Annotated in this window: 221 protein-coding genes and 1 tRNA gene; 128 read left to right on the forward strand and 94 right to left on the reverse strand. The window is 65.2% G+C overall.

The features are described from left to right. The first annotated feature begins 221 nt into the window (after window positions 1–221). The 3 genes from RIN79_RS05115 to RIN79_RS05125 are packed head-to-tail and all read left to right on the forward strand — an operon-like array spanning window position 222 to window position 3,994. Window positions 222–1,289 (forward strand): thiamine pyrophosphate-dependent enzyme, encoded by a 1,068-nt coding sequence (locus tag RIN79_RS05115; protein ID WP_309083550.1) that lies wholly within the window; start codon window positions 222–224, stop codon window positions 1,287–1,289. A gap of 13 nt (window positions 1,290–1,302) precedes the next feature. Beyond that, window positions 1,303–2,589 (forward strand): alpha-hydroxy acid oxidase, encoded by a 1,287-nt coding sequence (locus tag RIN79_RS05120; protein ID WP_309083551.1) that lies wholly within the window; start codon window positions 1,303–1,305, stop codon window positions 2,587–2,589. Between the two features lie 22 nt (window positions 2,590–2,611). Beyond that, window positions 2,612–3,994: an FAD-linked oxidase C-terminal domain-containing protein gene (locus RIN79_RS05125; protein WP_309083552.1), complete on the forward strand. Its 1,383-nt coding sequence runs from the start codon at window positions 2,612–2,614 to the stop codon at window positions 3,992–3,994. A gap of 8 nt (window positions 3,995–4,002) precedes the next feature. Here the strand turns inward: RIN79_RS05125 and RIN79_RS05130 are convergent, their stop codons facing one another. The 7 genes from RIN79_RS05130 to RIN79_RS05160 form a co-directional block, all read right to left on the reverse strand. After that, window positions 4,003–5,205: an acyl-CoA dehydrogenase family protein gene (locus tag RIN79_RS05130; RefSeq protein WP_309083553.1), complete on the reverse strand. Its 1,203-nt coding sequence runs from the start codon at window positions 5,203–5,205 to the stop codon at window positions 4,003–4,005. Between the two features lie 16 nt (window positions 5,206–5,221). After that, window positions 5,222–6,385 carry an acyl-CoA dehydrogenase gene (locus tag RIN79_RS05135; RefSeq protein WP_309083554.1) on the reverse strand — a complete coding sequence of 388 codons (1,164 nt, stop codon included), beginning with the start codon at window positions 6,383–6,385 and terminating at the stop codon, window positions 5,222–5,224. Window positions 6,386–6,414: 29 nt separating this feature from the next. Beyond that, window positions 6,415–7,275, reverse strand: coding sequence for a p-hydroxycinnamoyl CoA hydratase/lyase (locus tag RIN79_RS05140; RefSeq protein WP_309083555.1), 861 nt, complete (start codon window positions 7,273–7,275; stop codon window positions 6,415–6,417). An 11-nt stretch (window positions 7,276–7,286) separates the two neighbouring features. Continuing rightward, window positions 7,287–8,732 carry an NAD-dependent succinate-semialdehyde dehydrogenase gene (locus RIN79_RS05145; protein ID WP_309083556.1) on the reverse strand — a complete coding sequence of 482 codons (1,446 nt, stop codon included), beginning with the start codon at window positions 8,730–8,732 and terminating at the stop codon, window positions 7,287–7,289. A gap of 36 nt (window positions 8,733–8,768) precedes the next feature. After that, window positions 8,769–10,898, reverse strand: a complete 2,130-nt coding sequence (locus RIN79_RS05150) for an acetate--CoA ligase family protein (protein ID WP_309083557.1) — start codon at window positions 10,896–10,898, stop codon at window positions 8,769–8,771. Beyond that, window positions 10,891–11,739: a p-hydroxycinnamoyl CoA hydratase/lyase gene (locus tag RIN79_RS05155; protein WP_309083558.1), complete on the reverse strand. Its 849-nt coding sequence runs from the start codon at window positions 11,737–11,739 to the stop codon at window positions 10,891–10,893. The genes RIN79_RS05150 and RIN79_RS05155 overlap by 8 nt, the downstream gene beginning before the upstream one ends. An 86-nt stretch (window positions 11,740–11,825) precedes the next feature. Beyond that, complete coding sequence (locus RIN79_RS05160; protein WP_309083559.1) at window positions 11,826–12,620, reverse strand: LuxR C-terminal-related transcriptional regulator; 795 nt, start codon at window positions 12,618–12,620, stop codon at window positions 11,826–11,828. A 127-nt stretch (window positions 12,621–12,747) separates the two neighbouring features. On the opposite strand from RIN79_RS05160, the gene RIN79_RS05165 reads away from it, so the two are divergent. Continuing rightward, window positions 12,748–13,284, forward strand: a complete 537-nt coding sequence (locus RIN79_RS05165) for a VOC family protein (protein ID WP_309083560.1) — start codon at window positions 12,748–12,750, stop codon at window positions 13,282–13,284. A 132-nt stretch (window positions 13,285–13,416) separates the two neighbouring features. On the opposite strand, the gene RIN79_RS05170 is transcribed toward RIN79_RS05165, so the two are convergent. The 3 genes from RIN79_RS05170 to RIN79_RS05180 are packed head-to-tail and all read right to left on the reverse strand — an operon-like array spanning window position 13,417 to window position 16,656. Then, on the reverse strand, window positions 13,417–14,601 hold the full coding sequence (locus RIN79_RS05170) for an alpha/beta hydrolase (RefSeq protein ID WP_309083561.1): 1,185 nt from the start codon (window positions 14,599–14,601) through the stop codon (window positions 13,417–13,419). A 38-nt stretch (window positions 14,602–14,639) separates the two neighbouring features. Then, a complete protein-coding gene (locus RIN79_RS05175) occupies window positions 14,640–15,425 on the reverse strand; it encodes an IclR family transcriptional regulator (protein ID WP_309083562.1) in 786 nt (261 codons plus the stop codon). Then, a complete protein-coding gene (locus tag RIN79_RS05180; RefSeq protein WP_309083563.1) occupies window positions 15,418–16,656 on the reverse strand; it encodes an FAD-dependent monooxygenase in 1,239 nt (412 codons plus the stop codon). The genes RIN79_RS05175 and RIN79_RS05180 overlap by 8 nt, the downstream gene beginning before the upstream one ends. Window positions 16,657–17,064: 408 nt before the next feature. Between RIN79_RS05180 and RIN79_RS05185 the strand changes: the two genes are divergently transcribed. The 6 genes from RIN79_RS05185 (at window position 17,065) to cydB (ending at window position 23,731) form a co-directional block, all read left to right on the forward strand. Beyond that, on the forward strand, window positions 17,065–17,514 hold the full coding sequence (locus RIN79_RS05185; protein ID WP_309083564.1) for a tripartite tricarboxylate transporter TctB family protein: 450 nt from the start codon (window positions 17,065–17,067) through the stop codon (window positions 17,512–17,514). A gap of 3 nt (window positions 17,515–17,517) precedes the next feature. Next, window positions 17,518–19,023, forward strand: coding sequence for a tripartite tricarboxylate transporter permease (locus tag RIN79_RS05190; RefSeq protein WP_309083565.1), 1,506 nt, complete (start codon window positions 17,518–17,520; stop codon window positions 19,021–19,023). A 35-nt stretch (window positions 19,024–19,058) separates the two neighbouring features. Further along, window positions 19,059–20,042 carry a tripartite tricarboxylate transporter substrate binding protein gene (locus RIN79_RS05195; RefSeq protein ID WP_309083566.1) on the forward strand — a complete coding sequence of 328 codons (984 nt, stop codon included), beginning with the start codon at window positions 19,059–19,061 and terminating at the stop codon, window positions 20,040–20,042. Between the two features lie 103 nt (window positions 20,043–20,145). Then, window positions 20,146–21,132 (forward strand): tripartite tricarboxylate transporter substrate binding protein, encoded by a 987-nt coding sequence (locus tag RIN79_RS05200; protein ID WP_309083567.1) that lies wholly within the window; start codon window positions 20,146–20,148, stop codon window positions 21,130–21,132. A gap of 152 nt (window positions 21,133–21,284) precedes the next feature. Beyond that, on the forward strand, window positions 21,285–22,721 hold the full coding sequence (locus tag RIN79_RS05205; protein WP_309083568.1) for a cytochrome ubiquinol oxidase subunit I: 1,437 nt from the start codon (window positions 21,285–21,287) through the stop codon (window positions 22,719–22,721). 5 nt (window positions 22,722–22,726) lie between these two features. Next, on the forward strand, window positions 22,727–23,731 hold the full coding sequence (gene cydB / locus RIN79_RS05210; protein ID WP_309083569.1) for a cytochrome d ubiquinol oxidase subunit II: 1,005 nt from the start codon (window positions 22,727–22,729) through the stop codon (window positions 23,729–23,731). 32 nt (window positions 23,732–23,763) lie between these two features. Here the strand turns inward: cydB and RIN79_RS05215 are convergent, their stop codons facing one another. Together RIN79_RS05215 and RIN79_RS05220 are read right to left on the reverse strand one after the other, a co-directional pair. Next, window positions 23,764–25,386 (reverse strand): GMC family oxidoreductase N-terminal domain-containing protein, encoded by a 1,623-nt coding sequence (locus RIN79_RS05215; RefSeq protein WP_309083570.1) that lies wholly within the window; start codon window positions 25,384–25,386, stop codon window positions 23,764–23,766. Between the two features lie 20 nt (window positions 25,387–25,406). Beyond that, on the reverse strand, window positions 25,407–26,144 hold the full coding sequence (locus tag RIN79_RS05220) for an FCD domain-containing protein (RefSeq protein ID WP_309083571.1): 738 nt from the start codon (window positions 26,142–26,144) through the stop codon (window positions 25,407–25,409). Window positions 26,145–26,391: 247 nt separating this feature from the next. Between RIN79_RS05220 and RIN79_RS05225 the strand changes: the two genes are divergently transcribed. From RIN79_RS05225 to RIN79_RS05285, 13 genes are all read left to right on the forward strand, one after another. Next, the gene (locus RIN79_RS05225; protein WP_309083572.1) at window positions 26,392–27,372 is read left to right on the forward strand and encodes an ABC transporter substrate-binding protein; all 981 of its coding nucleotides are present in this window, start codon (window positions 26,392–26,394) and stop codon (window positions 27,370–27,372) included. Window positions 27,373–27,440: 68 nt separating this feature from the next. After that, window positions 27,441–28,964: a sugar ABC transporter ATP-binding protein gene (locus RIN79_RS05230; protein ID WP_309083573.1), complete on the forward strand. Its 1,524-nt coding sequence runs from the start codon at window positions 27,441–27,443 to the stop codon at window positions 28,962–28,964. After that, a complete protein-coding gene (locus RIN79_RS05235; RefSeq protein WP_309083574.1) occupies window positions 28,961–29,959 on the forward strand; it encodes an ABC transporter permease in 999 nt (332 codons plus the stop codon). Before RIN79_RS05230 ends, RIN79_RS05235 begins: the two co-directional genes overlap by 4 nt. Window positions 29,960–29,962: 3 nt before the next feature. After that, a complete protein-coding gene (locus RIN79_RS05240) occupies window positions 29,963–30,964 on the forward strand; it encodes an ABC transporter permease (protein WP_309083575.1) in 1,002 nt (333 codons plus the stop codon). A 16-nt stretch (window positions 30,965–30,980) separates the two neighbouring features. Further along, a complete protein-coding gene (locus RIN79_RS05245; RefSeq protein WP_309083576.1) occupies window positions 30,981–32,084 on the forward strand; it encodes a mandelate racemase/muconate lactonizing enzyme family protein in 1,104 nt (367 codons plus the stop codon). Between the two features lie 113 nt (window positions 32,085–32,197). Then, complete coding sequence (locus RIN79_RS05250; RefSeq protein ID WP_309083577.1) at window positions 32,198–33,664, forward strand: mannitol dehydrogenase family protein; 1,467 nt, start codon at window positions 32,198–32,200, stop codon at window positions 33,662–33,664. Continuing rightward, window positions 33,657–34,334, forward strand: coding sequence for an HAD family hydrolase (locus tag RIN79_RS05255; protein WP_309083578.1), 678 nt, complete (start codon window positions 33,657–33,659; stop codon window positions 34,332–34,334). Before RIN79_RS05250 ends, RIN79_RS05255 begins: the two co-directional genes overlap by 8 nt. 37 nt (window positions 34,335–34,371) lie before the next feature. After that, on the forward strand, window positions 34,372–36,897 hold the full coding sequence (locus RIN79_RS05260; protein ID WP_309083579.1) for a hypothetical protein: 2,526 nt from the start codon (window positions 34,372–34,374) through the stop codon (window positions 36,895–36,897). A 68-nt stretch (window positions 36,898–36,965) separates the two neighbouring features. Next, window positions 36,966–38,243, forward strand: coding sequence for an ABC transporter substrate-binding protein (locus tag RIN79_RS05265; RefSeq protein WP_309083580.1), 1,278 nt, complete (start codon window positions 36,966–36,968; stop codon window positions 38,241–38,243). A 303-nt stretch (window positions 38,244–38,546) separates the two neighbouring features. After that, on the forward strand, window positions 38,547–39,578 hold the full coding sequence (locus RIN79_RS05270; protein WP_309083581.1) for a sugar ABC transporter permease: 1,032 nt from the start codon (window positions 38,547–38,549) through the stop codon (window positions 39,576–39,578). Beyond that, entirely contained in the window at window positions 39,575–40,624 is a 1,050-nt protein-coding gene (locus RIN79_RS05275) for a carbohydrate ABC transporter permease (protein ID WP_309083582.1), read from the forward strand. The genes RIN79_RS05270 and RIN79_RS05275 overlap by 4 nt, the downstream gene beginning before the upstream one ends. Before the next feature lie 8 nt (window positions 40,625–40,632). After that, the gene (locus tag RIN79_RS05280; protein WP_309083583.1) at window positions 40,633–41,712 is read left to right on the forward strand and encodes a sn-glycerol-3-phosphate ABC transporter ATP-binding protein UgpC; all 1,080 of its coding nucleotides are present in this window, start codon (window positions 40,633–40,635) and stop codon (window positions 41,710–41,712) included. Between the two features lie 109 nt (window positions 41,713–41,821). Further along, the gene (locus RIN79_RS05285; RefSeq protein WP_309083584.1) at window positions 41,822–43,354 is read left to right on the forward strand and encodes an altronate dehydratase family protein; all 1,533 of its coding nucleotides are present in this window, start codon (window positions 41,822–41,824) and stop codon (window positions 43,352–43,354) included. Window positions 43,355–43,404: 50 nt separating this feature from the next. Here the strand turns inward: RIN79_RS05285 and mtnA are convergent, their stop codons facing one another. Then, window positions 43,405–44,511 (reverse strand): S-methyl-5-thioribose-1-phosphate isomerase, encoded by a 1,107-nt coding sequence (mtnA, locus tag RIN79_RS05290; protein WP_309083585.1) that lies wholly within the window; start codon window positions 44,509–44,511, stop codon window positions 43,405–43,407. A gap of 21 nt (window positions 44,512–44,532) precedes the next feature. After that, window positions 44,533–45,792, reverse strand: coding sequence for an S-methyl-5-thioribose kinase (mtnK, locus tag RIN79_RS05295; protein WP_309083586.1), 1,260 nt, complete (start codon window positions 45,790–45,792; stop codon window positions 44,533–44,535). Window positions 45,793–45,904: 112 nt separating this feature from the next. Between mtnK and RIN79_RS05300 the strand changes: the two genes are divergently transcribed. Genes RIN79_RS05300 through RIN79_RS05310 form a run of 3 tightly spaced genes read left to right on the forward strand, consistent with a single transcriptional unit; the run spans window position 45,905 to window position 49,608 of the window. Beyond that, window positions 45,905–47,479 carry a sugar ABC transporter ATP-binding protein gene (locus RIN79_RS05300; RefSeq protein ID WP_309083587.1) on the forward strand — a complete coding sequence of 525 codons (1,575 nt, stop codon included), beginning with the start codon at window positions 45,905–45,907 and terminating at the stop codon, window positions 47,477–47,479. Next, window positions 47,469–48,524, forward strand: a complete 1,056-nt coding sequence (locus tag RIN79_RS05305; protein WP_309083761.1) for an ABC transporter permease — start codon at window positions 47,469–47,471, stop codon at window positions 48,522–48,524. Before RIN79_RS05300 ends, RIN79_RS05305 begins: the two co-directional genes overlap by 11 nt. Before the next feature lie 31 nt (window positions 48,525–48,555). After that, a complete protein-coding gene (locus tag RIN79_RS05310; protein ID WP_309083588.1) occupies window positions 48,556–49,608 on the forward strand; it encodes a substrate-binding domain-containing protein in 1,053 nt (350 codons plus the stop codon). Window positions 49,609–49,731: 123 nt separating this feature from the next. Here RIN79_RS05310 and RIN79_RS05315 read toward each other — a convergent pair whose 3' ends face one another. From RIN79_RS05315 to RIN79_RS05325, 3 genes are all read right to left on the reverse strand, one after another. Continuing rightward, a complete protein-coding gene (locus tag RIN79_RS05315) occupies window positions 49,732–51,783 on the reverse strand; it encodes a bifunctional aldolase/short-chain dehydrogenase (RefSeq protein WP_309083589.1) in 2,052 nt (683 codons plus the stop codon). A 37-nt stretch (window positions 51,784–51,820) separates the two neighbouring features. After that, window positions 51,821–52,798 (reverse strand): sugar-binding transcriptional regulator, encoded by a 978-nt coding sequence (locus tag RIN79_RS05320; protein WP_309083590.1) that lies wholly within the window; start codon window positions 52,796–52,798, stop codon window positions 51,821–51,823. 179 nt (window positions 52,799–52,977) lie between these two features. Further along, window positions 52,978–53,244, reverse strand: coding sequence for a YMGG-like glycine zipper-containing protein (locus RIN79_RS05325; protein ID WP_309083591.1), 267 nt, complete (start codon window positions 53,242–53,244; stop codon window positions 52,978–52,980). A 315-nt stretch (window positions 53,245–53,559) separates the two neighbouring features. Here RIN79_RS05325 and sbmA point away from each other — a divergent pair, with 315 nt between their 5' ends. Beyond that, window positions 53,560–54,837: a peptide antibiotic transporter SbmA gene (gene sbmA, locus RIN79_RS05330; protein WP_309083592.1), complete on the forward strand. Its 1,278-nt coding sequence runs from the start codon at window positions 53,560–53,562 to the stop codon at window positions 54,835–54,837. A gap of 46 nt (window positions 54,838–54,883) precedes the next feature. On the opposite strand, the gene RIN79_RS05335 is transcribed toward sbmA, so the two are convergent. Beyond that, window positions 54,884–55,855 carry a polysaccharide deacetylase gene (locus RIN79_RS05335; protein ID WP_309083593.1) on the reverse strand — a complete coding sequence of 324 codons (972 nt, stop codon included), beginning with the start codon at window positions 55,853–55,855 and terminating at the stop codon, window positions 54,884–54,886. A gap of 158 nt (window positions 55,856–56,013) precedes the next feature. On the opposite strand from RIN79_RS05335, the gene RIN79_RS05340 reads away from it, so the two are divergent. From RIN79_RS05340 to RIN79_RS05380, 9 genes are all read left to right on the forward strand, one after another. Then, entirely contained in the window at window positions 56,014–56,346 is a 333-nt protein-coding gene (locus tag RIN79_RS05340) for a hypothetical protein (RefSeq protein WP_309083594.1), read from the forward strand. A 150-nt stretch (window positions 56,347–56,496) separates the two neighbouring features. Further along, window positions 56,497–57,165 (forward strand): tetratricopeptide repeat protein, encoded by a 669-nt coding sequence (locus tag RIN79_RS05345; RefSeq protein WP_309083595.1) that lies wholly within the window; start codon window positions 56,497–56,499, stop codon window positions 57,163–57,165. 3 nt (window positions 57,166–57,168) lie between these two features. Continuing rightward, entirely contained in the window at window positions 57,169–58,587 is a 1,419-nt protein-coding gene (gene der / locus RIN79_RS05350) for a ribosome biogenesis GTPase Der (protein ID WP_309083596.1), read from the forward strand. A 124-nt stretch (window positions 58,588–58,711) separates the two neighbouring features. Further along, window positions 58,712–59,908 (forward strand): cell wall hydrolase, encoded by a 1,197-nt coding sequence (locus tag RIN79_RS05355; protein WP_309083597.1) that lies wholly within the window; start codon window positions 58,712–58,714, stop codon window positions 59,906–59,908. Between the two features lie 224 nt (window positions 59,909–60,132). Beyond that, window positions 60,133–60,489, forward strand: a complete 357-nt coding sequence (locus tag RIN79_RS05360; protein ID WP_309083598.1) for an AtpZ/AtpI family protein — start codon at window positions 60,133–60,135, stop codon at window positions 60,487–60,489. Between the two features lie 33 nt (window positions 60,490–60,522). After that, window positions 60,523–61,272 (forward strand): F0F1 ATP synthase subunit A, encoded by a 750-nt coding sequence (locus RIN79_RS05365; protein ID WP_309083599.1) that lies wholly within the window; start codon window positions 60,523–60,525, stop codon window positions 61,270–61,272. Window positions 61,273–61,335: 63 nt separating this feature from the next. Continuing rightward, the gene (locus RIN79_RS05370; protein WP_309083600.1) at window positions 61,336–61,560 is read left to right on the forward strand and encodes a F0F1 ATP synthase subunit C; all 225 of its coding nucleotides are present in this window, start codon (window positions 61,336–61,338) and stop codon (window positions 61,558–61,560) included. 67 nt (window positions 61,561–61,627) lie between these two features. Further along, entirely contained in the window at window positions 61,628–62,206 is a 579-nt protein-coding gene (locus RIN79_RS05375) for a F0F1 ATP synthase subunit B (RefSeq protein ID WP_309083601.1), read from the forward strand. Between the two features lie 9 nt (window positions 62,207–62,215). Further along, window positions 62,216–62,695, forward strand: a complete 480-nt coding sequence (locus tag RIN79_RS05380; protein WP_309083602.1) for a F0F1 ATP synthase subunit B — start codon at window positions 62,216–62,218, stop codon at window positions 62,693–62,695. A 72-nt stretch (window positions 62,696–62,767) separates the two neighbouring features. Here RIN79_RS05380 and RIN79_RS05385 read toward each other — a convergent pair whose 3' ends face one another. The 3 genes from RIN79_RS05385 to RIN79_RS05395 form a co-directional block, all read right to left on the reverse strand. Continuing rightward, a complete protein-coding gene (locus tag RIN79_RS05385) occupies window positions 62,768–63,445 on the reverse strand; it encodes a TetR/AcrR family transcriptional regulator (RefSeq protein WP_309083603.1) in 678 nt (225 codons plus the stop codon). Between the two features lie 168 nt (window positions 63,446–63,613). After that, the gene (locus RIN79_RS05390) at window positions 63,614–64,312 is read right to left on the reverse strand and encodes a ribonuclease HII (protein WP_309083604.1); all 699 of its coding nucleotides are present in this window, start codon (window positions 64,310–64,312) and stop codon (window positions 63,614–63,616) included. A 157-nt stretch (window positions 64,313–64,469) separates the two neighbouring features. Beyond that, the gene (locus RIN79_RS05395; RefSeq protein WP_309083605.1) at window positions 64,470–65,624 is read right to left on the reverse strand and encodes a PA0069 family radical SAM protein; all 1,155 of its coding nucleotides are present in this window, start codon (window positions 65,622–65,624) and stop codon (window positions 64,470–64,472) included. A gap of 1,039 nt (window positions 65,625–66,663) precedes the next feature. On the opposite strand from RIN79_RS05395, the gene RIN79_RS05400 reads away from it, so the two are divergent. After that, on the forward strand, window positions 66,664–67,152 hold the full coding sequence (locus tag RIN79_RS05400; RefSeq protein ID WP_309083606.1) for a GNAT family N-acetyltransferase: 489 nt from the start codon (window positions 66,664–66,666) through the stop codon (window positions 67,150–67,152). Between the two features lie 227 nt (window positions 67,153–67,379). Here RIN79_RS05400 and RIN79_RS05405 read toward each other — a convergent pair whose 3' ends face one another. The 7 genes from RIN79_RS05405 to RIN79_RS05435 form a co-directional block, all read right to left on the reverse strand. Then, window positions 67,380–67,817, reverse strand: coding sequence for a VOC family protein (locus RIN79_RS05405; protein ID WP_309083607.1), 438 nt, complete (start codon window positions 67,815–67,817; stop codon window positions 67,380–67,382). A gap of 157 nt (window positions 67,818–67,974) precedes the next feature. Continuing rightward, on the reverse strand, window positions 67,975–68,517 hold the full coding sequence (gene moaB, locus RIN79_RS05410) for a molybdenum cofactor biosynthesis protein B (RefSeq protein ID WP_309083608.1): 543 nt from the start codon (window positions 68,515–68,517) through the stop codon (window positions 67,975–67,977). After that, entirely contained in the window at window positions 68,510–69,394 is an 885-nt protein-coding gene (locus RIN79_RS05415) for a 4-(cytidine 5'-diphospho)-2-C-methyl-D-erythritol kinase (protein WP_309083609.1), read from the reverse strand. Before RIN79_RS05415 ends, moaB begins: the two co-directional genes overlap by 8 nt. 8 nt (window positions 69,395–69,402) lie before the next feature. Next, a complete protein-coding gene (locus RIN79_RS05420) occupies window positions 69,403–69,585 on the reverse strand; it encodes a hypothetical protein (RefSeq protein ID WP_309083610.1) in 183 nt (60 codons plus the stop codon). A gap of 72 nt (window positions 69,586–69,657) precedes the next feature. Further along, a complete protein-coding gene (locus RIN79_RS05425; protein ID WP_309083611.1) occupies window positions 69,658–70,518 on the reverse strand; it encodes a S49 family peptidase in 861 nt (286 codons plus the stop codon). Between the two features lie 71 nt (window positions 70,519–70,589). Then, the gene (locus tag RIN79_RS05430) at window positions 70,590–71,399 is read right to left on the reverse strand and encodes a methyltransferase (RefSeq protein WP_309083612.1); all 810 of its coding nucleotides are present in this window, start codon (window positions 71,397–71,399) and stop codon (window positions 70,590–70,592) included. Beyond that, the gene (locus RIN79_RS05435) at window positions 71,383–71,604 is read right to left on the reverse strand and encodes a DUF2007 domain-containing protein (RefSeq protein ID WP_309083613.1); all 222 of its coding nucleotides are present in this window, start codon (window positions 71,602–71,604) and stop codon (window positions 71,383–71,385) included. Before RIN79_RS05435 ends, RIN79_RS05430 begins: the two co-directional genes overlap by 17 nt. Window positions 71,605–71,755: 151 nt before the next feature. On the opposite strand from RIN79_RS05435, the gene RIN79_RS05440 reads away from it, so the two are divergent. From RIN79_RS05440 to RIN79_RS05450, 3 genes are all read left to right on the forward strand, one after another. Next, entirely contained in the window at window positions 71,756–72,772 is a 1,017-nt protein-coding gene (locus RIN79_RS05440) for a polyprenyl synthetase family protein (RefSeq protein ID WP_309083614.1), read from the forward strand. Between the two features lie 128 nt (window positions 72,773–72,900). Further along, window positions 72,901–74,913: a tetratricopeptide repeat protein gene (locus tag RIN79_RS05445; RefSeq protein ID WP_309083615.1), complete on the forward strand. Its 2,013-nt coding sequence runs from the start codon at window positions 72,901–72,903 to the stop codon at window positions 74,911–74,913. 384 nt (window positions 74,914–75,297) lie between these two features. Then, entirely contained in the window at window positions 75,298–76,266 is a 969-nt protein-coding gene (locus RIN79_RS05450; protein WP_309083616.1) for a glycine--tRNA ligase subunit alpha, read from the forward strand. A gap of 20 nt (window positions 76,267–76,286) precedes the next feature. On the opposite strand, the gene RIN79_RS05455 is transcribed toward RIN79_RS05450, so the two are convergent. After that, the gene (locus tag RIN79_RS05455; protein WP_309083617.1) at window positions 76,287–76,469 is read right to left on the reverse strand and encodes a hypothetical protein; all 183 of its coding nucleotides are present in this window, start codon (window positions 76,467–76,469) and stop codon (window positions 76,287–76,289) included. Between the two features lie 214 nt (window positions 76,470–76,683). On the opposite strand from RIN79_RS05455, the gene glyS reads away from it, so the two are divergent. Beyond that, the gene (gene glyS, locus RIN79_RS05460) at window positions 76,684–78,981 is read left to right on the forward strand and encodes a glycine--tRNA ligase subunit beta (protein WP_309083618.1); all 2,298 of its coding nucleotides are present in this window, start codon (window positions 76,684–76,686) and stop codon (window positions 78,979–78,981) included. A gap of 10 nt (window positions 78,982–78,991) precedes the next feature. On the opposite strand, the gene RIN79_RS05465 is transcribed toward glyS, so the two are convergent. Next, the gene (locus RIN79_RS05465; RefSeq protein ID WP_309083619.1) at window positions 78,992–79,405 is read right to left on the reverse strand and encodes a hypothetical protein; all 414 of its coding nucleotides are present in this window, start codon (window positions 79,403–79,405) and stop codon (window positions 78,992–78,994) included. Between the two features lie 190 nt (window positions 79,406–79,595). Between RIN79_RS05465 and RIN79_RS05470 the strand changes: the two genes are divergently transcribed. The 3 genes from RIN79_RS05470 (at window position 79,596) to RIN79_RS05480 (ending at window position 82,772) form a co-directional block, all read left to right on the forward strand. Then, a complete protein-coding gene (locus RIN79_RS05470) occupies window positions 79,596–80,567 on the forward strand; it encodes an L-threonylcarbamoyladenylate synthase (RefSeq protein ID WP_309083620.1) in 972 nt (323 codons plus the stop codon). Between the two features lie 10 nt (window positions 80,568–80,577). Continuing rightward, window positions 80,578–82,008 carry an FAD-binding oxidoreductase gene (locus RIN79_RS05475; RefSeq protein WP_309083621.1) on the forward strand — a complete coding sequence of 477 codons (1,431 nt, stop codon included), beginning with the start codon at window positions 80,578–80,580 and terminating at the stop codon, window positions 82,006–82,008. Window positions 82,009–82,208: 200 nt separating this feature from the next. Continuing rightward, window positions 82,209–82,772 carry a DUF6101 family protein gene (locus RIN79_RS05480; RefSeq protein ID WP_309083622.1) on the forward strand — a complete coding sequence of 188 codons (564 nt, stop codon included), beginning with the start codon at window positions 82,209–82,211 and terminating at the stop codon, window positions 82,770–82,772. A 66-nt stretch (window positions 82,773–82,838) separates the two neighbouring features. On the opposite strand, the gene ubiA is transcribed toward RIN79_RS05480, so the two are convergent. After that, complete coding sequence (gene ubiA, locus RIN79_RS05485; protein WP_309083623.1) at window positions 82,839–83,822, reverse strand: 4-hydroxybenzoate octaprenyltransferase; 984 nt, start codon at window positions 83,820–83,822, stop codon at window positions 82,839–82,841. Between the two features lie 221 nt (window positions 83,823–84,043). Between ubiA and RIN79_RS05490 the strand changes: the two genes are divergently transcribed. The 3 genes from RIN79_RS05490 (at window position 84,044) to RIN79_RS05500 (ending at window position 86,602) form a co-directional block, all read left to right on the forward strand. Further along, entirely contained in the window at window positions 84,044–84,631 is a 588-nt protein-coding gene (locus RIN79_RS05490; RefSeq protein WP_309083624.1) for an AAA family ATPase, read from the forward strand. 115 nt (window positions 84,632–84,746) lie between these two features. Further along, a complete protein-coding gene (gene purD, locus RIN79_RS05495) occupies window positions 84,747–86,027 on the forward strand; it encodes a phosphoribosylamine--glycine ligase (protein ID WP_309083625.1) in 1,281 nt (426 codons plus the stop codon). Then, the gene (locus RIN79_RS05500; protein ID WP_309083626.1) at window positions 86,027–86,602 is read left to right on the forward strand and encodes a GNAT family N-acetyltransferase; all 576 of its coding nucleotides are present in this window, start codon (window positions 86,027–86,029) and stop codon (window positions 86,600–86,602) included. The genes purD and RIN79_RS05500 overlap by 1 nt, the downstream gene beginning before the upstream one ends. 16 nt (window positions 86,603–86,618) lie before the next feature. Here the strand turns inward: RIN79_RS05500 and RIN79_RS05505 are convergent, their stop codons facing one another. Then, entirely contained in the window at window positions 86,619–87,209 is a 591-nt protein-coding gene (locus RIN79_RS05505) for a hypothetical protein (protein ID WP_309083627.1), read from the reverse strand. A 107-nt stretch (window positions 87,210–87,316) separates the two neighbouring features. On the opposite strand from RIN79_RS05505, the gene RIN79_RS05510 reads away from it, so the two are divergent. Further along, complete coding sequence (locus RIN79_RS05510; RefSeq protein WP_309083628.1) at window positions 87,317–88,402, forward strand: transcriptional regulator; 1,086 nt, start codon at window positions 87,317–87,319, stop codon at window positions 88,400–88,402. Between the two features lie 76 nt (window positions 88,403–88,478). On the opposite strand, the gene RIN79_RS05515 is transcribed toward RIN79_RS05510, so the two are convergent. Then, complete coding sequence (locus RIN79_RS05515) at window positions 88,479–88,700, reverse strand: hypothetical protein (RefSeq protein ID WP_309083629.1); 222 nt, start codon at window positions 88,698–88,700, stop codon at window positions 88,479–88,481. Window positions 88,701–88,857: 157 nt separating this feature from the next. Between RIN79_RS05515 and RIN79_RS05520 the strand changes: the two genes are divergently transcribed. Together RIN79_RS05520 and RIN79_RS05525 are read left to right on the forward strand one after the other, a co-directional pair. Continuing rightward, window positions 88,858–90,633: an acyl-CoA dehydrogenase gene (locus RIN79_RS05520; RefSeq protein ID WP_309083630.1), complete on the forward strand. Its 1,776-nt coding sequence runs from the start codon at window positions 88,858–88,860 to the stop codon at window positions 90,631–90,633. Further along, a complete protein-coding gene (locus RIN79_RS05525) occupies window positions 90,630–91,385 on the forward strand; it encodes a crotonase/enoyl-CoA hydratase family protein (protein ID WP_309083631.1) in 756 nt (251 codons plus the stop codon). Before RIN79_RS05520 ends, RIN79_RS05525 begins: the two co-directional genes overlap by 4 nt. Before the next feature lie 16 nt (window positions 91,386–91,401). On the opposite strand, the gene pdxH is transcribed toward RIN79_RS05525, so the two are convergent. After that, the gene (gene pdxH / locus RIN79_RS05530) at window positions 91,402–92,019 is read right to left on the reverse strand and encodes a pyridoxamine 5'-phosphate oxidase (protein ID WP_309083632.1); all 618 of its coding nucleotides are present in this window, start codon (window positions 92,017–92,019) and stop codon (window positions 91,402–91,404) included. Window positions 92,020–92,130: 111 nt separating this feature from the next. Here pdxH and RIN79_RS05535 point away from each other — a divergent pair, with 111 nt between their 5' ends. The 5 genes from RIN79_RS05535 (at window position 92,131) to RIN79_RS05555 (ending at window position 95,516) form a co-directional block, all read left to right on the forward strand. After that, window positions 92,131–92,502 carry an RT0821/Lpp0805 family surface protein gene (locus RIN79_RS05535; RefSeq protein WP_309083633.1) on the forward strand — a complete coding sequence of 124 codons (372 nt, stop codon included), beginning with the start codon at window positions 92,131–92,133 and terminating at the stop codon, window positions 92,500–92,502. A 112-nt stretch (window positions 92,503–92,614) separates the two neighbouring features. Further along, complete coding sequence (locus RIN79_RS05540; RefSeq protein WP_309083634.1) at window positions 92,615–93,535, forward strand: DnaJ C-terminal domain-containing protein; 921 nt, start codon at window positions 92,615–92,617, stop codon at window positions 93,533–93,535. A gap of 36 nt (window positions 93,536–93,571) precedes the next feature. Further along, window positions 93,572–94,000 (forward strand): ester cyclase, encoded by a 429-nt coding sequence (locus tag RIN79_RS05545; protein ID WP_309083635.1) that lies wholly within the window; start codon window positions 93,572–93,574, stop codon window positions 93,998–94,000. 72 nt (window positions 94,001–94,072) lie between these two features. Continuing rightward, window positions 94,073–94,891: an enoyl-ACP reductase FabI gene (fabI, locus tag RIN79_RS05550; protein WP_309083636.1), complete on the forward strand. Its 819-nt coding sequence runs from the start codon at window positions 94,073–94,075 to the stop codon at window positions 94,889–94,891. A gap of 37 nt (window positions 94,892–94,928) precedes the next feature. Continuing rightward, window positions 94,929–95,516, forward strand: coding sequence for a histidine phosphatase family protein (locus RIN79_RS05555; RefSeq protein ID WP_309083637.1), 588 nt, complete (start codon window positions 94,929–94,931; stop codon window positions 95,514–95,516). A gap of 3 nt (window positions 95,517–95,519) precedes the next feature. Here the strand turns inward: RIN79_RS05555 and RIN79_RS05560 are convergent, their stop codons facing one another. Further along, window positions 95,520–95,771 carry a DUF1344 domain-containing protein gene (locus RIN79_RS05560; RefSeq protein ID WP_309083638.1) on the reverse strand — a complete coding sequence of 84 codons (252 nt, stop codon included), beginning with the start codon at window positions 95,769–95,771 and terminating at the stop codon, window positions 95,520–95,522. Window positions 95,772–95,911: 140 nt separating this feature from the next. Here RIN79_RS05560 and aroC point away from each other — a divergent pair, with 140 nt between their 5' ends. After that, window positions 95,912–97,012: a chorismate synthase gene (aroC, locus tag RIN79_RS05565; protein WP_309083639.1), complete on the forward strand. Its 1,101-nt coding sequence runs from the start codon at window positions 95,912–95,914 to the stop codon at window positions 97,010–97,012. Between the two features lie 105 nt (window positions 97,013–97,117). Then, window positions 97,118–98,209 carry a 3,4-dihydroxy-2-butanone-4-phosphate synthase gene (gene ribB / locus RIN79_RS05570; RefSeq protein ID WP_309083640.1) on the forward strand — a complete coding sequence of 364 codons (1,092 nt, stop codon included), beginning with the start codon at window positions 97,118–97,120 and terminating at the stop codon, window positions 98,207–98,209. A gap of 46 nt (window positions 98,210–98,255) precedes the next feature. On the opposite strand, the gene RIN79_RS05575 is transcribed toward ribB, so the two are convergent. Continuing rightward, on the reverse strand, window positions 98,256–99,476 hold the full coding sequence (locus tag RIN79_RS05575) for an MFS transporter (RefSeq protein ID WP_309083641.1): 1,221 nt from the start codon (window positions 99,474–99,476) through the stop codon (window positions 98,256–98,258). A 117-nt stretch (window positions 99,477–99,593) separates the two neighbouring features. On the opposite strand from RIN79_RS05575, the gene RIN79_RS05580 reads away from it, so the two are divergent. The 7 genes from RIN79_RS05580 (at window position 99,594) to RIN79_RS05610 (ending at window position 105,790) form a co-directional block, all read left to right on the forward strand. After that, the gene (locus RIN79_RS05580) at window positions 99,594–100,196 is read left to right on the forward strand and encodes a TetR/AcrR family transcriptional regulator (RefSeq protein WP_309083762.1); all 603 of its coding nucleotides are present in this window, start codon (window positions 99,594–99,596) and stop codon (window positions 100,194–100,196) included. Window positions 100,197–100,307: 111 nt separating this feature from the next. After that, a complete protein-coding gene (locus tag RIN79_RS05585) occupies window positions 100,308–101,234 on the forward strand; it encodes a histone deacetylase family protein (RefSeq protein WP_309083642.1) in 927 nt (308 codons plus the stop codon). Window positions 101,235–101,237: 3 nt separating this feature from the next. After that, on the forward strand, window positions 101,238–101,504 hold the full coding sequence (locus RIN79_RS05590) for an exodeoxyribonuclease VII small subunit (RefSeq protein WP_309083643.1): 267 nt from the start codon (window positions 101,238–101,240) through the stop codon (window positions 101,502–101,504). A gap of 24 nt (window positions 101,505–101,528) precedes the next feature. Beyond that, on the forward strand, window positions 101,529–101,819 hold the full coding sequence (locus tag RIN79_RS05595) for a DUF2277 domain-containing protein (RefSeq protein WP_309083644.1): 291 nt from the start codon (window positions 101,529–101,531) through the stop codon (window positions 101,817–101,819). A 7-nt stretch (window positions 101,820–101,826) separates the two neighbouring features. Next, the gene (gene dxs / locus RIN79_RS05600; protein WP_309083645.1) at window positions 101,827–103,740 is read left to right on the forward strand and encodes a 1-deoxy-D-xylulose-5-phosphate synthase; all 1,914 of its coding nucleotides are present in this window, start codon (window positions 101,827–101,829) and stop codon (window positions 103,738–103,740) included. Between the two features lie 53 nt (window positions 103,741–103,793). Continuing rightward, a complete protein-coding gene (locus RIN79_RS05605; protein ID WP_309083646.1) occupies window positions 103,794–104,549 on the forward strand; it encodes a TlyA family RNA methyltransferase in 756 nt (251 codons plus the stop codon). Next, a complete protein-coding gene (locus RIN79_RS05610; RefSeq protein WP_309083647.1) occupies window positions 104,546–105,790 on the forward strand; it encodes a class I SAM-dependent RNA methyltransferase in 1,245 nt (414 codons plus the stop codon). Before RIN79_RS05605 ends, RIN79_RS05610 begins: the two co-directional genes overlap by 4 nt. Here the strand turns inward: RIN79_RS05610 and RIN79_RS21540 are convergent. Then, window positions 105,691–106,335 (reverse strand): putative quinol monooxygenase, encoded by a 645-nt coding sequence (locus RIN79_RS21540; protein WP_375165879.1) that lies wholly within the window; start codon window positions 106,333–106,335, stop codon window positions 105,691–105,693. The genes RIN79_RS05610 and RIN79_RS21540 overlap by 100 nt on opposite strands. Window positions 106,336–106,414: 79 nt before the next feature. On the opposite strand from RIN79_RS21540, the gene RIN79_RS05615 reads away from it, so the two are divergent. Beyond that, the gene (locus RIN79_RS05615) at window positions 106,415–106,573 is read left to right on the forward strand and encodes a hypothetical protein (RefSeq protein ID WP_309083769.1); all 159 of its coding nucleotides are present in this window, start codon (window positions 106,415–106,417) and stop codon (window positions 106,571–106,573) included. A 75-nt stretch (window positions 106,574–106,648) separates the two neighbouring features. On the opposite strand, the gene tldD is transcribed toward RIN79_RS05615, so the two are convergent. Together tldD and RIN79_RS05625 are read right to left on the reverse strand one after the other, a co-directional pair. Continuing rightward, window positions 106,649–108,064 carry a metalloprotease TldD gene (gene tldD, locus RIN79_RS05620; protein WP_309083648.1) on the reverse strand — a complete coding sequence of 472 codons (1,416 nt, stop codon included), beginning with the start codon at window positions 108,062–108,064 and terminating at the stop codon, window positions 106,649–106,651. A 96-nt stretch (window positions 108,065–108,160) separates the two neighbouring features. Continuing rightward, window positions 108,161–108,679: an invasion associated locus B family protein gene (locus RIN79_RS05625; protein WP_309083649.1), complete on the reverse strand. Its 519-nt coding sequence runs from the start codon at window positions 108,677–108,679 to the stop codon at window positions 108,161–108,163. A gap of 357 nt (window positions 108,680–109,036) precedes the next feature. Here RIN79_RS05625 and coxB point away from each other — a divergent pair, with 357 nt between their 5' ends. From coxB to rnhA, 10 genes are all read left to right on the forward strand, one after another. After that, window positions 109,037–109,909: a cytochrome c oxidase subunit II gene (gene coxB / locus RIN79_RS05630; RefSeq protein ID WP_309083650.1), complete on the forward strand. Its 873-nt coding sequence runs from the start codon at window positions 109,037–109,039 to the stop codon at window positions 109,907–109,909. A 34-nt stretch (window positions 109,910–109,943) separates the two neighbouring features. Then, a complete protein-coding gene (ctaD, locus tag RIN79_RS05635; protein WP_309083651.1) occupies window positions 109,944–111,596 on the forward strand; it encodes a cytochrome c oxidase subunit I in 1,653 nt (550 codons plus the stop codon). Window positions 111,597–111,661: 65 nt separating this feature from the next. Beyond that, window positions 111,662–112,594, forward strand: coding sequence for a heme o synthase (locus RIN79_RS05640; RefSeq protein ID WP_309083652.1), 933 nt, complete (start codon window positions 111,662–111,664; stop codon window positions 112,592–112,594). 1 nt (window position 112,595) lies between these two features. After that, window positions 112,596–112,751, forward strand: a complete 156-nt coding sequence (locus tag RIN79_RS05645) for a hypothetical protein (protein WP_309083653.1) — start codon at window positions 112,596–112,598, stop codon at window positions 112,749–112,751. A gap of 5 nt (window positions 112,752–112,756) precedes the next feature. Then, window positions 112,757–113,362 carry a cytochrome c oxidase assembly protein gene (locus RIN79_RS05650; protein WP_309083654.1) on the forward strand — a complete coding sequence of 202 codons (606 nt, stop codon included), beginning with the start codon at window positions 112,757–112,759 and terminating at the stop codon, window positions 113,360–113,362. A gap of 1 nt (window position 113,363) precedes the next feature. Beyond that, complete coding sequence (locus RIN79_RS05655; protein ID WP_309083655.1) at window positions 113,364–114,245, forward strand: cytochrome c oxidase subunit 3; 882 nt, start codon at window positions 113,364–113,366, stop codon at window positions 114,243–114,245. Between the two features lie 116 nt (window positions 114,246–114,361). Beyond that, window positions 114,362–115,111, forward strand: coding sequence for an SURF1 family protein (locus RIN79_RS05660; protein WP_309083656.1), 750 nt, complete (start codon window positions 114,362–114,364; stop codon window positions 115,109–115,111). Window positions 115,112–115,167: 56 nt separating this feature from the next. Then, window positions 115,168–116,178 (forward strand): 4-hydroxy-3-methylbut-2-enyl diphosphate reductase, encoded by a 1,011-nt coding sequence (ispH, locus tag RIN79_RS05665; protein WP_309083763.1) that lies wholly within the window; start codon window positions 115,168–115,170, stop codon window positions 116,176–116,178. 6 nt (window positions 116,179–116,184) lie between these two features. Beyond that, on the forward strand, window positions 116,185–117,153 hold the full coding sequence (locus RIN79_RS05670) for a homoserine kinase (protein WP_309083657.1): 969 nt from the start codon (window positions 116,185–116,187) through the stop codon (window positions 117,151–117,153). After that, window positions 117,150–117,632: a ribonuclease HI gene (gene rnhA, locus RIN79_RS05675; protein WP_309083658.1), complete on the forward strand. Its 483-nt coding sequence runs from the start codon at window positions 117,150–117,152 to the stop codon at window positions 117,630–117,632. The genes RIN79_RS05670 and rnhA overlap by 4 nt, the downstream gene beginning before the upstream one ends. 72 nt (window positions 117,633–117,704) lie before the next feature. On the opposite strand, the gene RIN79_RS05680 is transcribed toward rnhA, so the two are convergent. Both RIN79_RS05680 and RIN79_RS05685 read right to left on the reverse strand, forming a co-directional pair. Further along, the gene (locus RIN79_RS05680) at window positions 117,705–118,190 is read right to left on the reverse strand and encodes a peroxiredoxin (protein WP_309083659.1); all 486 of its coding nucleotides are present in this window, start codon (window positions 118,188–118,190) and stop codon (window positions 117,705–117,707) included. Between the two features lie 113 nt (window positions 118,191–118,303). Continuing rightward, window positions 118,304–119,101: a protein-disulfide reductase DsbD domain-containing protein gene (locus tag RIN79_RS05685; protein ID WP_309083660.1), complete on the reverse strand. Its 798-nt coding sequence runs from the start codon at window positions 119,099–119,101 to the stop codon at window positions 118,304–118,306. Window positions 119,102–119,231: 130 nt separating this feature from the next. Between RIN79_RS05685 and RIN79_RS05690 the strand changes: the two genes are divergently transcribed. After that, entirely contained in the window at window positions 119,232–119,840 is a 609-nt protein-coding gene (locus RIN79_RS05690; RefSeq protein WP_309083661.1) for a YqgE/AlgH family protein, read from the forward strand. A 39-nt stretch (window positions 119,841–119,879) separates the two neighbouring features. On the opposite strand, the gene RIN79_RS05695 is transcribed toward RIN79_RS05690, so the two are convergent. From RIN79_RS05695 to thrC, 5 genes are all read right to left on the reverse strand, one after another. Then, complete coding sequence (locus tag RIN79_RS05695; RefSeq protein ID WP_309083662.1) at window positions 119,880–121,445, reverse strand: peptidase S10; 1,566 nt, start codon at window positions 121,443–121,445, stop codon at window positions 119,880–119,882. A 174-nt stretch (window positions 121,446–121,619) separates the two neighbouring features. Further along, window positions 121,620–124,466, reverse strand: a complete 2,847-nt coding sequence (locus RIN79_RS05700) for a sensor domain-containing phosphodiesterase (RefSeq protein ID WP_309083764.1) — start codon at window positions 124,464–124,466, stop codon at window positions 121,620–121,622. A gap of 41 nt (window positions 124,467–124,507) precedes the next feature. Continuing rightward, window positions 124,508–125,104 (reverse strand): GNAT family protein, encoded by a 597-nt coding sequence (locus tag RIN79_RS05705; RefSeq protein WP_309083663.1) that lies wholly within the window; start codon window positions 125,102–125,104, stop codon window positions 124,508–124,510. Window positions 125,105–125,115: 11 nt separating this feature from the next. Then, complete coding sequence (locus RIN79_RS05710; RefSeq protein ID WP_309083664.1) at window positions 125,116–126,408, reverse strand: pitrilysin family protein; 1,293 nt, start codon at window positions 126,406–126,408, stop codon at window positions 125,116–125,118. Between the two features lie 15 nt (window positions 126,409–126,423). Continuing rightward, window positions 126,424–127,821, reverse strand: coding sequence for a threonine synthase (gene thrC, locus RIN79_RS05715; protein WP_309083665.1), 1,398 nt, complete (start codon window positions 127,819–127,821; stop codon window positions 126,424–126,426). 131 nt (window positions 127,822–127,952) lie between these two features. Between thrC and RIN79_RS05720 the strand changes: the two genes are divergently transcribed. After that, complete coding sequence (locus RIN79_RS05720) at window positions 127,953–128,504, forward strand: hypothetical protein (RefSeq protein ID WP_309083666.1); 552 nt, start codon at window positions 127,953–127,955, stop codon at window positions 128,502–128,504. A 37-nt stretch (window positions 128,505–128,541) separates the two neighbouring features. On the opposite strand, the gene RIN79_RS05725 is transcribed toward RIN79_RS05720, so the two are convergent. Next, the gene (locus RIN79_RS05725) at window positions 128,542–129,228 is read right to left on the reverse strand and encodes an HAD family phosphatase (protein WP_309083667.1); all 687 of its coding nucleotides are present in this window, start codon (window positions 129,226–129,228) and stop codon (window positions 128,542–128,544) included. A 196-nt stretch (window positions 129,229–129,424) separates the two neighbouring features. Between RIN79_RS05725 and RIN79_RS05730 the strand changes: the two genes are divergently transcribed. Together RIN79_RS05730 and RIN79_RS05735 are read left to right on the forward strand one after the other, a co-directional pair. After that, on the forward strand, window positions 129,425–130,558 hold the full coding sequence (locus tag RIN79_RS05730; protein ID WP_309083668.1) for a site-specific DNA-methyltransferase: 1,134 nt from the start codon (window positions 129,425–129,427) through the stop codon (window positions 130,556–130,558). A 78-nt stretch (window positions 130,559–130,636) separates the two neighbouring features. Then, window positions 130,637–131,590, forward strand: a complete 954-nt coding sequence (locus RIN79_RS05735) for an alpha/beta hydrolase (protein ID WP_309083669.1) — start codon at window positions 130,637–130,639, stop codon at window positions 131,588–131,590. On the opposite strand, the gene RIN79_RS05740 is transcribed toward RIN79_RS05735, so the two are convergent. Both RIN79_RS05740 and mutY read right to left on the reverse strand, forming a co-directional pair. Continuing rightward, window positions 131,538–132,149 (reverse strand): HAD family phosphatase, encoded by a 612-nt coding sequence (locus RIN79_RS05740; protein ID WP_309083670.1) that lies wholly within the window; start codon window positions 132,147–132,149, stop codon window positions 131,538–131,540. The genes RIN79_RS05735 and RIN79_RS05740 overlap by 53 nt on opposite strands. Continuing rightward, a complete protein-coding gene (mutY, locus tag RIN79_RS05745; RefSeq protein WP_309083671.1) occupies window positions 132,146–133,255 on the reverse strand; it encodes an A/G-specific adenine glycosylase in 1,110 nt (369 codons plus the stop codon). The genes RIN79_RS05740 and mutY overlap by 4 nt, the downstream gene beginning before the upstream one ends. A gap of 57 nt (window positions 133,256–133,312) precedes the next feature. Here mutY and RIN79_RS05750 point away from each other — a divergent pair, with 57 nt between their 5' ends. From RIN79_RS05750 to RIN79_RS05765, 4 genes are all read left to right on the forward strand, one after another. Continuing rightward, on the forward strand, window positions 133,313–133,831 hold the full coding sequence (locus tag RIN79_RS05750) for a DciA family protein (protein ID WP_309083672.1): 519 nt from the start codon (window positions 133,313–133,315) through the stop codon (window positions 133,829–133,831). Window positions 133,832–133,941: 110 nt separating this feature from the next. After that, window positions 133,942–134,622, forward strand: coding sequence for a DsbA family protein (locus tag RIN79_RS05755; RefSeq protein ID WP_309083673.1), 681 nt, complete (start codon window positions 133,942–133,944; stop codon window positions 134,620–134,622). A gap of 48 nt (window positions 134,623–134,670) precedes the next feature. Continuing rightward, entirely contained in the window at window positions 134,671–138,129 is a 3,459-nt protein-coding gene (smc, locus tag RIN79_RS05760) for a chromosome segregation protein SMC (protein ID WP_309083674.1), read from the forward strand. A 106-nt stretch (window positions 138,130–138,235) separates the two neighbouring features. Continuing rightward, the gene (locus tag RIN79_RS05765) at window positions 138,236–138,646 is read left to right on the forward strand and encodes a hypothetical protein (RefSeq protein ID WP_309083675.1); all 411 of its coding nucleotides are present in this window, start codon (window positions 138,236–138,238) and stop codon (window positions 138,644–138,646) included. A gap of 3 nt (window positions 138,647–138,649) precedes the next feature. Here RIN79_RS05765 and RIN79_RS05770 read toward each other — a convergent pair whose 3' ends face one another. Further along, window positions 138,650–138,997, reverse strand: a complete 348-nt coding sequence (locus RIN79_RS05770) for a VOC family protein (protein ID WP_309083676.1) — start codon at window positions 138,995–138,997, stop codon at window positions 138,650–138,652. 217 nt (window positions 138,998–139,214) lie between these two features. On the opposite strand from RIN79_RS05770, the gene ppdK reads away from it, so the two are divergent. Further along, a complete protein-coding gene (gene ppdK, locus RIN79_RS05775; RefSeq protein WP_309083677.1) occupies window positions 139,215–141,884 on the forward strand; it encodes a pyruvate, phosphate dikinase in 2,670 nt (889 codons plus the stop codon). Between the two features lie 75 nt (window positions 141,885–141,959). Here the strand turns inward: ppdK and RIN79_RS05780 are convergent, their stop codons facing one another. Beyond that, the gene (locus RIN79_RS05780) at window positions 141,960–142,322 is read right to left on the reverse strand and encodes a hypothetical protein (RefSeq protein WP_309083678.1); all 363 of its coding nucleotides are present in this window, start codon (window positions 142,320–142,322) and stop codon (window positions 141,960–141,962) included. A 170-nt stretch (window positions 142,323–142,492) separates the two neighbouring features. Here RIN79_RS05780 and RIN79_RS05785 point away from each other — a divergent pair, with 170 nt between their 5' ends. Next, window positions 142,493–143,299: a DUF1499 domain-containing protein gene (locus RIN79_RS05785; protein WP_309083679.1), complete on the forward strand. Its 807-nt coding sequence runs from the start codon at window positions 142,493–142,495 to the stop codon at window positions 143,297–143,299. Here the strand turns inward: RIN79_RS05785 and RIN79_RS05790 are convergent. After that, on the reverse strand, window positions 143,270–144,178 hold the full coding sequence (locus tag RIN79_RS05790) for an MBL fold metallo-hydrolase (protein WP_309083680.1): 909 nt from the start codon (window positions 144,176–144,178) through the stop codon (window positions 143,270–143,272). The two genes, RIN79_RS05785 and RIN79_RS05790, sit on opposite strands and share 30 nt — an antisense overlap. 103 nt (window positions 144,179–144,281) lie before the next feature. Between RIN79_RS05790 and RIN79_RS05795 the strand changes: the two genes are divergently transcribed. The 3 genes from RIN79_RS05795 to RIN79_RS05805 all read left to right on the forward strand — a co-directional run bounded on the left by RIN79_RS05795 (window position 144,282) and on the right by RIN79_RS05805 (window position 146,179). Continuing rightward, window positions 144,282–144,884, forward strand: coding sequence for a biotin transporter BioY (locus tag RIN79_RS05795; RefSeq protein ID WP_309083681.1), 603 nt, complete (start codon window positions 144,282–144,284; stop codon window positions 144,882–144,884). Window positions 144,885–144,964: 80 nt separating this feature from the next. Further along, entirely contained in the window at window positions 144,965–145,954 is a 990-nt protein-coding gene (gene galE / locus RIN79_RS05800; protein WP_309083682.1) for a UDP-glucose 4-epimerase GalE, read from the forward strand. Window positions 145,955–146,104: 150 nt separating this feature from the next. Next, window positions 146,105–146,179: transfer RNA gene (locus tag RIN79_RS05805), tRNA-Gln, on the forward strand. A 111-nt stretch (window positions 146,180–146,290) separates the two neighbouring features. Here the strand turns inward: RIN79_RS05805 and RIN79_RS05810 are convergent. Beyond that, window positions 146,291–146,896, reverse strand: a complete 606-nt coding sequence (locus tag RIN79_RS05810) for a hypothetical protein (RefSeq protein WP_309083683.1) — start codon at window positions 146,894–146,896, stop codon at window positions 146,291–146,293. A gap of 549 nt (window positions 146,897–147,445) precedes the next feature. Between RIN79_RS05810 and RIN79_RS05815 the strand changes: the two genes are divergently transcribed. Both RIN79_RS05815 and RIN79_RS05820 read left to right on the forward strand, forming a co-directional pair. After that, window positions 147,446–148,330, forward strand: a complete 885-nt coding sequence (locus RIN79_RS05815) for a DUF2793 domain-containing protein (protein WP_309083684.1) — start codon at window positions 147,446–147,448, stop codon at window positions 148,328–148,330. Beyond that, entirely contained in the window at window positions 148,309–148,524 is a 216-nt protein-coding gene (locus tag RIN79_RS05820) for a hypothetical protein (RefSeq protein WP_309083685.1), read from the forward strand. The genes RIN79_RS05815 and RIN79_RS05820 overlap by 22 nt, the downstream gene beginning before the upstream one ends. Window positions 148,525–148,545: 21 nt before the next feature. Here the strand turns inward: RIN79_RS05820 and RIN79_RS05825 are convergent, their stop codons facing one another. The 3 genes from RIN79_RS05825 to RIN79_RS05835 all read right to left on the reverse strand — a co-directional run bounded on the left by RIN79_RS05825 (window position 148,546) and on the right by RIN79_RS05835 (window position 150,657). Further along, on the reverse strand, window positions 148,546–148,974 hold the full coding sequence (locus tag RIN79_RS05825) for a type II toxin-antitoxin system VapC family toxin (protein WP_309083686.1): 429 nt from the start codon (window positions 148,972–148,974) through the stop codon (window positions 148,546–148,548). Continuing rightward, window positions 148,956–149,222: a type II toxin-antitoxin system prevent-host-death family antitoxin gene (locus RIN79_RS05830; RefSeq protein WP_309083687.1), complete on the reverse strand. Its 267-nt coding sequence runs from the start codon at window positions 149,220–149,222 to the stop codon at window positions 148,956–148,958. The genes RIN79_RS05825 and RIN79_RS05830 overlap by 19 nt, the downstream gene beginning before the upstream one ends. 73 nt (window positions 149,223–149,295) lie before the next feature. Next, on the reverse strand, window positions 149,296–150,657 hold the full coding sequence (locus tag RIN79_RS05835) for a phosphomannomutase/phosphoglucomutase (protein WP_309083688.1): 1,362 nt from the start codon (window positions 150,655–150,657) through the stop codon (window positions 149,296–149,298). Window positions 150,658–150,850: 193 nt separating this feature from the next. Here RIN79_RS05835 and RIN79_RS05840 point away from each other — a divergent pair, with 193 nt between their 5' ends. The 4 genes from RIN79_RS05840 (at window position 150,851) to cysQ (ending at window position 155,900) form a co-directional block, all read left to right on the forward strand. Continuing rightward, the gene (locus RIN79_RS05840) at window positions 150,851–151,966 is read left to right on the forward strand and encodes a DegT/DnrJ/EryC1/StrS aminotransferase family protein (RefSeq protein ID WP_309083689.1); all 1,116 of its coding nucleotides are present in this window, start codon (window positions 150,851–150,853) and stop codon (window positions 151,964–151,966) included. 297 nt (window positions 151,967–152,263) lie between these two features. Then, entirely contained in the window at window positions 152,264–153,169 is a 906-nt protein-coding gene (gene cysD, locus RIN79_RS05845) for a sulfate adenylyltransferase subunit CysD (RefSeq protein ID WP_309083690.1), read from the forward strand. Then, window positions 153,169–155,088, forward strand: a complete 1,920-nt coding sequence (gene cysN / locus RIN79_RS05850; RefSeq protein WP_309083691.1) for a sulfate adenylyltransferase subunit CysN — start codon at window positions 153,169–153,171, stop codon at window positions 155,086–155,088. Before cysD ends, cysN begins: the two co-directional genes overlap by 1 nt. Next, window positions 155,082–155,900 (forward strand): 3'(2'),5'-bisphosphate nucleotidase CysQ, encoded by an 819-nt coding sequence (cysQ, locus tag RIN79_RS05855; protein ID WP_309083692.1) that lies wholly within the window; start codon window positions 155,082–155,084, stop codon window positions 155,898–155,900. Before cysN ends, cysQ begins: the two co-directional genes overlap by 7 nt. Before the next feature lie 3 nt (window positions 155,901–155,903). Here the strand turns inward: cysQ and RIN79_RS05860 are convergent, their stop codons facing one another. Beyond that, complete coding sequence (locus tag RIN79_RS05860; RefSeq protein WP_309083693.1) at window positions 155,904–156,824, reverse strand: carbohydrate kinase; 921 nt, start codon at window positions 156,822–156,824, stop codon at window positions 155,904–155,906. Between the two features lie 35 nt (window positions 156,825–156,859). Further along, complete coding sequence (locus RIN79_RS05865) at window positions 156,860–158,011, reverse strand: ROK family transcriptional regulator (protein ID WP_309083765.1); 1,152 nt, start codon at window positions 158,009–158,011, stop codon at window positions 156,860–156,862. 270 nt (window positions 158,012–158,281) lie between these two features. On the opposite strand from RIN79_RS05865, the gene RIN79_RS05870 reads away from it, so the two are divergent. From RIN79_RS05870 to RIN79_RS05880, 3 genes are all read left to right on the forward strand, one after another. Beyond that, entirely contained in the window at window positions 158,282–159,295 is a 1,014-nt protein-coding gene (locus tag RIN79_RS05870; protein ID WP_309083766.1) for a sugar ABC transporter substrate-binding protein, read from the forward strand. Window positions 159,296–159,420: 125 nt separating this feature from the next. After that, window positions 159,421–160,503 carry an ABC transporter permease gene (locus RIN79_RS05875; RefSeq protein WP_309083694.1) on the forward strand — a complete coding sequence of 361 codons (1,083 nt, stop codon included), beginning with the start codon at window positions 159,421–159,423 and terminating at the stop codon, window positions 160,501–160,503. Then, window positions 160,500–161,279 carry an ATP-binding cassette domain-containing protein gene (locus RIN79_RS05880; protein WP_309083695.1) on the forward strand — a complete coding sequence of 260 codons (780 nt, stop codon included), beginning with the start codon at window positions 160,500–160,502 and terminating at the stop codon, window positions 161,277–161,279. Before RIN79_RS05875 ends, RIN79_RS05880 begins: the two co-directional genes overlap by 4 nt. An 8-nt stretch (window positions 161,280–161,287) precedes the next feature. Here RIN79_RS05880 and RIN79_RS05885 read toward each other — a convergent pair whose 3' ends face one another. Beyond that, window positions 161,288–162,244, reverse strand: coding sequence for a LysR family transcriptional regulator (locus tag RIN79_RS05885; RefSeq protein WP_309083696.1), 957 nt, complete (start codon window positions 162,242–162,244; stop codon window positions 161,288–161,290). Window positions 162,245–162,421: 177 nt separating this feature from the next. Here RIN79_RS05885 and chvE point away from each other — a divergent pair, with 177 nt between their 5' ends. The 9 genes from chvE (at window position 162,422) to RIN79_RS05930 (ending at window position 173,152) form a co-directional block, all read left to right on the forward strand. After that, window positions 162,422–163,489: a multiple monosaccharide ABC transporter substrate-binding protein gene (gene chvE / locus RIN79_RS05890; protein ID WP_309083697.1), complete on the forward strand. Its 1,068-nt coding sequence runs from the start codon at window positions 162,422–162,424 to the stop codon at window positions 163,487–163,489. A 66-nt stretch (window positions 163,490–163,555) separates the two neighbouring features. After that, a complete protein-coding gene (gene mmsA / locus RIN79_RS05895; RefSeq protein WP_309083698.1) occupies window positions 163,556–165,076 on the forward strand; it encodes a multiple monosaccharide ABC transporter ATP-binding protein in 1,521 nt (506 codons plus the stop codon). Between the two features lie 4 nt (window positions 165,077–165,080). Then, the gene (mmsB, locus tag RIN79_RS05900) at window positions 165,081–166,313 is read left to right on the forward strand and encodes a multiple monosaccharide ABC transporter permease (protein WP_309083699.1); all 1,233 of its coding nucleotides are present in this window, start codon (window positions 165,081–165,083) and stop codon (window positions 166,311–166,313) included. A gap of 3 nt (window positions 166,314–166,316) precedes the next feature. Continuing rightward, window positions 166,317–167,288, forward strand: coding sequence for an AraD1 family protein (gene araD1, locus RIN79_RS05905; protein ID WP_309083700.1), 972 nt, complete (start codon window positions 166,317–166,319; stop codon window positions 167,286–167,288). Between the two features lie 55 nt (window positions 167,289–167,343). Next, window positions 167,344–169,089 carry an L-arabinonate dehydratase gene (araD, locus tag RIN79_RS05910; RefSeq protein ID WP_309083701.1) on the forward strand — a complete coding sequence of 582 codons (1,746 nt, stop codon included), beginning with the start codon at window positions 167,344–167,346 and terminating at the stop codon, window positions 169,087–169,089. 12 nt (window positions 169,090–169,101) lie between these two features. After that, window positions 169,102–170,034: a Gfo/Idh/MocA family oxidoreductase gene (locus RIN79_RS05915; RefSeq protein ID WP_309083702.1), complete on the forward strand. Its 933-nt coding sequence runs from the start codon at window positions 169,102–169,104 to the stop codon at window positions 170,032–170,034. Window positions 170,035–170,075: 41 nt separating this feature from the next. Then, on the forward strand, window positions 170,076–171,599 hold the full coding sequence (locus RIN79_RS05920) for an aldehyde dehydrogenase (NADP(+)) (protein ID WP_309083703.1): 1,524 nt from the start codon (window positions 170,076–170,078) through the stop codon (window positions 171,597–171,599). Between the two features lie 9 nt (window positions 171,600–171,608). Continuing rightward, window positions 171,609–172,523 carry a 2-dehydro-3-deoxygalactonokinase gene (locus tag RIN79_RS05925; protein WP_309083704.1) on the forward strand — a complete coding sequence of 305 codons (915 nt, stop codon included), beginning with the start codon at window positions 171,609–171,611 and terminating at the stop codon, window positions 172,521–172,523. Continuing rightward, window positions 172,520–173,152 (forward strand): 2-dehydro-3-deoxy-6-phosphogalactonate aldolase, encoded by a 633-nt coding sequence (locus RIN79_RS05930; protein WP_309083705.1) that lies wholly within the window; start codon window positions 172,520–172,522, stop codon window positions 173,150–173,152. Before RIN79_RS05925 ends, RIN79_RS05930 begins: the two co-directional genes overlap by 4 nt. A gap of 2 nt (window positions 173,153–173,154) precedes the next feature. On the opposite strand, the gene RIN79_RS05935 is transcribed toward RIN79_RS05930, so the two are convergent. From RIN79_RS05935 to RIN79_RS05945, 3 genes are all read right to left on the reverse strand, one after another. Next, on the reverse strand, window positions 173,155–173,877 hold the full coding sequence (locus tag RIN79_RS05935) for a Crp/Fnr family transcriptional regulator (protein WP_309083706.1): 723 nt from the start codon (window positions 173,875–173,877) through the stop codon (window positions 173,155–173,157). A 253-nt stretch (window positions 173,878–174,130) separates the two neighbouring features. Further along, window positions 174,131–174,346 carry a hypothetical protein gene (locus RIN79_RS05940; RefSeq protein ID WP_309083707.1) on the reverse strand — a complete coding sequence of 72 codons (216 nt, stop codon included), beginning with the start codon at window positions 174,344–174,346 and terminating at the stop codon, window positions 174,131–174,133. A gap of 14 nt (window positions 174,347–174,360) precedes the next feature. Continuing rightward, a complete protein-coding gene (locus tag RIN79_RS05945; protein ID WP_309083708.1) occupies window positions 174,361–174,684 on the reverse strand; it encodes a hypothetical protein in 324 nt (107 codons plus the stop codon). A 99-nt stretch (window positions 174,685–174,783) separates the two neighbouring features. On the opposite strand from RIN79_RS05945, the gene RIN79_RS05950 reads away from it, so the two are divergent. Next, on the forward strand, window positions 174,784–177,144 hold the full coding sequence (locus RIN79_RS05950) for a PAS domain S-box protein (RefSeq protein WP_309083709.1): 2,361 nt from the start codon (window positions 174,784–174,786) through the stop codon (window positions 177,142–177,144). Between the two features lie 34 nt (window positions 177,145–177,178). Here RIN79_RS05950 and RIN79_RS05955 read toward each other — a convergent pair whose 3' ends face one another. Then, window positions 177,179–177,346, reverse strand: coding sequence for a hypothetical protein (locus RIN79_RS05955; protein ID WP_309083710.1), 168 nt, complete (start codon window positions 177,344–177,346; stop codon window positions 177,179–177,181). A 218-nt stretch (window positions 177,347–177,564) separates the two neighbouring features. Here RIN79_RS05955 and RIN79_RS05960 point away from each other — a divergent pair, with 218 nt between their 5' ends. Then, window positions 177,565–178,506 carry a GH25 family lysozyme gene (locus RIN79_RS05960; protein ID WP_309083711.1) on the forward strand — a complete coding sequence of 314 codons (942 nt, stop codon included), beginning with the start codon at window positions 177,565–177,567 and terminating at the stop codon, window positions 178,504–178,506. Window positions 178,507–178,519: 13 nt separating this feature from the next. Here the strand turns inward: RIN79_RS05960 and RIN79_RS05965 are convergent, their stop codons facing one another. The 3 genes from RIN79_RS05965 to RIN79_RS05975 all read right to left on the reverse strand — a co-directional run bounded on the left by RIN79_RS05965 (window position 178,520) and on the right by RIN79_RS05975 (window position 181,317). Then, window positions 178,520–179,353, reverse strand: a complete 834-nt coding sequence (locus tag RIN79_RS05965) for an SIR2 family protein (protein WP_309083712.1) — start codon at window positions 179,351–179,353, stop codon at window positions 178,520–178,522. A gap of 137 nt (window positions 179,354–179,490) precedes the next feature. After that, the gene (locus tag RIN79_RS05970) at window positions 179,491–180,237 is read right to left on the reverse strand and encodes an SDR family NAD(P)-dependent oxidoreductase (RefSeq protein WP_309083713.1); all 747 of its coding nucleotides are present in this window, start codon (window positions 180,235–180,237) and stop codon (window positions 179,491–179,493) included. A 78-nt stretch (window positions 180,238–180,315) separates the two neighbouring features. Next, window positions 180,316–181,317 (reverse strand): AraC family transcriptional regulator, encoded by a 1,002-nt coding sequence (locus RIN79_RS05975; protein WP_309083714.1) that lies wholly within the window; start codon window positions 181,315–181,317, stop codon window positions 180,316–180,318. Window positions 181,318–181,394: 77 nt separating this feature from the next. Here RIN79_RS05975 and RIN79_RS05980 point away from each other — a divergent pair, with 77 nt between their 5' ends. After that, a complete protein-coding gene (locus RIN79_RS05980; RefSeq protein WP_309083715.1) occupies window positions 181,395–182,594 on the forward strand; it encodes an MFS transporter in 1,200 nt (399 codons plus the stop codon). Window positions 182,595–182,642: 48 nt separating this feature from the next. On the opposite strand, the gene RIN79_RS05985 is transcribed toward RIN79_RS05980, so the two are convergent. Genes RIN79_RS05985 through RIN79_RS06005 form a run of 5 tightly spaced genes read right to left on the reverse strand, consistent with a single transcriptional unit; the run spans window position 182,643 to window position 188,384 of the window. Further along, window positions 182,643–183,755 carry an ABC transporter permease gene (locus RIN79_RS05985; protein WP_309083716.1) on the reverse strand — a complete coding sequence of 371 codons (1,113 nt, stop codon included), beginning with the start codon at window positions 183,753–183,755 and terminating at the stop codon, window positions 182,643–182,645. Continuing rightward, window positions 183,756–184,916: an ABC transporter permease gene (locus tag RIN79_RS05990; RefSeq protein ID WP_309083717.1), complete on the reverse strand. Its 1,161-nt coding sequence runs from the start codon at window positions 184,914–184,916 to the stop codon at window positions 183,756–183,758. It abuts the gene before it with no gap. Then, window positions 184,913–186,643 (reverse strand): ATP-binding cassette domain-containing protein, encoded by a 1,731-nt coding sequence (locus RIN79_RS05995; RefSeq protein WP_309083718.1) that lies wholly within the window; start codon window positions 186,641–186,643, stop codon window positions 184,913–184,915. Before RIN79_RS05995 ends, RIN79_RS05990 begins: the two co-directional genes overlap by 4 nt. A gap of 11 nt (window positions 186,644–186,654) precedes the next feature. Next, window positions 186,655–187,686 (reverse strand): secretion protein HlyD, encoded by a 1,032-nt coding sequence (gene hlyD / locus RIN79_RS06000; RefSeq protein WP_309083719.1) that lies wholly within the window; start codon window positions 187,684–187,686, stop codon window positions 186,655–186,657. Continuing rightward, entirely contained in the window at window positions 187,683–188,384 is a 702-nt protein-coding gene (locus RIN79_RS06005) for a CerR family C-terminal domain-containing protein (RefSeq protein ID WP_309083720.1), read from the reverse strand. Before RIN79_RS06005 ends, hlyD begins: the two co-directional genes overlap by 4 nt. A gap of 139 nt (window positions 188,385–188,523) precedes the next feature. On the opposite strand from RIN79_RS06005, the gene RIN79_RS06010 reads away from it, so the two are divergent. After that, window positions 188,524–189,774 (forward strand): FAD-dependent monooxygenase, encoded by a 1,251-nt coding sequence (locus tag RIN79_RS06010; protein WP_309083721.1) that lies wholly within the window; start codon window positions 188,524–188,526, stop codon window positions 189,772–189,774. A 120-nt stretch (window positions 189,775–189,894) separates the two neighbouring features. Here the strand turns inward: RIN79_RS06010 and RIN79_RS06015 are convergent, their stop codons facing one another. Together RIN79_RS06015 and RIN79_RS06020 are read right to left on the reverse strand one after the other, a co-directional pair. Next, window positions 189,895–190,602, reverse strand: coding sequence for a DUF1236 domain-containing protein (locus RIN79_RS06015; RefSeq protein ID WP_309083722.1), 708 nt, complete (start codon window positions 190,600–190,602; stop codon window positions 189,895–189,897). Window positions 190,603–190,674: 72 nt separating this feature from the next. Beyond that, window positions 190,675–190,980, reverse strand: coding sequence for a DUF1236 domain-containing protein (locus RIN79_RS06020; protein WP_309083723.1), 306 nt, complete (start codon window positions 190,978–190,980; stop codon window positions 190,675–190,677). A 721-nt stretch (window positions 190,981–191,701) separates the two neighbouring features. On the opposite strand from RIN79_RS06020, the gene RIN79_RS06025 reads away from it, so the two are divergent. Both RIN79_RS06025 and RIN79_RS06030 read left to right on the forward strand, forming a co-directional pair. After that, a complete protein-coding gene (locus RIN79_RS06025) occupies window positions 191,702–191,875 on the forward strand; it encodes a hypothetical protein (RefSeq protein ID WP_309083724.1) in 174 nt (57 codons plus the stop codon). Further along, the gene (locus RIN79_RS06030; protein ID WP_309083725.1) at window positions 191,872–192,096 is read left to right on the forward strand and encodes a hypothetical protein; all 225 of its coding nucleotides are present in this window, start codon (window positions 191,872–191,874) and stop codon (window positions 192,094–192,096) included. Before RIN79_RS06025 ends, RIN79_RS06030 begins: the two co-directional genes overlap by 4 nt. Window positions 192,097–192,128: 32 nt before the next feature. Here the strand turns inward: RIN79_RS06030 and RIN79_RS06035 are convergent, their stop codons facing one another. Together RIN79_RS06035 and RIN79_RS06040 are read right to left on the reverse strand one after the other, a co-directional pair. Next, window positions 192,129–192,776, reverse strand: coding sequence for a response regulator transcription factor (locus RIN79_RS06035; RefSeq protein ID WP_309083767.1), 648 nt, complete (start codon window positions 192,774–192,776; stop codon window positions 192,129–192,131). Further along, window positions 192,773–194,176 carry a sensor histidine kinase gene (locus RIN79_RS06040; protein ID WP_309083768.1) on the reverse strand — a complete coding sequence of 468 codons (1,404 nt, stop codon included), beginning with the start codon at window positions 194,174–194,176 and terminating at the stop codon, window positions 192,773–192,775. Before RIN79_RS06040 ends, RIN79_RS06035 begins: the two co-directional genes overlap by 4 nt. A 238-nt stretch (window positions 194,177–194,414) precedes the next feature. Between RIN79_RS06040 and RIN79_RS06045 the strand changes: the two genes are divergently transcribed. From RIN79_RS06045 to RIN79_RS06065, 5 genes are all read left to right on the forward strand, one after another. Next, a complete protein-coding gene (locus RIN79_RS06045) occupies window positions 194,415–195,104 on the forward strand; it encodes a PIG-L deacetylase family protein (protein WP_309083726.1) in 690 nt (229 codons plus the stop codon). 109 nt (window positions 195,105–195,213) lie between these two features. Further along, the gene (locus RIN79_RS06050; RefSeq protein ID WP_309083727.1) at window positions 195,214–196,266 is read left to right on the forward strand and encodes a zinc-binding dehydrogenase; all 1,053 of its coding nucleotides are present in this window, start codon (window positions 195,214–195,216) and stop codon (window positions 196,264–196,266) included. After that, window positions 196,263–197,240: a Gfo/Idh/MocA family oxidoreductase gene (locus tag RIN79_RS06055; protein WP_309083728.1), complete on the forward strand. Its 978-nt coding sequence runs from the start codon at window positions 196,263–196,265 to the stop codon at window positions 197,238–197,240. The genes RIN79_RS06050 and RIN79_RS06055 overlap by 4 nt, the downstream gene beginning before the upstream one ends. Beyond that, the gene (locus RIN79_RS06060; RefSeq protein ID WP_309083729.1) at window positions 197,237–199,159 is read left to right on the forward strand and encodes an alpha-galactosidase; all 1,923 of its coding nucleotides are present in this window, start codon (window positions 197,237–197,239) and stop codon (window positions 199,157–199,159) included. The genes RIN79_RS06055 and RIN79_RS06060 overlap by 4 nt, the downstream gene beginning before the upstream one ends. Beyond that, complete coding sequence (locus RIN79_RS06065; RefSeq protein WP_309083730.1) at window positions 199,156–200,040, forward strand: DMT family transporter; 885 nt, start codon at window positions 199,156–199,158, stop codon at window positions 200,038–200,040. The genes RIN79_RS06060 and RIN79_RS06065 overlap by 4 nt, the downstream gene beginning before the upstream one ends. Here RIN79_RS06065 and RIN79_RS06070 read toward each other — a convergent pair. The 19 genes from RIN79_RS06070 to RIN79_RS21545 all read right to left on the reverse strand — a co-directional run bounded on the left by RIN79_RS06070 (window position 200,037) and on the right by RIN79_RS21545 (window position 214,914). Then, window positions 200,037–201,320: a trehalase family glycosidase gene (locus RIN79_RS06070; RefSeq protein ID WP_309083731.1), complete on the reverse strand. Its 1,284-nt coding sequence runs from the start codon at window positions 201,318–201,320 to the stop codon at window positions 200,037–200,039. The genes RIN79_RS06065 and RIN79_RS06070 overlap by 4 nt on opposite strands. Continuing rightward, on the reverse strand, window positions 201,321–202,052 hold the full coding sequence (locus RIN79_RS06075) for an SGNH/GDSL hydrolase family protein (protein ID WP_309083732.1): 732 nt from the start codon (window positions 202,050–202,052) through the stop codon (window positions 201,321–201,323). Beyond that, window positions 202,049–203,320: a hypothetical protein gene (locus RIN79_RS06080; protein ID WP_309083733.1), complete on the reverse strand. Its 1,272-nt coding sequence runs from the start codon at window positions 203,318–203,320 to the stop codon at window positions 202,049–202,051. Before RIN79_RS06080 ends, RIN79_RS06075 begins: the two co-directional genes overlap by 4 nt. 7 nt (window positions 203,321–203,327) lie before the next feature. Beyond that, entirely contained in the window at window positions 203,328–204,368 is a 1,041-nt protein-coding gene (locus RIN79_RS06085; protein ID WP_309083734.1) for an ABC transporter ATP-binding protein, read from the reverse strand. Between the two features lie 10 nt (window positions 204,369–204,378). Then, a complete protein-coding gene (locus tag RIN79_RS06090; protein WP_309083735.1) occupies window positions 204,379–205,224 on the reverse strand; it encodes a carbohydrate ABC transporter permease in 846 nt (281 codons plus the stop codon). After that, a complete protein-coding gene (locus tag RIN79_RS06095; RefSeq protein ID WP_309083736.1) occupies window positions 205,221–206,066 on the reverse strand; it encodes a sugar ABC transporter permease in 846 nt (281 codons plus the stop codon). The genes RIN79_RS06090 and RIN79_RS06095 overlap by 4 nt, the downstream gene beginning before the upstream one ends. A gap of 68 nt (window positions 206,067–206,134) precedes the next feature. Beyond that, window positions 206,135–207,409, reverse strand: a complete 1,275-nt coding sequence (locus RIN79_RS06100) for an ABC transporter substrate-binding protein (protein ID WP_375165880.1) — start codon at window positions 207,407–207,409, stop codon at window positions 206,135–206,137. Between the two features lie 24 nt (window positions 207,410–207,433). Continuing rightward, window positions 207,434–208,477 (reverse strand): substrate-binding domain-containing protein, encoded by a 1,044-nt coding sequence (locus RIN79_RS06105; RefSeq protein WP_309083738.1) that lies wholly within the window; start codon window positions 208,475–208,477, stop codon window positions 207,434–207,436. 635 nt (window positions 208,478–209,112) lie between these two features. Beyond that, window positions 209,113–210,243 (reverse strand): tyrosine-type recombinase/integrase, encoded by a 1,131-nt coding sequence (locus RIN79_RS06110; RefSeq protein ID WP_309083739.1) that lies wholly within the window; start codon window positions 210,241–210,243, stop codon window positions 209,113–209,115. A 196-nt stretch (window positions 210,244–210,439) separates the two neighbouring features. Further along, complete coding sequence (locus tag RIN79_RS06115; protein WP_309083740.1) at window positions 210,440–210,574, reverse strand: hypothetical protein; 135 nt, start codon at window positions 210,572–210,574, stop codon at window positions 210,440–210,442. A gap of 416 nt (window positions 210,575–210,990) precedes the next feature. Beyond that, window positions 210,991–211,398 (reverse strand): hypothetical protein, encoded by a 408-nt coding sequence (locus RIN79_RS06120; RefSeq protein ID WP_309083741.1) that lies wholly within the window; start codon window positions 211,396–211,398, stop codon window positions 210,991–210,993. Next, the gene (locus tag RIN79_RS06125; protein WP_309083742.1) at window positions 211,391–212,146 is read right to left on the reverse strand and encodes a hypothetical protein; all 756 of its coding nucleotides are present in this window, start codon (window positions 212,144–212,146) and stop codon (window positions 211,391–211,393) included. Before RIN79_RS06125 ends, RIN79_RS06120 begins: the two co-directional genes overlap by 8 nt. Continuing rightward, window positions 212,146–212,469 (reverse strand): hypothetical protein, encoded by a 324-nt coding sequence (locus tag RIN79_RS06130; protein ID WP_309083743.1) that lies wholly within the window; start codon window positions 212,467–212,469, stop codon window positions 212,146–212,148. Before RIN79_RS06130 ends, RIN79_RS06125 begins: the two co-directional genes overlap by 1 nt. Beyond that, window positions 212,466–212,597 (reverse strand): hypothetical protein, encoded by a 132-nt coding sequence (locus RIN79_RS06135; protein ID WP_309083744.1) that lies wholly within the window; start codon window positions 212,595–212,597, stop codon window positions 212,466–212,468. Before RIN79_RS06135 ends, RIN79_RS06130 begins: the two co-directional genes overlap by 4 nt. Continuing rightward, window positions 212,594–212,884 carry a hypothetical protein gene (locus RIN79_RS06140; RefSeq protein WP_309083745.1) on the reverse strand — a complete coding sequence of 97 codons (291 nt, stop codon included), beginning with the start codon at window positions 212,882–212,884 and terminating at the stop codon, window positions 212,594–212,596. The genes RIN79_RS06135 and RIN79_RS06140 overlap by 4 nt, the downstream gene beginning before the upstream one ends. Continuing rightward, entirely contained in the window at window positions 212,881–213,081 is a 201-nt protein-coding gene (locus RIN79_RS06145) for a hypothetical protein (protein ID WP_309083746.1), read from the reverse strand. The genes RIN79_RS06140 and RIN79_RS06145 overlap by 4 nt, the downstream gene beginning before the upstream one ends. Beyond that, window positions 213,071–213,250, reverse strand: coding sequence for a hypothetical protein (locus tag RIN79_RS06150; RefSeq protein WP_309083747.1), 180 nt, complete (start codon window positions 213,248–213,250; stop codon window positions 213,071–213,073). Before RIN79_RS06150 ends, RIN79_RS06145 begins: the two co-directional genes overlap by 11 nt. Before the next feature lie 308 nt (window positions 213,251–213,558). Further along, window positions 213,559–213,981, reverse strand: a complete 423-nt coding sequence (locus RIN79_RS06155; protein ID WP_309083748.1) for a hypothetical protein — start codon at window positions 213,979–213,981, stop codon at window positions 213,559–213,561. A 231-nt stretch (window positions 213,982–214,212) separates the two neighbouring features. After that, on the reverse strand, window positions 214,213–214,914 hold the full coding sequence (locus RIN79_RS21545; protein WP_375165881.1) for a S24 family peptidase: 702 nt from the start codon (window positions 214,912–214,914) through the stop codon (window positions 214,213–214,215). Between the two features lie 39 nt (window positions 214,915–214,953). On the opposite strand from RIN79_RS21545, the gene RIN79_RS06165 reads away from it, so the two are divergent. The 11 genes from RIN79_RS06165 to RIN79_RS06215 form a co-directional block, all read left to right on the forward strand. Next, complete coding sequence (locus RIN79_RS06165; protein WP_309083750.1) at window positions 214,954–215,211, forward strand: hypothetical protein; 258 nt, start codon at window positions 214,954–214,956, stop codon at window positions 215,209–215,211. 165 nt (window positions 215,212–215,376) lie between these two features. Further along, window positions 215,377–215,898: a hypothetical protein gene (locus tag RIN79_RS06170; protein ID WP_309083751.1), complete on the forward strand. Its 522-nt coding sequence runs from the start codon at window positions 215,377–215,379 to the stop codon at window positions 215,896–215,898. Then, entirely contained in the window at window positions 215,898–216,425 is a 528-nt protein-coding gene (locus tag RIN79_RS06175) for a RusA family crossover junction endodeoxyribonuclease (protein ID WP_309083752.1), read from the forward strand. The genes RIN79_RS06170 and RIN79_RS06175 overlap by 1 nt, the downstream gene beginning before the upstream one ends. Then, on the forward strand, window positions 216,406–217,212 hold the full coding sequence (locus RIN79_RS06180; protein ID WP_309083753.1) for an ATP-binding protein: 807 nt from the start codon (window positions 216,406–216,408) through the stop codon (window positions 217,210–217,212). The genes RIN79_RS06175 and RIN79_RS06180 overlap by 20 nt, the downstream gene beginning before the upstream one ends. Further along, window positions 217,213–217,737, forward strand: a complete 525-nt coding sequence (locus RIN79_RS06185) for a DUF669 domain-containing protein (RefSeq protein ID WP_309083754.1) — start codon at window positions 217,213–217,215, stop codon at window positions 217,735–217,737. It begins immediately after the preceding gene. A gap of 92 nt (window positions 217,738–217,829) precedes the next feature. Then, the gene (locus tag RIN79_RS06190) at window positions 217,830–218,117 is read left to right on the forward strand and encodes a hypothetical protein (RefSeq protein WP_309083755.1); all 288 of its coding nucleotides are present in this window, start codon (window positions 217,830–217,832) and stop codon (window positions 218,115–218,117) included. After that, window positions 218,117–218,308, forward strand: coding sequence for a hypothetical protein (locus RIN79_RS06195; RefSeq protein ID WP_309083756.1), 192 nt, complete (start codon window positions 218,117–218,119; stop codon window positions 218,306–218,308). The genes RIN79_RS06190 and RIN79_RS06195 overlap by 1 nt, the downstream gene beginning before the upstream one ends. Beyond that, the gene (locus RIN79_RS06200; RefSeq protein WP_309083757.1) at window positions 218,308–218,547 is read left to right on the forward strand and encodes a hypothetical protein; all 240 of its coding nucleotides are present in this window, start codon (window positions 218,308–218,310) and stop codon (window positions 218,545–218,547) included. The genes RIN79_RS06195 and RIN79_RS06200 overlap by 1 nt, the downstream gene beginning before the upstream one ends. Window positions 218,548–218,681: 134 nt before the next feature. Continuing rightward, on the forward strand, window positions 218,682–219,641 hold the full coding sequence (locus RIN79_RS06205) for an oxidoreductase (RefSeq protein ID WP_309083758.1): 960 nt from the start codon (window positions 218,682–218,684) through the stop codon (window positions 219,639–219,641). 247 nt (window positions 219,642–219,888) lie between these two features. Then, window positions 219,889–221,382 (forward strand): helicase-related protein, encoded by a 1,494-nt coding sequence (locus RIN79_RS06210; RefSeq protein WP_309083759.1) that lies wholly within the window; start codon window positions 219,889–219,891, stop codon window positions 221,380–221,382. Continuing rightward, window positions 221,379–222,054: site-specific DNA-methyltransferase (locus RIN79_RS06215; protein WP_309083760.1), on the forward strand; the 676-nt coding region annotated here is incomplete at its 3' end. The genes RIN79_RS06210 and RIN79_RS06215, both read left to right, overlap by 4 nt.

Raw genomic sequence — 222,054 nt, forward strand, 5'->3', positions numbered from 1 at the left:
CGACCGGGTGCCCGACGTCGTCGCCGGCGCCGACCCCCGCCCCCCCCCCCCCGGGGGGCCCCGGGCCGGGGGCGCGCCCCGCCCCCCCGGCGGCGAGGCGCGCCCCCGGGGGGCGTTTTATACACCCCCTCCCGCGCTTGGTGGTGGGGCACGCCACGCCGGGCGCGGAGCGCCCGCCGGCAATTGCCCCGACGCGCTATGGCCCGCCGCGGCCGGAGGCGGTGGCGGCCGCGGCCGACCTTCTTGCAAAGGCGAAATCGCCTCTCGTCATTTCGCAGAGCCCGGAGCTGGGCGATGGCTTCGAGCCGTTCGCCGGTTTCGTCGATCGCTATGCCCTGCCGGTGGTGGAGTTCTGGTCGCCGCGCCAGGCCCTGCCGACGAGCCACCCCATGCATGTCGGCCGGGAGCCCACGGCCTGGGTCAAGGACGCCGACGTGATCCTGGTGCTCAACGCCATGGTGCCCTGGATCGCCGACCATGTGGAGCTAAAGGAAGGCTGCAAGGTCATCGCCGTCGGGCCGGATCCGCAATTCCGCTCCGTGCCGATGCGCAGCTTCGAGCTCGACATCTCGCTCGGCGGCGGTACGAAAGAGGCGATAACCGCACTCGCCGCCGCCATGGCGGAGCGCGTGCCGGAGAGCGAGCCCTTTGCCGAGCGGCGCGAGCGCGCAGCCCGCGCCAAGGCCGAGCTTGCGGCCGCCGTGGAAAAGCGGGTGGCAATGGGCAGCGGCTCGCCTATGAGCCCCGCCTATGTCAGTCACTGCATCAACCAGATCGTGGACGAGCGCACCTCGATTTTCAACGAGCTCGGCATCGACCCGTCGGTGATGGCCTTCGACTCCCCGCGCAATTTCTTCTCCTCCCCGCTTTCGGGCGGGCTCGGCTGGGGCGTGCCGGCGGCGCTGGGCGCACAGCTTGCCGACCGCCACCGGCAGGTGATCGTGACGGTAGGGGACGGCTCCTATATGTTCGCCAATCCCGTCGCCTGCCATCAGACTGCGGCGGCCCTGAAGCTCCCGCTCCTCACCATCGTCTTCAACAACGGTATCTGGAACGCGGTGCGCCGCTCGACCCTCTATATGTATCCGGACGGGCGCTCGGCTGCGGCCAATGTCATGCCGATCACCGCGCTCGACCCGTCGCCGGATTATGCGGCGGTGGCGCGCGCCCATGGCGCCCATGCGGAGCGCGTGGAGAATGGCGCCGACCTGCCGGCAGCACTCGAACGCGCTCTGAACGCAACGAGAAGCGGTCAGCAGGCGCTCCTGGAGGTCATGGTCTCCTATTGATGGGCTGGGAAAGATGCCGGGCGGTGGCGACACTCAGGATCTGAAGCTGGAAGGCAGGCTTGCCTCGCTGCGCCGGCGCTATCCGTCCATTGACGACCTTGAACGGCGCGCCAGGCGCCGCATCCCGCATTTCGCCTATGAATTCATCCAGGGCGGGGCGGGCGACGAGAGCGGCCTGACCCGCAACCGCGCGGCGCTGAGGGGCATCGAGGTGGTGCCCCGTTACGGCATGGACGTGTCGAAGGTCGACACCACCGTGGAGCTCTTCGGCAGGCGCTACGCGGCACCCATCGGCATTTCGCCCATCGGCTTCGACGGGCTGATGTGGCCGGGCGCCACGCAGCGCTTCGCGCGGGCCGCACAGGCCAGCAACATCCCCTATCTGGTCGGCACGCTCGCCACCGCCACGATCGAGAAAGTGGCGGAGTGGGCTCCCGACGTCACCTGGTTCCAGCTCTATCCCCTGCCGGCGGATGATCATCGCGTAAGCTTCGACCTTGCCGCGCGGGCCGAGGCGGCGGGTGCGAAGGTGCTGGTCGCCACGCTCGATGTGCCGGTCCGGGTGAAGCGTCCACGCGACCTGCGCAACGGCTTCGTGATACCTTTCCGCATGTCGCCGAAGCACGTGCTCGATGCGCTGCTCGCCGTGCCTTGGTTGTTCGCGCTTGCCAGAGAGGGCATGCCCCGCTTCGCCAACATCGAGCGCTACTCCGGTTCGGACGGCGACGCCGGGCCACGCTTTGTTCAGCAGCATGTGGGCGGCGGCTTCACTTGGGAGGCGCTGGCGAGGGTCCGCGACAAGTGGCCGCGGCCGATGCTGGTGAAGGGCGTGATGCATCCGGATGACGCCGAGCGCGCGATGCAGCTCGGCATGGACGGCGTGATCGTGTCGAACCACGGCGGCCGTCAGTTCGATGCCGCGCCCGCGAGCATCGACGTTCTGCCGCATATCGCCCGTACTGTCGGCAAGCGCGGCACGGTGATGCTCGACAGCGGCGTGACTTCGGGCGTCGATATGCTGCGGGCGATCGCTTGCGGCGCCCAGGGCACCTTTGCCGGGCGTGCCTTCATGCTGGGGCTTGCGGCCTTGGGCGACCATGGCGCCACGCATGTCGCCCGGGCGTTTGTCGAGGAGTTCGGCTCGGCGCTCGGCCAGAGCGGCATCACGGATGTCGCGACCGCGCGGCGGGCGCCGGTGCGGCATCCCACGGCCTGGACTAAGGCGGATTTCGAGCGTTGGAACGAATGGGTTGGGGACGACCAGACCTCGGGCGCGTTGCGCGCAGCGTCCGCCGCATGAGCTTGCGAGCGGGAGGGGGAGAATGATCGCCGGTCAAATCGAGCAGGCAATCGCCAGCCTGAAACTCCATTTCGGCGAGCGCCTTTCCACGGCCGTGGCCGTGCGCGAGCATCACGGCCACGACATGTCGCGCCAGCCGCTGCGGCTTCCCGACGCCGTCGTCTTCGCCGAAAGCGAGGAGGATGTGGCGCGCGTGGTCGCCGCCTGCTTCGAGTTCGGCGTGCCGGTCACGCCATTTGCGGCCGGATCCTCTATGGAGGGGCACACGATCCCCCTCAAGGGCGGCATCTCGCTCGACCTCACTCGCATGAACCGCATCATCGAAATCCACGAGGAGGATTTCGATGCCGTCGTCGAGGCTGGCGTGACGCGCAAGCAGCTGAACGCCCATCTGCGCGACAAGGGCCTGTTCTTCCCGATCGATCCCGGCGCCGACGCCTCGCTCGGCGGCATGGCCTCAACCCGGGCGAGCGGCACGACCGCCGTCCGCTACGGCACCATGCGCGAGAACGTGCTGGCGCTGCGCGTCGTCACGCCTACGGGCAAGATCGTCACCACCGGGCGGCGGACGAAAAAGTCGTCCACCGGCTACGATCTGACGAAGCTTTTCGTCGGCGCGGAAGGGACGCTCGGCGTCATCACCGAGGTGACGGTGCGGCTCTATCCCATCCCCGAGACGATCGCTTCCGCCGTCTGCACCTTCGACACGATGCGTGAGGCGGTGGAGGCGGTCATCGCCACCATCCAGAGCGGCATTCCCATTGCGCGCATCGAGTTTCTCGACGAGGTGGCGGTGGATGCGGCCAATCTGCACAGCGGCCTCTCGCTCAAGCGCGCGCCGACGCTCTTCCTGGAATTCCACGGCACCCCGCGGTGGGTGGAGGAGCAAGCGGCCACGATGCGCGCCATCGCCGATGAGTACGGCGGTTCGGATTTCGCCTGGTCCACCTTGACGGAAGACCGCGAGAGGCTCTGGAAGGCGCGCCACGAGACGATCTATGCCAACCAGACGCTCCGGCCCGGCTGCAAGGCCTATACTACCGATGTCTGCGTGCCCATTTCGCGGCTCGCAGATGCCGTACTGGCCGCGCGCGCCGACCTCGACACTTCCTTCATTACCGGCAAGATCATCGGCCATGTGGGCGACGGCAATTTCCATGTCGGCTATCTGATCAAGCCGGAAATACCGGAGGAACTGGCCGAAGCCGAAAGGCTCGCCGAGCGGCTCTATCAGCGCACGCTGGACATGGGCGGCACCTTCAGCGGCGAGCATGGCATCGGCATTTCAAAGCTCAAATATCTGCGCCGGGAGCATGGCGACGCCGTGGACCTCATGAATGCCGTGAAGGCCGCCTTCGACCCCAAGGGCATCATGAACCCCGGCAAGCTTGGGCAGGCGGGGTAGGGGGATTCCTACCGAAGCAAGGTCCGCGCAATGATCTCCAGCTGAATCTCATTGCTGCCGCCGAAAATGCTCTGCGAGCGCGAGTTGAAGTAGAGCGCGGAGGCGACCTTCCGCTCCTCCTCGATCTCCGGTTCTTCGGGCAGCTCGTGCAGCGGGCGGTGCTCTTCCCAGCGCAGCGCGTCGCGGCCGAGGATAGAGGCGGCAAGCTCGGCGATCGCCTGGCGGATGCGGCTGCGCAGGATCTTCATGGTGGAGGAAGGCACCGAGCCCGGATTGCCGCCGGCCTGCACCTTGGACATCGCCGTCAGTTCCAGCATGTCATTGGCGTCGATGTCCGTTGCGATCTCTGCGAATCGGACGGCGAAGACGGGATCGTCGATCATGCGCCGCCCGTCGGGCAGCGGTTCCGACGCAAGCTTGAGCAGGCGCGAATGGAGCGCGCGGAGCGCGCCGCCCGCAAAGGAGCCGCCGCGCTCGAATTCGAGCAGGTACTTTGCGATCTCCCAGCCCTGACCTTCCTCGCCCACGCGATCGGCCACGGGAACTCGCACATCGTCGAAGAAGACCTGGTTGAACTCATGCGTGCCGCAGATGGAGCGGATCGGACGGATCGAAATGCCGGGGAGCGAAAGGTCGATGAGCAGGAAGGTGATCCCTTCCTGCTTCTTGCCCGTGTCGCTGGTGCGCACCAGCGCGAACATGCGCGTGGAATGGTGCGCGAGCGTGGACCAGATCTTGCTGCCGTTCACGACATAGTGGTCGCCGTCGCGCATGGCTTTCGTCTTGAGCGAGGCGAGGTCCGAGCCCGAGCCGGGCTCCGAATAGCCCTGCGCCCAAAGATCCTCGCCCGAAAGGATGCGCGGGAGATAGAAGCGCTTCTGCTCCTCCGTCCCGTAGCGCATGAGGACCGGCGCGATCATCTTGATGCTGGCGCCGCGGAAATTGGGCTCGCCGGCGCGCTCGCACTCCTGGTCGAAGATGTAGCGCTGGGCGAGCGTCCAGCCGGGGCCGCCATGCTCCTTCGGCCAGGCGGGGGCCGCCCAGCCCTTTTTAGCCACCTTGGCCTGCCACTTCCGGCCGACCTCGGGATAGGCGACGAAGCTCGGATTGAGCCGCTCGGCGCGTCTGAGATCATGGTCGAGCTCCGCCTCCAGGAAGGCGCGGACCTCGTCCCGGAAGGCGATTTCCTCTTGCGTCAGGAGCAGGTCCATCGTCACTCCGTAGCGGTCAGTACGCTTCGGGTTCGCGCAGCAGACCGCCTGCAAGCACCGCCGGGTCGCGGACAATCGCGCCATAGCGGGCCAGGTGCTCGGCCGTGCTGCCGAAACTGTTCTCGAAGGCGTAGAGCCTGCGGAACCACGAGCCGACCGGCATCTCCTCGGAATAGCCCATCGCGCCGTGCAGTTGGATAGCCTCCTGCGCCACATGCCGTGAGGCACGGCCGACCTTCGCCTTGGCCCCTGAGACGGCGCGGATGCGGATGGTCCGCGGAGCATCCACGCTGAGCGTGGCGAGAAGCGCGCTCGCCCGCGCCTCCTCACATTTTACCGCCATCTCGGCCATGCGGTGCTGCAGCGCCTGGAAATTGGCCAGCGGCTGCCCGAACTGCACGCGCTGTTTCGTATAGGTGATGGTCGCCGCGAGCAGCGCGTCCATGCAACCGACCGCATCGGCCGCGAGCGCCGCCGTCGCCCGGTCATAGGCGGCCTCGATCTCGGGTAAGACTCCGCCGCGCGCGGAGACCAGATCCTGTTCGTCCACGCGGACACTATCGAGCATGAGGTCGCATGCGCGGCTTCCATCAACGAGCCGAACGGTTTTCCGCGCCAGACCTTCCGCGCCGGCTGGCAGCAGGAAGAGGGCGATCTCGTTATCGAGTCGGGCGGTGACTAGGAATGTATCGGACGAGGCGCCGCCGAGCACGAGGGCTTTTCGGCCGTAGAGACGATAACCGTTGCCGTCCCGCACCGCCTGCGTAGCGATGCAGCCGAGATCGCTGCCGGTCTCGCGCTCCATATGGGCGAGTGCCGGCCGCGACATCCCCGCAATCAGCGGTGTCAGCACGCGCTCGCGCTGCTCGGCCGAGCCCACTCGCTCGAGCAATCCACCGGCGAGGACAACGGAGGCGAGGAAGGGCTCGGTCACCAGCGCCTTTCCCATCTCCTCCATCAGAAGTGAGATCTCGACTGGGCCGCAGCCGAGCCCGCCATTTTCCTCCGCGAAGGGAAGGGCGAGCCAGCCCAGCTCCGCAAAGCCGCGCCAGACCTCCTCGTCCATCCCCGCCTCGCTGGCGATAATTTGCCGCCGGAACTCGAAGCTGGAGACTTCCGAAAGAAAGCGCGCGGCGCTTTCCTTCAGCATGAGCTGCTCCGGCGAATAGTTCAGGTCCATGGCGGCTATTCGGCTCGGTTCGCGCGAGATTAGGAATCGCCCTCGCGTTTATAGGTGCCGTGGCCGGGGCGGTAGGTCTTTTCGTCAAGGAACTGCGCCAGGCCCTTCTCGCGGCCGCGCTCCTTGTCGACAAAGGTTGTCTGGTCCGCCTTGGCCGTAAGATATTCGGCCGCTTCCTCCCAGCGCATCTCGCGGGCGAATTTGTAGGCCATGCGCGCCTGCCGCAGCACCGTCGGGTTCTTTTCAAGCAGAACGCGGGCGACCTCCACCGTGCGCTCGCGCAGGCGGTCCGCCGGCACCGCCTCGTTCACGAGCCCGAGCTGCTCGGCGACCTTGCCGTTGAACTTCTCGCCGGTCATCACATAGTAGAGCGCCTTGCGGTCGTTCATCAGCGTCGAGATCGCCTTAGAGACGACGCCGCCGGGGATCACGCCCCAGTTGATCTCGGAAAGGCCGAAGACCGCATCTTCCGAAGCGATGGCGAGGTCGCAGCAGATGAGCGGCGTGAAGGCGCCGCCGAAGCACCAGCCATTCACCATGGCGATGGTCGGCTTGGAATAGTGGATCAGCGTCCGCCATTGCCAGGCGCGGTTGGCGCGGTACGCCCGCATGCGCTCCACATCCGAGACATTGTCAGTGGCGCGGAAGAAGTCTTTTAGGTCCATGCCGGCGGAAAAGGCCTCGCCCTCGCCGGTGAGCACGACGACGCCGCAGCGGTCGTCGATCTCCAGCGCGTCGAGCACCCGGTTCATGTCCTCGGCCATGGCGACGCTCATGGCATTGCGCTTGTCCGGCCTGTTGAGCTTCACCCACGCGATGCCGTCCTCGAACTCGACCCGGACCGTCTCGCCGCCGGGAACGGGGCGGCCCTCCGTGATTGCCGTCGACATGGGACTCTCCTCTAGGATTGGCTGATCATCTTGGTGGTAAGATAGGCTTCCATCCCCTCGACCCCGCCTTCGCTGCCGTAGCCGCTCTGCTTGACGCCGCCGAAGGGCGTCTCGGTCATGGAGATGGCCGCATTGTTGACGCCGACCATGCCGGCCTCGAGCGCCTCGCTGACGGCGGCGGCCGTGCGGCTGGATGAGGTGAAGGCATAGGAGGCAAGGCCGTAGGGCAGGCGGTTCGCCTGCTCGATTGCCTCCTCGAAGGAGGAGAAGCGCGCGGTCACCGCAACCGGGCCGAATGGCTCCTCGTTCATGATGATCGCGTCCTCCGGCACGTTGGCGAGCACCGTGGGCCTATAGAAATAGCCACGATTGAGTGTCCGCTCGCCGCCGGTGCGCAGCTCCGCCCCGCGCTCCACGGCATCTGCCACCATGCGCTCCATGGTGGCAACTCGCCGTCCGTTGGCAAGCGGCCCCATCTGGCTCAACTCGTCCAGCCCGTCGCCGATGCGGATTTCCGCCGCCGCCCTTGCAAACCCGTCGACGAAGCGGTCGTGCACACTTTCATGAACGACGAAGCGTGTCGGTGAAATGCAGACCTGGCCCGAATTGCGGTACTTGGCCTGGACCATGGTACGGATGGCGGCGTCAATGTCCGCATCCTCGAAGATGAGGACAGGAGCGTGGCCGCCGAGCTCCATCGTCGTGCGCTTCACGCCATGCTTTGCCGCAAGGCCCGCTAGATGCTGCCCGACGGCGATTGAGCCCGTGAAGGTGATCTTACGGATACCGTCGGCGGCGATGAGATGCTCGGATACGTCCGAAGGGCGACCATGGACGACATTGAGCACGCCCTTGGGCAGGCCGGCATCGTCGAGCGCGCGGGCGATCTCCAGCACCGTCGACGGCGTCTCCTCCGACGGCTTGATGACCATCGTGCAGCCCGAGGCGAGCGCAGCCGAGATTTTCCGCGCCGGGATGATGCCGGGGAAGTTCCAGGGAGTGAAGCCGGCCACCGGGCCAACCGGCTCCTTCACCACAAGCCAGCGCACGCCCGGAATACGCGAGGGCACCACGCGGCCATAGGCGCGCCGGCCCTCATCCGCCGTCCAGTCGAAGATGTCGGCGGCGATCAGGAACTCCTGGCGCGCCTCCGCGATCACCTTGCCCTGGTCCATGGTCAGCCGCGGCGCGAGCTGCTCCACGCGCTCGCGCAGCAGATCGGCGGCCTTGCGCAGGATTTTCGCCCGGTCGTAGGCCGGTGTCGTTCGCCAAGTCTTGAACGCGCGCTCCGCGGCTGCCACCGCGCGGTCCAGATCCTCGGCGGTGGCGTGGGGGAGGGCGGCGATCGCCTCGCCCGTCGCAGGGTTGATCACGTCCTCGGTGACCCGTCCCTCGGCGCCAATCCACTCGGCATCGATGAAAAGCTTGATTTCGCCATAGGATGGGCTCTGCGCCATGACTTTCCTCCCTGAAGACCGCGGGTGCGGCGAATTTCAGCCGATCACGAAAAGCGCGTCGAGCGCGGCCGCTCCCTCGCCTTCGGCGTGGACGATGAGCGGGTTGATGTCGACCTCGGCGATCTGTGGATTGGCCCGCATCAGCGCGCCGAGCTTCACGACCACATCGGCGATCGCCTCGAGGTCGCGTGCCTTCTGCCCGCGGAACGGCCCCAGAAGCGTTGCCGCCTTGAGCTTGCCGATCTCGGCAATGGCCCGTTTGCGGCTGATGTCGGCGGGAAGCAGGCGGACATCCGCCAGCGCCTCGATCCAGACGCCGCCGAGGCCGACCAGCACGACCGGTCCCCATTGCGGGTCCCGCTTGGCGCCGACGACCATCTCCAGGCCTGGCTTTGCCATCTGCTCCACCAGCACACCTTCGAGCGCCAGGCCGCGACGCGCTTTGGCGATGCCCGCATGGAGCCTGTCCCAGGCCTGCCGGAGCTTTGCCTCGTCTGCTATCCCGACGATCACTCCGCCCACGTCACTCTTGTGCGCCAGTTCGGCGGCCTGCGCCTTGAGGACGATCGGATAACCGACGCGGGCGGCGACGGACGCCGCCTCATCCACAGAGCGGGCAAGCCCGCCCTCGGGCGTGGCGATACCGAGATCGCGCAGGATACCTTTGCCGATATGCTCGGAAACCGTGCCCTTGGCCGCTGGCACGTTCTGATAGGGCGCGCCTTCCGGCGCTCGGTCCACGGCGGCCGCCAGCGCATCGGCATAGCCCGCGATTGCGGCCATGGCCCGCATGGCCCGCTCCGGCGAACGGAAGAAGGGTATGCGGCTCTCGCGCACCGCCTTCATGAAGTCGGGATCGAGAGGGTACTCGTCGCCGACAATGCAGAGGATCACCGGCTTTTCCGCCGTCTCCGCCACCGGCAGGATGGCGTCCGATTTTGCGACCTGCATCTTTGGCGATCCGCCGGCATGGGCGAGAAGCACGAGGCCCACATTGGGGTCCTTCAAGATTGCCGCCGTGGAGGTGCCGAAGATACCGGGATTGGCGAAGCCGGTGGTGCCGATATCGAAGGGGTTGTCCACATGCACATAAGGAGGCACCAGCCCCTGCAGCTCCGCATGCACCTCCGGTGAAAGCTCCGCGATCGGCAGCCCGATGCGCTCGCAGAAATCGAAGCACAGGCCGCGGATCGCCCCGGAATTGGTGACGATCCCGGCCTGGCCCGGAACGGGCTTCGGGTAGCGCGCGAGGATCGCCAAGACGTCGAACAGTTCGTCGGTGGTCTCGACCAGCACGACGGCTTCGTTGCGCGCGGCCGTCTGCATCACCGCATGGTCGCCCGCAAGCGCACCGGTGTGAGACTGGGCCGCCTTCTTGCCGCGCTCGCTGGAGCCGGGATGGAGCATCACGATGGGCTTGCCGAGATCGCGCGCGCGGCGGGCGACGCGCAGGAACTTCTGCGGATCGCGGATCTGCTCGACATAGACCGCGACGACCGCGTTGTCGGGGTCCTCGATCAGGTACTCGACGAAATCCTCCGCGCGCAGCACGGCCTCGTTGCCCGTGGCGATCACCTGAGAGACCGAGAGCTCGCGCGCATGCATTGCAAAGCGGATATTGGCGGCCGTGGCGCCGCTCTGGGCGACAATGGCGATGCGCCCGGGCCTGCCCGCCTCGCGCAGGTCGACGGGCTCGAAGGTGAGCGGGATGCCCTCGACATAATTGGTGTAGCCCATACAATTGGGTCCGAGCAGCGCAATTCCAGCCTCGCGGCAGATCGCGGCAAGCTCGTCCTGCTTCTTGCGTCCCTCGTCGCCCGCCTCGGCAAAGCCCGACGTATAGACGATGATGCTGCCGACCCCCCGGTCGATCGCCGCCAGCACGGATTCGCGGATGGCCGGCTGCGGCACGATCAGGATGATCGTGTCGATCCCATGCGGCAGGTCGGCAATGGACTTCACGCAAGGGCGACCGCGGATCTCCTCGCGCGAGCGGCTGACGAGGTGGATCTCGCCGCGATAGCCGAACAGTTCGAGATTGGCGAGCACGCCGCCGCCGATGGAAGTCGGCTCCGGCTGCGCGCCCACAATGGCGACCGAGCGCGGCCGCAGCAGGCGGTCGAGATCGAAGCGGGTCTGCGCAGGCGGACGCGGCCCCTCAGCCACGGCGATACCCCTCCAGTCCCGGACGGAAGGATTTTTCGTCCAGGAATTGCGACATGCCGACATTGCGCCCGTTTTCCGGGTCGCGGAATTCCGTTTGGTCCGACTTCGCCATGAGATATTCTGCCGCCTGGTCCCAGCTAAGGTCGGCGGTGAAGCGGCAAGCGGTCTTGGCCTGGCGCAACACGAAGGGGTTTTTGCCCATCAAGGTTTTGGCGAGCTCGCGCGTCGCCTCCCGAAGGTCGTCGCGCGGCACGGCCTTGTTCACCAGCTTCAACTCGGCAGCCTTGCGCCCGTCGAAGGTCTCGCCTGTCATGATGTAGTACATGGCGTCGCGGAAGCTCATCACCTGAAGCACCGCTTTGGTGACGACGCCTGCCGGGATGATGCCCCAATTGATCTCCGACAAGCCAAAGGTGGCGTCCTCCGCCGCGACGGCGAGATCGGAGCCCACGAGGAACTGGAAGGCGCCGCCGAAGCACCAGCCGTTGACCATGGAGATGGTGGGCTTGGGATAGTACATCATCCGCCGCCATTGCCAGGCGGCATTGGCGCGGAAGAGCCGCTCGCGCTGGATCGGCGGCACCCCGTCCTGGGCGCGGAAGTACTCCTTGAGGTCCATGCCGGCCGAGAAGGAATCGCCCGAGCCGGTGACCACCATCACCTTGCAGCGCTCGTCCTCCTCCAGCGCGTCCATGATCGCGTTCATTTCCCAGACGATCCCGGGATTGATCGCATTGCGGCGCTGCGGGCGATTGAGCGAGACCCAGGCGATGCCGTCCTCGAATTCGACGCTGACATTCTCGCCCCATGGCGAAGGCTTGGACGCGTTCTCTTGCTGCATGGTCGTCTCCCGATTTCCGTCACGCGTATCAGGGAGCCATATATATGTCAACCTGACGAGCTGCTCCGGCGTAGGTGAACGAGCCATCACGAGACACGCGCGATCTCCTCATAGAGTGCCTGAAGGCCGCGCCGATCGGTCACGCCAAGCTTGTGGTAGGCGCGCTGCCGGTATGTAACGATGCTGCTCAAGGCGAGCCCCACTTCCTGGGAAATCTCTTTTTGTGTGCGGCCCACCAGCAGCCCTGCGGATATCTCGGCCTCGCGGCGGCTCAGGGAAAACCCCGCCTCGAGCAGCTGCCTCGCCACGTCCTTCAACGGCGGGTGAAGCCGTGCCGGCATGCCGCCATCCGCGAGCGAGACGTGCTTGGCGAGTGCCGCCATCAGCAGGGGGGAGGCAGCTTCCAAGCGGGACACTTGCTCCTCGGTGAAGGGGCCGCTCTGCCGGGCGCGGTAGGCGCTTGCGAACAGGCGCGGCACGCCCACGCTGTAGACGGTAAGCCGCTCCAGCACCTGGGCGCGCTCATAGCAGGCGCGCCGGTACTCCGGGTCGGTGACGCCGTTCCAGGCCTGCCGCACCACATGCACCGTGCTCCGTCCGAGCTCGGCAGCAAGCATTCGTCGGGTGATCCTGTCGCGCTGCCAATAGCGCTGCGCATAGTCCAGGGAGGCCGTTTCGGCGAAATCCGGGATGTTCGGGTGGGTGCCGCCGGAAAACAGGTACCGCAGCTTTCCGTCATGGGCGACCTGGAAGGCCGAGCAGAGGTCGTTCCCCGTTAGATGCTGCAAGCTGAGCTGAAAGCGGCTGGGGAAAGCAGGACCGCCGGCCGATAGGACAAGATCGGAGAGAGCCCCGATGGTGGCGTGGTCAAGCTCGCACATGGCGCTGACTCTGGGGCTGGATGCTGACGCCCGTGATGCTCTGTCCCCCCGATGAGGGGACAAGGCGGCGGGACCGATTGGCTATCATTCCCATCATCAGCAAGAATGATGTGATGGAGGAATTGCCATGGTTCCCGCGCCAAAGATCAAGGGCCTGTACCACTTCTCGTATCCCTGCCGGGACGGCGAGGAGACGCGGAAATTCTACGAGGACCTGCTGGGCCTGCCGCTGGTCAACTGCATGACGTCCGATCGTGTGCCGAGCACGGGCGAGGAAAAGCCCTACGCCCACTTCTTCTTCGAGATGGCGGACGGCTCCTATATGGCCTTCTTCGATCTCGGCGAGAACGTCATGCCGCTGCCCTCGCCCAATACGCCCAACTGGGTGCAGCATTTTGCGATGGAAGTGGGTTCGGTCGAGGAGGTGCTTCAAATGAAGCAGCGGCTGAATGAAGCCGGCGTGAAGACGACGGATGTCATCGATCACGAATTCATCAACTCGATCTACTTCTTTGACCCGAATGGCCTGCGGCTCGAGATCACGGCCCGCACCGAGGAGCCCGGCTATCTGGAGAAGGCGAAGGCTGAGGCCCACGAGCAGATGAACGCCTGGACCGGGAAGAAGGCCGATATGTTGGCGCGCAAAGGCGCCAACGCGGCATAAGTTCAGCGCACTATTCTTTATTGAGGCAGCGTCGTATGTCGGCGCTGCCTTTTTGCTGCAGTGGGGAAAGCTCGGGCCAGTTCGCGAAGGCGCTCCTATTGTTGGGGTTGGACCGGGCAGAGCCATATCAAGTCAATCCACCAGCAACCTCTGCTCCCGGCTCCAGCCGATCACCTTGCCGATGCAGGTTTTCAGCAGTTCCGGCTGGCCCAGATAGTAGTGGGTCGCGTGCGGGATCGTGAGGTATTCCTTGTTTGGCGTCGCGAGCGCCGCCGCGATGATGCGGTTATGCGTTGCAGGCACCGCCTCGTCGGCATTGTTCTCGATCTGCAGCACCGGCGTTTTGCGGATAAGCGCCGCATTCTTCGGCCCCTTGGCGTTGGAAAGGTCATAGCTCCACTGACTGAGCCATGATCGGAGGGTTGAGAAGCGGGCGAGCCCGACCGGCCCCACATTCACCGTGCGCGGGTCGCCCATATAGCTGATGCCGGGCTTGCGGTCGTTCGCATCGATCGCAGTGTCGAACCAGCGCACGTCGCACATAGTGCGATGGACCACGAAAGCGCGCTCCTGCTCGTATGAGCCGCGCCGGCGCAGCTCCGCCAGCATGTCGAGGCACCAGTTGGTGATCTTCCGGTTGCGTGCGATCTGTGCCGCTCGGAAGCGCGCCACGAACTCGGGCGCATAGGGCGGCTGCGCAGGGCACTCGGTCGAATAGATGTCGAGCTCGGGGTCGCGGATATCCGGGTTGAGCTCATCGAGTACGGAAGGGTCGAGCCACTCGGTTAGCGTCTCAGCGCGCGACAGATGCGCGGCGATGAAGATCACGCCATCCGCGGGTTTCAGGCTGGCCTCCACAAGATTCGCCTCGTCGCCGGCGGGCGTGTGCGTGATGGTGGGGCTCTCCGCTTGCGCCTGGTAGAAGAGCGAGAGCGAGCCGCCGCCCGACCAGCCGACAAGCACCACGCGCTCATATTTCAGCTCCTCCCGCGCGTAATCGATCCATTTGCCGAGATCGATCGCGACCTTCTCCATGATCAGCGCACTGTCGTTCTTGGGGTAGCGGCTCTGGGCGCAGAGCACATGCAGCCCAGCGTCGGCAAGGGCCGTCGGCATCGGCAGGAGGTGCAGCGTCGATGTCGGATGCATGAAGACATAGACGGTCGAGGAGGGCGCGGCACCCCGCAGCAACTGCCCCTCCAGGTTTACCTTCCCGGAATTTCCTGCAAAGCCGTAGGTTTCGGCATAGCGCGCCGTATCCGGAAACGAGATGATCAGCGGTATCCGCTGCCACTCGGTCTTGTTCGTCGCAAGCACCTGTGCGTCACTCCAACTGGTTGGCGCGGTCCACTTCTTCAAGCCGCATCGGCGCCGTGGGCGAGCTTGCGCGAGATTTGCTCGGCCGCCTGACGGGTCTGCATGGCCGCCGCGCCCTGTGGATCGAGATTGATTTCGTTCTTCATGCCGAGAAGCGTGATCGTGGCCGCGATCTCGCTGGCGAAGTCGAAGATGGGCGAGCAGATCGAGGCAAAGCCGGCATTGAGCTGGCTGTCGGAAAAGGCGAGCCGGCGCTGGCGGATCAGCGGCAGGCTTTCCTCCGCCCGCTGCCGCAGGACCGGGTCGACCGGCTTCTCGCGCTCCAGCACATGTTCGACCGCGGCCTGGGACTTGTAGGCGAGGAACACCCGGCCTGTGGCCGCCTGGTAGAGTGGCAGCACATAGCCGACACGGATGGAGACGAGCACCTCCACGGTGCTGTCGACTTTCGAGATGATGACCGGTCCGCGGTTGCCCCACACGGAGAGGAAGACGAGCAGGCCCGTGGCGGACTGGAGTTCGTCCATGACGGGACGGGCAAGCTGGACCACGTCGAGCTGGCGCAATGCCGCAGCGCCGAGCTGCAGCGCATAGGGGCCGAGACCATAGCGCATCGTCGCCGGATCCTGCTCGACGAGACCGAGCCGGGCAAAGCTGACCATATAGAGATGCGCCTTGCTGGCGGGCATTTCCGCAAGTTCGGCGATCATGCCGAGCGGCAGCTTGCCGCTGGCGCGCTCCAGCACGCGGATCAGGCGGAAGCCGACATCGATCGACTGGATGTGCCGCTGCGTGCGGGTGCGCTCCTCGACCGCCTTATCCATGCGAGGCGGCGCCTGCGACGGGCGCTCCCATGCCGTTCCTGCCGCTGAGAGGCACAGTAGTGGCGTCATATGTGAACAGCCACTCGTAGCGCTGTCGTACCTTGCTCTCCTCCCATTCCGAATTGACGTAGGCCTCTGCGAGCACGGGATCCTTGAGCGCCGGGTTGTGAAAGCGCCCGAGATTGGCTTCCGCCCCCCGTACGATGCGGGAGGTACGGTCGTTGCGCGCTCCCTCATAGGCCGCGAACGCCTCCTCATACTCGTCTCCGTGCTCGCCGAAGGCACGGCCGAGCACGAAGCCGTCCTCGATCGCCATGACAGCTCCCTGGGCCAGGAAAGGCAGGGTGGGGTGGCAGGCATCGCCAAGAAGCGTCGCGCGCCCCTTGCTCCACCGCTCCATCGGCGGCCGCAGCATGAGCGCCCACTTGTACGGCGTATCGATACTCTTGATGAGCGTATGGACGTCCTCGTGCCAGCCGGGATAATCGGAGAGGCATTCCTCGACCGTCCCCGCGACAGACCAGGATTCCACCTGCCAGTTGCTGCGCTCGACGACGGAGACATAGTTCATCAGTTCGCCGCGGCGGAGCAGATAGTGAATCACATGCCCGCCCGGTCCGATCCAGTTTGTGCCGACCGGCCGCAAGAGATGCTTCGGCAGCCTCCCGGCGGGGATCACCCCCCGCCACGCCACGATCCCGGTGAATTTCGGCTCATCCCGGCCGAACAACGCCTCGCGGATTTTCGAATGGACCCCGTCCGCCCCAACCACCACATCGGTACGGGCGGCCGATCCGTCCGCGAAGCGCAGCGTCACCCCGTTCCCATCCTGCTCCATGCCGACGCACCGCTTGCCGAGCCTGATCGCGTCCGGCCTGATGCGGCGGATGCCGAGCGCCAACGCCTGATGCAGGTCGTTGCGGTGGATGGTGATGTAGGGAAAACCGTAGCGCTCAATCGACAGTGGTCCAAGATCGAACAGCTTCCAGGTCTGGCCGGTGTTCCACAGGCGGATTTCCTTGCCGCCCGCCTCGCTGGCGACGGCCATGATCTCCTTTTCCAGACCGAGCGCGAACAGGATGCGCGTCCCGTTCGCGCTCACCTGTACGCCAGCCCCCACTTCGCGCAGTTCCGGCGCCTGCTCGAAAACTTCGACCTCATGGCCATGGCGCAGAAGCGAAAGCGCCGCCGTCAAGCCGCCGATGCCGCCCCCTACGATGGAAATATGCATGCCGCCGCCTCTGCTGAGATTGGCTGGATAATCGATCCGTCTAAGCGCCAGTGTCAACCATTTTTCGATATCGTATAATTCCGTTTGCTAAAAACCAATTTTCGCGCAATCCTAGGCGGGCGTCTTTTCCGTTGGGCATCGCAACTGATGCGGCGCCAGGGCAAGCAGGGATGCATTGACTTTTGATATCCGGTGCCCTGATATTAGGCAACCGAAGGAAATGCGGGTGAAGGCCGGACGAGCTTCGAAAGGGGAGGAGCGCCAGAGCGGAATAGGCAGGAGCGCACCCATGATTCAATTTCATCAAATCGGGTTGCGTGAAGTTGAACCGCGGGGACGGCACAACGGAAGCTGAATAGGGGGTGCGCTGCTGGCGCCGGCGCGAGAAGAAAGATTCGGGAGGAACCGATGATATCGATCAAAAGTCCACAGGATTTCGGCGCGGGCGTCCTGTTTATCCTGATAGGTGCGATCGGGATCTTGACGGGTCAGGATCTCGCCTTCGGATCGGCACGCAGCATGGGACCGGGGTTCTTCCCGACAATCATCTGTGCGCTCATCATCCTCATTGGCCTGATTGTCGCAGGCAAGGCGCTGGTCGTAGAGGGCCCCGCCATTGAGCGAATCCAGTTCCGCCCGATATTCTTCCTGATTGTCGCAATTGCGGCCTTCGGCTTCCTCATCAGCAAGGTCGGGGTCGTCATTTCCGCCATATTGATGATCGTTCTTGCCGCTTACGCGCGTCGCGAGAAGGTCAATATTCTCGAGACCCTCATCTTCGCCGCGGCAACCGCATTCTTCATCGTGCTGATCTTCGTCTACGCGCTGGAGCAGCCCATGCCGGTCTGGTGGTGGTAGCCGATGGAAGTTTTCGAACATCTCGCAACCGGTTTTCTGGCTGCAGGCTCGCTGCAGAACCTGATGTTCTGCTTCATCGGCGTCCTCTTGGGCACCCTGATAGGCGTCCTGCCCGGCATCGGCCCGATTCCGGCGCTGGCGATCCTGCTGCCGATCACCTTCGGGCTTGACCCGCTATCGGCCCTCATCATGCTCGCCGGCATCTATTACGGCGCCCAGTATGGCGGTTCGACCACGTCGATCCTGGTCAACATGCCGGGCGAGGCCTCCTCGGTCGTCACTTGCATCGACGGGCATCAGATGGCCAAGCGCGGGCGCGCGGGCGCGGCGCTGGCGATCGCCGCCGTGGGGTCGTTCTTTGCCGGAACGATTGGCACGATCTTCATCGCCGCCTTCGGGCCGCCGCTGTCCGCCATCGCGCAGCAATTCACCTCGCCTGACTATTTCGCCCTCATGCTGCTCGGCCTGATCATGGCCGTGGTGCTGGCGCACGGCGCGGTGCTGAAGGCGATCGCGATGGTGCTGATCGGGCTGCTTCTGGGCCTGGTGGGCACCGACATCAACACCGGCCTGACCCGCTATACTTTCGGCATTTCCGGGCTCTGGGAGGGGATAGAGTTCCTCCCGCTCGTGCTTGGCCTTTTCGGCATCGTAGAGATCATCCGCAACCTCGAGAACCCGCCGCCTCCACGCGAGCCCATCAACACCAAATTCCGCGACCTCATGCCCAACCGGCAGGAGATCAGGGAGGCCTATCCGGCGGCGATCCGAGGCACGGGCCTTGGGTCGATCCTTGGCATCCTGCCCGGCGGCGGGGCAGTTCTGGCGGCTTTTGCCAGTTACACGCTGGAGAAGAAGATCTCGCGCAAGCCCGCCAAATTCGGCTCCGGTGCGGTCGAGGGTGTGGCCGGGCCGGAGGCGGCGAACAACGCTGCCGCGCAGACTTCCTTCATTCCGCTGCTCACGCTCGGCATCCCATCCAATCCGGTTATGGCGATCATGATGGGCGCCATGATCATTCAGGGCATCCAGCCCGGCGCGGCGGTGATGACAACGCGCCCCGACCTTTTCTGGGGCATGGTCGCCTCCATGTGGATCGGCAATCTGATGCTGGTCATCATCAATCTGCCGCTGATCGGCATGTGGGTCAGGTTGCTGTCGGTTCCCTACCGGCTGCTCTACCCAGCAATCCTTCTGTTCTGCGCCATCGGCGTTTATTCAACCAGCACCGAGCCCTTCATGATGGTGCTGATGATCGTGTTCCTGATCTTCGGCTACATCCTTTTGAAGCTCGGCTGCGAGCCTGCGCCGCTCGTCCTCGGCTTCATTCTCGGACCGCTCATGGAAGAGAATTTGCGCCGCTCGCTGGTGATATCGCGCGGCGATCCGATGGTGTTCCTCGAGCGCCCGATCTCGGCCTGCCTGCTCGTGGCGGCCGTGCTGATGATCATGCTGATCATATTCCCGCAGTTCAGAAAGAAACGCGAGGAGGCGTTCCAGGAGGAATAAGCGCCAATTCGCAAACAGACAAAGTGGAGGAGCCAATGTTTGCCAATCTTCTGAAACCTACCCGCCGAGCGCTTCTGGCGCTCGCCGCCGCGGCCGCACTCTCGCCGAGCCTGGCATCTGCCCAGACGGATTATCCCAACAAGACGATCACCTTCATCTGCGCGTTCCCCGCCGGCAGCGGCGCGGACGTGCTGGTGCGCTATTTCGCGGAGCGGGTCTCCAAGGTGGCGGGGCAGACCATCATCGTCGAGAACAAGCCGGGCGCCAACGGCAACATCGCCGCGGAATATACCGCGCGTGCCAAGCCGGACGGCTATACGGTCTATGTCCACGCGGGCAATTCCACGGCCGCGAATATGTGGCTGTTCAAGAAGCCGCCCATCGACGTCGCCAAGGACCTGCGCGGCGTGCAGTTCATCAACAAGCAGCCCTTCATGATCGCGGTGCGCAAGGACTCGCCGGTCAGGGACATCAACGACCTGACGGCCCTCATCAAGGAGAAGGGCGGTGACGCCTCCTACGCGACCACCGCCACCTCCGGAAAGGTGCTCGGTGCAGTCTATTTGCAGCTCGCCGGCCTTCAGGCCGTGGAGGTGCCTTATTCGACCGGGCCGGACGCGCTCAACGACATCATGAGCGGCGCCCTCGATTTCGCCGTGCTCGATCCCGTGTTCGCCCTCAGCCAGCAGCGCGAGGGAAGTATCCGCATCCTCGCGGTGAGCTCGCCGGAACGCATGAAGTCCACCCCCGACATCCCGACGATGAAGGAATACGGCGTCAACATCGACCAACTCGGCTGGTGGGGCGTCTTCGTTCCCACGGGAACCCCCGACGATGTCGTCAACAAGCTGAACGCTTTGTTCCGCGAAGTGCTCGAAACTCCGGAGACCGAGAAGTTCCTGAACGGCTTTGGTGGCGACGTTTTCATCGGCACGCCGGAGGAGGTGCAGGACCTTCTGGTCAAAACCGTGGAGCAGTGGCGCGGCTATGTGGAGCTGGCGAAAATCCCGCAGAACTGACGCAAGCGCAGGCGAATCGGCGGACTCATCGCCGATCCATTTCGGAAACAGCCGGCCGTCAGAATGGGCGGCCGTCGAGGAAAAGCCCAAGCAGGAGTAGAAAATGAAAAGACTGTTGAATGGTTCGCTGAGGATGGCTGCGGCAGGCCTCCTCTTCGGCGCGGCGCAACTGCTGCCTGCGCAAGCTATCGCCCAGGACGACTATCCTAGCCAGACCATCCACTTCATCTGCGCCTTCCCGCCCGGAAGCGGTGCCGATGTCCTCGTTCGCTATTTCGCGGACAAGGTGAGCAAGGTGGCCGGGCAAACGGTCGTCGTGGAGAACAAGCCCGGCGCCATGAGCAACATCGCGGCCGAATACACAGTGCGCGCCAAGCCCGACGGCTACACCATGTTCGTTCATTCCGGCAACTCCATTGCCGGAAACATGCATATCCTGAAGAACCCGCCCTTCGACGTGGCGAAGGACTTGCGCACTGTCGCGACGATCAACAAGCAGGCCTTCATGATCACGGTCCGCAAGGACAGTCCCTACCAGAACCTCCAGCAGCTCACCGAGGCAATGAAGGAGAAGGGGGAGAACGGCAGCTATGCCGTCAACGCCACATCCGGAAGGGTGCTCGCCGAGCAGTATAAGCAGCTCGCCGGTCTCGATACCGTGGCAGTGCAGTACAAGTCCTCGGCCGATTCGCTCAACGACATGATGAGCGGCGCTGTGGATTTCGGCGCTCACGACCCTGTATTTGCCCTCGGCCAGATCCGCGAGGGCCGCTGGAGGGCGCTGGCGATCGGCTCGGGTGAGCGCATGAAGGGAGTCCCCGATGTTCCGACTTTCAAGGAGCAGGGCATCAATATCGACCAGCTCGGCTGGTGGGGCGTGATGGTGCCGGCCGGAACGCCGGACGAGATCGCCAATAAGATCAATGGCTGGTTCAATGAGGTCCTGGCCCAGCCGGACACCCAGAAGTTCCTGGCGGATCAAGGCGGCGACCCCTTCGTCTCCACGCCCGAAGAGGCCCAGGCGCTCATGGAGCGCACCGTCGAGGAGTGGGAGACCCTGGTGGAAATCGCACAAATCCCGCAGCAATAAGCCGCAAAGCTCGCCTTCCATGAACGCCGGCGCTCAGCGCCGGCGTTTTCGCGCGAGGAGGGGTGCGACGTCAGCGCGCTGGAAAATTCCCCGCGCCTGCCCCATTATTCCCTGACATGTTCCGGCTGATGTCGGGGGCGATGGAGGGAGCGGTGGAATTCGATCCGGTCTTGCTCGCGCGCATCCAATTCGCCTTCACGATATCCTTCCACATCATATTCCCCGCCTTCACCATCGGCTTGTCCGCGTTCATCGCCGTCCTTTTGTGGCTTTGGCTGCGGACCAAGAACGAAAAATTCCACCGGCTCGCGCGCTTTTGGACGAAGATATTCGCCGTCTCCTTCGCGATGGGCGTCGTGTCGGGGATCGTGCTCAGCTACCAGTTCGGCACGAACTGGAGCCGCTTTGCCGAATTCAGCGGCAATGTCATTGGGCCGCTGATGGGCTATGAGGTTTTGACCGCCTTCTACCTGGAGGCGACGTTCCTCGGCATCATGCTGTTCGGCTGGAACCGCTTCCCGCCCTGGCTTATAGCCCTGTCTGCCACCCTGGTGGCGATCGGGACCTCCATGAGCGCGTTCTGGATCCTTGCGGCGAACAGCTGGATGCAGACGCCGGCCGGCCATGAGATAAGGGACGGCATCGCTTATCCGGTCGACTGGCTCAGGATCATCTTCAACCCGAGCTTTCCATACCGTTTTGCCCATATGCTGAACGCGGCCTATCTGACGACGGCCGTCGTGGTGCTCGCCGTGGGCGCGCGCTATCTCCTCGCTGGCCGGCACCCGGAGGAAAGCCGCACCATGCTGCGGATGGCGGTTGGCATGATCGCCGTCTCGGCGCCGCTTCAACTCGTCATCGGCGACCAGCACGGGCTCAACACGCTGGAGCACCAGCCGGTGAAGGTTGCGGCCATGGAGGGACATTGGAACGGGCGCGATCCGGCCTCCCTTGTCCTCTTCGGCATCCCCGACGAGGAGGCGCGCGCCAACCGGTTCGAGGTCGCCATCCCGCATCTCGGCTCGCTGATCCTCACCCATGACTGGGAGGGCACCTATCAGGGCCTAACGGATTTTCCGGAGGACCAGTGGCCGCCCGTCCTGAATGTCTTCTTCGCCTTCCGCATCATGGTGGGGATCGGCCTTCTCCTGATCGCAGTGGGGTTCCTGGGCCTTTATCTGTGGTGGCGCGGCAGGCTGTTTGAGCCGGGTCTCTTCCTGCGCTTCACATCCTTTATGTGGCCGCTCGGCTTCATCGCCATTCTCGCCGGCTGGTTCGTGACTGAGCAGGGACGGCAGCCCTGGCTCGTCTACGGGCATCTGCGCACGGCCGACGGCATTTCGCCGGTGCCGGGGGCGAGCGTCGCGAGCACGCTGGCGCTCTTCGTGTTCATCTACGGCATCGTGTTCACTACCGGCATCTACTATATCAATCGTCTGATCAATCGCGGGCCTCAGGGCCAGGCGACGGCGGGCGCCGGCGGCTTGCCCAACCGGCCGCTATCTGCCGCCGAGGAGGCGGCCCGCGAAGCGACCGGACGGCCAGTCGGCCAAGGGCCCGGCAAACCGCTGAGGGCACCGGAGGGATGACTGCGATGGAATGGTATCTCCCCGTCATCTGGGCCGGGCTGATCGGCACCGCGGTCGCCATGTATGTCATCCTCGATGGCTTCGATCTCGGCCTCGGCATCCTCTTTCCCTTCACACGGAAGGAGGAGGATCGTGACCTGATGATGAATTCCGTCGCGCCCTTCTGGGACGGCAACGAGACCTGGCTGGTTCTGGGTGGTGCTGGCCTTTGGGTTGCCTTTCCGACGGCTTATGCGGTCATCATGCCCGCGTTCTATCTGCCCGTCATAGGCATGCTGCTGGCCCTCGTGCTCAGGGGCGTCTCCTTCGAGTTCCGCTGGGTCGCCAAGCCCTCGCACCGGACCTGGGATATCGCCTTTGCTGGCGGCTCGACGGTGGCGGCATTCCTGCAAGGGGTGATCCTCGGGGGATTGCTGCAGGGCATTCCCGTCACCGAACGGCAATATGCCGGCGGCGCCTTCGACTGGTTTACGCCCTTCTCCATCTTTGTCGGCTTTGCGGTGGTGGCCGGCTACGGGCTCCTTGGTGCGACTTGGCTCATAATGCGGACGGAAGGCCCGGTGCAGGTTTTTGCCCGCCGCGCCGCCTCCAAGCTGCTTTTCGCCGTGCTGGCCGCGATGGCGGTGGTCAGCCTCTGGACGCCACTTGCCCTCGACCGGATCGCCGAGCGCTGGTTCAGCCTGCCCAATTTCTATTTCCTCTGGCCGGTGCCGCTGGCGGCCGCGTTTGTCGCCTATCGCGTTTGGCGCGCGCTGAAGGAGGGCAATGAAACGCTGCCTTTCGTCGGTACCATCATCCTTTTCCTCCTCGGCTACGCTGGCCTCGTCATTTCCAACGCGCCCTACCTGGTGCCGCCGCACCTGACCTTCTGGGACACCGCGGCCGCTCCTGCGTCGCAGATTTTCTTTCTGGTCGGCACGGTTTTCCTTCTGCCGCTCGTCATCGGCTATACCGTCTTTGTCTACTGGATGTTCAGGGGCAAGCTGGCGCCGGGGCAGGGCTATCACTAGGGACGTCCGGCAGTCGCAACGACCGCTCGTGATTACGCCTGCATGATGAAGTCCGCGCATCGGTCGCCCAGCATCATGGCCGGCGCGTTGGTGTTACCGGCATTGATGTTGGGCACCGCCGACATGTCGCAGACGCGCAGCCGCGAAACGCCCCGCACCCGCATCCGCGCGTCGAGCACTGCCATCGGGTCGCCATCCGCGCCCATGCGGCAGGTCCCGGCGGGGTGGTAATTCGTCTTCACGAAGCGGCGGCAATGGGCTTTTAGCGCCTCGTCGTCGTTGAACTTGGACGGGTCGGGCACCGCCAGGCCCTCGATCTTGTCTGAAAGCGGCCGCGTCTGGAACGCGCGCATGAAGAAGCGCTGGCCCTCGACCATCTCCCGCATGTCCTCATCCTCCTTGAGAAGGTTGGGGCAGACGAGCGGCATGTCGTCCGGATTGCCCGAACGCAGCCGGACATGGCCGCGCGACTTCGGCTTCACCACGACGGTCGTCACCGTGAGCCCGAACGTGTTCTTCACCAGAGTCAGCACATCGCGGTCGAGATAGACGATCGGCACGCAGAAGGCCTGGATCGTCGGTTCCGCGTCGGGGTTCGTCGGGTTGACGAAGCCGCCAGCCTCGACGCCGGCCGATGTGATCGGCCCGGAACCGAAAAGCTTGAACTGGAGGCCGTTGCGGATCATGCGCCAGCCTTCGCCCTGGCGGAAATAGCCATAGGGCCCGTTGGCATTAGCGATGATCGGGACTTCCGGATGGTCGATCAGGTTTTCGCCCACCCCCGGCAAATCGACCTCGCAGCGGATGCCGTGCTGCTTCAGCTGGTCGGCAGGTCCGATGCCGGACAGCATCAGGATCTTGGGTGTGATAAGGGCGCCGGCTGCGACGATGATTTCGCTCCGCGCCCGCGCCTCGAACTCCCGGCCGGATGCATCGCGGTAAAGGACGCCGACGGCTTGGCCATTCTCGATTTTGATGTGCGCCACCGGAGCGTTGAGCTTGACGGTAAGCTTTGGATCGTCCTTCAGCGGCTCGATGAAGGCGTAGGCTGCGCTGCTTCGCTTCCCGCGCCGGTTCATGAATTGATAGAAGCCGACGCCGCGCTGCGAGGGGCCGTTGAAATCGTGATTGAACGGCTCACCCAGCGCCTGCACGCTCTGCACGAACCAGCGGGAGAAGTCGTCGATATAGCCGGGATCGGAGACGAGCAGCGGCCCATCGGCGCCGTGATACTCGTTGTGGAGGCGGTTGTTGCCTTCCATGCGCTTGAAGTGGTGCAGCACGGCCGGCCAGCTCCAGTCGGCGCCGTCATTGTTGCCGCGCAGAATCTCGTCCCATTCGTTGTAATCCGAAGGCCGGCCGCGCATATAGACCTGCGCGTTGACGGACGAGCCGCCGCCCAGCACGTTGGCTTGCGGGATGTCGTGCTGGCGCCCGCCCAGGTGCTCCTGCGCCACTGTCGTGTGGTAACGCATGAACTTGCTGCCGTTGATCATCTTGAAGATGCCGGGCGGCATGTCGAGCAGGGGATGGCGGTGGGAATGCCCCGCCTCTAGCAGCAGCACGCGGTGGCCGCCATCCTTCACAAGCCGGGCAGCCGCCACGCAGCCGGCCGAGCCGCCGCCCACGACGATGAAATCATACTCCTCCCGCAAACTGTCCTCCTTGTGCTCGCCTATCCCGGCTCGAACGTGCCCCGCACGTATTCCCAGGCGGCGTTGAGATGGGCATTCAGCGCCTTTTCCGCGCCGTCGGGATCGCGCTCCACTACCGCGTTGCAGATCTCCCGATGGCTCAGAAAATTCACCCGGTTGCGCTCCGGCGAGCGGGGCATCCTCTTCCAGTGCGGGGCAAGCCAGGTGGTGAACGCCTTGTGCAACGAGGGGAAGACCGGATTGCGCGGGATGCCGTAGAAGACGGCATGAAAGGCGACGTCGGTAGCATAAAAGCGCTCCGAATCCGTCAGCGCCTCCTGGTTTGCCTGTAACGCGTCGCGGAGTGCTGCGATATCCTCCTTGCGGGCGTGGAGTGCTGCATTGCGCACCAGCGCGGCTTCCAGAAAGATGCGCGTATCGTAGAGGTTCTTCACACCGTCCGGATCGCTCAGAAGATGCGCGACCATGCCCCCCACGGCAGTCAGCGCCGTGTCGAAGCCGGGCTTGCGCACCACGGGCCGGAAGCGCGGCCGGCTCTCGATCAGCCCGCGACTGGCGAGCGCCGCGATCGCCTCGCGCACCACCGTGCGGCTGATGCCGAACTCGACCATCAGGTCGCGCTCAGCGGGCAAGTGGCTGCCATCGCGCAGCTTGCCGGAGAGGATCTGCGCCTCGATTTCGGAGACGACGAAATCCGCGGCGCGTGAGGGTGGGGCAGGCGGCGCCTTCAAGTCCGATCCCGTGAGTTCTCCGTGCATTCTCCGCCCGCCATCCGCGTCAGATTTCCCGTTTAGTCATACCAAAATGGACCAGCTCTTCAAGCCGTGAGCGCCCCTACCGGACAAAAGTGCCGTTCCTGCACGTTCGCGATTGACATGCCTGCCATTTCGCGATTGCATTTAGGCAGGTTTGGTCATACCAAACTTGTGGAGGATTTGGGTTCGCCCAAAAAGGGCCTTGGGCCCGAAACGGTGGCTTGTGCTATCATCTAGTGGAGGAAAATCGATGAAGCGTCGCATCTTCTTGTCATCCATCGCGACCGTTGCCCTTCTGGGCAGTGCCCTCGCGCCGGCCCTGGCTCAAGGCCTGCCGCCGCTCGAGCAGAAGGACCGCTACAAGGTCGGCTTCGCTCAGACGGAGAGCAACAACCCCTGGCGTATCGCAGAGACGAAGAGCTTTCAGGATGTCGCCGGAAGCTGCAACTGGGATCTCGTCTACACCGACGCCGCCGGCTCCGCTGCCAAGCAGGTCTCCGACGTAGAGTCGATGATCGCCCAGGGCGTCGACGCGATCTTCCTGGCCCCGCGCGAGGAGAAGCCGCTGGTTCCTGCCGTCATGCGCGCCAAGGCCGCCGGCATTCCGGTCTTCCTCGTCGACCGCAGCGTCGATCCGGCCGTCGCTAAGGCGGGGCAGGATTATGTGACCTTCCTCGGTTCCGACTTCGTCGATCAGGGCAAGCGGGCCGCCGAATGGCTGATCGAGAATTTCAAGGGCGACAAGGGCGTCATTATCGAGCTCGAAGGCACGACCGGCTCCTCGCCCGCCAATGACCGCAAGAAGGGCTTTGACGAGCGCATTGCGCAGGACGATCGCTTCGAGATCGTCGCCTCGCAATCCGGCGATTTCGCCCGCGATGCCGGCCGGCAGGTGACGGAGACGCTGCTCCAGGCCCATCCGGATATGAACGTCATTTACGCGCACAATGATGAGATGGCCATTGGCGCCATCCAGGCGCTGGAAGTGGCGGGCAAGAAGCCCGGCGAGGATGTCACCATCGTCTCCATAGACGGCACCCGCGACGCGCTGCAGGCCATCATCGACGGCAAGATGGGCGTGACAGTGGAATCGAGCCCGTTCTTCGGCCCGCTGGCCTGCGATACGCTGAAGCGCTACGCGGCGGGCGAAGAGATCGAGCCCTGGGTGAAGGTGGAGGACCGCATTTTCACCAAGGAGAACGCGGCCGAGCATATCGACGAGGCGTACTGACATCGCCTCGTGACGCGGCGGAGCCCCGCGGGGGAGGCTCCGCCGCGCTTTTCCCCGGGATCGACGCGATGACGACACCGCTCCTGCGCATGACGGGCATCAGCAAGGCCTTCAATGGCGTGCCTGCACTCGCGCGCGCGGAACTCGCGGTCGATCGCGGCGAGGTGCATGCGATTGTCGGGCAGAATGGGGCGGGCAAGTCGACGCTGATCAAGATCCTGACCGGCGTCTACCAGCGCGACGAGGGGGAGATCGCGTTCGACGGTGCGCCGTCGACGATCGCGAGCCCGCGCGAGGCGCAGGAGCGGGGCGTCAGCACGATCTACCAGGAGCTGAACCTCGTTCCCCTGCGCAGCGTCACGGAAAATGTCGTGCTCGGCTACGAGCCGCGAACGCGCTGGGGCACCATCGACTGGCGCGGCGCGCACCGGCGCACGGGGGAAATCCTCTCGCGCTTCGGCGTCGACATCGACGTGAAGGCGCCGCTCGCGACCTACCCGACCGCCATCCAGCAGCTCGTCGCCATCGCCCGCGCGGTGTCGCTCAATGCAAAGCTCGTCATCATGGATGAGCCGACTTCCTCGCTCGACGAGCGGGAGGTGGAAGTGCTCTTCGGGGTGATCCGCGAGTTGAAGAATTCCGGCACGTCCATTCTCTATGTGAGCCATTTCCTCGACGAGCTTTTCGAGATCTGCGACCGCGTGACGATCATGCGCGACGGCCGCACCGTGGGCGTGGCGAATATCGCCGAGACCACCAAGCTCGATCTCATCGCCGCCATGCTCGGCCGCAGCGCGGCGGAAATCCAGACCGCCGGCATGACCGAGCTTGCCGCCACCGGCGACCGCTCCGGCGAGCTTCTTCTCGAAGCGGAGGGCGTCGCCACCAACCGCCGGCTGCGCAATTTGAGCCTCAAAGTAAGGCGAGGGGAGATCGTGGGGCTTGCCGGACTCCTGGGCTCCGGCCGCACCGAGGCCGCCCGCGCCATCTTCGGCTGCGACAAGCCCACTGCCGGCCGCGTCGCCATGAAGGGCACCGCGATAGACTGTCCGCGCACGGCGATTTCGCGCGGCATCGGCTATTTGACCGAGGACCGCAAGGCCGAAGGCATCGTGCCGGAGCTGTCCGTGCGCGAGAACATGACGCTGGCTTTATTGCCGCAGCTTTCCCGCATGGGCCTGGTCGACAAGGCCAGGGAGCGGGAGATCGTCGAGCGGTTCATCCGCTCGCTCGGTATCAAGGCCGCGCATATGGACCAGAAGGTGAGCGAGCTATCCGGCGGAAACCAGCAGAAGGTGCTGCTCGGCCGCTGGCTGGCGATCCAGCCCGCCCTGCTCATCCTGGACGAGCCGACGCGCGGGGTGGATGTGGGCGCCAAGCTGGAAATCCAGGCCATCATCCGCCGCTATGTGGACGAGGGCTGCGGCGTAATCCTCATCTCCTCCGAGTTCCAGGAATTGATCGAGGGCGCGGATGAGATCGTCGTCCTCCAGGAGGGGGAGTCGGTGCGCACCGTCTCCAACCCCGGGGTCACCGAGGACATGCTGGTCCATGCCATTGCGCAGCCGAAGGCCAAGGAGGTGGACGCATGAGCAGGGAGCGTTCGTCGGCCGAGCGCGGCGTTCTCCTTCAGAACCCGCTTTCAGGCATCAGCCTGCGCCGTCATGGCGGGCTGATCGCGCTGGCGCTGCTCCTCCTCTTCAACATCGTCTTCACGCGCAACTTCCTCCACATGCAGACGCTCTTCGTGAACGTCTCGCAGGTGGCGACCATCGCCATCGTCGCCGTCGGCATGACGCTGGTGATCGCCACGAGGGGCGTGGACCTCTCGGTCGGCGCCGTCATGGCGCTTGCGGGCGCGCTGGCGCCGCTGATCTTCATGTCATCCTTCGGGCGGGCGAATCCCGGACTGGGGGTGGCGCTTGCCATCATCGTGCCGCTTCTGGTGGCGGCAGCCTGCGGCCTCTTCAATGGCGTGCTGGTCGCCTTCCTGAATGTGCAGCCCATCATCGCCACGCTCATCCTCTTCATTTCCGGGCGCGGCATTGCGCTGGTGCTCACCAACGGCAACCTCCAGACCTTTTCCAATCCGATCTTCAGCTTCCTCGGCACGGGCCGGATCCTCGGGCTGCCCTTCCAGGGTTGGCTGGCGCTCGCCATCGCGCTCTTCTTCGCCTGGCTCGTCGCGCGCACCCTCTATGGCCGGTACCTGCTTGCCGTCGGCGGCAACGAAACGGCGGCCGGACTCGCCGGCGTTCCGGTTCGCACCGTCAAGATCGCCACCTATGTGATTTCCGCCAGCCTTGCCGGCTTGGCGGGCCTCATCGTGGTTGCCATCAACTCGGCCTCCGACGCCGCCCGCATCGGCAATCTGATGGAGCTCGACGCCATCGCCGCGGCCGTGGTGGGCGGGGCCGTGCTTTCGGGCGGAAGGGCGCCGATCCTGGGCGCCATCTTCGGCGCCGTCTTCATCCAGCTCGTGCGCTACACGCTGCTCGCCAACGGTTTTTCGGACGAGGTGGCGCTGATCATCAAGGCGGCGATCATCGTCTTTGCCGTCTATCTGCAGCAGGCGAGCAGGGAGTAGGGGATGCTGGGCGACGCATTCGACCTCCGCACCTATACGCGCCAGCTCGGCCGCTCCAGCACCATCACCGTGTGGATCGCGCTTCTCTGCCTCATTCTGTTCGGCCTCCTGCGCTACGACAATTTCGGCAGCACCTATAACATCGGCTCCTTCCTCAACTACAACTCCATGTTCATCCTGATCTCGGTCGGCATGTGCTTCGTCATCATGACCGGCGGGATCGACCTCTCCGTGGGCTCGGTCGCGGCGTTCGCCAGCGTAGTCGCGGCGCTCCTCAGCCCCCACGGCCTGTGGGTGGCGCTGCCCGGCGGCATTCTCGCCGGCATGGCCTTCGGCGCGGTGAATGCCTTCATCATCCTCGTGATGCGGGTGCCGCCCTTCATGGCCACACTTGCCACGATGCTCGCGGCCAAGGGTTGCGCGCTGGTGCTTTCCGGCAAGCAGACGGTCTCCGTCTCCTGGGAAAGCAATTTCACCACGCTCGGGATGAGCAGTGCTTTCGGTATCCTGCCGTGGACGATCCTTGTGACCGCCATCGTCGTCGTCGCCGCGTGGATCGTTCTGGAGAAAACCTCGCTGGGCCGCACGGTTCTGGCCGTCGGCGGCAGCCCGGATGCTGCGCATCTGATGGGCTTGAAGACCGGGCGCGCCATCGCCTTCGTTTATCTCTTCAGCGGCGCCTGCGCCGGGCTTGCGGGCGTCTTCCTCGCTTCCGGCTATGGCGCCGGCCAGCCGCTGGAAGGCGTCGGGTGGGAACTGGCAGCCATCGCTTCCGTGGTGGTCGGCGGAACGCTGCTCACCGGCGGGCTCGGCTCGATCCCGGCCACGGTCGCCGGCGCGCTGCTCTTCGGCCTCGTGTTCAACATCCTCAATTTCGAGAACGGCCGCGGCACGATCAGCCTCAGCGCCTACTGGCAATCCGTCATCCGCGGCGGGCTCCTGCTTCTCGTCATCCTCCTCCAGGCGCGCGTGCAGAGCCTAGGCGTCCGCAGCAAAACCTCCTGATCTGAAAGGCCCGAACTTGTTCCCGCAACTCAAGATCCGCGATGTCTCCGCCCGACTCTTCCGCGTTCCGCTGGACGAGGTGCTGTCGGACGCCAAGCATGGCGACCACACGCACTTCGAGCTGGTGACCGTCACGATCCGGCTTGCGGACGGTTCCGAGGGCACCGGCTATACCTATACGGGCGGCAGAGGCGGACATGCGATCCTTGCGATGGTGGAGCACGATCTCGCGCCTTTCCTGCTGGGGCGGGATGCGAGCGAGATCGGCGAGATCTATGACGAGATGCAGTGGCACCTGCACTATGTCGGGCGAGGGGGGATCGCCTCCTTCGCCATCTCCGCCGTGGACATCGCGCTCTGGGACCTGAAGGGCAGGCGCGAGGGCAGGCCGCTGTGGCAGATGGCCGGCGGCGCGGGGAAGAACGCGCGCTGCTATCGCGGCGGGGTCGACCTCAACTTCTCGCTTGAGAAGCTCGTCGAGAGCGTCGGGCGCTATCTCGAGCAAGGCTTCGATGCCGTGAAGATCAAGGTCGGGCGGCCGGCGCTTGCGGACGATGTCCGCCGCGTTGCGGCCGTGCGCGAGCGGATCGGGCCCGACGCCACCTTCATGGTCGACGCGAACTATGCGTTGACGGTGGAACAGGCGATTGAGGCGGCGAAAGCATTTAGCGATTTCGACCTGCTCTGGTTCGAGGAGCCGACCATCCCCGACGACTATGCCGGTTATGGCAGGATCGCGGCGGCCACCGGCATGCCGCTCGCCATGGGCGAGAACCTGCACATCATCCATGAATTCGAACATGCGCGCGAGCATTCCGCGCTGTCCTACATCCAGCCGGACGCCTCGAACTGCGGCGGCATCACCGGCTGGTTACGGGCAGCGCGGCTCTTTCCGGACATCCCCATCTGCAGCCACGGCATGCAGGAACTGCATGTGAGCCTCGTCGCGGCGCAGCCGAATGCCGGCTGGGTCGAGGTGCACAGCTTTCCGATCGACCGCTACACCAAGCGTCCGCTTATGCGCGAAGGCGGTTGTGCCGTCGCGCCGGATGCGCCGGGCACCGGCGTTGAGTTCAACTGGCAGATGCTTGAGGAGGCGCACGATTCGCCAACGCGCTGACCGATTGCCGTCCATCGGAATATACGTCAATCTTCCGCGACGCATCCGGAAGCGCGAGTGGAACATTGGATAGGGCAAAGACAAGCGTGCGGCTCTCGACTGCGAGTCTTTCCTTGATTTTCGGCCGTGCGGCTGTGCCCCGCTATGACCGTGCCGGGTTAAGGCCGGGGATCCTGCATTTCGGTGTCGGCAATTTTCACCGCGCGCATCAGGCGCTCTATATCGACGACCTCTTCAATGGCGGCCGCGACCTCGATTGGGCCATTCTTGGTGCCGGCGTGCGGGAGGCGGACGAACAGATGCGGCGGCGCCTGGCGGATCAGGATTTTTTGACCACAGTCGTCGAGCAGGAGGCGGATCGCAGTTCGGCGCGCATCACAGGCTCGATGATCGGCTTCCTTCCGCCGGGCGACATCGCCGCAATCGTGGGGGCGCTGGCCGATCCGGCGATCCGCGTCGTCTCGATGACCATCACGGAAGGCGGCTACTTCCTCGATCCGGCCTCGGGCCGGTTCGATCCCGGCCATCCGGAGATCGTTGCCGACGGAGCCGATCCGGAAAGCCCAAGGACGGTGTTCGGCCTCATCATCGCCGGGCTCAAGCGCCGGCGCGCCGAAGGGACTGCTCCTTTCACCGTCATGTCCTGCGACAACCTCCGGCACAATGGAAGCGTGACGCGCGACGCGGTCGTCGGACTTGCCCGGCTCTCCGATCCGGCATTTGCCGCCTGGATCGAGGAGAGCGTTGCCTTTCCGAACAGCATGGTCGACCGGATTACGCCTGCCACGGGCGATCGCGAAAGGCGCGCTTTGGAGGAGGAATTCGGCATCGTCGACGGCTGGCCGGTCTTCTGCGAAAGCTATCGCCAATGGGTGCTGGAGGACAATTTTCCTGCGGGACGTCCGGCGCTCGAACAAGTCGGCGTCGAGTTCGTGCAGGACGTGGCGCCGTTCGAGACCATGAAGATCCGCATCCTCAATGGCGGGCATTCGCTGCTCGCCTATGCCGCCGCGCTGCTCGATGTCCGCTTTGTCCACGAGGCGATGGCTAATCCGCTCCTCCACGCATTTCTGCGCAAGGTCGAACAGGATGAGATCATTCCTGTCGTGCCGCCTGTCCCAGGCACGGACCTTCTAAGCTATTTCCGCCGCGTCGAAGAACGGTTCGCAAACCCGAAGATTGCCGACACGGCTCAGCGCCTCTGTTACGACGGCTCCAACAAGCTGCCGAAATTCATCCTGCCCACCATATCCGACCGGCTGGAAAAAGGTCTCGACGCCACCGGGCTTGCCCTGGAGGTGGCGCTCTGGTGCCGGTATTGCTTCGGCACGACCGAGAGCGGCGTCCCCATCGCGCCCAACGACCCCAACTGGCACAGGCTGCAGGCGGCGGCTGAAACCGCAAGGAGCGAGCCCGCCGCCTGGCTCGCCTTGACGGATATCTTCGGCGATCTCGGCCTCTGCGAGCCGTTTCGAAAAAGCTTCGGAGAGGCGTTGAATATGCTTTGGCGAGATGGCACGGAACGCACGCTGCAGCGCTATGTGGGCGATTCTGTTCCGAAGGCCACCGTATATGCCTGATCTTGTTATTTTCGATTGTGACGGCGTGCTGGTCGACAGCGAGCCCATTTCCATCGGCGTGCTCCTCGAAGTGATTGGGGAGGCGGGGGTTTCCATCGATGAAGAAACGGCCTATCGGCGTTTCCTCGGGCGTTCGATGGCGTCCATCATCGGCACTGTGCAGGAGGAGTTCGGTCTGGCCGTCACCGACGAGCATCTCGCCGAGATGCGCGCGCGGCTCTACGAGCGCTTCCGGCGGGAACTCAAACCCATTTCGAATGTCGGCTGGGCGATCGACAATATCGGTGTCCCCTGCTGTGTGGCCTCATCCAGCCAGCCGGAGCGCATCCGCCTCTCGCTTTCGGTCACCGGCCTCTTGGAAAAGCTGGAGCCGCGCATTTTCAGCTCGACAATGGTCAAGAACGGAAAGCCTGCGCCGGATCTTTTTCTCCACGCGGCACGGACAATGGGGGTCGCGCCTTCCGGCTGCGTAGTCATCGAGGACAGCACCGCCGGCATCGAGGCGGCCAAGCGGGCGGGCATGCGCGTCCTCGCCTTTGTCGGCGGCTCGCACGCGCCGCGCTGCGCATTACGCGAGGCGGTCTCGGCGCTCGATCCGGACCTGGTTTTCGACGACATGCGGCAACTGCCGAAACTGATCGCCTCCCTCGACACCCCGCAAAAAGCCTAGGCGGATGCGCAGCGGAGATGCCGGGGAGGGGCAGGCAATGACGTCATGTTCCGGCGACCTGCGCGTAAACATCCCTGCCGGCGGATCCATTCGCTATTGGCGGATCTCCGATACGGTGGAGCGACGCTATGATGTCGAAGACCGGCCGATGCAAGGCCGAATGGATGCGCAATTCTTCCTTGCCTCCCACAAGAACTTCATTCCCCATGAATATCCCTGCCGGACCGAATTTGCGCGCCAGCACCGCGGTCGGCGCCCGCGGCCGGTTGCAGAATTCTCCACCTCGCGCTGGTGGCTGCCCTTCGGTTCGGACCGCGTGGACCTTTCCGGCTTCTGGTTCCGGGCGACCCATCTCGCCGCCTGGGCAGAGACCGTCATAGAGGCGGAGGCCGCAGGCCCGGCGCGGCTTAGCCTTGCGACCTGCGGCGGCGCCATCTTGTTCGTGAATGACGCCGAAGCGGGCTTCCTGGCCGCCTATAAGCGCAATCTGGAGACCCGGGAGGAATTCCAAATCGAGCTTTGCGAGGGGGCAAACCGCATCCGGGTCTATTTCGATGATCTGGCCGAGCGCGATGCCCGTTTCTATTTCCAACTTGACTACATTTCCGGTCCTGCCGCGGAGATAGCTCTACCGGTTCCTATCCGTTCAGAGATCGCGCAGGCGCTGGAGCGCATCGCGGAGGGAATGCATTTCGAGCGTCCGTCCTATTTCTCCGAAGAAGTGGCGCTTGCCCTGCCGCAACCCGCGCCGGAAGATCTGCGGGTGGAACTCGAGATCAACGACGACTTTCTCTCGCCCGAGCCCCTCAGGCTTGTCCTCACGCTTCCTCGCGGCGCGGATCGTCTCGTGCTTGGACGGGTGGAGGAGCTTCCTTCCGACTTCCGCCATTATCGCTTCACGTTGAGATGTGGCGACTTTGCCGTCTCTCGCACGCTGGCCGTCGAGATCTGTGATGCCGACCGGCAGGGCGCGCCGCCCCCTTCCTTGGCCGAGCGGATTGAAGAGGCGATCCGCCATGTCGCCGAACAATCCGAGAGCGACACGGTGCGGGCCTTTGCTCGGCTGGCGGCTGGACAGGGCGGCGACGAAACGGACCGCATGATCGCCGCCGCCCTTCCGTCTATCGAGGACTGCCACGACTGTTCCGATTTCATGCTGGTGCCGCTTTTGTGGGCACGCATCGCCTGGGGGGGCGCGATCGGCGCTTCCTTGCGCGACCGCATCGACCGAGCCATTCTCGGCTACCGCTATTGGCTGGATGAGCCCGGCAACGACGTCCAGTGGTACTTCAGCGAAAACCACGCGCTTCTCTTCCATACGGCAGGGTATCTCGCCGGGCATTTGTTTCCCGACGCGGTGTTCCGCCGCTCCGGCAGGAGCGGCCGGGAGCAGGCGGAGATCAACCTCGCGCGCGTGCGGGCCTGGCTCGATCACTTCGAGAGATGGAGCATGGCGGAGTGGAACTCCGCGCCCTATTTCCCGATCGACTTCAAAGGATTGGCGGCGCTTCACGCCTTGGCTCCGGACGCGGATGTCCGCCGCCGCGCGGGGGCGGCGATGCTCGCCCTCCTGCGGATTGTCGCGCGTTCTTGCCATCACGGCTTGGTCACGGCATCGCAGGGCCGCTCCTATGAGCATAGCCTGATCCCCAGCCGATCGCTGGAGCTTTCCGGCATTGCAAGGCTGCTCTGGAGCCACGGCTGGTTTGGACGGCGCTTCCATGCACTTCCGCTCATTGCCGTCTGCATTCGCGACCACGGGCTGGCGGTGCCCGAGGACCTTGCTGCTGTTGCTGCCTTTGATGGCCCGGAGGCGCAGGAATGGTGCTTCGCCCAGGGCGAGAACCACATGGCGAAGCTCTATCACTACAAGACGCGGCACTATGCGATCGGCTCCGTGGCAGCCTATCGACCGGGCGCATGGGGGTATCAAGAAACCGTTCTCCATCTCCGCCTCGGGCAGGTGCCGGAGGCGCAGGTCTGGATCAATCATCCGGGCGAAGTCATCCAGTTCGGCTATGGCCGCCCCTCCTATTGGGGCGGCTGCGGAGCCTTGCCAAGAGTGCACCAATACCGCGCGCTGGCGCTTCTCGATTTCGACATCCACGAAGGCCAGCCGGATTTCACCCATGCCTGGCTCCCGCAGCAGGCCTTCGACGCTATCGAGGTGAATGGCAGGGTCATAGCGGCTCAAAGCGGTGAGGCATTGCTGCTCATGGTGGGCAACGCCGATTTCGAGCAAGTTATGGCCGGCCCGACCGCGGGGATTGAAGTGCGGCTTCCCGGACGCAAGGGCTGCTGGCTGGTCCGGCTTTCCGATGTTGGAACGGAAGGGAGCCTTGCTGCATTTCTGGCCCGCTTCTCCGCAATGAAAGCGGAAACGGGGGGTGATATGATTGTCATCAATGATCCGGATTATGGGCCGGTTACCTGCGAGGCTAGCGGCTTGATTCGCGCCGAAGGTCGCATCCTCGATCCTCGGCTCTGGTCGATAGAAGGCGAGGCCCGTCTTCTGAAAGCAGGCGGGCTCGGCTATGCTGACGGGAGCAGGATGGGCGTGTAGCGGATTTCGGCGATGTCGCGAGGAGCGGCGTCTGTTCCGACGGTATTGCAACAAAGGGAGGATAGTTGATGTCCAGGAAGACCATGATACTGGCCGCGCTTGCCGCCGGCATTTCCATAAGCAGCGTCGCTTATGCGCAGGAGCCGGTGGAACTCCGTTTCATGTGGTATTCCGACGGCAATGAAGGCGAGGTGATGGCCGATCTGCTGGACCGGTTCCAGCAGGAAAATCCTGACATCAAGGTTGTGCTCGACAATGTCGCCTATGCCGTCGTCCGCGACCAGCTTCCGACGCAGCTCGAGGCCGGCCAGGGACCGGATCTGGCACGCGTGACGACGCTCAAGGATCACGCCGCCCATTGGCTCGATCTGCGCGATCTCGTCCAGGACGCCTCCTATTGGGAGCAGAATTTCGGCCCGTATCTGGATTGGATGCGGCCTGAAGGCAGCGACATTATCCCTGGCTACATGACCCAGCTCACGGTCACCGGCCCGTTCGTCAACCGCACCCTGTTCGAGCAGGCGGGCGTGGAACTCCCGGGTGAAGGCGCCACTTGGGACGACTGGGCTGCTGCCGTGAAAAAAGTGGCCGAGAGCCAGCAGGTCCCGATCCCGCTCGCCATGGACCGTTCCGGCCACCGTTTTGCCGGCCCTGCGGTCTCCATGGGCGCGAAATTCATCGGCGAGAATGGTGCTCCCGCCGTCATCGACGACGGTTTCAAGGCGATGGCCGAGCGCGTCGCACGCTGGCACGAGGACGGCACCATGTCGCCCGAAATTTGGGGCGGGGTCTCCGGCGCCACCTATCGCGGCGCCAACGAGGAATTCGCCAATGCCGAAGTGGTGATGTATTTCTCGGGCTCCTGGCAGATCAGCCAGTTCGCCGAGACGATCGGCGACGCCTTCGATTGGGCAGCCGTGCCCAACCCATGCGGCCCGGAGGCCTGCACGGGCCTGCCCGGGGGCGCAGGGGTGGTTGGCATCAAATACACGCAGCATCCGGAACAGGTCGCGCGCCTCATGGACTGGCTCGCGAGCGAGCCGGTGCTCAAGGAATTCTACGAGCGCACGCTGTTCCTTCCCGGCCATGTGGGCCTGACGAAAGCCGGCCTTGACTATCAGTCCGACAATCCAAGCGTGAAGGAGTCGCTCGACACCTTCGTGAAGGAGGTCGGAAACTTGGCGCCGCTCGCCAACCGTCTACCCGCGTGGCAGTGGGCGAATGTCAGCTATGCCGCCATCATCACCCGGCTCGGTCAGGTGGTCGCGGGCGAGATGTCCCTGGAGGATGCCTATCAGCGCATCCAGGAGGATATCGACCAGCAGGTCGCCGAGGCGAAGCGCTAAGTACCTGCAGGCGAGTAAGATCTTGCGATTTCGGCAGCTGTCCCGCCCTGCGTTGCCCGCCTCTGCCCTGCCGGGCATCTCCCCCGCAAAGGGGGAGATCGGCCGACGCAAACGGTTTCGCTTCTCGGCAGCCTCGCAAGAGCGGCGGCATGCCCGCCGCCGGCGTAATCTCCCCCTTTGCGGGGGAGATCGGCGGCAGCCCAGAGGGGGGCGCGAAGGGGTGCTCCCTTTCCTGTGTAGGCGATCGCCGCTAGCGGTTCTTCGCTGCGGCTGGCGACTCCGTCGACCGGGCGAAGGACAGCCATGACGGTCGAAAGCAGCTCCGAGGCTGCCGTCTCGTCCCGCATCGCCGGCATTCTCCTCGCGCCCCTGCGCTGGGCGATGGGCCTCATCGACCTGCCGATGAGCTGGGTTCAGCGCCGCCTCGGCACAGGCGGTGTGGTCGCCGCCATGCTGGCGCCGAACATGCTGATCTTCGGCGTCTTCGTTCTCTTCCCGATGTTCCTGAACGTGCTCTACTCCTTCACAGGAGGGGGAGCCCTGTTCCTCGAGAGCCGCGTCTTCGTCGGCACGGAGCAGTACGAAACGCTCCTCGATTGCCGCACCTACCTCGATCCGGCAAGCTGCCGCGAGGACCGTTTCTGGCGCGCTGCCGGAAACACCGCCTTTTTCGTGATCGTCCAGGTGGTGCTGCTTGTACTGGTTTCGCTCATCACCGCATTGGTGCTCAACCGCGAGATGCGCGCGCGCGGCTTCTGGCGCGCCGTATTCTTCTTCCCGGTCCTGCTTTCGCCGGTCGTGGTGGCGCTGATCTGGAAATGGATCCTCCAGCGCAACGGCCTGCTCAATGCCGCGCTGGCGCAAGTCGGCGTCGAGCCCGTGCTATGGCTCGTCGACCGCAACTGGGCGATGTTCTGGGCCATCTTCCTTTCCATCTGGGCGCATCTCGGCTTCTATACGCTGATCCTGCTCGCCGGCCTGCAGGCCATTCCCGCCGATCTCTACGAGGCGGCGGAGATGGACGGCACGCCCCGCTCGCGGGTGCTCGCGCGCATCACCCTGCCTCTGCTCTGGCCAAGCCTCGTCGTCGTCATCCTGCTTGCGCTCATCCGCGCCGTGCAGGTCTTCGATGAGGTTTTTGTCCTGACCGGCGGCGGTCCCGGCAGCGCGACGCTCTTCCTCGTCCAGTATATTTACGAGACCGGCCTTGCCCAGCAGGTGCGCAATCTCGGTCTCGCCTCCGCCGCTTCCATCCTGATGGCGCTGGTTCTCGTCGTGCTGACGCTGATCCAGCTTTCCGCCACCGCCTGGCGGGAGAGGAGGGAGAAGCGGTGAGCATCGGATCGTTCCTCACACGCCGGCGCGGCGGAGCTTCCTGGCATTTCACCGACGTGCTTGCCTGGATCTGGCTGGTCAGCGGTTTGATCCTGATGTTCGGTCCGGTGATCTGGCTCGGGCTGTCTTCCTTCAAGACGCGGGCGGCGCTCTCCGAATTCCCGCCGACGCTTCTTCCTTACGAGACGCGCATGGTCGAGGTGGAAGGGCACGACGAGCCTCTGCCCCTCTACCGCGTCACCACGGAAGACGGCGAGGAGCGGCTGATGGTGCAGGTGCGTCGCATCGGCACCATGGCCCAGATGGCCGATCCCGAACACCCGGAAGAGACCGTCCGCGTGCCGCTGCAGGCGCGCGAGCCGGTACGGGAGCTGCAGCTTGCTACCGAGAACTATACCGAGCCCTTCGAGCGGCTGAATTTCCTGCGCTTCTTCTACAACTCTGTCTTCGTGACGGTGGTGGCTACCATCATCACCCTGATCGTCAATTCCATGGCCGCCTTCGCGCTCTCCAAATACGAGTTCAAGGGCCGCGCCGCGGTGCTCGCCGTCATTTTGGCCACGCTGATGGTGCCGCTCTCCGTCATCATCATTCCGCTCTTCTCCGTCATAAACGGCCTCAACCTCTTCAACAGCCTGTGGGGCGTCGTCCTCCCGACCGTCGCCACGCCCACGGGCGTGTTCCTGCTCCGGCAGTATATGCTCACGATTCCCGACGAGCTCCTGGAGGCGGCGCGGATGGACAATGCGTCCGAGTGGAAGATCTACTGGCGGATCGTCCTCCCCCTCGCCATGCCGGCCATCGCCGTGCTCGCCATATTCTCCGTCATGTGGCGATGGAACGACTTCCTGTGGCCGCTCATCGTGCTGTCGGACCGCGAGCTCTACACAATCCAGGTGGGCCTCAACTCCTTCCAGGGCGAGCTCAATGTGCAATGGCAGTACGTGCTCGCCATGACCGTGGTGAGCATGCTGCCGGTCGTAGTGATCTTCGCGTTCCTGCAGCGCTTCATCACCACCGGCATCGCTTCCACCGGCATCAAGTAAGGCGTCGCATGAGCCATCTCGAACTGAAGAATGTGAGCAAGTCCTTCGGCAGGGTGGACGTGCTGCACGACATCGATCTGGAGGTGATGGACCGGGAGTTCGTGGTCTTCGTCGGGCCGTCCGGCTGCGGAAAGTCGACCCTGCTGCGCATCATTGCCGGCCTGGAAAAGGTCACCTCAGGCGAGGTGGTGCTCGATGGGAAGGTGGTGAACAATGTTGCCGCCGCCGACCGGGGGCTTGCCATGGTCTTCCAATCCTACGCGCTCTACCCGCATATGAGCGTGCGCCAGAACCTGTCCTTCGGGCTGGAGAACACCAGTACGCCGAGGGCGGAGATCGATGCCCGCGTCGGCGAGATCGCGCGGATGCTGCGCATCGAGGAGCTCCTGCACCGCACGCCGCGCCAGCTTTCCGGAGGCCAGAGGCAGCGTGTCGCCATCGGCCGTGCGATGGTGCGCCGTCCAGGCATTTTTCTCCTCGACGAGCCGCTCTCCAATCTCGACGCCGAGCTCCGCGTTACTATGCGCGCCGAGCTCGCCGCGCTCCACAAGCGGCTCGAAGCGACGATGATCTACGTCACCCACGATCAGACCGAGGCGATGACACTTGCGGACCGGATCGTGGTCCTGCGTGACGGTCGTGTCGAGCAGATCGGCACTCCACTCGACCTCTACAACCGTCCCGCCAACCGTTTTGTGGCGGGCTTCATCGGCGCGCCGCACATGAATTTTCTCGAGGGGCGTTTCGTCGTTGGTGAAGGAAATTCGGCGGAGGTCGAGCTCGATGGCGGCCACAGGCTCACACTTCCTATTTCTGTGAGACCGGCAGGCGAGCCGGTAATGGTAGGCATAAGGCCTCACCATATCGGCCTGGATGCAGTGGGGGCGGGCATCCCGGCCGCCGTCACGCTGGTGGAGGCGCTGGGCCCGGAAACGATCGTACATGCGGAGGCTGCCGGGCACCGCATCATTGCAGCCTTGGCCGGTCAGAGGAGAATCGCGGTGGGCGAGACCATCTCCTTGTTCTTCGACCCGCAGCATCTGCATGCGTTCGACAGCGAAGGCAGACGGCTCCCGGAAGGCGCCTAGGGCTCTCCAGGTAAAACAACTTGACAATGCCGTGGACTTCCCCGCGCCGCAGTCTTAAATCAGGACCGGTGTTCGAGCCGCCTTGTGACGGCTCTGCTTGAGGAAAACCATGAACGACCTGTCCGGGCGTCCGCCCTTTCTTCGCCTGTCCGATGAGGACAATGTCGCCGTCGCCGTGCGTACGCTCGACCCCGGCACTCCGCTCGCCGGCTCGGTGATCACCGCAAAGCGCATCCCCTTCGGGCACAAGGTGGCGCTTCAGCCGGTCGCTCCCGGCGAGGCGATCCGAAAATTTGGCCAGATCATCGGCTTTGCGAAGGTGCCGATCGCGCCGGGCGAATGGGTCCACGAGCACAATCTGGAAATGCGCGATTTCGAGCGCGACTACCGCTTTTGCGAGGATGCCCGCCCCGTGAACGTGCTTCCGCCCGAGGAGCAGGCGACCTTTGAGGGCTATCGCCGCTCCAATGGCCGGGTCGGTACGCGCAACTATATCGGCATCCTGACCAGCGTGAACTGCTCGGCCTCCGTTGCCCGCTTCATCGCCGAGGCGGCAAACCGGTCCGGCCTGCTCGACGACTACCCGGATGTCGACGGCGTGGTGGCCTTCACCCACGGCACCGGCTGCGGCATGGCGGGAAAGGGCGAGGGTTTTGACATCCTGAAGCGCACGCAATGGGGCTATGCGGCAAACCCCAATCTCGGCGGCGTGCTGATGGTGGGCCTCGGCTGCGAGGTCTTCCAGATCGCTCGGCTGAAGGAACTCTACGGGATCGAGGAGGGCGATGCTTTTCGCTCCTTCACCATTCAGGATTCCGGCGGCACCCGGCGCGCCATCGAGGCGGGCATCGAGGTGGTCAAGGATATGCTCCCGGCTGTAGCCTCCGCTAAGCGTGAGACGGTACCCGCATCGGAGATTAAGCTCGCCCTGCAATGCGGCGGCTCCGATGGCTATTCCGGCATCACGGCCAATCCGGCGCTTGGTGTCGCCGCCGACATACTGGTGCAGAACGGCGGCACGGCGGTGCTTTCCGAGACGCCGGAGATCTACGGCGCCGAACATCTTCTGACACGCCGGGCCATCGATCGCGCGGTCGGCGAGAAGCTGGTCGAGCGCATCCGCTGGTGGGAGGAATATACCGAGCGCAACAGGGGCGAGATGAACAACAACCCCTCGCCGGGCAACAAGGCGGGCGGCCTCACCACCATCCTGGAAAAATCCCTCGGCGCTGCTGCAAAGGGCGGCTCAACGCCGCTAACCGCCGTCTATGAATATGCCGAGCCGATCACGGAGAAGGGCTTCGTCTTCATGGACACGCCGGGCTATGATCCGGTCTCTGCCACCGGCCAGGTCGCGGGCGGCTGCAACGTGCTCTGCTTCACCACGGGCCGAGGCTCGGCCTATGGCTGCAAGCCTACCCCCTCCATAAAGCTCGCCACGAACACGCAAATCTACGAGCGTATGATCGAGGACATGGACATCAACTGCGGCGATATCCTGGAAGGCGTATCGCTGCAGGAGAAGGGCCGCGAGATCTTCGACGAGGTGCTGGCCGTCGCTTCCGGCAAGCGCAGCAAGTCCGAACTGCTGGGTTATGGCGACAACGAGTTCGTGCCCTGGCAGATCGGCGCCGTGATGTGACTTCTCCGTCACCTGGAAGCCGCGCTGCGGCTTCCAGGTGACGGAACAAATTACGCCGCCGCCTTCGCTCTCTCTGGAAAGAGCTCAAGCAGACCCTCTGCCGAAGCCTCCGCAATCCCCCGCTCCGTGATGAGCCCGGTCACGAGTCTTGCCGGCGTCACGTCGAAGGCTGGGTTGGCGGCGGGTGTCGCATCGGGCGAAATCCGCACCTGCGTGATCTGCCCGTCCTTCGTCCGGCCCCAGACGAGCGAGACTTCGTCGGCCGAGCGTTCCTCGATGGGGATTTCCTTCACGCCGTCGCGCACCGTCCAATCGATCGTCGGCGAGGGCAGGGCGACGTAGAAGGGCACGCCGTTGTCCTTTGCGGCGAGCGCCTTCAGATAGGTGCCGATCTTGTTGCAGACGTCACCATTGGCGGTGGTGCGGTCGGTGCCGACGATCACCATGTCCACCATGCCGTGCTGCATGAGATGTCCGCCGGCATTGTCGACGATCAGCGTGTGCGGCACGCCGTGTCCCGCCATCTCCCAGGAGGTGAGATGGGCGCCCTGGTTGCGCGGCCGCGTTTCGTCCACATAGACATGGACGGGGATCTTTTCCTCTGTGGCCAGATAGATGGGCGAGGTGGCGGTGCCGTAATCCACCGTCGCAAGCCACCCGGCATTGCAGTGGGTGAGGATGTTGACCGGCTCGCCTGGTTTCTTGCGGCGCGCGATCTCCTTGATGATCTCCAGCCCATGCCCGCCGATCGCGCGATTCAGCTCCACGTCCTCGTCGGCGATCTCCGCCGCGCGGGCATAAGCCGCAGCCGCACGCTCGCCTTCGGGCAGGGGGCGAAGCGTCTCACGCATAGCATCCAGTGCCCAGCGCAGATTGATCGCGGTGGGGCGCGTGGCGTGCAGGTCTTTCCACACCGCATCGAGCGCGGCGTCGGATGGATCTTCCCGCATGCGGATGGCCACGCCATAGGCCGCCGTCACGCCTATCAACGGCGCGCCGCGCACCCACATGTCGCGTATGGCGGTGGCGATGCCTTCCACCGTGCGGATATTCTCCACGCGGAAGTCATGCGGCAGCCAGCGCTGGTCGATGACGTCCACCGACCAGCCGTCCTCGTTGACCCAGATGGTGCGGTAGTGCTTGCCTGCGACCTTCATTCTTCTTCTCCTTGCGGGGGCTCAAAGGCCCTTGTCGAGCGACTGCGCCAGGTGGTTGATCTCCGCGAGCGAGTGGATATGCCGGCGGTTCACGGCGATATGCCGCCCGAATTTCAGCGCGGCTCCCTCGCAGGATGCCCTCGAGCCTGTGTCCTCGATGGTTTCGAAATCGGCATTGTGGGCAAGGCCCAGGATGCGCCGGTGGATCTCCACCCCGGCAAAGCCCAGCATGTCCGTCCAGACCTCATGGATGAGATGGGAAAGCGCCTGCTCGGCGCCGAGTGTGTCGCCCTGGTCCTCATAAAGGCTGCGGTGATACAGCATGCCCGTGCGCTCCGTGCGCCAGAGGCGGGCGAATTCCGCCCGGAATACCGCCCAGGTCTCCTCGATCACCTGCAACAGATAGGCGCGCATCGCCTCGCGGGAACCCTGCTCCTCGTGTCCACGCTGGGAGAAGAAGGCCATCCAATAGTTGGCGAGCAGCATGCCCACATCGAAGGCGATCGGCCCGTAAAAGGCGAACTCGGGGTCGATGACGCGTGTATCGCCGTCGGTCACCATCACCGAACCCGTGTGCAGGTCGCCATGCACCAGCGTCTCGGCTTTGGCGGCGAAGAGGTGCTTCAGCTTCTGCGCCTCCACCTTGAGGTTGCGGTCCGCGCGCAGCTCCGCCACCAGCGGATCGAGCTCCGGCGTATGCCGGTTCATGGGCGCGGCGAAATAGGGGTCGGTGAAGACCAGGTTTTCCGTGATGTCGCAGAGCTCGGTATTGTCCGCGAAGAGCGCCAGGTCCGCCTTCCGCTCGCGTGTGGGCATGTGAAGGTCGGAGCCGCGGAAGAGCGTGCGCGCCATGAACAGGCCGAGGTCTTCGGCGATCCTCGGCAGTTGCCGGCCTTGGATCAGCGCCCGCCGCAGGATGATGTGCGGCGAGAGATACTCCATCGCGATCAGCGCCTGGCTTTCGTCGAAATGATAGATGGCGGGCACCGAGCCCGGCGCGCGCTTCTCCTGCCTCGTCAGCGCATGATATTCGAAGAAGGAGCGCTTGAGCGGCAGCGGCCAGCTGTCGCCGACGAGCCGCACATAGGGAAGCGCCTGCTTCACGACGACCGCTGCTTTCTCCCCCTCCACGATGAAGACCAGGTTGAGGTTTCCATCGCCCACCTCGCGCACTTTCCAGGCGGATGGCTGCCCGCCCACGCGTTCCGCAACCGCGGCAACGGGCCCAAGCCTCTGCGGCAAGGTCTCGACGGTCAGGGCTTGGAACGTGCTCCCGTGCATTGCTTCCTCCATCCTCCTCGACCTTCCCGCGCTAGGCTATCAAGCGGCTTGTCATTTTTCAATGGTGTTGACAAATGCTCGGCTCCTGCTAGCGTCATGAGGGGAGGAATTCATGGCAGAGGGCGCCATCTTCCGCATTGCGGGGTTGCGAAAGTCGTTTGGGCCGAACGAGGTCCTGCGCGGCATCTCGCTTGAATTGAGGGCCGGCGAGGTCACCGTCCTCATGGGCGCCAACGGCGCCGGCAAGTCCACCCTGGTGAAGATCATGAGCGGCATCCACGCGGCCGATCGCGGCGTGATGATGCTGGGCGAGAATCCTTTCCTGCCCGCCTCTCCCGCCGAGGCAATGCGCGCCGGCGTGGTAACCGTGCACCAGAACATCGATGACGGTGTGGTGGGCGCGCTCGACGTCGCCACCAATCTGGTGCTCGACCAGCTGAACGGCGCCGGCCGCGGGGTTTTCTTCAATCCGCGCCGGGTTCGGCGGGAGGCTCAAGAGGTGGCGAGCCGAATGGGCCTGCGCCTCGATCTTGCCGCCGACGTGACCGAACTGCCGCTTGCCGACCGGCAGATGGTGGCGATCGCCCGCGCCATGGCGCATGAGCCGAAGGTCATGATCCTCGACGAGCCCACCTCCTCGCTGTCGGCCAACGAGGCGACGCGCCTCTTCGAGCTGATTGACCGCCTGCGCGCACGCGGCGTCGCCATCCTCTACATTTCCCACCGCATGTCCGACATCCGCCGGATCGCCGACCGCATCGTCAGCCTCCGCGACGGGCAGATCGCCGGCTTGTTCGAGCAGAAGCCGCTCGATTATGAGGGCGCGGTGGACGCGATGCTGGGCCGCAGCCTGGGGAAAAGCGGCGTTGCCGCTCGGGCCGCCACTCGGCCCGTTTTCTTCGCCGAGGACCTGCAGATCGCGCCGGGCAGCCGGCCCTTCGCGCTCTCGCTCGGCGCGGGCGAGGTGGTGGCCGTCACTGGCCTTGTCGGCGTGGGCAAGACGCAGCTTGCCGAGACGCTTTACGGCATCCATGCCCCCCTTGCCGGAACCATGCGGCTCGACGGCAGCCCCTATGCGCCGGGGAGCCCCGCGGAGGCGATCGCGCGCGGCGTTTTCCTTGTCGCGAAGGATCGTGCGCGCACCGGCATCGTGCCGGACTTCAACCTCTACGAAAACATGAGCCTGCCTTTCCTGCCGCGCTTTTCGCATCTTGGCGTTGCGCGCCGGCGGGCGGAGCGGGCGACAGCACGCGAGCAGATCAGGAATTTGCGCATCGTCTGCCGCTCCGAGCGGGACGACCTTTCCACTCTGTCGGGCGGCAACCAACAGAAGGTCGCTGTCGCGCGCTGGCTGTCGCAGCCCTCGCGCATGCTCATTCTGGACGAGCCGTTCCAGGGCGTCGACATCGCCGCGCGGCACGACATCGCGGCCAAGTTGCGGGAAAGCGCTGCCGACCGCGCCACCCTCCTCTTCCTCACGGAACTGGACGAAGCGCTGGAGACCGCCGACCGCATTCTCGTGATGTCCGAGCATACGATCGTCGGCGAGCACCGCACTGCCGAGATTGACATGGAGCGGCTTCTTGCTGACGTGGCGGGCGGCGTTGGCCCCGGCCTTGCGGTTGCGGGTGGGAAAGGCCGCCACGTAGATCACATGGAAGCAGAGAGTGTGAATGATGGACGGTGATCTGGCCGGAAAGACCGCGGCGAAACTGGAAGCCCCAGTGCAGGGCCGCCTTTCCGCCCGCGAGCTTGCGATCCGCTACGGGTTTCTCGTCCTGCTCGTGGGGCTCATCGTCTTCTTCTCGCTTGCGACGCGAGGCTTCACATCGCCGCAAGCCGCGGTGTTCATCCTTCAGTCCGTCTCCATCACCGGCATTCTGGCGCTCGGCGTCACCGCCACCATGGTGGTGGGCGGCTTCGACCTTTCCATCGGATCCATCGCCACCAGCGCCATGATGGCGGCGGCCTATGTGATGGTGGTGATGGAGCAGAATGCGCTGGTCGCCGTTGTGGTTTGCCTCGCCATCGGCGCGTTGGTCGGCCTCATCAACGGCCTCATCATCTGCTATATGCGCGTGCCGGATCTTCTGGCCACGCTCGGCATGATGTTCCTGCTCATCGGCCTGCAGCGCATCCCGACGGAGGGCCGCTCCATCGCCGCCGGCATGACGATGCCGGACGGCTCGACCGCCGCCGGCACTTTCAGCGCCAATTTCCTCGCGCTCGGCCGGCACCGCTTCGATTTCTTCATCCCTGATCTGGTGCCGGCTTCGGTCGTGGTGCTGATCGTGCTTGCCGTCCTGATTTGGTTCTTTCTCGAATACACGCGCTTCGGCCGCATGATGTATGCGGTCGGCTCGAACGCCCGCGCCGCCGAGTTCGCCGGCGCGCCGGTGAGGGCCTACAAGATCTGGGCCTATGTCATCTCGGGCGTCTTCGCCTCCATTGGCGGTATCCTGCTTGCCGCCCGGCTGGGCCGCGGTGACATCGCCTCGGGGAATAATCTTCTGCTCGACGCCGTCGCCGCGGCATTGATCGGTTTCGCGGTGCTCGGCGCGGCAAAACCAAATGCTTTCGGCACGGCCGTGGGGGCGCTATTCGTGGGCGTGCTGCTGCAGGGCCTCACCATGATGAACGTGCCCTACTACACGCAGGATTTCGTCAAGGGGGCGGTGCTCGTCATCGCGCTTGTCTTCACCTTCTCGCTTCTCGGCCGCAAGGGCCGGTAGTGGAAAAGAATCCGATCAACAGGAGGAGAGCATGATTTTTACGCGTAGAGTTCTGGGCAAGCTGGGGCTTGCGCTGTTGGGCACGAGTGTCCTTGCGCCCATGGCGGCGGCGCAGGAAAAGCCGGCGCCTTTCGACAACCCGGGCGAAGTCGAGATCGCGCTGGTGCGCTATCTTTCGACCGGCGACTTCTTCCAGGCCTATCTTTCCGGCGTCGAGGCCCAGGCCAAGGCGCTCGGGGTGAACCTGCGCGTCTTTGACAGCCGCCAGGACGCCGCGCTCCAGGCCGACATGGTGGACCAGGCGATCGCCCTCGGCGTCGACGGCATCGTCATTCAGCATGGCCTGACCGAATCCATGAAGGAGGCGGCCCAGCGCGCGGTGGACGCCGGCATCAAGGTCGTGGCCTTCGACGTGAATGTCGAGAACGAAGCCATCCCGCAGATCGAGCAGTCAGACCGCGATCTTGCGCGGCTCGCACTGGAGCAGGCCATCAAGGACAATGGCGAGAGCTGGAAGGCGGCCTACGTCTACGTTGCCGGCATCGCCCCGCTCGACCGCCGCGACGAGACCTGGCGGCAGTTCAAGGAGAAATACCCGGGCATCGAGGAAGTGGCGCAGTTCGGCACGCTCGACAACCCGATCGCCAACTCCGTCGCTAACCAGGCCCGCTCGGTGCTTTCGGCCAACCCGGACATCCAGGTGGTCTTCGCCCCCTATGATGAATTCGCGAAGGGGGTGAAGATCGCCGTTGACGAGGCCGGCCTGTCGAGCGGCATCAAGATTTACTCCGCCGACATCTCGACCGCCGACATTGCCGCCATGCGCGAGCCGGGCAGCGCCTGGGCGGCCACCGCTGCCACCAACCCGGCCGTGGTGGGCGAGGTTTCCGTGCGCGCGCTCGCCATGCTGCTCGCCGGCGAAGACCCCGGCAAGAGCGTCATCGTCCCGCCGACCCTGATCACGCAGCAGCAGCTCAACGATGAGGACATCAAGAATATGGAGGAGCTGTCTCAGAAGCTGCCGCAGTTCGCCCATGCCGATGTTGCGGTTCCCGCCTGGATGCCGCTCCCGCCGCGCGACTGATACGCCCAGCATGAAATGAAAAGGGGCGGCTCTCGAGCCGCCCTTTCTTTTCCGTCCGAGACCATCGCCGCTGAGGGAGCGGAGCAGCCGCGAGCCGGAATGACGGTCGGATACGCAGCCTCGCTACCTCAGCGCGGCCGCGATATTCCCACCGTCCACCGTGGTCACATCCGCGGTGGTCCGCTCCGCGAGGGCCTGGTGCAGGAAGGCCTGCGCCACATCCTCAGCGCGCACTTCGAGGCCGAGCAGGTTGCCCCCCATATATTCCTTCTCCGAAAGGCCGCGGGCCTTGGCGCGGCTGGCGATCATCTCGTCGGTCAAAAGCCCGGAGCGGATGCGATCTGCATTCACTGCATTGGAACGGATGCCGAGCGCGCCGTAGTCGACGGCATATTGCCGCGACAGGAACAGGGTCGCCGCTTTGGGCAGGCCGTAGGCCCCAAAATTCGGCCCCGGATTGACCGCCTGCTTGGAGGTGTTGAAGAGCAGCACTCCGCCCGTCTTCTGCATCTGGAAGATGCGGACGGCATTCTGCGCGACGCTCTGATGGGCAAAGAAGTTTAGCTCAAAGCTTTTCCGCAATGTTGCGTCGTCCAACTCGCCGATGCGGCCCTGCCAGGCCGCTCCCGCATTGGGGATCACGATGTCGACGCCGCCAAATGTCTCCACCGCCTTATCGAACGCGGCGCGCACATCCGCCGGGTTGGTCACGTCAGCGCCGACACCGGTGGAGTTGTTGCCGGCCTCCTTGGCGGCGGCCTTGGCCTTCTCCGCGTCGACATCGACCACCACCACATGCGCGCCCTGGCTTGCGAAGAGCTTCGCCGTCGCCGCGCCGATTGCGCCCGCCCCGCCAGTGACCAGCATCACCTGGCCGGAAAGCGGCTTCGGCTTGTTGGAAGCGAGCTTCGCCTGCTCCAGCGACCAGTATTCCAGCTCGAACAGGTCAGAGAGCGCAAGCGGGTGGAAGGAGCCCACGGCTTCGGCGCCCGTCACCGCCTCGATAAGCATCTCGCCCACATCGGCGGCGATTTTTGCTTCCTTCAGGCTGCGGCCATGGCCAAAGAGGCCGAGGCCCCGCACCAGGGTCAGCCGCGGCATCGGATCGAGCATGGTGCGCTTCACGTCATCGCGCGCATCATTCGTCTCGAAGTACCTGCGATACCGAGCCGAGAACTCCGCGACTTGGTTGCGGATAACGGTCGCATATTCGTCCAGCTTGCCTGCCTGGGGCGCCGGCAGAACCATCGGCCCGGTCTTGATGCGAATGGAAAGGTCGGGCGTCGAGACGCCGCGCTTCGCCAATTCTTCCGCCGTCTCGGCATTCACATAGTCGAGGATTTTCGGCGAGGTGCGGAAGTCCGAGATCATGCGGTCGAAGCGGCCCTCGCCATGGTCCACCGCTACCGCGCCGCGCAGGTAGGGTGCAATCTCCTGCGGCTTGGCCAGCGAAGCGGGGAGGGCGACCGCCTTGAAGGGATTTCCCTTCTTCGCGACGAACTCCTCGGCCAGGGTTACGAACTCGATCATGAGATCGTACGCCTTCTTCGCGTCCTCCGCGAAAGTGAAGATGCCGTGCTTGTCGAGGATGAGGCCGTCAACGCTGGGATCGGCGTCGTAGATGTCGGCCGCCGCCTTGGCGAGATCGAAGCCCGGCTTGATATAGGGCACGAAGCCCAGCCGCCTGCCGAAGACCTCGCGGCAGAGCGCCTCGCTCTCCTTCTGATCGACCAGCGCCAGGATGGCGGTGGAGTGGGTGTGGTCGACGAATTTGTGCGGCAGAAAGGCGTGCAGCAGCGTTTCGATGGAGGGGTTGGGCGCATACGGATCGATCAGGTTCGCCCGCTGCATTGCCACCATCGCCTCATCGGAAAGCGACGGCAGCTTCCGAGCAGCGAGCAGTGCCTCCATCTTCACAGCCGGCAGGCCGGCCGGTTCGATCACGGCCATGTCCCAGCCGCTGCCCTTGACGCAAAGCACGTCCCATTCCTGCCCGAGAATGTCCGTGGCTTTGGTCTTGAGCGAGGTATTGCCGCCCCCATGCAGCACCAGCCGCGGCTCGCCGCCCAGAAGCCGGGTCGTGTAGACCCTTAGCGCCAGGTCGCGTGAAACGCCTTTGGCGGCATAGTCGTTGACGAGCTTTTCGGCTTCGCTGTCGTTCCAGAGATTCTGCATCGTCTTCCTGTCTGCTTGGTCTTGGCCGGAACGGCCGTTATGCAGTTGCCCGGGCGGGCTCGGGTTCAAGGGTGCTGGCCCGCTCGAGCAGGCGCTCCGCCATGCGCGCGGTCAGCACGAGATGGGTGAAGAAGCGCCCGTTGATCGCCGCCAGAAGCGGCTCGAATTTCTCATCTTCCTGCACCACCATCAGTCGCCGTGGGATGGCGCGGATGGCGTCGAAGTCGGCCGAGATCATGCGGCGGTTGTAATCGCATTCGAGAAGCGCGCCGTCGGCGGCGATCACCTGCCCCGCTATTACGCCGACGCCGCCCATCTGCTTGATCCTGGCAAGTTCCTTCAGGCTCAGCGCGCCGCATTTGACGACATGGCTGTCCTCGTCCAGCGTGCCGACCGTGAAGAGCGCCAGATCGCAGGAACTGATCCCGTCGAGCTGCTCGTGGATCACGGGCTCCTCCCGCAGTTCCCGCGCCAGCCGCTCCGAAGTCAGCACAAGCGGCGCATAGAAATTGAGGCCTTTCGCATTGAGCCGCCGCGCGATCTCCATGGTGCATTGGTCCGGGCGGTACGAATAGGGCGAGCCGAGATTGCCGCATAGCTCCACAACGGTGACACCCTGGCGGTCCGCATAGGACATCGCGTCGGCAATTGCGTAGACGGTGCGGCCCCAGGCCACGCCGACCCGGTCCCCGTTGCGCACCATTTCGAGGAAAACGCTCGCGGCCAGGGCCGGGATTTCCGCGGCCGGGTCATGGGCAAGGCCGTCCTCGCTCACCAGCCAGACGGTATCGAGCCCGAAGGCGTCCTCGACGCGCCGCGCCATCATGTCGTTGCGGAAAAGGTCTGTCGATGTGGAAATGGTGACGATGCCCGCCTCGCGGGCCCGGCGCAGGTAAAGGGCTACGGAAGCCCGCGAGATATTGAGGCGCCGCGCCACCTCGTCCTGCCGAAGCCCATGGGTATAGTAGAGCCAAGCGGCCTTGTGCACGATCTGATCTGCCGGACGAAGTGCCATGTTCTCCTCCGGCTAGACATTATTCATGTGCATTGACAAAAGTCAATCAACGCACGCCGCAGACACGCGGCCGCGGATGGCCGAGCCATGGCAGGCCCACAAAAGAAAAAAGGCTGAAGCGGGAAGCTTCAGCCTTCCGTCCCAGGCGCGCCCGTTATGGCTGCCTCTTTCAGATCCGCTCAGTAGCCGCGGGGGCAGGCGGCGGTGTAGCGGCGGCCATACTGGTCGCGGTAGACGCACTGGCTGCTTCCCTCGGCCGCGCGGCCGACCAGGGCACCGGCGATCGCGCCAACCGCGCCGCCGACGATCGCGCCTTCAACCTCGTTGCCCGCCACGGCCGCGCCGACCGCGGCGCCGCCGAGACCGCCAATGGCCGCGCCCTGCTGGGTGGGAGTGCAGGCGGCGGCGGCGAGAAGTAACGGAACCATAACAATGAGCTTCTTCATGGGACTCTCCAAGATGGCGTTGCACCCGCAACAATTCGCAAAACGGCGATTCGTTCCGGGGCAGACTGAACGGGCTCGAAGGTCCACTCTCCTGTCTCCTCCGTCAAGTGCCGGATCGTTGCCGCCGGTCATGCCAGTTGATGCGGGTCCAAGGACTTCCAACAGGCCCGGGAACACGTCCGGCCTCCGTCCGGAAGGCGGTCTCGTCCCGGCACATCAGCATTGCTCGCTGCCGTGTTCCTGTGGCAAAGAGCGGCGTAAGATGCCGGCCCGAACCCCCGCAAGCGCGTGGCGAGGCCGCACGCAAGGGCGCCCATGTTCGTATCCTTCTTTCCCCAGCCGAAGCTCTTCTTCACGTCCGCAATCGCCTGGAGCCTCCTGGCGGTTTTCTTCTGGTATTTCGGCGGTGCTCAGCTCGGTGCGGCGGTCGGCCTGCCGCCGCTGGGGCCCGGACAGCAGCCGCCTATCGGGGTGGAGGTCTTCTGGTCGGCGCCGTTCCTGTGGTTCTACATCTACTTCACCCTCGCCGTTCTGCTCTTTTACGCCTTCTGGAGCTGGTATTCGCCGCATCCCTGGCAGAGATGGTCAATCCTGGGTTCCGCCCTCATCATCTTTGTCGTCTATTTCCAGGTGCAGGTGAGTGTCGCCGTCAACAACTGGTACGGCCCCTTCTGGGACTACGTTCAGGGGATCCTGTCCAAGACGGTGACCACGTCCTCCGGCGAGTTCTACAGCCGGGTCGGCAGCTTCGCGGGCCTTGCGCTGGTCGGCATGAATGTTGCGGTGCTCAACGCCTTCTTCGTCAGCCACTGGATATTCCGCTGGCGCAACGCCATGAACGATTTCTACATGTCCTATTGGGACCGTGTGCGCGGGATCGAGGGAGCGTCTCAGCGCGTCCAGGAAGATACGATGCGCTTCTCGCAGATCATGGAGGGGCTGGGCGTCGCCTTCATCGATTCCATAATGACGCTCATCGCCTTCATGCCTGTCCTGGTGGCGCTCTCGGCCAATGTGGGCGAGATGCCGCTCGTAGGCACGATTCCGCACCCGCTCGTCTTTGCCGCGCTTTTCTGGTCGGCGCTGGGGACGGTGGCGCTGGTCATCGCCGGTTATAAGCTGCCGGGGCTGCAATTCCGCAACCAGCGCGTCGAGGCCGCCTACCGCAAGGAACTCGTCTATGGCGAGGATGATGCGACGAGGGCGGAGCCCGTCAAGGTGCGTGAGTTGTTCGACAATGTCCGGAAAAACTACTTCCGGCTCTACTTCCACTACGTCTATTTCAACGTCGTCCGGTACACCTACATCCAGGCGAACGGCATCTTCTCGCTGCTCATCCTGGGCCCATCCATCGTCGCCGGAACGATCACGCTCGGTCTGTTCAACCAGATCAGCTTCGCCTTCACCCAGGTGACCGGCTCTTTCCAGTTCCTTGTGAATTCCTGGTCGACGATCGTGGAGCTTCTTTCGGTCCACAAGCGCCTGCAGGCATTCGAGGCGAGCATCAGGGGCGAGCCGCTGCCTGACATCGACCAGCACTATCTGGCGCGTGAGCAGGCGGGGCTGGAGCCCGAGGACCAGCCCGCGGCTTGAGCGCAAAGCTTTGGCGAACGGCCCGGCGCCTGCGTGATCGCGGGCGCTAACCTTTCGGGGCGGAGCGCTCCGTCTCGTCCAGATATTGCCGGTAGCTGACGCAGCGCACCTCGGCGCGCCCGCAGACTTCCTCGGCAAAGCGCTCCAGCGCCTGCCAGTAGGCGCCGTTGTTCATCAGCGTGAAATGGAAGCCAAGCTGCAGTGGGACGCGCTCGCTGGAATATTCCCGCTCGAAGGCGGCAAGGAAGGCGTTGAAGGCCCGGTCTGCGAAAAGTTCCGCCTCGCTCGGCCGCTCCAGGCCGCCCGAATGGCGGACATAAAGATTATAGTCCATGGCGATGATGCGTTTTTCCGCCGGTCCCTCGGGGATGAGCGGCAGCGAAAAGCGGGCGAGGTCTCCTTTCGTTGCGGGCTTTGCCGGGCCGCGGGAGACGGTGCTCGCATCATAGCGGAAACCCTCCCGGGCAAGCGCCTCGTAAAGCCTGTCGCTGACGGCAAGATAGGGCGCGCGGAAGCCGGTTACCTCGCCTTCCGCAAAGGCCCGCCACCCGGCGGGCTCGCCTTCGAGCCCGTTGATCCTCCATGCATCGCGCAGGATCGTGCGGAACTGCCGGAATTCGTCCTGCCAGTCGGAGACGCGCCAGGCGCTGCCGTCGAAATGGCCGCAGCCGTGATTGGCGATCTCGTGCCCTTCCTGGCGCGCCGACCAGATCTGGCCGAGCCGGAGCCGCACATCCTCGCGCGAGAAGCCGTAGTCGACATTGGATCGCCCCGCCTTCACGCCGGGCGCCTTGTAGGCCTGGCGGGTCTCGGGCGAGAGCAGGTAGACGCAGGATAGGAAATAGGTGAAGCGCGCGCCGGTCCGCGCCGCCAGCGCACGGCTCCTCTGCCACTGCTCGATGAAGGAAGCGCCGTCGAAGGAGATGATCACATATTGCGGCGGGCGGTCGGCCGCATGGGAGAAGGCGCAAGGCAGAAGGAGAAGCGCGAGTGCAAAAAGGCGCAAGAGAAATGACATGCAGAATCACCGAACAAACCCCGGCGCCTCCTATGCAGCAATTATGGCGCGGGCGGGACCTGTGGCGGGTGCGGTAGAATTGATAAAAGCGCTTGAGGCGGGAGGGCCGATAGCCGCCGAGCCCGACCGTGCCCGCATCTGAACATGGAGGAAACTGCATGGACACAGCCAAACGCCCCACCATCGCCCGTATCTGGCGCGGCCGGACCACGCGTGAGCGCGCCGACGAATATGAGGCCTACAATTACGAAGCGGGGATCAAGCCGCTGATTGAGAAGGCGCTGGGCGTCCAGACCTTTCGCGAGGACCGCGAGAACGAGACCGAGTTTGTGACCATCTCCTATTGGGAGAGCGTCGAGGCGATGAGCGTCTTCGCCGGCGAGGATCCCACCAGGATCCATCACCTGGAGCGCGATCCCGAGTTCCTGATAGAATTGCCGAGGGAGGTGCAGATATTAAGATTGCTGACCAGCCACGGCGTCACCGGCTGAACCCTGTTGTGCCGCCGTCCCCGGCAAAACCCGTGCCGACACGCGCAAACAGCTGCATGAGGTAGAAAGACCGGATTTCGCCACTTCCATGCGCGTGAAATTCCGTTAAAAGCCGGGGCGGGGCCGCCGGCGGCCAAGAACAGGTTATAAATGTCCGACGACAGTTTCATCCGCGAAGTCAACGAAGAGCTTCGCCAGGACAAGATGAAAGCGCTGGGGGTCCGCTACGGGCCACTGGCGCTTGGCCTTGCCGTCCTGATCGTGCTCGCGACCGCGGGCTATGTCGCCTATAATCACTGGACGACCTCGCGCGCCAATGCGTCGGGCGATCGCTTCGCACAGGCGCTCGAGCTTGCCGAGGAAGGCGACAATGGCGAGGCGCTGGAGATCCTGAAGGAGCTGGAAGCCTCCGGCTACGGCGCCTACCCGATGCTGGCGCGGCTGCGCACCGCCACGGCGCTTGCCGACAGCGGCGATGCCCAAGGCGCTGTCGCCAAGTTCGACGAGGTGGCCAATGACAGCTCCGCGCCGGGCGCGATCCGCGACGTTGCCCGCCTCCGCGCCGCGCTGCTCCTGGTCGACCATGGCACCTACGCGGATGTGGCGGCACGCGTGGAGACGCTGACCGGCGAGGGCAATCCCATGCGCCACACGGCGCGCGAGGCGCTGGCCCTTGCCGCCTGGAAGGAGGGCAACCGGGAGAATGCGCTCGCCCTTTTCGGCCAGATCATCAACGACGAGCAGGCGCCGGCGACCGCGAAGGAACGCGCGGAGATGATGTCCGACCTCATCACCGCCACCACCGCCGAGTCCGGATAGACCATGACCTTCAAGGTCGCCATTGTCGGCCGGCCCAATGTCGGAAAATCGACCCTGTTCAACCGGCTGGTGGGGCGGCGCATCGCCCTCGTCGACGATACGCCGGGGGTGACCCGCGACCGGCGGGTGCATCCGGCCCGCCTGATGGATCTTCGTTTCGACGTGATCGATACGGCGGGTTTCGAGGCCGCCGCCGCGGCGACGCTTGCCGGCCGCATGCGGGCGCAGACGGAAACTGCGATCGATGAGGCCGACCTCGTCCTTTTCGTCATCGATGCGCGCGCCGGCCTCATGCCGGATGACGAGAATTTTGCCGAGGTGGTCCGGCGCAAGGGCAAGCCGGTGGTCCTGGTCGCCAACAAGACCGATGTGCGCGGCACGGATGCCGGCGTGCTGGAGGCATTCAACCTCGGGCTCGGCGAGCCCATCGGAATATCGGCCGAACACGGCCAGGGCATGGTGGAACTGCGCGGTGCCATTGCCGAAATTGCGGGCGAGGCGGCGGAGCCCGAGCCGGAGCCGACCCAGCCGGAACCTGGTGCCGCGCTCGTTGGTGACGACATCGACCCTGACGAGGAGCCCGCCTACGATTCGACCAAGCCGATCCGCGTCGCCGTTGTCGGCCGGCCGAATGTCGGCAAGTCGACCCTGATCAACGCCCTGGTCGGGGAGGAGCGGATGCTGACCGGGCCGGAAGCCGGCATCACGCGGGATTCGATCTCCGTCGACTGGATCTGGCGCGGGCGCGAGATAAAACTGTTCGATACGGCCGGCATGCGGCGCAAGGCCCGTGTTCAGGAAAAGCTGGAGAAGCTCTCGGTCGGCGAGACTCTGCGCGCCGTTCGCTTCGCCGAGGTGGTGATCGTCGTCCTCGACGCCACCATGCCCTTCGAGAAGCAGGACCTGCAGATCGCCGACCTCATCATCCGCGAGGGTAGGGCGCCCGTCATTGCCTTCAACAAGTGGGACCTGGTCGAGAATCGCCAGGAGACGCTGGCGGGACTCCGGGAAAAGACCGAGCGCCTTCTGCCGCAGGCGCGCGGCCTGCGCGCTGTGCCGATCTCGGCGGAAACGGGCCGCGGGCTCGATCAATTGATGGAGGCCGCGGTCGGCACCCATGCGGTCTGGAACCGCCGGGTGCCCACCGGCCCGCTGAACCGCTGGCTGGAAGGCGCAACCGCCCAGCACCCGCCGCCCGCCGTCGCCGGCAGGCGGCTGAAGGTAAAGTATATGACGCAGATCAAGACGCGTCCGCCCGGTTTCGTCCTCTCCTGCTCCCGCCCCGAAGCGGTGCCTCAATCCTATGTACGCTACCTCATCAACGGGCTGCGCGAGGCCTTTGATATCTACGGGGTGCCGATCAGGATCCTGCTGCGCGCATCCGAAAACCCTTATGCCGGGAAGGCAAAAAAACGGGGCTGAGCGCCGGCTGGCCGGCGCGCTTTGTCACCCGGATTACTTCAACTTTTCCGAAAATCCTCCCCTCCGTTAACTCGCGATCAAGGTTAACGAATTAATCTTCCGGCGTGGCGTTTTTCCATGTCGAGTGAGGGTTGGGGTGCTTGCTTCAGGTGTAAAGCGGCGGATTGCCGCGTCCGGTTGGCGTCTCCCGTCTGTTCAGGGACGCTCTCATCTTCCCTCTTTATTTTTGGGGGTCTGCGTATGGATGGGCTTTCCGACCGCGGTCGCCTACCAGGACATGGTGAGCCTCGTCGCGGGCCAGGACAGGCAAACTCGCTGGACGGCGGTACTGGAGCGCTCGGTGGCCGGCTCCATCCATCAGGCGGAGATGCCCTTCGCCAATCCCGACGCGCCATCGGCAATCTCCGGCGCGGGATTGAGCGCTCCGGGCATCGGCGAGGTCGCTTTCCGGACCAAGGGGAAATCCGCAAACGGATCCGATGAGGAGAACATCAACCGCGCGGGGAAGAGGCCGCGCCTCGTCAAGACGCTGCCGATGGCGCCGCCGCGGCTGTTCAACGCCGGGACGATCTTCGAGAAGACGAGCAGGCTCGTCGAGCCCTCTCCAATGGGCGAGATGCTGATGGCTTTCGCCAAGCCCGAGATCAAGGGCAAGGAAGTGCAGATCGCCTCGACTTTCTACGTCAAGCAGCAGCGGAAGGACCCCGGCCTGCCGACCGTGATTGCCGAACTCGTCAACAACGACAAGGCCGACGTGCTCGCAACCGCCTATGCGCCGCCCGAGCCGGACTATGCCAAGGCCTCGCCCTTCGCCAGCATCCTGCGCGACCAGGAGGCTGGCCGCTTCATCCCGCCGGTTCCTCCGACCGATCACCCCTGGGCGCGCCAGCCGCTTCCCGCGGAGGTCTTTTCTGCGCGCGAGCAGCAGTGCCTCGCGGCGGGCATCTATTTCGAGGCCCGCGGCGAGCCTGTCCGTGGCCAGGCCGCTGTCGCGCAGGTGATCCTGAACCGGGTGCGCAATCCCGCCTATCCGAACAGCATCTGCGGGGTCGTCTATCAGAACCAGAAGTGGCGCAACCGCTGCCAGTTTTCCTTTGCCTGCGACGGCATAAAGGACCGTGTAGCGAGCAAGGGGCACTGGCGCATTGCCGAGGAGGTCGCCATGGCAGTCACCGCCGGAAAGATCTGGCTGGACGAGGTCGGTTCCTCTACCCATTACCACGCGACCTATGTGCGCCCGCGCTGGGCGCGCTTCATGGAGCGCACCAAGAAGATCGGCCAGCACATCTTCTACCGCACCCATGGCGGCGGCTGGAATTGACGGGCGGCAAGCCTCCTTGCGGCAAAAACCGCTCGATTCCCGCACTGCCGGGCGCCCGGCCGGCGAAGACGCTTTGTCGCACCAAAGCAAGCTGCTGATATCATAGCCGAAATGTGCCCTCCCGAATGCCTGTGGCCCAGCTTGACTGCCGCAGGCCCTCTCACTATGTTGCGCGCGACTTCAAGGCGGGTATCCGTCGGCCGGCAACCGGCGTGGAGGCTCTGATGGCCAGTCAGGAAGAGCCGGACGATCTGGACAAGCGGCGGCGGGATCTCGAGGCGGCCCTGGCGGCACGACGGCCGGCAGAGCCGGGCGGCGAGGGCCCCGGGACGGGCGGCAAGGGCGATTTTGCGAATGCGCTGAGGCTTTCCAGCGAGTTCATCGCCGGTGTCCTGGTCGGAGCGGGTCTGGGCTGGTTCATCGACCGGATCGCCGGCACCTCGCCTTGGGGACTGATCATCTTCCTGCTCCTCGGTTTCGGGGCGGGAATTCTCAATGTCCTGCGTTCGGCGGGACTCGTTGCAGAATTCGGATCGAAGGCGCCGAAAAAGGGCGACACCGGTCCGCAGGGAAAGAACTAGGCGTCAGCCGGTATCGAGGACGAGGGGATTGAAGTGGCGACAGACCCGATCCATCAGTTTCAGATCTCCCGACTGATCCCGATCGAAATCGGCGGCCTCGACTTTTCCTTCACCAATGCCTCGGCCTTCATGGTGGCGACGGTGGTCGCCGCCGGCGCCTTCCTCTATCTTACGACGTCCAGCCGCGGCCTCGTTCCGGGCCGGCTCCAGTCCGTGTCGGAGATGTCCTACGAGTTCATCGCATCGATGCTGCGCGATGCGGCGGGCAGTCATGGGATGCGCTTCTTCCCCTTCGTCTTTTCGCTGTTCATGTTCGTCCTTGTGGCGAACCTGTTCGGCATGGTGCCCTATTTCTTCACGGTCACAAGCCACATCATCGTCACCTTTGCGCTGGCGCTGCTCGTCATCGGCACCGTCATCGTCTACGGCTTCTGGAAGCACGGCTTCGGCTTCCTGAGGCTCTTCGTGCCGCAAGGCGTGCCGGCCGTGCTCATCCCGCTCGTCGTGGCGATCGAGGTTGTCTCCTTCCTCTCGCGGCCGATCAGCCTCTCCGTCCGTCTCTTCGCAAACATGCTGGCGGGCCACATCACGCTCAAGGTCTTCGCCGGCTTCGTCACCTCGCTCAGCGCCCTCGGCGTTGCCGGCGTGGCGGGCGCGGTGCTGCCGCTTGCCATGACCGTGGCGCTGACCGGTCTCGAATTTCTGGTGGCCTTCCTGCAGGCCTATGTCTTCGCGGTTCTGACCTGCATGTATCTGAACGACGCTATCCACCCCGGCCACTAGGAAGTTTTTCGGCGGCTCTCCGTCGGACCTAACCAGAAATCCAGTTCCACAAGGAGTTACAAGATGGACGTAGAAGCAGCACAGGCAATCGGCGCGGGCATCGCCTGCCTTGGCATGGGCGGCGCCGGTATCGGCCTCGGCCATATCTTCGGCAACTATCTGGCGGGCGCGCTGCGCAACCCGTCGGCTGCCGACAGCCAGTTCGGCCGCCTGATCTTCGGCTTCGCCGTGACCGAGGCGCTCGGCATCTTCTCGCTGCTGGTCGCGCTGCTCCTCCTCTTCACCTAAGCGAAGCATCGCCTATTGAACCGGCCGCGCCCGCGCGGCCGGCTTCGTCGATCTGAAGGGAGAGGCCATGTTCGTGGCATCGGCATTCGCACAGGAGGCGGCGGACCACGCCGCCGGCGAGACTCATACGGAGACGGGAGCGGAAGGCGGCCATGGCGGCGGCTTTCCTCCCTTCCTGGTGGAGACCTATCCTTCGCAGCTCCTGTGGCTGGCGATCACTTTCGGCCTTTTCTACCTCTTCCTGAAGAAGGTCGTGCTGCCGCGCATCGGCAGCATCCTGGAGGTGCGGCGCGATCGCATCGCCCAGGATCTCGATCAGGCGGCGCGGATGAAGGAAGAGGCCGACGCGGCGGTCGCGGCCTACGAGCAGGAGCTCGCTGAGGCCCGCAAGAAGGCGTCGGCGATCGCCCAGGAGGCACGCGACGCGGCCAAGGCCGAGGCCGAAGCCGAGAGGCGCCGGGTCGAGGCAGGGTTGGAAAGCAAGCTGGCGGAGGCCGAGCAGCGCATCTCAGCGATCAAGAGCTCCGCCTTGAGCGATGTCGGCGCGATCGCCGAGGAAACGGCCGCAACCATCATACGGGAACTCATCGGCGCCGATGTCGACAGGGCGTCCCTGGAGGCCGCGGTGAAGGCCTCGCGGCAATAGGAGAGGCGCATGGACGCGACATTCTGGGCGCTTATCGCGCTGATCATCTTTCTCGGCATCCTCGTCTATATGAAGGTGCCGGCCATGCTGGCGGGCTCTCTCGACCAGCGCGCCGAGCGTATCCGCAACGAGCTCGAGGAAGCGCGCCGTCTGCGCGAGGAAGCGCAGCAGCTCTTGGCCGAATATCAGCGCAAGCGCCGCGAGGCGGAGCAGGAGGCGAAGGATCTCGTCGATGCCGCCAAGCGCGAGGCGAAGCTGATCGTCGCAGACGCGAAGGCCAAGACCGAGGAATATGTCGCCCGCCGCACTGTGCTGGCCGAGCAGAAGATCGCCCAGGCCGAGCGGGATGCGGTGAACGAGGTGCGCGCACGGGCCGTCGATCTCGCCATCGTGGCGGCAAACAGGCTGCTCGCCGAGAAGGTCGATTCGAAGACCGGGGCCGAGCTCTTCAACCAATCGCTCAGTGAAGTGAAGTCGAAGCTGAACTGAGCCGTTCCGCCAGCGCTGGTTCAAGAATGCCGCCGTTTCGGCGGCATTTCTTTGACTGGCGCCCGCAGCCGATCAGGCAGCGAGCAGTTCCGGTGCGTCGTAGGGCACGTCGATCAGGCGGCAGAGGTCCTGCAGGCACTCCTCGTAGACGGGCGCCAGATTGCTGAAGGCAAAGCCGATCTGGCCCAGCACCTCCATGCAGAGCAGGCCGTAAAGCCGCATCCAGCAGGACAGGAAGACGTAGCACGCCTCGGGCGGAAGCACGCCGCCGATCCTTTCCGAATAGGCCTGGAGCTGCTCGGCAAGCAGCGGGTCCATATCCTCAAGGCTCGGGATCGGGAAGCGCTTCGACCGCCAGATCGCGACGAACTCCTCCAGGAAGACCTGGCCGAAGGCCTGTCCGGTCTGGCTCACCACGCTCGTGCACTGTTCGGGAGAAGCGCGGCTTGCAAAGAGGCAGCCGAACTCGGCCGGGTGGGTGATGGCCCATTCCCGCAATGCGCGGGATATGGCGAGCAGCCGGCAGCCCGGCGCCTCGGCGCCGCTCCTGTCGCGTGCCGACTTCAGCGTCTCGACCAGCTCGCAATAAAAGTCGTTGCGCAGCGCGTCGAGAAGCTCACCCTGGCTGGGATAGTAGCGGTAGAGCGCCGGTCCGCTCACGCCCATGCGCCTGGCGACCGCGTTCACAGTCACCGCCGGCACGCCGAGCGTGACAAGCAGCTCGCGGGCATTGCCGCGGATCTCCGCCATTGTGGCTTCCCGGAGCTTTTCTCTGCGGCCGGGCTTCGCGGCGCCGGCGGAATTTTCGGTCATGACAGGCACTTAAAGGGATATAACATAGGTTAGACTATATAACGACGGCATGCGGCGCAAGCAGAGCGCCGTCAGCCCGCCATCGGCCTTGCCACGGATATGCGATCACTCGGCGGGAATGGGCAGTTCCTCGACGGGGCTACCCTCGTCAAGCGAGGGCTTGAAGGGCGAGAAGCTCATGCGGTGCAGCCGCACCACGGGCCCGTGCGCGAGAATGGCCGAGCGGTGCCGCTCGGTCGCATAGCCAACATGACTGTCGAAGCCGTAATGCGGCATGAGGGTGCCGGTGCGCACCATCATCCTGTCGCGCACCACCTTGGCGACGATGGAGGCGGCGGCGATCGATTGCGAGCGCTGGTCGCCCTTGATCACCGCGCGGCACGGGCAGGGGAGGCCGGGCGGTATGTCGCGCCCGTCGGCGAGCGCATAGGCCGGACGCAGGCACAGGCCGTCGAGGGCCCGGCGCATGGCTTCGAGGCTCGCCTTCAGGATGTTGGATCCGTCGATGCTGCCGGCGCAGAGCGAGGCGACCGATACCGCCAGCGCCGCATCGAAGATCTGGCCGGCGAGCGCCTCTCGCTCCTCAGCCGAAAGCCGCTTGGAATCGTCGAGCCCCTCGGGAATGCGGTCGCGATCGAGGATGACCGCCGCCGCCACAACCGGCCCCGCGAGCGGACCCCGCCCTGCCTCGTCGAGCCCCGCGACGGGCGCAAGGCCCTCGCGCATGATGCCCGCCTCGAGCGTGAAGTCCGGTCGCACCGGCAGATCGAAAAGGGGCGGAGAATCGGATTGCGACGCAGCCATGCGGCGATGCTTACATCGCTTCCGATTCTCCGCAAGCCATTCCCGAGGCTTTGGGGGCGAAAAGCCGGGAAGGCGGCCGTCGGCCCTGGGGACGGGGGCTTCGACGGGTCATCCGGATGCGGCCTGGGGCGAGGACCGGTCCGGAAGCTCAGGTCGTTCAAAGCAAGGTCAGCTGCTCACCCTCGCCCTTGCCTGCCTTGAAGAGGTCCGTGCGCAATTTGCGCCGCTCTGCATTGAGGCCGATGCGCCGTGCGGCGATCTCGAAGCGGCGGCCGATCTGCCAGGCATAGGGGCCGCTTCCGGTCATGCGCTTGCCCCACTCCGAATCGTAGTCCTTGCCGCCGCGCATGGAGCGCACCAGCGACATCACGTGCCGGTAGCGGTCCGGATAGTGGCGCAGCAGCCAGTCCTTGAAGATCGGGCTTACCTCCAGCGGCAACCGCAGGATCACATACCCAGCCTCGCGGGCGCCGACCGAATGCGCCGATTCAAGGATCCGCTCGATCTCGCTGTCGTTGAGGCCAGGAATTACCGGCCCGATCATCACCGAGGCCGGAACCCCCGCCTCGTTGAGCGCGCGCATGGCCTCGAGCCTACGCGTCGGCGTCGCCGCCCGCGGCTCCATGGTGCGGGCGAGCCGCCGGTCCAGCGTGGTCACCGATAGGGCCACTTTCGCGAGTCCGCGCTCGGCCATGCGCGAGAGGATGTCGATGTCGCGCGTCACCAGCGCCGACTTGGTGACGATCCCGACGGGATGGCTGTGCGCATCCAGCACTTCGAGGATCTCGCGCATGATGCGCCATTTCTTCTCGATCGGCTGATACGGGTCGGTGTTGGTGCCGATGGCGATCACGCGCGGCTCATAGCCGGGCTTCGACAATTCCTTCTCCAGGAGCCGCGCCGCATCCGGCTTGGCGAAGAGCTTCGATTCGAAGTCGAGCCCAGGGGACAGCCCCATGAAGCTGTGCGTCGGCCGGGCGAAGCAGTAGACGCAGCCATGCTCGCAGCCGCGATAGGGGTTGATCGACCGGTCGAAGGAGATGTCGGGCGAGGTATTGCGCGTGATGATGGTGCGCGGCTTTTCCACCTGCACTTCAGTCTTGAAGGGGGGCAGTTCCTCCAGCGTCTCCCAGCCATCGTCGAAGACATGGCGGGTGATCGGCTCGAAGCGCCCGCTCGGATTGACGCCGGCGCCGCGCCCTCTGCGGCGGTCCTCGCCGATTCGCAGGCCCGCTTCCTCGATCATCGCATTCGCCATGGCCGAACCTCCACCGCTAAAAGCGGCAATGTCTGCCCGTGCGATCTGTTCCATCGTCTGCCTCCGCGCCTTGGGCGCCGACCTCTGTGTGATGAATCTATTCCTATCTCCTTGCTCAGAACAAAGCAAGAACATTTTTGTTCCCATGAGGCGCGACAGGGGCAGGCGGTTGCGGGTGGAGATCGACCCCTCATATGCGATTGCCCTCCACACGGAGCAGGGAAAGGGCGCGTTTCATCGCCGCCACGCCCGGCTTTCGCCGTCTGGCCATTGAAGAAGGTGGGAAGCGGGGCGCGTGATCCGAGCCTCTCTGTTAGTTTATGTGGCGCGTTCCACGCGCCCCGCCGGCCGCTGTCCCGACATTGGCCGGTCACTCGGGCCTCTTCTCCGTCCCGGCTGCACCCAATGAAGGGGGTGGTCTCTGCCGGGCCGAAGGAAAAGCCCTAGCGGCTTCTCCGCGGTTTCCGCGATGCTGTCTCTCACCCAGCATCCGTTTTTCCGAAGTGCTGTCTGTCACCCAGCACCCCGGCACCGCCGGCCTGTCGCGGGCCCTCAGCATGCCTCCAGGTACCGATCCCTGGAGGGGGAGGTTGCCGCCGCTCTCCCGAACACCCGGTGCGCATCCGGTTCCCGCAAGAGCGATGGGACGGATGATAAGGGAGGCCCAAAGCTGTGGGATAGAAAACAGGCGGAAAGGGCGAAAATAATCGGCCGGCCCTTGTTTTTGCTGCGGAATTTTTTTGCGAGGAGAAAATCCTATCCCCGCCGTTCCAGCACCCTGGCGCCGGCGTTCGCGGGCGAGCCGGCCGGGCCTGACGACCCGGCCGTGGACTCACAATCTGCAGCCACCGACGGATCGCCGCGAGTTTGACAAAGGCCAGGAAGATGGCGGCACGTTTCTCATAGCGCGTATCACGCCGGTTCCGTCAGCGCGGGATATTCGCCCAACCTCCGCGTGAACTCCCAAACGCCCTTATCTCGGCTGCGCGTAGGAACGCCCAGTTTCAAAGTCCGCTTCGCCTCGAATCACTTGAAGGCGGACGACAAGCTCCGAACTCATCCCTACCGGCGGGCGATCTGCTAAACTGTGCGAATGATGACAACCAATCATTACAGTTTTCGCAAGGCGACGCTGGACGACCTCGATATGCTGATGGGGTGGCAATCGAGCCCGCATGTTGGTGAATGGTGGGATTCAGATGAGCCATATGATGAAGCGGAATTGGCTGACCCACGGGTAGCACGCTGGATTGTTTCGATCGCCGAACGCCCATTTGCGTTCATGCAGGACTACACGGTTCACGGGTGGGCAGATCACCATTTCGCCTATCTTCCCAAAGGCTCGCGGGGAATTGACCAATACATCGGAGACCCCGAAATGGTCGGTCTCGGGCACGGATCAGCATTTATCAGCATGAGAATGCAAGCTCTCTTTGATGAGGGGGCACCTGTGATCGCGACTGATCCGCATCCAGACAATGCACGGGCGATAGCCGTCTACAAGAAGCTGGGTTTCGAGCCGGTTGGACCACCTCAGAAAACACAGTGGGGTCTGATCTTGCCCATGTTGGCTAAGAACTAAGCGTCGCGCAGGCAACGGCAGCGTGTCCCGCACCGACATACGCGGGGATTGGTCAAACTCTGCGGTTATGCCAAAGCCGCCATCGGCTCGCTATCTTTTACGAGCACGCGGCCTAGTCGTGCTGGGCGAGAACGCGGCGGGCCTTTGAGAGATGGACCTTGAACAGGCGGGTCGGCTTCGCATGCGCCGACATTGCTCATCCGTCGCCATTGGTCGCCCTATTGCGCTCAGCTGAGTTCTTGGGCGAGACCGATGAGAAGCCCTTCAGGCCCGCGGATGTAGCAGAGCCGATACGCGTCCTTATATTGGACGACTTCACCGACGAGCTCAGCGCCGCGCTTGCGAAGCCTTTCAAGCGTCTCGTCGATATCATCCACCGCGAACATGACGCGCAGGTAGCCCAGGGCGTTGACCGGGGCGTTCCGGTGATCTGCGATGACAGGCGGCGCGAGGAAGCGGGAGAGCTCGAGCCGGCTATGGCCGTCCGGCGTGCGCATCATGGCGATCTCAACGCGCTGATCGCCCAGACCTGTGACTCGCCCGGCCCATTCTCCTTCGATGGTGGCCCGCCCTTCGAGCTCGAGGCCGAGTTCGCTGAAGAAGTCGATCGTCGCTCCGAGGTCTTCGACGACGATTCCTACATTGTCCATCCGCTTGAGCGCCATGAGTCCAGTCCCCGAGGTTTCGTCCCAATCTACAAGGTGTCGCCTGGTTCGACAACGAATGCTTGGGGCGCCGGCACCGGCGGCCATCCGCGCATGGATCGCCGGGCTGCACCAGCTCAGCGTCCGGGCCGGGAAGACATGGTCCTTCCCCGCCCACTTAAGCCTTGCCGGCCCCGCGCCTCAGATGTTCGTTGAGGCGGGGCATGATCTCCACGAAATTGCAAGGTATGTGCCGGTAGTCGAACTGGTCCTTCAGGACCCCGTCCCAGGCATCGCGGCAGGCACCGGGCGAGCCGGGCAGCACGAACACGAAGGTCTGCCGGATGAGCCCCGCGGTGGCGCGGGACTGGATGGTCGAGGTGCCGATCTTGTCGAAGGAGATGCGATGGAAGACGGAGGAAAAGCCCTCCATGCGCTTGTCGAACAGCGGCTCCAGCGCCTCCGGCGTCACGTCGCGGCCGGTAAAGCCGGTGCCTCCCGTCGTGATCACCGCGTCGATGCGCGGGTCCGCGCACCAGCCAAGCACCACCTCGCGGATGCGTTCCACGTCATCAGGCACGATGGCGCGGTCGGCAAGCTCGTGGCCGGCGGCCTCGATACGATCGGCAAGCGTCTGGCCGGATCTGTCGTCGGCGAGCGAGCGTGTGTCGGACACGGTGAGCACGGCGAAGCGGACGGGGATGAAGCTGCGCTCAGACATGGCCGAGCTCCGGGGCCGGGGCCATGGTGGCGGTGGCGCGGACGAACCAGCCCGGATTTCCTCGCGCAATGGCCTCTTCGGCGCGCGCGGCCTCGGCCTCGCTGCGGAAGAGGCCGAAACAGGTGGCGCCGGAGCCTGACATTCGGGCGATCAGCGCGCCTTCATTGTTGAGCAGGGCGAGGGCGCGGCCGATCTCCGGCGCAAGTGAGAGCGCCGGCGCTTCGAGATCGTTGCGTGCCGCGCGCAGCCAGCCGGCGATGGCGTCGGCGTCGCTTCCGCCGCCAAAGGGCGGCAGCGCCGGGTTATCCCTGCGCAACAGCGCGCCGAAGACGGCAGGTGTGGCGAGCGGCACGCCCGGATTGACGAGCAGGATCGGCAGGGGCGGCAGGACGGGGAGAGGCTCCAGCCGCTCGCCTATGCCGCGCGCAAGGAGAGGGCGGGCGGCAAGGCACATGGGCACGTCCGCGCCGAGCTGAAGCCCGATCGCGGCGAGCCGGCGACTATCGGCGTCGATGCCCCAGAAGCGGGAAAGCAGCGTGAGCGCAGCGGCCGCGTCGCTCGATCCGCCGCCGATGCCCGCGGCGACGGGAAGGTTCTTCTCCAGATGGATGGCTACGGGGCGTTCCGCCACCGCTCCGAAATGGCGGCGCAGGAGATCGCGGGCGCGCAAGACGAGATTGGGATCGGCCCCGGCAAGAAGGGCGGCGAAGGGCCCGCCGAGCGTGAGGGAGTCGCGCTCCGCCTCCTCGACGCGCAGGCGGTCGCCGTAGCGCGTGAAGACGACGAGCGTCTCGATCAGGTGATAGCCGTCGCCGCGCCGCCCGGTGACATGGAGGGCAAGGTTGACCTTGGCCGGCGCGGCCGCTTCCAGCCTCATGGAGACGGTCAATCCTTCGCCAGGCGGTATTCGCCGGTCTTCGGGTCCTTGACCAGCGTGCCCATGCTGCCATTGGCGGCTTCCTGGCGCGCTCGTTCCATCCGTTTCGTCACGCGCTCGGCCTCGCGCACGAGGGACCTGTAGCCCACATAGCCGGCGACCGCGACGACGGCGAAAAAGATCAGCTGCATGGCCTGCCTGCCTCCTTGGCATTCGCACCCGGCTTTTAGTTTAGGCTGGTTTGCGAATGCGTCAAACCCGCGTCAGAGCCCGTAGCGGCTCCACAGCGCCCTTTCCTCCGCCGCGTCGAAAAGGCCGGAAGCGGCCGCTGCGGCAAGCTCGCCCGCGCGCGCCTCGATGCCGAAGAAGCCGAGCCTGCGGCCGAGCAGCCCGCGCGGGGCGCTCACCAGCTTGAGCTGCGTCTTCGGACCATAGCGGCTCTTGAGGAACGAGCGCATGTCGCCGATGGCGTCGACCAGGCCGAGGGCGCGGCCGCGCTCGCCGGTCCAGAAGAGGCCTGTGAAGAGCTCCTCGTCATTGGCGAGCCTGGCGCCGCGCCGCGCTTTCACCATGGCGGTGAAGGTCTCGTGCACCTCCTCCTGCAGCGCCTTCAGCCGCTCCACATCCTCCGGCTTCTCCGGCTGGAAGGGATCGAGGATGGCCTTGTTGCGGCCGGACGTATGAACCCTCCGCTCGACGCCGATCTTCCTGATCATCTCCTGGAAGCCGAAGCCGGCGGAGACGACGCCGATGGAGCCCACGATGGAGGAGGGGTCGGCGATGATCTCGTCGCCGGCAAGGGCGATCATGTAGCCGCCCGAAGCCGCCACATCCTCGACGAAGACGAGCACGGCCTTGTTCTTTTCCTCCGCAAGATCGCGGATGCGCTTGTAGATGAGGCGCGACTGGACGGGCGAACCGCCGGGCGAATTGATCGAGATCGCGACCGCGGGCGCCGAAAAGGAGAAGGCCTTTTCAAGAAGGCCGGCCGTGGAGGCGAGCGACAGGTGCTGGCGGACCGGGCCGCCGCCCGCCATGATCGTCCCATGCAGCCGGACGACGGGGATCGTGACCGCATCGCGGCGGAGGGATTTCGGCAGGAGGCGGGCCAGTGCTTGCTTCACGGAGTTCTCCAGGGCTCGGACTCGCCTTCATGTAGGCGCTCGGCCAGTGGCCGCAATGGCTTGCGCTCCCCTCAGCCGGCGAAAAGCGCGGCCCTGCCATTGATGAGGGCCTCGGCCCGCGGCGTGAAGGCGTGGCCGTCGGGCCCGTGGAGGACGAGCGGGGGAAGCAGAGTGAGGCCGCCGCGCGCGCCTTTTCTGGCCGTCAGGATGATGCGGATCGCCTCCGCCTCCGCGCGCGGATGGACGGCGAGGGCGCGCGGGGCCCCGAAGCGGCCTTTCAGCGCATGAAGGATCTCGGCGAGCGATTGCGGCCGGGCGATGACGGCGACCTCGCCGCCCGGCACGGCGATGGCGGCGGCGGTGCGCAGCCAGCGCTCGAACATGCCGTCCGCCATCACATGCGCCTCCCGCCGCAGCGCATCGGGCGTGGCGCGGTCGCGCGGGGCGTTGAAGGGCGGGTTCATGATGACGAAGTTAAAGGCGCGGTCGGCAAGGCCGGCGCGCGTCCGCTGCGGACCTGAAAGCTCCGCATCGGCTTCGAGCACCTCGATGCGGGGTGACAGCGCCGCGTTGTCCGAAAGGGCAAGGCTCTGCCGCGCGCAGGCGGCCATGTCAGGCGACTTCTCCACCAGGAGGATGCGCGCATCAGGGCAGCGGGCGGCGACGGCAAAGCCGGCCGCGCCGGCGCCCGCGCCGAGATCGGCGAGCCGGCCGGCAAAGCCGTCGGGAACCGCGGCGGAAAGCAGCATGGCGTCAAGGCCCGCGCGGTGGCCCCTGCCGGCGGGCTGGACGAGATGGAAGCCGCCGCGGTGGAAGGCGTCGATGGTGAAGGGCCCCGGCGCCTTCGCCTGCGCCGCCTCGCTTCTATCGTCCGAGCACATCCGCAAGGCCGGCATCTGCGAGGAGCTTGCGGGCTTCCTCCGCCCGGTCCTCGGCGACCATGACGCGGCGCGGCAGGACGCCGATCGAGCCTTCCATGATGCTCATATTCTGGTCGGCCACGAAGAATTCGATGCCGGCGTCGCGCAGCAGGCTTTCGATGAAGGAGATGGAAACGGCGTCGTTGGTGCGGATGAGCTCGATCATGCGCCGAGGGTGGCAGGTTCGCGCCGGCTTGTAAATGCGAGGGCCTTGCCCTACCGGAGAGCCGCGCCATTTCGCCGCTTGCGGCGATGGCTGAAGCGGCCATAGACTTTGCCGGCGGCGGCTTGGCCGGCCGGGATGGAAGGAGGCGTTGTTGGGCGTCGTAGTGAACCTCGAAGACGGCAAGCGCGGTCCGGCCTCGATCGACCGCCTGATCGGCCTGACCAAGGACGATATGGCGCGCGTCAACGAGCTGATCTTGTCCAAGGCCGGCTCCGATGTCGAGCTCATCCCGGAACTGGCGCGGCACCTCATCTCCTCCGGCGGCAAGCGGCTGCGGCCGATGGTGACGCTCGCCGCGGCGCAGATGTTCGGCTATGCGGGCGAGGGGCATGTCAAGCTCGCCACCAGTGTCGAGTTCATGCACACGGCGACGCTGCTGCATGACGACGTGGTGGACGAAAGCGACATGCGGCGCGGCAAGAAGACGGCGCGCATGATCTGGGGCAACCAGGCGAGCGTGCTGGTCGGCGATTTCCTGCTCGGCCAAGCCTTCCGCATGATGGTGGATGTCGGCTCGCTGGATGCGCTCGACGTGCTTTCCACCGCCGCCGCCATCATCGCCGAGGGCGAGGTGATGCAGCTCGACGTCGCCAAGAACCTGGAGACGACCGAGGACGAATATCTGGCGGTGATCAGGGCCAAGACGGCGGCGCTCTTTTCCGCCGCCGCCGAGGTGGGGCCGATCATCGCGCAGGCCTCGCGCAACGACCGGGCGGCGCTGCGCTCCTTTGGCACGAATCTGGGCCTTGCCTTCCAGCTGGTGGACGACGCGCTGGACTATGGCGGCAGCACGAGCGATCTCGGCAAGAATGTCGGCGACGATTTCCGCGAGGGCAAGGTGACGCTGCCGGTGATCCTCGCCTACCGGCGCGGGTCGGAGGAGGAGCGGCAGTTCTGGAAGCGGGCGATCGAGGATAACGAGGCCGACGAGGCGGCGCTGGAAAAGGCGATCGGCCTCATGAACCGGCACGGCGCGATCGGCGACACGATCGGCCGCGCCCGGCATTTCGGCGAAATCGCGCGCGACGCGCTGGCGCCGCTCAAGAACACGCCGCAGAAGGCGGCGCTCTTCGACGTCATCGATTTCTGCATCAGCCGGGTCTCCTGAGCGCGGCTTTCCCGCAAATCGCTGTTGCCGGTTGAAGCCTTTCCGCAAAAAGGCCATGCTCTGCGGCTAGCGGGGATTCCGCGGGCGGCCTCCCGGGGAGGCGGCAGGACCGGATCGGAAGGGAAACTATGCGGCTTACCAAGGCGACACTCAAGACAAGTGCGGCGCTCGCGCTCTTCATGGCGCTTTCCATCGACGCCGGCGCGGCGCAGGAAACCGCCGCCAGGGCGACAGAAGCCGTGCCGACGAACACGTTTTCCGGCGCCTATCTTGCCGGGCGGGCCGCCGAATTCGACAACGACCTGAAGAACGCCGTCACCTTCTACGAGCGCGCCATAGCGCTCGATCCGGGCAATGCGGAACTGCAGCAGACGCTGCTCCTGACGCTGCTTTCGCAGGGCGAGATCGACAAGGCGCTGCCCTATGCGGAGAAGCTGAAGAGCGTTCCCGAGGTCGAGCGCTTCTCGCGCGTGACGCTCGCGGTCGACGCGTTCCGCAAGCAGGATTATGCGGCGGCGAAGCGCTGGCTCAATCTCGTGCTGGAATCCGATCTCGACCGGCTGATCACCGGCGTCATGACCAGCTGGGCCGATGTCGGCGAGGGGAATGCGGAGGCGGCCCTTGCCAATCTCGACAAGCTGGAAGGGCCCGAGTGGTACACGCTGTTCAAGACCTACCAGCGGGCGCTGATCCTTGCCTATGACGGCCGCCAGGAAGAGGCCGACAAGGTGTTCGACGAGGTGGTCGGCACGCTTGCGCCCCGTTCGGTCGCCCCCGATACGTTCGGCCGCATCGCCGAGGTCTATGCCTCCTATTTGTCGAGCCGCGGCGAAAAGGACCGCGCGCTTGCCGTCCTCAACAAGGCGGAAGAGGAGGGCGGCGGCATCGCCACCATCCCCGAGCTGCGCGCGACGCTGGAAAAGGGCGGCAAGCTCGACCAGGTCGTGACCAAGCCCGCAGACGGCGCGTCGGAGATCCTGCTCAACCTCGCCACCGAGCTCGCGAGCGGCGGCGGCGATTCCTTCGTGCGGTTCTATCTCCAGCTCGGCCGCGCCCTGCGCCCGGACAGCGACGCGATCCTGGTGCAGCTTGCGCATGTGGCCGAGAGGGGACAGCAGGGCGAGGAGGCGATTGCGCTTTATCGCCGGATCAAGGACACCTCGCCATGGGCCCGCTTTGCCGCTTTCCAGATCGGGCTGAATCTGGCCGACCTGGACCGCAACGAAGAGGCGATCGAGCACCTGAAGAAGGTGCTGGAGGCCGACCCCAAGGACATGCGCGCCTATCTGGCGCTGGGCGGCGTCTACGCCAGCGAGAAGGATTATAGCGCAGCGGCGGAACTCTATGACCGCGCGGTGGCGCAGATCCCCGAGCCGAAGCGCAAGCACTGGAACATCTTCTATCAGCGCGGCATCGCCTATGAACGTCTGAAGGAATGGCCGAAGGCGGAACCGAACTTCAGGAAGGCGCTGGAGCTCTCGCCGGACCATCCCCAGGTGCTGAACTATCTCGGCTATTCCTGGATCGACATGAACATGAATCTGGAAGAGGGGATGGAGCTCATCAAGAAGGCGGTGGAGCTGCGCCCGAGCGATGGCTACATCGTCGATTCGCTCGGCTGGGCCTATTACCGGCAGGGCCAGTATGAGGAGGCGGTGAAGCATCTGGAGCGCGCCGTCTCGCTGCGGCCGGACGATGCGGTGCTGAACGATCATCTTGGCGACGTCTATTGGCGCGTTGGCCGGCGGCTCGAAGCGCGCTACCAGTGGTCCCATGTCAAGGATCTCGAGGCTGAGCCGGACCTGCTTGCCCAGGTGGAGAAGAAGCTGAAGGAAGGCCTTCCCGAGGCGGACGGCAAGAAGCTTGCCGACGCCGCCGGCAATGCCCGCGTCCTGAACGATGGCAGCGGCCGCCAGCCCGCGGCAGCGCAGGCCGAGAAGCCCGCCGAGGGCGCGGCCCAGGAGGCCAGCCCCGCCACCTATACGGTGAAGCCCGGCCAGTCGCTCTGGTCCATCGCCGCCGAGCAACTCGGAAGCGGCGAGCGCTTCCGCGAGATACTGGAACTCAACCCGGTGCTTCAGGGGGACCCGGGCCGCGTCCGCCCCGGCCTCGAGCTGACCCTTCCCGAGAAGGGAGAGTAGGCGCGGGCCGGTCTCCCAGGGCAGGGTACTCGCAGCTGGATAGACCTCCACTCCGGTCGGCTTTGCCGCCCACCTCCCCCCTTGAGAGCAGGGCTTCGCATATGCGTCTTTCCCCCACTCCGTCCCGCTTCGCGGGCCACCTCTCCCCCACTTTGTGGGGTAGAGGAAGGGTGCGAGCCTTGCGGCCGGCGTTTCCTCTCCCCCGTCGAGCGGGGGAGAGGTGGTCGGCGAAGCCGATCGGAGTGGGGGTCGAACTCCATATGCGATTGCCCTCGATCGACAGGGAAGAGCAAACGCGGTGGAAGGCAGGCGCCCGACCGCTGCCTTGACGCCCGGACAGGCGCGCAATAGGACGGGGCCGTTCCAGCCTCCGGAGAAGCCCGCGTGAACGCCAGTCCGTTGCCACACATGCATCCATCGCGGTCCTTCCAGGGCCTGATCCTGACGCTTCACGGCTACTGGGCGGCGCAGGGCTGCGTAATCCTCCAGCCCTACGACATGGAGGTGGGCGCGGGCACCTTCCACCCGGCGACGACCCTGCGCTCGCTCGGACCCCGGCCGTGGAATGCGGCCTATGTGCAGCCTTCGCGCCGGCCCAAGGACGGGCGTTACGGCGAGAACCCGAACCGGCTGCAGCACTACTATCAGTACCAGGTGATCCTGAAGCCGAACCCGCCCAACCTGCAGGAGCTCTATCTCGGCTCGCTGGCGGCCATCGGCCTCGACCCGCTGCTGCACGACATCCGCTTCGTCGAGGACGATTGGGAGAGCCCGACGCTCGGCGCCTGGGGGCTTGGCTGGGAGTGCTGGTGCGACGGAATGGAAGTGTCGCAGTTCACCTATTTCCAGCAGGTCTGCGGCATCGAATGCGCGCCCGTTTCCGGCGAGCTCACCTACGGGCTGGAGCGGCTCGCCATGTATGTGCAGGGCGTCGACAATGTCTACGACCTCAACTTCAACGGGCTGGAGGGCCCGGAGAAGGTGACCTATGGCGACGTGTTTCTGCAGGCGGAGCAGGAATACTCCCGGCATAATTTCGAGCATGCGGACACGGCGATGCTCTTCCGCCATTTCGAGGACGCGGAGAAGGAGTGCCGCGCGCTGCTTGCGGCCGGCGCGCCGCGCCCGAGCGACAATTCCACGCTGCACAAGATGGTGCTGCCCGCCTACGACCAGTGCATCAAGGCGAGCCACGTCTTCAACCTGCTGGACGCGCGCGGAGTGATCTCCGTCACGGAGCGGCAGAGCTACATCCTGCGCGTGCGGGACCTGGCCAAGGCCTGCGGCGAGGCCTTTCTCATGACCGAGGCGGGCGGCGGGGCGCCCGCCTCCATGGGAGAAGTCGCGGCTTAGCGGCTGGTGGGGATGCCTATTCAGGCATCCGGGCAGAAACTTGCGGGAACGTCCGGCAGGACGATCGAGGGCCTGCACTTGCCGCCCGCCATCTCCACGGCGCGGCGCAGGCCGGTCATCTGCATATCGTCCGAAAAGGCCTGGTGCGCGGCGAAGCAGGCCAGGAGCGCGATCAGCTGCACAAATGTCGATACCGTCTTCATGACCGTCTCCGGGCAAAAAATCGCCTGCCTGAAGCGAGTGCCGCTTCAGCGTGCCTTTCCTTCGATGTGGATTTCGCTCCAAGGACGGGCGGCGGCCCGCACAGCCGACAGCCTGCGCAAAGTTTTTCGCTACGCAGGGGCTCCAAAGGCGGGCGGTGGTGACAGCACCGGGCTGAGTTGCTATTGCCCGCGGACCTCCACGCGAGACTGACCGATGCCCGACCTGCTTCTTGAACTGCGCTCAGAAGAAATTCCCGCCCGCATGCAGCGCAAGGCCGCGGGCGACCTGAAGAAGCTCGTGACGGACGGTTTGGTCGAGGCGGGCCTCACCTATGAGGCGGCGAGGGAATACTGGACGCCGCGCCGCCTGGCGCTCGACATCCGCGGCATCACCGCCCGCTCGCGCGACGTGCGCGAGGAGATCAAGGGGCCGTCGACCAGCGCGCCGGAACAGGCAGTGCAGGGCTTTCTCCGCAAGGCCGGCCTCACCGATATTGGCCAGATGCAGGTGCGGTCCGACTCGAAAAAGGGCGATTTCTACGTCGCGGTGATCGAGAGGAAGGGCAGGGCGGCCGAGGAGATCCTCGCCGACATCATGCCCGGCATCATCCGCGATTTCCCGTGGCCGAAATCCATGCGCTGGGGCGCGGCCTCCCGCAATCCGGGATCGCTGCGTTGGGTCCGCCCACTGCAGTCCATCCTCTGCACCTTCGGCCCGGAAACGGAAGAGCCGGTGGTGGTCGGGTTCGAGGTGGACGGGATCCGCTCCTCAAACATCACCTATGGCCACCGCTTCCACGCGCCCGAGGCCATCACCGTGCGCCGCTTCGAGGATTATGTGGAGAAGCTGGAGCAGGCGAAGGTCGTGCTCGACGCCGAGCGGCGCAAGCGCATCATCCTTGATGATGCGAAGAACCTCGCCTTCGCGAGCGGGCTCGAACTCATCGAGGATGAGGGCCTGCTCGAGGAAGTCTCGGGCCTCGTCGAATGGCCGGTCGTGCTGATGGGCGAATTCGAGGAGGCCTTTCTGGCGATCCCGCCGGAGGTCGTGCGGCTGACCATCCGCGCCAACCAGAAGTGCTTTGTCACGCGCCCGCAGGGCGAGACGGAAAAACTCTCCAACCGCTTCATCATCACGGCGAATATCGAGGCCTCCGATGGCGGCAAGGAGATCGCCTATGGCAATGGCAAGGTGGTGCGCGCGCGCCTTTCCGACGCGCTCTATTTCTGGAGGACCGACCAATCAGACCTGCCCGATCTCGACCGGTTGGCGGGATCGGCCGAAAGGTTCGGCCTCGACCTGAAAAAGCCGCTCGACCAGCGCATGGCGCGGCTCGACCATCTTGGCGTCACCTTCCACGCCAGGCTGGGCACGCAAGGCGAGCGCGTGGAGCGCATCCGCCGGCTGGCGCGCGAACTGGCTCCCATGGTCGGCGCCAATCCGGCGCTCGCCGAGCGCGCCGCCGTGCTCGCCAAGGCCGACCTGCAGACCGAGGTGGTGGGCGAATTCCCCGAACTGCAGGGCGCGATGGGGCGCAAATATGCCGAGCTCCAGGGCGAGAACCCGTCCGTCGCCCGCGCGATCGAGGAGCACTACAAGCCGCTCGGTCCGTCGGACATCGTGCCCACCGACCCAGTCGCGGTCGCCGTGGCGCTGGCCGACAAGCTCGATACGCTGACGGGCTTCTGGAGCATCGACGAGAAGCCGACCGGGAGCAAGGATCCTTATGCGCTCAGAAGGGCGGCGCTGGGCGTGATCAGGATCGTTCTCGAAAATGGCCTCAACTTTTCCATCGATCCGATCAATGACGTGCAGGCGCTCCGCCATCAGATCGGGGCAACGCCAGCAGCGGCAGGCAAGCTCGACGCCATCCTCTCGGCGGCGGTGTCGGGCGGACTGTTCGGGGAGCGCGCTCGCATCCTCATCGCCGAGGCCAAGGCCGATGCTCCGGCCTGGCTGCCGCTGGTTGAGGAGCACGACCCGGCGATCAGCGACGATCTGCGGACATTCCTTCAGGACCGCCTCAAGGTCTATTTGCGCGATGCCGGAGTGCGCCATGATGTCGTCGATGCCGTGATCACCTCCGAAAGCTGCAACCTTCTGCTGATCGTGCGCCGCGTCGAGGCGCTCTCGCAACTGCTCGACAGCGAGGCTGGAAAAAACCTGCTCGCCGGCACCAAGCGCGCGGCCAACATCCTTGCTGCCGAGGAGAAGAAGGGGACGCGGATCGCCGACGCGGTGGAGCCGGAGCTCCTGAAAGAGGAGGCCGAGATCCGCCTTTTCAGCGCGGTGAATCAGGCCGAGAAGGAAGCCGGCGAAGCGATTGCCGAACAAGACTTTTCCGGCGCCATGAAGGCGCTTGCGGCACTGCGCGAACCGGTTGATTCATTCTTCGACCAGGTGCTGGTAAATGCCGAGGATGACAGGGTTCGCGCCAACCGGCTGGCGCTGCTGGCGCGCATCCGCCAGGCGACCGGGCGCGTGGCGGATTTCTCGAAGATCGCCGGCTAGCCCGGCCGGCTCAGTTGAAGACATAGACGGCGAGCGCTACGGCGGCGAGAGCGAGCAGGCCGGAGGCCGGCCCCAGGCGCTGGATGAATGCGGGCGGCGGTGTGCCCGGCTTGCCGCGCTTCATCGCCACGCGCGCTGCGATGGCGATGGCCAGCATGAGGGCGGCGGCGAGGATCTTCAGCGCGAAGGCGGTGCCGAGCAGCGCAGCATCATAATTGACGATCCACAGCCACAGGCCCGTCGCCCACAGGACGAGGATGCCGGTGAGGCCGACCAGGCCGAGCTGTCTGCGCATCGCGATCAGGCCGGGGGCGGGCGGGCCTTCGGCGCGCTTTGCCGTGATGGCCATAATCATATGTCCGATGCCGCCGGCCGCGCCCATCATCAGGCCGACGAAATGCAGCGTCTTCATAAGAACCAACATTTGCCCCTCTCCCCTTCGGCGCGGAAGGTGCGCCGCAGCGGCCGCCCCGTCAAGCGCCCGGCGGGGATAAATCCCCGCGCGCGGTTTCCCGCGCATGCGCTTGAACCGATTCGGGAAAGGCGTGACGATCCGCCTTGCCCGGCGGGCCGCGGCGCGATAGGCACCGAGGCGGTATCTGGAAGGAAGAAATTTGGCCGAAATCCTGCCGCAGGACGCCGCGCTTGACCCTGCCTGCCGACTGCTCCTGGCGGGCGAGCTGGTGGCGATCCCGACCGAGACCGTCTATGGGCTTGCCGCCGACGCGACCAATGGGGAGGCTGTTGCCCGCATCTTCGAAGTGAAGGGCAGGCCGCGCTTCAACCCGCTGATCGCCCATGTGGCCGACCGCAAGATGGCCGAGGCGATCGCTGCCTTTTCGCCGCTGGCCGAGCGCCTGGCGCAGGCCTTCTGGCCGGGCCCCCTGACCCTCGTGCTGCCGCACCGCGCGGGCTCGGGTATTCACCCGCTGGTCACGGCGGGGCTCGGGACGATCGCGCTGCGGTGCCCCAAGGGGTTCGGGCGCGACGTGATAGAGCGCATCGGCCGTCCGCTGGCCGCGCCCAGCGCCAACATCTCCGGCCGGGTGACGGGCACGACGGCGGAAGCGGTGGACAAGGCGCTCGGCGGGCGCATCGGGCTCATCGTCGACGGCGGGCCGACGCCGGTCGGCCTGGAATCCTCCATCCTGAAGGTGGCGGAGGAAGGGCTGTTCCTGCTGCGCCCGGGCGGCCTGGCCGTGGAGGAGATCGAGCGCGTAGCGGGCCAGCCGGTCCTGCGCGGCGCAAAGGGCGTCGAGGCTCCGGGCATGCTCGCCTCGCACTATGCGCCGGCGGCGCGCATCAGGCTTGACGCGGCAGAGGTGTTTCCAGGCGAGGCGCTGCTTGCCTTCGGGCCCACACGGGCGCGGGGAGCGGAGCGGGCGGCGGCGCTGCTGAACCTCTCGCCTTCGGGCGATCTGCGCGAGGCGGCGGCCAACCTCTTCTCCCACCTGTCGGCGCTCGATGCTTCCGGAGCCGCAACGATCGCAGTGGAGCCGGTGCCGGGGCATGGGCTGGGCGAGGCCATCAACGACCGGCTGGCCCGCGCCGCCGCCCCCCGTGACAGCGGCCGGGAAGGGACATAGGTTTCGCCCCATGGACGCTTCCCACGACATGCTCGACCCCGCCCTCGCCGACCGTTTTGCCACGATCGTCGGCGAGCGGCACGCGCTGCGCGACCCTGCGGACATCGCGCCGCATGTGGTGGAGCCGCGCGGTCTTTACGGCGGGCGCACCTCTCTGGTGCTGAAGCCGGGCAGCACGGAGGAGGTGAGCCGCATCCTGCGCCTTGCGACGGAAACGGGCACGCCCATCGTGCCGCAGGGCGGCAATACGGGGCTGGTGGGCGGGCAGATGCCGGATGCTTCCGGCCGGCAGGTGATCCTTTCCACATCAAGGCTCAACCGCATCCGCGAGATCGATCTGAGCTCCAACACGGCGACGGTAGAGGCGGGCGTAGTGCTGCAGGTGCTGCAGGAGGAGGCGGCGAGGAACGACCGGCTGTTTCCGCTGGCGCTGGGCTCGCAGGGCTCCTGCCAGATCGGCGGCAACCTCTCCTCCAATGCAGGCGGCGTCGGCGCGGTGGCCTATGGCGTCGCGCGCGATCTGTGCCTCGGCGTGGAGGTCGTGCTGCCGACCGGCGAAATCTTCGACGATCTGAGGAAGCTCAAGAAGGACAATACGGGCTACGACCTGAAGGACCTTTTCGTCGGCGCCGAAGGTACGCTCGGCGTCATCACCGCCGCGGTGGTGAAGCTTTACCCGAAGCCGAAGGGGCGCGAGCTCGCCTGGGCCGGGCTCCGCTCTCCGGTCGACGCGCTGCGCCTGTTCGAACTCGCCAACGACCGGGCGGGGACGGCGCTCACAATGTTCGAGCTCATGGAAAGGACGCCCGTCGACCTCGTGCTGAAGCACATGCCGGAGACCCGGAAGCCGCTCGCCGGAGAGCATGCCTGGCATGTGCTGCTGGAAATCTCGTCCGGCCGTTCCGCCGAGGATGCACGCGCGCTGATTGAGGACATTCTGGGCGGCGGCCTCGAGGCGGGCTGGGTGGAGGACGCGGCGATTGCGCAGAATGCAACCCAGGACCTGCAGCTGCGCCGCCTGCGCGAGGACATGTCGGACGCGCAGACCCGCGAGGGCGGCTCCATCAAGCACGACATCTCGGTGCCGGTGGCCGCCATCCCCGAATTCATCGCCCGGGCGGGCGAGGCGGTGGGGAAGGTGGTGCCGGGAAGCCGTGTCGTCTGCTTCGGCCATATGGGCGACGGCAACCTGCACTACAACGTGTCGCAGCCGGTCGGCGGCTCGCGCGAGGAATTCCTGAAGCACTACCGGACGATGAATGACGAGGTTCACGCCATCGTGCGCGAGCTCGGCGGCTCCTTTTCCGCCGAGCACGGCATCGGCACCATGAAGCGCGCCGAGCTCCTCGCGACCCAGCCGGCGATCGCCACGGAGCTGATGCGCCGCATCAAGAAGGCCTTCGATCCGGCCGGCATCATGAACACCGGCAAGGTGATCTGACCGCCACCGGCGGCCGGTGCGCAGAGCAAAGTTCCCGCCGCTCAGGAAGCGGTAACCAAGGCGCGGATCAGCAAAATTTAACCGACTTTCTAAGCCGGGAGGTAAGGACCGGCGCGCTAGCTTCGCGCTCATAAAAGGCCGGGAAAACGGCCCGTGGGAGCCAGGACGGCTCTCAGGAGTGAACAGAAGGCAAGAACAGAATGGCGAGTGGTCTGAAGCCAGTTTGGGCCGGTCGGGCGATGAGGCTCGACCCTTTCCGCCTGCCGCAGGTGGTGAGCTACGCGACGCAGGACAGTTTCGGCGAGGTGACATTCACGATCGGCAAGCGCGGCGTGCGCATGCGCCGGGTACTCGATATGAGCCAGCTTCCGGTCACCTTCGCGCTCCCGCCGGCCGCCTTTCGCGGGGTGGCGGCCCGCGCGATCGAGGACGAGGACGGTCAGGTCACGGTGACGCTGGAGCTTTTGCACAGCGATCCGATGCTGTCGGTCCCGCTGCTGGTGGCCGGCGACCTGGACGATGTGGCGGCGGACTGGCGCGCCTGGGCGGAAGCCTATCGCCTGCCGATGCTGCTGGTGGAGTCCGACGGCGTCGCCCGTACGCTGGAGGAATCGCTGGGGCAGGTGAAGACGCAGGCACCGCAGGAGCGGCGTCAGGGCCGCGCGGTGCGCCAGCGCCGCCCGCGCTTCCTCGCCCGGCGCAGGCAGGGCACGCTGGGCCTCAGGCTCGTGGTGGACGGCGAGGAGATCATCGCGCGGAACTAGCGCCCCGCGTTCGAGTGGATCGTGGAACGGCGGTGTTCACAGGCGCCCGCCTGAACGCTTTCTGTCCTAAAAATACGGGCTGAGCGCCGCCCAGCCGCCGCCGCCCAGAAGGCCGAGAAAGATCAGCCAGCCCACCGTCGAATTGGACTTGAAGAGCGCCAGGCACTGATCCGGATTCTCGATGTCGAGCACGCGGATCTGCCGCGCCATGTGCACCCCCGCCGCCACGAGGCCTGCAAGCGCCGGCATCGGCACAGCGGCAAGGGCAAAGGCGACGGCGAAGAACAAGAGCGCGCCGCCATAAAGCGCGACCAGCCAGCTCTTGGTGTTTTCTCCGAAAAGGCGCGCCGTTGACCGCACGCCCACGATGGCGTCGTCCTCCTTGTCCTGGTGCGCGTAGATCGTGTCATAGCCGATCACCCACAGGATCGAGCCGCAATAAAGGAGGAAGGGCGCAAGCGACAGGCTGCCGAACTCGACCGCCCAGCCCATCAGCGCGCCCCAGGAAAAGGCAAGCCCCAGAAAGAATTGCGGCCAGTCGGTGAATCTCTTCGCGAAGGGATAGACGGCGACGACCGCAAGGGACCCGAGCCCCACCAGGACGGCGAAGGCATTGAACTGCAGGAGCACCAGAAGGCCGACCAGCGCCTGCGCAACAAGGAACGCCCAGGCCTGGCGGCGCGACACCTGGCCGGAGGGCAGCGGCCGCGAGCGGGTGCGCTCCACCTTCTCGTCGATGTCATGATCGACGAGGTCGTTATAGGTGCAGCCCGCCCCGCGCATGGCGATGGCGCCGACGAGGAAGAGGAGGAGGAGCCAGGGCGAGGGCAGGACGGTCCGGAGCGGCGCGCCGGGTTCCGCCCCTGCGCTCGCGGCCATGGCGAGCGACCACCAGCACGGCCACAGGAGAAGCTTCCAGCCGATCGGCCGGTCCCACCGGGCAAGCTGGGCATAGGGCCAGGCGGCCCGCGGCAGGAGGCGGTAGACCCAATGGCCCGACGGCGCATCGGCGACGCGGCCGCGCATCTGCCGTGACTGGATGATGTCCATGCTTTCGCCTCGCTCGAACGGACGTGGAGTGGCAAGACGCACGACTGAGGTCAAGCGATACTGCGCACGACTCGCTTGTTTCGGTCCGAATCGTTGCCGGCGGTCCGTAGACGCCGCGACGTCTTGCCTCGCGGCCTTGTCAAAAGCAGACGCACAATTATCACTTGTTCCGGGCTTCTGCCGCCGGGGCACGATGTACCCAGCTACTCAAGGAGTTTCCCTTGCCGAGATATGTCGCGCTGGAAGAAGCGGCGGAGATGCTTCCCCGCGTCGACAGAGTTCTTGTCATAGGCTGCTCAGGCGGCGGGAAGACAACGCTTTCACGCGCAATCGCGATGAAATTCGATCTGCAATACCAATCCCTCGATCGTGATGTCCGATGGTTGCCCGGCTGGAAAGAACGTGATCGGCAGGAGCAACGGGAGATCCTCCGTGGGCTGGTGCAGCGCGATCGCTGGGTCATGGACGGAAGTGGCGCATCCACATTCGATCTCCGGCTACCACGCACCGACATGGTGCTCTGGGTCCGCGTCCCAAGACGCGTGGCATTAGTCGGACTGGCAAGACGGGTGCTGCGGTATTACGGATCAGTTCGTCCAGATATGGCGGAAGGTTGCCCTGAGCCGCTGCCGGATCGGCAATTTCTTTCCTACATCTGGAATTTCGAAAAGAGGTACGCGCCTATATTCGTGGCCAAAATTGACCTCTACGGGCCAAAGGTCCCGGTTGCCATTCTCAGGTCGCATGAGGACGTGGCACGTCTCCTTCAAATGGCCGAGAAAGGTCGGGTGAGTACCGCCCGAGCGTGAGGGTCGATGGTACGGCAACACTGTTTCTCCCCTAAACAGGCGGCTGGCAACTTGACCGTGAATCACTTCGGTCATAGCCCGTTGCGGGGGCATTATTGAAGCAGGGCTGCAGCGCATGAAAGTTCTTCTCATCGGATCGGGCGGCCGCGAACACGCGCTGGCCTGGAAGCTTGCCGCCTCGCCGCTCCTCGGGAAGCTTTATGCGACGCCGGGCAATCCAGGCATCGCCGAGCATGCCGAATGCGTGGCCATCGACATGCGCGATCACGAGGCGGTCGTCTATTTCTGCCGGGACAATGCCATCGACCTCGTCGTGGTCGGCCCCGAGGCGCCGCTGGTGGCGGGGCTCGCCGACGATCTCATTGCCGCCGATATTCCTGTCTTCGGGCCGACCGCCGATGCGGCTCGGCTGGAGGGCTCGAAAGGCTTCACCAAGGACCTCTGCGCCCGCTACGGCATCCCGACGGCCGCCTACGCCCGCTTTGCCGATGCCGTCCACGCCCGAGATCATGTGCGGCGGGTAGGGGCGCCGATCGTGGTGAAGGCGGACGGGCTTGCCGCCGGCAAGGGCGTCACCGTGGCCATGACCGAGGCGGAGGCGCTCGCCGCCGTCGACGAATGCTTCTCCGGCGCATTTGGGATCGAGGGCGCGGAGGTGGTGATCGAGGAGCTTCTGGAGGGCGAGGAGGCGAGCTTCTTCTGCCTGTGCGACGGCAAGACGGCGCTGCCTTTCGGTACGGCGCAGGACCACAAGCGCGTGGGCGAGGGCGACACCGGGCCCAATACCGGCGGCATGGGCGCCTATTCGCCCGCGCCGGTGATGACGGAGGAGATGGTCGCGCGGGTGATGCGCCAGATCATTGAGCCGACGCTGAAGGGCATGGAGGAAATGGGCGCGCCCTTTACCGGGGTGCTCTATGCCGGGCTGATGATCACCCGGGACGGCCCGAAGCTGATCGAATATAACGTGCGTTTCGGCGACCCGGAATGCCAGGTGCTGATGCCGCGGCTGAAGGACGACCTCCTCGTCCTGATGAAGGGGGCGGTCGATGGCCAGCTCGCGCATATGTCGGCACGCTGGCGCGACGAGGCGGCGCTGACCGTGGTGATGGCCGCCAAAGGATATCCGGCCTCGCCTGAAAAGGGCTCGGTGATCCGTGGCCTCGATGCGGCGAAGGACGGAGACGTGGAGATCTTTCATGCCGGCACCGCCCTCCGCAACGGCGAGATTATTGCTGATGGGGGCAGGGTGCTCAATGTGACGGCGCTCGGCCGCACGGTGACGGAGGCGCGCGACCAAGCCTATCGCGCCGTGGACCGGATCGACTGGCCGGAGGGTTTCTGCCGGCGCGACATCGGCTGGCGGGCGGTGGAGCGGGAAGCGGAGGGCCGGTGATGAACGGAGGAGAAGGGCCGATAAGGCTCGTTACCCAGCGCCTCGTCCTGCGCCCGTGGGAGGCGCGGGATCGGGAGGCGATGGCCGCCATCCAGGGCGATCCGCATGTACGCCGCTTTTTCCCCAAGGTGATGACGCCGGAGGAAGTCCAGGCGGATATCGACCTGGCGGTCGAGCGCGCGCGGGTGAACGGCTTCCATTTTCAGGCTGCCGAGTTGAAGGAGACCGGCGAACTCATCGGGCTGATCGGGATCGCCTTTGTCCCCGACATCATCCGCTCGGCGATACCGAGCCATCCGCGGGTGGAGATCGGGTGGGTGATCGGCAAGGAGTTTTGGGGCCGCGGCCTTGCTCCCGAAGGTGCCCGGGCATGGCTCGGCTATGCATGGTCCATCGGCTTGCCAGAGGTGGTCGCCTTCACCGCGAGGATCAACCTTCCCAGCCAACAGGTGATGCAGAAGATCGGCATGGAATACGACCCGGCGGACGATTACCAGCACCCCAAGATCGCCGAGGGCCACCCCTTGCGCCCGCATGTGCTCTACCGGATCCGCAATCCGCAGCTTCGCGGCTGAAGACCGTGGGCGCGGCTCAAGCCGACGCTCCCGCGGAAGGTTTCGCGCGCGCCGCTTCCCAAAACAACCAGGCCGACACGAGCCACAGCGCGGCGAAGAACCCGTTCAGGACAACGATGACCTGCGGCCAGTTCTCTCCTTCAGAGCCCAATCCGCCGGCCAGCGCGATGGCGGCGACGAGTATCTGGGCAAGGGCAGTCCCGGCCAGTGCCCGCGCCATTCCGTCCGGCCGGAACCGGGCGATGAAGGCGCCGACGATCCCCACCGCGAGCACCCCGAGATACATCAGGTTGGCGGGGTTGTCTTCGCTGCCGATGATGCCGACCGCGAGATTGATCCATATCAGGAGGAAGGTTCCAAGGAGGGCGACGGCTACAGCCGCCCGGTATGCCGTGCTGCCCGTCATCCTCGCTGCCAGCTCAAAGGCGCCGCAGGCGCCGAACAAGAGCACTCCCATCACAAGGAAATCCGTCTCGTCCCAGTCGACCTCGCCGGTAAACCGCATCGCCACGAGCGGCAGCAGCAGGAGGAGTGCCGCTACTGCCCAAGCTACGATCCTCCAACGGCCTGCGCGCCGCCCGCCATGCGTTTCCGAGTTTTCTGCCATTGCCTTGCCTTCCTCCGCGGGTGAGGGTTCAACATGGATGCGTGCGGCTTCACATGGCTTGCCGGGCCGGTGAGCGGCATGAGCAACTTCTGAGGTTTTGCTGAGAAATGGCGACCGGCGGCTTCCGCTTCGACCGATTCGTTCTTGACCCGAGCGACCGTCAGCTCAGGCGGGACGGCTTGCCGGTCGAGCTGAACGCCCGGTACCTCGACGCGCTGGCGCTTCTGGTGCGTGAGCAAGGAAGGCTCGTTTCGAAGAACCGCTTCCTCGACGAGGTCTGGCGCGGCGTGCCCGTCACAGACGAGGCCCTTACCCAGTGTATCAAGACGCTCCGCAGGCAGCTCGGTGACGATGCCGCCAGTCCGCGCTTCATCGAGACGGTTCCCAAACACGGCTACCGCTTCATCGCGCCGGTTGAACGGGTCGGCGATGGGAGCGGGCCCGACGCTGTGACGATGGCGCGATCGGAGGCCCAGCCCCAGCCTTGGCGGCGGGTTCTCCTGCTCGGCAGCGCTGGCACGATCGGCGGCGGCATCGCCGGCATCTTCGGCGGCCTGTTCTACGGCTTTGCCGGGGCCTTCCAGCCGCTGCAGCCCGGAATGGGCGCGGTGTCGGTGCTCCTCGTCCTCCTCTGCCTCAACATAGTGGTCGGGCTGCTCGGAGGCGCCGGGGTCGGCTTCGGGATCGCGCTGGCGGGCGTAGCCTCCGGCCGCCCCTGGCAGTGGGGCATAGCCGGCGGCGCTGCCGGAGGCATGGTGGTGGGCGCCCTGGTGAAGCTGCTTGGCCTCGACGCCTTCAACCTCCTGTTCGGCCAGTCGCCGGGCGACATAGCCGGCGCCCCTGAGGGCGCTCTCCTTGGTGGGGCGGTAGGTTTCGGGGCGTGGCTGGGAAACCGCGGAGCGGGCTCTCCCCTGCTCGGGCGCTGCATTGCCGCCGCGGCTGTGGCCGGAGCCGCCGCCGGCATGCTCATCGCCCTCATCGGAGGGCGGCTGATGGGCGGCAGCCTGGACCTGCTCGCCCGCAGTTTCCCCGGTTCGCGCCTGCGGCTCGGCGACATGGGCGGCCTGTTTGGCGAGAGCGGCTTCGGGCCGGTCAGCCAGGTGCTAACGGCCGGCTTGGAGGGCCTGCTGTTCGGCGGCTGTGTGGTCGGCGCGATGGTCCTCGCGCGGCGGAGCTTGAGCGGGAACGGCTGAGGTAGGGCTCCCGAATGCTGCCGGCGATCAGGTCTTTCCGATCCGCCACTGCAGATGGGGGGGAAAATCCCGCCTCCTAGTCTTCCTCGAACGGATCGGCCGCCGGAGCGGAAGAAAGCGTGCCCTCGGCCATCCGCTGTCTGTGGTGCCGCAGCGAGCATTCGAGCGAACAGAGCATGCCGCGGTCGGACCAGTAGGCCGGCCCGCTTTCAATCTGCCCATAATAGCAGGCGAAATCCGGCGCGCCGAACGGCTTGCTGCATTCGATGCATCTGAACTTTTCAGGCCTGGCGAGCATGGCTTCTCCTCGTTCGCAACCCATCTTTGAGCCCGCCGGCCGGCGAGCTCAACCGCGAGCAAATTGACGTTTACGTAAAGAGTGGATATCCCTTTTTGCCAGACTGGTTCCCGGTCCCGATCGCCGCTAGGCTTGGCCAAGCTCAGGGAGGAGAAGCATGTATCGCGCACCCCTCGACGACATCAATTTCACGCTGAATCATGTTGCCGGATTGGCGGGAATGCTGGAGGAGGGGCGGTTGGAAGGCCTCTCGCCCGACCTCGTCGGGGCGATTCTCGCCGAGGCAGGCCGCTTTGCCGGCGAGGAGGTGGCGCCGCTCGCCCGCATCGGCGACGAGGCGGGCGCACGTCTGGAGAACGGCGAGGTGAGGACGCCCGCCGGATGGCCGGACCTTTACCGCAGATGGTGCGAGGGCGGCTGGAATTCGCTCGCCCTGCCGACGCATCGGGGCGGGCAGGGCCTGCCCATGATGCTGGCCGTCGCGGCGCTGGAGATGTGGAATTCAGCCTCCATGGCCTTCGCGCTCGGGCCGACCCTGACCGTCGGCGCCGTCGAGGCGCTGGAGCGGCATGCGACGGAGGAGCTGAAGGGCACCTATCTGGAAAAGCTCGTCTCAGGCGAGTGGATGGCGACCATGAACCTGACGGAGCCGCAGGCCGGCTCCGATCTCGGCGCGCTTCGCACCCGGGCCGAGCGCGCCGGGGACGGCACCTACAGGATCTTCGGCCAGAAGATCTTCATCACCTTCGGGGAGCACGATTTCACGGACAATATCGTGCATCTGGTCCTGGCGCGCCTTCCCGACGCCCCGCCCGGCACCAAGGGCATTTCGCTCTTCCTCGTGCCGAAATTCCTGGTGAACGGTGATGGCAGCCTCGGCGCGCGCAACGACGTCTTCTGCGCCTCGATCGAGCACAAGCTCGGTATCCGCGGCGCGCCCACCTGCACCATGATCTATGGCGACGGGCGCTTCGGCGAGGCCCCCGGCGCGGTCGGCTGGCTTGTCGGCGAGGAGAATCGCGGCCTTGCCTGCATGTTCACCATGATGAACAACGCGCGGCTTGCCGTCGGCATGCAGGGCGTGGCAGTGGCCGAGGCGGCGTATCAGAGGGCGCTCGCCTATGCGCGCGAGCGCCGGCAGGGCCGTGCGCCGGGCTGGAGCGGCGAGGGCATGAGCCCGATTGCCGCCCATCCCGACGTCAAGCGCATGCTCCTCACCATGAAGGCGATGACGCAGGCGGCCCGCGCCGTTGCCTATTCCTGCGCCCATGCGGTAGACATGGCGCGGCTCGCCGAGCCCGGCGCAAGGGCGCATTGGCAGGAACGTGCCAATCTCCTGACACCGCTGGCGAAGGCCTTTCCGACCGATATCGGCGTGGAGGTGGCCTCGCTCGGCGTCCAGGTGCATGGCGGGATGGGGTTCATCGAGGAGACGGGCGCCGCCGCCCTCTACCGCGACGCCCGCATCGCGCCGATCTATGAAGGCACCAACGGCATCCAGGCGATCGACCTCGTTCTTCGCAAGCTGCCGCAGTCGGGCGGCGGGCACGTGCGCGCCTATATCGCCGAGTTGCGCCGTGACGCGGAGACGGTGCGCGGCGCGAACATGCCCGAGCTCGGCGATACGGCCGGGTGCCTCAACGCCGCGCTCGAGGATCTGGAGGGGGCGACGGAACATCTCCTGCGGCTTGTGGGCGAGGGGGAGACGGAGGCGGCGCTCAGCGGCGCCACGCCCTATCTGCGCCTCTTCGCCCTTGCGGCCGGTGCAACGATGTTCGCGCGCGGCGCCGTCGCCGCCGCAGATGCCGGCCAGGCGCGGCTCTGCCGGTACCTTGCGGAGAATCATCTCGGCGAGACGGCGAACCTGAAGCGGGTGGTGGTGGACGGTGCCGAGAGCCTCTCGGCCGCGGCAGAGGTTCTGGAGCAGGAATGAGCGAAGACATCATCGTCGAGCGCCGCGAGGCGGTGCAGGTCATCAGGCTGAACCGGCCGGAAAAGAAGAACGCGATCACGCGCGCCATGTATGCCCGCATGGCCGCAGCCCTCCAGGAGGGAGATGCCGACGCGGCGGTCCGCTGCCACGTCTTCCTCGGCGTGCCCGGCGCCTTCTCGGCGGGCAATGACCTTTCCGATTTCCTCGCCGTGGCGACAGGCGGCGAGGCGGGGACCGAGGTGTTCGATTTCCTCGCCGCCCTTGCTGCTGCGCGCAAGCCGGTCCTGTCCGGCGCCGACGGCATCGCGGTCGGCGTCGGTGCGACCATGCATCTTCATTGCGACCTGACCTTCGCCACGCCGGAGACGGTGTTCAGGACGCCCTTTGTCGATCTCGGTCTCGTTCCGGAAGCAGGTTCGAGCCTGCTCGCGCCGAGAATCATCGGGCACCAGCGCGCCATCGCTCTCCTGGCCCTGGGGGAGGGTTTGAGCGCGGCGGAAGCGCGCGATTGCGGGCTCATCCATCGCGTCGTTCCGGCTGCGGAACTGGAAGAAGCGGTTCTCGCGGCGGCGCGGGCGATTGCAGCCAAGCCGGCCGAGGCGCTGCGCATCACGCGTGACCTGCTGCGCGGGCCCCGCACGGAGGTGCTGGCGCGCATCAAGGAGGAGGCGGAGCATTTCCGCGCCCGCCTCAAATCCGAGGAGGCGCGCGCCGCCTTCACGGCCTTCATGAACCGGCGCAAGGGCGGCTGACTGCGATGGGGCAGCTCTACGGGTAGAGCCGCGTCTTGGACCAGCCTCCCCCATCCTCCCGCCTGAAGATCACGCGGTCATGCAGGCGGAACGGCCGGTCGTGCCAGAACTCGATGCTCACGGGCAGTATGCGGAAGCCCGACCAGTAGGCGGGGCGGGCAATCTCGCCCACGGCGAATTTGGCGGTGTATTCGGCGACCGCCTTTTCAAGGGCGAAGCGGCTTTCGAGCGGCCGCGACTGTTTCGACGCCCAGGCTCCGATGCGGCTGCCGCGCGGGCGCGAGGCGAAATAGGCATCCGCCTCCTCCTCGGTCACCTGTTCGACCGGGCCGCGCACGCGCACCTGCCGGCGCAGGCTTTTCCAATGGAAGCACATGGCGGCCTTCATCGAGGAGAGGATTTCTTTTCCCTTGGTGCTTTCGAAATTGGTATAGAAAACGAACCCGCTTTCGTCGAAGCCCTTGAGCAGGACCATCCGTACATTGGGCATGCCCTCCGGGTCGACGGTGGCGAGCGCCGTTGCGTTGGGATCGTTGGGCTCGTTGCCCTGCGCGTCCCCGAGCCATTCCGCAAACAGGCGGTATGGCTCCATATGTTCGGTAAAGTCGGCGTTCTTTAACTCGTTCGTAATCATCGTGTTGCTCAATTCGAAAATATCGCTTCGGGAGATTGCCGATTGTCCGGACCGACGCAAGAGGCAGATAGGAGCGCCCGCCTGGCACTGCGCCTCGGCGGGAACGCCGCCATGCTCGTCTTTTTGGCCGTCGCGATCCAGGGTTGTTCCTTCGGCGGGGGGAAGAACGCGGTCGACACGGTGCTGACCACCTCCGCCGTGCCCCCTGCCCAGGTCTTTCCCGACGAGAACCTTGCAAAGGACGGGCAGGCGATCCTGGCGGCGCTTTCCTCCGGTCCTGCCGCCGGCAGCCTGCCCTGGGAAAACCCGGAAAGCGGCGCTCGCGGACTCATCACCGCCTATAGCGGCGAGGCCGAGGAGGGCCGGGATTGCCTTGCCTTCACCACGACGCGCGAGAGCTTCGACGGCGTCGGGCTGTACGAGGGCGAGGCCTGCAAGGACGCCGCCGGCATCATGCGCATGCGCGCCTTCGAGCCGCGCTAGGCCGCTGCCGCACTGGAATTCGGCCGCCGCAATGCGCATATAATTGCCGGGAGCCAAATCTCCAGGCAAAACATCCGGTTGTGGTTTTCTCCCATCGCACGGGCAAGGCAAGATGAGAGATCCCTATGAGGTGCTGGGCGTGTCGAAGAGCGCTTCGGCCAAGGACATAAAGGCGGCATTCCGCCGTCTGGCGAAGAAATACCATCCCGACCAGCGGCCCGACGACCCGCAGGCGAAGGAGCGCTTTGCCGAGATCGGCCAGGCCTATGAGATACTCGGCGACGAGAAGAACCGCAGGGCGTTCGACAGCGGCGAGATCGACGCCAGCGGCAAGCCGCGCTTTCAGGGCTTCGAGGGCGCCGGCGCCGATCCCTTCGCCGGTTTCCGGCGCGCGGGCGGCGGCCCCGGCCGGACCCATTTCGAGTTCCGCAGCAGCGGCTTCGGCGACGATCCCCACGGCGCCGACATCTTCAGCGAGATTTTCGGCCAGGCCTTCTCGCGCGGCGGCGCGCAGGGCGCGCGCGGCGGGCGGCCGGAGGGCCTCGGCGACCTCAATGTCACGCTCGATGTAACGGTGGAGGATATCGCCACCGGCGCCAAGGTGATGGCGGCTTTCCCCGACGGGCGCCGCATGGCCGTGAAGCTGCCCCGCTATGTCGAGGACGGCCAGACCATCAGGCTCAAGGGGCAGGGCGCCGAAACGCCCTTCGGCGAGCGCGGCGACGCGCTTGTCAAACTCCGGCTCCGGCCGCACCCGCTCTACCGGGTCGAGGGGCGCGACCTGCATGTGGACCTGCCCGTCAGCCTGCGTGACGCGGTTCTCGGCGCCAAGGTGGCCGTGGATACCCCCACCGGCAAGGTGGCCGTGAAGGTGCCGGCCTGGTCGAGCTCCGACCGGACCCTGCGTCTCAAGGGACGCGGCCTCCCGCTGAAGAGCGGCGGCGATGGCGATCTCTACGTCCATGTGCGGGTGATGTTGCCCGAGGGCGGCGATCCGGCGCTCGAAGCGCTCTTCCGTAAAGCGGAGGCCTGACGCCGAACCATCCCGGTTTTCGAGAGGAGATCGGCCATGTCGACATCTGCGAACAAGGAACTGGTCCGCCGGCTCTATGCCGAAGTGTTCTCCAGTGGGGATGTTTCGGGCATCGAGTCCCTGGTCGGCGCGGACTATGTGGATCATAACAGTGAAGGAGCGGGCCGGGGCCCCCAGGTCCTTCGCGCACATGTCCAGGCGATACGGACCACCTTTCCGGACTTTTCCCTGACCGTCGAGGACATGATCGCCGAGGGGGACAAGGTCGTCACGCGCGTGAGCGGACAAGGTACGCATGGCGGCATATGGCTCGATATTCCCCCGACAAACACGGTGGTGAAGGTCAAGGGCATCAACATCGACCGGATAAAGGACGGTCGGATCGTCGAGCATTGGGGCGAGGCCGACACGGTGGGCATGCTGATGCAGATGGGCGTCGATCCCTTCGCAGGCCGGGGCGGGTGAAACCATCCCGCGCTTGAAGCGATCCCGCCGCTGTGCGATACGGCGTCTCCGCAACTGGTCCGGAGAATCGTTATGGCAGGTGGCAGTGGCCTGATGGCCGGCAAGCGCGGGCTCGTTCTCGGCGTCGCCAACAACCGCTCCATCGCCTGGGGCATTTCCAAGGCCTGCGCCGCTGCCGGGGCGGAACTTGCGCTCACCTACCAGGGCGATGCGCTGAAGAAGCGTGTGGAGCCGCTCGCCGGCGAACTCGGCGCGATCGTTGCCGGCCATTGTGACGTCACCGACCTTTCCTCCGTCGACGCGGTGTTCGAGACGGTCGAGAAGCAGTGGGGCAGGCTCGACTTCCTGGTGCACGCGATCGGCTTCTCTGACAAGAACGAGCTGACCGGCCGCTATGTGGACACCACGCATGGCAATTTCCTGCGCACGATGGACATCTCGGTCTATTCCTTAACGGCGGTCGCCCAGCGCGCCGAGAAGCTGATGACGGACGGCGGCTCGCTCCTCACCATGACCTATTACGGCGCCGAGAAGGTCATGCCGAACTACAACGTCATGGGCGTGGCCAAGGCCGCGCTCGAGGCCAGCGTGAAATATCTCGCCGTCGATCTCGGGCCCAAGAACATCCGCGTCAACGCGATCTCCGCCGGGCCGATCAAGACGCTTGCCGCCTCCGGCATCGGCGATTTCCGCTACATCCTGAAGTGGAACGAGTACAACGCACCGCTGCGGCGGACCGTCACCATCGAGGAGGTGGGCGACACGGCGCTGTACCTCTTGTCGCCTTTGTCGCGCGGCATGACGGGAGAGGTGCTGCACGTCGATTCCGGCTACCACGTGATCGGCATGAAAGCGGTGGACGCGCCCGACATCTCCACCGTTCTGGATTAGCTCTGCCGGGCGCGTGGCGCCGATATGAGGTCACCGCGTGCTTCCGCTCCTTTACATCGTGCGCCACGGTGAGACCGACTGGAACGCGCAGGCGCGCCTGCAGGGCCAGGCTGACACGGATATCAACGAGCGCGGGCGCGCCCAGGCCGACCGCAACGGCCGCCGCCTCGCCGAACTTCTCGCCGATCCCGCCTCCTTCGACTTCGTGGCGAGCCCCCTGCGCCGCACCTGCGAGACGATGGAGCGCGTGCGCGTCCAGCTCGGCCTGCCGGCTACCGGCTATCGGACCGACCCGCGCCTGAAGGAGGTGCATTTCGGGGCCTGGCAGGGCTTCACCTATGCCGAGTTGGAGGCGCGCGAGCCCGGCTGCACCGAGAGGCGCTCGCGGCGCAAATGGCATTTCCTGCCGCCGGGTGGCGATGCGGAGAGCTACGAGGTGCTGGCGGGGCGGGTCCGCGCGTGGCTGGACGAGATCGCCCGCCCGACCGTGTGTGTGACGCATGGCGGCGTCATCCGCACGGTCTTCCACTGGATCGGCGGCGCCGCGCCGGAAGAGGCGGCGGAAATGCACATCCCGCAGGACCGGGTCCTGCGGGTCGAGAATGGCAGGCTGGAGTGGCTATAGGGATTACTCCGGCAGAAGCATGTCGGTGATCTGCTTCACCCCGTCCGCGCCCTCCTCATAGGCGATGACGACCTCCATGCCGTCGCTGACTGCCGTCACATCGATCTCGGCGGGCAGCTTGTAGGTGGAGCCGTCCTCGAGCGTGATCGTCATCTCCTCCGGATTGACTTCGGCGATCGTGCCTTCCGCGTCGGCAGAGAAGGCGGGCAGGGAAGAAAGGCCGAGGAGAAGAGCCAGGGCTGCAATTCGCTTCATCGGGTCCTCGATGTGGGCTGTGGCTGGAGAGAATCGCCGGCACTACAGACGGCAAATGTGTCCAAACGGTGCACGGCGCGGTTTGACCCCATGGCCAAAGCAAAATAGAAGCGTGGCGGCCCTTCGGGGAAGGGAGGCTCATGTCGCACAACACCTTCGGTCACCTGTTCCGCGTCACCACCTGGGGCGAAAGCCACGGGCCGGCGATCGGCTGCGTCGTGGACGGCTGCCCGCCCGGCATCCGCTTCACCTTAGCCGAAATCCAGGCCGAGCTCGACCGCAGAAGGCCCGGCCAGTCACGCTTCGTCACCCAGCGCCGCGAGCCGGACGAGGTGAGGATCCTGTCCGGCGTGATGCCGGGGGAGGACGGCGAGACGCTGGTGACCACCGGTACGCCGGTCTCGATGCTGATCGAGAATGTCGACCAGCGTTCCAAGGACTACGGCGAGATCGCCGAGCGGTACCGCCCGGGACACGCGGACTATACCTATGACGCGAAATACGGCCTGCGCGACTATCGCGGCGGCGGCCGGTCCTCCGCCCGCGAGACGGCGACGCGCGTGGCGGCGGGCGCGCTCGCCCGCAAGATCGTGCCCGGCATGGTGGTGCGCGGTGCGCTGGTGGCGATGGGCGAGAAGGAGATCGACCGCGCCAATTGGGACTGGGATTTCGTCAACGATCCGGAAAACCCGTTCTTCACGCCCGATCGGCAGTCGGTCGCCGTCTTCGCCGACTATCTGGACGGCATCCGCAAGGAGGGCTCCTCGGTCGGCGCGGTCATCGAGGTGGTGGCGGAAGGGGTTCCGGCCGGCCTCGGCGCGCCGATCTATGCCAAGCTCGACCAGGACATCTGCGGCAACCTGATGTCGATCAACGCCGTCAAGGGGGTGGAGATCGGCGCCGGCTTTTCCGCGGCACGCCTGCGCGGAGAGGAGAATGCCGACGAGATGCGCGCCGGCAATGACGGCCAGCCCGTGTTCATGTCCAACCATGCGGGGGGCATCCTGGGCGGCATCTCGACCGGGCAGCCGATCGTGGCCCGTTTTGCCGTCAAGCCGACCTCGTCCATCCTGACGCCGCGTCGCTCGATCGACCGCAGCGGCCGCGAGGTGGAGGTGGTCACGAAAGGCCGGCACGATCCCTGTGTCGGGATCCGGGCCGTGCCCATCGGCGAGGCCATGCTCGCCTGCACGATCGCCGACCACTATCTGCGGCACCGGGGGCAGACGGGAAGAGTGTAAGGGAATAGGGGAGTAAGGAAGTAGGGGAAGAGCTTTTCTGGATGAGAGCTTTTCTTACTTCCCTTACTCCCCTATTCCCTTACTCCCCTAATCGGCGAGGAACACATGCCCTACGATCAGAGACGAGTCGTCGAAGCCCTGCGCGCCTTCGAGCGCGGCGAGATCGTCGTGGTCATGGATGATGACGGGCGGGAGAACGAGGGCGACCTGATCGTTGCCGCCGTCCACTGCACGCCGGAGAAAATGGCCTTCATCGTGCGCCACACGTCGGGGATCGTCTGCGCGCCCATGCCGCGCGAGGAGGCGCGGCGGCTGAACCTTGCGCCGATGGTGGCGGAAAACGACGCGCCGCATCAGACGGCGTTTACCGTGAGCGTCGATTTCAGGCACGGAACGAGCACCGGGATTTCCGCCGAGGACCGGACGCTGACCGTGCGCAACCTCGCCAATCCGAATGCGGGCGCCGGCGATTTCGTCCGGCCGGGGCATATCTTTCCGCTCGTGGCGCGCGAGGGCGGCGTGCTCATGCGCTCTGGCCATACGGAGGCCGCCGTCGACCTTTGCAGGCTTGCCGGCCTGCCGCCGATCGGTGTCATCTGTGAGCTCGTGAATGACGACGGCACGGTGATGCGCGGCCCGCAGGTGGTGGGCTTCGCCGAGAAGCACGGGCTGAAGCAGGTCTCCGTCGCCGACCTTATTGCCTACCGCCAGCGCCAGGAGACGCTGGTGGAGCGCGTCGCGACCTTCCCGGTGAGCACCGCCGGCGGCCCCGCCACGGCGCATGCCTATACGCTTCCCTGGGAGGCCATGCAGCACCTGGCTGTGGTGTTCGGCGACATCCGCGACGGAGAGGACGTGCCGGTGCGGCTCCACACGGAAGATGTGGTGGAGGATGTTTTCGGCACCGAAAGGCGCCTGCAGAAGGTGATGGAGCGGATGGGCGGGCGCGGCGTGCTCGTCTATCTGCGGGAAGGCTCCGTGGGCGTTGCCCATCAGCAGCGCCGCCGCCCTTCCGGAGCCGCGGAGGCGCATGACGAGGCGCTGGAGCGCGAGAGCGAATGGCGCGAAATCGGGCTGGGGGCGCAGATCCTGAAGGACCTCGGCATCACCTCGATCCGCCTGCTTGCCTCGCGGGAGCGCCACTATGTGGGCCTGGAAGGGTTCGGCATCGAGATCGTCTCGACCGAGATATTGTAGATTCGGTCCCGGCTGGGAGCAGCCGGGACCGATACATGGGTGTTCGTCACTCGGCAGGCTGTGCCGCGGCGGCGGGTGCCGCGACCTGCCGTTCGCGGGCAAGGCTCCTCTGGCCGATGAGCACGGTCAGGAATGCCGCAATGCTGGCCGCCACCGAGACCCAGAAGCCGTTTCGGGCCCCAAACATGTCGACCACCCAGCCAGCCGCGAATGCGCCGAGCGCCATGCCGATGCCGATGCCGGTCATGACCCAGGTCACGCCCTCGGTGAGCATGGATTCCGGAACGCGACGCTCGATCAGGCCGAAAGCCGTGATGAAGGTGGGCGAGATGGCCACACCGCTCAGGAACACCGTGAGGGCGAGCAGCGGAACCGTACCGGCCAGCAGAAGGGGCACCTGCGTCACGGCGAGAACGAGAAGCGCGATCGCCAGCCGCCGCTCCATGGGCATCGTCAGCTTCATCGCGCCGATCACGAGGCCGAGAACGAAGGACCCGAGGGCATAGACGCCGATCACCAGGCTCGCCGCCTCCGGCTGCCCGAGCTCCTCTGTGATTGCGACGGAGCTCACCTCGGCCGTCGAGAAGATCGCGCCGACGAAGATGAGTGTGAGCGTGACGATCTGCACCGGTCGCAGGCGGATGGCAGAGCGGGAGGGGCCGCCCGAACTTGGCCGGATGCGCGGCTCCGTCGAGCGCTGCAGGATGAATGCCGCCGTGCCGAACGCCAGCAGGAGCGTGTTGGCCAGCATGCCTGCCTCGGGAAAGAGACTCACGGCCAAGCCGACCGACAGGGACGCGCCGAGAATGTAGACAAGCTCGTCCGCCGCCGATTCGAAGGCGAAGGCCGTGTTGAGTTCCGGCCGGTCGTGGAAGATTTCCGCCCAGCGAGCCCGTACCATGGCGGGTATGCTGGGCATCGCCGCCGCCAGGAGGGCTGCGGCGAAGAGCGTCCACACCGGCCAGTCTTGGTTGGCTGCCGCAATAAGCGCCAGGAAGGCCACGACCGAAATGGCCGTTGTGGGGATGACGACGGCCGCCTGGCCGTATCTGTCGACCAGCCGGGATATCTGCGGAGCGATGAATGCGTTTGTAAGTGCGAAGGTGGCCGACACGGCCCCGGCCAGCCAGTATTCGCCGTGCGTCTGGGACAGCATGGCGACAATGCCGATCGGTGCCATGGCGATCGGCAGGCGCGCCACAAAGCCGGCAGAGGAGAAACCTTTGGTGCCCGGCACCTTGAAGATTTCGCGGTAAGGATTGGGCATGGGTCTGATCCTTGATGGGAGGACGAACAAGGGTTACATACGCAGCGTATGCCAAGTGATGTAGTAGCATACGTTCCGTATGTCAACTCACATACGTTACGTATGGAAAGAGGAATGATGGCACGCAAGCCACGCAGTGAGATGATCGCCGAGACACGGGCGAAGCTTGTGGCATCGGCTCGCAAGGCCTTCGGCACGGTTGGATATGCCGAGGCGTCGATGGACGACTTCACCGCCGAGGCGGGCCTTACGCGCGGGGCCCTGTATCACCACTTCGGTGACAAGAAGGGTCTGCTCAAAGCGGTGATCATGCAGATCGACGCGGAAATGAGCTGTCGCCTGAACGAGCTCTCGGCAAAGCACCCCGATCCTTGGCAGGGTTTCGTCGACGAATGCGTCGCTTATATCGAGATGGCGCTCGAGCCTGAGATTCAGCGCATCATGCTGCAGGACGGGCCGGCAGTGCTGGGAGATCCGTTCACCTGGCCGAATCAGCCGGGCTGCGTCCGCGCTCTGACGGCAAGCCTGAGCCGGCTCGCCGGAGAAGGCCTGATCGACGTGGAGGACCCGGAGGCGATGGCGCGGATGATCAATGGCGCCTCTCTTCATGCGTCGCTGTGGATCGCCAATGCCGAAGATCCCTCGGCGGTCTCGAAACGGGCGGTCGCCGCCTTCAAGCAGATGCTCGAAGGGCTGCGCACCGCGAGGAAGCGGGATTGATCGGCTTTCCTTTCTTTGCCGGCGCGGGCATGCGCCGTCCGGACAAGCCCGAACCGGTTGATGGCACCAGCGCGCCGTGGCCAAATGCGGCGCCAGAGCCTATATCGGGCTATGGCGACGCGACTTTACACCCACCCTGTCTTCCTGGAGCATCTGACCCCGCCGGGGCACCCGGAGCGCCCGGACCGGCTGCGCGCCATCGCCAAGGTGCTGGAGCACGACATCTTCGATCCGCTCGATCGGGTCGAGGCGCCGATGGGCGACGAGGCGGCGGTTCTGCTTGCCCACCCGGGGACTTACGCCCACCGCATCAAGGAGATGATTCCGGTGGAGGGCATGGCCCGCATAGACGCGGATACCTGCGTGAGCCCGAAAAGCTGGGACGCAGCGCTGACTGCCGTCGGCGCGGCGACGGCGGCCGTGGACGACGTCTTCACCGGCCGGGCTGATAACGTATTCGTCGCCGCGCGGCCGCCGGGCCATCATGCGGAAAAGGACCGGGCCATGGGTTTTTGCCTGTTCAACAACGCGGCGATCGCGGCCCGTCACGCCCAGAAGGCCCACGGAGCGGAGCGGGTCGCCATCCTTGACTGGGACGTGCATCACGGCAACGGCACGCAGGATATTTTCTGGGACGACCCGACGGTGCTTTACTGCTCCACCCACCAGATGCCGCTCTATCCGGGAACGGGCGCGGCTTCCGAGACGGGTGCCGGAAACATCGTCAATGCCCCGCTCGATCCGGGCTCGGACGGCGAGGCATTCCGCGAGGCGCTGGAGACGGTGATCCTGCCGCGCATTGAGGATTTCCGGCCCGATCTCATCATCATTTCGGCCGGATTCGATGCGCATCATCGCGATCCGCTGGCCGAGCTCAATTTCACCGAGCAGGATTTTTCCTGGGCCACGGGCAAGCTGATGGAATGCGCCGCGCGGCGGTCGGGCAGCCGGCTTGTCAGTCTTCTGGAAGGCGGCTACGACCTCGAAGGGCTGGCGCTCTCCGTGGCCGCCCATGTCGGACGCCTGATGAAGGGGTGAAGGATGAATACCGGACCGGAAAACGCCGGGACCAATGACGACGTGAAGACGATGAGCTTCGAACAGGCGCTGCAGGCGCTGGAGAACATCGTCAACGATCTGGAGCGGGGCGACGTCCCGCTGGAGGAGTCGATCCGCATCTATGAGCGCGGCGAGGCGCTGAAGGCCCATTGCGACCGGCTGCTGCGCGCTGCCGAGGACAAGGTCGAGAAGATCCGCCTTTCGCGCGAGGGCGTACCTGTTGGTACGGAGCCGCTCGATCCGAAGTGAGGGCGCAAGTGTGGAGGATGAAAGATGTGCCGCAACATCAGGCCCCTGTTCAATTTCGAGCCGCCGGCCACGCATGAGGAGATTCATGCGGCGGCGCTGCAATTCGTGCGCAAGGTGAGCGGCACGACGAGGCCCTCGAAGCGCAACGAAGCCGCGTTCGATCGCGCCGTCGAGGCGATTGCTGCGAGCGTTCACGAGTTGCTCCACTCGATGGAAGTGACGCATCATCATCATGCCAGGAACCGGGAGGAGGAGGCGGCGAAGGCACGCGCAAGATCGGCGGCCCGCTTCGCCCGGCCAACTGCGGCCTCGTGAGGCACCGGTGAGATCCGCGCCTCAAACGCCTCTCCTCGACCGGATCCGCTTTCCGGCCGACCTCAAGCAGCTTCCGGAAGAGGATCTGCCGCAGCTTGCGGACGAGCTGCGCACGGAGATGATCCATGCCGTGTCCCAGACTGGCGGGCACCTCGGCGCCGGGCTTGGTGTCGTCGAGCTTACCGTGGCGCTGCACTACGTCTTCGACACGCCACACGACCGGCTGATCTGGGACGTAGGCCACCAGGCCTATCCGCACAAAATCCTGACCGGCCGGCGCGACCGCATCCGCACGCTGCGCCAGGAGGGCGGACTCTCCGGCTTCACCAAGCGCGCCGAGAGCGAATACGACCCGTTCGGCGCCGCCCATTCCTCCACATCGATTTCCGCCGGCCTCGGCATGGCCGTCGCCCGGGACCTTCAGGGCGGGCGGCGCAACGTGATCGCTGTGATCGGAGATGGCGCGATGTCGGCGGGCATGGCCTATGAGGCGATGAACAACGCCGGCGCGCTCGACGCCCGGCTGATCGTCATCCTCAACGACAACGACATGTCGATCGCCCCGCCCACCGGCGCGATGAGCGCCTATCTGGCGCGGCTTGCCTCCGGACGCACCTATCAGGGTTTCCGCGGCTTCGGCAAAAAGCTCACCTCCTACCTGGGCAAGAAGGTCGACCGGGCGATCACCCGCGCCGTCGGGCATGCGCGCGGCTATGTCACCGGCGGCACGCTGTTCGAGGAACTGGGCTTTTTCCATATCGGTCCGATCGACGGGCACAATCTGGAGCACCTCGTGCCCGTCCTGCGCAATGTGCGCGACCATGGCGACGGGCCGGTTCTGATCCACGTGGTCACCCAGAAGGGCAAGGGCTATGCCCCTGCGGAAGCGGCGGCGGATAAGTATCACGGCGTCGCCAAGTTCGATGTGATCACCGGCGCTCAGGCCAAGGCGCCGGCTGGCCCGCCGAGCTACACCAAGGTCTTCGCCCAGGCGCTGATCGAGGAGGCGCGTCAGGACCCGCGCATCGTGGCGGTCACGGCTGCTATGCCATCCGGCACCGGGCTCGATCTTTTTGCAAAGGAGTTTCCCGGCCGCAGCTTCGATGTCGGCATCGCCGAGCAGCACGCGGTGACCTTCGCCGCCGGGCTTGCAACGGAGGGGATGAAGCCATTCGCCGCGATCTACTCCACCTTCCTGCAGCGCGCCTATGACCAGGTGGTGCACGATGTGGCGATCCAGAATCTGCCCGTGCGCTTCGCCATCGACCGCGCCGGCTTCGTCGGCGCCGACGGCGCCACCCATTGCGGCGCCTTCGATGTCACCTATATGGCCGCGCTGCCCAACATGGTGGTGATGGCGCCCGCCGACGAGGCGGAACTGAAGCATATGGTGCGTACCGCCGCGTACTATGACGAAGGCCCCATCGCTTTCCGATATCCGCGCGGCGACGGCATCGGCGTCGAAATGCCCGTACGTGGGGGGCCGCTTGCGATCGGCAGGGGCCGCATTGTCCGGGAGGGCACGAAGGTGGCGCTTCTGTCGCTCGGCACCCGCCTCGCCGATTGCCTCAAAGCCGCCGACGAGCTGGAAGCCGCCGGCCTCTCGACCACGGTGGCCGATGCACGCTTCGCCAAGCCGCTGGATGGCGAACTCATCGGCCGGCTTGCGCGGGAGCACGAGGTGCTGGTCACCGTGGAGGAGGGGGCGATCGGTGGCTTTGGTGCCCATGTCCTGCATCTCCTTGCCCATGACGGCCTGCTTGAAAGCAGCTTCAAGGTGCGTCCGCTGGTGATGCCGGACATCTTCATGGACCAGGCCAAGCCGGAAAAGATGTATGCCTATGCGGGGCTGGATGCCGCCGGCATCGTCCGCACCGTCTTTGCTGCACTGGGGCAGGAGGAGCAGGCAGCGAGGGCGTAGTCTATCTGCGCCCTTACCTTGCCAGGCGGTCCCGCATCCTCCACTAAGCAGTCATGACTAGGCCGGCCTCTTCCCGTCTTCGCCTCGACCAGCTTCTGGTGGTGCGCGGCTTTTTTGAGAGCCGTGCACGCGCCCGCGATGCCGTACTGCGTGGTACGGTTCGCGTGGCGGGGGAAGCGGCGGAAAAGCCGGGCCAGGTCGTGGATGCCGACGCCGTTCTCTCCGTGGAGGACCCGGCCCGCCGCTACGTTTCGCGCGCGGCGCTGAAGCTCGTCCACGGGCTGGAGGCGTTCGGCCTCGACCCTAGCGGGGCCGAGGCGCTCGATATCGGCGCGTCCACCGGCGGCTTCACGCAGGTACTTTTGGAGCGCGGGGCTGCTCACGTGACCGCCGTCGATGTCGGAACCGGCCAGATGGATGCCCGCCTGCGCGACGACCCTCGCGTCACATGCCTCGAGGGCATCAACGCGCGGCACCTTACCGTCGACACGACTGGTGGCCGCCGGCCGGATTTCGTCGTCTGCGATGTGAGCTTCATCTCGCTGAAACTCGCATTGCCGCCGGCGCTCGAAATGGCGCAGCCGGGCGCCAGCGGGCTGTTTCTCGTCAAACCGCAATTCGAGGCGGGACGCGAGGCGATCGGCAAGGGCGGGCTTCTGCGCGAGCCGGAGAGGGGCGAGGAGATCGCCCGCGAAATTGCCGGATGGCTGGAGACCAGCAAGGGTTGGCGCGCCATCGGCCTCGTTCCTTCTCCGATCGAGGGCGGTGACGGCAACCGCGAGTTCCTGCTGGCGGGGCGGAAGGAATGAGCACCCGCCTCGCCATCGATGAACTGGGCGCGCAGGGCGACGGCATCGCGCACACGCCGGCCGGTCCCGTCTATGTGCCCTTTGCACTGCCGGGCGAGGTGGTTTTGGCGCAGGTGGAAAAGGGGCGCGGCCGGCTCCTGGCAGTCGAAAAGCCCTCGAGCCTGCGGGTGGAGCCGGCAAGCCGCCATTTCGGCATATGCGGCGGCTGCGCGGTCCAGCATCTTGCGCCCGATCCCTATGCCGAGTGGAAGCGGGAGAAGGTGGTGCGCGCATTGGGCAGCCGCGGCCTCGATGCGGCGGTCGAGCCGCTGATACGCTGCCCTCCCGGATCGCGCCGGCGCGTCACGCTCTCGGCGCGGGCGGCGGACGGGCGCACGCTGCTCGGCTTCCACGCGGCGCAGTCGCACCGGATCATCAACATCGAGGAGTGCCCGGTGGCGGTGCCGCAGATCACCGCCGCACTTTCCGATCTGCGGCAGCTGGCGGGTCTCATCGCGACCGGCCCGAAAACCTTCCGGATGACCGTTACCGCGACGCGCACGGGCCTCGACATCGCCGCGGAGGACCTGGGCAGACTGGACGAGGGGAGACGGCGGCAGGCCATCGACTTCGTGCTCGCCAAGGGCTTTGCGCGGCTTTCCATCGGCGGCGAGGTGCTGGTCGAACGGGAGAAGCCGGTGGTGCTGTTCGGCAGCACGCCTGTCTCGCTGCCACCCGGCAGTTTCCTGCAGGCGACGGAGCAGGCGGAAGAGGCGATGGCCGGGCTGGTCTGCAGGCATCTTGCGGGCGCCAAGCATGCGGCCGATCTCTTCGCCGGCAGCGGCACGTTCGCCCTGCACCTTGCGCGCGCATCGCGCGTTCACGCGGTAGAGGGGGATGCGGCTGCCCTGAAGGCGCTGGACGAGGCGGCGAAAAGAGCGGGGGGCCTCAAGCCGATCAGCGTGGAAAAGCGCGACCTATTCAACCGCCCGCTGACTGCCAAGGAGCTTGGCCGGTTCGACGGCCTGGTCTTCGACCCGCCGCGCGCGGGCGCCGAGGCGCAGTGCCGCCAGATCGCCCGCTCCACGGTGCGGCGGGTGGCGGCGGTCTCCTGCAATCCCGGCACGCTCGCGCGCGACCTGGCCGTCCTCGTGGAGGGCGGCTACGGCATCGTGAGCGTCACGCCGGTCGACCAGTTCCTCTGGTCTCCGCACGTTGAGGTGGTGGCGCTGCTGGAGCGCGTCAAGAGCGGCCGCCCCTGACGGGCGTTCGGCGCCGGCCTTTCAGAATGGCAGGCCGGAGCGGCTGATATGGTGTTTCTGGACGGCTCCATCGTCGACTGGACGCCGGTCTTGGGTGGGTTGGAGATTTTCCGCCAGGCGTCAAGCACGGCTTCCGACTCCCACAGCTCGAACATGTTGATGCGTGAGGGGTCGACGGGGTCCTCGCTGATCGAGAGGTCAAGGCAGCCGGGATAGGCGCGGGCTCGCCGGATGAGGTCTGCATGAGCCTCGACGAAGGCTTTGCGTAGGTCGGGTGCCATCTTGAGATGTCCTGCAACAATCAGCATAGCGAATTCTCCATCCTGGATGGGCCGTGCGGCGGTTCCCGCAGGCTTCCTGCCTAGGACGGTGAAGAGCGGCCCGATCCGACAATGGGTGGAGATTTGTTGCGCGCACCGCGACGCCCCCGCCCCAATTGAAGCCCAGAACGGGATGAGGAAAAGCATGAAGCGGATTTCCCCCCGGATTCCGCTCCGACTAATTGAATCCGACTGCGGAATTTTCGCAGGTCGATTCGACCCCATGTCGTCGCGATCGGGCTGTTGGGTTTCAAGCGGACTTCACGCGCGTCAAACCTCCCTGCCGCCGACCGTCATTTGGGCCGTGCGCAGATGCGGCTGGCCGACACTGACGGGTCACAACCTGGCCGTGCTCGTGGAGGGCGGCTACGGCATCGTGAGCGTCACGCCGGTCGACCAGTTCCTCTGGTCTCCGCACGTTGAGGTGGTGGCGCTGCTGGAGCGCGGGAGGAAGCGGGACTGAAATTGGTCTAGTTGTCTAGACCTCTGTTCTACCGCGTCTCATGCGGTCACCCATGAGCGGCCCGCGTCGGCGGTATCACGCCTGGGTGCCGCCGACCGTCATCTGGTCCATGCGCAGATGCGGCTGCCCGACGCCAACGGGCACGCCCTGGCCGTTCTTGCCGCACATGCCGATTCCCGTGTCGAGCTTCATGTCGTTGCCGAGCATCGAGACGCGCTTCATGGCGTCCGGCCCGTTGCCGATCAAGGTGGCCCCGCGGATCGGCCGCGTCACTTTGCCGTCCTCGATCATATAGGCTTCCGTGCAGTCGAACACGAATTTCCCTGAGGTGATGTCCACCTGGCCGCCGCCGAAGGAAACGGCGTAGATGCCCTTCTTGACCGAGGCGATGATCTCTTCGGGCGTCTTGTCGCCGCCGAGCATATAGGTGTTCGTCATGCGCGGCATCGGTGCATGCGCGTAGGATTCGCGCCGCCCGTTGCCCGTCGGATTCATGCCCATGAGCCGGGCATTGAGCCGGTCCTGCATGTAGCCGACGAGCTTGCCGTCCTCGATGAGGACGGTGCGGTCGGTTGGGGTACCCTCGTCATCGAAGGTCAGCGATCCGCGCCGCTCGGCCATCGTGCCGTCGTCTACCACGGTCACGCCCCTGGCGGCGACCATTTCGCCAAGGAGACCGGCGAAGGCCGACGTCTTCTTGCGGTTGAAGTCGCCTTCAAGCCCGTGGCCGACGGCCTCGTGCAGCATCACGCCCGGCCAGCCGCTGGCAAGCACGATGTCGAAGGTGCCGGCCGGGGCGGGCGCGGCCTCCAGATTGACCAGCGCCTGGCGCAGGGCCTCGCCCGCCGCGAAGCGCCACGAGTCCTCGGCCACGAACTCGCTGAAGCTCTTGCGCCCGCCCATGCCGTAACTGCCGGTCTCCTGCCGGTCGCCGTCGCCCACGACGACGGAGATGTTCATGCGCACCAGCGGACGGATGTCGCGCGCAAGATGGCCGTCGGCGCGCAGGATCTCCACATGCTGCCAGGACGCGGCAAGCGAGGCGGTCACCTGGCGCACGCGCGGGTCCCTGGCGCGCAGCCAGCCGTCGATCTCCTGAAGGAGCTTTGCCTTCTCCTCAAAGCCCGGCGCGGCGATCGGATTGTCCTCCCCATAGAGCCGCTGGTTGGTGCCGGAGGGCGCCGCCGCGAGCGTGCCCGAATAACCGTCCTTCACGGTCGACACGGCCTCGGCCGCGCGCTTCAGCGCCGCTTCGGAAAGTTCGCTCGAATGGGCATAGCCCGTGGCTTCGCCGGCCACCGCGCGCAGCCCGAAGCCCTGGTCGGTGTTGAAGCTTGCCGTCTTCAGCCGGCCATTGTCGAAGACCAGCGCCTCGCCCTCGCGGTATTCGAGGAAGAGCTCGCCGTCATCGGCGCCGGAGACGGTCTCGTTGACGAGGGTCTTCAGTTTTTCCGGCGAGCAGTCGAAGGCGTCGATGAGGGAGCGGGGCATGGGCGGTATCCTCTTTTCGTTCTCCCCATGTAGAGAGGATGCGCGCCGCGATCCAGTGGTGGGCGTGCGGCTCTTCGGTGCCCCGGCGCGCGGCCCTCAGCGCGGCAGCGCGGCGAAGGCTTCGTCGAACCCGTCAAGATCGACGGGAATGCCGATTCCCTCCTCGGGGGTCTGGAACACGATGAAGGTGGCCGACTGCCCGCCGCGCAAGGTTTGCAGGAGCTCTCCTTCGAGGATCACCTCGGCATAGCAGCCGTCCTGGAAGCAGCGGACGAAATAGGCCCGGCCGATATCCTTGCCGTCGACATTGAGGCCAAGGCCGTTGGGGAGCAGCACGCCGAGCGGGGCGAGCACGCGCAAGATCTCCGCCTTGTCATCCGCGGTGCGCAGGATGACCACCGAAAGGCCGACCTCCGGCCGGTCCTCGGCAACAACATTCTGCATCATCGCGCATTGCTCGCTGGAAGCGCCCGCCGGCGTGTCGCAGACAATCGACCAGGCGCCATGGGTGGCACGCACATTGCCGTTCTGCTGCGGCTGTTGCTGCTGCGCGACCGCGGGCGCGGCCACGGCCAGGAAGAGGGCGAATGTCGCCACGCGTGCGAACAGCGGCATTTGAGGACCTCGCTTTCTGACGAATCGGGGCAATCTATCGCGGCGCGCGCCTGCTCCCAAAGAAAAAGACGCCGCAACGGCTTGCCCGGCGCGGCGCCCGGGACATTTCCCCAGGAATCGGACGGAACTGCGGCGCCGAGGGCTGCCCTCGGGTCCTTTGCGCCGGTGCCCGCGCCGCCAGCGCAAAAATGCCGCATCCGGCCCGATATGCCTTTCTTGCGGTTCGCATGAGAGTATGATTTGAACGCGCCGGTATGAGCCAGGAATCTCAACAGGGCTTTCCCGCCGCGCCGCGTTTTGCCATAGGGCACGGGCGAGCAGCGCGGAAGGCGCGTTGATCGGGAGATGACGAGGGTGATGAAGAAACTCGCAGCAAGCCTCGCGGCGCTGTCGCTTTCCGCCACCGGCGCTTTCGCCGCACAGCCGGAGCCCTGGCAGGTGCGTTTCCAGCCGGCCGGAACGGCGCTCATGGAAGAGATCGCCTGGTTCGAAAAATACACCCTGTGGTTCGTCGGGCCGATCACGCTTCTCGTGATGGTATTGATCGGCTGGTGCATCTTTCGCTATCGCGCCAGCGCCAATCCGGTGCCCTCGCGCACCAGTCACAATACGGTTATCGAGGTTCTGTGGACCGTCGGCCCCGTCCTGGTGCTCCTCTTCCTCGCCATTCCGTCCTTCCAGCTTCTGACGCGGCAGTACACGCCCGACGAGGAGCCGGCGCTGACCATCAAGGCGACCGGCGTTCAGTGGTACTGGGACTACGAGTACCAGGATGCCGAGAGCCCGCTGACCTTCACCTCGCTGCTTCTGCAGGAGGGCGATCGTGCGGGGGCCGGCAAGGAAGATCTGGCGACGTATCCGCGCCTTCTGGCGGTGGACAACGAGGTCGTCGTGCCGGTGAACACGACCGTTCGCCTGCTGGTGACGGCGAGCGACGTGATCCACGCCTTCGCAATGCCGTCCTACGGCATCAAGGTCGACGCCGTTCCCGGCCGCATCAACGAGACCTGGTTCAAGGCGGAGCGCGAAGGCATCTATTACGGCCAGTGCTCGGAGCTGTGCGGCAAGGACCACGCCTTCATGCCGATCGCCATCCGCGTCGTGTCGCCCGAGCAGTTCCAGACCTGGTATGCGGCCGCGCGCCAGGATCTCGCCGGCGCCAACCGCGCCCTGATGGCGGCGATCGAGAACGACGAGAACAAGAGCGAGGTCGCGTCCGCGGCCGATTGACGCCGGGCGACTTAGAGGAATGGAGCGGTAGGATATGGCAGGCGTTGCAGCTTATGGCGACCATGACGACCACAGGCCGAGGGGCTGGGTCCGCTGGGTCTATTCCACCAACCACAAGGACATCGGCACGCTCTACCTGATCTTCGCGATCATCGCCGGCGTGATCGGCTTCGTTCTTTCGGTGATGATGCGCTGGGAGCTTTCCGAGCCCGGCATCCAGGTCTTCCACGGCCTCGCATCCCTCGTCTACGGCTATGAGGGCGCCGCGGCGGTCGACGCCGGCAAGGAGATGTACAACGTCTTCACGACGGCGCATGGCCTCATCATGATCTTCTTCATGGTCATGCCTGCGCTGATCGGCGGCTTCGCCAACTGGATGGTGCCGATCATGATCGGCGCGCCGGACATGGCCTTTCCGCGCATGAACAACATCTCCTTCTGGCTGCTGCCGCCGGCCTTCATCCTGATGCTGCTCACCATGTTCGTGCCGGGCGCGGCCGGCGGCTACGGCGCAGGCACCGGCTGGACCATCTATCCGCCCCTGTCGACCGTCGGCCAGCCCGGCCCTGCGGTGGACATGGCGATCCTCTCGCTGCATATCGCCGGCGCCTCGTCGATCCTCGGCGCGATCAACTTCATCACCACCATTTTCAACATGCGCGCGCCCGGCATGACGATGCACAAGATGCCGCTCTTCGCCTGGTCGGTGCTGATCACGGCCTTTCTGCTGCTCCTCTCGCTGCCGGTGCTTGCGGGCGCCATCACCATGCTGCTTACGGACCGCAATTTCGGCACCGCCTTCTTCGCCCCGGCGGGCGGCGGCGACCCGATCCTGTTCCAGCACCTGTTCTGGTTCTTCGGGCATCCCGAGGTGTACATCCTCATTCTGCCCGGCTTCGGCATCGTCAGCCACATCGTCGCGACCTTCTCGCGCAAGCCCGTCTTCGGCTATCTCGGCATGGCCTATGCGATGGTGGCGATCGGCGTGATCGGCTTCGTCGTCTGGGCGCACCATATGTACACGACGGGCCTGTCGCTCGACACGCAGCGCTACTTCGTCTTCGCCACCATGGTGATCGCGGTTCCGACCGGCGTGAAGGTCTTCTCGTGGATTGCCACCATGTGGGGCGGCTCCATCTCCTTCCGCGTGCCGATGCTGTGGGCGATCGCCTTCATCTTCCTGTTCACGGTCGGCGGCGTGACGGGCGTGCAGCTCGCCAATGCCGGCCTGGACCGGGCGATGCACGACACCTACTATGTGGTGGCGCACTTCCACTATGTGCTGTCCATGGGCGCCGTCTTCGCCATCTTCGCGGCCTGGTACTACTGGTTCCCGAAGATGACCGGCTATATGTACAATTCCTTTGTGGCCCGGCTGCACTTCTGGATCACCTTCATCGGCGTGAACCTGATCTTCTTCCCGCAGCATTTTCTGGGGCTTTCCGGCATGCCGCGGCGCTATATCGACTATCCGGACGCGTTCGCCGGCTGGAATATGGTGTCCTCCTACGGCTCCTACCTGACCGCCGTCGGCGTGCTGGTCTTCCTCTACGGGGTGTTCGAGGGCTTTGCGAAGAAGCGGGTGGCCGGCGCCAATCCCTGGGGCGAGGGCGCAACGACGCTGGAGTGGCAGCTGTCTTCGCCGCCGCCCTTCCACCAGTGGGAAGAGCTGCCGCGGATCCGCTAGGGCGAAACGACGGCGCGGCCCGGAGCAAGTCCCGGCCGCGTCAGCTATAGGCAAGACGAGAAGACATGGCACTGGTCGAGCGCGAGCATTTGCACGATGACGCGGGCCGCCTTTCCGAGGCGACGGCCGGCGATTTCGTCGCGCTCCTGAAGCCCCGGGTCATGTCGCTGGTCGTCTTCACGGCCTTTGTCGGCATGGTGCTGGCGCCTGCCGGTCCCAATCCGGTGCTGGCGCTCATCTCGATCCTGGCGATCGCCGTAGGTGCGGGCGCTTCCGGCGCCCTCAATATGTGGTACGACGCCGACATCGATGCGGTGATGGCGCGCACGGCGGGGCGCCCCGTGCCTTCCGGCCGCGTGGCGCCGGGCGAGGCGCTCGGCTTCGGTCTGGTTCTTTCTGCGCTTTCCGTGATGACGCTCGGGCTGATGGCCAACTGGCTGGCGGCAAGCCTGCTTGCCTTCACCATTTTCTTCTATGCGGTCGTCTACACGATGTGGCTGAAGCGTTCGACGCCGCAGAACATCGTCATCGGCGGGGCGGCCGGCGCGCTGCCGCCCGTCATCGGCTGGGCGGCGCTGACCGGCACGGTGAGCATGGAGAGCCTCGTGCTCTTCCTCATCATCTTCCTGTGGACGCCACCGCATTTCTGGGCGCTCGCCCTTTTCAAGAGCGGCGACTATGCGCGCGCCGGCATCCCCATGATGCCGAACGTGGCCGGGGCAGCCTCCACGCGCCGGCAGATATTCGCTTATGCTATCCTTGTGGCGGTGAGCGGAGTGCTGCCAACCTTTGCCGGCTTCGCAAGCCTCGCCTACGGGGTGGCCGCCGCCGTGCTCGGCCTCGCCTTCGCCTGCCATGCGTGGCGCGTGCTCGCCGCCCGCGGAGAGGATCCGGCGATGCGGGCCGAAAAGGCGCTTTTCGGCTATTCGCTGGTCTATCTCTTCGCCATCTTCGCCGCGCTTCTGTGCGACGGGCTTCTTGCGCGGCTGGGAGGCTGAAATGTCCGAAGATCGCGTGAAACCGACTGAGGCACAGCTGAAGGCGCGGCGCAGCCGATCAATTGCGATCGCAGTGGCGCTGGCGGTTTTCGTTATCCTCGTCTATCTCGGCACGCTGACAAAGCTCGGGCCGGCCGTCTTCGACCGGGCCATGTGAGCGCCATGGCAAATCCTGCCCAGACCGAAAAGAACCGCGGCCGCCGCAATCTCGGCGTGGCGCTGACATGCGCCGGCGTGTTTGCGGGCATGGTGGGAATGTCCTTTGCCGCGGTGCCGCTGTACCGGATGTTCTGTGACTTCACGGGCTATGGCGGCACGACCAAGCGGGTCGAGCAATATTCCGAGACGATCCTGGACAGGACGATCACGGTCCGGTTCGACGCCAACACAAACGGCCTGCCCTGGGAATTCAAGCCGAAGCAGCGGCAGGTCACGCTCAAGATCGGCGAGACCACGGAGATCGCTTATCTGGCGCGCAATCTGGCGGGGGCGGCAACGAGCGGGACGGCGACCTACAATGTGACGCCGGCGCGCGCGGGGGCCTATTTCAACAAGATGGAATGCTTCTGTTTCACCGAGCAGAAGCTGGAGCCGGGCCAATCCTACGAGATGCCGGTGCAGTTCTTCGTCGATCCGGAGATCGTGAACGTGCCGGAACTGAAGAACCTCAAGACGATCACGCTTTCCTATACCTTCTATCCGATGCGTCAGGAGCAGGTTCAGGCACCGGCTCCGGACGCGGCAGAGACCCAGAAGCTCGGGGGATAAAATGGCAGACGCCCACGCGAAGAAGCACGACTACCACATCATCGATCCGAGTCCCTGGCCCTTCATCGGCTCCGTTGGCGCCCTCGTGATGGCCTTCGGCCTCATTGCCTGGATGAAGGCGGCGCAAGGCAATTCCTTCCCGATCTTCGGCATCGATCTGGCGGCGGCCAATTTCTGGCTCTTCCTGGTCGGCCTCCTGATCGTGCTCTACACCATGTTCTCCTGGTGGAGCGACACGATCAAGGAAGCGCAGGAAGGCTACCACACACGCGTGGTCTCGCTGCATCTGCGCTACGGCATGATCATGTTCATCGCTTCGGAGCTGATGTTCTTCGTGGCGTGGTTCTGGGCCTTCTTCGACGCCAGCCTTTTCCCTGCCGACCCGCAGCAGGTCAGCCGTGCCGAATTCACCGGCGGCACCTGGCCGCCGCATGGCGTGGAGGTGCTCGATCCCTTCCACCTGCCGCTCTATAATACGATCATCCTGCTGCTTTCGGGCACCACGGTCACCTGGGCGCATCACGCGCTGCTCGAGAACGACCGCAAGGGCCTCGTTGCGGGGCTGGCGCTCACGGTTGCGCTCGGCCTGCTCTTCAGCTGCGTGCAGGCCTATGAGTACCTGCATGCGCCCTTCGCATTCCGCGATTCGATTTATGGCGCGACCTTCTTCATGGCGACCGGCTTCCACGGTTTCCACGTGATCGTCGGCACGATCTTCCTCGCCGTCTGCCTGTTCAGGGCGCTTGCCGGCCAGTTCACGCCGCAGCAGCATTTCGGCTTCGAGGCGGCGGTCTGGTACTGGCACTTCGTCGACGTGGTGTGGCTGTTCCTGTTCGCCTTCGTCTATGTGTGGGCTTCGGCCGGCGCGACGATCGCCCACTGAGCAGGGCTAAGCTTTTGGCGAGGGGCGGCCCTGCGCGGCTGCCCCTGCTTTTTTGAAGGAAGGTGATCTATGAGCCTGGGCATGCGCGCCGCCGAATGCGGCCTCGACGGAGCCGGATGACCACCACCCCGCACGAACCCGCCGGCGGGCGGAACCTCGTGTTGCTTGCGCTCAGCATCCTGGTGCTGGCCGTGCTGCTGGCGCTTGGCACCTGGCAGGTGCAGCGCCTTAAATGGAAGGAAGCGCTGCTCGCACGGATCGACGAGCGCATCGCCTCCGAGCCGCAGCCGCTCGAGGAAATCGCCATCCGCTACAGCGAAGGCGAGGATATCGATTATTGGCCCGTCACGCTTGCTGGAACCTTCCAGCATGACAGGGAGCGGCACTACCTTGCGACCTGGCAAGGCCAGTCCGGCTTCTTCGTGCACACGCCGCTGAGGCTCGCCGACGGCGAGATCATCTTCGTCAATCGCGGGTTCGTGCCCTATGACCGGAAGGACCCGGCGACGCGGCCGGAAGGGCAGAATTCCAGCCCGGTCGAGATCACCGGCCTCGCGCGCATGGCGCCGGAGGAAAAGCCCTCCTTCCTCGTTCCGGACAACGACCTTGCGAAGAACATCTTCTACTGGAAGGATCTTCGCGCCATGGCAAGTTCGGTCGGGCTCGGCAGCGTCCCCATCTATCCATTTTATGTGGACGCCAATGACGCCCCCAATCCGGGCGGCTTGCCGGTCGGCGGGGTCACGCTCATAAACCTGCCCAACAATCACCTGCAATATGCGGTCACATGGTACGGCTTGGCTTTCGCGCTGGTTTGCGTGCTGATCGTCTGGTTCCGCCAGAAGCGGCCAGGGAGCCAGACTTGACAGGGGCGGCTGATCTTACCCACTTACCGGGCGGCATGGACGGGAGCACGACCACGATGCTGGAACGGACAACGAGACAGAAGCTGACGGTGCGGCTGTGCGGCCCGCGCGGCTTTTGCGCCGGCGTTGACCGGGCGATCCAGATCGTCGTGCTCGCCTTGAAGAAATACGGCGCGCCTGTCTATGTGCGCCACGAGATCGTGCACAACCGCTATGTGGTGGAAGGCCTGCAGGAGCGCGGGGCCGTCTTCATTGAGGAGCTGGACGAGATCCCCGACGACCATCGCGAGCGGCCGGTGGTCTTCTCGGCGCACGGCGTGCCGAAATCCGTGCCCGCCGACGCGCAGGCGCGCAATCTCTTCTATCTCGATGCGACCTGCCCTCTTGTCTCCAAGGTGCACAAGCAGGCGATGCGTCATCAGCGGTTGGGCCGCCACGTGCTCCTGATCGGCCACGCGGGCCATCCCGAAGTGATCGGCACGATGGGGCAGCTGCCGGACGGTGCCGTTAGCCTGGTCGAGACCGTGGAGGATGCGGCGCGCTTCGATCCCCCGGCAGGCGCTGAGCTCGGCTATGTCAGCCAGACTACCCTTTCGGTGGAGGACACGGCCGAGATCATCCGGGCGCTGGAGAGCCGCTTTCCGGACATCCAGGCGCCGGCCGCCGAATCTATCTGCTACGCCACGACAAACCGGCAGGACGCGGTGAAGGCCGCCGCCCCGGGCTCCGACCTGTTCCTTGTCGTCGGCGCGCCCAATTCCTCCAACTCCCGCCGCCTCGTCGAGGTGGCCGAGAGGGCAGGGGCGAGGCGCGCCCTGCTTGTGCAGCGCGCCTCCGAAATCCCTTGGGAGGACCTCGGGCCCCTCTCGGTGCTCGGGCTTTCGGCAGGGGCCTCGGCGCCCGAGATCATCGTCGACGAGATCATCGACGCCTTCGCCGAGCGCTACCAGGTCGAGGTGGAACTGGCGGTTACGGCGGAAGAGCTGGAGAATTTCCCCGTCATGCGCGCCCTGCGGGACGTGGAACTGACCAAGGCGGACATGGCCTTCGTCAACGGGGCGGGATAGGCCCTAATGGCGGTCTATACCGACATTTCCGAAGAGGAAGTGGCAGCGTTCCTGCGCCACTACGCGGTGGGGGAGCTTTTCTCCTATAAGGGGATCGCCGAGGGCACGGAAAACTCGAACTATCTCCTGCATACATCGAGCGGCGCTTTCATCCTGACGCTCTATGAGCGGCGCGTGGACAGGGCGGACCTGCCCTTCTTCCTCGGGCTTATGGAGCATCTGGCGCAAAAGGGCGTTTCCTGCCCGCTGCCGGTGAAGCGGATCGACCGCGGCCTCATTGGAGAACTCGCGGGCCGGCCCGCCGCCCTCATCACCTTCCTGGAGGGCATGTGGATGCGCCGGCCGACGGCGCAGCATTGCCGCGCGGTCGGCAAGGCCCTCGCGAGCCTGCATCAGGCGGCCGCCGACTTTCCGCTGCAGCGGGCCAACGCCCTCAACCCCGCGGGATGGCGCCGCCTGTGGGACGTAACCGGCGGGCGGGCCGACGAGGTGGAGCCGGGTCTTGCGCGCGAGGTGGAGGCGGATTTTGCCGAACTCGACCGCGGCTGGCCCAGAGACCTGCCTGCCGGCGTGATCCATGCCGACCTCTTTCCGGACAATGTCTTCTTCCTCGGCGGCGAGCTTTCCGGCCTGATCGACCTCTACTTCGCCTGCAACGACCTGCTCGCCTATGACATCGCCGTCTGCCTGAACGCCTGGTGCTTCGAGAAGGACATCTCCTTCAACGTCACCAAGGGTGCAGCCCTCCTCGCCGGCTATCAGAGCGTGCGGCCGCTGACGCGCGAGGAGATCGACGCACTGCCGCTGCTTGCGCGCGGCGCGGCCCTGCGCTTCATGCTGACGCGCCTGCATGACTGGCTCACGATTCCGGATGGAGCTTTGGTGAAGAAACGTGACCCCATGGAATATGTCCGCCGCCTGCGCTTCCACCGGCAGGTCATGGCGCCCACCGAATACGGGATCGCGCTGGCATGAAGCAGGTTGAGATCTTCACCGACGGCGCCTGTTCCGGCAATCCCGGTCCCGGCGGCTGGGGTGCCGTGCTGCGCTTCAACGGCAAGGAGAAGGAGCTTTCGGGCGGCGAGGCCCTCACCACCAACAACCGGATGGAGCTTATGGCCGCCATCGAGGCGCTGAACACGCTGAAGGAGCCGTGCGAGGTCGACCTGCACACGGACAGCAACTATGTGCGCGACGGAATCTCCGGCTGGATCGAGGGCTGGAAGAGGAATGGCTGGCGGACCGCCGACAAGAAGCCGGTCAAGAATGCCGAGCTATGGCAGGCGCTGGACGAGGCACGCCGCCGCCACAAGGTTCGCTGGCACTGGGTGCGCGGCCATGCCGGCCATCCGGAGAACGAGCGCGCCGACGCGCTGGCACGCGCCGGCATGGCGCCATTCAAGAAGCGGAAAGGCGCCCCGGGCGGCGCGCCTTCCCAACGACAAGGCTCCTGAAGGCGAAGTCACCTTCCACTGCAGGTTCACAAGCGGAAAATGAATCTGAATTCAGCAGGATAGAGCGCGCTCCTATAGCTGCTCGAGAATACGCGCAGCGCCGCTGTTCGTCACCTGGCCGCGGGCCTCTTCCAGGTTGAGCTGCGTCACGACCCCGTCATCGACGATCATCGAGTATCTCTTCGAGCGCATGCCCATCCCGGCCATCGACAGGTCCTGCTCAAGGCCGAGGGCGCGCGTGAACTCGCCGTTGCCGTCGGCCAGGAACACCAGCCCGTGGTCGGCGCCGTAGGACTGCGCCCAGGCTCCCATCGTGTGTTGATCATTGACGGCGACGACGGCCACCGCGTCCACCCCGCGCGCGAGGATCGCATTGTGGTTTTCCAGGAAGCCGGGCACGTGGCTGTTGCTGCAGGTCGACGAGAAGGCGGCCGGGACGCCGACGAGCACTACCTTGCGGCCGGCGAAGAAGTCCGCCGTGTTCACGTCTTCCGCGCCGTCCGGCGTGGCCTTCTTCAATTTGACGTTCGGCAGCCGGTCGCCGATGGAAATGGCCATTGAAAAAACTCCTCGTGGTGGTTGGACGGTATGCCGAGCGGCGGCAGAAGCGCGCCTTTTGATCCAGGGGGACCGCCGCAGCGGACAGAGAAGACAGTAGCATAGTCCATCGCTCAGGGGAGGGCAATTTGCCCGTCGGCCGCCTGCTTGCCGAGCACCAGCGTGTAGTCGAGCTTCGCCTCGCCTTTGGCGGCGCTCCCGCCCAAGATCTCGGCCGTGAAGACAGCCTCCCGCCCCTCCCGCTCCTTCAACTCGGGCATGCCGACCTGCAGGTTCTCGGGCGGCGCGAGGAAAAGCTCCGGCTCGCCTGCCTGGCCGGGTAGTTCGACCGCGATCCGAAGGGATGCACCCTCCCGCCTGACCTCGCTCACGCGAAAGCCGGCGCGCGCTGCTTCGGGAAGGGCGGCAAAGGCGGACTGCACCACGACCGCGTCCTGCGGATTGTCGGGATCCGCGCCGGCATCGAAGGAGAAGGGAGCCTCGACCGGGATGCAGATCGTCTCGCATATGCCGAGAAAGAGGCTGCCTTCGATGATCCCCGCCGCGCGTGCTTCGGGAAAGCTGAAGAGGACCGGAATGGTCACCGAATTCTTGTAGCCGGCCCAGCTCGCATAGGCATCGCTCATGCGCTCCGGCGCAGGAAAGAGGAGCCTTGCATCCGCCGCATCGGAGGCCTCCGAAAGGTTGATCTGCGGCGGCACGCCGGATCCGCCGGGATCGCGCCAATAGGTCTTCCATCCAGCCTCAAGCTTGATCTCCAGGGCGCCGCGAAGCTTGCCCTTATCGTCGGCGAGGCCCGAGGTGACGAGGCGGACCGTGCCACCCTCTGTTTGGATCCAGGCGCTGGATGATGCGGCGGCAGGCAGGGCCGTGACGAGGAGTGCTGTGAGGGCGGCGGGGAAGCGCAACATGGCGAGACATTGCTGCCGGAAAGGAGCATTTGCAACGCACAAAAAGGAGAGCTGCCGGAGGAGAGTCAAAATGCCGCCCCAGTGGCGCTGCCGTCTTTCAAGCGTAATCAAAACGCGATAGATTTTCACCATGGTACAGATCATCGGCGCCAGCAAGACGGGCCTGGAGGCCACGCTGCAGAACCATTTCCTGATCGCCATGCCCAGCATGCGCGACGAGCGGTTCTTGCGTTCCGTGATCTATCTTTGCGCCCACAACGCGGAAGGCGCGATGGGCCTCATCATCAACCGCACGCAGCAGCTCGGTTTCACGGACGTCCTGGTGGAATTGGGCATCGTCGAGCGGAGCCAGACGATCCGCCTTCCCGCCAGGGCTCGCAAGATCGCCGTGCGCAGCGGCGGCCCGGTCGACCGCAGCCGCGGCTTTGTGCTGCACTCCGGCGACTACATGGTCGATTCCTCCATGCCCGTTTCCGACCAGGTCTGCCTGACGGCGACCATGGACATCCTGCGCGCCATTTCCGCCGGGCGAGGGCCGAGCCAGGCGCTGATGGCGCTCGGCTATGCCGGGTGGGGCGCCGGCCAGCTAGAGGCGGAAATCGCCGACAATGGCTGGCTTGCCTGCCCGGCTTCTCCCGAACTCCTGTTCGACGCGGAGATCGACACCATCTATGACCGCATTCTGGCCTCGATCGGCGTCGACCTCCTGCATCTCAGCCACACGGCCGGCCACGCCTGAGGCGCCGGGCCCGCACGGAAAGGGTCTTCCGCCCTTGCGCTACTCAAGCCCGTAGAGCAGGAGCGCATCGTCGCGCAGGGCGCGGCGCGAGTCAGGCCGCGTATAGAACATGTGGCCACCCCTGTAATTCTCCTGCCGGAGCCGGCCGGCCGGTGCGAAGGGCCGCACCTGCCGCAGGAGCAGTTCGGTTCCGAAATAGGGCGTCACCAGATCCGTGTAGCCATGGACGACGAGCACCCGGAATTCCGGGTCCAGCGCCAGTACGCGGCTTAGCGCGCTGATCGCTTCCGGCGGCTCGCGGCCTTGTCCCCAGTTCCAGCCGAGTCGGTTGAGCAGGAGATATCGCCGCTGCGGCAGCCACTGCAGCACATTGCGGTAATGATGGAGCATGGCGCTGGTCAGGGGCGCCGTCATGGCGCTCAGAACAGGGTCGAGGGATCGCCGCGCATTGGGACTGGCGGGCGCTTCAGCGGTAACCGTTCCATCATATATGCTGGCGATGCGCCCCTCCTTGAGCGCGAGCTCCTGCTCGAAGGCCGCCGCGTCGACCCGCCCTTCATAGTCCCTCACCGTTGCCGCTGGCAGCCCGGTAAGCTCGGCCACCCGGGTGACGATGCGGCCAATGGCGCTCTCGTCCTGGAACCCGAGCAGAAGGTCCGTGACATATTCGCCGGCGGCATAGCCCTCCGCCGCATCGAGGGCGTCTTCCGAAAAAGCGCCGCGCCGCTCCATGCTCGTCGCCGCCAGCGACGGCAACAGCGATGCAAATCGGAGCGGCGAACGACCGGCTTCGCTCCACCAGCCGAAATCGAGCACGGGCGAGACGAGGATCAGGCCCTTCAATGCGACGCCGTATTCCGTCTGCAGCTCTTCCGCGAGAAGCGGCCCGCGGAACCCGCCATAGCTTTCGCCCACGAAATATTTCGGCGAGGGAAGGCGCCCATTCTCCGTCAGCCATCGCGTGACAAACCGGGCGAGCGCATCGATGTCGCCGTCGATCGAGAAGTAGCGGCCGCGCAGCCGGTCACTGGGGTCTATGAGGCGGCTGAATCCCGTCCCCGCAGGGTCGATGAAAACGAGATCGGTGAATTGCAGCCAGGTCTCCGGGTTGTCGACGAGAGCTATGGATTGCGACGGCACGATCCTGTCTCCGTCCATCGGCAGCAGCCATGGCCCAATGGCGCCAAGGTGGAGATAGGCGGAGGCCGCGCCCGGGCCTCCATTGACGGCGAAAGTAACTGGCCGGCTCGCCCGGTCGGCGCTCTCTCCCACATAGGACACGAAGGCGATCTCGGCTTCCGCCTGGCCCTCGGAATTGGTCAGAGTGATCGCCCCCGCAGTCGCTTCGAAGCGGAATTCGGCGCCATTCACCTGGATCCGGTGCAACGTCTTGCGCGGCTCGGGGAGGCGGCTCGCCTGGGCGGGGGGATTGGCCTCAGCCGACTGATCCCGCTGGGCGAGCACCGGATGCATCGGCAGAAGCCAGACCAGTAGGACGGCAAGCAACAGGCGCTTGCGCTGCGGCACGCCCCGCTGGGGATGCCTCCGCCCGGCGCGTGCGCCGGATTGTTCAGGCGCGGAAGAAGAGTAAAGGGCAGAATACATGGCGGCTTGTCCCCAAGGAGATGAAAGCGTCCGCCGGAAAAGCGGCTTCTATGAGGTTGCGGCGCGCCTTGATCTACGGCAGTCGGTTCGGCGGAACAGAATCCTGTCATCGCTCCGCTGCCGGAATGCCTCGGGTCCTCAATAGACTGCGGCCACCGTCCCGGCCGGCCAGCCTCAATTCGCCACGACCGGGTTCTGCTCCATCAGCAGCTTCAGGCTGGCCTCGGCATCGGCCGGAGCGCCGAAATGGAAGCTTTGCGCATATTCACAGCCGATCCGGCGCAGCTGCTCGATGTCGCCTTGGTCGGACAGGCCTTCGGCGACGACGGACAGGCCGAGATCATGCGCCATGGCGACCATGGATCTGAGCAGCACATTGCGCTTCGAAGTGGGGTCGTCGAGGAAACTGTTGTCGATCTTGATCGTGTCGAAGGGGAAGCGGGTGAGGTAGGATAACGAGGAATAGCCGGTGCCGAAATCGTCGAGCGAAAGGCCGATCCCGAGCTGCTTCAGCTTGGAAAGGACATGCACCGACTGTTCGGGGTTGTCCATGACGATGGATTCGGTGAGTTCGAGGCGGAAGCAGCGCGGCTTGATGTTGGACCGCGTGACGACGGAACGCACATCGCCGACGAGGTCGCGGCGGATGAGCTGCCGGCTGGAAAGGTTCACCGACATGAACAGCGGGATGTCGCCAAGCTGCTTCTGCCAGGAGTAGAGGTCCTCGGCGGCCTGCTGCATGGCGAAAAGGCCGAGCTGCACTATGAGACCCGAGCTTTCCGCGATGGGGATGAAGTCCGCCGGTGGGATGGTGCCGCGGCGGGGATGCTCCCAGCGCAACAGCGCCTCGAAGCCTGCGATGCTGCCGTCGTCGAGCCGCACGATGGGCTGGTAGGCGACGCGCAGCTCCTTGCGTTCCACCGCCCGGCGCAGGTCCGATTCCATCTGCAGCCGGTCCGTGCCGATGGAACGGAAGGCGGGGCGGAAAGGCTCGATCCGGTCGCCGCCGAAGCGCTTGGCCTGATACATGGCAAGTTCCGCGTCCTTCAGCATTTCCTCGGCCGATGTCTGCGCCGCAGTCCAGGAAACTAGGCCGATGGAAGCGGTGAGGATGATCTCGCGCCGGGCGAAGGTCACGGGCGAGCGTATCGCTTGGCGCACCGCGTCGGCGACGGCGGCGATATGGCCGGGCTCCTGTTCGGACAGGAGCATCATGACGAACTGGTCGCCGGTCATGCGCGAGAGCGCATCGCCCGGCTTCAGGAGGCGGTGCAGGCGCCGGGCTATGGTGAGCAGGATGGTGTCGCCGGCGGAGATGCCGAGCTCGTCATTTACGTGCTTGAAGCGGTCGATGTCGATGACGAGGACCGTGGGGCGGATCTTCTTCTCGTTACCGGCCATGGCGATCGTGGCGTCCAGCCGGTTGAGGAAGAGCTCGCGGTTGGGCAGGCCCGTCAGGTTGTCGTGCACGGCATCGTGCAGCAGGCGCTCTTCCGCCTTCTTCTGCTCGGTGATGTCGACCATCGTGCCGACACAGCGGATCACCTCCCCGTCGGAGCCGACAACCGGCCGGGCCCGCAGGGACATCCAGTGATAGTGCCCGTCGGCGGCGCGCAGCCGGAAATTCTGCGCGACGCGTCCGCGCCGGTGCTCCAGCACCATGTCGAGCGTGGTGCGGAAGGTGTCGCGGTCGTCGGCATGGAGCAGCGGCAGCCAGCTGCGGGCCGCCCCGTTCAGCGTGCCGGCGGGCAGGCCGAGTTGCCGGCTGAGATCGGGCTTGGTGACCACCTTGTCGCGCAGCACGTCCCAGTCCCAGACCGTGTCACCCGAGCCGGTGATGGCGAGGGCCTGGCGTTCCATGTCGCTGAACAGGCCCTGGAAGATCGCGCTGCCCGAAAGAGCGTGCTGCATGACCGTGAAGCCGAGCAGGAGCACGATGAGGATGAGGCCGCCGCCGATGGCCGGCTGCAGGATGTCGTTGTCGAGCGTGCCGGTTACGGCCATCCAGGCGCCGAGGAGCCAGACGAGGACCATCAACCAGCTCGGCACCAGCATGATGGCGCGGTCATAGCCCTGCGCGCCGAGATAGATGATGAGGCCGAGCCCCACCACGGCCGTGGCGGCGAAGGAAAGTCGGGCGATGCCGGCGGCGATCGCCGGATCAATCACCGCGACGCCGGCGATGACGAGGAGCCCAAGAATCCAGGCAAGCACGCCGTAGCTGAAGTGGTTGTGCCAGCGGGAAAGGTTAAGATAGGCGAATAGGAAGACGACGAGGGTGGCCGCCAGTGCGACCTCGGTACCCGCACGCCAGAGCTGCTCGGTGCCGGGCGATATCTCGACGATGCGCGACAGGAAGCCAAAATCGATCGAGATATAGGCAAGGATCGCCCAGGCGAGCGCGGCAGTGGCCGGGAACATGGACGTGCCCTTGACCACGAAGAGCACGGTGAGGAAGAGCGCGAGGAGCCCGGCGATGCCGATCACGATGCCACGGAACAGGGTGTAGGAATTGACCGTGTCCTTGTAGGCGGCGGGATCCCACAGATAGATTTGCGGCAGGTCGGGCGAGGCGAGCTCGGCAACGAAAGTGACGATGGCGCCGGGATCGAGCGTGACCAGGAATTCGTCCGCGTCGGTGCTCGGCTGCCGTTCCAGCGCGAAGCCTTCGCTCGGCGTGATCGCCGCGATGCGCTGCGAGCCGAGGTCGGGCCAGATCACGCCCGAGCCGACCAGCCGGAAATGCGGCGCCACGATCAGGCGGTCGAGCTGCTCGTCCGTGGTGTTGGCTAGCGCGAACACGGCCCAGTCGCCGGATCGGGCATCCGTGGCTTCGACTTCGATGCGCCGAACGATCCCGTTTGTGTCGGGCGCGGTCGACACCTGCAGGTTGTCGCCCTGACCGCGGTAGATCTCGACGGCGTTGGACAGGTCGAGCGCCACGTCGTCACGCGAGATCATTATGGGCTCTACGGCCGAGACCGGCACCGTTCCCAACGCAAGCAGCAGCCATGCAAGCATGGCCATTGCGCTCAGCAAGGACGGTTTCAGTCGCGACAAGATCAGCCTCGTCTCGGTTGCACCTGATGCTCCCCCGCGATGAGGGCGTAGAGATGATGATCCTGCCATACGCCGTTGATGCGCAGATAGGACCGCAGAAGCCCTTCGCGCTGGAATCCGGCTTTTTCAAGCAGGCGCATCGAACGCTTATTGCTGGGAATACAGGCCGCCTCCAGCCGGTGCAACCTCAGGCGGTCGAATGCAAAGGGGATAACCTGCCGCAGCGCGTCGAGCATCAGCCCCTGGCCGGCATAGCGCTCGCCCATCCAATAGCCGACATGCGCCGACTGGGCTACGCCATAGCGGATATTGCTCAAGGTGATGCCGCCGACCAGCCGGCCGCCCGCCTTTTCGAAGAGGAAGAACGCAACGCCGGTGCCGCGGTCATATTCGTAGCGGCCGCGCCTCAGGCGCTGGCGAAACGAGGCGCGGGAAAGCTCGTCCGGCGCCCATTTGGGCTCCCATGGCTCCAGGAAGGCGCGGCTTTCGCCCCGCAGCGCCGCCCATTCCGGATAGTCATGCGGGGCAGGCATGCGAAGGCGCAACAGCGCACCCTCGAGCGCCGGATAGTCGCGGCGGAAGAAGGGCAGCTGGAACATGCCGCGCCAGCTTAGACGGCGAGCTTGTGCAGCACCGGGCGCGGCGTCGTCAGCGTGTCGCGAATGCTTTCGAAAGGTGCCAGCGAGCCGACCGGGCCGATGGCCGTGACGGTGGGCCTGGAGGAGAACAGGCGCGAGGAGAGGTCCGCAAGCCGCTCCACGGTGAGGCCGGAGAGGCGGTCCATCAGCTCCTCCATCTCGATCGGCCGGCCATAGAGGAGGAGCTGGCGTGCGACTTGCGAGGCGCGGCTGGCCGGGCTCTCGCGCGACATCATCAGGCCGGCGCGGTATTGCGCCCGGGCGCGGTCGAGCTCCGCCTGATCGATGCGCTCGCCGGCTTTCTGCAATTCGCCCACGATCACAGGGATGAGCTCGGCCAAGTCGCTCTGGCCGGTCGCCGCATGAACGCCGAAGATCCCCGTGTCCGAGAATCCCCAGTGGAAGGCGTAGACCGAATAGCAGAGGCCGCGTTTCTCCCGGACCTCCTGGAAAAGGCGCGACGACATGCCACCGCCGAGGATCATGGAGAGCACCTGCGAGGCGTAGAAATCGCGCACATGATAGGCGCGGCCCTCGAAGCCGAGGATTACATGCGCGTCCATCAGGTCGCGATGCTCGCGATAGTCGCCGCCGACATAATGGGAATATTGCGGCGCCGCGGGGTCCGCCTTGTCCCGGAACGTGCCGAGCCGCTTCTCCACCTCGCGCACGAATTCGTCATGGCTGAGCCCGCCGGCGGCGACCACAACCATCCGGTCGGCGCCATATTGGCGTTCCATGAAGCCGCGCAACTGATCGGAGGTGAAGGACTGCACGGTTTCCGGCGTGCCGAGAATGGAGCGGCCGATCGCCTGGTGGCGGAAGGCGGTCTCGGTGAAGCGGTCGAACACCGCGTCGTCGGGCGTGTCATGCGCCGCGCCGATCTCCTGCAGGATCACATGCTGTTCGCGCTCGAGCTCGTTCGGGTCGAATTTCGAATCCGTCAGTATGTCGGCCAGGATGTCGATCGCGAGCGGCATGTCTTCGCGCAGCACCCGCGCGTAGAAGGCGGTGGTCTCGACGCTCGTCGCGGCGTTGATCTCGCCGCCGACATCCTCGATATCCGTTGCGATCTGGAGGGCGGTGCGCTTGCCGGTCCCCTTGAACGCCATGTGTTCGAGCAGATGGGCGATGCCGTGTTCGTCGTCCCGCTCGTTTCGCGATCCGGATTTCACCCAGATGCCCAGCGCAACCGATTCCAGATGCGGCAGGGTTTCGGTCGCCACCGTCAAGCCGTTCGACAGACGGCTTACCTCTACGCCCATATGCTACTCGCTTTCCTATCCTCCCGCCCGAACCCGGCGGCCGATGTGATCTTTCACCATTTTGAGGTCCGAGGGAAGGACCGTGAACCTCTCTTCGGCGCGCATCATCCCGTCGAGCCAAGCCGGAAGGGCGGGGGAGAGGCCGCAGGCCTCGAGAACGGATTCCGGGAATTTCGCCGGATGCGCCGTCGCAAGAACGATCATCGCCTCGCCGGGCCTTGCCTTGGCGCGGGCCACCGTCAACGCGGTGGCCGTGTGCGGATCGGCCACATAACCGTTCCGTTCCGCCACCTCCCGCATCGTCGCGGCGGTTTCCGGCATGCTTGCGCGCCCGGCGCCGAACTCGGCGCGGATGCGCGAAAGCGTGTCTTCCCTGACCGTGAAGCTGCCCGACTGCGTCAGCCCGTCCATATAGGCGCGGACCTCCTCCGCCTTCCTTCCGGATGCCTCGAAGAGCAGCCGCTCGAAGTTCGAAGATATTTGAATATCCATCGATGGCGAAGTTGTGGCGATAACGGGGCGGGTGCCGTATTCGCCGCTCTCCAGCGTCCGCGCCAGGATGTCGTTCTCGTTGGTGGCGATGATCAGCCGGTCGATGGGCAGGCCCATGCGCTTGGCGGCGTAACCCGCGAAGATATCGCCGAAATTTCCGGTGGGGACGGTGAAGGAGACGGGCCGATCCGGCGCGCCCAGCGAAAGTGCGGAGGTGAAGTAGTAGACGATCTGGGCCATGATGCGCGCCCAGTTGATCGAGTTCACACCGGAGAGCGAGACGCGGTCGCGAAAGGCGTGGTCATTGAAAAGGCCCTTCACCAGCGCCTGGCAGTCGTCGAACGTGCCCTCGACGGCGAGCGCCTGGACATTGGCCACGCCCGAAGTGGTCATCTGCCGCTGCTGCACGGGAGAGATGCGCCCGTGCGGGAAGAGGATGAAGACCTCGGCACGGCTCGATCCTTTGAAGGCATGGATGGCCGCCCCTCCCGTGTCGCCGGAGGTGGCGCCCACGATGGTCACGCGCCGGCCGCGCTCGGCAAGCACGTGGTCCATGATGCGCGCCAGGAACTGCATGGCCACGTCCTTGAAGGCAAGGGTAGGGCCATGAAACAGCTCGAGGATGAATTCGCTCGGGCCGCTCTGCTGCAGCGGGCACACGGCGCTGTGCCGGAAGGTGGCATAGCTCTCATCGATGATGCGCCTCAGCACCGCGTCGGGGATTTCGCCGGCCACGAAGGGCTCGAGAACGGCGAAGGCGACCTCGGCATAAGGCCGGCCGCGCAAGGCGCGCATCTCCTCCGGCGAAAAGCGCGGCCACTCGCGCGGAACGTAAAGTCCGCCGTCGCGGGCAAGGCCGAGGAGAAGCACCTCGCAGAAACCCAGCACCGGCGCTTCGCCGCGTGTGCTCACATAGTCCATCGCAAGTCCCTATTGGGTTCCAGGTTCCACCGGGAGCGGGAGAAAACAGCAATCGCCCAGTCGAAATTTCGTTGCGCCGTGATATAGAACAGCCACCTTGTAACAGGAAAGTCCAGATCGGGGGCACCCAATTGCGTAACAGCATTTTTGCAGCGGGGCTCGGCCTCGCCGGTTCAGTTCTGCTCTCAGCCTGCCAGCCCGGCGGTGCGCCACTGGCGGGCCTCGGCGGCCCGGCGGCCGAGCCGCCCGCGGGCGCGGTGCGCGAAAGCGAACTCAGGGCCTTTTGCCCGCCGGTGACGCTCAGGGACGGCACGGCGTTCCACACCACCTATGAAGGCGGCGCCGAAGGCGACCCGGACCGTGTCGTCTATCTTTCCTCGATCGGCGAGACCACCCGCGCCTGCAAATATGGGCAGGGAGCGGGCTCGATAACAGTGGCTATCGCCGGAAAGGTGGTACCCGGACCGAGGGGCCGCACCGGCAATGTGACGATGCCGATCCGCGTCGTGCTTCTGCGCGGATCCGATGTGATCTCCACGCAGCTCTACCGGCACCCGGTCACGATCAGGGATACCGCCGGAGCCACGCAGTTCATCCTGAACGTGCCGGACATCCCCGTGCCGGGCGGCATCGACCGCGGCGTGCAGGTGATGGTCGGCTTTGACGCGGGCGGCGGGCGGTAGGCAGTTGCTCAGAGGGTCGGGTAGAGATCTGGGGTCCTTACCCCTCCGACCACTCGGACAACGCGGCGATCGTTTTTCCGAGGTCGGCCATGCGGCTGACCGTCGTCTCGGCCCCCGCTTCCATCAGCATGGCGGCGTGCCCCGGATGGCTGTGGGAGGCGCCGGTGAAGCCGATCACGCGCATTCCGGCGGCGATGGCGCCTGAAATCCCGTGCACGGAATCCTCGATGACAATGGTGCGGGCGGGCTCCGCGCCCATCTTTTCCGCGGCATAGAGGAAGACGTCGGGTGCCGGCTTCGGCCGCTTGCTTGGCGTTGCCAGCGACGAGAAGATGACGCCCTCAAAGAGCGGCGCGAGGCGCGTGCGCTCGAGCATGGCGGCGATGCGCTCCTCGCTGGAATTCGAGCAGATGCATTTCTTCACCGGGAGCGATGCTACGGCTTGGGCGACGCCCTCGATGGCTTTCACCTCGGCCCGGAGCCGCTCGTCCACCTTCGCCTCCGCCCGGTCGAGCAGCGACGCCTGGAACAGCATCTGTGCCTCCTTCTCGATGCGCATCATGATGTCGCGGAAGGTGAGGCCGGAATAGCGCTCGGCCAACTCCTCCGCCGTGATGTCGTGGCCCGCCTCGCGCAGCATTTCCGCTTCGACGCGGGCGGCGACGATTTCCGAATCGACCAGCACGCCGTCGCAATCAAAAATGACGAGATCGGGTTGAGGCATGGCTGAAAGCTCTTTTTCGGGGAGGAGTGGGAGGAGGTGAAGGCTTAGCCCCGAAGCGGCGGCGGATCAACCTCTCGCCGCGGCGGGGCACCTGCTGCTGCAGGGGCCTGCGCGCGCTTTCGGCTGCCTCTTACGGAATGTTTACGCTCTTCGGTAACCATAACGGCGGGTAAAGAGTTTTCGTTGGGGTGTGTGTATGTCCGCTTTGCGTCCTCTTGAGGAACTGTCTTCGCTTGCCGCCAGGCCCGATTGGCTGGACACGATCCTGAGAGGGGACTGCGTCGCCGCCCTCGAGCGTCTGCCGGAGAAGTCGGTCGACCTGATCTTCGCCGACCCGCCCTACAACCTGCAGCTCGAAGGGGCGCTCCACCGTCCGGACCAGTCGCTGGTCGACGCAGTCGACGACGAGTGGGACCAGTTCGAAAGCTTTGCCGCCTACGACGCCTTCACCCGCGCCTGGCTGCTTGCGGCCCGCCGCGTATTGAAGCCCAACGGGACGATTTGGGTGATCGGCTCCTACCACAACATCTTCCGCGTCGGCGCGATCATGCAGGATCTGGGATTCTGGATGCTGAACGACATCGTCTGGCGCAAGACCAATCCGATGCCGAACTTCCGGGGCCGCCGCTTCCAGAACGCGCATGAGACGATGATCTGGGCTTCGCGCGACCGCAGCGCCAAAGGCTATACCTTCAACTACGAGGCCATGAAGGCGGCCAATGACGACCTGCAGATGCGCTCGGACTGGCTGTTTCCCCTCTGCACCGGCAAGGAGCGCCTGAAGAAGTCGGACGGCAGCAAGCTGCATCCGACGCAGAAGCCGGAGGCGCTGCTCGCCCGCGTCATCCTGTCGTCCAGCCGGCCGGGCGACGTCGTGCTCGACCCGTTCTTCGGCTCCGGCACCACGGGCGCGGTGGCAAAACGCCTGGGGCGCCACTATGTCGGAATCGAGCGCGATCCGGACTATATAGCCGCGGCCGAGGCGCGGATCGCCGCGGTGGAGCCGTTGGGCGAGGCGGCTCTTGCGCCAATGGCCGCCAAGCGGGACGAGCCTCGCGTGGCCTTTGTCAGTCTTGTCGATTCCGGACTGGTGAAGCCGGGGACACAGCTCTTCGACAGGAAGAAGCGGTGGGCGGCGAGTGTGCGTGCAGACGGCACCATCGCCATCGGCCACGACACGGGGTCGATCCACCGTCTTGGCGCCCGCGTGCAGGGGCTGGACGCGTGCAACGGGTGGACGTTCTGGCATTTCGAGGATGGCGGCGCCCTGCGGCCCATCGACGAGTTGCGCAAGACGGCGCGCCTGGCAATGGCGGGCGTCGGCGCCTGAGCGGCAGGAACTGACAGGAGGCTTAGGAACGGCCTCGGCGCGCCCTCGTTTCGAGGAGGGTTTCGCAAGGAGGCATTTATGGCCAGCCAGACGTCAGGGCACGGCGCACCCGATATGCGCGCCGTGAGGCACAAGACGGTCGAGATCGACGGCACGAAGATCTTCTACAGGGAGGCTGGAGCGCTGGACGCGCCGGCCATTCTGCTGCCGCACGGCTATCCCTGTTCTTCCTACGAGTTCCGCAACTTCATGCCGGCCCTGGCGGACCGGTGGCGGCTCGTGGCGCCGGATTTTCCCGGCCAGGGCTACAGCGATACGCCGGAAGATTTCGATTACAGCTTCGACGGTTACACGCGTTTTCTGAATCGCTTCGTCGACGCGATGGGGATGGAGCGCTTCGCCATTTATCTGCATGACTACGGCTCGCAGATCGGCCTGCGGCTCGCTATCGCCGCGCCGGAGCGCATCACGGCTCTGATCATCCAGAACGGCGACATCTACGAGGATGCACTGGGCCCCAAATATGCGGGGCTAGAAGCCCATTTCGCTGACCCGACAGCTGAATCGCGGGAGAAGCTGCGGGCCGCCGTGAGCGAGGAGGGGTACCGCGACGAGTTCCTGAACGACGTGCGCGAGGACCTTGCCGCGCTGATCCCGCCGGATCTTTGGAAGCTGCACTGGTCGCTCACCACACCCAGGCGGCGGGAGATCGCGCTCGGGCTGATGGAGGGTCTGAAGGAGAATCTCGACTGGTTCCCGCGTTACCAGGCCTATATGCGCGAGCACCAGCCCTCGGCGCTGATCGTGTGGGGGCCGCAGGACGGCTATATGCCGGAGGCATCGGCCCGCGCCTATCTGCGCGATCTACCCAATGCCGAACTGCATCTGCTCGACGGCGGCCATTGGCTGCTTGAGACTTGCCTAGATGAGGTCATCGCGCTGGTCCGCGATTTCCTGGACCGCGTGCACGGGAACGACGCTATGCCGCAATCCCGAACCGGCGCAGATCCTCACGCAGCTTCCCGGCATTGACGAACTGCACCGCCCGCCAGCCGGCAGCTTCTGCCCCGGCCACGTTCGGCGCGCTGTCGTCGATGAACAAGGTGCCCGAGGGTTCGAGACCGAAGGTCCCGGCATGGAGGTCATAGATGGCGCGGTCGGGCTTTATGAGCCCGACCTCGCCCGACACGGTGACGCCGCGCGGCCGGTTGAGGAAGGGGAAACGCTTGCGTGCTTCGGCGAATGTGTCGGCGGCGAAATTGGTGAGCATCGTCACGTCATGGCCGGCATCGATGAGGCTTTCCAGGACGGCTACCGAATCGTCGTAGGCGTGCGAGACCATCTCGTGCCAGTGCCGGCGGAAGGCGCGGATATTCTCCTCGTGATCCGGATGGAGGGCGATCAGCGCCGCTTCGGCCTCGGGCCAGCCGCGTCCGCGATCCTGCTCTAGGTTCCATTCGTGGGTGCAGACATTCTGGAAGAACCAGCGCCGCTCCGCCTCGTCGGGAATGATGCGGGAAAAGGGGATCTCGGGATCGTAGTGGACCAGAACCTTGCCGATATCGAAGACGATATGCCGGATTTCGCTCATCGAATTTTCGCTCTTCTTGCCTTGCTGGCGCCGGGAATGGCCGCTTCGATGGCCTTTTTCATGACGGTCGGCAAGGCCTCCTGAAAAAGCGTATCGCGCGCCGACCACCAATGGCCGGACGGTGCAGGGCCTTCGACGGCGGCTCTGTAGATGGAAAGGTGGAGCGCGAAATGGGTGAAGACATGCCTCACCACCCCGCAGCTTTGCCATGCCGCCGGGAAAGGGGCGGCGGTGACGTCATCGGCGCCGTCCTGACGCGCGGTCCAGGCGCTGGTCGGCACCTCGGTCATCCCGCCAAGGAGGCCAGTCTCCGGCCGCCTACGCAGAAGGACAGCCCCGTCCGGACGAACCGCGATGAAAGCCGCGCCCAGCCGGAGCGGCTTTTCCGCTTTCTCTGCCTTTATTGGGAAGCGCTCCTGCGCGCCGAGCGCGCGCGCCGTGCAGCGATATGACATGGGGCAGAGGATGCAGGAGGGTCGGCGCGGCGTGCAGATCGTGGCGCCCAAATCCATCATGGCCTGGGCGAAGTCGCCCGGCCGCGCCTCGGGAACCATGGCCTGCACGATCTTCTTGATCTGGGCTTTAGCGCCGGGGAGGGGCGTCTCGATGGCCGCGAGCCTCGTCACCACGCGCTCGACATTGCCGTCCACCACCGCCGCCGGCCGGCCAAAGGCGATGGCGGCTACAGCCGCCGCCGTATAGTCGCCGATGCCGGGCAGCGCTCGCAAGCCCGCCTCGGTATCCGGAAAGACACCGCCATGGCGCGTGGCCACCTCTTCGGCGCATTTCTTGAGATTGCGTGCGCGGGAATAGTAGCCAAGGCCCGCCCAGGCCTTCATCACGTCGTCGGTTTCCGCGGCCGCCAGGGCGGCGACTGTCGGCCACTGGGCGAGGAATTTTTCGAAGTAGGGCTTCACCGCGCCGATAGTGGTCTGCTGCAGCATGACCTCCGACAGCCAAACCCTATATGGGTCGGGACGGCGACCTTGGCGCAGAGCCTCCGGCGGCAGGCGCCAGGGCAGGCGGCGCTGATGCCGGTCGTACCAGGCAAGCAGCGCGCTGGTAAGGGAGCTGGTTGTTCCCAGTTGCGGCGCTTCCGCCGTCATTCCCTGTGTCATCGCCTGCCGCAATGCGATAGGTTCCATCCTGAAGAGGACCAGCACATGGCAGGGAAGATGCGCGCGGGCAACCCCGTTCCGGTAAGCGATTTGGCGAGCCAGCTTCTCGACCCCGTCCTGCGGCGCCGGGCGGGTCTCTCCATCGACCTCGTCCACTCCTGGCCGGAGATAGTCGGCGAGCGCCTCGCCTCGCGCACGCGGCCCGAAAAGATCGCCTGGCCGCGCCGGCACCATGAAGACGACCCCTTTGAGCCGGCGACCCTCGTCATCGCCTGTGAAGGGCCCGCGGCCCTTCACCTGCAGCACGAGACGACGGAGATCATCGCACGCGCCAACGCGTTCCTTGGCTTTGCCGCCATCGGGCGCGTGAAGATCGTGCAGAAGCCCGTCGCGCCCGTTCCATCCGAGAAGCCGAAGGCTCCCCGTGCCCTGACGGCAGCGGAGCGGGAAAGGCTTGCCAGCCTTACCGGCAAGATCGAGGACGAGGGATTGCGCGCGAGCCTTGAAAGACTGGGCGCGAGCGTCCTTGGATCGCGCAGGGCACCGCCGCTCGCGAAACCGTGAGCGGCGGCCCGTAATTAGTATTTGGCCGCAGGCCTGCCTTGCCTTATTTCAGGTCCACTCTTCGCTACGACAAGGAAGAGCTAGGCTTTGCAGAACCTTGGGTGATTCGCATGACTGAACTGACGACGCGCAGGCGCCTTCTCATGACGGCAGCGGCTCTTCCGGCCCTCTCGCTGCTTGCCGCCTGTGGCGAGCAGGCGGGCGAGGCGCAGGCGCAGGAGAGCGGAACCCAGGCTCCCGAACCCGCTGGTACGGTCGACATGGAGGAGCTGCTGAAACCCGGCCCGCTGCCCGAACAGGCCCAGGGCCCGGAGGACGCGCCGGTCACCATCGTGGAATATGCCTCGATGACCTGTCCGCACTGCGCGCATTTCCACGAGACGACCTATCCGGCGCTCAAGGAGAAATACATGGACGCGGGCAAGGTGCGTTTCATCCTGCGCGAATTCCCCTTCGACCCGCGCGCCGAGGCGGCCTTCATGCTCGCCCGCTGCTCGGATAACAAGTATTTTGCGATGGTGGATGTGCTGTTCAAGCAGCAGAACAATTGGGCGGGCGTTCAGGACGCGCGGACGGCACTTCTCAATATTGCCAAGCTTGCAGGTTTTACACAGGAGTCCTTCCAGGCTTGCTTGACGGACCAGAAGCTTCTGGATGATGTGAGAGCCGTGCGCGCGCGCGGCGCCGAGTTCAACGTGGATTCGACGCCCACCTTCTTCATCAACGGCCAAAGATACGCGGGGGCCATGTCGATTGAGCAGATGTCGGCCATCATCGATCCCCTGCTTTAGGACGCTCCGTAGCGGCAAGCCCGCGATTGCGCGCGGGGGCCTGCGCGCATGAAGTTTACAAAGCTCCGCCTTCTCGGCTTCAAATCCTTCGTCGAGCCGGGCGAATTTGTGATCGAGCCTGGGCTGACCGGCGTCGTCGGGCCCAATGGCTGCGGAAAGTCCAACCTGGTCGAGGCGCTGCGCTGGGTGATGGGCGAAAGCTCATACAAGAACATGCGCGCCTCCGGGATGGACGACGTGATCTTTTCCGGCTCCGCCACAAGACCGGCGCGCAACACGGCGGAAGTCACGCTTTTCCTCGACAACAGCGACCGCACCGCGCCGCCCGCCTTCAATGATGGTGATGAGCTGCAGGTCTCGCGCCGCATCGAGCGCGAGGCGGGTTCCGTCTACCGCATCAACGGGAGGGAGGCGCGGGCACGCGACGTGCAGCTTCTCTTCGCCGACCAGTCGACCGGCGCGCGCTCGCCCTCCATGGTGGGTCAGGGGCGCATTGGCGAGCTGATCCAGGCCAAGCCGCAGGCGCGCCGCGCCCTGCTGGAGGAGGCTGCGGGCATTTCTGGCCTGCATACGCGCCGCCACGAGGCGGAGCTGCGCCTGCGCGCTGCCGAGCAGAACCTCGAACGGCTCGACGACGTGGTGCGCGAGCTGGAAACCCAGATCGAGAGCTTAAAGCGCCAGGCGCGCCAGGCCGCGCGCTTCAAGAACCTTTCCGCCGATATCCGCAAGGCCGAGGCCATCCTTCTCCACCTGCGCTGGAGCCAGGCCAAGGAGCAGGAGGCCGATGCCAGATCAGCCCTGTCGCAGGCGACGGCGCTCGTGGCCGAGCGGGCCACCGAGCAGATCGAGGCGGCAAAGCAGCAGATGATCGCCGCCAAGCGCCTGCCCGAACTGCGCGAGGCGGAAGCCGCCGCCGCGGCAGCGCTGCAGCGGCTGACCATCGCGCGCGCTCAGGTCGAGGAAGAGGCGCGCCGCGTGCGCGAGCGCGTGGCGGAGCTGACGAAGCGGATCGACCAGCTCAATGCCGATATCGCGCGCGAGGAGCAGATGATCCGCGACAATGCGGATGTCCTGCATCGGCTTGAGGCGGAGGAGCGTTCTCTGCGCGACGCCGAAGTGGGTGGCGGAGCCCGCGAGGCGGACTTGCGCGCCGCACTTGAACGGGCGGGCGCCGAATTGGCCGAGAAGGAGGGCGCGCTGTCGACGCTCACCTCTGCGAAGGCCGAGGCGGTGGCGCTGCGCTCCCAGGCCGAGCGCGCGGTGCGGGAAGGGGCCGAGCGAAGGGATCGCCTTGCGCGCCAGCTTGAGGCCGCTGACCGCCAGCTGGGCGAGATTGCCGAGCGGATCGGGAGCCTGCCGGACCCGGCCGAAAGGCGCGTCGCGCTGGAGGAAGCCGTCGCAGCGCAGGAACAAGCCGAGGCAGCGGTAGCCGGCGCGGAGAAGGCGGTGAGCGAGGCGCGCGCGGCGGAAAGCGCCGCGCGGCCGCCGGTGGCGGAAGCGCGCGCCGAATTGCAGCGCATCGAGACCGAGGCGAGGACGCTCGCCAAGGTGCTGAATGCCGGCGGCAACGACCTCTTTCCTGCCGTCCTGGAGCAGGTTCATGTGGAGCGCGGCTTCGAGACGGCGCTTGGCGCAGCCCTCGGCGAGGATCTCGATGCGCCACTCGACCCGGCGGCCCCGGCCCACTGGGCGGGCGTTGACGGCGCCGGCGACGATCCGGCGCTTCCGGAAGGTGTGCGGGCATTGAGCGAAGTGGTGCGGGCGCCGCGCCAATTGGCGCGTCGGCTAGCGCAGATTGGCATCGTCGATGCGGCCGATGGCGCGAGGCTGCGGAAAAGCCTGAAGCCGGGGCAGCGGCTGGTGAGCCACGAAGGCGCGCTCTGGCGCTGGGACGGCTTTACGGCCAGCGCGGACGCGCCCACGGCCGCGGCTCAGCGCCTGGCGCAGAAGAACCGCCTCGCCGAGCTCGACAGCGAGGCCGTTGCCGCCACCAAAAGCCTGCGCGCCGCCGAGGAAGCCCTTGCCGGCGCCGAGGCTCTGGTGAAGTCCTCGGTGGAGGCGGAGCGGAGCGCGCGGGAACGGCTGCGCGAAGGCCAGCGGGCCGTCGGCCTTGCGCGCGATGCGCTGGCCGCCGCGGAGAAGGCTTCGGGCGAGTTGGCGAGCCGCCGAACGGCGCTGGAAGACGCGCGCCTGCGCCTCGCCGACGAGCATGCCGAAGCGCTGAAGGCGGTGGCGGCGGCCGAGGCGGCGCTCGCCACGGCACCCGAAGTCGCCGATCTTCAGGCCCGGCTCGACCGGGTGACGGCGGAAGTCGCCGCGGCTCGTGCCAAGGCAGCCGAGGCGCGCGCGGCCCATGAGGGCTTGAAGCGCGAGGCCGAGGCGCGGCTGCGGCGGCTGGCCGCGATCGCCGAAGAGCGGAAGACCTGGAAATCGCGCGCGGAAAACGCTGACCGGCAGATCGCCGCGCTGTCCGAGCGGCGCGCGGAAGCGGCAGGCGAATTGGAGGCCCTTGCCGAGGCGCCGGAGGAGATCGAGGCACGCGGCCGGGCGCTGCTGACACAGATCGCCGAAGCCGAGCGCCTGCGCAAGGCCGCCGCCGACCGCCTGCAGGAAGCCGAAACCCGCCAGGCCGAGCTCGACAAACATGCGAATGAGGCGGTTCAAGCTCTTGCTTCCGCACGCGAAAGCCGCGTCCGCGCCGAGGAGCGCGAAGCCGCCGCCGAGGAGCGGCGCCGCGATGCCGAGGCGCGCATCCAGGAGGCGCTCGGTGTCCCGCCGCATCTCGTCATCCGTCACGCCGAGCTGAGGCCCGACGAGCCGCTGCCGGACATGGCGGAGGTGGAGCGCCGGCTGGAGCGGCTGAAGATCGAGCGCGAGCGCTTGGGCGCGGTGAACCTTCGCGCCGAGGAGGAGCAGAACGAGCTTTCCGAGCGGCTCAACATGATCGTCTCGGAGCGCGAGGACGTGGTCGAGGCCATCCGCAAGCTGCGCCAGGCGATCCAGAGCCTGAACCGGGAAGGGCGCGAGCGGCTGCTCGGCGCGTTCGATGTGGTGAACGGCCATTTCCAGCGCCTGTTCACGCATCTCTTCGGCGGCGGGACAGCCGAGCTGCAGCTCATCGAGTCTGATGATCCGCTTGAGGCGGGCCTCGAAATCCTCGCCCGCCCTCCGGGCAAGCGCCCGCAGACCATGACCCTTCTGTCAGGGGGTGAGCAGGCCCTGACCGCGCTGGCGCTGATCTTCGCCGTCTTCCTGACCAATCCGGCGCCCATCTGCGTGCTCGATGAGGTGGACGCGCCGCTTGACGACCACAATGTCGAGCGCTTCTGCAACCTGATGGACGAGATGGCGGCCTCCACCGAGACCCGCTTCGTCATCATCACCCACAACCCGATCACCATGGCGCGCATGAACCGGCTCTTCGGCGTGACCATGGCCGAGCAGGGCGTGAGCCAGCTCGTCTCCGTCGACCTGCAGACGGCCGAACGCCTGCGCGAAGCGAGCTGAGCGACCGGCGGGGTGCCGGCCGGCGGGGCAGGCGAGGTACCGTTTTCCCCAGGGTGGACAGACAACAAGCCAAGGCGCAGCTGCACAGCTGGACAGGAGCAGGAGAGTGGACAACCCGACCGGCGCAGTGCAGGCTCTTGCCGAGGAGCTTTCAGCGGCCCTGAAGACGTTTCACCGCGCTCTCATCATGGCGGAGGCCGGCGACGATGAGACGCTGCAGAACCCCTACACACTCCTCTTCGCCACCATTGGCGACCCCCGCTTTGCCTGGACCAGCAGGCTTTCGCAACTCATCGTGCGCTTGGACGAAATGCACGCCGGGAACGAGATCTCGGCTCCGGAGCATCTCCTTCCTTTCCGCGGCGCGGTGGCGCGGCTCCTGGGCGAGGAAGAAGGGGAGGACACGCAATTCCGCCTCCGCTACCTGATCGCGCTCCAGAACGCGCCCGATGTCGCTCTTGCCACCGGCGGGCTGCGCTGCGTGTTCTCAAAGCTGCCAGCGCCCGAAGCGAAATAGCCGCTAGTCCTCGCTCCACACGGCCAGCTCGTTGCCCGCCGGATCGAGGAAGTGGAAGCGTCGCCCGCCGGGGAAGGGGAAGATCGGCTTTACGATGCGCCCGCCGGCCTCCTCGACCCGGCGCAGCGTCTCCTCGAGTTCGTGCGAGTAAAGAACCGGCAGGGGCTTGTCCGTTCCCTCCAGAGGGCTGCCGTAAAACCCTCCGTCCAATCCTTCGCTGAAGGCGGAATAGCTGGGGCCATAGTCGGTGAAGGTCCATGAGAAGGCGTTGGCATAGAATGCCTTCACGTTGTCGAGTGTACTGTTCTTCGCCGGCATTTCCAGATAGTCGAGCTTGCCAGTCTCGCGCATGGCATCCTCCATTTTGTTCTCCAAATGTTCTAGCAGAGTTCGCGGCGGAAGCAAGCGCGAACGCCGCCGGGCGCTGCGCGTGGCAAATGATTGTTCCTAATCGATATTATTGATGGACGGGTGCGCACTCGTCTTGCCAATCCTTTTTGCGCCCCGTATCGCTCGCGGACGCGACCAGAAGGGGCTGGCGCAGCGGCACAGGCCATGAGGAGCGCGCATGACCAAATGGGTCTACAGCTTTGGGGACGGCCGGGCGGAGGGCCGGGCCTCCGACAGGAATCTTCTCGGCGGGAAGGGCGCGAACCTGGCGGAGATGTGCAGCCTGGGCCTGCCAGTGCCGCCCGGCTTCACCATTACCACCGGGGTCTGCACCTACTACTACGCCAATGGCAACAGCTACCCGCCGGAACTCGAGGAACAGGTGAATGCGGCGCTGGAAGAGGTAGGCCGGATCGCCGGGCGCCGTTTCGGCGATCCCGAGCGGCTTCTGCTCGTCTCCGTGCGCTCGGGGGCCCGGGCCTCCATGCCCGGCATGATGGACACCGTGCTCAATCTCGGACTCAACGACGAGACGGTGGAGGCGCTCGCCGGCGATGCTGGCGACGCGCGCTTCGCCTATGACAGCTACCGCCGCTTCATCCAGATGTATGGCGACGTGGTGCTGGGGCTGGACCACGAGGCCTTCGAGGAGATCCTCGCCGACGAGAAGGCGCGGCTGGGCTACGAGGTCGATACCGAGTTCACGGCGGAAGACTGGCGCGAGGTGGTGGCGCTCTACAAGGAGCGGGTAGAAAGCGAGCTCGGAAAACCCTTTCCCCAGGATCCGCGCGAGCAGCTTTGGGGCGCCATCGGCGCCGTTTTCTCGAGCTGGATGAACCCGCGCGCGATCACCTACCGCCGGCTGCACGATATCCCCGAAAGCTGGGGCACGGCAGTGAATGTCCAGGCCATGGTGTTCGGCAATATGGGCGAGAGCTCGGCCACCGGGGTGGCCTTTACGCGCAATCCGTCCACTGGCGACAAGGCGCTTTACGGCGAGTTCCTGGTGAACGCCCAGGGTGAGGACGTGGTGGCGGGCATCCGCACGCCGCAGAACCTGACAGAGGCCGCGCGCCGGGAGGCCGGTTCCGACAAACCGTCGCTCGAAAAGCTGATGCCGGAGGCGTTTGCCTCCTTCGTCGAAATCGCGGAGAAACTCGAGGCACACTACCGCGACATGCAGGATCTCGAATTCACCATCGAGCGCGGCAGGCTGTGGATGCTGCAGACGCGCTCGGGCAAACGCACCACCAAGGCGGCGCTGAAGATTGCCGTCGACATGGCCAATGAGGGGCTGATCGGCCAGGCCGAAGCGGTCTGCCGCATCGACCCGGCCTCGCTCGACCAGCTCCTGCATCCGACGATCGACCCGAACGCCGAGCGGGATATGATCGCGGCGGGCCTTCCGGCCTCGCCGGGCGCGGCGACCGGCGAGATCGTCTTTTCGCCCGACGAGGCCGAGGAGATGGCGGCAGAGGGGCGCAGGGTGATCCTTGTGCGCGTCGAGACCAGCCCGGAAGACATCCACGGCATGCATGCGGCGCAAGGTATTCTCACCACCCGCGGCGGCATGACGAGCCATGCGGCAGTGGTGGCGCGCGGCATGGGGAAGCCCTGCGTGTCCGGCGCGGGCACACTGCGCGTCGACCTTCGCGGCGGTACCATGTCCGCCATGGGCCGCAGCTTCAAGCGCGGCGACGTCATAACCATCGACGGCTCGACGGGGCAGGTGCTTGCCGGCGCGGTCGCCATGCTGCAGCCGGCCCTGTCCGGCGATTTTTCCACCATCATGGGCTGGGCGGATGGCCTGCGCCGCATGAAGGTGCGGGCCAATGCCGAGACGCCGGCGGACGCCCGAACCGCCCGCTCCTTCGGCGCGGAAGGGATCGGGCTTTGCCGCACCGAGCACATGTTCTTCGACGACGAGCGTATTCTTGCCATGCGCGAGATGATCCTGTCGGACACGGAGGCGGAGCGCCGGGCGGCGCTGGCGAAGCTTCTGCCCATGCAGCGCGCGGATTTCGTCGAGCTCTTCGAGATCATGGCCGGACTGCCGGTGACGATCCGGCTGCTCGACCCGCCGCTGCACGAATTCCTTCCCAAGTCGGATGCCGAAATCGCCGAGGTGGCGGCCTCGATGGGGATCGATGCCGAGCGGTTGCGCCAGCGTACAGAGAGCCTGCACGAGTTCAACCCGATGCTCGGCCACCGCGGCTGCCGGCTTGCTGTTTCTTATCCCGAGATCGCGGAGATGCAGTCCCGCGCGATCTTTGAGGCGGCGATCGAGGCGGGGCGGAAGACCGGCGCGCCCGTGGTGCCCGAAATCATGGTGCCACTGGTCGGCATGGCGTCGGAATTGTCCTTCGTGAAGCGGATCATCGAAGAGGTCGCTCGGCAGGTGCTGGAGGAAAGCGGCACGCAGCTCGACTATCTGGTGGGTACGATGATCGAGTTGCCGCGCGCTGCGCTGAACGCGGGGGAGATCGCCGGCGAGGCGGAATTCTTCTCCTTCGGCACCAACGATCTGACCCAGACCACATTCGGCATCTCGCGTGACGATGCGTCGAGCTTCCTGGAGACTTACCGCAAGAAAGGGCTCATCGAGCAGGATCCCTTTGTGACGCTCGATATGGACGGCGTTGGCGCGCTGGTACGGATTGCGGCCGAGCGGGGCAGGGCGGCTCGTGCCGCGATGAAGCTCGGCATCTGCGGCGAGCATGGCGGCGATCCCGCTTCCATCCGCTTCTGCGAGGAGGTAGGCCTGGACTACGTTTCTTGCTCTCCCTTCCGTGTGCCCATCGCCCGGCTGGCAGCCGCTCAGGCAGCTTGCCGGAAGGAAGCGCGCTGAGGCGCAAGTCATAGAGGACGGGAAGCTGACGCCTCTTTGGCGAGCATGGATCTGCTTGAACCTGGCGGCGCGGCCTCACTCGCCCGAGTGGAGGCGCTCCATGACCTCGGCATAGGCGGAGACGATGCGGGCGATCGGCAGCTCGCTCGTCTCGGCCTCCTCCACACGCAGCGGTCCGCCGTTGACCGGCTGAGCGATAATCGCAAGCTTGCGGTCGCCGTCGCTATCCAGCTTGACAGCCGCGACCCAGTCGCAGCCGGCCACGCCACCCATCCGCATGCGGAAAAGCAGGGTGCCGCCGATGCGCTCCAGCGCCTGGCGCACCGCGCCTTCGAAGCCTATCTCCAGGAAATCCTGGTGCCGCAGCGCCAGTTCAAGTTCTACGACCTCCAGGGACGGCGGAGCGACGTCCGAATTGCCCAGGATCTGTGTTGACATTGCCCACCATGACTTTCTCCGTCCCTAACTGGTTGAAAATGCATAAAATCGTCGGGAGTTCCCTTCGGTGCAGAATAATGATGTCGACAAGGGCAGCGGCAGCCGTTCCCATCCTTTGACCCCAACCCGCCGAACCGATAAGAAGCCGGCGCTAGCTTGGCGGAGAGCCGATGACGGCAATATTGGAAGAGCGGCATTCGTCCGCCGCGGAGTGGTCGCGCAGGGTGGGAGCCTTCACCCCCGCCCTTTTCCTGACATCGGCGCTGTCCCATCGTTTCGGCCTCATCGAGACCCTGCCTTTCCTATGGCTTCTCGGGCTGTGCCTTGTCCTGGCTGTTCTCGGTCTCTGCCTTGCCCTCGCCGGTTTCGTGCAGTTCTGGCGGTACGGCTTTGGGGGGCTCGGTTCGGCGGCGCTAGGCGCCGTGCTCTGCCTTGCGACGCTGAGCCCATATGCGGTCTCCGCCTACCGCTTCGCGGTCCACCCGGAACTCTCCGACCTGTCGACCGATCGCTTGCGCCCGCCGCAGCTGGTAGCTGCGGGCGGTTTGCGGTCGCCGCCCATGAATCCGGTGACGGATGCTGGGGCCTCTCCGGCCATGCCGGGGGACTTTCCGGAATTGAGCGGCCGGCGCTACGAACAGGATAGGGAAACGGTAGTGGCCGCGGTGGAGGGCTTGCTGGCTGAGCGCGGGTGGGAGGTGGTCTCCCCCGCGCCGGAAGGAGAGGAGGCGCCGGGCGTTACGATCGAGGCGGTAGCGCGATCCTACCTGCTCGGCTTCCCGTCGGATGTGGCGATTCGCATCGAGGACCGCGCCGATGCCACCCATGTGGATATGCGTTCCGCTTCGCGCTATGGCCGGCACGATCTCGGCGACAATGCGATGCGTATCGAGCGCTTTCTGCGCGACCTCGATCTTCGCATGCAGGGTGTTGCTGCGCCCGAGCCGCTAGGCGAGCCGGAAGATAGCGTCGAGTGATGGCTCACCATCCGCGCTGACGCGGCCCCTGGCCGCCAGATCCTCAAGATGCGCCAGCACCGAGAGCGCTGCCGCGCCATGCAGGCGCGGATCGGTGTCGCGATAGATAGCCTTGACGATCTCGGCGATGGTGCGGTCTCCGGCCGCGATCCGTTGCAGGATCGCGCGCTCGCGCATTTTCCGATGCGCCTTCAGCCCGCGCAGGAATTGCTGCGGACTATTGACCGGACCCCCATGGCCCGGCAGCAGCAGGCGATCCTCGCGCGCGATTAGCCTGTCGAGGGACGCCATATAGTCGGCCATGACGCCGTCCGGCGGCGCGACGACGGTGGTCGACCAAGCCATGACGTGATCGCCGGAAAAGGTGATTCCCGTTCCTTCCAGGGCGAAGGTGCAGTGGTTGGCGGTGTGGCCGGGAGTATGGACGGCGCGGATGGTCCAGCCGCCGCCTGCAACGAGCGCATCGTCGGCCAGGACGATGTCCGGACGGAAATCGAGATCCGCGCTTGCGTCGAGCCGGCTTTCCTCACCGGTCTTGAGCGGCCGCGCCGCCCGGTGCGGCCCTTCGGCCGCGGTCTTCGCGCCGGTAAGTTCAGCGAGCCGGCCTGCGAGCGGCGAGTGGTCGCGATGCGTATGGGTGACGAAGATGTGGGTCACCGGCCGATCGCCGATCGTGCGAAGGAGAGCGTCGAGATGCTCCGGGTCGTCCGGGCCCGGATCGATGACGGCCAGATGTCCCGTGCCGCCGACGATGTAGGAATTCGTGCCGTGGAAGGTGAAGGGGCTCGGATTCTTCGCCGTCAGGCGCTTCACGCCCGGTGCGACCTCGACCGCCCCGCCGTAGCGCGGTTCAAAACGGGTGTCGAAGTCGAGCGCCATTTGTCGAGGTCCCCTGGCATCGCCTGCCGATCGTGTTGCCGCCTATCATGGAAGCGAATATAGAAGAATGCGAATTCGCAGACACAAATCCAATGGAGGCCTCATGTCTCAGGCGATTGCTTCTCGACCGCTCGTATCCCTTGCGCTGCCCGATTCGGGCGCGGGGCGCCTCTTTGCGCAGGCCTTTCTCGTAGTGGCCGGCACGCTGGCGCTCACGCTCTCGGCCAAGATGAAGGTCGTGCTCGGGCCGGTCGACATGTCGCTGCAGACCCTGGCGATCCTGCTGATCGCCGCCTGCTTCGGTTTCCGGCTCGGCGTCGCAACGCTCCTCCTCTATCTGGCGGAGGGGGCAATGGGGCTTCCGGTCTTCCAGAGCACGCCGGAGAAGGGCATCGGCCTTGCCTATATGGCGGGTCCCACCGGCGGCTACCTTGTCGGCTTTGCGGCGATGGCGGCGATTGTCGGCTATGCGGCTGATCGGGGATGGGACCGCAATGTGGTCAAGCTCCTCGGCAGCATGCTTGCAGCCGAGGCGGCGATGATGGCGCTCGGCTTCGGGTGGCTGGCGGTTCTGATCGGCGCCGAGGGCGCCTGGACATTCGGCGTGGTGCCCTTCATCGTGCCGGACCTGATCAAGATCGGGCTGGCGGCCTGCCTCGTGCCGGCGGGATGGGCGGCTCTGCGGGGCCTCGGCGTCGGCCGTTAAACCTTCCTGAAAGCCAGCCGGTGTAGAAAGAAGGCCATGGGCGTAAAGCCCGTGGCCTTTTTGCTTCAATGAGGTTTGCCGTGGCGGTTCTGGTAACGGGCGGCGCCGGCTATATCGGCAGCCATATGGTCTGGGAACTGCTCGACCACGGCGAGGACGTCGTGGTGGTCGACCGCCTGTCCACCGGCTTCGACTGGGCGGTGCCGGACGCGGCGGAACTGGTCGTGGCAGATATCGGCGACCAGGCGCTCGTCGAGGAGGTTCTGAAGCGCCGCGCGGTGGATGCGATCATCCATTTCGCCGGGTCGGTGGTCGTGCCGGACTCGGTGGCCGACCCGCTCGGCTACTATCTGAACAACACGGTCAAATCGCGCGCGCTTATCGAAAGCGCGGTGCGCTGCGGGGTGAAAAACTTCATCTTCTCCTCCACTGCCGCCGTTTACGGCACGCCGCGGACCGACAGGGTCTCCGAGGACGAGCCGCTTCGGCCCGAATCGCCCTATGGCACGTCCAAGCTGATGACGGAGATCATGCTGCGCGACACCGCGGCCGCCCATGACTTCGCCTATACCGCGCTGCGCTACTTCAACGTGTCAGGCGCCGATCCGAAGCTGCGCACCGGCCAATCGACGAAAGGCGCCACGCACCTGATCAAGGTGGCCTGCGAGACGGCGACCGGCAGGCGGCCGCAGATGGAGGTGTTCGGGACGGACTATCCGACGCCCGACGGTACCTGCATACGCGACTACATCCATGTCTCGGACCTGGTGAACGCGCATTACCTGGCGCTGCAGCGCCTCCGCAATGGCGCGCCGAGCCTTGTCGCCAATTGCGGCTATGGCAGGGGGTACTCCGTCTTCGAGGTGATCGATGCGGTGAAGCGCGTCTCCGGCCGGGACTTTCCGGTCGTGCTGAGCGGCCGAAGGCCGGGCGACGCAGTGGCCGTCGTGGCGAGCCCGGAACTTTGCATCGCCGAGCTTGGCTGGGCTCCCGCCCATGACGACCTTGATGGAATCGTCCGCGACGCGTTGCGCTGGGAGGAGAAGCTGGCGCGGCGCAATCGGCAGTGATTTAGCAGGCGGGGAGCTTCAACCAAGTCCCACCCGGCGCTGAAGGAGCCGGCAATACACGCCAGCGGGCCGCTTATTCCTCGTTGCGCCCTATCGCCGAAACCAATATATGAGCGGCTTCGACGGACTTGCCGGCCTCTCGGCTCGCATTGGGGCGTCGCCAAGCGGTAAGGCAGCGGTTTTTGGTACCGCCATTCCCAGGTTCGAATCCTGGCGCCCCAGCCATGCCTGTTTCTATAATAAAATCAATTGATTAGCGGGAGTGCCGAAACCGAAACCGGAACACTTTTCCGGTGCATAAAGCCGGAAAAGTGGAAGGGGGTGGCGCGCCGCCGCTTAATGTGCGTTTCGCGAAATCTCTGCATAATAAAGATAGAGCGACTTCTGCATCATGATTGGCAAGAGTTTCTTAAAAGAATAATAAAAAGATCCCGCCAGTGCGATGAGTAGAAGAAAGACAATAGCCAATCCGATAATAAGTGGAGTAAAAGCATACGCTTCGAAGCCAAAGAAGTTTTGAATAACGTGAGTAGCTAGGTCTAACGAGAAAAACATAAGCGGTAGAATACCAAGTAGTGCGATAAACAGGAGCCCTCCGACCCATGGGTGCGGGCTCCTGTTTCTAATTGGTCCGTAACTCTTCGTCGTCGCCTTTACTGAAACAGCTTTAGATGGGCAGGTTGCAAGGCACTGAACAACCAAGCCATTTTTCGGTGGGATGTAGTCGAAGCTTAGAACTAAGCTCGTGAAGGCATCTTCCCCGTTTGAAAGAGCGTATTCCCCATTGTAGTCGTCCGCTTCTGCTATTTGAGCCTTGACAATCATTGGCTGCTCAAATCCGGCTTCGCGTAGCGTTATCCTAATTTTTGATCCTTCCGCGAGATGGCCAGGCTCGACGGCAATCGTTCCTTTGTTGTAGATTAAGATCGAAATGAGAAACAAGCTGTCCACCGAAATATTGTGAACGGAAAAATCAATATCGGAGAAACTCCCCACCTTCTATTTAACGAACAACGGCCTCGCAACTGCGTGGTAGTAAAGACGCTGATTAATTGCGTTTTTGCGGTGGGTATATATTGCGAAGAACAGCGAGAAAACGGTGACGGCTACCATCGTGAGCGAGACGGTGGGCGAGTTTACAATAGAAAAATCCATAGCGGCGCAACTCTTTTTTGGTGAACTGTGTATGAAGCTGTTAGGCGCGCGGTTCCACCGTTTGTTTCGCCTCGTCAAGTTACCAGCGTCGTATCACCTCGAAAAGAGGCGCGCGCGGCGGCCGGCCTTGCCAACGCCGGCACCCGTTATGCCGTCTTCTTATTAGCGCCTGAGAACAAAATAGGAACCAACTGCCTTGAGATGTCAAACACAGCGTGGCACTGTTGGCGCCCCAGCCACACCCTTCTCCAGGTAGATGCTAAATTTTTCAGGCGGAATTTATCCCCGCCTCTCAGCGCGCCCATATCCTTCCCTTCGGCCGAAAGAGAGGATGCCATGGACGCGACAGCAAATCTCAACCTTCCCTTCATCATGCCTTCCCAGGCGCAGAAGCATGTGACCCACAACGACGCCCTGCTGCTGCTGGACAGCATCGTGCAGCTTTCGGTTCGCGGCCGGCATGTGGCTGCCCCGCCCGCCGAGCCGCATGCCGGCGACCGCTATATCGTGCCCGCCTCCGCCGGCGGCGAATGGGTCGGACGAGAGGGGAACGTGGCGGCTTTCCAGGATGGTGCCTGGATCTTTCTGGAGCCACGCGCGGGGTGGCAGGCCTGGGTTGCCGACGAAGGCGCGTTCGTTGTCTGGGACGGGACCGGATGGAATTCCTCCACCCCGGCGATTTCGCAGCTGCAGAACCTCGCGCTGCTGGGGATCGGCACGGAGGCGGACGGCCAGAACGTCTTTGCCGCCAAGCTGAACAAGGCGCTGTGGACGGGCAGAACCGCCGCGGAAGGGGGCGATGGCGACTTGCGCTACACGCTGAACAAGGAGGGCGCAGCCAATGTGCTCTCCCTGCTTCTGCAATCGGGCTTTTCGGCACGCGCTGAGCTCGGCCTCATGGGCGCAGACGATTTCTCCCTGAAGGTCAGCTCCGACGGCAGCCTGTGGCGCGAGGCTTTGAAGGTGGACCGCCAGACGGGTATCGCCTCGATGCCGGCCCTGCCGCGCTTCAAGGCTTTTACGAACTACGATAATTATGTGGGGCTGGCGGCCTGGACGAAGATCGGCATCAACCAGGCCGAGTACAATGACCAGAACTGTTCGATGCTGCGAATGGCCGTTTCGTGGCGCCGGTGGCGGGCAGCTATCTCCTCGGTGCCTCGCTGCTCTACAAGGTCAATGCGAGCACGGATGCACGCATGCGCGGCCGGCTCGTTCTGAACGGGACGACCGAAATAAAGGGGGCACTAGGCGAGGTATCGGGTCCACATGAGTCGCTCGCGACCGCCCTGCAGCTTTCCACCATGACGCCGCTGGCCGCCGGCGACACTGTGGAGCTGCAGGGATATTTTCGCGGCGCCGACGGCTATTTCGCCGCCGGACACACCACGTTCTGGGGGGTGAAGGTGGGGTAGCCCAGACGCTGGCGCCTGGGCTCAGCTCCCGCCGGGGGCGGCCCAGGCGGGGGCGAGGTCGGTCTGGGCGAAGTCGTTTCCCTTGAAGAGCAGCGGCAGGTTCCACGTCTTCGCCAACGCATAGGCAAACAGATCGCCGAGATTCAGCGCGGCCGGATGGCCGTTTCCCTTGCCATAGAGGACGAAAGCCTCATAGGCGGCTTTCGCCTCCTCCGGACCGGGAGGGATGATTTCGAAGACGGGGCGCTCGATGAAGCGGTCGAGCGCCAGCACGCCCGCATGCCCCCTGCGGCTGTAAACCACCATCCGCGCCTCCACCACCGAGACCGTGCTGACGAGGACCTTATCCGTTCGCTTGACCAGATCGAGGAAGGGGCCGCATTCCGGCTCGTCGAATTGGATCGCAAGGAGCGCCGATGTGTCGGCGACGATCACTTTGGCAGGCCCCACTCGTCCCATTCGAGCGGATCGAACGCGTCGGGACGGTCGGGAATGCGGTGCATCTCGGCCACGATGGCGTCCAGGAGACGAGCTTCCTCTTCCCGCACCGGCTTCGCGGGTACTTTTCCCGTCTCCTCTGCCTTTACCAGCTTAGCGACGGGCTTGCCCCGGTTGGCGATGATGACTTCCTCGCCGGCCGCAGCGGTCTTCACCAGTTCGGAGAGCCGGTTCTTAGCTTCCAGAATGTTGACCTGCATGGCGCATTTTCCTGATTCTGGCCAACAAGGCTAGGATAGATGGCCAGGAATGTAGAGCGCGTCGCGTGATTTGTCAGCCCCTGGCCTCAATCAGCCCGCGCAGCTCCTGCACCTTTTCGTCCAGGAGCCTCTGGTCTGCCCGCGTCTCGACATTGAGCCGCAGGAGCGGCTCGGTGTTCGAGGCGCGCAGGTTGAAGCGCCAGTCGTCGAAGGCCATGCCGAGGCCGTCGATGGTCTCCAGTTGCGGATTGAAGCGCTGGTAGTGCTCGGCCACGCGCTGCTGCACAGCTTTGGCATCGGCAACGGTGAAGTTGATCTCGCCGGAGCAGGGGAACTTGGCGATACGTTCTTCCAGAAGATCGGCGAGCCGTTCTCCGGTGGCGGAGAGTTCGCAGACCACGTCGAGCCAGGTCAGCATGCCCGAATCACAATAGGCGAAGTCGCGGAAATAATGATGCGCGCTCATCTCGCCGCCGTAGATGGCGTTCTCCTCGCGCATCATCTGTTTGAAATAGGCATGGCCCGTGCGGCAGGGTTTTGCAACGCCGCCGGCGCTTTCCACGACGTCGATCGTGTTCCAGGTGAGGCGCGGATCGTAGAGGATCGTGGCGCCCGGCGCCTTCTTGAGCATGCGCTGCGCGATCATGCCGACGAGGTAATAGCCCTCGACGAAGCGGCCTTTGTGGTCATAGAGGAAGCAGCGGTCGAAATCGCCGTCCCAGGCGATGGCGACGTCGGCGCCATGCTCGACGACCGCCCGGCTCGCCTTCTCACGTTTTTCCGGCAAGAGCGGGTTGGGGACACCGTTGGGAAGCCACGGATTTGGCTCATGGTCGATCTTGATGAAGGTGAAGGGCAGGTGCTTTTCCAAGAGATCGATGATGGGCCCGGCGCAGCCATTGCCGGCATGGCAGACGATCTTCATCGGCTTCAGGTCCTGCCCGGCCACCTCTTCGAGCAGCCGCTCGATATAGGCATTGCGGTCGCACACCGGATGCAGCCTGCCGCGCTCCTCATAGCTCGTCGCGGCGGGAAAAACCGTGTCCGAGCGCATCAGCGTTTCGATGCTGTTGAAGGCGTTGTCGGGCGTGGCGGCCGCCGCGCCCTTCAGCACCATCTTGATGCCGTTGTAATCCGGCGGATTGTGGCTGGCGGTGACCATAAGGCCGGCATCGGCGCCCGAGCGGGCGGTATGGAAGTAGACTTCCTCGGTGCCGCACTGGCCGACGGGCAGCACGTCGACGCCGCTGTCCAAGAGACCCTGCGTCAGCGCGCCGGCAAGGGCCGGACTGTCGAGCCGCATGTCGTGCCCGATGACCACCGCCTTCGTCCCCAGCGCCTCCTTCAGCGCTTGGGCGAAGCGGTAAGCGAAAGGCGTGTTGATTTCCTCCGGAATACGGCCGCGGACATCATAGGCCTTGAAGGGAGCGCTCATGCGACAACTGTCTCCTGGTCTGGCGTGACGGTTTCACTGTTAGAGATGAAGCTTTGGCGACGCAAATGCGAAGAAGCAGCGGCAGATCACCGAGCATGAACAATGCTCGCAAGAGATTGAACGTTCCTTGCTGTTGCGAAACGGCCCGCCCGCGCCTATTCACCGCAAGGGTTTGAAGGGCAAGGCAGGTCTCATGCAATTCATCGATCTCGGCGCGCAGCGCGAGCGTATCCAGGACAGGCTGGAAAGAAGACTGGCCAAGGTGCTGGCCGAAGGACGCTATATCCTCGGGCCCGAGGTCGCCGAATTCGAGGAGAAGATGGCCGACTATCTTGGCGTGAAGCACGCCGTCGCCTGCGCGAACGGCACGGACGCGCTGCTGATCCCGCTGATGGCAGGAGGCATCGGCCCGGGTGACGCGGTCTTCGTGCCGAGCTTCACTTTTGCGGCCACCGCTGAAGTGGTGGCGCTGGCGGGCGCTTCGCCCGTCTTCGTCGATGTCAACGCAGACACCTACAACATCGACCTTGCGAGCCTCGAGGCGGCAATTGCCGCTGTCCGCGAGGAGGGAAAACTCGCGCCCAAGGCGGTCATTCCCGTCGACCTTTTCGGCCTTGCGGCCGACTATGCCGGCATCTGCAGCGTAGCGGCGCGTGAAGGCTTGTTCGTGATTGAAGATGCCGCGCAGGCCGTCGGCGGCTCCTCGGGCAACACGATGTGCGGCGCCTTCGGCGATGTGGCCGGCACCAGCTTTTATCCGGCCAAGCCCCTCGGCTGCTATGGCGATGGCGGCGCCATGTTCACCAATGACGGCGAGCTTGCGGAGATCCTCCGCTCCATCGCATTCCACGGCAAGGGCAAGAGCCAGTACGACAATGTGCGGGTCGGACTGAATTCGAGGCTCGACACCATTCAGGCGGCGGTCTTGCTGGAGAAGCTTGCGATCCTGCCCGAGGAGATGGAAGCGCGCCAGCAGGTGGCGGCGCGCTACAACGATGGCCTCAGCGATGTCGTGAAGGTCCCGGCGGTTCCGGCGGGCAATCGCTCCGCCTGGGCGCAATATGCCATCGAGACGCCGGCGCGGGACGCCGTGCGGGCGCGCCTCAAGGAAGAGGGCATCCCCTCCGTCGTCTATTACGAGAAGCCGCTTCACGTGCAGGAGGCCTATGCCGCCTACCCGCGCACGCCGGAGGGGCTTCCCGTTTCGGAAAGCCTCCCCGATCGCATACTTTGCCTGCCGATGCACCCTTATCTTTCCGAGGCCGACCAGGACCGCATCGTTTCGGTCATCCGCGCCGCGGTTAAATAGGGGCAGACCCCTCCCTCTTCTTGGCAGAGTGGTGAACGAAGCGAGCGGGGTGGGGCGCAAGGTCGAGTTCGGCTTCTCCACCCCATCCCCTCCGCTTGCGGCCCGATCCCCATCCAAGGGGGGATGAGCCCCTCCGGAAGAACTTTCCCCATTCCGCTCGAACGGCGCAAAATGCAGGATTCATCAGGGGGAGCGTTTAGTTTTGCCCGCCTTGAGAGCGCTGGCGGCGCAATGATATTTCCTTGTCTACTGACATTCGGCGCAGCGCGCCCAAGAACATAGACGAAGGTCCGATCAATGCCGGCACCGCTCACCCACCTCCAGCGCCTGGAAGCCGAGACGATCCATATTATGCGCGAGGTGGCGGCGAATTTCTCCAAGCCGGTGATGCTCTATTCCATCGGGAAGGACTCCTCGGTGCTCCTGCATCTGGCGATGAAGGCCTTCTATCCGGCCAAGCCGCCTTTCCCCTTCCTCCATGTCGACACGACCTGGAAGTTCAAGGAGATGATCGCCTTTCGCGACCGCATGGCGGCGGAACTCGGCTTCGATCTCCTGGTGCACATCAATGAGGAAGGCGTGCGCGAGGGGATCAATCCCTTCGACCATGGCTCGAACGTCCATACCCACATCATGAAGACCGTGGCGCTGCGCCAGGCGCTCGACAAATACGGCTTCGACGCGGCCTTCGGCGGCGCGCGCCGCGATGAGGAGAAGAGCCGGGCAAAGGAGCGCATCTTTTCCTTCCGCACGGCGAACCACACCTGGGATCCGAAGAACCAGCGGCCCGAGATGTGGAAGATCTACAACACGCGCGTCGCCCCGGGCGAATCGATCCGCGTCTTCCCGCTGTCCAATTGGACCGAGCTCGATATCTGGCAGTACATCCTGCAGGAAGAGATACCCATCGTACCGCTTTATTTCGCCAAGAGACGCCCAGTGGTGGACCGCGGCGGCATGACCATCATGGTCGATGACGAGCGCATGAAGCTCCTGCCCGGCGAGAGGATCGAGGAGCGGATGGTCCGCTTCCGCACGCTCGGCTGCTACCCGCTGACCGGCGCCATCGACTCGGATGCCACCACGCTCGAGGAGATCGTGGCGGAAATGCTGACCGCGCGCACCTCCGAGCGCCAGGGCCGCCTCATCGACCGAGACGAGGCGGGGTCGATGGAAAAGAAGAAGCGCGAAGGGTATTTCTGATGCTGAAGGTCAACACCGCCGCGCTGCTTGAGCCGGAGATCGAAGAGCCGGATATCCGTTCCTACCTTGCGGGGCAGGAGAAGAAGACGCTTCTTCGCTTTCTTACCTGCGGCTCGGTGGACGACGGCAAGTCGACCCTGATCGGGCGGCTTCTCTATGACACCAAGCTCATCTTCGAGGACCAGCTCGCCGCGCTGGAGCAGGATTCCAAGCGCCACGGCACCAACGGCAACGAGATCGACTTCGCCCTCCTGGTCGACGGGCTCGAGGCCGAGCGCCAGCAGGGCATCACCATCGATGTCGCCTACCGTTTTTTTTCCACGCCGAAACGCAAATTCATCGTCGCCGACACGCCGGGCCACGAGCAATATACGCGCAATATGGCGACCGGCGCCTCCACCGCCGATCTTGCGGTCGTGCTGGTCGATGCGCGCCAAGGCATCCTCCAGCAGACGCGCCGGCATTCGATCATCGCCGCGCTGCTCGGGATCCGTCATATCGTCCTCGCCGTGAACAAGATCGATCTCGTCGATTTCGACGAACAGGTCTTTACCCGCATCGTCGCCGACTATGAGGACTTCGCCAAAGATCTGGGATTTGCGTCGATCGTGCCGGTCCCCATCTCTGCGCGCCATGGCGACAACGTCACGCAGCTTTCCGAGAGAACGACCTGGTACACAGGCCCGTCCTTGATCGAGCATCTGGAGACGGTGGATGTGGAACCGAAGATCGGTGAGCAGCCCTTCCGCTTTCCCGTGCAATATGTGAGCCGCCCCAATCTGGATTTCCGCGGCTTTTCCGGCACGATCGCCTCGGGCACCGTTTTCGTGGGCGACGAGGTGACCGTCGCCAAGTCCGGCCGGCATACTCGGGTAAAGCGGATCGTCACCTATGACGGCGATCGTCGCAGCGCCTCAGAAGGCCAGGCGGTCACACTGGTGCTGGAGGACGAGGTGGAGGTCTCGCGCGGCGAGATGCTGGCCTCGCCGCAGGCCCGTCCGCAGGTGACTGATCAGTTCGCGGCCAATCTCGTCTGGTTCGATGAGCATCCGCTGCTGCCCGGCCGCGCCTATATCCTGCGCACCGAAACGGACCAGGTGAGCGCCACGGTCACCCAGTTGAAGCACCGGGTGAACATCAACAATTTCGCCCATGAGGCGGCGAAGTGCCTGGAGCTCAACGCGGTCGGGGTGTGCAATTTCTCGCTCCAGTCGCCCGTCGCCTTCGACCCGTTCCAGGAGAACCGCTCGACCGGTTCCTTCATCCTCATCGACCGGGTGACGAATGCTACCGTAGCGGCGGGCATGATCCTGCATCCGCTGCGCCGCGCGGCGAACATCCACTGGCAGGCGCTGGACGTCACCAAGGCGTCGCGAGCGGCGATCAAGCATCAGAAGCCGGCCGTGCTCTGGTTCACCGGCCTCTCCGGCTCCGGCAAATCGACCATCGCCAATCTTCTGGAAAAGAAGCTGCATGCCGCCGGCCGCCACACCTATATCCTCGACGGCGACAATGTGCGCCACGGGCTCAACCGCGATCTCGGCTTCACCGAGGAGGATCGCGTCGAGAACATCCGCCGTGTCGCCGAGGTGGCGCGCCTGATGGCTGACGCCGGGCTGATCGTGCTCGTCTCCTTCATCTCGCCTTTCCGCGCCGAACGCCGCATGGCGCGCGAGCTGATGGGCGAGGGCGAGTTCGTGGAGGTGTTCGTGGACACCCCCTTCGAGGAATGCGCCAGGCGCGACCCGAAGGGCCTCTACGCGCGGGCCCTCAAAGGCGAACTCAAGAACTTCACCGGCGTGGATTCCCCCTACGAAGCGCCCGAGCGCCCCGACATCCACTTGCAGACCGCCGCCCGGTCGGCCGAAGATATGGCGGACGAGTTGGAAACGTGGCTGCGGGAGCGCGGTTATTGCTGAGCCAGACCAGGCGACTGTTCGAAGACGAGGAGGCGCTCCTGGCGCTCTTCGAGGATCTGGCGCTCGCCGCCGGGCGCCAGATCATGAAGCACTACGAGGCGGGAGTGCGCGTCGAGGAAAAGCCCGACGCCTCGCCGGTGACCGAGGCCGACCGCACGGCCGAACGCGTGATCCTTGAAGGCCTGCGCGGCACCCTTGCCGGCGCACCCTGCGTTTCGGAGGAGGAAGCTTCGGGCGGCGTCCTGCCGGTCTGTGGCGACGACGGCTTTCTCCTCGTCGACCCGCTCGACGGCACGCGCGAGTTCATCGAGCGCCGGCCGGACTTCACCGTGAACATCGCGCTGGTGAGGGAGGGCGTACCAGTGGCCGGCGTGGTCTATGCTCCCGCGCGGGAGCTTCTTTATTCCGGACGGCCGGGTTCGGCGTTCGAAGCGGAAATCCGCGCCGGCGCGATAGTCGAACGCCGGGCGATCCATGTGCGCCCGCGGCGCGTGCCGCTCACCATCCTGGCGAGCCGCTCGCATCGCACGAAGGAGACCGACGACTTCATCGCCCGTCATCCGGGAGCCGAAATCACCTCCATCGGCTCCTCGCTGAAATTCTGCATGATTGCGCGCGGGGAGGCCGATCTCTACCCGCGCTTCGGCCGCACCATGCAGTGGGACACGGCGGCGGGCGATGCGGTGCTGCGGGCGGCAGGCGGCCGCACGCTGACGCTGGAAGGCATGCCGCTGACCTACGGGCCGAAGGGAGGCGAGGGGCTGGAGGCTTTCGTCAACCCGGATTTCCTCGCGGAGGGGCGGGCAGGTTAGGTCTCACACCTCGCTCGCCCACGGCGGATTGGCGCCGGCGCGCGAGACGGTGATCGCGGCGACGCGCGTGGCAAAGGAAAGCGCCTCGCGCACCGCATCCTCCCGAAGGGCGGCAAGGCGCTCCTTCGTCAGGAGGCCGCTCTTGCGAAGGGCGGCAAGAACCCCGGCATTGAAGGCGTCGCCCGCACCGACGGTGTCGACCACATCGACGCTGAGGGCCCCGATGATGAAGCTTCCGCCCTTCCAGTAGGCGGCCGCGCCGCTGGCCCCGCTGGTGACGATCACGAGCTTGGCCCCGCCGGCGAGCAGCACCTGCGCCGCTTCTCCCTTGGAGGCCGGCTCGCCGAACCAGGCGAGATCCTCCTCGGAAATCTTCAGGATATCCGCTTTCGCCATCATGCGCCGCATCCGCGCCTTGTGCGCCTTGGCATCCCCGATGAAGGCAGGCCGGATGTTTGGGTCCAGCATGATCACGCGCGAGGCGCTCTCGCGAGTCATGAGCGTTTCATAGGTGCTGCCGCAGGGCTCGGTGGCCAGGCTTATGCCGCCGAAGAGCAGCGCCTCGACTTCGGCGCCAAGATTCGGAAGGTCGGCTTCCGACAGCATGCGTCCGGCGGTGTTCTCGTCGTAGAAAAAATAGCTCGCCTGGCCGTCTTTCAGCGTGACGAAGGCCAGCGTGGTCGGCAGGCTGGAGATTTTGGCATGCGTCAGGTCGACCTTGCTTGCCAGCAGCGCCTCCTGCAGCCTGGCACCGAAAAGGTCGTCAGACAGCCCGGAGAAGAAGGAGACGGGCGCATCCAGCCTGCCGAGCGCCAGGGCGCTGTTGAAGACCGAGCCGCCCACATGGGGCACGAACGAGCTTTCACCCTCCGCCGTCTCGCGCGGAATCATGTCGATCAGCGCTTCTCCGCAGCACAGAATCATCCTCGTATCCTTTCCGCCGCAATGGAAATGGTCGCTCAGCTATAGCCGTTCACGGCCGATTGCGCACCGACAAGGAAGCGGTCGGCAAGCGGCAGGCTGGCGCCGCCCAATGCCCGCGCGTGATGCCCGACGGTGCCCTCGCGTATCTGCGGAAGGATGAGCCCCTCCGAATCGAGCGTGGCGGCGTGCTCCGTGCTGCGCCGCACGATCTCGGCGCGCACCGGAAGGGGCAGCCAGCCGTCGATGATCGCCGACTGGAAATCGATGACGGCGGCGGCCGAGACGATGGCATGGGCAAGGCCCCGCGCTGCCCCGTCCATCCAGCGGTCGAGCTCGGGTCCCAGATCGCCCCAATCCTCCGGCGATGTCCACAGGTGCCCGGCCTCCTCGCCGCGCGCGATCAGGGCGCGTTCGAGCACGCTGATGGACGCGACGTCGATGAGCTGGCGGATCGCTCCGTCCGGCGCCGGCACCGGCAGCGAGCCGAGCGCGCCGGCATTGCCCGTCCGGCCGCTGAAGAGCCGGCCACCGAGCGCGACGCCGCCGCCGACAAAGGCGCCGAGATAGAAATAGATGAAATCCCCCTGCGGCGGCGGACTGCCGAAGACGAGCTCGGCGCCGCAGGCTGAGGTGGCGTCGTTTTGCAGATAGACGGGAAAGGACAGGCGTTCGGCAAAAGCGGCGCGGATGTCGATCCGTTTCCATCCGTCCATGGCGCCGGGCGGTGCGCCGGCCGCATCGGCCCAGTTCCACAGCTCGAAGGGTATGGCAATGCCGAGGCCGGCCACGCGGCGCCATTCGCGAGGGTCGATGCTCGCCGCCATCGCCTCGATATCCTGCATGACGAAGCGAATCGTCTCGTCCGGGGTGGGATAGGCGTATGAATGCTGGCGCATGCGGCGGATCGCGCCGCAGAAATCGATGAGGGCCAGTTCCGAGCTGCGTCGGCCGATCTTCAGGCCGAGGAAGAAGGCTCCCTCCGGGTTGAGCCGCATGGGGATGGAAGGCTGGCCGACCCTGCCGCGCTGCGGATCGCCGCGGACAAGCAGCCGGTCGGCTTCGAGCCGGCGCATGATGACGGAGACCGTCTGCGCCGAAAGCCCGGTCATCCGGGCGAGATCCGCTTTGGCCAAGCTCCCATGCTGGCGCACGAGGGAAAGCACGAGCCGCTCGTTATAGTCGCGCATGCCGCTCTGGTTGGTGCCCAGATTGGGCCGCGCCACCCGCCCGCCCTCGCTCTCCCTGGCAAAGCCGCCTTCCACGCCAAACGTCCTCCCGCGGGATTTGGCGCAGAATGGTGCTGGCCGTGGCGTAAGTCAATAAATAAATAAGAGTGATTTATATATTGACAGGGAGCGCGCAGTCCTGTTTGCTCTGGCTCACGGTGCCTTTGCTTGTCAAAGCCCTGGCGCCGCGGAGGCCAAATTCTCGGGAGGAAGATTGTGAACTACGCGCTACTGAAATCGACTGCACTAGCCATCGCCGGTGCAGCGCTCTTCGGCTTTTCCGGACCGGCTGCCGCCCAGAATGCGGGCGCCTGCCTGATCACCAAGACCGATATCAATCCCTTCTTCGTCAAGATGAAGGAGGGCGCCACGGCCAAGGCGCAGGAGCTGGGCGTCCAGCTTTCGACCTATGCCGGGAAGGTGGACGGGGATCACGAGACGCAGGTCCAGGCCATTGAGACCTGCATCGCTTCCGGCGCCAAGGGCATTCTGATCGCTGCTTCCGACACAAAGGCGATCGTGCCCGTCGTGCAGAAGGCGCGCGATGCCGGCCTGCTGGTGATCGCCCTCGATACGCCGCTGGAGCCGATCGACGCGGCCGATGCCACCTTCGCCACCGACAACTTCAAGGCCGGCGAACTGATCGGCAAATGGGCCGCCGCGACCCTGGGCGACGAGGCGCAGAATGCCAAGATCGCCATGCTCGACCTGACGCCGAGCCAGCCTTCGGTCGACGTGCTGCGCGACCAGGGCTTCATGACCGGCTTCGGCATCGACGCGAAGGACGCCAATGTGATTGGCGATGAGGACGATCCGCGCATTGTCGGCCATGACATTACCAACGGCAATGAGGAGGGCGGCCGCAAGGCCATGGAAAACCTCCTGCAGCGCGATCCGGAGATCAATGTCGTCTATACGATCAACGAGCCGGCCGCTGCCGGCGCCTATGAGGCGCTGCAGTCCTTCGGCAAGACGGACGTGCTGATCGTCTCGGTCGACGGTGGCTGCCCGGGCGTTCAGAACGTCAAGGAGGGCATCATTGGCGCCACCTCGCAGCAATACCCGCTGCTGATGGCCTCCCTCGGCATCGAGGCGATCGCCAAATTCGCCGAGACCGGCGAGAAGCCGAAGCCGACCGAGGGCCTCGACTTCTTCGATACGGGCGTGAACCTTGTCACCGACAAGCCGGTGGAGGGCGTCGAGTCGATCAATTCCGAGGAGGGGCTGGCCCGCTGCTGGGGCTAGGCTTTCGCCGGGGTGCAAACGAGATGACGGGCGGCGGCTTCCTGCCGCCCCCGCGCCTTGATCGGCCTGTTTGACCCCGGCATCTTTTTCCGGTCACACTCGTCCCGAGGCTGGGAGGATCGACGATGAGCGAGGCGGGCACCGCAGCACGCGGACGGCAGGGATTTGAGGAGGCGGTCGACGGCGGCGATGATGCCGTGGCCGCCTTCGAGGGGCATGAGAAGACGCTGCTCGACCGGCTGCAGCACTTCCTCCACGCCAACCCCACGATGGTGCCGGTCATCGTGCTCCTGCTCAGCATTGCCGCTTTCGGCATCGTCGCTGGCGGCCGCTTCTTCAGCGCCTTCAACCTGTCGCTGGTCATGCAGCAGGTGTCCATCATCGGCATTCTCGCCGCGGCGCAGAGCCTGGTGATCCTCACCGCCGGTATTGATCTTTCGGTCGGCGCCATCATGGTGCTGATCTCCGTGATCATGGGCAATCTGGCCGTCAAGATGGGCGTGCCGGTGGGGCTCGCCATCCTGGTGGGGCTCCTCTGCGGAACGCTGGCCGGCATGCTGAACGGGCTCCTCGTGACCCGTATAAAGCTGCCGCCCTTCATCGTGACGCTCGGCACCTGGAACATCTTTTTCGCGCTCAATATCTGGCTCTCCGGGGCGCAGTCGATCCGCAGCCAGGAGATCGACGCGACGGCGCCGGCTCTCAAATGGTTCGGCGAAAGCATCGGGATTGCCGGCGCGCAATTTACCTATGGCTCGATCCTGATGCTCATCATCTTCGCCGTGCTCTGGTATGTGCTGAACCGCACCGCCTGGGGCCGGCACGTCTATGCGGTGGGCGACGACAAGGAAGCGGCCGAACTTGCCGGCATCCGCACCAACAGGACCTTGGTGCAGGTCTATGCGGTGGCCGGCTTAGTGTGCGCCATCGGCGCCTGGGCGGCGATCGGCCGCGTGGGTTCGGTCTCGCCGCAGAGCTTTCAGGAAGCCAATCTGCAGTCGATCACCGCCGTGGTGATCGGCGGCATCTCGCTCTTCGGCGGGCGCGGCTCCATCGTCGGGCCGCTGATGGGGGCGCTGATCGTCGGCGTCTTCAACTCGGGTCTCAGGCTTGCGGGGGTGGATGTGCTGTGGCAGGTCTTCGCCATCGGCTGGCTGACCATCATTGCCGTCGCGCTCGACCAGTGGATCAGGAAGGTATCGTCATGAGCGAGCCGGTCCTCACCGCGCGCGGGCTGGTGAAACGCTTCGGCCGCGTCGTCGCACTCAACGGCGCCGATTTCGACCTTTATCCCGGTGAGATCCTTGCCGTGATCGGCGACAACGGCGCCGGCAAGTCGACGCTCATCAAGGCCATCTCCGGTGCCATCCGGCCGGACGAAGGGGAGATCCGGCTCGAGGGCAAGCCCGTCAGCTTCCGCTCGCCGCTGGAGGCGCGCCAAGCGGGTATCGAGACCGTCTATCAAACCCTGGCGCTTTCGCCGGCGCTTTCCATTGCCGACAACATGTTCTTGGGCCGCGAGATCAGGAACCCCGGCTTCTGGGGGCGCTGGCTGCGCGCGCTCGACCGCGAGAAGATGGAGCGCATCGCGCGTGAGAAACTCTCGGACCTCGGCCTGATGACGATCCAGAATATCGGCCAGGCAGTGGAGACGCTTTCGGGCGGCCAGCGCCAGGGCGTGGCGGTGGCGCGCGCCGCCGCCTTCGGCTCCAAGGTCATCATCATGGACGAGCCGACGGCGGCGCTTGGCGTGAAGGAGTCCCGCCGCGTGCTGGACCTCATTCAGGACGTGCGCTCGCGCGGGATGCCCATCGTGCTCATCTCGCACAACATGCCGCATGTGTTCGAGGTTGCCGACCGCATCCATGTGCACCGGCTCGGCCGGCGGCTCTGCGTCATCAGGCCGAAGGATTTCACGATGTCCGATGCGGTCGCCTTCATGACGGGCGCCAAGGAGCCGCCGGCCGAGGCGATGGCGGCTTGAGGTGAACTCTACTTTTGCGGGAGCGACGCCACCTGCTCCCGCGCAAGCTCCTGCAGGATCAGCTCCTTGAGCCTTTCGGCGAGCGGCGACAGCGGCCGGCTCTTAAGCGAAAGCAGGTGGTACGCGTCCACCACCAGCGGCTCACGGATCGGCAGGACGGCGAGCCCCAGGCCACCGCGGTTTCCCCCCAGAAGCTCGGAGACTTCGCGCGAGAGCGGCGCGATGGCATCGGAGGTGACGAGCAGCGCGATCATGGCGAGCAGCGACGTGGTGTTGATGATGTTGCGCGGCAGGGCTCCTCCCGCGGCAAGAAAAGCCTCCTCCACGACCACGCGCAAGGGCGAGCCGACCGACTGCAGGATCCATTCGTAGTCGCTGAGCTCGATGATCGACAGGGCGTTGACACTGGCAAGCGGGTGATCCCGGCGCACGACGAGGTCGACGGTCTCACTGCGGCCGGGCGCGATGAGAAAGTCGCGCGCGTCGAAGGGCGGCGGCACGCGGCCCAGCACGAAGTCGAAATGGCCGGCCATGAGATCGCGGATCAGCGTGTCGCTCGGCGCCACGTCGATATGCACATCGGCATTGGGGGAGGTGGCCTTCAGCTTCTGGATCGCCGGCACCACATAGCCGACCGCCGCGCCCGTCACGGCGCCCACGCGCACCCGGCCGCCCTTGCCCAATTTGAATTCCTCGACCTCGACGATGGCCTCGCGCAGCTCCGTCAGCAGCGTCTCGGCGTGGCGGGCGAGAAGCCGGCCCACCTCGGTGGGGCTCATGCCCTTGGCGTGCCGGTCGAAGAGGGAGGCCCCGACGAGCCGCTCGATCTGCGTGAGCATGCGCGAGGCGGCGGGCTGCGTCATGGAGAGGGCCGCTGCCGCGGGGCTCAGCTGGCCGTGCTCGGCGATGGCGGCGATCAGGCGGAACTGGCTGAGCTTCAGCCTGGATGTGATGTCCTTGATCATTCCGCATTCATAGCATTTTGGGTATGAGTAAAAACCAAAAATGCATTTGATTGGTATAACCCTCGTCCAATAGGTTCGCCGGCGGATCAGGTGATCCAGTTCGTTCTTGCACACCACCACCGGGCGCGGTCAAATGTCATCACATGGGGCCGTGCCCTGTGGCTATGGGAGGAATAAATGAGAAAAATCACATCCATCTTCACGTCGCTTGCCTTGGGGGCGGCACTTTTCGCGGGCGCGGCTCAGGCGCAGGACAAGGGCCTGATCGGCATTGCCATGCCGACGAAATCCTCCGCGCGCTGGATTTCCGACGGCAACTCGATGGTCGAGCAGTTCCAGGCGGCCGGCTACCAGACCGACCTGCAATATGCCGAAGATGATATCCCGAACCAGCTCGCCCAGATCGAGAACATGATCACGAAGGGCGTCAATGTGCTGGTGATCGCGGCGATCGACGGCACGACGTTGTCCAACGCGCTGGAGAATGCGGCGGCGGCGGACATCAAGGTCATCGCCTATGACCGCCTGATCCGCGACAGCGAGCATGTCGACTACTACGCCACCTTTGATAATTTCCAGGTCGGCGTGCAGCAGGCGACCTCGCTGGTCGACGGCCTCAAGGAACGTTTCCCGGATCAGAAGCCGTGGAATGTCGAGCTCTTCGGCGGCTCGCCCGACGACAACAACGCCTTCTTCTTCTACGATGGCGCCATGTCGGTGCTGCAGCCGATGATCGACTCCGGCGAGATCGTCATCGGCTCCGGCCAGATGGGCATGGACAAGGTGGGAACGCTGCGCTGGGACGGCGCGGTTGCGCAGTCGCGCATGGACAACCTTCTGTCCGGCTACTACACGGACAAAGAGGTGCACGGCGTCCTGTCGCCCTATGACGGTCTGTCCATCGGCATCCTCTCCTCGCTCAAGGGCGTGGGCTACGGCTCGGGCGACCTGAAGATGCCGATCGTCACCGGCCAGGACGCGGAGGTCCCCTCGGTCAAGTCGATCCTCGCCGACGAGCAGTATTCCACCATCTTCAAGGACACGCGCGAACTCGCCCGCGTCACGGTCGGCATGGTGGACGCGCTGCTTCAGGGCAGCGAGCCGGAGATCAACGACACCAAGACCTATGACAACGGCGTCAAGGTCGTCCCGTCCTATCTCCTGAAGCCCGTGCTGGTCGACAAGAGCAACTGGGAAGAGGTGCTGATCGGCAGCGGCTACTACACCAAGGATCAGGTCCAGTAACGAACAAGACCCTGATCCCGGCCCTCCCGCAGCAACGCGGCGGGCCCTTTGGCTATGGAAGCTCCGATGGAACCCATTCTGGAGATGCGCGGCATCACCAAGAGCTTTCCGGGCGTGAAGGCTCTGGACGACGTCAATCTGAAGGTCTCGCATGGCGAGATCCATGCGCTGGTCGGCGAGAACGGCGCCGGCAAGTCGACGCTGATGAAGGTGCTCTCCGGCGTCTATCCGCACGGCTCCTATGAGGGCGAGATCGTCTTCGACGGCCGGCCGGTCGCCTTCTCCGGAATATCCGACAGCGAGAAGATCGGCATCATCATCATCCATCAGGAGCTGGCGCTGGTGCCGCTCCTCTCCATCGCCGAGAACATTTTCCTCGGCAACGAGATCGCAAAGGGCGGCGTCATCGACTGGTCCGAGACCAATGCGCGCACCGACAGGCTCTTGAGGAAAGTGGGCCTGAAGGAAAGCCCGGCAACCCGGGTGGACACGCTCGGCGTCGGCAAGCAGCAGCTGGTCGAGATCGCAAAGGCCCTGTCCAAGGAAGTGAAGCTGCTCATTCTGGACGAGCCGACGGCGGCCCTGCAGGAGAACGACAGTGCGAAGCTTCTCGATCTGCTGCTGGACTTCAAGGCGCAGGGCATTTCCTCCATCCTGATCTCGCACAAGCTCAACGAGGTGAGCCGCGTCGCCGACACCATCACCGTCCTGCGCGACGGCAGGACCGTTTCGACGCTCGACTGCCACAAGGAGAAGATCAGCGAGGAGCGCATCATCCGCGACATGGTGGGCCGGGACCTCGCGCACCGCTATCCCGAGCGCACGCCGAAGATCGGCGCGACACTGCTCGAGGTGACGGGCTGGAATGTCTGGCATCCGCTCCAGTCGGACCGGCAGATGATCCGCGATGTCTCCCTGCGCGTCGCCGAGGGGGAGGTGGTGGGCATTGCCGGGCTGATGGGCTCCGGGCGCACGGAGCTTGCCATGAGCCTCTTCGGCCACAGCTATGGCCGCAATATTTCCGGAACGGTGAAGCTGCGCGGCAAGGAGATCGACGTTTCCAGCGTCAACCGGGCGATCGCCAACGGGCTTGCCTATGTGACCGAGGACCGCAAGGCGCTGGGCCTGATCCTCGAAGAGAACATGCTGCGCAACGTCACCCTCGCCAATCTGCTGCGCGTGGCGAAGAACGGCGTCATCGACAATGCCGAGGAGCGGCAGGTGGCGGAGCGCTACCGCAAGGCGCTCGGCGTGCGCACCCCGACTGTTTTCCAGAAGGTGATGAACCTTTCCGGCGGCAACCAGCAGAAGGTGGTGCTCGCCAAGTGGCTTTTCACGGAGCCCGAGGTGCTGATTCTGGACGAACCCACGCGCGGCATCGATGTCGGCGCGAAGTTCGAGATCTATGGCATCATCAACGAGCTTGCGGGGCAGGGGAAAGGCGTCGTCATGATATCCTCGGAAATGCCGGAACTGCTCGGCATGTGCGATCGCATCTATGTCATGAACGAGGGCGCGATCGTCGGCGAGCTCGCGGGCATCGAGGCGAGCCAGGAAAAGATCATGTCCATGATCGTGAGGTCATAAGCCAATGTCCGAATTATCCGCTCGCGAGACGAAACCGGCCGAGGGGCTGGGCGAGGCCAAGGCAGCCGGTGCCGCGGTTTCGATCGCCACCCATCTGCAGAACCACCTGCGCGAATACGGCATGCTGCTCGCGCTCATCGTCATCATGGGCTTCTTCCAGGTGGTGACCGACGGCACGCTCATGCGGCCGGTGAACCTTACAAACCTGATCCTGCAGAACAGCTACATCGTCATCATGGCGCTCGGCATGCTGCTGGTCATCGTCGCCGGCCATATCGATCTTTCGGTGGGTTCGGTGGCGGGGTTTGTCGGCGCGGTGGCGGCGGTAATGCTGGTGCAGTACGACCTTGCGCCGGCCCTGGTCGTCCCCGCCTGCCTCATCCTCGGCATCATGATCGGCGCGGCTCAGGGCTATTGGATCGCCTATTGGCGCATCCCCTCCTTCATCGTCACGTTGGCCGGGATGCTCGTTTTCCGCGGGCTAACCCTCTGGGTTCTCGCTGGCCAGTCGGTCGGGCCGTTCCCGCGCTCCTTCCAGCTGCTCAGCACCGGCTTCATCCCCGACATCTTTGGCGTCGGCCGGCCAAATGTGACGGCGATCCTGCTGGGCGCCGCCACGGCGGCAATCCTCGTTTTCATGGCCATGCGCAACCGCCAGCGCCATATGCGCTACGGTACCGAGGACGAGCCCTTTGCCTTCTTCGTCGCCAAGAACGGGTTCATCGCCGCGGCGATCATCTTCCTTTCCTACCTGCTCGCCACCTATCGCGGCTTCCCCAACGTGCTCATCACCATGGCGGTGCTGACGGTGATCTACACGTTCCTGACGAACTCCACGACGGTCGGCCGCCGCGTCTATGCGCTGGGCGGCAATGAGAAGGCGGCGAAGCTCTCGGGCATCCGCACGGAACGGCTGACCTTCCTGACCTTCGCCAATATGGGCATGCTGGCGGCCCTTGCAGGCCTCATCTTCGCCGCCCGCCTCAATACGGCTACGCCCAAGGCGGGCGTCGGCTTCGAGCTCGACGTGATCGCCGCCGTCTTCATCGGCGGCGCCTCCATGTCCGGCGGCGTCGGCAAGATCGTCGGCGCGGTGGTCGGCGCCTTCATCATGGGCGTGATGAACAACGGCATGTCCATCCTCGGCATCGGCATCGATTACCAGCAGGTCATCAAGGGGCTCGTGCTGCTCGCGGCGGTGATCTTCGACGTCTACAACAAGAACAAGGCGGCCTGACCCATGCATCTGTCACAATTGAAGAGGGGCGGCGTGATCTGCCGCCGGGGCACCGACGCCCGGCTGGTGAACGGAGCGGAGAGCACCTATGCCCTGGCCAAGGAGGCGATAGAGGCCGGCCAGAAGCTTGCGGCGGTGATCGAGCGCCACGGCTTCGGCGAGGCGGTGGACCTGGAAAGGCTGGCTGCCGAGGGTGCGCTCGACGTTCCCGTCCGCCATCCCGATCCGGCGCACATGTTCCTGACGGGCACGGGCCTGACCCATCTGGGCTCGGCCTCGGCGCGCGACGCCATGCACGCCGCGGCCGACACGGCCGGGATGACGGACTCCATGAAGATGTTCCGCATGGGAATTGAGGGCGGCAAGCCCAAGCCCGGCGAGACCGGCGTGCAGCCCGAATGGTTTTATAAAGGCACGGGCATCAATGCCGTCGCATGCGGCGACCCGCTCGTCTCGCCCGACTGCGCGCTGGATGGCGGCGAGGAGCCGGAGATCGCCGGCTTCTACCTCGTCGGCAGGGATTGCAGGCCCTTCCGTATCGGCTTTTCCCTGGCGAACGAGTTCTCCGACCATGTGACCGAGCGCATCAATTATCTCTACCTTGCGCACTCCAAGCTGCGGCCTGCCTCCTTCGGCCCCGAGCTTCTGGTGGGCGACCTTCCGGCCGACATACGCGGCACCTCGCGCATTCTGCGCGACGGCAAGGTGATCTGGGAGAAGGAGTTCCTTTCCGGCGAGAAGAACATGTCCCATACCATCGCCAATCTGGAGCACCATCACTTCAAATACGCGCTCTTCTGCCAGCCGGGCGACCTGCATGTGCACATGTTCGGGACCGCGACGCTGTCCTTTGCGGACGGCATTTCCTGCGGCGAGGGCGACGTCTTCGAGATTTCCTCCCCCGATTTCGGCCTGCCTCTGAGAAATCCCCACGCGCGGGAAGAAAAGCGCGAGACCAGGGTCACGGCTCTCTAGGTCACCAGAGCGAATTTCAACACAATCCGGATGGCGGACCGGAAGGAGCCTACGAATGACCACCTTCACCCCAAAGCCGTGGCCGAGGAAACTTAGGTCGCAGGAGTGGTTCGGCGGCACCTCGCGCGACCACATCTATCATCGCTCGTGGATGAAGAACCAAGGCCTGCCGGCCGATCTCTTCGATGGGCGGCCGGTGATCGGCATCTGCAATACCTGGTCGCAGCTCACTCCTTGCAATGCGCATCTGCGCGATTTGGCCGAGCGGGTGAAGCACGGCATCTACGAGGCGGGCGGCCTGCCGCTGGAATTCCCGGTCTTCTCCCCCGGCGAGAGCGCGCTGCGCCCCACCGCCATGATGTATCGCAACCTTGCGGCCATGGATGTGGAGGAGGCGCTGCGCGCCAATCCGCTCGACGGCGTCGTGCTGCTTGCGGGCTGCGACAAGACCACGCCGGCGCTCCTGATGGGCGCGGCGAGCGTCGACATCCCGGCTATCCTCGTCTCCGGCGGCCCGATGCTCAATGGCTGGTTCCGCGGCGAGCGCGTCGGCTCCGGCACGGCGCTCTGGCAGATGTCGGAGGCCATCAAGGCCGGCACCATGACGAAGGAGGATTTCTTGGATGCCGAGCAGGCCATGAGCCGCTCGCCCGGCTCCTGCAACACCATGGGCACGGCGTCCACCATGGCATCCATGGCGGAAGCGCTGGGCATGGCGCTTTCCGGCAATGCCGCCATCCCCGCCGTCGACAGCCGCCGGCGCGTGGTCGCGCATCTGTCGGGCCGGCGCATCGTTCAGATGGTGAAGGACGACCTGAAGCCGTCGGACATCCTGACACGCGAGGCCTTCGAGAACGCCATCCGCGTCAACGGGGCGATCGGCGGCTCGACCAATGCGGTGATCCATCTGCTTGCGATCGCCGGGCGTGTGGGCGTGGAACTGACACTCGACGATTGGGACAGGCTCGGCCGGGACGTGCCGACGATCGTCAACCTGATGCCATCGGGCAAATACCTAATGGAGGAGTTCTTTTACGCTGGCGGGCTGCCCGTGGTGATAAAAATGCTGGGCGAGGGCGGCAAGCTCCACAAGCAAGCGCTCACCGTCTCCGGCGGCCCGATCTGGGACGAGGTGAAGGACGTCAAGAACTGGAACGACGACGTCATCCGCCCCGTGGAGAAGGCGTTGACGCCGCAGGGCGGCATCGCGGTGCTGCGCGGCAATCTGGCGCCGAGGGGTGCGGTGCTGAAACCGTCAGCCGCCTCGCCTCATCTGATGCATCATCGCGGCCGCGCCGTCGTTTTCGAGGACATCGACGACTACAAGGCCAAGATCAATGACGAAGCGCTCGACGTGGACGAGACCTGCGTGCTCGTGCTGAAGAACTGCGGCCCGCGCGGCTATCCCGGCATGGCCGAGGTCGGCAATATGGGCCTGCCGCCGAAAGTGCTGCGGAAGGGCATAACCGATATGGTGCGCATCTCCGACGCCCGGATGTCCGGCACGGCCTATGGAACGGTTGTGCTGCACACCTCTCCGGAAGCGGCGATGGGCGGACCGCTCGCCGTAGTCAGGAACGGTGACATGATCGAGCTAGACGTGGCGAACCGGCGGCTCCATCTCGACATTTCCGATGCCGAGCTTCAGCGCCGGCTTGCTGCCTGGAAGCCCATCGTCGACCGCCCGAAAGGCGGCTATGCCCAGCTCTTCCACGAGCATGTTCAGGGCGCCGACACGGGCGCCGACTTCGACTTCCTGAAGGGCTGCCGCGGGGCGCCCATCCCGAAGGATTCGCACTGAGGAGGGGAGGATATGGTGAGCCAGGCTGGCACCAAAATTGCCGTTGTCGGCGTCGGCAAGATCGCCCGCGACCAGCATCTGCCGTCCATCGAGCGCTCGTCCGAGTTCGAGCTTGCCGCGGCGGTCAGCCGGCACGGCCGGGTAGAAGGTCTAGACAACTATACAAATCTCGAAACCATGCTGCGCGAGCGGGCGGACATTCCTGCCGTCGCGCTGTGCGTGCCGCCCGAGCCGCGGTACGAAATGGCGGTGGCGGCGCTGAAGGCCGGCCGCCATGTGCTGCTCGAGAAGCCGCCGGGCACGACGGTCGGCGAGGTCGAGGCCCTGATCCACCTTTCGCGCGAGAAGAACGTGACGCTCTTTGCCACCTGGCATTCGCGCTTCGCGCCCTGTGTAGAGCCCGCGCGGCAATGGCTCCAGGGCAAGAAGATCCGCCATGTCGAGATCGTCTGGAAGGAAGATGTGCGGCGCTGGCATCCGGGTCAGGCCTGGATCTGGGAAGCCGGCGGCTTCGGCGTTTTCGATCCTGGGATCAACGCGCTGTCGATCCTGACCGCCATCGTGCCGCCGGTCTTCGTCACCGGAGCCACCTTGAAAGTGCCGCAGAACTTCCAGACCCCGATCGCGGCCGAGCTCACCATGCGCAGCCTCGCGGGCTTCGAGGTCACGGCCGATTTCGATTGGCGCCAGGAAGGGCCGCAGACCTGGGAGATCCGCATCGAGACGGATGCCGGCCTGCTGGTGCTTGCCGATGGCGGGTCTAGGATGTCGATCGACGGCTCCTCCCACCCGGGCGGGCTGGAGGCCGAATATGACGGCATCTATCACCGCTTCGCCGAGCTCCTGAAGGCGGGCGAGAGCGATGTCGATCTTGCGCCGCTGAAGCTTGTCGCGGACGCTTTTCTTCTCGGCCGAACGATGGACGTGGAAGCCTTCCACGAATAGATAACGGTCGATCCTTCTCACTGCCGATCACGGAGTTAGCGATGTCCCAGTTCAAGCCGCGTGGAAAGCACCTGATCGCCGGCGAGTGGGTCGGTGGCGAAAAGACGTTCCCGTCCGACCCGGTCACCGGCCCGGCGCACAGCTTCGCCGTGGGGACGGCAGCCGAGGTCGACCGCGCCGCGAAGGCGGCGGAGGAAGCCTTCTGGACCTATGGCGCTACCAGCCGCGAAAACCGCGCCGCGTTTCTCAACGCCATCGCCGACGAGATCGAGGCGCGGGCCGAGGCCATCACTGAGATCGCCAGCCAGGAAACGGGCCTGCCCGAGGCGCGCGTCAATGGCGAGCGCGGCCGGACGACCGGGCAGCTGCGGCTGTTTGCGAAGCATATCGTGAAGGGCGAATATCTCGACCGCCGGCACGACCCGGCCAATCCGGACCGCCAGCCAGCGCCGAAGCCGGACCTGAAGCTGATGCAGCTTCCCATCGGCCCCGTTGGCGTGTTTGGTGCATCGAATTTCCCGCTCGCCTTCTCCACCGCGGGCGGCGACACTGCCTCGGCGCTTGCCGCCGGCTGCCCGGTGATCGTGAAGGGGCACCAGGCCCATCCCGGCACGGGCGAGCTGGTCGCCGAGGCGATCGATGCGGCGATCAGGAAGACGGGTCAGCATCCGGGCGTCTTCTCGCTGATCCAGAGCAATATCCGCGAGGCCGGTGAGGCGCTGGTGACGCATCCGCTGATCAAGGCGGTTGGCTTCACCGGCTCTACCGGGGGCGGGCGCGCTCTCTTCAACCTTGCTGCGAGCCGGCCCGAGCCCATCCCCTTCTACGGCGAGCTCGGCTCGATCAATCCGCAGTTCCTGCTGCCCGCAGCCCTTGCAGCCCGCGGCGAGAAGATTGCCCAAGGCTGGGCCGCCTCCCTGACCATGGGCGTTGGCCAGTTCTGCACCAATCCCGGCGTGGCTATCGCCGTAGACGGCGCGCCGGTGGACGAGTTTTTGCAGGCGGCGCAGGTTGCCCTTGAAAAGGTGCTGGAGCAGCCGATGCTGACCGCGGGCATCGCCGATGCCTATCGCCGGGGCCGCGATCGCCTCACCGGGCTCAACTGCATCCGGGCGCGGCTCGCCTCGAAGTCGGACGGGCGCAATGCCGGGCCGGACCTTCTGGAGACCACCGGCGACGAATGGCTTGCGCATCCGGAACTGCATGAGGAGGTATTCGGACCGTTCGGGATCCTCGTGCGGGCCAAGAATATGGACCAGATGCAGGAGATAGCCCGGGGCATCGAAGGCCAGCTCACCTGCACCCTGCACATGGACGAGGCGGATGTCCCGCTCGCCGCATCGTTGATGCCCATCCTGCAGCGCAAGGCGGGGCGCCTGATCGCCAACGGCTTTCCCACAGGCGTCGAGGTGAGCGACGCGATGATGCATGGCGGCCCGTATCCGGCGAGCACCAACGCCTCCACCACCTCCGTCGGCACGCTGGCGATCCGCCGCTTCCTGCGCCCGGTCGCGTTCCAGGACATGCCGGCGGCCCTGCTGCCGGCCGAACTCCAGAGCCTTTGAGGCAAGGCCATGGCTCCCCTCTGCGCGGCGGTGGATTGGGGCACGACCAATTTCCGCCTGTGGCTGCTCGACGCCGAAGGCCGCGTGCTCGCCGGGCGGTCGAGCGGGGAGGGGATGCGCGCCTGCCACCCGGACCGCTTCGGGCCGGTTCTCGAAGCGCATCTGAAGGCGCTGGATGCGCCCGCCGATCTGCCGGTGGTTGTGGCCGGCATGGCCGGTGCGCGCGGCGGCTGGCGCGAGGCGCCCTATCGCGAAACGCCGGCGAGCCTGGACGGCCTTTATCGCGACGCGGTGAAGGTCGACGGAATCGCGCGCGATGTGCGCATCCTCCCCGGCGTGTGCCAGCGCGGGAAGGGCCGCGAGGATGTCATGCGCGGCGAGGAAACGCAGCTTGCGGGCGCCTGGGCGGAGAACCGGCAGTCCGGTCTCTTCTGCCTGCCGGGCACGCACTCCAAATGGGCGCGGGCGGAGAACGGGCAGCTCACCGGTTTCACCACCTTCATGACGGGCGAGCTCTTCGCGCTTCTGAGCGAACATTCCATCCTGCGCGATATGGTCGCTGCAGGTGAGGGCGACAGCGCCTCTCCCGCCTTCCGCGATGCGGTGGGCGAGATGCTGGAGGGCGGTGTCCTCTCCGCAAAACTGTTTTCCATCCGCGCCGCCTCGCTTCTGGAGGGCGCCGCCGCACCCGACGCAAAGGCATGGCTTTCAGGGCTTCTGATAGGGGCGGAGATCGCCGCCGTGCGACGCGATCTGGCGGTGGGAGCGGAGGTGTATCTGATCGCCGGCGGCGTGCAGGCCAGGGCCTATGAGACCGCGCTCGCCACCGCCGGCATTGCGTGCCGCACGCTGAATGGGCAGGATCTCGTCCGTTTGGGGCTTTTTAGCGCGGCACGCGCCCTGTGGCCGGAGAGGACGACATGAAGCGGGTGAAATGGCCGAAGCTGAAGCGCGACCTGGTCGCCATCCTGCGCGGGCTTGAGCCCGAGGAGGCGCCGGCCGTCGTCGAGACCCTGCTGGAGGCGGGCTTCGAGGCTATCGAAGTGCCGCTTAACTCGCCCGAGCCCTTCCGCTCCATAGAGATCGCCCGCCGCCTGGCGCCGGCCGAGATTCTTGTCGGCGCGGGCACCGTGCTGACGGTCGAGGATGTGGACCGGCTGCAGAATGCCGGCGGCAATCTGCTGGTCAGCCCCAATGTGGACCCGTCGGTGATTGCCCGCGCGTCGGATTACGGGATGGTGACGATGCCCGGCGTCTTCACGCCAACCGAAGCGCTGGCTGCCGCGCGCGCCGGCGCTTCGGCGCTGAAATTCTTCCCGGCCTCGGTGCTTGGACCGGGCGGTATCAAGGCAATCCTGGCGGTTCTCCCTGTCGACCTGCCGGTTGGCGCGGTCGGTGGAGTTTCCGAGAGCGACTTTGCCGCCTACAAGGCCATAGGCGTGCGCACCTTCGGCTTGGGGTCCAGCCTCTATAAGTCCGGAGCAAGCGCAAAAGAGGTCGGCGAGAAGGCGGAAGCTGCCATCTCAGCGTATGACGCGGTGTTCGGGCGCTGAAATCACCGGGATTTCACATCCAGGTTGAGATAGGTGGGATCGAACTCGGCAAGGTCGGCCAGGCGGTCCCAATCGTTGATGGTGACCTCGTCGCCGCGCCAGGTGATCAGGCCCCGCGCACGAAGCTCCTGGACCGAGCGGTTCAGGTGGACGATGGACATGCCGCGGGCATCGGCCAGTTCTTCCTGGGTGATAGGCAGGCGGAAGGTGTAGCCTGCCACCTCGTCCACGGTCGAGAGGCGCACGAACAACTCGCACAGGAGATGCGAGAGGTTTTGCAGAGCGGAGCGGCGTCCCAAGCCCACCAGCCATTCCCGATGAATGGCTGCGTCGACTAAGGTGCTGAGCCAGAGTTGCCTTGTCAGATGGGGGAACCGCTCGGTGATCTCGCGGAGTCTGTCATGCGGCACCCATGCTATAGTGCAGGCGCTCATGGCGAATACGCCATGGTCCATCTTTTTCAGCAGAAAGCTGTGCAGGTCGACGAAGTCGCCCTTGATATGAAGCGCTACGATTTGTCGCTTCCCGCTGGGGGTATTCTTGTAACGCGCTGCAAAGCCGCGCAGCAGAAAAATGCTTTCGGAGGGTATTGAACCTTCGCGGATGAATTCCTCGTCCGCCGCGATTTCACGCGTTCCCCCCACCGCTTGGAGGAGAGCATTTTGTTCCTCCTGCGAAATACGACTCCGCACCGACAGCTGTTTGATGAGGGGATGTTCCGCCAAGATCTACTCCTCCGCGCGCGCGGCCGATCCCGGCCCGGTTGAAGTTTAGCATGCGCGGAGGGGGTAAGGCGCGAACAAATGTTAAGCTGGCCGGTCAAGCGGCGCGGGCGGCGATCTTTTCACGCCTCGGCGACCTGGCAATGGGGCAGAACGCTTAATGCGTCGTTAGAAGAACTGCGTCCAGGCCAACTTCCTTTGCGCCCCCTGGCTAGGCAGAGGGGGCGTGAAGGGCATTGCCATGCTTCCACGCGTCCTATCGGCTGCGCGAATCCGCAAGGACTTGGCCGCCCTTGGCAAGCGTGATCCGCCGCTCCGGATGTTCGTTCCTGGCGGCCTCGAATATGGCACGGGCGAGTTGCGCGCTGAGGGCACGCGCGAGCACCCGCTCGACCTCTTCGGAGCCTTCGGCGTTCCAGAGCTCGATGCGGTAGGGGAGCTCTTCAGATACGCTGTTGAGAGTCCGTGACATCGATGGGCCTCTGCTTAATGCGTCGGGCCGTTCCATCTCGAGACAATGCCGTTCTTGTGGCGCAACGTGATGTAACGATCAGGATGCTCGCGGGTTGCGGCGTAATATGCCGCATAGCCGATGCTGGCGTTCGCGGTGACCGCCAAGATCTGCTCCACGGTGTTTTTGCTCTTGTCCCAAAGCTCCACCTTGTAAGGCAGGTCTTCGCGCTCCGCCGCGTCCGCACCGTGCGGGACCGGCTTGCGCGAGCCATCTCCCGGCTCACTCTCGGAGGCGAGGCTGAAGGGGCGATGAGCCGCGTCTGACCTGTAGGCAACAACGGTGGAGGGATTGGCCATTGAATCGGCGCCTGTTGATATAACGAGTGGGCGGGCTTATGCTAAGAAAAACTTATTACCGCGCGTCGTGCATGATTCATAGCGCGTAACGGAGATATCATGCCATTGATTGCAGAGGGCGCGCAACAACCGATTTCCGATGCCCATCGGCTCGAGCTTCTGATCGATGCCGTCTCCGATTACGCGATTTATATGCTCGATCCGGATGGCTTCATCACCACCTGGAACGCCGGCGCCCAGAAGATCAAGGGCTACAGCGCGGTGGAGATTATCGGCCAGCATTTTTCGCGCTTCTTTACCACCGAGGATCAGGTGAGCGGGGTTCCGGAGAAGATCCTCGCGTCGGCCCGCACGACCGGGCGGCATGAGGCCGAAGGCTGGCGCGTGCGCAAGGACGGCACGCGATTCTGGGCAAACGGCATCCTCCAGCGAGTCGTTGATGAAGACGGCACATTCGTTGGTTTCGCCAAGATCACGCGCGACATCACCGAGCGCATGGCCGCGGAGCAGGCTCTGCTCGAAAGCGAGGGCCGCTTCCGCCTGCTCGTCGAGGGTGTGGTCGACTATGCGATCTACATGCTCGATGCGAGCGGCATAGTGGTCAACTGGAACACGGGCGCGGAGCGTCTGAAGGGCTACACCGCCGACGAGGTGGTTGGCCAGCATTTCTCGAGGTTCTACACGAGCGAGGAACGCGCCAAGGGAATGCCGGTCCGCGTTCTCGAGACGGCGGCTCGCGAAGGCCGCTTCGAGGGCGAGGGCTGGCGGGTGCGCAAGGACGGCAGCCGCTTCTGGGCGTCCGTCGTGGTCGATGCCATCCGCAACGAGGCGGGCGAGCTCCAGGGTTTCGCAAAGATAACCCGCGACATCACGGAGCGCCGCGCCGCCCAGGAGGCCCTGCGCGAGAGCGAGCGCCAGTTCCGCCTGCTGGTGCAAGGTGTTACGGACTACGCGCTCTACATGCTCGACCCGAACGGCATCATCACCAGCTGGAATGCCGGCGGGGAACGGATCAAGGGATATAACGCGAGCGAGGTTCTCGGTCAGCATTTTTCGCGCTTCTACACGGAGCCGGACCGCGCTGCGGGCCTGCCCGCCCGCGCGCTCTATACCGCCTCCCAGGAGGGCCGCTTCGAGGCGGAGGGCTGGCGGGTGCGCAAGGACGGCTCGCTGTTCTGGGCCAATGTGGTCATCGACCCCATCCGCGACGAGCGAGGCGATCTTGTAGGCTTCGCCAAGATCACACGCGACATCACCGAGCGGCGTGAAGCGCAAATCGCCCTGCAGGAAGCGCAGGCGCAGCGCGCCCATGCGCAGAAGATGGATGCGCTCGGCCAGCTGACCGGAGGCGTGGCGCACGATTTCAACAATCTGCTGACGGTGATGAGCGGCTATGTCCGCCTGATCGAGAAGAAGGTGGGCGCCGATCCCGAGATCACCAGTGCAACCAATTCGATCAAGCTCGCCGTGGAGCGCGGCGCCGCGCTGACGCGCCAGCTGCTTACCTTTTCGCGCCGGCAGGCGTTCAACTCCGAAATCATTTCCCCTGCCGAGCGGGTGGAGGCGGTACGCGGCATGCTGGCCGGCTCCATCGGGCCCAATGTGAAGCTGGTCTCGATGATGGAGCCGGGTATCTGGCCGGTGAAGGTCGATCCGGGCGAGTTGGAGCTCGCGCTGGTCAATATCGCGCTCAATGCCCGAGACGCGATGCCCGATGGCGGCATCGTCACCGTGACCGCGGAAAACGTGACGCTGTTGCCCGGAAAGTCCAAGACCGGGCTGGAGGGGGACTTCGTTGTACTGCGCATCGCCGATACGGGCGTCGGAATTCCGCCGGACGTGCTGACAAAGGTTTTCGAGCCCTTCTTCACCACCAAACCTGCCGACAAGGGCACTGGCCTAGGTCTGTCCCAAGTCTATGGCTTCGCGCACCAGTCAGGCGGCACAGTGACGATCGATAGTCAGGTGGGCCAGGGCACCACCGTCACGCTTTATCTGCCGCGCGCCGATCCGTCGGAAAAGACCGAAGCTCCCGCCGGCGGAAAGGTGCTGGTGGTGGAGAGCGATCCCGAACTGGCTCGCTCCCACATCGCGATGCTGGGCCAGCTTGGCTATGCCGCCGAAGCAGTAGGAGATGCAAGCGCGGCCCTCAAGGCCGTGGGCAGCCGCGACTTCGATCTTGTGATGAGCGACATCGTACTTACGGCCGCGACGGACGGCGTGGCCCTTGCCCGTGCCATTCGCGAGGTCAAGCCGGACCTGCCGGTGCTGCTCGCGGCTGGTCACGAAGACAAGGCCGACTGGACGGACGAGTTCGCGCTGATCCGCAAGCCCGTCGACCTTGCCGAATTGAGCCGGGCGGCTGCGCGCACCATCGCCGAGGCCAGGCAGCCTTCAGATACGAATGTCGTGCGCCTGCGAAATGCGAGAACCGCCGGTTCTCACCCCGCCGGGGAGTGACCGCCAGGATTGGGGCGGCAAGCAGGGCGGAAGTTCAGTCTTCCGCCTCGCAGGGCGGCTCGCCCTTGAACTCCCGCGCAAGACATTCGGCCCGGTCGAAGCCTTCGCCGGTCGTGCGAACGGCGCTGGCCGCGCCGCAGCCGGCAAGGAAGATCGCGAGGGCGACAGCCGCAGCGGCTGAAAGGACGGGTTTTTTCTTCATCGTCGCACCAATCGAGACGCCTGGGATATGTTCCTCCATCCGGCTCCGCTCAGTGGAGCGCAGGCCGCCCCGCCAAAGGAGGTGGTTTCGGCGGCTTCTTCGTTCTTATGGTTAAAGCTGCGATTCAAGCTTTTTTGGTAATTAGTCTTTAGCACTTCAAGCAAGGGGTTTCCGCCGGCCGCCCGGCCGTCGGTGTGTCGAGATTCTTGCAGGTGCGTATGCGTTTCTCCGGGGTGGCAGCAATCCTTTCCGCTTGTGCGCTCCTGGCCGGGTGCACATCCTCCCGCTACGGCGTTGAGGAGGTGCTGGCGCAGCCCTCTCTGGAGACGACCGGCTCTGTGGCGGGCTACGCGGTCCCGCCGGCGGAGATCGGCTCCGGCGAGGAGGAGCAGCAATTGCTGGCGCTCGCGCCGCCTCCGCCCACGCCCGACATTCTCGAAGGTCCGGCCAAGCCACACGCGCGGCACCAGGTATTGAGGCAGCGCTTCCGCGATGCCAAGCCCATCAATTTCGGCCGCGCCTCGCCGAAATCGCTGGCCGTGCACGGCGTCGACGTCTCGCGCTGGCAGGGCGAGATCGACTGGGCCAAGCTGCGCTCGCAGGGCGCCAATTTCGTCTACATCAAGGCCACAGACGGCGGCGACCACCTCGACCCGATGTTCCGGAAGAACTGGCGCGCGGCTGCCGAGGCCGGCCTGAAGCGCGGCGCCTACCACTTCTTCTACTGGTGCCGCACCGCAGGCGAGCAGGCCGACTGGTTCATCCGCAACGTGCCGAAGGTGGAGGGCGCCCTGCCGCCCGTCATCGACGTTGAATGGAACGGCGAATCCCGCTGCAAGAAGCGCCCCTCGCGCCAAAAGGTCCTGGAGAAGATGCAGGTCTTCATGGACAAGCTGGAGCGGCATTACGGCCAGCGCCCGATCATCTATACGGCTCCGGATTTTTATCGCGACAACCTGAAGGGCGAATTCCTGGACTATCCCTTCTGGCTGCGCTCCGTGGCCGCGCACCCGTCCAAGGTCTATCCGGGCCGTAAATGGGTGTTCTGGCAGTATTCCGGCTCCGGCCTGTCGCAAGGGGTCGACGGCAGGATCGATCTCAACGTCTTCCACGGCGGCGAGGACGATTGGCATCAATGGCTCGCCCGTCACGCGAGCTGACCCTGCGCCGTCTTCACGCGGTGCTTGAGTTCGAACCCGCCATCTCCTTGAGGCGCTGAAGGAATTTTCCCAACGCCTGCTGCGGATCATCCTCCTCCTCGCTGAGCGCGGTGATGCCCCACCGCGCCAGCACCGCTTCCTCGACCGGGTTGCGGTTCGGCATGAAGACGAACGAGGGCGGCCGGTCCTTCTCATAGCCGGAGCTCTTCCATGTCTGCCATAGCCGGTGCAGGAGCAGCCTGATGTTCATGTCGGACAGGCTATAGCCTATGAAAAGGATGGTGCTGCCCAGCGCATCGGCCCGGAATTTCACGTCCAGCGGGGAATCGAAGGAGAGGCGCTCGAAATAGTCCGTCTCCGTCAGCACCAGCGAGGCGTCCTCGTCGAAATCGCCGTGATATTTGATGATCTGCGTGGCGTCCTGACGGGCGCGGCTGATGTCGCGGGCATTGGCCACCTTCACGAAGTCGCGGCCGTGGAGTTCGAAGGCCACCTCCAGATTGCGATCGTAATTGGTAGTGTAGATGATCGGGAAATCGAGTTCGACGATCAGCCGGTGGAGGAGCGAATCCTGCACCTTTTCCCGCGACACGCTCCAGTTCCGATCCATCCAGCTGCGCAGCGGACCAAGGCTGCCCTGCTTCAGCCGGTAGTACTCGGCGAGGGTCTGGTAGCTGTAGCGCGAGCGCTCCGCCAGCTCCTTCTCGATCCCGAGTTCCTCCTCCATGTGGCGGATCAGCTTGTCCCAGGAGGGCAGTCCCACGCTCATCGACACGCCGGCGCCGACGAACAGGATGGCGGTTCTCTGGCGGATTGCTTCTGCGAGCTGTTGCAGCGGGTCGAACATGCGGCGGCTCCTGTGCCCCGCCCTAACGGCCTCGTCAGGCCTGCGTTCCAGGAGTGGACGGGTGATCCAGGCCCGCTCCCCGCTGCTTCTTATACGCGAAGCAGCTTCACCCTTGTGAAACGCCCTGGGCTCTTGCCCTAATAGGTCGTGCGGCCCCCGGAGAGGTCGAAGACGGAGGCGGTGGTGAAGCTGTTCTCCTTCGAGACGAGCCACGCCACCATGGCGGCGGCTTCCTCCACCTCAAGGAAGCGGCCGCGCGGGATACGGACGAGCATGTACTGGATAAATTCGTCTGTGAGCGTGTCGAGGATGCGCGTCTTGGCCGTGGCGGGGGTGACCGCGTTCACGGCAATATCGTATTTGGCAAGCTCCTTGCCGAGCGATTTGGTAAGCCCGATGACGCCGGCCTTGGCCGCCGAATAGGCCGAGAGGTTGGGATTGCCTTCCTTGCCCGCCACCGAGGAGATGTTGACGATGCGCCCATAGTTGCGCGTTTTCATGGACGGGATCACGACCCTGTTCACATAAAAGGTCCCGTTCAGGTTGATCTCCACCACGCGCCGCCATTCCTCGGGATCGTATTCCTCCAGGGGCGCGTTGCTGCCGGCGATTCCGGCCGAATTGACAAGGATCGAGACCGGCCCGACCTCGCGCTCCACCTCGGCATGGACGCGTTCGAGGGCGGGCAGGTCGGTGATATCGGCCACCTTTCCCGAGGCCGCTGGGCCGAGTGCCCTTTTCGCCTCCTCGAGCAGGTCGGCGTTGATGTCCCACAGGCTGACCTTCGCGCCGGAATCGATCAGGCGCCTTGCGATGGCGAAGCCGATGCCCTGCGCTCCGCCGGTCACCACGGCAACCTGCCCCTCGAGATCGATCTTGTTCATGCCCCTGGCCACCCATCCGAAACAGCGTGTCGGAATGGAGTTGAGCAGGTTTTAACCGCCGATGTCCAGCCCGGCAGGCTAAAGCTGCGCTGAGGAGGTCTGCTGGAGCTGGGTCTTGCCCAATGCCCGTGCACGGCCTGGCGGGCTGCCGGTCAGGCGCTTGTAGGCGCGCGCAAAGGCGGCCTGCGAGCCGTAGCCCAGCCGCTTGGCGACCTTGTCGATTGCCATGCGATCGCGGGTGAGCCATTGGTTGGCGAGGCGCATGCGCAGCATTGCAAGATAGCGCAGCGGCGTGGTCCCGGTGGCCGCGGCGAAGCGCTCGGCAAAGACCGACCGCGAGCAGCCCATTTCCGCCGCCATCTCGGCAACCGTCCAGTTGTGGCCCGGATCGCGGTGAAGCGCGGCGATGACGCGGCTCAGCTGCGGATCGCGCAGCGCCTCGATCCACCCGGTGGAATCGCCGCAGCCGCATTCCACCCATCCGCGGACGATGCTGGCCGCCACGACATCGGCAAGCCGCGCCAGAATACCAGCCGAGCCGGCACGCTCGGTCCTCATCTCGCGCTCCATCGCCTCAAGGAGCGGCAGGATTTCCGGTTGCCGGGCAAGCAGGTCACGTACCGACATGATCCGCGGCATAAGGCCGACCAGCGGATGCAGCGTGTCGAGCTCGAACTCCATCCGGCCGCTGAAGATCAGCACGTCTTTACTGCGGCAGGTCTCCTCCGGCGCCAGGCTGACCGCGCAGATATTGCCGCAAAGCGGCTTGGCTTCGAAGCTTTCCGCCGGCAGCACCGGCAGGCCCGGAGCCGAGACCAGCGAATGCGTATCGCCGCGCGGCAGGAGGACAGCGTCGCCGCAGCCGAGCTGCACGGTCTGGCCCTGCGACTGGAGAAAGGCATTGCCAGCGGCGATGAAATGGAAACGCGCCTCGGCGGCCGCCGAAAAACCGATGCCGAATGGCGGAGCGAGCCGCAATCTGGCATAGCGCGCGCCGCGCAGCCGCATGCCCATCAGCAGCTCGCTTACCGGATCAGCCCCGGTGATGTACCCTGCAGTGTCGGACGTTCGATCAAGCATTTCGGACAATATGGCATGGATCGTCCGGAATTTCCACCCATCTGCAGAGCACCATTTCAGATCAGAGGATCCTGCAGATGCACGAAGCAACTATTGCGGAAAGGGGTGAGGCCGGCACTCTGCCGGCTTGGGGGGCGGTCGTTTCGATGAGCCTCGGCGTGTTCGGGCTGGTGGGGGCGGAGTTCCTGCCGGCTAGCCTGCTCACCCCCATGGCTGCCGAACTCGGGGTGACGGAGGGCATGGCCGGACAGGCGGTGACCGCGACGGCGGCGGTGGCGCTTGTCACCAGCCTCTTGATCGTAGCGGCGACGCGGCGCATCGACCGGCGCTATGTTCTGGTGGGCTTTTCCCTCCTGCTCATCCTGTCGAACCTTCTCGTGGCGATGGCGCCCAACCTGCCGCTTCTGCTGGCCGGGCGGATCCTGCTCGGCATAGCGCTCGGCGGATTCTGGACCATGTCGGCGGCGACGATCATGCGACTCGTGCCGGAACGTGACGTGCCGAAGGCGCTTTCGATCCTGTTCTCCGGCGTGTCCGCTGCGACCATCTTCGCCGCGCCGATGGGCAGCTATCTGGGGGACATTGCCGGATGGCGGATGGTCTTCGTGGCGGCGGCCGGGCTCGGCGTGCTGGCGCTCGCCACGCAACTGGCCACGCTTCCGAGCCTGCCGCCGCGCGGGCAGTCCCGGTTCGGCACGCTGCTCGAAGTTCTGTCGCGCAAGGTGGTCGGCATAGCGATGGCCGCGATCCTGCTGGTGTTCACCGGCCATTTCGCCTTCTTCACCTATATCCGGCCCTTCCTGGAGACGGTGACGGGCGTCGGCGTGGCGGGGATCTCCGGCATTCTTTTCGCCTTCGGCGTTGCCAATTTCCTCGGCAATTACCTTGGTGCGTTCCTGCTGCAGCACTCGATGCGGCTGACGCTGGCCCTGATGCCGCTCGTCATGGGCACGCTGGCGATCGCGCTGGCGAGTTTCGGCGGCGATCTGATGGCGGATGCCGCGATGGTGGCGCTGTGGGGTCTTGCCTTCGGCGCCGTGCCGGTCGCCTGGTCCACCTGGATCACCCGCGCCGTGCCGGACGAGGCTGAAAGCGCGGGCGGCCTCTTCGTCGCGGCCATCAACTTCGCCATTGCCACTGGCGCGGCCGTCGGCGGCCTGCTCTTCGACTTCAGCGGTATCGCCTCGGTCTTCGTGGCCAGCGGCGCCGTACTCATCGTAGCAGCCTTCACCATCGTGGCCGGAGTGCAGACCCGCCTCGTGCCGAAGCCGGCCTGAGGCTGAATCACCCGAAGGGGCCGCGCGGCTGCTTGGGCGGCGCGGCCCCTATTCCATTCGGCGCCGGAACAGCCATGCCGCCGCGCCCAGCGTGACGAGGGCGATGACCGCGAGCGGCACGGTGTTGCGCGCGATCTCGTGGAAGGGCAGATCCTTCAGGAAGACGCCCTTCACGACCGCCAGGAAGTAGCGCAGCGGGTTGGCCAGCGTGACCGGCTGCAGCCAACCCGGCATGTTCTCGATGGGCGTGGCGAAGCCGGAAAGGAGCATCGCCGGGACCATGAAGAGAAAGGCGCCGAGGATGGCCTGCTGCTGCGTCATGGAAAGCGCCGAGATGAATAGCCCCACCCCGACCACCGACAGGAGATAGAAGACGCCGCTGCCGTAGAGCATCAGGAGCGAGCCCCTGAGCGGCACGCCGAAGACGAAGACGGCGGCCAGGATATAGACGGTGAGGTGGAAGGCGCCGATGAGCATCGGCGGGATGATCTTGCCGATGAGGATCTCGTGGGTCCTGAGCGGTGAGACCATCAGCTGGTCGAAGGTGCCGAGTTCCCGTTCGCGCGCGATGGAAAGCGCGGTCACGACCAAGCCGATCAGCAGGGCGACCGCCGCAACCAGGTTGGGCACCATGAACCACTGGAAGATGAGGTTGGGGTTGAACCAGTTGCGCGGGACGACGGCGATCGACCGCGCGGGAGCGCGGCGCTGGGCCGAAAGCTCGGCGGCAAGGGCGTTCACGATCTGGTTGAGGTAGCCAGCGACGATCTGCGCCGCGTTGGAGCGCCGCCCGTCGAGGATGATCTGGACATCCGCCGGCCTGCCCGCCGCGATATCGCGGGAGAAGGTGGGGCCGATATGCACGGCGGCGATTGCCTGCTGCCGGTCTATCCTCGCGCGCAGGGCATCGAGGCTTTCAGCGCTGCTGATGCTGCGGAAGGTCGGAGCGCCGTCGATCCGCTGGACCAGCTCCTGGCTCCACTTGCCCGCGTCCCGGTCGAGCACCAGTATGTCGACATTCTTCACCTCCAGCGTCGCCGCATAGGAGAAGACGAGAAGCTGCACGACGGGCGGGCCGATGAGGATCAGCCGCCCGCGCGGGTCGCGCAGGATCGCCAGAAGCTCCTTGACGATCAGCGCCTTGAGCCGCGTGTGCCACATTCAGGCGATCCTCTTGCGGGTGTTGCGCGCGGCGGCCACGAACATCAGCGCGCCGATGAAGAGCATCACAGCGATGGCGCGCAGGAACATCGGCCAGATGTCGCCGGCAAGGAACACGCTCTGCAGGCTGGGAATGAGGTAGCGCGCCGGCACGACGGCCGTGATCATCTGGATGATCCAGGGCATCGAGTTGATCTCGAACAGGAAGCCCGAGAGGAGGAAGGCCGGCAGGAAGGCGGAAAGCAGCGCGAGCTGGGAAGCGAGGAACTGGTTCTTGGTCGCCGCGGAGATGAGGAGCCCTTGGCCGAGGGCGGGCATGAGGAAACTCGCCGACAGCGCACAGAGCGCGAGGACGGAGCCGCGGAACGGCACGCCGAAGACGAAGACCGCGACCAGCACGCAGAGCGTCATGGAAGCAAGGCCGAGCAGGAAATAGGGCAGGATCTTGCCCGCGAGCAGCTCGGCGGCGGTGACGGGCGTTGCCATCATCGCTTCCATCGTGCCGCGCTCCCACTCGCGCGCCACGACCAGCGAAGTGAGCAGGGTGCCCACAAGGGTCATCACGATCGCGATTGAGCCGGGGACGAGGAAATTGCGGCTCGCAAGCTCGGGATTGAACCAGAAGCGCTGCTCCACCACGATGGCAGGGGCAGGCATGACGATCTCCGCGGCTCTGAGCGCCATCCACGTGCCGACCACGCCCTGCGCGTAGTTCTGCACGAAGCTGGCGGTGTTCGGGTCGGAGCCGTCGACGATCACCTGGAGTTCGGGCGATCCTCCACCCGCGCCTTCCTGGACGAAATTGGCGGGGATGACGAGGATGCCGCGCACACGGCCGAGGACGAGATCCTCCTCGAACTCGCGCCGGTCGCGGCCCACCGCCACCTCGAAATAGCGCGAGGCCTGGAAGCTGGCGGCAAGGTCCTGGGCAATCGGCGTGGAATCCTCGATAGCGAGGCCGACGCGCGTACGGCTCGCATCCAACGACACGCCGTAGCCGAAGATGACGAGCAGGATCAGGGGCAGCACGAAGGCGATCAGGATGCTGCTCGGGTCGCGGATCACCTGATAGCTTTCCTTGCGCACGAGCGCCGCGAAACGCCGCGCGCTGCCGGTGGGCGCGGCCTCCGGCCCTGGCGCGGCGGGGGAGAGCAGGTTCATGCGGCCTCCGCGGCTTCCGAGTTCTTCACGAGCGCGATGAAGGCGTCCTCCATCGTCGGGTCCGGAGTTCCAGGGCCTGCCACGCTTGCCTTCAACTCGTCCGGCGAGCCGAGGGCGATGGACCGGCCGCGATAGATGAGCGATATGCGGTCGCAATATTCGGCCTCGTCCATGAAATGGGTCGTGACGAGTACGGTCACGCCCTTTTCCACGAGGCCGTTTATATGCGTCCAGAATTCGCGCCTGGTGATCGGGTCCACGCCCGAGGTGGGCTCATCGAGGAACAGCGCTTCGGGCTCGTGGAGCACGGCGCAGGCAAGCGCCAGCCGCTGCTTCAGGCCGAGCGGCAAGTCCCTCGCCGACATGCCAAGAAGGGGACCGAACTCGAAAATCTCCGTCATGAGCGCGATGCGCTCGCGCCGGTGAGGACCGCTAAGGCCATAGACGCCGGCGAAGAAGGCAAGGTTCTGGGCCACGCTGAGGTCGCCGTACAGCGAGAACTTCTGCGCCATATAGCCGAGCCGGTTGCGCGCCGCGGCCGTATCGCGGCGAAGGTCAAATCCGGCCATCCGGCCTTCGCCCTCCGTCGGCTTCAAAAGGCCGCAGAGCATCTTGAACGTGGTCGACTTGCCCGCGCCGTTGGGACCAAGCAGGCCGAAGATCTGGCCGCGCGGAATGGCGAAGGTGATGTCGCGCGCCGCAACGAAGTCGCCGAAGCGCTTGGTCAGCCCTTTGGCCTCGATGACGGCATGGCTCTCGTCGGGAACGCGCAGCGCGGCCGCGTCGGCGAGCTTGGAGCGTCCGCCCGGGCCTCCGCCCAGCATGTCGACGAAGGCGTCCTCGAAGCGCGGCTCAGCCGGCTTGATCCTTGCGGCCGGGCCGGCCAGTTCCGCGGCATTCCAGTCCCGCCCTCCGGCCGCGCCGAGGACGAGGCGGATCGCCTCGCCCTGGATCACCCCGTCGAGCACGCCGGGATCGTCCAGCACCTTCCGCAGTATCGGCCGCCGCCGGCCCTCGATGCCCGTGAGCTTGAAGACCCGGCCCTCCACCCGCTCGGTGAGCTGCGGTGGCGTGCCGCTGAAGAGCAGTTTTCCCTGGTTGAGAAGGAGGATGCGGTCGCACGCTTCCGCCTCGTCGAGATAGGCGGTGGACCAGACGACGCCGATCCCCTCCCTGGTAAGGTCCCGCACCATGGTCCAGAGGTCGCGACGCGAGATCGGATCGACGCCCACGCCCGGCTCGTCGAGGAGCAGGAGGCGTGGCTTGCGCAGAAGCGCGCAGGCAAGGCCGAGTTTCTGCTTCATGCCGCCGGAGAGCTTTCCCGCCAGCCTGCCGGCAAAGCGCTTCAGGTCGGTGAAGGTCAGAAGCTCATCGAAGACGGCCGGACGTTCGGAAAGGGGCAGCCCGCGCAGATCGGCATAAAGATCGAGATTCTCGCGGACCGAGAGATCCTCGTAGAGGCCGAAGCGCTGCGGCATGTAGCCGATCGAGGCCTGGATGCGGGCCGCTTGCGTGCGCGTATTGAAGCCGAGCACCTCGATCGTGCCCCCGTCCGGCAGCATGAGGCCGGTCATGAGCCGGATCAGCGTCGTCTTGCCGGCGCCGTCCGGCCCGACCAGGCCGGTGATCTCACCGCCCTGAATCGAGCCGGACACCGCGTCGAGAGCTGGAGGTGCACTCCCGAAGCGCTTCGTCACCTGCGACATGCGGACGAATTCCTCGCCCATCGGGCCGCCCCTCAATCGACTGCCGAGGTCGCGGTGCCGGCATCTTCCGGAAGGCGCACCGAGACCGGCATGCCCTGGCGGAGCCCGGTATCCGGCTGCTCGACGACGACGCGAAGGCGATAGACGAGATCGGTCCTGAGCTCCGGCGTCTCGACCGATTTCGGCGTGAACTCGGCGACCGGCGAGACGAAGCCGACGCGGCCGCGGTAAGGCTTGTCCGGCGCCGTGTCGGTGATCACCTCGACGTCGAGGCCGGGGAAAACGCGCCCGAGATCCGGCTCCTCGACATAGGTCCGCACCCAGACAGGATCGTCCAGCGACAGCACATAGGCGGTGTCGCCTGGCGAGACGATCGCCCCCGGCTCGCGCACGCGCGAAAGAACCACCCCGTCGGCGGGCGCGTGAAGCACCGTGTCCTCGAGCGAAGTCCTGGCTCCAGCAAGGTTCGCCTCGGCCTCCTGGAGGCTGGCGCGCGCGGCGGCGATATCCTCCTTGCGCGAGCCCTCTTCGAGAAGGTGCAGGGCCTCCTGCGCCGACTCCACGCGCGCGGCCGCCATGTCGCGGGCCGCCTGCGCCTGGTCGAAGGCGGCCTCGGAGACGGCGCCGGTGGCGCGCAGGCGCCGTGCCCGCTCCAGCGCCTGCTCGGCATTCGTGCGATCGAAGCTGCGTTCGGCGAGGAGGGCGCGGGCCTGCGCGATTTCCGCCTCCCGCGGGCCTGCTTCGAGCTTGGCGAGATTGGCCTTCTGGCTGGCCACCTGCGCCTCCGCCGCCTCGAGGGCGTCCTGGTAGGGCTGCGCATCCAACCGGGCCATGTCCTGTCCGGCCTTCACGCGGTCGCCTTCGTCGACGAGCATCTCGGCGATTCGACCGCCGACACGGAAGCCGAGCTGGACCTGGCGGATGTCCACATTGCCGTAAAGGGTGAGGCGCGCATCGTCGGCGCGCGTCCAGCCGAGGCGCGCCGGAACATCGTACCACCAGGCCGCCGCAGCTCCGGCAGCGACGGCGAGAAGGGCGATCACGCGCGGCAGCTTGCGTTTCATGACACGTCCCGCGGATGAAGGAGCCCCACGAGTTCGGCGGCAAGGCTGCGGATCTCCACGGTCTCGCGATCGCCGAACTGCGGCCAGCCGAGATACGCCTGCGCGGCCGCCTGGGCCATTCGGAACACCATCAGGCTTCCAAGGAGCGCTATGGTCCTCAGCTTGACATGCTCCGAGCCCGCGGGCTCGGCAAGCAGAATGCCGACGAGCCGGGTGGCGACCTCGAGGGTCGGCTGCATGACGCCGCCATAGACCCGCTGGAAGGCTTCGGTCGGCTCCATCTGCTCGCGGATAAGGAAGCGCGCCCACGGCGCCGATTGCGGGCTGACGAAGATTTCCGCCATCTTCTGCAGGATCTCGGTCAGGAGGGCGCGCGCCTCGGCGGCGTTGAGCTCGCTGCCCTCCCGTTCCGCCGCTTCCAGCCGGCCCCGCACCGTCTCGCGAAGCTCCGCCACATGCGACGAGATCATCCCGGCGATATGCTCGGCCGCGGCGATGTAGAGGCCTTCCTTGCCGCCGAAATAATAGGGAATGGCCTGCAGGTTGACGCCGGCCGTGTCCGCCAGGACGCGGGTGGTGGCGCCCTCGAAGCCATAGCGGCCGAACACATCGATGGCGACGGTGAGCAGCTTGTCGCGGGGGTCTCCCCGTTTTCCTTCACGGTTCTGCGGACCGCCTGCGCGCTTTTGCTGGGGCATTGTGCAGCCTATGCTTGTTGTTTCACCTGTTTTAATTTATACGAATGAATAAGTCAATCGAATGAATCCTGCTGGGTAAAGGATGCGGTTTCTCGGCGCGAAAATCGCCGAAGGGGATTTCTGCTTCACAGGAGCTGCCATGGAACGGAAGGACGTACTCATCTCAGGCGCAGGGATTGCCGGTCCCGTGCTCGCCCACTGGCTCCGCCGGCACGGCTACCGGCCGACGGTTGTCGAGCAGGCATCCGAACTGCGGATGGGCGGACATCCCGTCGACCTATGGGGCTCGGCGGTGGAAGTAATGGACCGGATGGGGGTGCTTCCGGCCTTGGATGCAGCGCGGACCCGAAACGATCGCGGTGTGACGGTGGCCCCCCGCCGGGCTCCGGTGGAGCTCGATCTGCGAGGCCTCTCGGCAGAGTTTTCCGACCGCCACGTGGAGATCATGCGGGGCGAACTGGTCTCAACGCTCTACCGGCGCACCCGGACGGATGCCGAATATGTTTTCGGCGACTCGATCGGGCAGATCGAGGAACAGAAGGACGGTGTCCGCGTGCGCTTCGACAGCGGAGAGGAGCGCGACTTCGCTCTTGTGATCGGCGCGGACGGGCAGCATTCCCGCGTCAGGCACCTCGTTTTCGGCGAGGAAGAGCTCTTCAGCCGCTATATGGGCGCATATGTCTGCGGCTACACGGTCGCCAACGATCTCGGTTTCGACCAGCGCATTTTCCGCTACGTCGTGCCCGAGCGGACCGTCGCCGTCTTTCCGATCAGGCAGAGCAATGAGCTGGGCGTTGCATTTCTCTTCCGCCGACCGGAACCGCTCGATCTTCACCACAAGGACATCGCGGGGCAGAAACGGGTGCTGCGCGAGACCTTCGCCAGGGACGGATGGCAGGTTCCGCAACTGCTGGGCCGTCTGGATTCGGCGCGGGATTTCTACTTCGAACCCCTCAGCCAGATCCATATGGGGACCTGGGGAAAGGGGCGCATCGCGCTTGTGGGCGATGCCGGATATTGCCCTGCGCCGGCCGTCGGCGGTGGCACCAGCCTCGCGGTGATCGGCGCCTATGTACTCGCCCGTGAACTGGCAGCCGCTGCCGGCGATCACGCGCTCGGCTTCAGGAATTATGAAGCAGCCATCCGCGAAACGGTTGAGGAGAGCCGAAAGATCGGCCCGGCGCTGCTGAACACCCTCGTCCCCGCTTCCTGGACGGAAATCCGGCTCGGTATGTTCCTTGCCCCGCTGCTGACCAGCCTGCCGCGATCCCTGCGGCGGTGGCTGCCACTCCTTCCCCGAAGAGCAGTACGGGCGATGCAGGCGATATCAAACACGCCGCTCGGAAGCGAGGATAGTTCGTCCAGGGCGGGGGCAGCTGCCGCCGGTTGAGGAGGCGCCGTCGGAGAGGTTCAGGCAAAAAGGCAGAGGGCGCCGAGTGGCGCCCTCTCTTTTGTCCGGTCCCGGGTACCGGGAGCGGGCCGCATGAAGACGGCCCGCCTGTCATCGCCGTCAGGCGACGATGATATAGACCACCTCGTGGGTGTCCGGCTCGACGATGATGATCCGACCGTCGGCGAGCACGAAGAACATGTAGCCTTCATAGGCCGGGACGAGTTCCACGATGCGCGGCGGAAGCGGACGCAGTTCGATCGTGTCCGGCACGTTCACGCCGATCTCGACCTCCACGTCGATGTCGACCGGCTCGACGTCGCTCTCCACGATGATGTTGCGGATCTCGGTCTTCTGCTCATCCGAGATGTTGATCGCGGCCGTGGTCTCGTTCGAGGGCTCCTGGGTGGAAGCTTCCTCTTCCTGCTTCATTTGGCCGGGAGCGGCCTCGGTCGCGCTTTCAACCTCGCCCGACTTCTGCATCTGGCCGGGGGCCGCCTCGCTGGCGCTTTCCGCCTCGCCGGACTGCGCCTTCTGTCCAGGCGCCTCGTCGCTGGCCGACTGCTCGCTCGGCTGGCCGGCGTCCGGGGTGGATTCAGCCTCTGCCTGTCCGGTATCCGCATCCTGTCTGGTGGTGCCGCCCGTGGAGTCCTGCGTCTGGGTATCCTGGGTGTCGGCAGAGCCTCCGGACTGGTCACCGCCCTGCTGCGGCAAGATTCTCTGCTGCGTGGGAGCAGTGCCGGAACCTTGGGCAAAGGCCGGTAGCGCGGTCATGGCAGCGCCGGACAGAAGTGCCGCCGCAAGGCCGCTGATCTTGAGAGCTTTCATTTCAGTTCTCCTTGCAAAATCACGAGTACCGCCCGCTCGCGCACTCCATAGGGCGCGCCGAGCAGCCGGCTATTATTCGATGACGTGTACGACCTTGCGGGTTTCCGGCTCGACCAGGACGGTGCGCCCGTCGACCACGACATAGCTGTACTTGATTTCGGGATTGTCGATCGTGTGGAGTTCGACGGTCTCCGGAAGGGTGGCGCCCACGGTGATCTCGACATCCGGCACTTCGACCGAAGCGACGGAATGCGTCTGCACGTATTCGCGGATGACGGTCTCCTGCTCCGGCGTCACGACAACTGTCTGGGCCGACGCAATGCCGAGGCCCGCGGCGAGGAAGAGCGCTGCAGCAGCGGTGGTAGAGCGCAGTTTCATTGGCAATCTCCTTGATTGAGGTTCAGACATTTCTGTGCTCCGCCTGAGCGGACACGTCGCCCCAGGAACGCGCTCCCCGATGCGCTGTTCCGCCCCTGGGCTTCGGTCGGAATCGGCAATCAGACCTTAGTCCCACAACGCTCTGACTGAGGTCCGAGCTGGTTTTGGCGATGGTCCGTTACCGGCATCTGCCGGGAACTCATCTCCCGGATCCCTGTTGCCGTCGCCAAAGGTTCAAGGAGGCTTCAATGGACAAGAGCGTATACCAGGCCCGATGGTTGCTCGGGCCGATGTTCGGACTGTTCCTCGGCGTCTTCATCCTCGGCATTGCTGCGGGCTAAACCCCCATTTCGGACAGTTCGAGCGTCACCGGCCGCTCACGTTCTTGCCGCGCAACACCCGTCCCTTCCTGCGCCGGCAGGCCCGCCGAGGATCACGACGATCTTCGGCGGGCATTTCGTTTTCAGGGATGGCAAGATGGAGACGAGGCAGTAAGGTCCGACACTTGGCCACACGGCCCTGCCTCGATTGGCGGATGAGGTGAGTAAAGGAGGGACGCGCTTGCTCTGCCGTCGCAAATTTCTCTTCGGCGCCGCCAGCCTTCCCGTGGCAGCAGTTTTCACCGCGATTCCGCTCAAGCTGACCTTCAACGGAGCGCTCCCTGTGCCGGCGCTCGAGGCCGCCCGCGCTCAGGGCAATAGCGGAGGCGGCAACGGCGGCAATGGCGGAGGCGGCAATGGTGGAGGCGGAGGCAATGGCGGCGGTGGGGGTAACAGCGGCGGTGGTGGTGGTAACGGCGGCGGCAATAGCGGCGGTGCCGGAAATAGCGGAAACGGGCCGGGAAACAGCGGCGGTGCTCCTGGCCGCGATGGCCGCGGCAATGCAGGCGGCGTGAACCGGGGAAATTCGCAGGGAAACGGCGAGCCCGTCGTCCGCTCCACCCGAGAGGGAACGGTCGTGATCCATGGCTCGACGATCGAGCTTCGCCACCGCAACGGGATGCGCGAGCGGGTGGGGCGCGGGCGCTATGTCATGACCGATGCCCAGGGCCGCACAATCATCAACCGAAGGGCGACGAGGTCCGACCTTGCGAGGCTGCGGCGCATCGCCGATTGATCCATCAAGCGTTCATCGGGCGCGGCGGGGAGTCACCGCTGTTCAAGGGCATCCCGCAGGGCCATGGCGGCTTCGGTGCGGTTGCTGACGCGCAGCTTGGAAAAAATGCGCGTCATATGGTGTTTCACGGTCTTTTCCTGCAGGTCGAGTTCCAGCGCCACGCGCTTGTTGCTGAGGCCTGCGGCCACCAGTCTCAATATCTCCTTCTCGCGCGCGGTCAGCTCTGAAATCGGGTCGGGGCTGGGCGAGGCGTTGCGCTGCGTAAGAGTGCCGAGTAGGCGGGCCGAGAGCGTCGGCGATACATAGCTTTCGCCTGCAGCAACGGTGCGCAGCACCTCGGCGAGGGTGCGTGACCCCACGCCCTTCAGGACATAGCCTTTCGCGCCGCTGCCCAAGGCCTTGGCGACGTCGTCGCTCGTCTCGGAGACGGTGAGCATGACGATCTTCTGGTCGGGGAAGACGTCCAGGATGGGACGGATCGCGTTGAGGCCGCCGCCCGGCATGGAGATGTCCATCAGCAGGATGTCCGGACGCTTCTCCTCGACAATGCGGAATGCGTCGTCACTGGTGCCGCCTTCGCCGACGATCTCGAACCCGCCGATCTCTGAAAGGCTGCGTGTCACGCCTTCCCTGAACAGCGGGTGATCGTCGACGACCGCGATTCTTATAGGCGCCATCAGGCGTGCTCCATCTCTTCCACATTCAGCGACATCCGCACCCGGGTGCCCCTTCCTGGGGCCGACTCGACGAAAAAGCGTCCGCCGAGGCTTTCCACGCGCTCGCGCAGGCCCGCAAGGCCGATGCTTTCGGGGCGGATCAGGTCGGGGTGGAAGCCCGGCCCGCCATCCGACACTTCGATGATGATACTGCCGTTCTCGCGGCTCTGCGTCACCGATTGCCTGATGCCGCCCCCGTGGCGGTAGCCGTTGTTGAGCGCTTCCTGGACGAAGCGGAAGATGCAGATCTTTGCCGCCGGCGACATGGAGCGCGGCGCGTTCGATGTCTTGAGCCGCACCTTGCTTCCCGTCCGCTGCTCATGTGCCTGGACGACCCGCGCCAGCATGTCCGGCAGGTCGGCGCCCTCGATATGCGGGAGAACCAATCCGTTGCAGATGTTGCGGATCTCGCGCATCGCCTCCTCCAGGCTGGACTTGATGGCGGAAAGCTCGGCCGAGAGCTTCTTGTTGGCGCTGGCCGCAAGGCTCAGCGCCTCGCTGTCGAGCCGCAGAGCGGCAAAGGCGACGAGCTGCGCCGGCCCGTCGTGAAGGTCTGCGCCGATGCGCCTCAGATAGCTCTCGTTGAGTGCCGCGGCGCGTTGCGAGGCCCGCTTGACGCGGGCATGCAGCGTCCGGTTCTGCGCGAGCAGGTCGGACAGTTCGCTCACCCGGTCTTTCAGCGCCTGCCGTTGGCGGTCGATGATCCGGCTCCCCCGCAGAACAATGAGCGACAGGGTGAGGAAGAAGCATGAGGTGATGAGCGCCACTGCCAGCCAGCTGCGGATGCGGGCCTGGTTGAGGCTGCGCTCGAAGTCGGTGGCGAGTTCGTAGAATTCCGAAACTGCCACCACTTCGCCCGACCATGGCTGCAGGATCGGGTTGTAGATTTCGAGCAGCGGCAGCCCGCTCCGGCCCTCCGCTTGGCTTTCCGGGTCCTCGGGGCGATCGAACTCGGCCACCATCTCGCCGGAGAAGGCGGCTTGGAGATTCTCGCTCGGCGCGAAGCGCTTGCCGACAAGATCCGGGTCGTCGGCGTAGAGGATTGTGCCGTCCCGGTGCCAGATGCGGAAGGAAATCAGCCTGTCGCCCAGCGCACCCTGGCCGAGTGTTTCGTCGAGTGCCCGCGCCACTGCGTCGTCCAGCGCCTCGGTCCTTCTCATGTCGGGCAGGAGCGGGGCTATGACGCTGTCCACATACAAGGCGGTGCTGGCGGCGGAATTCCGCGTCACCGCTTCCTCGATCAGCCGCGTGACCAGGGCGCCGACCAGCAGCATGGCGACGAGCGAGACGAAGCCGCCGGCCAGCAGGAACTGTCTGGCCAGGGATTGGGAAAACCAGCGCTCGACCAGGCTATTCAGACGCAGCTTCACGCGCTTCGCAGACCTCCTGGCGCGCCCGGACGAGTTGCCTATAGCGGAACAGCGGGCCGTCAACAGGCCACAACGTGCATGCGGGGCTTTGGTTCACCGCCGCGGACGCTGATCTGTGTGCGCGGATGGAACGCGATATGTGGTGGGCGGACCAAACCTGTCGTAGACTCGAGAAGGACGGAGCTCTTCCGCCTCCGAACGGCTAGAGGACATTCGCGAAAGGACGCTTCTGATGAGAATTCTCGCGGTGGGAGCGCACCCGGACGACATCGAGATCTTCATGTTCGGCACGCTTGCGGCCTTTTCCGCGCGCGGCGCCACGCTGCACTTTGCGATCGCGACCGACGGCGCGCTCGGCGGCCGGGGCGACCGCGCGGAACTGAGCCGGACGCGCAAGGCGGAGGCCGGCCGCGCGGCGGCGCTTCTCTCTGCGGATTTTGAGTTCCTGGACTTCCCCGATGGCGGCCTTTCAGCGGATGCAGAACTGATCGGCGTGCTGAAGGCGCATATCGGCCGCATCGGACCGGACCTGGTGCTCACCCACTGGCGCGATGACTATCACGGCGATCACCGGGCCCTCTCGGAGGCGGTGCGGATCGCAAGCTCCTTTGCCGCGCCTGTGCTTTATGCCGACACGATTGGCGGCGTCGGCTTCGCGCCGACGCACTATGTAGACATCTCCTCCCATTTCCCGCTCAAGCTCGACGCCATTCGCGCGCATGTCTCCCAGGATCCGGAACGCTTCGTTCAGCGTCTAACCGTGCATAACGGCTTCAGGGCGATGCAATGCAACGCGCCCGCCGGCTCCTATGCGGAAGCCTGGCGTTTCGAGCCGATTTATCCCTTCGCCGATATCAGGGACCTGCTGCCCCCGGCGCCACCTGTGCGTCCGGTCGGCGACAGGAGCCGGCCGCCGTCCTGACATTCGGCCCGGCACCGCGGGAAGCGCGATGATGTGGGCTGGCCGACTCGCTGCAAATCCGGTATTAAAACGTTTGCAGAACGCTCTTAAGCTGTGCGCGGAGGCTGAAGTGACTGATCTGGCCCTGGTGCTTACCGCAGCGCGCCAGCTCTCCTATGAGGAGATCGAGCAGGTGCCGCTAAGGTCCGGACAGGTTCGGCTGCGGACCTTGTTCTCCGGCATCAGCGCGGGAACCGAGCTCAGCCAGTATCGCGGCACCTCTCCCTATATGAACCGCCGCTGGGACGAGCAGAACCGGATGTTCCGCGAAAGCGCCGTGCCGAGCTGGACCTTCCCGGTGCGCAATCTGGGCTATGAGGAGGCGGGGGAGGTCGTCGAGGTGGCGTCCGATGTCACCCGTATCAAGCCGGGAGACCGGATCTTCGGCACCTGGGGGCATCGCAGCGCCCATGTGCTCAGCGAGGCGGAGGCCGCCGATCGTCTGCTGCCTGCCGATGCCGATCCGCGCATCGGAATCTTCTCGCATATCGGGGCGGTGGCGCTGAACGGCGTTCACGATGCCCGCATCCGGATGGGCGATCTCGTCGTCGTCTTCGGCCTCGGCGTGCCCGGCCAGATCGTGCTCCAGGCCGCCCGCGCTTCCGGTGCGACCGTGATCGGCGTCGATCCGGTGGCGAGCCGCAGGCTCATGGCCGAGCAGCTGGGCGCCGACCGCACGCTCGATCCCTCGGGGGGATCGGTGGCCGAGATCGTCAAGGGCGAGACAGGCGGCCGCGGCGCCGACATCTGCATCGAGGTCTCCGGCGTCCCCGCCGCCCTGGCGGAGGCGATGCGGACGGTCGCCTATGCGAGCCGCGTGGTCGCCATGGGCTTCTTCCAGGGCGAGACGCGCGGCCTGTTCCTCGGCGACGAGTTCCACCACAACCGCATCGAGGTGATCTCCAGCCAGATATCCGGGGTCGCGCCCGAGGCGAGCCACCGCTGGAGCAAATTGCGCCTGTGGCAGACGGCCGTGCGCCTGCAGCATGAGGGCCGCCTCAACCTCGTCCCGCTGATAACGGACATGGTGCCTTTTGCCGAGGCGCCGTCCCTGTTTACGCGGCTCGATGCGGGCGATCCCGGCATATTGCAATCCGTCCTGAGCTTCGGGGAGGAGGCATGAGCCTGCGCGTCGGCCTCCTCGGTCCGGGCGGGATCGGCGCCCGCCACGCGGCGGCGGTCGGCCAGCTCGGCGAGCGCATGACGCTGGTCGCCTGCTGCGGCCGCGACGAGGAGCGCACGCGGGCCTTCGCCTCAAGGTTCGGCATTGTTGCCTACACTGACTTCGGCCGCATGCTGGAGGAGGCCGATCTTGACCTCCTCATCGTGGCTCTGCCGCCCTTTGCGCACAGCGGCGAGGTGGAAATGGCCGCGCAGGCGGGCATCAATCTCCTCGTCGAAAAGCCGATCGCGCTCGACCTCGATCGTGCTCGATCCATGGTCGAGGCGGCAGGGAGCGTCGTTGCCGCCTGCGGCTTCATGTACCGGTTCGGAGAAGCCGTCACGCGATGGGACGCGCTTTCTGCAGCAGGAAGCACCGGTCCGGCCGGTCATTTCTCCGGCTCCTTCCACTGCAACGCGCTGCACGCGCCGTGGTGGCGCGAGCGCGCCAAATCCGGCGGCCAGATCGTTGAGCAGCTGATCCACATCGTCGATATGGCGCGCCATACGCTCGGCATGCCGCAAACTGTCTATGCCCGCGCCGAAAACCTCTTCCACCGGGCGGTGCCCGGCTATGACAGCCCCGATGTGAGCGCGATGATCCTCGGCTACGACAGTGGCGCCGTCGGCGTGCTTCATGCGTCCAACGCCGCCATCCCCGGACGCTGGAGCAAGCAGTGGCAGATCATCGCCGAACGGATGACCGGCATCTTCGCCGACTTCAATACGGCCGAGCTCGTCCACACGGCGGGCGAGGTGCAGAGCGAAATGGTCACCGGCGATGTCGATCCGTTCGTTGCCCAGCTCGCCGACCTTGCCGAGGCGATCGCCGAGCGCCGCAGCCAGCGCGTGCCATTGTCCGACGGGCTGGAGACCTTGAAGATCGTGCTGGCGGCACAGCGCTCGGCCGACGAACGCCGTGAGGTGAGCCTGTGACCGCCGCGTCCGCTGCGCCGGCTTTTGAGATCGGCGGCATTCTGCTTTCCGATCTCGCGCCTCTCGTCGATGGCTCCGTGCCTGGCCACAGTCTGACCCGCGTCTCGCCCTCCGCGATCGTCTGGACGCTTGAGGATGGTCGGTCTGTGTCCATGGAGATCGGAGCTGCCGGCAAGCATAGACGGTGGACCATGGTCCTGTCCGGCTTTGCCGGAGAGGCGCGGCTAGCCTCACTGGGCCTGCGCATCGGCCGGATCGGCAATGTCAGGCAGTATCTGCGCAACGGCTATATGAGCTGGGACGGCAGCTACTTCGTGGAGCCGGACAGCGCGCGTGAAGTCGCCCGCGCCGATGCAAGGCTCCTTTCCGGCCATGCGATGACGACCCTGTTGCCGCGCGCCGGAAGCGGCGCGACGGTCCTCGGCTTTCTGCGCCACGATCGCTACCAGAGCCGCCTGCGCTTCGATTTCGAGCAGGGGCCGCTGAGGCTCGACATCGAGACGCTGATCGATGGCGTGCCGCACACCGGCGAGGTCCGCGGCGAGACGATGGTGCTGTTTGCTGGGGAGGACGTCGAGGAAAGCCTGCGCCAATGGGCGCGGCTTGTCGCGGAAGCTTCGCCGCTTCCGCCGCGCGTGCCGCCGCGGCGTATTGCCGGCTGGTGCTCCTGGTACAACCTTTATGCTTCCCTCAGCGAGGACGTTCTGGCCGAGCATCTGGAGGCGTGCCGCCGCTTCCGCGACGAGAAGCAGGTTCCTTTCGAGATCTTCCAGATCGACGACGGCTTCACCCCAGAAATGGGCGACTGGCTGGAAACAAGGCCGAGCTTTCCCGGCGGGATGAAGCCGGTGATGGACAAGGCCCGGGAGGCCGGCTTCACCCCCGGCCTCTGGATCGCGCCCTTCATGGTCGGCAACCGCTCGAAGCTCTTCGCTGCACATCCCGACTGGGTGGTGCGCGATCGGGCGAGCGGCCAGCCTCTGGCGCCGATGAAATTTTATGGCGAGTTCCGCTGGCACAAGCGCAGCGAGGAATACTACGTCCTCGACATCACCCATCCCGAGGCGGAGGCCCATATCAGGAATGTCTTCCGCATCTGGGCGCGGGACTGGGGCTGCGGCTACTTCAAGACCGACTTCATGCATCTGGGGAGCATGTATGGGCCGGACGAGGCCGTGTGGCACCGGGACGGCCTTTCGCGCATGGACATCTGGATGAAGATGGCGCGGCTGATCCGCGAGGAGATCGGCGAAGCGCTGTGGCTGTGCTGCGGCGCGCCAATCTGGGCGCCGGTCGGGCTCGCCGACGCAATGCGCATCGGCCGCGACATCGGCGTGAGCTGGACCGGTCATTATTCGGCCGAGTCGCTTCTGCGCGACCAGACCGCCCGCAACTTCGCCAACGGGATCCTCTGGCAGGCCGATCCCGATTGCATTCTCCTGCGCGAGCGCTTCCATGATCTGAGCGATGAGCAGGTGCGATCGCTCGCCCTGTTCGCGGGCCTTGCCGGCGGCGTCCTGATGACGAGCGATCAACTCGACGAAGTACCCGAGCCGCGCCGGGCGCTGCTGGCCGAACTCGCCGGGAGCGGCGAGCCCTTCACCTGCGATTTCCTGCAGCTGGGGCAGCCCGGCCTGCGCTATAGGCTGGGAACGGGGCCGGACGGGCAGCCACTTGCGGTGGCGGAGGGCGACCCTGTGCTGCTGCAACGGGTGCGGCGGGCGGACGGCTCGGTCCTGCTCAATGTCTTCAACACCGGCGCGCTACCCGCCGAGCGGCTGGTGCCGTGGGAGCTCTTTGGCGGACAGGGCGAGATGAAGGTGTCCGAGGACGGAACGCCATGCCCGGCATCGGCAGCCGGCATCTTTGTGCGCCTCGCACCATATCAGTCCCGCCTGTTGCTGGCCGTCGCCGCATGAACGGCGTCACCCCCATGCAGGGCGCCCTGCTGGCCTTTGTCGCCTATGCCTCTCTTGCTTTCGGCGACGCTCTCATAAAGGGGATCGGCTCCAGGCTTTCTGTCTTCGAGATCGGCTTCTTTGCCGCCTGTTCCGGCACGCTGGCCATCCTCTTCATGCGCCCGGGAGGGGAGCGCTGGAGCGACTTCTTCCGCCTGCGCCATCCCTGGCTGGTGCAGGCGCGGTGCGCGACCGGCCTGGGGGCGGGGCTTCTTGGCGTCTATGCATTCACCACGATCCCCTTCGCGGAAGCCTATACGCTGATCTTCCTCGCGCCTTTCGTGGTGATCCTGCTTTCCATCCTCCTGCTCGGCGAGCGGGTCGGATGGGTCGGGTGGCTGGCCGTGGCGGCCGGCCTGCTGGGCGCTCTTCTCGTCATCCGGCCCGGCGTGAAGGCGCTCGAATGGGGGCACCTTGCCGCCTTCGGCGTGGCGATGCTGTCGGGCATGACCGTGATCATCCTGCGGCGGATCGCCGGCGCCGAGAGACGGATATCCCTGCTCGGAATGCCGTATTTCTACGCCGTCATCCTTTTCGGCCTTGCCATGATCCCCGATTTCCGGACGCCGAGCCCAGTGGAATTCGCCCTTATGGCCGGTGCGGGGCTGCTGTCGGCCTCGGGCCAGCTCGCGCTGCTCACGGCGGCAAAATACGCTCCCGCCAGCGTCGTCGGCCAGGCGCAATACAGCCAGCTCCTGTGGGCCGTGCTGATCGGCGCCGTCATCTATGCGGAATATCCCGACGCGCTCGCCATCGCGGGCCTTGCGGTCATCGCCGCGGCGGGCATTCTGAACGTCCTGCGCTCGCGCCGGATCGCGGCACCTCCCGCCGCCATCCGCTAGCTCTTCATCAGCCGCAGGAATTCCAGCACCATCGCCGCCGTCCAAGTGAAGCGGTGGCCGCCGCAGGGCTCGCCGGTCAGCGGATCATAATATTCGGCAAAGCCCGACTGAGAGATGAGCTCCAGGCTCGATTGCACAATGCGATCCGCAACGGCAGTCTCGCCCACCCTGCGCAGCCCGTCGGCGATCATGTAGTTGGTGACCAGCCAGGCCGGCCCGCGCCAATAGCGCTTCGCCTCGAAGCGCGGATCGGCCGGATCGTGCGAGGGCACGATGAACTTCGCCGCTGCCGCCTGCCTCTCGACGGTCAGGGCGATGGATCGCGCATGGTCCTCGGGCACCGCGGCAAAGACGGGAAGGATGCCGCCGATGGAAGCGCTGTCGATCAGGGCGCCGGTAACGCGATCCTTGCACAGATACTGCCCATGCGTGCCGCTCCACAACGCGTTCATTGCCGCCAGGCCCGCTTCCGCCCTGGCGCGGTTCTCGGCGGCGAGTCTTGCCTCGCCCAGGCTTTCGGCAAGATCGGCGAGATCGGCGCAGGAGCGGATCAGGATGGCGTTGAAGCCGGGATCGACGACCTGGAAGGGCGAGGCGTCGTGAAGCTTCGCATTGTCCCAGTTCAAGCCGCGGAAATGCTGCACCAGCCAGATATAGCGGTCATACTGCTCCTTGGTCGGACGGTGGGCAGGATCGGCATGTTGGGTATCGCGGCGGGTGTAGGGCTCGACCCCATCGGTGGGCACGCGCTCGAACGCCTGGTCCCAGTCGACGGAATTGTCGCGGCCGGATTCCCACGGGTGGAGGATGGCAACAAGCCCTTCGCCGCGTGGGTCGCGATGGGAATAGAACCATCTGTGCCACGCGTCGATCTTCGGCAGCAGCGCCTTGGCCCGCTTCTCAGCCATCTGCCTGTCGCGGGCCCGCTCGTAAAGGCGCCTAACGGCAAAGCCGGCGACCGGCGGCTGGGTGATGCCGGAGGTGGCGACGGGTCGGCCCGTCCCCCAGACATTCGGGCCCGGGAAATAGCCATCCGAATAGACGTGGAACACGATGTGGGGCACCATCCCGTCCGGCCACTGATGGTCGAAGAGCGTCTCGATCTCCGTCCACGCGCGCTGCTCGTCGAAATGGCTCTGGCCAAGCGCGGTGAGGCAGGAGTCCCAGTTCCACTGGAACGGATAGAGCCCTTTGGTCGGGATGGTGTAGCCACCCTGGTCGTTCTCCTTCAGAACCTCCACGGCGTGGTCGAAGATCTTGGATGGATCAAGCGCAATCATTCAGGCAGCACTCTGTTTCGCGTTGCGTGGGCCCTCGGCCCGATTTGATCGAGCCCCGTACCCGCCGAGCCGGGTGGCGTCTGCGAAGATCTCGGCGATCTTGGCATGGCCGGCATCGTTCGGGTGCACGTGGTCTTCGCTTAAGAGCAGGTCGCCGCCTTCCGCGCCCATCCGCTCGTTGACCGGCGCGTAGAACGTGCCGGCTTCGCGGGCGATCTGCTTCACCGTCTCCACATAGGCCTGGAACGCTTCGCGCGTCTGGCCGGTGAAGCCGGCAGTGCCGACATGAAAGCCGGCATCCGGGATATGCGGCGGGCTGCCGATGCAGATATCTTCAGGGCGATACCCGGCGGCGAACAGCCCGGCCAGCACTTCCTTGTAGTCGCGCACGAAGTTGGCATGGTGGAACGTCTCCGGCGCGCCGATATAGCGGGCGTCGTTGAAGCCGTAGAGAATCGCGATCACGTCAGCGCGGTCCGATCCGAGCAGATCGCGCTCGTATCGCGCGCGCCCGCTATTGGGCTTGGGCTTGCCGTCGGCCATGGGTGATTGCTGCATCACCGTGCCGGCAATGCCTTTGTTGGCGAGCCGGTCGACCCGGAGGAATGTGGCGAGCAGGTTGGCCCAGCGCTTCTCGGGCGCGCTGGCCGACATGCCTTCGGTGATCGAATCGCCGAAGGTCGCCAACGACCGCGCGCCGCGCTTGCGGACATGTTCCGCGAAACCGGTCATTGCTCCGGCTCCAGGAATTCCAGCACCATGGCTGCGGTCCAGCTGAAGCGCGTGCCTCCCAGCGGCGCCCCGTCATGCGGATCGTAATATTCGGCGAACCCGCTCTTCTCGATGAGGGACAGGCTGTCTGCGATGATGCGCCGTGCTAGCTCGCCCTCGCCGGCGCGTGCAAGGCCTTCGGAGATAAGATAGTTGCACACCAGCCAGACCGGTCCCCGCCAGTACCGCTTCATGTCGAAGCGGGGGTCGCGGGGATCATGGCTCGGCACCAGGTAGCGCACATGGCTGCCGATGGCGCGGATGGTTGCGGCAAGGGCAGCGGCGCGCTGCGGCGGTATCGGCGCGAAGAGGGGGATCAGCCCACCGATGGAGGGGCTGTCGACCGGTTCTCCCGAAACCCGGTCGCGGCACAGATACTGCTGTCGCGGCTCGCTCCAGAGCGTATCGAGCGCCCGCAGCCCGCGCTGCGCCCAGGCCTCGTTGCGCCGGGCGATCTCCCCTTCGCTCAGGGCTTCGGCAAGGGCGGCGGTCTCAAGACAGGAGCGGATGAGAATGGCGTTGAAGCCGGGATCGACGATGCGGAAGGGCGAGGCGTCATGCAGGCGGGTCGAGTCCCAGCCAAGTTCCCTGAAATGCTGGACGAGCCAGAGATAGCGGTCGTACTGCTCCTTGGTCGGGCGCGTCGCCGGATCAGCGTGCTTCGTGTCGTTGCGCTGGTAGGACGCGACGCCCTCCGTGGGGACGCGCGCAAAGCCCTCGTCCCAATCCACTGAATTGTCGCGCGATTCCCAGGGATGGATAATGGCCACCAGCCCTTCGCCCGCCGGGTCGCGCGTGCGGTAGAACCAGGCGTGCCACCGGTCGAGCCCGGCGAGGAGCACGCGCGCGCGCGCCTCTGCGCCCGGCAGTCCGCCGCTGCGCCGGAAGAGGCGGTTGACGGCGAAGCCGGCGATCGGCAGCTGCGTGATGCCTGAGGTGGGCACTCCCCGCCCCGTGGCCCAGACATCGGGACCGGGAAAGTAGGAGGGAGCCGCCTCGTGGAACACCATATGCGGCACCATCCCGTCGTCCCACTGGTGGGCGAAGAGCGTCTCGACCTCGGTCCATGCGCGGTCGAGGTCGTAATGGGACTGACCCAGGGCGGTGAAGCAGGAATCCCAGTTCCACTGAAAGGGATAAAGTCCTTTCGTGGGCACGGTGTAGGTGCCGCGGTCGTTCTCGCGCAGAACCTCGATTGCCGTCCGGGCGGTGGAGGATCGGTTGGCCATGGTTCGTTCAGACGGCCATGCCGCTCTCGGGATCGAACCAGCGCACCCGGTCCGGCTTGGGCGCCAGGCGCAGCGTGTCGCCGGGCGTGACGGCAAGGTCGGACTCCACCACCGCGCGGAAGAGAGCCCCCTCCACCTCGCAGGTCAGCAATGTGTGGACGCCCAGCGGTTCCACCACGCGCACGGTCGCCGGAATACCTTCGGCGCCGACCGTGACATCTTCTGGGCGAATGGCAAATTCCAGCCGGTCACGCGAGGCCTGCGGGCCGTCGAGTGCGACACCGGCGACCTGCCATTTGCCGTCGCCTGCTCGCTTCGCCGGTATGAAGTTCATGGGCGGATTGCCGATGAAGCTGCCGACGAAGCGGGCGGCCGGATTGCGGTAGACCTCCACAGGCCGGGCCGCCTGCACGATCTTTCCGGCATTCATGACCGAAATCCGGTCGGCAAGGCTCATTGCCTCCACCTGGTCGTGGGTGACATAGATTGTGGTGGTCTTGCTGGCGGCCAGAACGCCCTTGAGCTCGGCCCGCATCTCGAGCCTGAGGAGCGCGTCGAGGTTGGACAGTGGCTCGTCCATCAGGATGACGTCCGGCTCCATGGCGAGCGCCCGGGCGACGGCGACGCGCTGGCGCTGGCCGCCCGAAAGCTGGCCCGAATAGCGCTTCAGCAACTGCTCGATATGCATGAGCTCGGCGGTGCGCGTGACCCGGCGCTCGATCTCCTGCCGCGGAAGCTTCTTCATCCTCAGGCCGAAGGCGATGTTCTCGAATACGGTCAGATGCGGGAAGACGGCGTAGTTCTGGAAGACCATGGCGATGCCGCGCTCGCGCGGCGGAAGCCCGTCGACGCGCCGCCCGCCGATCCACACCTCGCCCTGGCTCGGCGTCTCCAGCCCGGCAATGATGCGAAGGAGCGTGGTCTTGCCGCAGCCCGAGGCGCCAAGCAGCACCATGAATTCCTGATCGGCGATCGTCAGGTCGATCGAATGGAGCGCGTGGAATCCGCCGAAGCTCTTGGCGACCTTCTTGATGACGATTTCGGCCATGAAGGGACTCCTAGCGGTTCGCGATGCCCCACATCGCAAAGAGGTATCTGCGAACGGCAAAGATGAAGATGAGGGCGGGAATGACCAGCGCCGCGCCGCCCGCGAATTTGAGGTGCAGCGGCGAGACGTTGAGGCTCTGGACGAGAAAGGCGGGAAGCGTCCGGTTCTGGATCGTCAGCACCGCCGCGGCAAAGACCTCGTTCCATGAGATGGTGAAGGCGAATACGGCTGAGGCGGCGATGCCGGGCATCACCAATGGCAGAACGACCTTGCGGAAGGCCTGCCAGCGGTTGCAGCCGAGCGTCCACGCCGCCTCCTCGAGTTCGATCGGAATGCCGGAGAAGAGCGAGAAGGTGATGAGCACCGCGAAGGGGAGGGCAAGGACCGTATGCACGATGGCGAGGCCGAAGGCCGTATCGTCCAGGCCGGTGCGGATGAACAGTACGGCCAGCGGCAAGGCGAGCAGCGGCAGCGGGAATGCGCGGGTCATCACCACCAGCATCCGGAAGGATTCCTTGCCCGGAAAATCGAAGCGCGACAGCGCATAGCCGGCTGGCGCGCCGATGCCGATGGAAAGCACCATGGTAAGCACGGCGACGAGCACGGAATTGCCGAGCGCCTGCAGCACGCCGGCGAAGGAAAGGAAAAACCGGACCGAGCCGAAGTCGAAGGAGGGCAGGCCTGTCTTTGGGAAGCCGCTCACCTCCTGCGGCGAGGAGAGCGCGTTGACGAAGAGCAGGTAGATCGGCAGCAATACCCAGATGCACAGCACCACGATGGCTGCGATGAAGAGGAATCTGGCGGCGGAGCGCACCTCGACCTTATGCGGCGCGTCTACGCTGACGGCAGTGCTCATATCTTCGCTCCCTTGGGCACGCGGAGCGCCCACAGATAGAAGAGGGTGGCGGCGATGGAGATGGCGAGGATGACCATCGCATAGGCCGAGGCCACGTGCCGGTCCTGCAGCGCGAATTGCCACTGGAAGGTTTCGCCCATGAGGACGGGGAGGGTGGTGCCCCCGAGTGTGATCACGACGGCAAAGACCTCGAACGCAAGCAGCGTGCGCAGGATGAGCGCGGTCTGCAGGCTCGGCCGCAGGAGCGGAAGCGTGATCTTGACGAACCGTTTCCACGGTCCGGCGCCGAAGACCTCGGCGGCCTCGTAATATTCCTTGGGGATGAGGCCCATACCCGAGACCAGGATCACCATGACGATTGCGGTCGCGCGCCACGCCTCGGCGATGACCACTGCGGCGAAGATCACCCAGACATTCTGGTAGCCGAGGAAAAGAATCGGGCGCTCGATGATGCCAAGGCCCACCAGGAGCGAGTTCAGGAATCCCGATTGCTCGAAGATGGCGAGCCAGATGATTCCGGACGCCAGATCGGAAAGCCCGAGGGGGATCGAGAAGATGTAGAGGATCGAGCTGCGCCCGCTTTCAAGCTTGCTGACGATGGTGGCCATCGAGAGCGCGAGCATCAGCTGGATCGGCACGACAACCGCGGCCAGTAGCAGTGTCCAGCCCAGGGCCGCCTTGAATTTCCAGTGGCTCGCCATGGTCTGCACGTGCTGCAGCGTGAAACCCTCGGCCCCAGTGAAGGCGAGCAGCGCGATCTGCACGAACGGGTAGACGAAGAACACCAGCAGGAACAGCGTCGCCGGCAGCAGCAGGACGTAGGGTAAGACCTTCGGGTGCATCGGTCCTCCGGTCGCCGGTCTTCCGCCGCCCGATGCCGGAAGGGAACGGGCGGCGGAAAAGCAGCGTCTTATTCGACGGGGCAGGGGCCGTCGGAAGGCTGGTCCGGCAGCCAGCAGGGAGCCTTTGCCTGCTCCATGATGCTGCGCAGCGTCTCAGCCTGCTGGTCCAGCACATCTCTGACCGGCTGGCCTGCCAGTACGATGCGCTCGAACGCATCGGTATAGACCTGGTTGAACTGGCCGCCGAGATCGCCGAGGCCCACCGGCAGCAGCGACGGCACGGCATCCTCCGCCGAGGTCATCGCCTGGATCGCCGGTCCCAGCGCCCTGGCGGAGGCCGGCAGGTCTTCTGGCAGGGTCACCTCGATGGTCGGGAAGAAATTTGTGGCCAGCAGTGTCGCCACCTGCGTCTCCGGCTGCATCATGTAGCGGACGAGCCGCTTCGAAGCCTCGACATCCGGGGCGCCCTTCGGCACGGCGATGCCCGCCAGCACAGGCATGAAGCCGCGCCCCGCGGGACCGGCCGGGGCCGGGAACGCGACGAAGTCGTCCGGCCGCTGATTGAAGGCGTCTGCGAGCCGGGCGATGTGATCGAAGGCCACCCAGACGTCGCCGCTGAGGAGCGGCTCCTGCATGAAGGCGTAATTCGTCGAGGCCGGATTCGTGTACTGCCAGAGCTCCTTGAACATGTTCCAGCCCGCTTCCGCCTCGTCCGAAGCGAATTTGGTCACGGTCGAGTTGGCGTAGGAGGGCAGCAGGAAACCCTGGAAGAAGCGGTGCTTCAGCCCCTGCGGGCCGGCGGGGAAGCCGAATTTCGGCGAGCCGGTCTGCTCGGCCATCGCCTTGGCCCACTGCACCAGCTGGTCATAGGTGAGCGCATTGATGTCGGCACCCTCCGGCAGGTATTCCAGCGACTGCTTGTTGGCGGCCATCACATAGTTGGCCTGCATCCAGGGCAGGTATTTCTGCTCCTGCGTGCCGAGCTTTCCCAGTTCCAGGAAGGCCGGCGTGACCTCAATCCCGCCGAGATCGACGCCCGAAAGGTCGGCCCAGTGTTCGGCATATGTCGCCAGCTCACCATGCAGCGCCCCCACGACGCCGATCGAGCCGGACCCGGCTTCGAGCTCCGCCTCGAGGCGCGTGACGAAAGGCCCCACTTCCTGGGGCTGGAAGTCGACGCCGCCCTCGAAGCCGGAAAGAACATCCTCGCGCATCTTCTGGGTTTCTTCGACCGGCGCGGCCTGGGTCGACCAGAACAGCACCTGCGCGGTTGCGGCGTGCGCCGAAATGGACAGGGCGAGGGTCGCTCCCGTCAGGATGGAGATGGTCTTGTGCACCTTGATTTCCTCCCTTGTTGCAGTCGTGGATCAGATTTTCGCCGACGGCGCCGGCCCATGGCTTGCGCGCGCCACCAGCTTCGGCCGGATCAGCCGTGTCAGCTTGGCATCGCGCGGCCCTTCGATGGCCGAGATCAGCATGTGGCCGATCTCGCGCGCCGCGATGCGTGTGCCGGCGTCGAAGGTGGTAAGGCCCGGCGGCGCATAGGCAGCGGCGGTGATATTGTCGAAGCCGACCACGGAAAGGTCGCGCGGGATCGACAGGCCCGCCCGCGCAGCCTCCTCCATGACCGTCAGCGCCAATTCGTCGAAGATGCCCAGAATTGCGGTCGGCCGGTTGGGGCGATGGAGAAGGTCGTTGATGGCGGCGACGGTGGCGCCGCGGTCGAAGCGCGGTGCGGCGACGATGTCGAGCCGCACCGATGGATCGCCGCGCCGCGCGATGGCCTCGCGCATGCCGCGCTCGCGCAGGTGGCGGAAGGTCATGGGATCGGTGATGCTGACCATGCCGAAATGGCGGTGGCCGAGCCCGTAGAGCAGGTCGAAAGCCTCGCCGAAGGCGGTCACGCTGTCCGTGTCGAGCCAGTTGTATGAGGTCCTGTCGTTCAGGAGCCGACCATGGGCGACAAAGGGAAATCCGCGCTCCATGAGATAGGCGAGCCGCTCGTCCCTCTCGGCGATGCGCGGCACGACGACGCCGTCGGCGCGGCGGGATTCGACCACATGCTTGAGCACCGCCAGTTCCGACTGGCCCGGCTGGGCCGTCGCGATCAGAAGGTCGATGCCGTGCTCGACCAGGCCTTCGCCGAGACCGGTGATGAATTCACCCACATAGGAATCCATGAAATTGGGGCCGCGGATGGGCAGGACGAGGCCGACAAAGCCGCTGCGGCCGGAAACGAGCTGGCGCGCAGCCACATTCGGCACATAGCCGTGAGCCCGGGCGGCCTCGCGCACCCGCTCGCGCGTCCTCAGCGCGATGGCTTCATGGCCGGCAAGCGCGCGCGAAACCGTCGTTATCGAGAGGTCGAGCTCCCTGGCGAGTTCCTTCAGCGTCATGCCGCGCGTGGCCATCTTGGCGAAACACTCCTGCTCCTTTTCTATCGAGCTGAACCACGTTGTGCAAACGTTTTAAATGGTACTCGGACAGCGCAGCTGGTGTGCTCGCCGGGGCGCCCGTTCCTGGCGGGGACCGGGCGAGGCTGAAGGCTGCGGCGAGAGGAACTCAGCGTCCGCTTAGCGCTGGCATGCATGGCAGCGATGTAGCGCGCCAACCGGGGCGAGCGCTGCCGGAGTCCGCCGTGCGAGGCCGGCGCGCGGTGCGGTATGAAGGATTCAAAGTCGGCGCGCGAGCGGGGCTCGCGGCACATCCTCAGGCACAATGCGCGGTCAGGACATCTACCCGCGATCCCCTTGCAACCCGTCTTGCATGCGGGTCCGCACCAGACGCGGTACTGCTGCTCCCTGCGGCGCTACTATGACCCGTATAATCGCGACGGATCGAAAACTATCCACGTGGAGGGGCGAAGTGCCAAGCCTTGTTTACTGGTCGGAGTGGCAGGATTTGAACCTGCGACCCCCTCGTCCCGAAAAAGGTAGGCTCGCAGGAAACCCAGCAAATCCGGGCATTCTCGCTGCTCCTGATCTCGCTCTGTTCGGCTGATGTTCCGCGAAGCATTGCGGAAACATTGCGAACCGTTGCGGCGTTCTCAATAAGCATCGGCCGCCGATCTCTGGAACTCAGGATCATTGTGCAGGTAGGTGCGCTCATATTCCTCGACGGTCAGGCCGAGAGAAGCGGCGGCCTCATTCGGCGGCACATGCGCCTGCGCAAGCCAGGTGCCGCGCGTATGGCGCAGGATGTGCGGTGTCACGTCTGAAGAAAGCCCGGCGGCGGATCTAGCGCTCCTGAATGCCTTGTTCTCCTTCACGATCGGCTTGCCCTGGTAGTGCACAACGAAACGGAGGCCGACCCTTTCTTTCCCTTCCGCATCCACTTCCCAGCCCTCCAAGCGCCTCCATCGCTTCATATGCGCCAGCAAGCGCCGCGCCATCTTCACCGGCGGCTTGCGCTTGTTGTGGGCGACACGCTCCCCCTCCGCTCGGCGAAAGATCACGCCGCGCTCCACATCGGCCCATCCGCCGGTGGTGTTCCGCATCCACTGGAGCCCCTTGATTGCCCCCGGCCGGGTGCCGGTATAGAGCCCGATCAGGATAAGCCGTGCCAGATGGCTGCGCTTCTGGTCGCGCCGGCGAATCCATTTATCGTAAGAGTTCGGGCCTTCTCCCTCCTTCACCTTTTCCCAGCCCAGCGCGGCCCACAGAAGCAGTGCTGCTTCCGGGCGCGTCAGGTACCGTTCCCTCGGCTGGCTCTTCTCCGGAAGGGTAAAGGCTGGCAGCACGTCCAGCCCGTATTCCTTGTGGTAGTAGCGGATAGCGGCGCGAAGAACCTCAAGGTCGCGCCTGGCCCCTGCCTGAGTGCCCCTGTGGGCGACGAAATCGCGGCAGAGCTTGCCCTTGATATCTGCAACCTTATAGGCGCCGAAGAACTCATTAAGCCGCGCGATGGCGGCTTCGGTCTCCTTCGGTCGTGAAGTGGATGGGGCTTTCTCCTCGAGGTAAACGAGGAGGACGTCCCCGATTGTTATCTCAGCGGCACGACCTCCCCGCGGGGCTTGGTACTTGCTCGCGATGTACTCGGCGAGCTTTCTTTCCGCTTCTGAAGCTTCATGCGAAGCGCATCCTGTGCGGATATGCTTGGCGCCGTCGAGGATGACCCAGTTCGATTTTCCGCCTTCACGTCGGAGCCAGAGGCGGGGCGGCTTGCGCTTCTGAGGCATCGTTGCTTCATCTCCTCGATCGCGCGCTTGGTCACGAAGTCCTTCCTGGCGATCTGCATGATCTCGAGATTGCCCTTTGCCGCCTCGGTGCGCAGGGCCGACGGCGACAGCCGGCCACCGAAGAACAGCCGGCATGCCTCCGCAAGGGTAACGGGCTCGTCGTCCCCGATATCCACCATTTCGCGGAGGGGGCGCGTCACGGCGTATCCCCTTCCTTCTTATCGAGGGCGAGGCGGCCGGCTTCGGTGATCTCAAAGAGAAGCGGCAGGTCTCGCGGCTGATGTTCGGCGCTAACCGCGCGAGCAAGCCCGGCCATTATCAGCGAGGGCATTCTGTTCGGCCCTCCCTGCCGCGCCTCTGAGAGCGTTTTCGGGCCGCTCGCCAGTCGCTCAAGAATTGCTCGCTGGGTTGCTGTCAGCCTAGCCATCCTTCGCCTCCTTTAAAGAGCGGATGGCGGCCCCTCCCTGTGCTTCAAGGGCGCGGAGGGTGGCGAGATATTCCCCGTATTCGGCCGGAAGCGGGCACTTGGCTATCTGGTCTCTCGCCCACTCGTTTTCGCCGTAGTCGCAAGCGCCGCATCTTCGGCATTCATGCACTGGAACCGAGCAGCAGGCATCATCGAAACAGCCGCAGTTTGCGCCGCCGAGACAGTGCCAATCATGGCCAAGCTCAGCGCAAGTGGCTGTCGCCGCTTCGTGCTCCAGTCGAGCTACTTCCGCCCGCGCCGCTTCAAGGCGTTCCCGCAGCTCACTCGCCATCGCTCTGGCCCTCCATTGCTTTGAGGACGGCAATACGATCTGGATGAACCTTTTCTGAAAGCTCGCTCAGCGGATCTATGCGCTCGTGCTCGGCGATCGTCATCTTCGGCACGCCGATCGTCTCGCCATAGCGGGCCTTCCATGTGGCCAGCCACTCGCGCCAGTTGTCGCCGTTGACTTGCTCGGCTTCTTCCTTGGCGTGGGCTAGGTCGGGATGGAGCGCCAGGATCAGAGGTTCGGCTTCGCGGCTGACGCGCGGAAGTTGGTGGGTGTAGAGGCTCTTGCCCGTCATCCAGTTGAGAACCTCATAAACCCCGTCTATGTGGTTTTCGGAGACGAGGCGCCCGGTGACAACAGACAGTACGGCGCCGGTTGGAAAGTCCTTCAGTTTACGCATCTTCCCCTCCTGCTGTAGGGGCGGCGGGGGCTGCCGATTTGGCAAGACGCTCTTCAGCCTCGTCATGCGCCTGAGCGCGAAGCAACTCGAATAGGTGTTCTTTACCAGTTTTCCAGAACAGCTCGTGAGCGGCATTTTCCCAATCTTCGCCGCGCAAAACCGTCTCCGGCCCGCTCGGCACCGCCATGTGCGGGGCATCCGGCTTGGATGACGCGAGGGCGGAGAGGACGCGCCGCTCGTAATCGGCTTGCGCGGCGGCTTTGGCGGCTTCAAGAGTCTGGTATCGTGAGAGATCCGTGTGTGAACCGGAAAGCAAGAACGGAAGACGCCCTTTCAACTCCTCGGCGGGGCGATCCCTCTGGTCATCGATATGGTAATAGCCCCACGGCGTTTCAGCCCTGAAGGGGTTCCACTCCAGCGCCTTCACCGGCCCGCTCGGCTGCGGGGCGGGGTGGGCTTGATTGCACAATGCGTCAGCAACAAGCTGCGCCTGCGCCATCGTGGGGAATGTCATGAACCATTCGCCAGCGACAAGGCGATCATGAGGATTGTTCTCGCGTGCGGCAGTCGTACCAACTACCCCCGGCATTTTCGCCGGCGCGACGAAAACGGCAGGTTTTCCGTGCATGGTGCCGATATCTACGGCCCAGTTGCCTTGGCCAAACTCCGCCACCGCCTCCCCGCCCTCGGCATTGGCTTCTGCTCTGGCGGTCTCTCGGTCGATCTCTTTCCAGTTGATGTCGGGCATCACTCCCTCCCCTTGTCGCGGTAGGCGCGGGCGGCGCGAAGGTGGCCGACTTCGATGCTATGATTGCGATGGGTTATTTGCTGGAAGTCGTGGAACCCCTGCCAGTAGGGAGCAGCCACAGCAAACGGCTCGATCAGCCGATCCGCTTCGGCCTGCCTCTCTTCGAGGCGGGCGTTCTCCGCTTCCAGTTCAGCCACGCGGGAGGCGAGCCGGTCGCGCTCGGCTTCGGCTGCGAGGAGCGCCGTGATGAAGTCCTCGTGTGTCCAGTGCCGAAACACGAGCCGTCGCTCTTCCGCCTCGTCTGTCGTTGTGGTCTCAGTCATTGGCCGCCCCAGTCGTCGGGCTTGTCCAGGAATTCATCCGGATCTGGGCAAGCGATGGCGCGGAGCAGAATTGCTAAGATAAGCAGCGAGACCGCCACTGCAGCTGCTATGGCGAGGATCGTCGTCACTCTGCCGCCTCCATGATGCGAGGCTCGACGACGATCTGGTAGACGGTGACGTCTGGTTTACGGAAGAGCGACATGTCGCCGAAGGTGGCCTCGATCTTCTTCATGTCGTAAATGCCCTTCCTGGTGGACACTTTCTGAAAGGCGATAAACTGATCGCCCCCGAGGCTGTCGGCAGAGCCCATGGCCTTGGAAATAAGGACCTTCAGCTCCTCCTCTTTCGCTTCCAGAGCTTTTTTCTGCGCCCGCACGTCCGCGAGCTGATCAACGATGTGGCGATTGGACTTCATGACTTCCTCCGAATGAGGTTGAGCGCCGTCATCGCGGCCTTGGGGGCACGGTGGCTTTTCAGGGATGAGGCGAGGCCGAGGGCGCGGCGCGCGTGGTGCTCCGCGAGGAGCCGGTTGCCTTTGAGACACTGGAGCTTCGCCTCGGCGAACTCGGCGCGCATTGTCTCGGCGCGCAGGCAGACCGGATCAGGAAGCATCGGAGCCTCTGATGAGCTTGCGCACGAGCTTGGCCTGCCGCTTTACGTTCTCCTCGTAGGCCGCTGCTTTCCGCTCGGCTTCGGAACGATGGAGGTCGGGGTGATCGGTGCGGGCCAGCTTGTCTCCGAGAGCTTCGGCGGTGGCGATGTGACGGAGCTCGTCGGTCATGACGCGAATGCTCCGAGATAGGCCGCGGCGACCGCGACGAAGATCGAGACGGCGGCGAGGGAGAGGAGGTCCTGGGCGAGGTCACGCATTGGAGCGGCCCTCCGACTTGGCGGCATGGATGCGCAGTCGATGCGCGGCAGTGGCCTTTGATCGCGCCGAGAATCTAGTTCCGTCAGGTGCTACGGCGCGCCAGCGCATGCCCGCTTCGGCGTCGATTGCGTCAACTACAGTCCCGAGGCAATTCGCTCCGGCGAATACGCGCCAAGCTGGCCACGGCGCCGCCGTATCGGTTTTCCGGAAGGTAAGCATCACGCCCTCCTCCTCACGCGCCGCATCAGCAGCTCGTGCTCGTCGCGCCACGTGCCCAGCCCGGCATAGGCGAGGGAAAGGGCCTCGGCGGCCTTGCGATTGAGCGGCACCAGCGTGTCGAGCGCGCGGAGCTTTTCCGCGCCCGAGCAGTGCCGGTAGGCGTCGGCCATGGCGTCCGCGAAAGACATGCCGCTGTTGAGGTTGCCGCAGAGGCAGAGCGCCCGCTGGCTCTGATAGGTGGCGCTCGACCAGAACGCGGCACGGCCGGCAGAGATCGCCTTCATCGCCATGGCGCGCATCACGCCGTCGTCGCCGTAGAGGGTGATTGCGTCCTGCAGGGCTAGGGGAGGCGCTGCAACGCCGCTTGCCAGCTTTGCCAGCACGTCTGTCAGACCAGGAGCGTTTCGGACTATGGCGTTCATGAAGGTTCCCATCTCTCGGCTGAGCCGCTGTTGATGGGAGGATATTATCGGGAAAAAAACCGAGGCGCAAGAGGGAATCGGGAATAAAACCGAGCCAGGGTCACGCGCCCGGGGAATTACCCTAATGAAAAGCCCCGGCAGAACGATCCGGCCGGGGCGTGCACTGAAATGGAAGTTGTCGATTATTCAGAGGAGAGGGCAGAGCCTGGTGCAGCTTTGCATGTCGATCGGTTATCTTCCAAACAGCTCGTTTTGGCTCAAGACCTTGTGAATGCGCTTGACCAAGAGGCGTGGAATGCGAACCTCCTTTTTCGGATTGAGCTTGCCGATTACAATCTCCTCGCCGCGGCTGATGAGGTGGCCGATCATCGCCCACTCCGGCTCGCCGGGATCGTCGCGTGCTTCAACAATAACCGTATCGCCAGATCGAGCTGGGCGGTCAGGGGCGATAAACCTCAAGTCACCTGGTCGGTGCTCTGGCTCCATCGAATCGCCCTCGACATAAAGGGCAAACAAATTTCGCACTCCTGCAAGCGCCGGCGGCCTGGGTACATAATCGATCTCATCGCCGGTGAACTGAAATGAGCCTCGTTCGTGCGAGCCAGCGGCCGTGCCGCGAACGGGGACCATGTGATCGTGCGAAGTGCTCAGAGCTGTGTGGGACGGGGATGGATCTCCGCTCCCGGTGAGGAGCCAATCGGCCGTTGTATCGAGAACTGGAGCTAGGGCGGCGAGCGTGCGCGTTGACACGCCCGCACGCTCGCGCCCGGAACGGACAGCGCGGCGCATGTCGCGAATTGCCGAGTCGCTCAGACCGGCGAGCTTACTGGCGCGCGACTCCGTAAGGCCCACTTCAGTGAGCCTCTGATCAATCCTGTCCAATATATCCTTTAGCATAATCGGTATTATTCCCGACTTTGCGCTTTGAAGCATTCGGGAAGAAAACCGTTGACAAATTCGGGAAAAAGACCGATGGTGCTGCGCATGATTGAAATCGCGCACCTCCTCCGCCTCGCCGACGAGTACTCCCGTGCCACGGGCACGAAGGATGTCACGTTGAGCTTCTGGGTCTTCAATGACAGCAAAAAGCTCGCGAGCCTTCGTGGCGGAGCGGACATCACGCTGGGGCGGTACAACGCTGCTCTTCGGTGGTTTTCTGATCACTGGCCCGCCTGCGCCCAGTGGCCCTCCGGAGTGGCTCGCCCCGCGCAGCAGGAGACTGCGGCATGAATTCCCGTTCGTCCTCCTCCCCGAACGGTGACCGGCGGCAGGGGCACCCCCGGGCCTCTGCCGCCATTTCTTTTGATCGTCGCGACTGCAATCGCTTCGATCCTTCCTGCGCCTCAAGCGCCTCACTGTCCGAGGCAACACTTAGGGGCAAAGGAAAACAGCGTCATGGAAAAGTTGTCCGCAAACACGGAAAGGAAGGGGGCGCCTATGTCTGATGTTGCGCTCGCAAGAAAGCTCGTCGCGGAAATTGGTGGAGACTGCTGGGACGGAAAGGCCGATCTGATCGATCGCGTCTACGACGCAATATGTCGGCACTTTCGGGATCTGGATCAGCCGCATTCTTGGACGCGGCGACGTGTTCGCTCCTTCTGGCATCGTGAGGCCGCCGGCGTCCGCTATCACGAAATGGTCGAGCTCGCGGCGGTGGCGCATGCTCAGAAGCTTGAACGCAAGAGGATTGAGGAGGCCAAGCGAGATCATGCCGAATTCGTTACGCGCACCGCAAGGCTGGCGACGGCTCTTGCCGTTCAGGATGAGGAATTTCATCGCGAAGCGATTGAAGCATTCGGCCGAATTGCGGGCTCGCAGGATGATATCGCAGTCGAACGAACTGCGCAGCGACGCCATGAGGCTCTTGCTGGATGCGATCGCGCGAGCGGAACTCTGGGCGCCGGAGGCTGCCTCTGATGACTGCCCTGGCGCGCAAGGTTCAGGCCACGGCAGGGCCGATCACGACGGAAGCGGGTATCCTGGCGGACCTGCCCGCTTCCGTCAGCTTCACAATGCCGACGCCGCCGAGCGCGAACCACCTGTTCAAGAACGTGAAGGGCGTGGGGCGCGTTAAGACGCGCCACTATGACGACTTCGTCCGCATGGGCGTTGCGGACATACGGAGGCAGAAGGTTGCCTCCATGCCCGGCCGCGTCATCGCGATCATTGGCGTGGAGCGCATGTCCGGCTCAGCCGACATCGACAATCGCCTCAAGGCAATGCTGGACACGATCGTCGAGGCGAGAGTGATCGCCGACGACAGTCTTGTCACCGCAATCGCCATCACGTGGCTCCCGAGGGCCAACGGTCTTTCCTGGGTGCGGCTTCTGCCCGCGCAGAGGCTCGACCTCACCTTTCACCCGTCGCACGACGGCGCAAGCGGCGGGTGGTACCCAACTGCGCCATCAATGCAAGGAGAAGATCATGGCGATTTCGCTATCTGATCTGAAAACGGTGCGAGCGGACAAGCCGCCTCGCATCCTCATCTACGGCCCGCCGAAGATGGGCAAAACCACTCTGGCCAGCGAGTTCCCGAACGCAGTCTTCCTGCAGGTCGAGGAAGGCGAGGGCACTACCGAGCTGGTTTCGTTCGGCAAGCTGTCATCGTTCACGGATGTAATGGATGCGCTCGCTGCCCTCTATGTCGAGGAGCACGACTTCCAGCACGTCGTCATCGACTCGATCACGGAGATGGAGAAGCTCGTCTTCGCGGAGACGTGCGCTCGCGGCGACGAGAAAGGCAACGCCAAGGCCAACATCGAGGATTTCGGCTACGGCAAGGGCTACGTCTATGCCCAGCGCATCTGGCAGGAGTTCATCGACGGCATCAACGCCCTTCGCCGCGACAAGGGAATGGGCATCATCCTGATCGCCCATTCCAAGGTGACGCGCTTCGACGATCCGGAAACCGTTTCCTACGACCGCTACGAAATCGACCTCGACAAGCGCGCCGTCGGCGCCATCGAGCGGGAGATGGACTGCATCTTCCTGCTTAAGAGGCCCGTAGTCGTGAAAACGGAGGAGGCAGGATTCAACAAGAAGCGGGCGAGGGCGGACGTCAGCGGCGACGTCCGCATGATCCACGCCCAGGGCACGCCGGCCTATGTTGCCGGCAACCGCTACGACATGCCGCCGACGTTCCGCTACGACAGGGGCAAAGGATACGACCTGCTTGCCCCCTATTTTCCCAATACGCCGGCTCCGGCCGAGACGCAGAAGGAGGCCGCATAAATGGCCAACATCGCAGGAAGCTATGATCCGAATGCCGAGCCCGGCGGCGATTTCGAGCCGATCCCGGCCGGCGAGTACCGTGCCAAGATCATCGAGAGCGACGTCGAGGATATTTCGAAGCGGGAGAACAAGGGCCGCTGCCTTCGGCTGACATGGCAGGTCGAAACCGGTCCTTATGACGGACGCCTGATCTGGCAGCGCCTCAACATGTGGGGCGAAAACATGAACAACATAGACAAGGTGATCTCGATCGCCCAGTCGCAGTTCGCTGCCATCCGCCAGGCAACGGGAAAGCTGACGCCACAGGACTCGAGCGAGCTTCACGGCATTGCCTGCACGATCCGCGTGAAGGTGAGGCAGGACCCTGGCTATAGCCCGTCGAATGAAGTCACTTCGGTGAAGCCGGTCGGCGGGGCGCCGGCGGGGCAGGGCACGGCACCGCAGCAGAGATTTACTCCTCCGCCGCCCCAGACCGGCGCTAACGGCTCCGGCGGGTCAGCACCGTGGCGAAAGCCGGCTGCATGACGTAGCGGCCGGGCGGTCGCAGGCCTCGTAAACCGAACCGCCCGGCACTCCATCCCGAACGATTTTCACTTCGCTCGAAAAGGATCGAGACGATGAACGATATCCGTTTGCCTCGCAAGCCGAAGAAGCAGCGCGGCGGCTGGCTCAAAAATCCCAAGCTGCCGCGAGACGGCGAGATTATCGGCGGTGGCTTTTGGGTCTTCCGCCGCGGCGATAGCACCGGTCGCATCCGCCCTTCCGTCTGGCCCTTTGAGTACGGCAGCGAAGAAGCCGCGACGGTGCAGGCTGACAAGCTGGCCCGCGCCAATCCTGGCCAAATCTTCGTCGTGGTCGGGCAAAAGCAATCCATCCTGTACCTCGTGAAAGACGAGGTGGCGTGATGGCGAGCCTCATCATCGAAATCCAGCGCGGCAGCGCCTGGAACAAGCTGACCACCGTCAGGATCGCTGCGTCAGGCCCCTCTGACGAGCAGGCGGCACGACGCAGGGCAAAGCAAGATGCGGAACGGCAGCTTCGCAGTTGGCGCGGCTACTTCACGTCAGACCGCCTTCGGATTCGGGAGGTGGCGTGATGGTCAGGCTCATCCACCCCGAGACGATCAGCTTCCGCGCCAGTGTCACCGAAGATGAAATCCGTGAGCGCATGGCACACGAAGTTCTGGAGCAAATTGGCGGTCTTGGGCCGGACGGCAAAAAACTGCCCGGGATTTCCGTCAAGGTGAACCGAGGCACAGGTCGTGCCGGTGGCTACACTATCGACGTGTCCGGACCGGCCCCCGCTCGCATCTTCCTGCCGAGGGAGGGCGAGTAGATGATCCTCACCTGCTACCGGTGCCCTCGTCAGCTCGCCTTTAGGGGCGTCAAGCGCGATGTATTCGTCCGGCTGTTCGGTTGGCTGAATAAGCGCGGCCGATACTTCTGCTCCTCATGTGGGAGGGCAGCATAATGGTGGCCCTTCCGAACTCCATCTCGTTGACCGTCGTTGCGATCGACGCTGCGGTGGAAGCCGCTGAAGATCGCGACTTCGATCACGTCGTGCGCGGATCCTCCATTGGTCATCCCTGCGAGCGCCACCTTTGGTATCGCTTCCGCTGGGCGCACGAGCCCGAAGTCTTCGACGGCCGCAAGCTGCGCCTGTTCCAGACCGGGCATGAAGAGGAGGCGCGACTTGTCGCCTATCTCGCCCTGGCTGGAGTGAAGATCGAGGCCGTTGACCCTGCCACAGGCGAGCAGTGGGAAGTCACCGCTCTGGACGGCCACTTCGCCGGCCATCTGGATGGGATCGCCACGGGCATTCTTGAGGCGCCCACGACGCCGCACCTGCTCGAATGCAAGACGCACAATGCCAGATCCTTCGCGCAGCTGCTCCGCCACGGAGTAGCAATTTCGAAACCCGAACACGTCGCGCAGATGCAGGTCTACATGCACCTGAAAGGGCTGACGCGCGCCTTTTATCTCGCCAAGAACAAGGACACCGATGAGCTCTACGGCGAGCGCATCCGCTATGACGCCGCGCAGGGCTCGGCTTTGCTGGCCAAGGCGGAGCGTATCAGGGATGCAAATGCCGCGCCGGCAAGGGTGAGCGACGATCCCAGCTATTACCTCTGCCAGGCCTTCAACTGTCCCAGCTATGGCGTTTGTCACGCCGGTCAGTTCGCCCTTCGAAATTGCCGCACATGCTTACACTCAGCCATCGGCTCGGCTGGGGCTTGGTACTGCGCGCGTTTTGATCGCGTTCTGACAATTGAGGCGCAGCGAGTCGGCTGCCCCAATCACCTGTATCTGCCCAGCCTCGTGCCGGGCGAGCAGGTCGATGCCGACGAACGGGCCGAGACCATCACCTACCGCATGCCTGACGGCTCTGTATGGGCCGATGGTGCGCATCGCGAGGGGAGGGCGGCGTGATGGTGCGTGTACACGTCTGCCTCGAATGCGGTTGCCCCATGACGGGCAAAGGCGAATTTTGCGCCCGTAAGTGCCGGCACGATTTCAATAACCGGCGCAGGCAGCGCGGAGCCGAGCTTTACGACCTCTACATGGCGCACCGCTTCGAGCGGTCGCAGGCTCAGCAGCTCGGCGTCTTCCAAGCCATCAACCGGCTCGCCTCCAATTACCGACAAGAGGACCTGCAGCGGCGTGCTGGCCGGAAGTCGTGGCGCTCGCCCAGGACCGTTCTGGAGGAACGGCCGTACCTCAAGGCCATCTCAACGTACGACGGCACGGGAAGGAGGGCACGGGCATGACCCTCCAATCCTACCATGAACTGATTGCCGGCAAGCGCGTCGCGTTCCAGCCGTCCGGCTTTACGGACGTTGACGAAGGCGCTCTCCCCTCCCGCCTCTTCGATCATCAGCGCCACGGCGCCGCCTTTGCTCTGCGCTGCGGCTCGGGCGCGCTATTCTACGATACCGGCCTGGGCAAGACTGCGATGGCGCTTGTCTGGGGCAACGAAATTGTCAGGCGCACCAACAAGCCCGTTCTGATGCTTGCGCCACTGGCTGTTGGAGCTCAGCACGTCGAGGAGGCGCAGGCGTTCGGCATCGAGGCGACTCAAAGCCGGGATGGTGCCGCGCCTATCCGGCCGCGCATCGTGGTTACCAACTACGAGCGCCTGGAGAAGGTCAATCCGGATCTCTGGGGCGGTATGATCCTCGACGAGAGCTCGATTCTGAAGAGCTTCACCGGCAAGACGACGCGCCGGCTGATCAAGGCTTTCGAACGCACGCCTTACCGGCTTGCCTGCACCGCCACGCCGGCGCCGAACGATCATACCGAGCTTGGCCAGCACTCCCATTTCCTCGGCGTGATGGAAGCGCCCGAGATGCTGTCACGTTGGTTCATTGCCGACCAGACGCAGATGGGGCGTTACCGGCTCAAGAAACCGGCCGTCCGGCCGTTCTGGGATTGGGTAGCTTCCTGGGCTCGATGCGTATCCAAACCCTCCGATCTCGGCTTCTCCGACGACGGGTTCGAGATGCCACCGCTAAACCTTCATCGGCACTTGGTTGCGGCTGATCGCGGCATTGATACCGGTGAGGAAAAGAACGGCCAAATCCGGCTCTTCCGAACGCCGGACATGTCGGCAACGTCCATTCATCGAGAGAAGCGGCTGACCAGCATCGCGCGCGCCGCGAAGCTTGCAGAGATTGTCGCGGCGGAGCCGAGCGAGCCGTGGATCATCTGGGTTGAGACCGATTACGACGCCGACGCCGTTCGCGAGGCCATCCCCGAAGCCGTCGAAGTCCGCGGCTCCATGTCCATCGAGAAGAAGGAGGAGCGGCTGCAGGCGTTTGCCCGCGGCGAAATCCGCATCCTGCTCAGCAAGCCCTCGATCTGCGGGTTTGGGCTCAATTGGCAACACTGTGCCCGCATGGCGTTCATGGGCCTCTCATTCTCGTACGAGAGCTTCTACCAGGCCGTTCGGCGCTGCTGGCGGTTCCGACAGAAGCGCGCCGTCGAGGTGCATGTCGTCTGCGCAGATACCGAAGAGGCCATTTGGCAGGTGGTCAGCCGCAAGGCCGGCGATCACGATGCCATGAAGGCCGCAATGGCCGCCGCCATGTCGCGTGCGGCCCGCTCCTCGAAAACCCTTCTCACCTACCAGCCCCATCAGGAGGCCACGCTGCCGGCGTGGATGCTGTCATGAACGTTCTCGATCAAGCTGCCGGCGAAGGCTGGGCGGCGTACAACGCCGATACCGTAGAATTCACGGCCGAGATGCCGTCCAACTCCATCGACCTGTCGGTCTATTCGCCACCGTTCTCCAGCCTCTACATCTATTCAGAAAGCGAGCGCGACATGGGTAACGTCGCCTCGCACGAGGAGTTCTTCGCCTCGTATCGTCACCTGGTCCGGGAAAAGCTGCGCGTCACACGACCGGGCAGGTTGTCGGCCATCCACGTCAAAGACCTGGTCTATTACTCCAACAGCTCAGAGAAAGGCGACCGCGGCCTCTATCACTTCACCGGCGAATGCATTCGTACCCACGTCGAGGAAGGGTGGACCTTCCATCGCCTGATTACCGTCTGGCGCTGTCCGGTGAAGGAGATGCAGAAGACCAAGGCTGATCGCCTTCTCTACAAGCATTTTCGCACCGACGCCGCCCGGACCGGTGGCGGAATGCCCGAATACATCGCCGTTTTCCGGAAATGGGCTGAGGGGATGGAGGTCACCGCCCCGGTGGTCCATCCACCGGAGCGCTTCCCGTTGGAGGTCTGGCAGGAGTGGGCTTCGCCGGTGTGGATGAACACCCGCGAGACCGACGTTCTTAATGTCGGGGCGAAGGGTGATGAGGAGCGGCATCGGACACAGATGCCGC

The sequence above is a fragment of the Chelativorans sp. genome, assembly GCF_031180965.1.
In the GTDB taxonomy this organism is placed as follows: domain Bacteria; phylum Pseudomonadota; class Alphaproteobacteria; order Rhizobiales; family Rhizobiaceae; genus Chelativorans.

Coding starts and splice junctions, on each gene's coding strand:
- RIN79_RS05120 (WP_309083551.1), top strand. CDS start 1,303: ATGCCGGGCGGTGGCGACACTCAGGATCTGAAGCTGGAAGGCAGGCTT.
- RIN79_RS05125 (WP_309083552.1), top strand. CDS start 2,612: ATGATCGCCGGTCAAATCGAGCAGGCAATCGCCAGCCTGAAACTCCAT.
- RIN79_RS05130 (WP_309083553.1), bottom strand. CDS start 5,205: ATGGACCTGCTCCTGACGCAAGAGGAAATCGCCTTCCGGGACGAGGTC.
- RIN79_RS05135 (WP_309083554.1), bottom strand. CDS start 6,385: ATGGACCTGAACTATTCGCCGGAGCAGCTCATGCTGAAGGAAAGCGCC.
- RIN79_RS05140 (WP_309083555.1), bottom strand. CDS start 7,275: ATGTCGACGGCAATCACGGAGGGCCGCCCCGTTCCCGGCGGCGAGACG.
- RIN79_RS05145 (WP_309083556.1), bottom strand. CDS start 8,732: ATGGCGCAGAGCCCATCCTATGGCGAAATCAAGCTTTTCATCGATGCC.
- RIN79_RS05155 (WP_309083558.1), bottom strand. CDS start 11,739: ATGCAGCAAGAGAACGCGTCCAAGCCTTCGCCATGGGGCGAGAATGTC.
- RIN79_RS05160 (WP_309083559.1), bottom strand. CDS start 12,620: ATGTGCGAGCTTGACCACGCCACCATCGGGGCTCTCTCCGATCTTGTC.
- RIN79_RS05165 (WP_309083560.1), top strand. CDS start 12,748: ATGGTTCCCGCGCCAAAGATCAAGGGCCTGTACCACTTCTCGTATCCC.
- RIN79_RS05175 (WP_309083562.1), bottom strand. CDS start 15,425: ATGGATAAGGCGGTCGAGGAGCGCACCCGCACGCAGCGGCACATCCAG.
- RIN79_RS05180 (WP_309083563.1), bottom strand. CDS start 16,656: ATGCATATTTCCATCGTAGGGGGCGGCATCGGCGGCTTGACGGCGGCG.
- RIN79_RS05185 (WP_309083564.1), top strand. CDS start 17,065: ATGATATCGATCAAAAGTCCACAGGATTTCGGCGCGGGCGTCCTGTTT.
- RIN79_RS05190 (WP_309083565.1), top strand. CDS start 17,518: ATGGAAGTTTTCGAACATCTCGCAACCGGTTTTCTGGCTGCAGGCTCG.
- RIN79_RS05195 (WP_309083566.1), top strand. CDS start 19,059: ATGTTTGCCAATCTTCTGAAACCTACCCGCCGAGCGCTTCTGGCGCTC.
- RIN79_RS05200 (WP_309083567.1), top strand. CDS start 20,146: ATGAAAAGACTGTTGAATGGTTCGCTGAGGATGGCTGCGGCAGGCCTC.
- cydB (WP_309083569.1), top strand. CDS start 22,727: ATGGAATGGTATCTCCCCGTCATCTGGGCCGGGCTGATCGGCACCGCG.
- RIN79_RS05220 (WP_309083571.1), bottom strand. CDS start 26,144: ATGCACGGAGAACTCACGGGATCGGACTTGAAGGCGCCGCCTGCCCCA.
- RIN79_RS05225 (WP_309083572.1), top strand. CDS start 26,392: ATGAAGCGTCGCATCTTCTTGTCATCCATCGCGACCGTTGCCCTTCTG.
- RIN79_RS05230 (WP_309083573.1), top strand. CDS start 27,441: ATGACGACACCGCTCCTGCGCATGACGGGCATCAGCAAGGCCTTCAAT.
- RIN79_RS05235 (WP_309083574.1), top strand. CDS start 28,961: ATGAGCAGGGAGCGTTCGTCGGCCGAGCGCGGCGTTCTCCTTCAGAAC.
- RIN79_RS05240 (WP_309083575.1), top strand. CDS start 29,963: ATGCTGGGCGACGCATTCGACCTCCGCACCTATACGCGCCAGCTCGGC.
- RIN79_RS05255 (WP_309083578.1), top strand. CDS start 33,657: ATGCCTGATCTTGTTATTTTCGATTGTGACGGCGTGCTGGTCGACAGC.
- RIN79_RS05260 (WP_309083579.1), top strand. CDS start 34,372: ATGACGTCATGTTCCGGCGACCTGCGCGTAAACATCCCTGCCGGCGGA.
- RIN79_RS05265 (WP_309083580.1), top strand. CDS start 36,966: ATGTCCAGGAAGACCATGATACTGGCCGCGCTTGCCGCCGGCATTTCC.
- RIN79_RS05270 (WP_309083581.1), top strand. CDS start 38,547: ATGACGGTCGAAAGCAGCTCCGAGGCTGCCGTCTCGTCCCGCATCGCC.
- RIN79_RS05280 (WP_309083583.1), top strand. CDS start 40,633: ATGAGCCATCTCGAACTGAAGAATGTGAGCAAGTCCTTCGGCAGGGTG.
- RIN79_RS05285 (WP_309083584.1), top strand. CDS start 41,822: ATGAACGACCTGTCCGGGCGTCCGCCCTTTCTTCGCCTGTCCGATGAG.
- mtnA (WP_309083585.1), bottom strand. CDS start 44,511: ATGAAGGTCGCAGGCAAGCACTACCGCACCATCTGGGTCAACGAGGAC.
- mtnK (WP_309083586.1), bottom strand. CDS start 45,792: ATGCACGGGAGCACGTTCCAAGCCCTGACCGTCGAGACCTTGCCGCAG.
- RIN79_RS05300 (WP_309083587.1), top strand. CDS start 45,905: ATGGCAGAGGGCGCCATCTTCCGCATTGCGGGGTTGCGAAAGTCGTTT.
- RIN79_RS05305 (WP_309083761.1), top strand. CDS start 47,469: ATGGACGGTGATCTGGCCGGAAAGACCGCGGCGAAACTGGAAGCCCCA.
- RIN79_RS05310 (WP_309083588.1), top strand. CDS start 48,556: ATGATTTTTACGCGTAGAGTTCTGGGCAAGCTGGGGCTTGCGCTGTTG.
- RIN79_RS05315 (WP_309083589.1), bottom strand. CDS start 51,783: ATGCAGAATCTCTGGAACGACAGCGAAGCCGAAAAGCTCGTCAACGAC.
- RIN79_RS05320 (WP_309083590.1), bottom strand. CDS start 52,798: ATGGCACTTCGTCCGGCAGATCAGATCGTGCACAAGGCCGCTTGGCTC.
- RIN79_RS05325 (WP_309083591.1), bottom strand. CDS start 53,244: ATGAAGAAGCTCATTGTTATGGTTCCGTTACTTCTCGCCGCCGCCGCC.
- sbmA (WP_309083592.1), top strand. CDS start 53,560: ATGTTCGTATCCTTCTTTCCCCAGCCGAAGCTCTTCTTCACGTCCGCA.
- RIN79_RS05335 (WP_309083593.1), bottom strand. CDS start 55,855: ATGTCATTTCTCTTGCGCCTTTTTGCACTCGCGCTTCTCCTTCTGCCT.
- RIN79_RS05340 (WP_309083594.1), top strand. CDS start 56,014: ATGGACACAGCCAAACGCCCCACCATCGCCCGTATCTGGCGCGGCCGG.
- RIN79_RS05345 (WP_309083595.1), top strand. CDS start 56,497: ATGTCCGACGACAGTTTCATCCGCGAAGTCAACGAAGAGCTTCGCCAG.
- der (WP_309083596.1), top strand. CDS start 57,169: ATGACCTTCAAGGTCGCCATTGTCGGCCGGCCCAATGTCGGAAAATCG.
- RIN79_RS05360 (WP_309083598.1), top strand. CDS start 60,133: ATGGCCAGTCAGGAAGAGCCGGACGATCTGGACAAGCGGCGGCGGGAT.
- RIN79_RS05370 (WP_309083600.1), top strand. CDS start 61,336: ATGGACGTAGAAGCAGCACAGGCAATCGGCGCGGGCATCGCCTGCCTT.
- RIN79_RS05375 (WP_309083601.1), top strand. CDS start 61,628: ATGTTCGTGGCATCGGCATTCGCACAGGAGGCGGCGGACCACGCCGCC.
- RIN79_RS05380 (WP_309083602.1), top strand. CDS start 62,216: ATGGACGCGACATTCTGGGCGCTTATCGCGCTGATCATCTTTCTCGGC.
- RIN79_RS05385 (WP_309083603.1), bottom strand. CDS start 63,445: ATGGCGGAGATCCGCGGCAATGCCCGCGAGCTGCTTGTCACGCTCGGC.
- RIN79_RS05390 (WP_309083604.1), bottom strand. CDS start 64,312: ATGGCTGCGTCGCAATCCGATTCTCCGCCCCTTTTCGATCTGCCGGTG.
- RIN79_RS05395 (WP_309083605.1), bottom strand. CDS start 65,624: ATGGAACAGATCGCACGGGCAGACATTGCCGCTTTTAGCGGTGGAGGT.
- RIN79_RS05400 (WP_309083606.1), top strand. CDS start 66,664: ATGATGACAACCAATCATTACAGTTTTCGCAAGGCGACGCTGGACGAC.
- RIN79_RS05405 (WP_309083607.1), bottom strand. CDS start 67,817: ATGGCGCTCAAGCGGATGGACAATGTAGGAATCGTCGTCGAAGACCTC.
- moaB (WP_309083608.1), bottom strand. CDS start 68,517: ATGTCTGAGCGCAGCTTCATCCCCGTCCGCTTCGCCGTGCTCACCGTG.
- RIN79_RS05415 (WP_309083609.1), bottom strand. CDS start 69,394: ATGAGGCTGGAAGCGGCCGCGCCGGCCAAGGTCAACCTTGCCCTCCAT.
- RIN79_RS05420 (WP_309083610.1), bottom strand. CDS start 69,585: ATGCAGCTGATCTTTTTCGCCGTCGTCGCGGTCGCCGGCTATGTGGGC.
- RIN79_RS05430 (WP_309083612.1), bottom strand. CDS start 71,399: ATGTGCTCGGACGATAGAAGCGAGGCGGCGCAGGCGAAGGCGCCGGGG.
- RIN79_RS05435 (WP_309083613.1), bottom strand. CDS start 71,604: ATGATCGAGCTCATCCGCACCAACGACGCCGTTTCCATCTCCTTCATC.
- RIN79_RS05445 (WP_309083615.1), top strand. CDS start 72,901: ATGCGGCTTACCAAGGCGACACTCAAGACAAGTGCGGCGCTCGCGCTC.
- RIN79_RS05455 (WP_309083617.1), bottom strand. CDS start 76,469: ATGAAGACGGTATCGACATTTGTGCAGCTGATCGCGCTCCTGGCCTGC.
- glyS (WP_309083618.1), top strand. CDS start 76,684: ATGCCCGACCTGCTTCTTGAACTGCGCTCAGAAGAAATTCCCGCCCGC.
- RIN79_RS05465 (WP_309083619.1), bottom strand. CDS start 79,405: ATGTTGGTTCTTATGAAGACGCTGCATTTCGTCGGCCTGATGATGGGC.
- RIN79_RS05475 (WP_309083621.1), top strand. CDS start 80,578: ATGGACGCTTCCCACGACATGCTCGACCCCGCCCTCGCCGACCGTTTT.
- RIN79_RS05480 (WP_309083622.1), top strand. CDS start 82,209: ATGGCGAGTGGTCTGAAGCCAGTTTGGGCCGGTCGGGCGATGAGGCTC.
- ubiA (WP_309083623.1), bottom strand. CDS start 83,822: ATGGACATCATCCAGTCACGGCAGATGCGCGGCCGCGTCGCCGATGCG.
- purD (WP_309083625.1), top strand. CDS start 84,747: ATGAAAGTTCTTCTCATCGGATCGGGCGGCCGCGAACACGCGCTGGCC.
- RIN79_RS05500 (WP_309083626.1), top strand. CDS start 86,027: ATGAACGGAGGAGAAGGGCCGATAAGGCTCGTTACCCAGCGCCTCGTC.
- RIN79_RS05505 (WP_309083627.1), bottom strand. CDS start 87,209: ATGGCAGAAAACTCGGAAACGCATGGCGGGCGGCGCGCAGGCCGTTGG.
- RIN79_RS05510 (WP_309083628.1), top strand. CDS start 87,317: ATGGCGACCGGCGGCTTCCGCTTCGACCGATTCGTTCTTGACCCGAGC.
- RIN79_RS05515 (WP_309083629.1), bottom strand. CDS start 88,700: ATGCTCGCCAGGCCTGAAAAGTTCAGATGCATCGAATGCAGCAAGCCG.
- RIN79_RS05520 (WP_309083630.1), top strand. CDS start 88,858: ATGTATCGCGCACCCCTCGACGACATCAATTTCACGCTGAATCATGTT.
- RIN79_RS05525 (WP_309083631.1), top strand. CDS start 90,630: ATGAGCGAAGACATCATCGTCGAGCGCCGCGAGGCGGTGCAGGTCATC.
- pdxH (WP_309083632.1), bottom strand. CDS start 92,019: ATGATTACGAACGAGTTAAAGAACGCCGACTTTACCGAACATATGGAG.
- RIN79_RS05535 (WP_309083633.1), top strand. CDS start 92,131: ATGCTCGTCTTTTTGGCCGTCGCGATCCAGGGTTGTTCCTTCGGCGGG.
- RIN79_RS05540 (WP_309083634.1), top strand. CDS start 92,615: ATGAGAGATCCCTATGAGGTGCTGGGCGTGTCGAAGAGCGCTTCGGCC.
- RIN79_RS05545 (WP_309083635.1), top strand. CDS start 93,572: ATGTCGACATCTGCGAACAAGGAACTGGTCCGCCGGCTCTATGCCGAA.
- fabI (WP_309083636.1), top strand. CDS start 94,073: ATGGCAGGTGGCAGTGGCCTGATGGCCGGCAAGCGCGGGCTCGTTCTC.
- RIN79_RS05560 (WP_309083638.1), bottom strand. CDS start 95,771: ATGAAGCGAATTGCAGCCCTGGCTCTTCTCCTCGGCCTTTCTTCCCTG.
- aroC (WP_309083639.1), top strand. CDS start 95,912: ATGTCGCACAACACCTTCGGTCACCTGTTCCGCGTCACCACCTGGGGC.
- ribB (WP_309083640.1), top strand. CDS start 97,118: ATGCCCTACGATCAGAGACGAGTCGTCGAAGCCCTGCGCGCCTTCGAG.
- RIN79_RS05575 (WP_309083641.1), bottom strand. CDS start 99,476: ATGCCCAATCCTTACCGCGAAATCTTCAAGGTGCCGGGCACCAAAGGT.
- RIN79_RS05580 (WP_309083762.1), top strand. CDS start 99,594: ATGGCACGCAAGCCACGCAGTGAGATGATCGCCGAGACACGGGCGAAG.
- RIN79_RS05585 (WP_309083642.1), top strand. CDS start 100,308: ATGGCGACGCGACTTTACACCCACCCTGTCTTCCTGGAGCATCTGACC.
- RIN79_RS05590 (WP_309083643.1), top strand. CDS start 101,238: ATGAATACCGGACCGGAAAACGCCGGGACCAATGACGACGTGAAGACG.
- RIN79_RS05595 (WP_309083644.1), top strand. CDS start 101,529: ATGTGCCGCAACATCAGGCCCCTGTTCAATTTCGAGCCGCCGGCCACG.
- RIN79_RS05605 (WP_309083646.1), top strand. CDS start 103,794: ATGACTAGGCCGGCCTCTTCCCGTCTTCGCCTCGACCAGCTTCTGGTG.
- RIN79_RS05610 (WP_309083647.1), top strand. CDS start 104,546: ATGAGCACCCGCCTCGCCATCGATGAACTGGGCGCGCAGGGCGACGGC.
- RIN79_RS21540 (WP_375165879.1), bottom strand. CDS start 106,335: ATGGGGTCGAATCGACCTGCGAAAATTCCGCAGTCGGATTCAATTAGT.
- tldD (WP_309083648.1), bottom strand. CDS start 108,064: ATGCCCCGCTCCCTCATCGACGCCTTCGACTGCTCGCCGGAAAAACTG.
- RIN79_RS05625 (WP_309083649.1), bottom strand. CDS start 108,679: ATGCCGCTGTTCGCACGCGTGGCGACATTCGCCCTCTTCCTGGCCGTG.
- coxB (WP_309083650.1), top strand. CDS start 109,037: ATGAAGAAACTCGCAGCAAGCCTCGCGGCGCTGTCGCTTTCCGCCACC.
- ctaD (WP_309083651.1), top strand. CDS start 109,944: ATGGCAGGCGTTGCAGCTTATGGCGACCATGACGACCACAGGCCGAGG.
- RIN79_RS05640 (WP_309083652.1), top strand. CDS start 111,662: ATGGCACTGGTCGAGCGCGAGCATTTGCACGATGACGCGGGCCGCCTT.
- RIN79_RS05645 (WP_309083653.1), top strand. CDS start 112,596: ATGTCCGAAGATCGCGTGAAACCGACTGAGGCACAGCTGAAGGCGCGG.
- RIN79_RS05650 (WP_309083654.1), top strand. CDS start 112,757: ATGGCAAATCCTGCCCAGACCGAAAAGAACCGCGGCCGCCGCAATCTC.
- RIN79_RS05655 (WP_309083655.1), top strand. CDS start 113,364: ATGGCAGACGCCCACGCGAAGAAGCACGACTACCACATCATCGATCCG.
- RIN79_RS05660 (WP_309083656.1), top strand. CDS start 114,362: ATGACCACCACCCCGCACGAACCCGCCGGCGGGCGGAACCTCGTGTTG.
- ispH (WP_309083763.1), top strand. CDS start 115,168: ATGCTGGAACGGACAACGAGACAGAAGCTGACGGTGCGGCTGTGCGGC.
- RIN79_RS05670 (WP_309083657.1), top strand. CDS start 116,185: ATGGCGGTCTATACCGACATTTCCGAAGAGGAAGTGGCAGCGTTCCTG.
- rnhA (WP_309083658.1), top strand. CDS start 117,150: ATGAAGCAGGTTGAGATCTTCACCGACGGCGCCTGTTCCGGCAATCCC.
- RIN79_RS05680 (WP_309083659.1), bottom strand. CDS start 118,190: ATGGCCATTTCCATCGGCGACCGGCTGCCGAACGTCAAATTGAAGAAG.
- RIN79_RS05685 (WP_309083660.1), bottom strand. CDS start 119,101: ATGTTGCGCTTCCCCGCCGCCCTCACAGCACTCCTCGTCACGGCCCTG.
- RIN79_RS05690 (WP_309083661.1), top strand. CDS start 119,232: ATGGTACAGATCATCGGCGCCAGCAAGACGGGCCTGGAGGCCACGCTG.
- RIN79_RS05695 (WP_309083662.1), bottom strand. CDS start 121,445: ATGTATTCTGCCCTTTACTCTTCTTCCGCGCCTGAACAATCCGGCGCA.
- RIN79_RS05700 (WP_309083764.1), bottom strand. CDS start 124,466: ATGCTTGCATGGCTGCTGCTTGCGTTGGGAACGGTGCCGGTCTCGGCC.
- RIN79_RS05705 (WP_309083663.1), bottom strand. CDS start 125,104: ATGTTCCAGCTGCCCTTCTTCCGCCGCGACTATCCGGCGCTCGAGGGT.
- RIN79_RS05710 (WP_309083664.1), bottom strand. CDS start 126,408: ATGGGCGTAGAGGTAAGCCGTCTGTCGAACGGCTTGACGGTGGCGACC.
- thrC (WP_309083665.1), bottom strand. CDS start 127,821: ATGGACTATGTGAGCACACGCGGCGAAGCGCCGGTGCTGGGTTTCTGC.
- RIN79_RS05725 (WP_309083667.1), bottom strand. CDS start 129,228: ATGCCTCAACCCGATCTCGTCATTTTTGATTGCGACGGCGTGCTGGTC.
- RIN79_RS05730 (WP_309083668.1), top strand. CDS start 129,425: ATGTCCGCTTTGCGTCCTCTTGAGGAACTGTCTTCGCTTGCCGCCAGG.
- RIN79_RS05735 (WP_309083669.1), top strand. CDS start 130,637: ATGGCCAGCCAGACGTCAGGGCACGGCGCACCCGATATGCGCGCCGTG.
- RIN79_RS05740 (WP_309083670.1), bottom strand. CDS start 132,149: ATGAGCGAAATCCGGCATATCGTCTTCGATATCGGCAAGGTTCTGGTC.
- mutY (WP_309083671.1), bottom strand. CDS start 133,255: ATGACGGCGGAAGCGCCGCAACTGGGAACAACCAGCTCCCTTACCAGC.
- RIN79_RS05750 (WP_309083672.1), top strand. CDS start 133,313: ATGGCAGGGAAGATGCGCGCGGGCAACCCCGTTCCGGTAAGCGATTTG.
- RIN79_RS05755 (WP_309083673.1), top strand. CDS start 133,942: ATGACTGAACTGACGACGCGCAGGCGCCTTCTCATGACGGCAGCGGCT.
- smc (WP_309083674.1), top strand. CDS start 134,671: ATGAAGTTTACAAAGCTCCGCCTTCTCGGCTTCAAATCCTTCGTCGAG.
- RIN79_RS05770 (WP_309083676.1), bottom strand. CDS start 138,997: ATGCGCGAGACTGGCAAGCTCGACTATCTGGAAATGCCGGCGAAGAAC.
- ppdK (WP_309083677.1), top strand. CDS start 139,215: ATGACCAAATGGGTCTACAGCTTTGGGGACGGCCGGGCGGAGGGCCGG.
- RIN79_RS05780 (WP_309083678.1), bottom strand. CDS start 142,322: ATGTCAACACAGATCCTGGGCAATTCGGACGTCGCTCCGCCGTCCCTG.
- RIN79_RS05785 (WP_309083679.1), top strand. CDS start 142,493: ATGACGGCAATATTGGAAGAGCGGCATTCGTCCGCCGCGGAGTGGTCG.
- RIN79_RS05790 (WP_309083680.1), bottom strand. CDS start 144,178: ATGGCGCTCGACTTCGACACCCGTTTTGAACCGCGCTACGGCGGGGCG.
- RIN79_RS05795 (WP_309083681.1), top strand. CDS start 144,282: ATGTCTCAGGCGATTGCTTCTCGACCGCTCGTATCCCTTGCGCTGCCC.
- RIN79_RS05815 (WP_309083684.1), top strand. CDS start 147,446: ATGGACGCGACAGCAAATCTCAACCTTCCCTTCATCATGCCTTCCCAG.
- RIN79_RS05820 (WP_309083685.1), top strand. CDS start 148,309: ATGCGCGGCCGGCTCGTTCTGAACGGGACGACCGAAATAAAGGGGGCA.
- RIN79_RS05830 (WP_309083687.1), bottom strand. CDS start 149,222: ATGCAGGTCAACATTCTGGAAGCTAAGAACCGGCTCTCCGAACTGGTG.
- RIN79_RS05835 (WP_309083688.1), bottom strand. CDS start 150,657: ATGAGCGCTCCCTTCAAGGCCTATGATGTCCGCGGCCGTATTCCGGAG.
- RIN79_RS05840 (WP_309083689.1), top strand. CDS start 150,851: ATGCAATTCATCGATCTCGGCGCGCAGCGCGAGCGTATCCAGGACAGG.
- cysD (WP_309083690.1), top strand. CDS start 152,264: ATGCCGGCACCGCTCACCCACCTCCAGCGCCTGGAAGCCGAGACGATC.
- cysN (WP_309083691.1), top strand. CDS start 153,169: ATGCTGAAGGTCAACACCGCCGCGCTGCTTGAGCCGGAGATCGAAGAG.
- RIN79_RS05860 (WP_309083693.1), bottom strand. CDS start 156,824: ATGATTCTGTGCTGCGGAGAAGCGCTGATCGACATGATTCCGCGCGAG.
- RIN79_RS05865 (WP_309083765.1), bottom strand. CDS start 158,011: ATGCGCGACTATAACGAGCGGCTCGTGCTTTCCCTCGTGCGCCAGCAT.
- RIN79_RS05875 (WP_309083694.1), top strand. CDS start 159,421: ATGAGCGAGGCGGGCACCGCAGCACGCGGACGGCAGGGATTTGAGGAG.
- RIN79_RS05880 (WP_309083695.1), top strand. CDS start 160,500: ATGAGCGAGCCGGTCCTCACCGCGCGCGGGCTGGTGAAACGCTTCGGC.
- RIN79_RS05885 (WP_309083696.1), bottom strand. CDS start 162,244: ATGATCAAGGACATCACATCCAGGCTGAAGCTCAGCCAGTTCCGCCTG.
- chvE (WP_309083697.1), top strand. CDS start 162,422: ATGAGAAAAATCACATCCATCTTCACGTCGCTTGCCTTGGGGGCGGCA.
- mmsA (WP_309083698.1), top strand. CDS start 163,556: ATGGAACCCATTCTGGAGATGCGCGGCATCACCAAGAGCTTTCCGGGC.
- mmsB (WP_309083699.1), top strand. CDS start 165,081: ATGTCCGAATTATCCGCTCGCGAGACGAAACCGGCCGAGGGGCTGGGC.
- araD1 (WP_309083700.1), top strand. CDS start 166,317: ATGCATCTGTCACAATTGAAGAGGGGCGGCGTGATCTGCCGCCGGGGC.
- araD (WP_309083701.1), top strand. CDS start 167,344: ATGACCACCTTCACCCCAAAGCCGTGGCCGAGGAAACTTAGGTCGCAG.
- RIN79_RS05915 (WP_309083702.1), top strand. CDS start 169,102: ATGGTGAGCCAGGCTGGCACCAAAATTGCCGTTGTCGGCGTCGGCAAG.
- RIN79_RS05920 (WP_309083703.1), top strand. CDS start 170,076: ATGTCCCAGTTCAAGCCGCGTGGAAAGCACCTGATCGCCGGCGAGTGG.
- RIN79_RS05925 (WP_309083704.1), top strand. CDS start 171,609: ATGGCTCCCCTCTGCGCGGCGGTGGATTGGGGCACGACCAATTTCCGC.
- RIN79_RS05930 (WP_309083705.1), top strand. CDS start 172,520: ATGAAGCGGGTGAAATGGCCGAAGCTGAAGCGCGACCTGGTCGCCATC.
- RIN79_RS05940 (WP_309083707.1), bottom strand. CDS start 174,346: ATGTCACGGACTCTCAACAGCGTATCTGAAGAGCTCCCCTACCGCATC.
- RIN79_RS05945 (WP_309083708.1), bottom strand. CDS start 174,684: ATGGCCAATCCCTCCACCGTTGTTGCCTACAGGTCAGACGCGGCTCAT.
- RIN79_RS05950 (WP_309083709.1), top strand. CDS start 174,784: ATGCCATTGATTGCAGAGGGCGCGCAACAACCGATTTCCGATGCCCAT.
- RIN79_RS05955 (WP_309083710.1), bottom strand. CDS start 177,346: ATGAAGAAAAAACCCGTCCTTTCAGCCGCTGCGGCTGTCGCCCTCGCG.
- RIN79_RS05960 (WP_309083711.1), top strand. CDS start 177,565: ATGCGTTTCTCCGGGGTGGCAGCAATCCTTTCCGCTTGTGCGCTCCTG.
- RIN79_RS05965 (WP_309083712.1), bottom strand. CDS start 179,353: ATGTTCGACCCGCTGCAACAGCTCGCAGAAGCAATCCGCCAGAGAACC.
- RIN79_RS05970 (WP_309083713.1), bottom strand. CDS start 180,237: ATGAACAAGATCGATCTCGAGGGGCAGGTTGCCGTGGTGACCGGCGGA.
- RIN79_RS05975 (WP_309083714.1), bottom strand. CDS start 181,317: ATGCTTGATCGAACGTCCGACACTGCAGGGTACATCACCGGGGCTGAT.
- RIN79_RS05980 (WP_309083715.1), top strand. CDS start 181,395: ATGCACGAAGCAACTATTGCGGAAAGGGGTGAGGCCGGCACTCTGCCG.
- RIN79_RS05985 (WP_309083716.1), bottom strand. CDS start 183,755: ATGTGGCACACGCGGCTCAAGGCGCTGATCGTCAAGGAGCTTCTGGCG.
- RIN79_RS05990 (WP_309083717.1), bottom strand. CDS start 184,916: ATGAACCTGCTCTCCCCCGCCGCGCCAGGGCCGGAGGCCGCGCCCACC.
- RIN79_RS05995 (WP_309083718.1), bottom strand. CDS start 186,643: ATGGGCGAGGAATTCGTCCGCATGTCGCAGGTGACGAAGCGCTTCGGG.
- hlyD (WP_309083719.1), bottom strand. CDS start 187,686: ATGAAACGCAAGCTGCCGCGCGTGATCGCCCTTCTCGCCGTCGCTGCC.
- RIN79_RS06005 (WP_309083720.1), bottom strand. CDS start 188,384: ATGCCCCAGCAAAAGCGCGCAGGCGGTCCGCAGAACCGTGAAGGAAAA.
- RIN79_RS06010 (WP_309083721.1), top strand. CDS start 188,524: ATGGAACGGAAGGACGTACTCATCTCAGGCGCAGGGATTGCCGGTCCC.
- RIN79_RS06015 (WP_309083722.1), bottom strand. CDS start 190,602: ATGAAAGCTCTCAAGATCAGCGGCCTTGCGGCGGCACTTCTGTCCGGC.
- RIN79_RS06020 (WP_309083723.1), bottom strand. CDS start 190,980: ATGAAACTGCGCTCTACCACCGCTGCTGCAGCGCTCTTCCTCGCCGCG.
- RIN79_RS06025 (WP_309083724.1), top strand. CDS start 191,702: ATGGCGGAGGCGGCAATGGTGGAGGCGGAGGCAATGGCGGCGGTGGGG.
- RIN79_RS06045 (WP_309083726.1), top strand. CDS start 194,415: ATGAGAATTCTCGCGGTGGGAGCGCACCCGGACGACATCGAGATCTTC.
- RIN79_RS06055 (WP_309083728.1), top strand. CDS start 196,263: ATGAGCCTGCGCGTCGGCCTCCTCGGTCCGGGCGGGATCGGCGCCCGC.
- RIN79_RS06065 (WP_309083730.1), top strand. CDS start 199,156: ATGAACGGCGTCACCCCCATGCAGGGCGCCCTGCTGGCCTTTGTCGCC.
- RIN79_RS06070 (WP_309083731.1), bottom strand. CDS start 201,320: ATGATTGCGCTTGATCCATCCAAGATCTTCGACCACGCCGTGGAGGTT.
- RIN79_RS06075 (WP_309083732.1), bottom strand. CDS start 202,052: ATGACCGGTTTCGCGGAACATGTCCGCAAGCGCGGCGCGCGGTCGTTG.
- RIN79_RS06080 (WP_309083733.1), bottom strand. CDS start 203,320: ATGGCCAACCGATCCTCCACCGCCCGGACGGCAATCGAGGTTCTGCGC.
- RIN79_RS06085 (WP_309083734.1), bottom strand. CDS start 204,368: ATGGCCGAAATCGTCATCAAGAAGGTCGCCAAGAGCTTCGGCGGATTC.
- RIN79_RS06090 (WP_309083735.1), bottom strand. CDS start 205,224: ATGAGCACTGCCGTCAGCGTAGACGCGCCGCATAAGGTCGAGGTGCGC.
- RIN79_RS06095 (WP_309083736.1), bottom strand. CDS start 206,066: ATGCACCCGAAGGTCTTACCCTACGTCCTGCTGCTGCCGGCGACGCTG.
- RIN79_RS06105 (WP_309083738.1), bottom strand. CDS start 208,477: ATGGCCACGCGCGGCATGACGCTGAAGGAACTCGCCAGGGAGCTCGAC.
- RIN79_RS06110 (WP_309083739.1), bottom strand. CDS start 210,243: ATGCCTCAGAAGCGCAAGCCGCCCCGCCTCTGGCTCCGACGTGAAGGC.
- RIN79_RS06115 (WP_309083740.1), bottom strand. CDS start 210,574: ATGCCCTCGCTGATAATGGCCGGGCTTGCTCGCGCGGTTAGCGCCGAA.
- RIN79_RS06120 (WP_309083741.1), bottom strand. CDS start 211,398: ATGCGTAAACTGAAGGACTTTCCAACCGGCGCCGTACTGTCTGTTGTC.
- RIN79_RS06125 (WP_309083742.1), bottom strand. CDS start 212,146: ATGCCCGACATCAACTGGAAAGAGATCGACCGAGAGACCGCCAGAGCA.
- RIN79_RS06130 (WP_309083743.1), bottom strand. CDS start 212,469: ATGACTGAGACCACAACGACAGACGAGGCGGAAGAGCGACGGCTCGTG.
- RIN79_RS06140 (WP_309083745.1), bottom strand. CDS start 212,884: ATGAAGTCCAATCGCCACATCGTTGATCAGCTCGCGGACGTGCGGGCG.
- RIN79_RS06145 (WP_309083746.1), bottom strand. CDS start 213,081: ATGCTTCCTGATCCGGTCTGCCTGCGCGCCGAGACAATGCGCGCCGAG.
- RIN79_RS06150 (WP_309083747.1), bottom strand. CDS start 213,250: ATGACCGACGAGCTCCGTCACATCGCCACCGCCGAAGCTCTCGGAGAC.
- RIN79_RS06155 (WP_309083748.1), bottom strand. CDS start 213,981: ATGAACGCCATAGTCCGAAACGCTCCTGGTCTGACAGACGTGCTGGCA.
- RIN79_RS21545 (WP_375165881.1), bottom strand. CDS start 214,914: ATGCTTCAAAGCGCAAAGTCGGGAATAATACCGATTATGCTAAAGGAT.
- RIN79_RS06165 (WP_309083750.1), top strand. CDS start 214,954: ATGGTGCTGCGCATGATTGAAATCGCGCACCTCCTCCGCCTCGCCGAC.
- RIN79_RS06170 (WP_309083751.1), top strand. CDS start 215,377: ATGGAAAAGTTGTCCGCAAACACGGAAAGGAAGGGGGCGCCTATGTCT.
- RIN79_RS06175 (WP_309083752.1), top strand. CDS start 215,898: ATGACTGCCCTGGCGCGCAAGGTTCAGGCCACGGCAGGGCCGATCACG.
- RIN79_RS06180 (WP_309083753.1), top strand. CDS start 216,406: ATGGCGATTTCGCTATCTGATCTGAAAACGGTGCGAGCGGACAAGCCG.
- RIN79_RS06185 (WP_309083754.1), top strand. CDS start 217,213: ATGGCCAACATCGCAGGAAGCTATGATCCGAATGCCGAGCCCGGCGGC.
- RIN79_RS06190 (WP_309083755.1), top strand. CDS start 217,830: ATGAACGATATCCGTTTGCCTCGCAAGCCGAAGAAGCAGCGCGGCGGC.
- RIN79_RS06195 (WP_309083756.1), top strand. CDS start 218,117: ATGGCGAGCCTCATCATCGAAATCCAGCGCGGCAGCGCCTGGAACAAG.
- RIN79_RS06200 (WP_309083757.1), top strand. CDS start 218,308: ATGGTCAGGCTCATCCACCCCGAGACGATCAGCTTCCGCGCCAGTGTC.
- RIN79_RS06205 (WP_309083758.1), top strand. CDS start 218,682: ATGGTGGCCCTTCCGAACTCCATCTCGTTGACCGTCGTTGCGATCGAC.